The organism is Algimonas porphyrae, from assembly GCF_041429795.1.
Taxonomy (GTDB): Bacteria; Pseudomonadota; Alphaproteobacteria; order Caulobacterales; family Maricaulaceae; genus Litorimonas; species Litorimonas porphyrae.
Genome location: NZ_CP163424.1, coordinates 870,001 through 1,100,686, shown reverse-complemented (window position 1 = coordinate 1,100,686; position 230,686 = coordinate 870,001). Strand labels below are relative to the sequence as shown.

Below are 230,686 nucleotides of genomic sequence, written 5' to 3'. Positions count from 1 at the left end.
GCCGAGCGGTGCGATCAGCAAAATCCACCAGACCAGCTTGATCAACGCGGCGCTGATATCATCGGCGGCCTGGACCATGCGCAAGCGCCGCTCTTCCGCCAGCGTGCCAGCCGCAGCCGCCAGCAAGCTGGTGAAGACGATTAGCGGCAGGATTGCGCCATTGGCTGCCGCCGCGAATGGATTGGCCGGGACGAGACCGATGAGGAAGTCGGTTATCCCCCGGAGTTCGGGCACGGTGAGCGCGTCCGGTGCCGGCATGACGATATCCGGCACGAAGCGCAGACCCAGCGTCATGATCCCCATTCCCAGCAGGATGGCCGGGACCAGCGTCAGCCAGTAAAAGGCCAGCGTCAGCCCGCCGATCCGTCCCAGCTTGCGCAGATCGCCGAGCCGGGCAACGCTGGCGAAGATGATTGCCACGACCAGCGGGATCACCACCATCCGGATCGCATTGATGAAAATCTGCCCGAGCGGAGCGGATTCGCGCGCAATCGCCTGCAACAGCGGATTGTCCGTCGCTGCCGCTCCGAGACCGACACACAGTCCCAGGATCAGTCCGATAGCGATAAGCCTGTTCAGCATGCAAACCCTTCCTCGGTTTCGACGCGGTCATTGCCGCTTTTACGAGCGATTACATGACGGCAAAGCTCACCGGGACATGACGGGGCCGGGAAAGTCAATCCCGAACCGTGCGGCCCCACCTCTTGCGTCGCTTCTTCTGTCACCTGGACGTCACCAGCCATGCAGCTCTGCCCTGAAATTTGTGATTTGACGGGCGGGCCAATCCTCCGCAAGCCCGCAGCAAGGGGACCTGTCATGAACATTGATCGAAATGCGAGCCTGATTTCAGGTCCGCAACGCTGTTCCGGATTGTCCCTGTCTCGACATATTTGCAAGCTGGACCTGACTTCATGAACACACTGTCTGACAAGACTCCGAAGGCCGTTGCCGACTGGGATGCGATGGAGGACCGCAAACCAGTCGGAGCGATTGTCGCCAATGTCGATCTGGTGGTCGTCAAATATGACGGCCAGGTTTCCGTTCTTTACGGGCGCTGCCTGCACCGCGGGGCCTTGCTGGAAGACGGTTATGTCGATGGAGACAATCTGATCTGCGGCGTCCACAAATGGGACTTCCGGATCGATACGGGCGTGAGCGAGTATGACAATTCCGAAGCGCTGCACAAATTTTCCGCCTGGGTCGATGCCGGTCAGGTCTGGGTCGACGAAGCCGAGATTGCTGCGTGGGAGCAGGACAATCCGCAACCTTACCAGCGGGGAACCTATCTGGGTCGATTTGCCGACCCGTCGCATGGCGTGTCCGAAGAAACGCATACGGCGGAGATTCAGGCCCTGGCCCGGGATGGTCTGTCCAAGACCGGACATCACGGTCCGGCAGACGCGATGGGTGTGCCCGCCGACCAGCTACCGCAATGGAGCGACATTCAGTTCGTGACGGCGCAGCTGCACCGCCTGCCGCGCCTGGATGATGAACCCGTATCGACCCGGACAATCATCGGCCCCAAGGCACAAAAGCCACTGATCCTCGATATTCCCTTATTCGTGTCCGATATGAGCTTTGGTGCCCTGTCGGCCACCGCGAAAGTCGCCTTGGCCATGGGAGCGGAGAAAGCAGGCACCGGAATCTGTTCCGGTGAGGGCGGTATGCTGCCTGAAGAGCAGGCCGCGAATTCACGCTATTTCTACGAACTGGCATCCGCGCGCTTTGGTTTCTCGATGGACAAGCTCGACAAGGTTCAGGCGTTCCACTTCAAAGGCGGTCAGGGCGCGAAAACGGGCACGGGCGGCCATTTGCCGGGGGAAAAGGTCAAGGGTCAGATCGCCGAGGTCAGAGGCCTGGAACCGGGAACGGATGCGATTTCCCCGTCCCGCTTTCCGGACTGGACAGACCTGTCGGATTATCGTGATTTCGCCGACACGGTCCGTGCGCGCACGGGCGGCATTCCGATCGGCTATAAACTGTCGGCGCAGCATATCGAAAAAGATATCGATGCGGCCCTGTCTATCGGAGTCGATTATATCATTCTGGACGGGCGCGGCGGTGGCACGGGCGCGGCACCGCTTATCTTCAGGGACAATATTTCTGTCCCGACCATCCCGGCGCTGGCACGGGCACGACGCCATCTTGATGCGGTCGGTGCAGACGGCGTCAGCCTGATCATTACAGGCGGCCTGAGAACGCCCGCCGATTTCGCCAAAGCCATGGCGATGGGCGCGGACGCAATAGCTGTCTCCAATTCAGCCCTGCAGGCGATTGGCTGCCTCGGCATGCGGGCCTGCCACACCAATAATTGCCCGGTCGGCATCGCGACCCAGAAGGAACATCTGGTCGCGCGCCTGATCGCCGAGACATCGGCCGATCAGCTTGCCCGTTTTTTCGACAGTTCGGTCGCGTTGATGAAGGTAATGGCCCGCGCGTGCGGCCATGACAGCCTCTCAGGCTTCTCCTCTGACGACCTCGTCACCTGGAAGCGGGAAATGACCGAGCTGTCCGGCGTCGCCTTCGGCGGAGTCGGGGTAACGTCCGCGCAGGGAAATCACTGATGCTGGAAGTCGCCCGCATCCTGTCGCTGACGATACAGGTCTATCTCGGTCTCGGGCTGATCTTCGGGGTCTGGTTTGCTTTCGGCATGACCCGCGACGAACCGATCGCCACCCTGATCACGCGGTTGATGCTGATCCCAGGTGCCATGTTGCTGTGGCCCTATCTGCTGCTCACGGGGCCGCGCTCATGAAGCGTGCACATCGAAAGGCGCACCGCGCTATATGGATCCTTCTTCCATTGATCTTGCTGGCTATTCTCTGGATCGGTTTTTCCGCACACGGCACGGATGATGGCCTGATTGCCGCGCCGAGTGTGTCAGGAGATGCGGCATGAGCCAGTCCTTTATTCCCGTGCAATGGAATGCCCAGAAAAAGGGGTATGACCTGCTTATCCTCTTTGGCATCATCCTGTTCATGGCGAGCTTCATGCTGGTCGGCATGGTACTCTCAGTCGCAGACCCCGTCATTCTCGCCATGCGCGCGCTCGGTCTGTGTGCCTTTACGCTTCTGCACATCATCCTGATGATCGGCCCGGCGGCGCGCCTGTCGGACCGTTTCAAGCCCTGGCTATATAATCGCCGCCACATGGGCGTGATTACGGCCCTGCTGGCCCTGTGTCATGCCGGACTGGTCATGGCCTGGTATCACGGGTCCGGCGTTATCGATCCGCTGACATCGGTCATGGGCGGGTACGGCGATTACGGCGTCGCGATCGCCTTCCCCTTCGAGGTGCTGGGTCTCATCGCGCTGTTCATCCTGCTGATCATGGCCGCAACCAGCCATGATTTCTGGTTATCCTGGCTTTCGCCACCGGTCTGGAAGACGCTGCATATGAGCGTCTACGGGGCCTATGCGCTGCTTGTGGCTCACGTGGTTCTGGGAACGGCGCAGTTCGACAAGGGGCCCGGCCTGCTTTGGGCTGTGGCGATCGGGTCCGGCCTGATCAGCACGCTGCATCTGATTGCGGCGCTGAAAGGCCGGGGCGGATCCGATCAGGCCAAATCATTGGATGGCTGGATCATGGCGGGCGATCCCCACACCATCCCACTGAACCGCGCCCGGACTGTCACGCCGCCTCAGGGCGAACGGATCGCCATTTTCCGCCACGCAGGCGGGCTGTCGGCCATCATGGCCGTCTGTTCGCATCAGAACGGCCCGCTCGGCGAAGGCTGTATCCGCGACGGTCTGGTCACTTGTCCCTGGCACGGATTTCAGTTCGATCCGGAAACCGGACAGGCCCCACCCCCGTTCGAAGACAGGGTTCAGACCCATCGCCTCAAGCTGGAAAACCACCAGATCTGGGTCCATTCCGAACCGAACCCACCCGGTACGGCGCAATCAGCCTTGCCCCTACCTACACAGACATCATCCGCGAGGCCCTCAGCATGAGCGATGATTTCTATGTCGGTTATGGCCCCCTTCCCGACCGTGACAGACGGTTCCTCCTTCGCGCCATTCCGCTCGGGCTGGCGTCCATCGCGGGAATAGGCGCCTTCACAGCATCGCGCGCGCGGTCCGCTGGCGGCGGACGATGGGAAACGGGGACGCCGGTCACTTTGACCGGGCGGATCAGCTTCTCTCCCTATCCGACACTCTGGGTCGGTGAAGACGCACATGTGCTGGCGGGCATCGGCAAGGTCGGTGCCGACCCCATTGCGCGTGCATTCGACGGTCAAACGGTTCAGGCGACAGGCGTGCGGATCGTGCGCGGCGACTGTTTCATGCTGGGCGTTAAAGCCGGAAATTTGATCGTCTCCGACACGCCGGCTCCGCCCATTCCGACCATTGAGGATCTCGGGATGATCGAGGTACTCGGCGAAGTTCTCGACGCGCAATGCTTCATGGGCATCATGAACCCCGGCTATGGCCGCACCCATCGGGGTTGTGCCGCGCAGTGCATTCGCGGCGGACAACCGGTTTATTTCAGCCTCAACCCCGCGCGCAGAAGCGATCCTCAGACGACTGAAAATTGCGGCGACCTCGGCTTTGTGCTGATGGGCCCGAGCGGAGAAAAGGCCAATGCGCTGGTGAGCGGGAATATTGCGAGACCCGTGATCATTTCCGCCCGACAAACCCGTCAGGGTCGTCTCAAGCGTCTGCAGCTGACAGATCCGATGATCAGACCTGTCTGATGCTGATCAACCTTTTCCTGATCTTCGGGGGCGTCTTTTTCGTCTTCTCCCTCGTCTCGCGGCGTATTCAGCATACCGTCCTGACCTTCCCGATCCTGTTCACGGCGACAGGTTACGCCCTTCACAGAGTGCTGATGGATGTTGGCGGGCTGACCTATTCCGAGGGCGGCTTTCACACGCTCGCAGAAATCACATTGATCCTTGTGCTTGCGGCGGATGCGTCACAGATTTCCCTGACCGAACTAAAGGATACAAGAGGGCTGGCGCTCCGCCTGTTGCTGATCGCCCTGCCGCTGATCATTCTGACGGGTACACTGGTGGGCGCTCTCCTGTTTCCGGGTCAGCCTTGGTATCTGATGGCGCTGGTGGCCGCGATCCTGGCCCCGACAGATGCCTCGCTCGGTTCGTCCGTCGTTTCCAACGAGGCCATTCCAAAGCCGATCCGGCGGGGCCTTTTGATCGAAAGTGGGCTGAATGACGGGATCGCCCTGCCCGCCGTTCTGTTTTTCGCCTGCTTCCTCAATCTGATGCATCAGAGCGGAGAAGAAAACTGGCTGCTCTTTCTGGCGCTGCAGCTCTCGCTCGGCCCAATCGTTGGAATTGCGGTCGGCTGGCTGGGCGGTCTTCTTCTGGCCAAAGCCGCAGAGGCGGACTGGATACTCGATACGTTTCAGGGCGTTGCCGCCATGGCGCTCGCCGTGATCGCCTATGCAGCCGCAGAAACCGTGCACGGCAACGGCTTCATCGCCGCTTTCGTCTGCGGCATCACCTATGGCTGTTTTCGCAAGCAACTGGCCGCTTTCATGCATGAGTTCACTGAAACGGAGAGTCAGTTTCTGACGCAGCTGACCTTCTTCCTGTTCGGCGCGCTGATATTACCCGAAGCCATCGAGCAGGTCAGCGCCGCCATGATCGCCTATGGCCTGCTGAGCCTCATCGTCATCCGCATGCTGCCGGTGCTTTTATCGCTGATCGGGTCGGGGCTGCCAGCCGCGTCGCGCTGCTTCATCGGCTGGTTTGGCCCCCGCGGCCTTGCGTCCATTCTCTTTGCCTTGCTGATCCTGGAAGACCTTGAGGTCCACAATGCCGAGTTCATCCAGGCCATCGTCGCCACGACTGTGGCCCTCAGCATCCTGCTGCACGGCCTGACCGCAGCCCCACTGTCCAAACTGCTGGTCAGGAAAGGACATCTGAAGATGTGACCTCCGGATCTGTCGCGTTGGACGATCAGGGGACTTCGGAAATAGCGCGCTGTATATTGGACAGCTCCATATTGGACAAATGTCCCGGTTTCGACCGACCGCGCCAATGGCTATGGGTCCGCCATGCGAAAACGCCTGATCGCTCTTGGCAGTCTGTTGGCGCTGATCTGGCCCATGGCCAGTCAGGCCGATGTCGGCTGTCTACCCAGCGCGACGTTCGACAGCATCGACTTTTCCGGTGAGGTCTACGGACGACACGCCTTTGATACGGGGGTCGGCTTTCGGCTGTTGCGCCTTGTGCCTGTCACGGGCGGCTGGGCGATCGCAGTATATCGCGGCGATGGTTCGACCGCACCCGTCATTGTGCGGGCCACAGGCATTTTGAACCCGGACAAGCCCGAGCTGACGATTACTGGCTCGGATTTTCGCAATGGCGAGACCTCCGGCCCTGCCGCCATGCCGACAATCCGCAAGTTCCAGTTCGGTAGCCATGTCATCGACCCCGCGATGAACCCGGAGCGAGTTGTACCCCGAAATCACAACGGCGCGCCGCCCAATATCGCGACAGTCGAACCCACGGCGGGAGAGTGGGGCATTGGCGAACTGATCATCGAGGATATCGGACTGGCCGATCTTGGGCCGGACCAGACACCCCGTCTGACCTATCTGAAATTCTCCGGCTGTCTGGGCTGGAACCGCGGATATCGCGGGCCGGACTGGCGCATGGATGCCGAGCCCGGTGTGCCGGACGCGGCGATCACGGCGCTGCGCCAATGCGGTTTCGACGCGCGCACCTACCGCCCGTCAGACCGGACGACAAAGTGGAGTGAAAAAGGGTCAACCGCCTATCTGGAACCCGACTTCCAGGCAGATGGCAGCCGCGACATAGTTGTCCCGGCGATCCGGCGCCGTGATCGAAAAGCCGGACTAGCCCTGTGTCTGCGCGGCGATAACCGTCTCTACATGGTTGGGTTTGACGATCAGGCGGATGTCAGCGCCTTCATGGATGCAGGCGATTACTGGCGCGTGGCCCGGTCGCCACACAAGCCCGGCCCCGATCAGCCCCGCCCATCCGGCGACAGGATCGAATTCGGCACCCATCGCGGACCCGGCCTGGACCTTTTCCTCGACATTGAAAACACCATCGTAACGCGCCGCCGCGGCGGGGAATGAGACCGCCATGATCAAGAAAATCGTTTACGGGCTGCTGATCCTCTGGGCGCTCGCCTATGCAGCATCTTTCATCATTCCCGTCATGACCGAACCCTCCGGCGATAGTTTCATGCGGGGCATGAACCGGATCACAGCCTTTTTCGGCTGGCAAATGATTGCAGGCCTCTTCGGTCTGACAGTCTGGTATTTCGGCCGAACGGAAGCCGCTTCCAGAGTTGAAAGCTGGCTGTTTAGAATACCGCTTCTGCTGGCCGGACTGTTATTCCTGTTCGTCGTCGGACTTATTCTCTGGGCCATGCTGAGCAAGCCGCCGCCGACCACTTACGAGCCGCCTGACATGACCACGAGCGCAGATGCGATGCCAATCCCGGAGGATGAATAAAGCCACTCCCAGGTGAGGTTTATGGCAGTTTCGCCTTGTCCATGCCGTCACTGACTGTTTTCATCAGTTCGGGGTTCTGCATCTGAATCCGCATCATCGCGGCCACCATGCGCTGTTGCACGGCCATGAATTCCTGTTGACGCGAAGCCATTGCCATGGCGATTGCCCGCTCCCGGTTAGACCCGTCGACTTCGTCGGACAGTGTGTCGAATTGCTGGCCGACATTGGCCATGACTTCCGCCGCGCGCTCAGCGCTGGCTTCGTCATCCACGGCTTCGAGCGCGGTGACGATCTCGTTTATTCCTTTAAGATAGGTGTTGGCGATCCGCTCATTCTTGTTCAGGCTTTTCTTGTCCTTGATTTCGACATCCTGCGCCTTTTCGGCCTGGGCCTGTAACGCATCAACGACATCGACAGCCGAGGCGGGATCATCGGCGACCTCCGTTGTTTCTCCCCCTCCGCAAGCACCCAACACAAATGCGCCCGTAACTGTAGCCAATGCCAATTCACGAAGTTTCATAATCCTGCCTTTTTGAATACCTGTCCTTATCACAAAGGCCCTAAACCCGTTCAACGGGGACAAATGTCCTACTCTTCCGACCCCGACAAATGTCCTAGTATGCAGAGCGCAATGAAGCTCTATACTCACCGCCAGAAGGTCGGAGACGAAAATGACAAGACGGCTTGAAATCCCGGATTATGAGAGGCCGGTGTGATGCGCATCTGGCTATCGATCCTGGGAGGGCTGTCGCTGATGGCTTGCAGTTCGACGGCACAGACTGATCTCTACACGGGCTATTACCGCCAGGGATTCGAGCAGAGCGATTTCTACACGCTCGATGGTCGGGGGCCGTACTGGTTCGACGGAACTGAAGAAGTTTTCACGCGACTGCAAGACTTTATCGTCCCGAAAGAAGGGCGCGGCAGCTACATCGTCGTCATGATGACCGTCGAAGGAGAGCTGCAGGAAGACGGTGAATTCGGCCATATCGGTCGCTACTCGACGCAGCTCTATGCAAACCGGATTCTCTCGATCGAAGCGATATCCCAGGCGGCGTATGATGGTCACGTCGACGGATTTCGGACCTAAACGGGCGAGATGCGCTGATCATGTTCTCTTCGGTCATCATATGCGACGATCACCCGATTTTCCGCGATGGAATCAAGGTCAGTCTGCAAGCCGTTTTCGATACACTTGAGATCAGAGAGACCAATCATCTGCAGGAACTGAATGCGGCGCTGTCAGATTCCGTGCCCCAACTTCTGCTTCTGGACGTCTTCTTCGCCGGTCTGGAGCCTGAGCCGGGCATCCGCGAATTGCGTCAGACCTATCCGTGGATGAAGATCCTTCTCATTTCGATGCTGACCAAGGAAGGGGCGATCGAACGGCTACTCAATGCCGGTGCCGACGGGTTCGTCTCCAAGACGGCGCCTCCGGGCAGTCTCGAACTGGCCTTGCGCGACCTTCTGAACGACAAGCGACCGATCTATCTTCCGCAAAGCGACGATGCCGTTCTGCCCAGCGGCAATATGGTCGAAAACCTGCCGACGCGGCAGGCGCAGGTGTTGCACTATATCTGCCTGGGCATGTCGAACAAGGAAATGGCCGTGGAAATGGGCCTGTCGGCATCCACCGTGCGGGCGCATGTGTCAGCGCTATTCGGCAAACTGGGGGTCAATAATCGTACCGAAGCGGCAAGTTACGGCGTCCGGTACGGTGTGCTCGCCTATAGTGGCAGTCACAAGGAATATTGCCGTTTCATCGGGCCGCAGCGGGACGAAAACCCGGATGAAAACGCATCCTCAGCCGATCGAGTCTATTTCGAATGATATTGCGCGCATCGAATGATGATACGCGCCTGCGGGTTCAATCCTGCCGGTTCACATCCGTTTCCCTCAGCCAGACTTCCACGATTGTAGCGGCAACCGACATATAGGTTATCGCTTCACGGGCCTTGCGGGATTGCGCCTGCTCACCCTGCTCCATTGCGTCCACCGCCTCGTCGATGAAAACGGTTAGTCCCGCCCGGTATTCATCCCAGGCCTTGCCGCCTTCCGCGACGCGGCCTTCAACTTCCAGCCTTTCGAACTCGGCTTCGATGCGCTCGATCGCGTCCGTATAGTCGATCCGCATTGTCGTGGCGTCGAAACTGTCGGGCGGACGATCGCGCTTGGCCAGATTCTGGTAGACAACCAGAAAGGGGGCCAGCCCTTCGGAGGAAAGGTTGGGCCGCGCAGCATCGATCCAAACAGTGACCATATCGTCATCGCAGGACTTTTCGGCCATATCAGCCGCGATAGCCCGGTCTGCGCGCTGCCGCCGCGCCGTATCCCAGTCGCGCCTTTCCTGACGGGCCTGTACTTTGATGACCATGGCTTCCCACTGATCCAGAAGGCCGCATGCCTGCCCCTTATCGGCAATGACATGCAGCATGACGACGGTTCGGTCCCAACTCGGCAGTGTTTCCGCCTGCGCCGTCATGGGTATCATGACGGCCATAGCCATTACCCCGGCGGCCAGCATTTTCATCATGTGGGTCATAACGGGCTCCCTCATTTCGACCTCTACAATGCGCAAAGAGTCGGGGTCAGGAAACACGGACATTTGTATAGGTTGTCACACCCACGTTCGGCGAACAAAATCCGAATCCGCGTTTATCTGGATTTGAATTGGGGATGATGATGTCGAACAGGTCTGGAACGAGCGGTCTGACTTCGGGCCTGATGATGGGGACGTGCCTGACGATAGCGACTGGCCTGACACTGGTTCTCGGCGCGCCGACGCTGGCCCAGGACAAGGCGCCCAAGGATACGATCCTGATCCTGGACGCATCCGGATCCATGTGGGGTCAGATCGACGGGATCAACAAGATCGTCATTGCCAAGGACACGGTCGAATCGCTGGTCAGAGGCCTGCCGGCCGAGCAGCGGCTCGGCATGGTGGCTTATGGACACCGCAAGGAAGGCGATTGCAGCGACATTGAAACGCTGGCCGATGTGGGGGCCGATCGCGACACCGTCATCAAACAGATCCGGAATCTATCGCCGAAGGGAAAAACTCCTCTCACCAAATCCGTTCAGCATTCTGCCGAAGCGCTGAACTATACCAAGAATGCCGCCAACATCATCCTTGTGTCTGACGGGCTGGAGACCTGCGAGGCCGATCCCTGCGCGCTGGCCCGGACCCTGGAGGAGAACGGGTTGGACTTTACCGTCCATGTCGTCGGCTTCGATGTCACAGAAGAAGAACGCAAGGGCCTGGTCTGCATCGCGGAAGAAACAGGCGGACAGTTCATGTCCGCGGATAATGCGGAACAGCTGACCGAAGCGCTGACTCAGGTCGCCATGGCCGAAATCGAGGCTGGTGAACCCACAGGTGTCCCGCAAGTCGTTTCGTTGAAAGCCACTATTCTCAAAGGTGGACCGGACATTCAGAAAGATCTGAACTGGACGGTCGTGAGCAACGAGACGGGCGAAACCGTCTTCGAGGCTGAGAATGCCGGCTATGTCGATTTCGAAGTCACGCCCGGTACGTACAGGGCGACTGCGGTGTGGACAGGCTGGCCCCATGACAATGACCGCTATTCCAGCGACAAGACGGGCCAGGCAGAGTTCGTAATCGATACGGCACCGACAGTCGTTACCGTGCCAATCGATCTCGACATTCCGTTTGGCCTTGAAGCCGATCAGAGCGTTGCCGAGGGGCAGCCAGTCACTGTGACATGGTTCGGGCCGGATGATCTGAGCACGACGATCTCGACAAATGCACTGGATGATAGCCCGCGAAGGTCCATCTACTTCAGTCCCGGTCAGAGAGCGCGGGACGCCTATGAGAAAGCGGCAACGGCCGACGGCATTGATATCGACACGAATGGCGACGGAACGTTCGACCAGAGCGATGAAGCACAAACACGGATCGGCGGTCCGACCATTCCCGGTGAATATGAAGTCAGATACACTTTGAACGAACCGCGTGTCATCCTGGCCCGGCTTCCGCTGACGGTGACCGATACGGACTATATGCTGGCCGCGCCCGACACGGTCGCGGCTGCGTCCGAATTCAGCGTCGACTGGACCGGACCCTATAATCGCGATGACTTCCTGACCATCATCGAGAAGGACAGTGAAGATGTTTTCCGACGTGGCTTCACCTCGCGAACCGTCGAAGGAGAGGCCGTGACAATGACGGCTCCGGCAGAACCCGGCGACTACGAAATTCGCTACATCCTGACCAATGGCTACACGCTCTATCCGGGCATGCAGCGCGTCGTGCAGGCGTCGATCCCGATTAAAGTCGAGGATATTGGTGCCAGCATCACTGCGCCGGAGCGTGCCGTCGGCGGCTCGACTATACGGATCGAAATCGACACACCCGGCGATGACTGGGCAGATGATACGGTGTCGGTCATCGAACCCGGCGCGGTCAAAACCAATGCCGATGCGCGCTACGCGCTGTATCGCGTTCAGACTGATACGGGTGCGTTTGATATTCGCGTCCCGGCGATAGCAGGCGATTACGTAATCGCCTATTTTCTCAATCCCGGTAGCCGGGTGCTCACCCGACAGCCGATCACGATCACACAGGCGGAGGCAGATGTCTCGGCCCCCGACACGGTCAAAATGGGAACGGCGTTTTCCGTGGCCTATTCCGGTGACGCCTTCAGTGGCGACCGGATCATCATCTGTCCCGCCGACACGCCGGACAACAAGATGTGGCAATGGGGCGCGAATTACGGCTTTTTCGTTCAGGACGGCGAAACATCCGGCCTCATCAGTGAGACCAAGGCTGCGCGGATTTTCAAAACGCCCGGCGCGTATGAAGTCCGCTATATCAGCGGCACACAGAATGTCGTTCTGGCCCGCGACGCCTTCACGGTTACGGAGTAATTGGGTGGATCCGGTGCGCTGCGCGCGAACGCTCATCCTGACTGCATCATTGGGACTGCTGATGGTACCGGTGATTGCACTGGGGCAGGCCAAGAATTGCTGCAACACTGAAACGGGCGATTTTCTGTCACTACCCAAAGCGGAGTGTGACCGGAAACCCGGGCATATCAGCTACCCCCCATCCGACCCACGCGATGCGATGAAAGCGATGATCTGCTTTCAGAAAAGCTCGCAGCAGGCCAGCGAACAGATGCAGCAATTTGGCGTGACCATTCCCGGCATGCCGACGCCCGGAATTCCGATGGGCGGGGCTGGTGAAACGCCCTCCCCCGCCGACATCGAGGATATGGTCACCAAAATCCTGTCGCCGGATACGGCCAGTGCGGAGACCTATCTCTGCTGCAATACGAATAGCGGAGATTTTTCCGGGCCGCTCAGCGAGGCCGCCTGCCTCGAAAACGGCAGTGCGCATGTGCCCGACACGCCAGACAATCTGGCTGACACGCAGGTTTGCCGGGCGCAATCTGGCGGTGGGGGCGGCGGTGTCTGGAGTATCGAAGACTATGAAGACAACATCGACAATGGCGGCATGGAGAACTGGCGTGACCAGAACAGGCCGGACAATTTCTCGACATTCGCACCGGCTCCTGAACTGACGGCCGGAAAGCCGGTCCAGTTCCAGGTCGCCTTCAGGGACCCCGACGCGCATACGGGTCAATATAGTCTGCGGTTGAAAAATGCCGACATTCTGCCGCAACTCCCGCCGGAGGCGGCGGGACCCGTCGCAGCTATAATGGGCTCCGCCAACCTCATGATGCCCGCCGGCGTGATGAGTTGCAAGGAACCCTGTCCTGCGGAGCAGGTCGATCCAAATGTCGGCAATAGTCAGGCTGCGGCTGTCGACATTTTCGGCGCTCTGGATGCCGACGATATCAAGTCCCATGTCTGCGGGGCTTATAAGGGCTATATCGGCGGACAGGATGGCCTGAACATCACTACGACGGTTTTCCAGGGCGCAGACATTATCGGACAGGCCGAAAAGACCTTCATTCGCAATTCCGCTGACTGGATCGAATTCGCGATACCGATCATGACGGTCCCGGGAAAAACACTGCCGAGCCGTGGCAAGGTCGGCATGTCAGCCCGGTTTCAGAACCGCGCCGGGCTGATGGCTGGCGCGGGGTCCAGTCCGCTCAGCGAGGCCAAGGTCGACAGCCTGCATTTCTGCGAACCAATGGGCATTACGGCCTATCATCCCGAGGTCATTGCCTTGAATACGGACAGCAAGATCCAGGATGACGAGGAAGAGCGACTAGGCGTACAGACCTTCGTCAATCTCGATAATGATGACGGCGACGCCTATTATGATCATGAGGACGATAAGGTCGACGGGGACAATGAGCTTGTCCGGCTGAAGCTGTTTCTACCCAAGGAGTCTTATGGTCAGGTCCGGTTGAATGCCAGCCGTTATGACAAGAAACGATATTTGCTTTGGGCCGATGCCGTCAAGTCCGAGCCGTTCGAAGACGTTAATGACGACTTCGACGTCGCGACCTTACTCAGCGACGTTTCTGAGGACGGCGAATTCATGCAGCGAAATATCTGGGTCGAAGCGCTGAAGCCGAGCGATCAGGCCCGCGATGTCGAATTTGAATTCATCTATGTCAATGAACGCGCCGGGAATGCGGAATTCACGGACAAGATCGCCTTTACGGCCCTGTCGATCGAGGACATCCAGTTCAAGGGTCGGGGAAATTCCGTCAATGACGACGATACGCTCGATCCCGAACCCAATTTCGAGCTGGATGATGGCGAGGGAAATCTGCGGATTTTCCCCGGCCGGCGATGGGCTGGATCCAAACCGGAAGATGAACCGCGTAATATTGTCGATGTCGAAGTCACGCTTAACGTCGCACCGGTGCGGCCTGTGCCATTCTACTTCCGGTCAATCGATGTGGATGATCCTTCGGCCTGGGACGATGAAGTGGACAGGCTGAGCGACAGCAAGGATAATCGCGGCACCGAGCCCAATCGCTGGGGCGGCTTCACTCAGACCGACAAGGCGCATCTGGAACTGGAGTTCGACGCGATCACGAAGAGCTTTGAATTTCAGACGACGATGCAACCCGGCGACAATTTCCGTATTGTCGGAGGCGGCGATATTATGACCCTGATGGCGCTCGAAAACCGGGACGGCGACATTCCGGAATATGATCTGACACATCTGCTATGGATCTATGATCCCGACGTCATGAAGGCGGGCGATGATCCAGAAAAACTGCGTATTCCTGAGCATGACAACTACGTCAGCGATGTTCTGAACGTCTGGCGCAAGCTCTATATCGAGCTCGATACGATGGCCAACGTGACAAACAATGAAAGGCTGGACGCGCAGATCGTCGATATCGTCTCGGCCCGGGACTATGAAACACGCGACGCTGACGGCAATATCACCTCGTCCTATCCGCAACAGACTGTGGTTCTGGACGTCAATCTCTATGACCGTCTGCCCACCGAGTCACAGTCCGGTCGCGCGGGCTACAAGAACAACTTTTCTCCCGGCGTTCTGGCCGTCTATGGTATCAACTACACGGTCACGGGCAGCACGGCCTATAGCCTGGGCGGTGACCGGATCACGGTGGCCCTGCTTCCCGGAAAACCCAGACTTGTTAGCGCCGACAAGGGCAAGAGCGTGTCACTGGCAGACGATGACACCCTCGCAAACGGCGATCCGTTACCCGCAATGGAATTGAGCCTGATGAAGGAGGCTTTCGAACCAGCCTATGTGCTTCCGCTCTGGGACTCGACCGATGTGCCGAACGCCACCAAAACCATTCCCTTCATGTTGCATCTGAAGTCCGATCAGACTTCCTATCTGCGCACAGTCATACGCAAGGGCTTCGATGGCTGGGTCTATCATGACGAGGCCGATTTCTGGCTAGTCTATCTTCTCCACGCCTATCAGGGAAAACTGGACGAAGACGGCGATGGAGAGGTGGGCGTATCGGGTCTGTCCGGTATTGCCGACAGTACCAGTTGCGTGGGCGATAATGGATTTGGGGCCATCATCTTCTATGAATCGGGTCGCGAAACCGGTCGCAATTACACATCGGCGGGTTTCGGTACGGGCTGGCAACTCAAGGACGCTGCCGTCCATGAAGTCGCCCATCTGTTCTCCGCCGTGCATGAGGATGGCGGGGTCATGGGCTATGACAAGACCAAGACAGAGTCGTTCGAGCCGGTTACGCTGGACAAGATTCGCAGTTGCCAACATCCATAGGACCGTCACGCGATGAAATACTGGTTTTCCGCTCTTGCCCTCTGCGCCTTGACCGTTCCAGCGGCGGCGCAGGAGTTCCATTCAGACCCGTCCTGTTGGACCAAGCCCCGCATCTATCACGCAGGCGCGCCGGGTGCCGAGATGGCAAGCCGCATCGAGCGGACACCCAATGTGACCCGCACAGCGCGCGACACGGCGCTTCTGTCCCCGAACGGTGCTTACAAGCTGTGGGTCGAGATTCCGAACAGGCCAAGCGGCAATCTGGCTGACCAGATCCTCTATATCGATAGCGAAGAGGGGCGCGTGACGCGGTTCTATATCGCGCAGTCCCAGAGCCCGCTCTCGCCGCGCTGGGTCAATGAAAAGCTGGTTTTCCTGCGCGTGGCTTGGGGTCGTATATCCTTCACCGACCTGCTGATCGACGCGGAAAGCGGTGAAATAATCTATCAGGAAGCCGCCATGGCCGGCGACATCGCATTCGAGCAGTTCAAGCAAGCCTGCGGCAATAGCTGCCCTTGTGATCCGTCCGTTCTGGAAGCGGTCACGCCGCCTCCGTCCAGTCCGGCTGATGGCGAGGTCATCGGCTATTTGCAGATTGACCGCCTTCTCAACCGTCGCGCTCAGGCTGGGGCTGGGGCTGAAGATGAGGCTGCGGAGACATTGCCCGTCCATGCCGATATCAACGGTACCAAGATGGAACTGGCCCGGCTCGCCGAGGCCGACGCCATTCTGACGGATGATCGCAAGGAATGGCAGAGCGCTCTCGTCTATGCGCGCGAGCCCGGCTGGTATCAGATCGGATTGAGCGGTGACGGGCAGCGGAAGGTCTGGGTCAAGGCATCGGATATTCAGGCCTTCACCAGCCGCCCCGAGCGCTGGATCGGTGGCCTCGCTTACCTTGGCCCGCATTGGGATGGGCGCGTCTGGCAAAACCCGGACGGCAGTGGGGGTTACGTTATGTCCCCCTTGCATCAGCCGGGACTCCAAAATCCGGAATATGCTGCCAACTTCACCCAGATGCGCCAGACCGAAACCGGGCCCTGGCTGCGAGTCACGATCCATGACGGCGATGATTGCACGCGCAGCGACGGCACGATTGTCAGCGAAGGCTGGGTGCCGGCCTGGTCGGTCCAGGGCAAGCCTGTGGGCGGCGACTATCCGGGGGGATGCTAAGCCCGCATAAACAGATCCAGATATGAGCGTCAGACTATGACGTACGTATGTGGAGCGTTTCACATCCGCGCTGCACTGAAAATCACCTCCATCAAAAGCCGCATCCTTCCTATTGACGAATTTTACAATAGAAGCCATCCTGCCCCGACAAAACGGTGAGGGTGTTCATGTTTGATCTTGGCGGAAAAGTCGCGCTCGTAACGGGCGGCAATGGAGGGCTGGGACTGGCCATGGCCAAGGGCCTGAGCAAGGCTGGGGCCCGGATCGCGATCTGGGGCCGTAATCCGGAGAAGAATGCGGCCGCCGTCAAAATCCTGTCGGATATGGGCACAGATGTGCAGGCCTTTTCCTGCGATGTGACCGATACCCAGTCCGTCAACGCAGCATTCGAGGCCACGATGGCGGCGTGTGGACAGATCGATATCTGTTTTGCCAATGCGGGCGGGTCCGGGCCATCGGGCATGTTGCATGAACTGACAGACGACGCCTGGGCCGGCATTGTCGATCTGAACCTGAACAGTGTCGTCAAGACGTTCCGGCCCGTTATCGCGCAACTGCTGGCCCGCAAGGCACCCGGCAAGCTGATCGTGACGTCATCGGTCGCCTCGCTTATGGGGACGGGCGGCCGGGCCGGATATGCGACGACCAAGGCTGCCGTGAACGGCCTTGTCCGGTCGCTTGCGATCGAACTGGGTCGTGCCGACATTCAGGTCAATGCCATCCTTCCCGGCTTTATCGAAACCGACATGTCGAAGGAGACCCATCCTGCCTTTCAGGAAGCGTGCCGCCGCCGCGCCGCGTCAGGCAAGATCGGCACGCTGGACGATATGGAAGGGATTGCCGTCTTTCTCGCCGCGGAGGAAAGCCGCCTGATGACGGGACAGACGCTGGTCATGGATGGCGGTCACCTGATCCACCCCATGTAGAGGCCTGATCAGGCCTACAGGCGTCCGGACCGGTAGGCTTCCGTGACGCCCATGATCGATCCGATGATCATTTCGACCGTGATGTCCTCAACCCATTTGGGGTCATTGTCGGAGGCTTCCATGAAGTGGCCGGCGGCAGCCGGAATACCGAAGGAAATATCGGTGCAGGCCACGGCCAGATCCATCGGCATATCGAAATTGGATGCGACCACTTTGGCGACAAAGCGCACGGCGTCGCGCCGGCCATAATCCGTCGGGTCACGACCTTCCGCCAGTGAGGGTTCCGATTGCAGCCGTTGCAGGATCAGACCCCGCTCCGAAATATATTCCACATATTCATGCGTCACAGCGCGCACCATTTCGGCAAAGTCCGTCGTACTGCCTGCCGCTTCCGCCTGCAGACGGCGCAATCGGCGCAATTCGCGCTGCAGCAATTCGCGCAGCAGTTCGGTTACATTGTCGAAATAGGCATAGAGCAGCGATTTGCTGACATTGGCTTGGCGCGCGATGCGGTCCATCGTCGCCGCGCTGACACCTTCTTCGGCCACGACTTCAGCCGCGTGGTCCAGAATCATGGACCGACGTTTCTGCGGGCTGAGGCGCGTGCGTTTAGCAGGCTTGGTAGAGGTCATGATCAGGCGCTCTTGTTCCGAAAGCCGCGCCGCTCTAGCAGGTCGACGCTAGAATGTCTCTGGATCAATCCAAACCATCGCGTCAATCGATTCCGAAGCCTCTGCACTGACTCGCTCATGCAGGGCGATGATATTGCCATCCGGGTCCAGACCTGTTGCGACACGCCAGCCAAACGGCGTCATCTTCGGCTCGGAGAAGTCGGTCATCTCCGCCATGCGCGTTCGCACCGTATCCAGATCGTCGACCTCATAGGCCACCATATTATAGCCGAGCGTGTCGAGCATGGCGTGGCCTTGGCGTTCAGGTGTGCGCGGCTTGATATATTCCCAGAACTCGATCTCCAGATTGCGCGTCACGAACCAGGAACTGCGAACCGAGGTGCCGTCATAGCCGACAACCTGATCGATCAGCGGTCGGTCAGCATATTCGGCGCGTCGGCGCGGACCATAGCCCAGCAGGGCGGCATAGAAATCGCTGATCCGGTCGGCATCCGGCGTGGCGGACCCGATATGACCGACCCAAGGACCGCCATCGCGGCGCGGCGTATCGGCCACTTCCGTTTCGATCATGGTGCCGTTGGGGTCCCGTCCATAGGCATAGCGCATGCCGTACCCGCCAAGATCGACCGGTTCGTCACTTCGCGTGACCATGCTCAGCCCGGCTTCGCGAAATTTGGTAAAGGCGGAATCCGCTGCCGGAGAAATGAAGCACATATGCGTAAAGCCCGGACCTTTGACGGGGCGGACATAGGGCGTGGACGGTGCGTCAGGATCGAAGTCGACCAATTGCACGAAGACGTTGCGGGCCTCGACCAAGGCGATTTCGATTTCGTCCGCATCGGTTGTAATAAACTCTTCCGGATAGAGATCACCTGGCGCGACAAGGTCGCGACGGACCAGGCGATAAGGCACGGCGCTCTGATAGAATGCCAGCGTTTCGTCGATGTCGGACACGGTCATACCGATAAAGCGCACGCCCTTGATGTTGGCGATCGGCGGCGGGACCTCCATGCTGGCCCGTTCGACCGTCGCCTCGGGATCACTGGCGACGACATCGTCAGATGCCATATCCGGCGAAGCTGTCTTAGCGCACGCAACCATGAGCGTCGCCGCACATCCCATCAGCAAAATCCGTTTCATTCCGCATCCCTCCTCGGACCGAAGACCAGCAGAACATTGCCGGGAATCTGGCCGAATTTATCATAGCCACTATTGGTGATGAGTTGATCGCCGACGGCCACCAGACCCGCTGAATCGATGGACCCGCCTCGAGCCGAAATGCCGTTCACCGTGTCGAAATCGCGCAACGTATTATAGGACCAGAGCGTCTCTCCGGTTTCGATGTCATACGCCTTGGCAATGCCGTTCAGCGTGCTGGCGAAGACGGCCGTATCCGTCACTGTGGGCGGTGCTGAAACAGCCGTGCGGCAATAGTGGGTCGGTTCGTCGCACAGATCCGGTTCCAGAACGCTCCAGACCGTTTCGTTGGTTCGGATGTCCTTGACATGCATGCCCTGCCGGTTCTCGCCAACCGCGAAGCGATTGCCCGGCGTATCAGCAATGCCGACATAAAGCCGGTCATCTTTGACGGCCATGCCCCAGTGAATGCCGCCATTGAAGCCGCCCATACCCTTGCGGCGTTCCCAGAGCAGACGCCCGCCATCATCCGGGTCCAGACCGTAGATCATGCCGGACTTCTGCCCCGCCAACAGAATATCGCGACCGTCACTGTCCGTAACCAGAATTGGGGGCGCACCGAAATCGAAATCGGGGCCATCTTCTTCGGGACAGTTGACCTGCGTTCCATAAGGACCGCAAGCCGCGTTCCATGCATCGCCTTCGATCGTCTGTGTGACCCACGCGATGGCGCCCGTTTCCATCGACACCGCAATAATGGAATCGCTCATTTCGGTGGCTGGCGACGAGTAGTTCTCGCCGGTCCCGAAATAGAGAAGGCCGCGGTCAGCGTCGATGGTGGGCGGGTTCCAGACAGGCGCGCCGGACGGCCCGAATTGTCGCGCGCCGACGGAATTCGTTCCGCGTTCTTGCGCTTCCGGGACTGTGTACATGCGCCACAGCGTGTCACCCGTTTCTACATCAAGCGCCGTCACACCGCCGCGGAAGGTACAACATTCATACTCCGGCGTGTAGGCATCCACGACTTCGAGCGACGACATGGGCACGAATAGCCGTCCCTCATGCAGGACGGGCGAGCCCGTGCTGGTTCCAGCCGGATGATCCTTGACCGATACCGTCCAGATCGCTTCGCCCGTCGCAACGTCAAGCGCGTAAACATTGGCATCGAAATCGGCAAAATAGAGACGTTCGGCGCGCCCATCCGGGCCCGACTGAAGGCTGGGGGATGTCCGCACTTCGGCCTGCGCCGCAAACGCCCAGCGAATGCAGCCAGTCTGGCGGTCCAGCGCATAGACCAGACCGCTCTGCGATCCCGTGAACAGGGTCGTCGTGGTCGCGGCGGGCTGAGACCGGGCCCGGGCCGCGCCTGGAAAGCCGAACGCCCATTTCAACTCGAGTGAGGCAATCTCCTCCCTGTCCAGATCCGAATGAGGCGCATAGCGATGGTTGCGGGCATCCGCGCCCCACCGCTCCCACACTGTCATGCCCGGATCGAAAGAACCTTCGCAAAGATTGGCCTGAACATTGTCGATCGCAGACTCTGCAGTCGGATCACCAAGATATTCTGCAATATCGCGCCGTTCGATCGGACTCAGGTGGGCGGCTTGGGATTGCATGACACCAAAAGCCAACGATCGGACAATCGCCTCACTGCCTTGCATGGCAATGGCCTCGCGAGTGGGCGCTTCGTTAGCGCCCCCGGCGTGGCAATCTGCGCAATGCTCGATATAAAGCTGACGTCCAGGATGATCGACACGGAGCTTTTTCCGCTCCGCCTGGATCATCGCATCAATGCTCGGTCCGGCTTCAGCCATCATGGGCTGCGTTTCGGACGGACCCGGCGTACAGGCTGAAATGGCAGCAGTCAGGATCAACGCGCATAACAACTCACCCGCCAAACGTCTGGTCGGGATATGTTGCTTCGGAAGATTGATCCGTTCAGTACCCACGCATTCCCGTCCCTGCTTGATCCATGTCTTGTTCAGCCCCTGTCTCGTCGAGCCGTCGTCCAGGCTGGCACATCTCACGATTGGCATAGCCGGTGACATTGACCTACGCTTGACATCACCGCCACCATACTGTTGACTAATTTTACAATAAGGGGCGTGCCTGTGAAATCAAGGATGAAGATCAAACAGTTCGGCGGGTGTCTCACGCAGCTGGTCATGATCATTTGTTACGGCTTCATTCTGTCGTCTTGCAATCCCGCCCCCAGTAACGCGCCAGAGCGACTTCGCTATTCCGCCCCGGACAGTATCGAAGACCCTGCCATTCGCTATGCCCAATCGCTCTCGGATCACGACTACAAGGAGGGCTGGTTTCAGGACGAAAATATCCGCCTTCACTTTGTCGAAGCCGGGACTGGTCCCCTCATCCTGCTCTATCACGGGTTTCCGTCCAACTGGTTGAGTTGGCGCGATCAGATCGAGCTTCTGGCGCAGGATTACCGCGTCGTGGCCGTTGATGGGCTGGGCGCAGGCCTGTCCTCGAAACCGCAGGAGCGAGCGCCCTACCGGGTCGAAGCGCTGGCCGGACAGATCGACCGACTGACGGAGGCGCTGGCACCGGGAGAGCGTTTCGTGTTGATCGGTCACGATTGGGGCGCGCCGCTATCCTTTGCCTATGCGCAATGGAAACCCGAGCGGTTGCACGGCGTCATCGGCATGAGTGCGCCGCCGCTTAATCGCCTGCTTGCGGAACTGGCACGGTCGCCCGAACAGCAGGCCATTTCCCACTACATGCAACGGTTTAGTGAAATCACCCGCGAAGAGATCGATAGCACGGGGCTGGCTCAAACGATCGCCGTACAGTCCTACGCCAAGCTGCAGCGCGATCAGCAGTTAAGCGACGAAGAAATGGCGCTCTTTCACGCGGCCGTCGGCAGGACCGACGCGGTCGATGGCGGCATGAACTGGTACCGCGCCAACATTCCGCCTTGGGACGAAATCGACGATGCGGCGCAATGGCCGGGCCCGGACGCAGAGCTGACAGGACCTGCACTGTTCATCTGGGGCGAAGAGGATACGATCTTCCTGCCCAGCATAATCGATGCCCTTCTGGCGGCAGAACCGAACCTTCGGATTGCCCGTCTGCCCGATGTCGGTCACTGGACATCCATGGACCAACCGGAACAAGCCAATGCGGCCATTCTGACATTTCTTGAAGAGCTGGAGACCCTGCCATGACATCCAACCTGACTGCGTCGGCAAGAGGCATCGCCCCGCTTTTATTCGGATTGACGCTGCTGAGCGGCTGCGAAACCGTGCCACCTGCCGTCGCTGTTCCGGAACTGACGGCCACCAGCGAGGCGGCCACTAATGAGGCGGCCTGTCACGTGACGGCTCCAGTCCCGAGCCCGGCGATCGATAAGACCTTTTCAGCCGATATGGATAGGCTGATGACCCATATGATCGACCGCGGCATAGCGCCGGGGGCCGTCATCGCGATCAACCGCAACGGAGAGACAATCTTCACTCAGGCCTACGGCTATGCCGACCTGGAGACCGGGAAACCAATGACGACGGATTCGCTGTTCCGGATCTATTCGATGACCAAACCGGTCACTACGATCGCGGCGCTACAGCTTGTCGATCGCGGACTCATTGCACTCGACGATCCGATCAGCGATCATTTGCCAGACTTTGCGAAGATCAGGGTCGCGACGGACGAAACGGGCACGAATGTGCGCGCACCGAGCCGTGCCCCCACAGTCCGGGACCTGATGCGCCATACAACGGGATTGACGTACCGGACAGGCGCCAAGGCCGATCCGATTGCCGCATATTATGCGGAACTGGGCATTCCTGCCGGTCCCGGCGTATCGGACGTCCCCACAAACGGAATGGACCCCGTCATCGGCAATGATGGCTTTATCAGCCGCATCGTTCAGGCTCCGCTCAAGCATGACCCGGGCCAGGGGTTTACCTATGGCAATTCGACCGATGTGCTGGGCGCGCTAGTCGCCAAGGTCTCGGGACAGCCACTGAGTGAATATATGCAGGACAATATCTTCGATCCCTTGGGAATGGAGGATAGCCACTTTCGAATCACACCGGACCGGATCGGTGATTTTACCAGCGCCTATATCGTGCCGCCTCAGGCCCCGTCCGGCAGCCCGATAGACTACAACCTCCCGATCGATGAGTTGCAGCCGCAGACGCCCTACCGTCTCGATCCCTATGATAGCAGCCTCTATGCCAAGGCCCCCGACTTTGAGTTTGGCGGTGCGGGGCTTGTCTCGGATGCCGATGACTATCTGGCTTTCACGCAAGCCCTGATCGACGCGGAACCCCGCCTTGTGTCAGAAACTCTCTGGCAGGAGGCCACACGCGATCAGCTGAGCGCAGAAGCGCGCGCGAGTGCAGCGTTTCTCGGAAAACGCGGCTTCGGTCTGGGCTTTGCGGTTCGGGATGCAGAGACGTTGGTCGCCCCCGTTTTCCCACAATGCGGTCTGTTCTGGGCGGGCGCGGCTTCGACCTATTTCTGGATTGATGAGGAGACCGACACGACCGGTGTTTTCATGACGCAGGTCTTCGAAAGCGACGTTCGCAGCTACTTCGGTGAGATCCTGGCCCGGATCTACGCAGAAGGCGGCTGAAAAATCTTCCAAAGTTTTTATTGACCATTTTTACAATAGGAGTAGGTTTTACCTGTCAGCTGAACACAGCGACGCCGGAATTTGAACCAGAGGGGAGACGTGTCATGCGTAGATATTCAGCCGACAGACCAGCCAGCACGAGGCCATCGACAAGGCGGGGACTCGCGTCCCTGCTGATCACGACAGCGATGCTCAGCGCGCCCGGTGCAGCATGGGCACAACAGCCGGGTGACGATGCGGATGCGGATATGGACGTCATCATCGTGACTGCACAAAAGCGCGAACAGACCCTGCAGGAAGTCCCGATCGCCGTGACGGCGCTCAGCGCCGCCGATCTGGAATCCGCCCGGATCGAGGACACGAAAGACCTGCAGTTCAACGCGCCGAACGTCTTTCTGTCGGCCAACCGCAATATCACGATCCGCGGTGTCGGGTCACAATCATTCGGCGGGACGTCTGACACGAATATCGGCATTCTGAACAATGGTGTCTTTCTTCAATCCGGCTCGACCTTTGGCGATTATTTCGATCTGGAACGGATCGAGGTTCTGCGCGGGCCGCAAGGGACGCTGCAGGGACGCAATACAACGGGCGGTATCGTCAACTTCATCAGCCAGAAGCCGACCGACGAATATGGCGGCTATGTCACCCTCCAAGCCGAGAGCTTCAACGGCATCCGCGCTACTGCCGCGCTGAACATTCCGATCAGTGAACAGTTCAGCCAGCGTTTCGCCGGCAACTTCATCAAGCGCGATGGCTATACCAAGAATTTCTTCGATGGCGAACGGATCGACGGACGCGATCAATATACGGTGCGCTCCTCGACGCGCTTCGACAATGGGACGACATCCGCCGATCTCGTGCTGACCTATTTCAATGAGGACAGTAACCGCGCCAATGCCGTCAAGTCTCTGTGTCTGCCCGATCCGGCAACCGGTTGTTCGACGGACGGCGTCGATACGCAATTCCCGCTGAACACCTTCCCGCTCGACAATTTCCTGCTTGGCGGAATTACCCGGCCCGGCACTTTCGTTGACAACCCGCCCGATCTTCGCAGTGTCGTCATCGACATCAATCCCGTTCAGGACAATGACGATTTCCTCGCCACTTTCGAGCTCAATCACGATTTCGGCGATTTCCTGCTGACCTCGGTCACGGGTTACCGCGAAGGCAATTCGCGCTCGATCCGGGACTTCGATCAAGGCTACCGTCCGAATGCGTTCAATCCCGGTACGTTCGGGGCGCGTACGGTTGCCGATGACGGCAATGGCAATGGCGTTCTGACCTATCAGCTGTTCGATCAACCGACGGACATTTTCGTGACCACGACCGATTACCGGACTGCACAAACGGCTGCAGGCTTCCGCGAACAGTTCAGTCAGGAAGTCCGCCTGGCCTCAGATCTGGATGGCCGCTTCGATTTCCTTATCGGAGGTTTCTATCTTGATGCTGATGGCGGCGGGTCTGTGAACACCTACCTGCCCGCAGCAGCCGTGGTCGCGCTGACAACCAGTGGTGCGGTGGAAAGCTACGCCGTCTTCGGCGAGGTCTATGTCGATCTGACCGACGAGCTCGAGTTCATTGGGGGTCTGCGCTATTCCGACGATAAGAAGAGCATCAGCACAGCCAACGGCCTGTTCGCCCTGCCTGCGCCGAATGTGGCCGAAGAGAGCTTTGACGGCATTACGGGCCGTGCGGTTCTGAGCTGGTCTCCGGACGTCGCCTGGTCCGAAGACGCCAATTTCTACGCCTCATTCTCGCGCGGCTATAAGTCGGGCGGTTTCAACCCTGGCAATGCCGTCAATCCGACCTTCGAGGACGAAGTCATCGATGCCTATGAACTGGGCGCGAAAATGATCCTGAGCGACGGTGCAGTGCAGCTGAATACGGCCGCGTTCTATTATGACTATCAGGACCTGATCGTTGGCAATATCGTTGGCACGCTGGCAACAAACGTCAACATTCCGAGCTCGGAAGTTTACGGCTTCGAACTGGAAGGCGTCTATGCGCCGGGTAATGGGCTGCGCTTCGAAGGCGCGCTGGGACTGCTGAATGCGCAGATCAAGAGCCCTTTCCAGTCATCCGATGCCGCGCGCGGCGGGGCCTTCTTCGAAATCCGGGGCAACGACCTGCCGAACTCTCCGGATGTCACGCTGAAGCTTGCGGCTGAATATGAGTATGAAGTCGGGGACCAATGGCGTCTGACACCACGAGTGGACTATTACACCCAGAGCAGCTTCTTCTCACGTGAATTCAACACGCCGTCCGATGAAGTCGAAAGCTGGGATCAGCTCGATCTGCAACTGGCGATCGATAATGACAATATGCCGTGGGATGTGACCCTGTTCGTCAAGAACGTTCTGGACGAAGACAGCATCACCTTCCTGGAGACAAACTCCAATTTGGTCGGCAGCTTCAAAAGCGCCTTCCTGCTGGATCCGCGCATCTTCGGCGCGGCGCTGCACGTCGACTTCTAGTCAGGCATAACATTTATCCCAACTTGACGGGCATTGTCTGAAATGGCGATGCCCGTTTTTTTTATAGGCTTAAACTTCTTTAGAGCCTGAGGAACAACAAAGCGGCGAGGGCCAAGCCGAGAATGACCGCCGTCTGCAAAACGATCAGCAAGACCGATCGCCGGTCCGTGCGAAGCAGATCGGCGATCGGGGTCGACAGGCCGATGGCTGTCATCGCCAGGATCAGTCCGCCACTCGCCATATGAGCGAAGGCTGTTTTGAGCGGGGTGGGCAACCAGCCCGCACTGCCCGCGATCATCAGGAGGAAAAAGGCGATCAGGAAAGCGGGCGGCAGAATACGCCGCCGCTGAGACGTTTCGTCGCCGCAAGCTTCATCGACACAGGGACCATCGCCGGACGATGCGGCAACGGACGATTCACCGTCTGACGCTGGCGCGATCACGGCACCCCGAAACGCATAGGCGACCATAATGACACACGGAGCCAGTAGCGACACGCGGATCATCTTGACCAGTGTCGCGGTCTCGCCCGTCAACTCCGACATGGAAAATCCGGCTGCCACGGTCTGTGCGACATTGTGGAGCGAGCCGCCAAGCACGAAACCCGCTTCGATATCGCTTAAACCCAACGCCTGCATCAGGAGCGGATAGAGCAGCACGCCGATTGCCGAGAGCAGGCTTATCGCGATGATGACGACCGACAGGTCGCGCTCGCGCTGGGCCGAGGCCGGCAAGGCGCAGCACAACGCCAGAGCCGCCGAGGACCCGCAGATTGCAACCGCCCCCGCAGACAATATTGCGAAAGCTGGCGAACGGCCCAGCAAACGGCCGAGCCACAGCCCCGTCCCGATCGTGATTGCCATGATCCCGATGATGGTAATCAGCACTGGCCAGCCCAGCAGCATCAGCAGGCCGATATTCACACCCGCCCCAAGACAGGCGACAGCGATCTTCATGAGCGGGTCGGCGGCAAATTGTACACCAGGGTGGCTCGTCTGAAACCGCGCGAATAAGGGGCTGGCACACAGGCCCAGCACCAGTGCAGTGATCACGGCGGGAATATCGGTGACGCTCGCCAGCCACCAGGCCGGAACAGTCAGCAGAACGACAAGGATGAGACCCGGCAGGATCGCCCAACTCAGCTTTCTCGGTTCGTCCCTATTCCCCGTCATGGTCCCCCTTGCCCGCTTTTATCAAAGCGTCACGACTGAGTGGTTAGACGCCGCAGCCTGCGCCGCCAACCCCATCTCGACCGCACGGCGGCCATCATCGAGCGTGACTTCGACCGGCGCTTCGCCCCGGACAACCTGTAGAAAGCGCTGGTGCTGGTAGAAGGTCGAGCCGTGGTGATCCCCCGCTTCAAGCAATTGCGGATCGATCGGGATGTCGGTCGTGACGGGATTTTTCGGACTCCGAGGGGCCACTGTCAGCTGCGGATGCGGGATACTGTCCATTTCGCCAGGCCAGAAACGATGCGGTCCTGGCAGGCGGCATTCGATTTTGCCCTGCTCGCCCACCGCACTGATTTCTTCATTCCAGAGCGAGCCGTCGGCGAACATGCAGAGCTCCAGCATGGCGCGGGACCCATTGTCAAAATCGAATAGGACATAGCCCGTATCCCAGATGTCGGGCGTCTGACCGTCATAACGTTCTTTGAGGTGGTTGACGGCCTGCCCTGCACTGGCGCTGACACGCACCGGCTCCGCGCCCGTGATCAGTCGCATCAGATCGAAGAAGTGACAGCATTTTTCAACCAGCGTGCCGCCCGTATTGCGGTTGAAGCGGTTCCAGTGTCCGATCTTGGGCAGGAAGGGAAAGCGGTGTTCACGGATGGATAGCATCCGCACACCGCCTGTCACGGACGCGCTCTGCGCAATCAGCCGCGCGATCGGCGGCATATAGCGATATTCCATCGCGACCCAGACGGGCCCTGAATAATCCCGGATAAAGGCGTCCAGCCGCGTGACTTGATCCGGATCCGTATAAAGGGGCTTTTCACACAGGATCGGGACGGTCCGGTGACGCGCCACGGTTTCCAACTGTTCGACATGGCGGAAATTCGGGCTGACGATCACCACGGCGTCAAGCGCGTCGTCAGCCAGCATGTCGGCAATGGACGATTTTACGCTGGCTCCACCCGCCCGCGCTGCAGCCAGCGCCGCCAGTTCGGTGACGGGGTCATAAACGCTACAAACCTGCGCGCCGTCCAGCAGGTTGATATTGTTGATGTGCTCCATGCCCATCATGCCACAGCCGATAATGCCGTATTGTTTCATCCGGTCTTGTCCTCACTGCGACTGAAGAAGCGTGCCCGGTCGGGGTCGAACCAGGTTTGTGAATATTCGGCGGTCTGCCCCATCTGGTCCCAGGCGCGCCGCTCGATAAATCCGACAGCTTGCCCGGTCGGGAGCGCGTTCAGTCTCACCCCATCCGGAAAAGGCGCGACTCCGACCTTGTCTTCGACCCGGGCGATGATGAGGCCGAGCGCGTCCCGGTACCAGGCATAAAGCGAATCGCTGATCGCAGCGGCTGACACGGACGCGTCCGGTGGGGCGATCCATATCCTTTCAAAAGCAACCGGCCGGTCATCGAGCGCGCGCTGCCGTTCGATACGAAGCAGCCGTGACGGCAGCCCGAAGCGCGCGGCCTCTACGGGCGCATCAACCGTTTGCAGAGACAGGATCATGGCGGTCGGCAATCCGCCGCCTTCAGGCCGTTCCAGATGGAATTGGGAATAGACACTTTTGACCGCGCTCTGGCGGCGCACATAATTGCCGGAGCCCTGCTTGCGTTCGAGTAGGCCTTTATCCTCCAGCGCGGCGAGCGCCTTGCGCAATGTACCGATAGCCACGCCAAAATTCTGCGCCATTTGCCGTTCGGGCGGCAGGCGCGTGCCGTCAGACAACAGGCCGCTGGCAATCTCCCGGATCAGACGTTCGCTGATCTGTATGTGGCGCGGCAATGGCCTCGACGCATTCATCATCGCCTCCGAATTGATACATTATTGATACACTGTTCCCGACCTGATAAGCAAACGCTGTTTCCTGGTTTTAAGCCAAAGAGAAAGCCGTCCGACATGAGCCTTGTTCCGATTACGTCCGCCGACCTCGACGCGCCGGAAATTGCCTGGTTCTCGGCGCTGTGTTCGGATGATTATCGGCAACTGGGCGTCCCGGATCCTGACCTGCGATCGAGTTGGGCCCATTGCCGGGACATATTGCTGGAGGCGGAAGCGCAGGGCTTTCGCAACATTCTCTGTCCCTCTTCCTATCAGGTCGGACAGGACACACTGTCTTTCGTGGCCGGTGGCGCGCCGCTGACAGAGTCGATCAATATGCTGGCCGCCGTGCGGTGCGGCGAGATGCAGCCCATCATGCTGGCCCGCACGCTGGCGACGCTCGATCACATGCTGGAAGGGCGACTGACCGTAAACATCATCAGCTCGGATTTTCCCGGCGAAAAAGCGGACAGCGCATATCGCTATCAGCGGTCGCGCGAGGTCGTGTCCATCCTGAAGCAGGCCTGGACGCAGGATGCGATCAACTTCCAGGGCGATATTTATAACTTCACCGATGTGCCGACAGCGCCCGCCAAGCCATATCAGCAGAATGGCGGCCCGCTGCTCTATTTTGGTGGCTATTCGCCGTCCGCGCTGGAGCTGTGCGGAGAACATTGCGACGTCTATCTGATGTGGCCCGAAACAAAGGACCAGCTGGGCGAGCGCATGAAGTCCGTTCACGCGGTCGCGGACCGCTATGGCCGAACGCTGGATTACGGACTTCGCGCCCATGTCATTGTCCGCGACACCGAAGCCGAGGCGCGAGACTATGCCGAACATCTGGTCGCGGAACTGGATGATGAATATGGCAAGCTGATCCGTGACCGGGCGCATGATTCCATCAGTCTCGGCGTGGCGCATCAGGCGCGGGCGCGCGAACTGGCCGACAAGTTCGGTTATGTCGAGCCACATCTCTGGACTGGAATCGGCCGCGCTCGATCGGGCTGCGGTGCCGCCATTGTCGGCTCGACCGATCAGGTTATGAGCGAGATCGAAAGCTATATGAAGATGGGCATCCGGGCCTTCATCTTCTCCGGATATCCGCATATTAACGAAGCCCGTCATTTCGGAACTAAAATTCTCTCTCACATGAAGACAAGCTCGCTGCCACACGCCTATGGTCGGGTTCCCGCTATCACACCGCCGACACCGCTCGGCACAGGACCGCGCACATGATGACACGCATCTCGCTCACGGATGATCTCGACCTGTCCCGGATCGTCTACGGCCTCTGGCGCCTGACCGAGGACCCGGACCATTCCTCCGCCCATGCACAGGCCAAGATCGAAGCCTGTCTGGAACAGGGCATCACGACCCTCGATCAGGCCGATATTTACGGAGCCTATGGCTGTGAAGCCGCGCTGGGCGAGGTTCTACGCGACGCAGCGCACTTGCGCGATCAGGTCGAGATCGTGACGAAATGCGGGATTGTCGCGCCGATGGGTCGCTACGAGCATGCCCACGTCAAACATTACGACACATCGGCAGCGCATATCCGGCAATCCGTCGACGCGTCGCTGCGCCTGATGAGAACGGACAGGATCGATCTGCTGCTGATCCACCGCCCGGACCCGTTCATGAACGCCGAGGAGACCGGGGCTGCGCTGGACGCGCTGGTCAGGAGCGGCGACGTGCGCGCCGTCGGCGTGTCCAACTTCCGTCCGCACGATATGGAGCTACTGAGCGCATTCATGTCAGAGCCGCTGGTCACCAATCAGATCGAATTGTCGTTGATGGCGCGAGATCCTTTTACCCATGGCGATCTGGCCTACCTGCAACAGCGCAGCATCGCCCCCATGGCCTGGTCGCCACTGGGCGGCGGGGCTTTGTTCGGGACTGACAATTCAGCCCTGCTCGGTCGCCTGGGTGAGCTGGCTGCGGCCAGCGATACCGATATGGCGGCCATCGCCGTCGCCTGGCTCCTCGCCCACCCCGCCCGGATCATGCCGGTTCTGGGAACCAACCGGCTATCCCGTATCCAGACGATCAGCGATGCCACAAAGGTCGAGATGGACCGCGAACGCTGGTTCGAACTCTACACGCTCGCACGCGGCGAAGAGGTCGCCTAGAGTTAGTCAGACAAGAAGGGGAGCGTCATGATGGATGAGACCAACCGATGAGCGGCGGCTCCCTCGCCTTTGTCCTGTTCAGCTGCGCTGTCTTTATGGCGATGGTCGCCGTTCTGTCCTACCAGGCGTCGCGCAACGAAGTCCAAACTCAAGACGGCTATTTTCTCGCCGGGCGCAATCTCGGCGGTCTGTTCATCGCCGGGTCGCTGCTGCTGACTAACCTGTCGGCAGAACAGCTGATCGGCCTGAACGGCTCCGCCTATGGCCATAATATGTCGAGCATGGCTTGGGAGGTGACAGCGGCCATTTCTACCATCGCCATGGCGATGATCTTCCTGCCCAAATACCTCAAAGGGGCGTTCACCACCCTACCCGAATTTCTCAATGATCGGTTTGATCCGGGCGTGCGCCGCCTCTCCGTCATTCTATTCATGCTGGGTTACGGGCTCGTGACGATTCCGTCCGTGCTCTATTCCGGCTCGATAGCCGTCATGAAGATTTTCGATGTGCCGGGACTGCTGGGCCTTTCGGAGTTCAGCAGTCTGGTAGCGACGGTTCTTGTCATTGGTGGGGTCGGCGCGCTTTACGCCATCTTTGGCGGGCTAAAAGCCGTTGCCGTCTCGGACACGATCAATGGCATCGGCTTGCTCATCATCGGGGTTCTTGTCCTGACGCTCGGCCTCATGGCGCTGGGCAATGGGCAGCTGCTGGACGGGGTCGACCGGATCGTGACGGATCACCCGGAAAAGCTGAACGCGATCGGCAGCGAGCGCGACCCGACCCCCTTCGGTACGCTCTTCACCGGCATGATTATCGCCAATCTGTTCTACTGGTGCACCAACCAATATGTCATTCAGCGCACGCTCGCTGCACGCAGTCTCGCCGAAGGCCAGAAAGGCGTGCTCCTGTCCGGCTTCTTCAAGGTGCTGGTTCCTTTCTTCATGATGATCCCAGGCGTCATCGCCTATCATCTCTATGGGCCCGGCCTGGCATCGATCGACTTGGCCTTTCCGACACTGGTCCAAGACCTGCTGCCGATCTGGATGATGGGGTTCTTCCTCGCCGTTCTGCTCGGCGCGGTGTTCAGCTCGTTCAATTCCTTGCTCAACAGTGCCGCAACCTTGTTTGTGCTCGACATCTATGCGCCGTCGCGGGCCGAGCGACTATCCGACCGGCAGGCCGTGCGCATCGCCATGATCGCCAGCTTCGTGATTGCGATCTTCTCTTTCGCGGTTGCGCCGCTACTCTATCTGGCCCCCGAAGGGCTGTGGCAGATCATTCGCATTTTTACCGGCTTCTATAATATTCCGATCGTTACGATTGTTCTGTTCGGTCTGTTCACACGCCGCGCACCTGCAATCGGAGCGAAGCTGGTGATCCTGTTCCATGTCATTGCCTACGGCCTTGTGAAGTTCGTGTTCGACGATGTCGTCACGCTTCACTTCCTGCATCTCTATGCCGTGCTGTTCGGGATCGAAGCTCTGATCATGATGGCTGCGATCCGGTTCGCACCGAAAGCCGTTGCGCATGGACCCGTCGAGCCGACACCCGCTGCAGCCCTTGCCGTCGATCTGACGCCGTGGCGTCACGCCGTTCCGGTATCGCTTCTTCTCGTGTCTCTGGTCGTGGCCGTCTACTTGTTGTTTTCACCGCTGGGACTGGCGCAATAATCCATAAAAAGGGCGGAACGACCCGGTCGCTCCGCCCTCTAGTGTGATGAGGATGGGTGTCTTAAACCAGACCGGCCTCCAGCTCTTCCAGGCTCTTGCCCTTTGTCTCCGGCACGAATTTGACGACAAACAGCCAGGCCAGAATGCAGAAGCCTGCAAAGATGAAATAGGGCAACGCGCCGTTGAAGCTCTGCTCATTCAGCTGACTGCGATTCACAACCGGGAAAGCGTTGGAGACAAAGGCGTTGAACAGCCACTGTGCCCCGACGGCAATCGCCATGGCGAGCGAGCGAGCGCGGTTCGGGAAAATTTCCGAAATCAGCACCCAGACGACAGGCCCCATGCTGAGCGCGAAGCTGGCGATGAAGACCAGTACACCGATCAGCGATAGCACGCCGAGTTGCCCGGTAAACACGGTCAGACCCAATGTGGAGAGGCCGATAAACATGCCTGTCAGACCGGTCAGTAGCAGCGGTTTGCGACCCCATTTGTCGACCGTGAAGATAGCGATGAAGGTGAAGAGGAAATTCACTGCACCGAGCCAGAGCTGCTGCTTGAGCGCATCTTCCGGACCATAGCCGAGCGCATTGGAGAAAATTTCCGCACCGTAATAGAGGATCGCATTGATGCCCGTGACCTGCTGGAATACGGATAGCATCACGCCGACCATCACCAGTCCACCCAAGCCCGCCAGGACTTTGGGGTCGAGACTTTTTTTCGTGTCATCGGCCAGAGAAAGTTCGATCGCAGCGATTTCCGATTGCGCGGTCGCCTCATTCGCGCCGAGCCGCATCAGAACCAGCATCGCGTCTTCCGTCCTCCCCTTCATCACCAACCAGCGCGGGCTGTTGGGAATGAAAAAGAGTGCAAGGAAGAAGGCCAGCGACGGTAGCAATTCCGACCAGAACATGACGCGCCAGCCTTGCTCCGTATTGTAGACGTTCCGCGCGACCAGTTCCGCGTCGGACAGACCTGCCGTATTGCCGCCGCCGATGAAATAGGTTGCCAGAAAGACGACGAAAAAACCGCTGACGATGCCGAGTTGATTGAGCGAAACCAGTTTGCCGCGCTCTTCAGCCGGTGCGATTTCGGCGATCAACATCGGCGCCGCCATCGACGCCAGACCGATCGCAAAGCCGCCGATCACGCGGTAGATGATCAGCTCGCCATACCCATCTGCAATGCCCGATCCCCAGGCAGAGACCGAGAACATCACGGCGGCTATGATCATCGTCCATTTGCGCGAAATGGCATTGCAGAGGAAGCCTGCGACCAAAGCCCCCGGGATACAGGCATAAATGGCCGAAGCGACGGCAAAGCCCTGTTGTCCCGGTGTGAACTGGAAATATTCCGTGAAATAGAGCTGTGTGCCGCCGATGACACCGGTGTCATAACCAAACAAAAAACCGGCGAGTGCAGCGACGAGTGTAAAAAAGTAAAGGCTCGGGTTGGACGTCCGTGCCTGGACTCCCCCCGTTGCATCTGTGGCGGCCATCATCATTATCCCCTGAAATCCGCGCATTTGCGCTTATCTGGGTTCTATGACCTCCCGCTTTGAAAGCGTCCAGCGCTAAGTCTGGATGCGCGGTCTACAATCGGTTTCTGCGTCAAAGAATCGCGGGCAGATCGAGCCCCTGTTCGCGCGCGCAATCGAGCGCCTCTTCATAACCGGCATCGGCGTGGCGCATGACGCCTGTCGCCGGATCGTTCCAGAGCACGCGCTTGAGCCGGGCTTTGGCCGCATCCGTTCCGTCCGCAACGATTACGATGCCCGAATGTTGCGAGAAACCCATGCCGACTCCGCCGCCATGATGCAGGCTGACCCATGTTGCCCCTGATGCCGTATTCAGCAAAGCGTTGAGCAAAGGCCAGTCCGACACCGCATCGGAACCATCGCGCATCGCCTCCGTCTCGCGGTTCGGACTGGCGACGGAGCCACTGTCCAGATGGTCGCGACCGATCACCACGGGGGCGGATAGCTCACCGTTTCGGACCATCTCGTTGAATGCCATTCCCAGACGGTGCCGGTCGCCAAGCCCGACCCAGCAGATACGGGCCGGCAAGCCCTGAAAGCTGATCCGCTCGCGCGCCATGTCGAGCCAACGATGCAGATGGTGATTGTCCGGCAACAGTTCTTTGACCTTGGCATCGGTCCTGTAGATGTCCTCTGGATCGCCAGACAGTGCCACCCAGCGAAACGGACCGATTCCACGGCAGAAGAGCGGGCGAATATACGCCGGAACAAAGCCGGGAAAATCGAAGGCATTCTCGAGGCCTTCATCCTTGGCGACCTGACGGATATTATTGCCGTAATCGAGGGTGGGCACCCCTGCATTCCAGAAATCCAGCATGGCCTGAACCTGCACTTTCATGGATTCGCAAGCGGCGCGTTCGACCGCTTTGGGATCGCTTTCCCGCATCTGCTTCCATTGCTCCATCGTCCAGCCGAGCGGCAGGTAGCCATTGACCGGATCATGCGCCGAGGTCTGGTCTGTCACAATATCAGGCTTCACGCCGCGCCGGACCAGTTCGGGGAAAATCTCGGCCGCATTGCCGAGCAGGCCGACGGATTTAGCCTCGCCGGCTTTCGTCCAATGATCGATCAGAGCGAGCGCTTCGTCCAGCGTCTCTGCCTTTTCATCGACATATCCCGTACGCAGTCTGAAATCGATACTGTCGGGATTGCATTCCACCGCGAGGCAGCAGGCTCCCGCCATGACGGCCGCAAGAGGCTGCGCGCCGCCCATACCGCCCAGCCCGCCGGTCAGAATCCAGCGCCCCGACAGGTCACCGCCATAATGTTTGCGACCCGCTTCGACGAAGGTTTCGTAGGTCCCCTGAACAATTCCCTGCGTGCCGATATAAATCCACGACCCCGCCGTCATCTGACCGTACATCATCAGACCCTTGCGATCGAGTTCGTTGAAGTGATCCCAGTTCGCCCAGTGCGGAACGATATTGGAATTGGCGATCAGTACGCGCGGCGCATCCGCATGGGTTCTGAACACGCCGACCGGCTTGCCGGATTGCACGAGTAGCGTCTCTGTCTCCTCAAGCGTTATCAGGCTGGCCGCAATCCGGTCGAAATCTTCCCATGTGCGGGCCGCCCGGCCAATGCCGCCATAGACAACCAGCTCGTCCGGATTCTCTGCCACCTCCCGATCCAGATTATTGTGCAGCATCCGGTAAGGGGCTTCGGTCGCCCAGCTCTTGCAGATAAGATCAGGCCCGGTCGGGCTTTTAATGTCTCGCCGATTGGCCAGACGGCGCGAATTGGGTGTTTCAGTCATCGTCATCTCACCTGTGTCAGTCGAATATGCGGTTCAAGGCTCGCCTATGCGGCGCTCATCACGTCGTTGCGGCGCAACCACTGCGCCAGCGCCTCGATGTCGTGGCTTACGACGCGGTCTTCATCCAGCGGGGCGCAATGCTCCCGGATCAGATCGATGTGATGTGCAAGCCTGGCGCTGGTCTGCAAGGGCGCGCGTAACTCGATCCCTTGCGCCGCCGCCATGGCTTCGACAGCAAGAATGCCGGACAGATTGAGGTTCATGTCCATCAGCCGCCGCGCAGCATGACAGGCCATGGAGACATGATCTTCCTGATTGGCGGAGGTCGGCGTGCTATCGACCGAACGTGGGTTGGCCAACGCCTTGTTCTCGCTCATCAATGCTGCGGACGTCACTTCGGCAATCATCAGACCCGATTTCAGGCCCGGGTCCGGGGCGAGAAAAGCCGGCAAGCCGAAGCTGAGCGCCGGATCGACGAGTAAGGCGACGCGGCGCTGCGCGATCGCACCAACCTCGGATATGGCCAAGGCGATATTGTCAGCAGCAAAGGCAACCGGTTCGGCATGGAAATTCCCACCGGAAACAATCGATCCATCGCTCAGAACAAGCGGATTGTCGGTAGCTGCGTTGGCCTCAGTTTCGAGAACACGCCCGGCCTGGTCCAGCTGATTGAGACATGCGCCGATCACCTGCGGCGCGCAGCGAAGGCAATAAGGATCCTGCACGCGTTCGTCGCCTTCGACATGGCTGTCGCGGATTTCCGATCCGTCCAGCAGGGCGCGCAAATGCTGCGCCGCGTCGATCTGCCCGCGATGACCCCGCAAGCTGTGAATATCCGGATGGAACGGCGCGCTCGATCCCATGGCGGCATCGACCGACAGCGCGCATGTCACGAGAGATGCGCGAGCCAATCGCCGGGCATCAAAAAGCCCGGCCAGTGCCAACGCCGTCGAGGCCTGCGTGCCGTTCAGCAGTGCAAGCCCTTCCTTGGCGGCCAGTTCGATCGGTTTCAGCCCCGCTGCTGCAAAAGCCGCACTGGCTGTCATGCGTTCACCTTCTAACACGGCGTCGCCCTCGCCGATCATAGTCAGCGCCATATGGGCCAGCGGAGCCAGGTCGCCCGAAGCGCCGACTGATCCCTTTTCTGGAATCACGGGAAGCAGATCGGCACCGACCATTTCTTCGAGCAGAGCCACGACCGCCGGACGGACACCGGATGCACCGCGCCCCAGAGAAATCAGCTTCAGGATCAGAATCAGCCGCACGATCGGTCCTGGCAGGGCGGAACCGAAGCCGGCCGCATGCGAGCGCACCAGATTGCGTTGCAGAACGGATAGCTTATCATCATCGATCCGGACTGAGGCCAGCTTGCCGAAGCCCGTATTCACGCCGTAAATGGCATTGCCGGATGTAAGGGCCTTTTGCAGCGTCCTGGCACTGTCCGCCACACGGTCATACGCAGCGGCGTCGAGCCTGACGGGCTCCGTCCCGCGGTAGAGGCGCTCAAGCGCGCCGAGATCGATCCGACCCGGTGAGAGCATGATGGTCATGCGACAGACCCTCCGATAACCCGCTGCGACAGACTTGATCCGCCAATCCAGTAGGACAGCTCCGCCGGATGCTCGCAATTCCACACGGCCAGGTCGGCCACCTTGCCCACCTCGATCGTTCCATGACTGTCCTGAAGCCCAAGCGCCTTTGCGGCGTAGCGCGTCGTTCCGGTCAGCGCTTCCTCCGGCGTCAAGCCGAACAGAATGCACCCCATATTCATCGCTGTGAGCAAAGACATGAGCGGCGACGTACCGGGATTGCAGTCCGTTGCCAGAGCCATCGGCACGCCGTGCGCTCTTAGCGCCGCGACGGGCGGCTCCTGCGTTTCCTTCAGCATGTGAAATGCGCCCGGCAGCAGGGTCGCGACCGTTCCGGCCTGCGCAAGAGCAGGCACATCATCCGGATCCAGAAACTCCAGATGATCGACCGACAGGGCGGCATAATCCGCGCCAAGCCGGGCGGCTTTGCTGTCGGACAGCTGCTCCGCATGCAGCTTGACCGGGAGGTCGAGCGCACGGGCTGCGTCGAAAATGCGGCGCATCTGCGCGATACTGAAGGCTATGGTTTCGCAATAGCCATCGACTGCATCCACCAACCCTTCCGCATGAGCCAGACGCAGACCTGGAATAACGACTGTGTCGATATACTCATCAGCATGCCCGGCATATTCGGGCGGGACGGTATGAGCCGCCAACCAGCTGGTACGGATCGTGATCGGACGCAATGTTTCCAGATGCCGCGCCACGCGAAGCATGCGCATTTCGTCGACTATCGTCAGCCCATAGCCTGATTTGATTTCAACCACGGCAACGCCGTCCGCGATCAGCGCATCCAGCCGCGGCAGGCTCTGTGCAACAAGTGTGTCGAAGTCTGCAGCCCTGAGTGAGCGAACGGACGAGACGATACCCCCGCCAGCTTTCGCAATATCGGCATAACTGACGCCGGTCAGGCGCATCTCGAATTCCGTGGCACGATTTCCGGCAAAGACGAGGTGGGTATGACAATCAATCAATCCGGGTGTGACCAGACGACCGCCCAGATCGATCGTCTCCACATGCGATGCAGCTGCCGGGCAATCATCCCGCAATCCGACCCAGGCAATCCGTCCGTCACGGACTATCAGGGCTGCATTGTCGATCAGCCCGTAGGGCGTTTGCGCACCCGCCGACAGCGTCGCGATACGACAGTTTGTAAAGACTTGCGTCATGACACCGCCAGAGATTGCAGAGTTTCTTATTATTATGTATATACATAAAAGAAGGCTGGCAAGGCTGTAATCTGTCCGGAGACAATATGCGTGCGACACAGGCCGATATTCGCAAGCGGCTCATCGACCGGATTCAGTCAGGAGAATGGCCGCTCGGCAGCCGGATTCCGGATGAATCGGATCTGGCCGAAGAATATGGCTGTGCTCGCGCAACCATGAACCGGGCCTTGCAGGCCTTGGCCACCGAAGGCCTCGTCATACGTAAACGCAAAGGCGGAACGCGCGTCTCACTTCGTCCGGTCCGCCATGCCAGAGTCGCAATCCCGGTCATCCGCGATCAGGTCGAAGCTCTGGGAGAGACCTATACGCATAGAATTGTCACTCAGGAGACGCGGTTGCCGCCAGAAACGATAAGAGACACATTGCAGCTACATGCGCAACAGGACGCGCTCTTCATCGAAACGCTGCATTGCGCTGACGACAGACCCTTCGCGTTCGAACGGCGCTGGGTCAATCTGGATGCTGTCCCGGACATAAGGAATGCGCCCTTGGAGACCATCAGCGCCAATGAATGGCTGGTGCAAACCGTTCCCTTTTCCGATGGTCAGGTGACCTTCACAGCTGTCGCGCTCGACACTGCGCTCGCCGTGCTGTTCGACACGGCACCGCGAACGGCGAGCTTTACCATCTACCGCACGACACAGATCGACGATCGGTTCATCACGGCAATGACACTTCATTATCAGCCCGGTTATGAACTACGCACGGCCCTGTAAGGGCGGCTGGAGGCAAGGCTTATGAGCGAGTTTCATTGGACGGGGCGCGACGACAGCGAAGACGGTCCTGCGGCGCGGCGTGTCTATCACTGCCATACAGCAGGCGGACGCCACGCTATCGTCGGATTCGAGTCCGATGAAGGCGTGCGGCGCAATCAGGGCCGCGTCGGCGCGCGGGACGGTCCTAACGCAATCCGTGGGCCGCTCGCGGGTTTGCCGATCCCCGCGGACTTCCCGACCTTTACGGATCACGGCAATATTGCTGTTCTGGGCGAGGAGCTGGAACAGGGGCAACGCCTGCTGGGCGAGGCCATTGTCGCAGCGATGCAGACCCACGACCGTGTGCTGGTCCTGGGTGGAGGGCACGAAACAGCCTTTGGCAGCTTCCTCGGCTTGCGCGGTGCAGAACCCGACGCCCAGATCGGCATTCTGAATTTCGATGCACATTTGGACATCCGGCAGATCGGAGCGAACGGCCCCTCATCGGGCACACCGTTCAATCAGATCCGCGACCGCGAAGGCGATGATTTCGATTATCTCTGTATCGGTGTTGCCGTGGAGTCCAACACGCAAGCCCTGTTTGCGCGCGCGGCAGACTGGGGTGTGCGGATGATCATGGATTATACGCTCACAGAGAGTCTCGCGGACGCGCGGCATGAGATCGATGCCCTGATCGAGCGAAACGACATCATCTATCTGACGATCGATCTGGATGTGCTGCCTCATTACCAGGCTCCTGGCGTGAGCTGCCCAGCCGTTCGCGGTGTTCCGTTCTCGACGATCCAGACGCTTGTCCATTATTGTCTGGAAGGCGTGCAAAAACAGGAGCGCAGGCTTCCTGTCTGCGACATTGTCGAATTGAACCCGCACCATGATCACCAGCAGATGACGGCTAAGACCGCAGCCATTCTCGCCCGGCAGCTTCTGGCTGGTTAGGTCGATCCATGTGCAGTCGCACCCCGTGCGACACCAATCACCAATCGCGACTTGAAATCACGGTCCAGACATGCGTTTCTGACTCGGATGGACAAACAGGCATTCTTCGATGAAATGATGGGATCTGACGGACAGACCCGAGAACCCTACCAGACCTTTCACGAAATGATGTCGTCCGTCGATCTGGAGCGCTTGCTGCGTAAATCCGGCGAAGCGGAACAATTCTTTCGCAAGACGGGCATCACCTTCAATGTCTATGGACAGGCCGATGCCGATGAACGGCTGATCCCCTTCGATCTGGTGCCGCGTATCTTGAGCGCCCGCGAATGGCGCACCTTGAAGCTGGGCATCGAACAGCGGGTCAAAGCGCTGAATGCCTTCCTGCATGACATTTACCACCGCCAGGAAATCCTGCGCGCGGGCCGCATTCCCACTGCGCTGATCGAAAACAATGCGGCGTTCCTACCGCAAATGATGGGTGTGAATCCGCCGGGCGATATCTACACCCATATTGTCGGGACGGATCTGGTCCGGACCGGGCCGGACGAATTTTTCGTCCTGGAGGACAATGCCCGGACCCCGTCCGGTGTCTCCTACATGCTGGAAAACCGCGAGACGATGCTGCGCATGTTTCCGGAATTATTTTCGCGCGTCGGCGTGGAAACGGTCAGCGATTACCCGATGCTGCTTCGGCGCTCCCTTGCCGCATCGGCGCCGCCAGCCTGCGACGGGTCACCTAATGTCGCCGTTCTGACCCCGGGAATCCATAATTCCGCCTATTACGAGCATGCCTTTCTGGCCGAACAGATGGGCGTCGAACTGGTCGAGGGATCAGACCTTCGCATCATCGAAGGTCGCGTCGCCATGCGGACCACATGTGGATTCGAACCGATCGACGTGCTGTATCGCCGTGTCGATGACGAATTTCTCGACCCGCTCAATTTCAATCCGGAATCCATGCTGGGCGTGCCGGGAATTTTCGACATTTACCGGGCTGGCGGCATCACCATTGCGAATGCGCCCGGTACAGGGATTGCCGACGACAAAGCGCTATACGCCTATATGCCGGATATTATCGAATTCTACACCGGGCGACCACCTTTGCTGAAAAACGTGCAAACCTGGCGCTGTTCCGACGCGGACTCGCTGGCCTATGTGCTGGATAATCTGGAAACACTTGTCGTGAAGGAGGTTCATGGCTCCGGCGGGTACGGCATGCTGGTCGGACCGGCTTCAAGCAAAAAGGAGATCGAAGCGTTCCGTGCGAAGCTGAGCGACAATCCGTCCAACTATATCGCGCAGCCGACGCTCGCTCTTTCGACCGTACCAATTCTGACCGAAGCGGGTCTCGCACCGCGTCATGTCGATCTACGCCCCTTCGTTCTGGTCTCGCCCGACGCCGTCGATGTGGTGCCGGGCGGCCTGACCCGTGTCGCCATGACGGAAGGGTCGCTGGTCGTGAACAGCAGTCAGGGCGGCGGCACGAAAGACACATGGGTTCTGTCCGATGAGTAGCCATATGCTCGGTCGCACCGCTTCCGGATTGTTCTGGATGATGCGCTATCTGGAACGGATGGAGAATACGGCACGTCTGATTGATGCCGGCTTCCGCATGTCGCTGACACGGTCTCGTACGCAGCGCAGTGAATGGGAATCCGTTCTGACGACCGCCGGGGCCAAGACCCTGTATATGACCGCCCATGATGACTATAAAACGGCCAGCGTGGTCGAGTTCCTGCTGGCGGACCGGGATAATCCAGGCAGTGTCATCAGTTCGCTCAAGCTCGCCCGTCAGAACGCGCGCATGACGCGAACCGCGCTCACGCGCGATGTCTGGGAAGCGATCAATGGCGCGTGGCTGACACTGAACGAGCTGATCGGAACGCCGAAGGATCGCGACAACCTGCCGGACCTTCTAGCCCAGATAAGACAGCAATCCGCCCTTGTGCGCGGGACTATCAATGGCACCATGCTGCGCAACGACATCTTCCATTTCATGGAGTTGGGCGGACTGATCGAACGCGCGGACAAGACGGCACGTATTCTGGACACAAAATATTATGTGCTCCTGCCGTCCAGCGCATCAGTAGGGTCGTCGCTCGATCACGTGCAATGGGAAATGATCCTGCGCTCGGCTTCGGCGGAGCGCGCCTTTCACTGGCTTCACGGCGGAGAGATTACGCCCGGCGCGATTGTCGATTTTCTGATCCACGACACGCGACTGCCGCGCTCGATCGCCTTTTGCTACGAGACGATCGTCAGCACGCTGGAGGCACTCGACGCCTGTTACGATCAATCGTCGGATGCGCTCGCCACGGCGCGTGGAAATCGCGACCATATTCTCGGCTCGAGCAGCGCCACGATTGTCGGGATGGGCCTGCATGAATTCCTGCTCGACCTGATAGACCGCAATGCCGGGCTGTCCGACGTCATTAGCCAGACCTACCGGTTCAACACCTGATGCAACTGAGCGTAAGACATCAGACCCGCTATGATTATGGCCAACCCGTTCACTACGCCTTGCTTCAGGTGCGTCTGCGTCCGCGCGAAGGGACAGCTCAGCAATCGGTCGGGCGATGGACGCTCACTCTGGACGGCGCCAGCCATCATGCCGCTTTCGTCGATCAGCATGGCAATCACGTCGACCTGATCGAGCTGATACCCGGTACACAGGCTGTTACGATCACCGTCGACGGCGAGATCGAGACGCATGATACGAATGGCATTGCAGGAGCCGAAAAAGCGGGTCCTCCGCTTTGGCTTTATACACGGCAGACGCCGCTAACGCGCATGGACGCAGAGCTGTCGGCCTTCGTGGAAACGATCTCGGGAACGGGTCTCGAACGGCTGCACGCATTGAGTCAGACCATATTACAAAAGGTCCCCTATGAAACGGGCGCGACCGTCATCAATACCAGCGCGGCCGATGCGCTCCGGATCGGGCGCGGCGTTTGTCAGGATCACAGCCATATCTTTATCGCCTGCGCGCGCCATCTCGGTATCCCGGCGCGCTATGTCAGCGGTTATCTGATGATGGATGACCGGGATCATCAGGACGCGAGCCATGCTTGGGCGGAGGCCTATGTCGACGGCCTCGGATGGGTCGGCTTCGATATATCGAACGGGATCAGCCCCGACGAACGCTACGTCAAGATTGCGCAAGGTCAGGACTATGCAGGGTGCGCCCCGACCCGCGGTTTTATGATCGGCGGACAGCAAGAACAGCTTGAGGTGTCGATTCAGGTCCAGCAATAGGAGCTGTTGCCAACCGTCCGGACGAAAAGATTCCCGCATGACCTATTGTGTCGCTCTGAAGCTTGATCACGGACTTATTTTCATGTCCGACACGCGCACTAATGCCGGCATCGACAATATTTCGGTCGTGCGGAAAATGTTCACATGGACGGAGCCCGGCGAGCGCGTGATCACTTTGATGACGGCTGGCAATCTCGCCACAACCCAGGCTGTGGTCAGCCTTCTCAACGAACGCTCTATGCGGCCCGCAGAACGCGACCCGACCATCATGCAGGTACCGACCCTGTTTGAAGCCGCACGCCTTATTGGCGACACCTTAAAAGAGGTCGTTGCAACCTATGGCGGGTCGGGTCCGACGGCCAGCTCGACCTTTGACGCCACGATTATTATGGGCGGTCAGATTACAGGCATGGAGCCTCGTCTCTTCATGATCTACCCGGAAGGTAATTTTGTCGAAGCCGGGCCGGAAACTCCGTTCTTCCAGACGGGCGAGACCAAATATGGTCGCCCGATCCTGCTGCGTGCGCTCGACACCGCGATGAGTGTCCCGGACGCGATCCGCCTGCTCTGCGTCTCGTTCGACTCCACGCTCAAGGCCAACCTGTCCGTCGGCATGCCGCTCGACATCCATATCTACAAGGCTGACAGCCTGACAGAGGGCCAGATGTTCCGGATCGAAAGCCATGATCCGGACTTTACGGCGATTTCGGATCGCTGGGGTGACGCCCTGAAAGACGCGCTGGCACAACTACCCTACTACCCTGTCGGTTCATAGCGACCCGTTGAAACGGCCAGCAGTCGTCACGGTTTGATCCATGGTGACAATTCTCAAGGCCTGAACGCATCTGATCCGCTTCACTGGCGTCACGACGATGGGGGACATCGTCAAGACGTCGGGGGATATATCATGACGGTCGACATTTTACGCTGGCTGCACATTTTGGCCATGGTTTACTGGCTCGGTGGCGAATGGGGGGTTTTCCAGACCTCTTACAAAGTCTGCAATCCGACACTCAGCTATGATGAGCGGATGCGGCACATGGATACCGCCTATCGAATCGATGTCATGGCGCGCACAGGCATCATCGCGCTGCTGCCGCTCGGTCTGCATATGGGTTATCTCTGGGGCATGCATGCCTATGGCGGCGGCTGGCTCGTCGGCATGTGGATCGTGTTCGCGGCCTGGTTCGCGCTGACCTGGACCGCCTTTGCCAAACGCAAGACGCCGATGTCCGACAGGCTTTACAAGATCGAGGACTGGACGCGCTACCTGTTGATCCCGACCCTTATCGTCGTGTCCATTACGTCCTTCATGGGTATGGGGCCGTTCGTGACAGGCGAAGGTCAGAACTGGTACACCGCCAAGGTGCTGGTCTATGCGCTGGCGCTTTGCATTGGCGTCGTGCTCCGCTGGGTAATGTCCGAATGGCACACCCATTTCCGCACGCTGGCAGACGGACCCAATGCTGCGGTGGAAGCCTCGCTTGCCCGGTCGATCGCCATTGGCCGCGGCGTAGCTTATCTTTACTGGATCATGATTGCTGGCACCGCCTTTCTGGGCGCCGTCAAACCCTTCTAGACCTCAGCCAAACGCAAGCGGCGCGATCACATAGGACACGCCCGTAATCGCGAAAATCGCAAGCAGGTTGAGACGGACACCCGCCCTGGCCATGGTCGGGAGGCTGACCTTGTCGGTCGCGAAGACGACCGCATTCGGCCCTGTCGCCATGGGCAGCATGAAAGCGCAACTCGCAGCCAGCGCCACAGGCGCACCCAGCAGAACCGGATCGAGGTCGGTCCGGTCGGCAAGCGAGATCAGCACAGGCGTCAGCGCAGCCGCCGTCGCAATGTTGGACGTCACTTCGGTCACGAAAATGACCAGAGTTGCCACGAGCAGGATCACCAGCAGCGCCGGAAGTGCTGCGAAGATTTCCAGTTCCGAGCCGACCCAGTCACCGAGTCCGGAACCTCGGATCGCTCCCGCCAGCGCCATGCCGCCGCCAAACAGCAGCACGACACCCCACGGAATGGATTCAGCCGTTTTCCAGTCCAGCAGGCTCGACCCCGGCTCACGGCGTGATCCGGACGGCACCAGAAAGCAGAGGACGACGCCGAAAATCGCCGTGACGTGATCCGTCAATCCGGCAAAGGGCATAATCCCGCCAACCTCAAGCCCACGCAGTGGACGTCCGAAAATCCACAGTGACGCAATCAGACCGAAGACCATGATAGTGCGACGCTCGGGAATGGTTACAGGCCCTAACGCCGCTAGCCGGTCAGCAATCACCGCCTGCCCTGCTGACGTGTCATCGATACTCACCTTGAATGCCCAGCGCGTCAGGACGAACCAGGCAATCGGCAAGAGCAGGATCACTGCGGGCACACCCAGCATCATCCAGCTGACGAAGTCGATCTCGCGCCCGGTCGCCCCTTCCAGCGCGTCCTTGATCAGCAGATTGGTCGGCGTCCCAATATAGGTTCCCAACCCGCCGATCGAGCAGGCGTAAGCGATGCCCAGTAGCAGCGCGAAGGTGAAGCCTCGCCCACCCGTCCGCCCGTCCGTCACGGCCAGCGCGACGGACACCGCGATCGGCATCATCATGATCGAGGTCGCCGTATTGGAAATCCACATGGACAGGATCGCAGCCGCCAGCATGAACCCTGCAATGAGACGCCCCGGGCTCGCGCCCATTCGCACAACGACACCCAGCGCAATCCGTTCATGCAGGTTCCAGCGCTCGATCGCTTTCGCAACGATGAAGCCGCCGAGCAGAAGCACGACGATCGGATGGAAATAATCGCCCGATGTCTGCCGGATCGACTGGACCGAAAAGAAGGGCAGCACCACGAGTGGCAAAAGCGACGTGACCGGAATGGGGATCGCTTCGCTGACCCACCAGCAGGCCATCAACAGCAGAAGCGACAGTACAATCCAGGCGCTTCGGGCTTCGCCCGCACTTCCCGTAATTGCGACCAGTTCCACAGGGACAGGGATGAACTGCAGCCCCATCGCCAGAACCAGACCCGCCCACAACCCGATAAGCTGCCGCCGGTCACGACCACCCGGACTATCCAGCCCAGCCTCATGCTCTGCCGATGTCTCGCTCATCACCATCTCCCCAGCCTGGCTGATAGACGCATGCTTTCATTGTGGCGAGACGACAATGCGAAATTGGCAAGATCGCTTTCGCGGACTAGAGCGCCCTTGTGAAAGTCTTGATTGCAGGCGGAGGAATTGGCGGGCTGACAACGGCTCTATGCTGTCTGCACCACGGCCTGGACCCTCACATCATTGAGCGCGCGCCAGCGATCAGCGACGTCGGGGCTGGCATCCAGATCCCGCCCAATGCGATGCGCATTTTCGGCGCGCTTGGTATGACGGACCGGATCATGCGCGACAGCTTCGCGCCGGATGCGATCGAGGCTCGGATGGGCCGCAGCGGACGCCACCTGTTCCGCATCCCACTGCAGGATTATGCGCAGGACCGCTGGGGCGCACCCTATCTTCATATCCACCGCGCGGATTATGTCAGGGCCCTGGCCGATGCCCTGCTGGAACGCGCGCCAAACGCTCTGCGCCTGGGTATATCCGTACAGTCCCACATCCAATCCGCGAACGGCGTGACCTTGCAATGCGACAATGGGGAGCGCGTGTTGGGTGACGCCCTGATCGGCGCTGATGGTATACACTCCGCCGTCCGCACGCAGATGCTCGGCCCGGACACACCGTGCTTTACCGGCAATGTCGCCTGGCGTGCCATCGCGCCAATCCATGCCTTGGGCGAGTTTGCGCCACCACCGACGGCTTGCCTCTGGATGGGACCGAACCGCCATGCCGTCACCTATCGCCTGCGGCGCGGAGAACTGGCCAATCTGGTTGCCGTTGTCGAACGCGATGACTGGCAGGGGGAAAGCTGGTCCACAGAAGGCGACAAGGCCGACGCCATTGCCGATTTCGCGGGATGGGATCCTATGATCATGCGCATTCTGGAAGAGAGCGACACACTCTATCGTTGGGCGCTGTTCGATCGCGACCCTTTTCCCCGCTGGACTGACGGCTCCGTCGCCCTCTTGGGGGATGCCGCCCATCCGATGCTGCCATTCATGGCGCAAGGGGCCGCCATGGCAGTCGAGGATGGGTGGGCGGTCGCAACGGAACTGGCGACGACCCCCGATAATGTTCCAGCCGCGCTGACGCGCTATCAGAACAGGCGCTTCGCGCGGGCAAGCCGGGTTCAGGCCGGATCCCGTGCCAATGCCAGAACTTTCCACAAATCCAGCCGGCCGTCACAGCTGCTGACTTATGGGCCGATGTGGTTGGCCGGGCGCATTCTGCCAAAGGCGATTCACGCCCGGCAGGACTGGCTCTACAGCCACGACGAAACGGCGATCACGCAGGGATAAGAGCCGCCGACAGCGCTTGCCGGACGGCGCGCAATCAGGCATCGGTCCGCAGAATTCGAACTTACGGGATAAGAAAATGGGCAAGCCCGCCATCCGCTACAGCGACCTTTTCACCAAGACGTCCATGGCGGCACCGCAAGAGGAAAACAGCGCCAACGCCCGGCTGCTGGTCCGTGCAGGCTATGTCAGCCGCGTCATGGCCGGGGTCTATGCCTATCTGCCGCTCGGCAAGCGGGTACTCGACAAGATCGAAGCCATTATTCACGACGAAATGCAGGCGATTGGCGGGCACGAACTTCTGCTGCCCGGTCTGCACCCTCAGGAAAACTGGAAAGCTACGGGTCGCTGGGACAAATTCGACGTGCTGTTCAAGACGCATGGCGAAGACGGGCCCGAATATGCGCTCGGCCCCACACATGAGGAAGTCATCGTTCCGGTCGTAAAGAGCTTCGTTCAGTCCTATCGCGACCTGCCCTTCTACACCTATCAGATCCAGACCAAGTTCCGGAATGAGTTACGGCCAAAGTCGGGCCTGCTGCGAGGCCGCGAGTTCCGCATGAAGGACCTCTATTCCTTCCATGCGACGCAGGACGACCTAGACGCCTACTACGAGAAAGCCTTGCAGGCCTATATCAACGTGTTTGAGCGCTGCGGCATTGGCAGCGTGACGGTGCCCACGATCGCATCCGGGGGCACATTTTCGGAATGGTCGCACGAGTTCCAGACGGAGACGGCGGCAGGCGAAGACACGGTCTATTACAGCGCTGCCAAGCAAATGGCCGTCAATGATGAAGTGAAAGACAAGGTCCTGGCGCAAGAAGACTGGGCAAACGAAACGCTGGAAACGCGCAAGACCATCGAAGTCGGCAATATTTTCAAGCTCGGCACCAAGTTTGCCGAAGATTTCGGTGTCAAATTTCAGGATAGTGACGGCAATTCGATCCATCCAGTCATTGGCTGCTACGGCATCGGCACGACCCGTCTGCTGGGTGCGATTGCCGAAGTTTGCCATGACGAGAACGGCCTGATCTGGCCCGAGTCCATTGCGCCGTTCGACGTCCATGTCGCGCAGGTCGGTAAGGGCGACGAGCTAGCCGCCTTTACGGAGACTGTACTGGCGCAGCTGAAAGCGCTGGATCTGGACGTTCTGCTGGATGACGGTCCGGGTTCGTTCGGATCCAAGATGAAGGACGCTGATCTGATCGGCATTCCTGTGCGAATCGTGATCGGGTCTCGCGCCGTCAAGGCGAATGCCGTCGAGGTCAAGCGCCGCACCGACAAGGACGCAGAGATGATCGCCCTCGACGCGCTGGCCGACTATTTCAGAGCCGGTTGATCCCGCCCTCGCGCACCTAGAGCGCGTGGGCGGCATCCATCAGTTGCGGCAAGCCGGATATATCCGGTCCGCCGCCCTGCGCCAGATTCGGCTTGCCACCGCCCCGGCCACCGACGTGATCGAGTAGCGGCTTGAGAATATCACCGGCTTTCCAGTCACCCGTCCTGTCCTGCGCGACCGCTACGGCGACGTGAACCTTGCCGTCCGCCTCCGCGATCAGAATGGCTACACCATTGATCGCGGCGGCCACATCGACGCTGGTCGGACGGAGTTGTTTGGAGCCAGCATCGATCTTCGCGATCACAGCAGGCGTACCGTCCGATAGAGACCCGGCTTTTGCGACCAGATCCTTGACCGAAATGGACGGCGCTTCCGCCTGCGTTTTCTTGCTGCTTTTCAACAGCTCTACGACACGTGTTTCCAGCGCTTCCGGCTTGACGTTCAACCGCCCTGCCGCCTGCTGCGCGTAGGCCATATAAGCGCGCAGATAATCGAACGCCGCCTCACCCGTCAGGGCCTGGATGCGACGAATACCGCGCGCAACACTGCCTTCGGACGTAATCACGAAGGTGCCGATTTCGCCTGTCGCGGCAACATGGGTGCCGCCGCAAAGCTCCATCGATGCATCGCCAAAAGCAATGGTCCGGACTTCGTCATCATACTTATCTTCGAAGAAGGCCAGCGCGCCTTCAGAAATTGCCTCGTCGAAGCCCATGGTCCGAATAGCGCCACCATAATTGGCGCGGATCGCAGCATTGACGCGCTGTTCAATCTCCATCAGCTTGTCGTCAGGAACCTTCTCGCCATATGTGAAATCGAAGCGCAGACGATCGCTGTCCACGAGCGATCCGGCTTGCGTCACCGTATCGCCGAGCACGTCGCGCAAGGCAGCATGCAACAGATGCGTCGCCGAATGATTGGCCTGCGTCAGGCGACGCATATGGGCGTCGACCTGAACGTCGACTGCATCGCCGACGGACAGCGTCCCGCCGGACAGATCGGCCTTGTGAACATAGACATTGGCGGACGGACTCACGACATCCGTGACTGTCGCCGTGACGGCACCACATGTCAGCGTCCCCTGATCCCCGACCTGACCGCCACCTTCGGCATAGAAGCTGGTCCGGTCCAGAATGATCAGGCCCGCATCTCCGTCTGCCAGCTGATCGACGGGCTCGCCGTCCCGGAACAGGCCAACGATTGTTCCCTTCGCATCGAGTCGCGAATAGCCGACAAACTCCGTTGCCGGATAGTCGCTCAGATCGAGCCGGGCCCTACCGCCCGACCCGTCATCCTTGGCATTACGCGACTTTTCCTGATGCTCGGCAAAGGCTGTATCAAAACCGGAGCCGTCAAATGCGCCGCCTCGCGATACGAAATAGTCGCGGATCGTATCGACCGGCAGGCCGTAGGTGGAGAAGAAGCGGAAGGCTTCCGCCCCGTCCATCTTGCCGTTCAGACGTTCGAACTCGTCGCCGAGCTTGCGCACGCCCGCTTCCAGCACGCTTTCAAAATCGGCCTGCTCCTTGGCGAAGATTTCCGCGACTTTAGCGCGATTGTCCTGGACCTGCGGGTTCCAGCTCCCGGCCTTGTCCATCGCGAGCTGGACCATGCCCGCAAAGTCGAAATCCGTCGTGCCCGCCTGATGGATGGCGGCAATAGCGCGGCGGATCAGACGGCGCGGAATATAGCCTGCGCCGGAATTGGACGGCACAATGCCGTCAGCGACAATCCCGACCACGGAGCGGATATGATCGGCGACGATCAGCGTCGAGCGGGAACTGGCATCGAGGCTATCGACACGGTCGACCACGAAGTCGACCAGCGGCTTGAGAAGATCCGTTTCATAGACCGTCTCATAGCCGTTGAGCGCCATCAGCATCCGCTCCAGACCCGCACCCGTATCGACGCTTTTCATGTCCAGCTCGGACATGCCCGTTGGCAGCTTGTTGAACTGCATGAACACACCGGCATTCCAGATTTCGATATAGCGATTGACGTCGTCGAAATGTCCACCCGGGACGTAACGTTCGCCATACGCATCGCCTGTATCGTAAAAGACCTCGGTGCAGGGTCCGCAGGGTCCGAACTCGCCCGCAGGTCCCCAGAAGTTGTCATCGCCTAGCCGCACGATATGGTCATCCGGCATGCCGACCGCTTTCCAATATTGGACGGAGTCTTCGTCGCCCGGAATGCCGAGCTCTGCATTACCCGCATAGACTGTCGCGTAGAGACTATCTTCCGGATAGCCGAATCCCTTGGTCAGCAACTCCCACGCCAGTGCGATGGCAGTCTTCTTCCAGTAGTCGCCGATTGACCAGGAGCCCAGCATTTCGAAATAGGTCAGGTGATGGCGATCGCCGACTTCTTCGATATCGTTGGTGCGAATACAGCGCTGCACATTGCACAGGCGCGGCAAGGGCGGCTGTTCCTGACCTAGAAAATACTTCTTCATCGGCGCCATGCCGGAATTGATGAACAGCAATGACGGATCATTGTCGGGTGCCAGCGAGTGACCGGGAATTTTCAGATGGTCGTTCGCTTCGAAAAAGCGTGTGAAAATCTCCACAACTTCATCGCTCTCGATCGAGCGAAGCTTTGGCATGTTACTCATGGATCAACTGGTCCCAATGCAAGGAAATCTACCCGCTGCAAGCCGGTACGCGGGTGCCAGTTTGCAGAAGGCGCCTCGCTATACTGTCAGCCTGCCAAAATCCAGTCTCCAAGACTGTCGACGGCTACCAGAATAGCACCAGCACGCCCATCGTGACGACGACAAGCCCCCCAGCGAGCCAGCGATCAAGCCGCATTCCGGTGCGGCTGTCCGTGTCACCGCGTCTGCGCGACCATGACAGACGATCCTCCACCGGCTGGGCGTCCGTCTTCAGGCTGACCGCGATGAAGATGATCACACTGATCACGGCCACCGGCAAGGGGACGTGAAGATAGTGAAGCGAAAACAGATCAAGCCCGTCGCCCATGATGGCAATCGCCAGAGCCGAGCCAAATCCGGCGATCAACGCCGCCACTGCCCCTGCCGCCGTCGCCCTCGACCAGAACATGCCACCCAGATAGACCACCACGAACGGGGCGACGGAATAGGAGAGCAAGGTCTGAATATATTCGAACAGGGTTCCGAAACGACCAATATTCGGTGCCCAGAGCGCACTGATGCCGATGATCAAAATTGTTGTAAGCCGTCCCACCAGAATGAGCGTCTTTGGTGCCACGTCTGGCCGCCTCTTCCGGACGAAGTCCATGGTGATCATGGTCGAGGCTGCATGCAGCGTGGAATCCGTATTGGACATGAGTCCCGACACAAATCCAGCAAGCACAAGTCCCAGAATGCCTGAAGGCAGTAATTCCAGCAGCATGGCGGGATAAACACGGTCTGGTTCCGACAGGCCAGGCAAAAAGGATATGGCGGCAATCCCCGGCAGGACGATCAGAAACAGGCAAAGCGTCTTGAGCGCGCCGGCCATCAGCAAGCCGCGGCGGGCATCTGCCTGCGTATTCGCGCTCAGAACCCACTGCACCATGTTCTGATTGACCACCCAGAAATAGATGCAAATAATGGGAACGCCGATCAGCAGCCCTGTCCAAGGTACAGCGCGATCATCCAGACCCCGGATCAGGCTGAGACTCTCCGGCGGGGCCGTTTCGATGAATGCCTCCCATCCCCCCACTGCGGAGAGGGAGAACCAGGCGATCATGACGGCACCGAGCAGCAAGACGAGCGACTGGTACATATCAGTGCGGGCAATCGCCGTCATTCCACCAACCACAGAATAAAGTCCTGCCATCAGCATAACGAGAAAGATGACAGCATTGGCGGACAGGCCGGGGATGAACTGGTTCAGAAGCAAGCCGCCCGCATAAAGCGATCCGGCCATGTCGATGAAGACCAGCAGGAATATCACGAAGATGGTGTAGAGCGTCTTCACACGATCATCGAAACGTTCGCCCAGATACTGCGCGATTGTGTAGACCCGGCTGCCACGGATCACGCGCACCATGACCAGAGCGAACAGGATCATGGCGATAATGCCGACCCATTCATAATTATAGATGGCAATACCGATCGCATAGGCCGCGCCGGTAATTCCGATCAAAGCCGATGCCGAAAAGTTGGTCGCAAAAAGTGAAAAACCAATCTGGTGCCAGCGCAGTTTCCGTCCAGCGAGAAAATAATCCGCCGTGCTATCCGTTTTTGTCTGACCGAATATTCCGATTGTCAGAAACAGGGCGATCAGGCCCAGAAGGATAATGCCGTCAATCAGACTCATCAGAAGGTAGTTCTAGACTTCCTACAGTCGCATGCCAGTCCGTTTATTCCGGTCAGTCATCCATCATGCAGGCGCGTCCTGTCTCCGGGTCCTGCGCGCATTGGTAGACGCGGACATAGTCGATCACGAATTCCGAGGGCAGGATTTCAGGGTCCAAGCCTGTCTCATTGTCTCGTTCGGGCCAGGCCCCGCCAACAGCGAAGTTGAGCATCACGTAGAAATCTTCATTGAAAGGCGCGTTCGGATCATCGCTCTTGTCGACGGCGTCCGTGTACCAGTCATCTGATGATACGCTGTAAAACCGCTCCCCATCGACGAACCAGTCGATCCGTCCCTCGCCCCACTCGACGGCATAGCTATGAAATTGATCGCGTGGCAGTCCGTCCTGTCCCGGCTGTGCCGTGAGCGGACGGCGCTTCGTTACATACTCGTTCTCAGGCGGTTTCTTACCGAAATGCAACGCGCCGGATGAGCGGTTCTCGACAGTCCCAGCGTCGCAGTCAAAACATGCTGCGCCGAGATTGACGGCTTCCATAATATCGATCTCGCCAGAAAGCGGCCAGCCACCATGCACATCGAACTGCGGCATCATCCAGAAAGCCGGCCATGCCCCCTGCCCACCCGGTAGTTTCATGCGCCCTTCGATCCGACCAAAAGTCCAGTAGGCCAGATCGCGAGTCCGGACTTTTCCAGACGCATAATTCCGACTGACTGTTTCACCCGGATAATCCGGATGTTCCATATGGACACTCGGTCCCGAGACGTCGTCGGCAAATGCTCGGAGATGCAAATAGCCGTTTTCCACAATGACATTCTCGTCCCGGTCGAGATAGCACTGACGTTCCTGATTGCCACCACCCCAGCATGATACTTCCGGCGCCCATTTCGACCGGTCCAGTGTGTTGCCGTCAAATTCGTCGTTCCACACCATCTCCCAGCCGCGCTCGGTCAGGGTCGTTGACACATCGGTCGCAACGCTCGGCGCGTCCGGACGTGGTGCGTTGGCACAGGCAGCGAGCAGACACGCCGCGAAAAAAATCACAAGTCTCGGCGAAATTTTCACGGGTTTATCTCCAATTATGGTCAAGCGGCAGTGGCCGGACAATGGGATCGCAGGAACTGCCCATGCGGTTTCATGTGGCTGACGAGGTACTGAATGGACTTTTCGATCTCGCTCATTTCGCGGTTGATCGCCTGCATGTCGAACGTGTCGACGAGGGGACTATAACCCTTTGGCATAGCCCCTTGGCCAACCATCACCGCAACCCAGCTCGTTTCCGTAAACAGTTCATCCTCTTCGCGAAACACCTGACCGTTAAGATCATAAAGCGCCATTTTTTCGCGCAGACTATCCGGAACATCCATTGTCCGGACATAGGTCCAGAAGTCCGTGTCATCGCGACGGGTCACATGATAATGCAGGATCAGGAAATCGCGAATGCGACGATATTCCGCCAACGTCAGGCGATTGAAAATCTTTTCCTGCGCCGGATTGATGACGTCGAGCGACAACATCGACATCAGCTTCTTGATACCCGTATTGATCAAATGGATTGATGTGGATTCCAGAGGTTCCATGAATCCGGCCGACAGACCGATCGCTACGACATTCTTGTTCCAGAATTTCTTGCGGTGACCCGTCGTGAAGCGCAGAAATTTTGGGTCCGCGATGGGCTCTCCGTCCAGATTACCCATCAGGATATCATGGGCGTCGTCATCGGACATATGCGCGGAACAATAAACATGTCCGTTACCCAAGCGGTTTTGCAACGGAACACGCCACTGCCACCCGGCGCCATGCGCTGTCGCCCGTGTATAGGGCAGCGGGTGGTCCGGCTGTTCGCAGCCCACGGCTACGGCGCGGTCGCAGGGCAACCAGTGCGTCCAGTCTTCATACCCTGTCTTCAGAGCTCCTTCGATCAGAAGGCCGCGGAAGCCTGAGCAGTCGACAAAGAAGTCCCCCTTCAATATCTGCCCGCTTTTCAGTTGAACCGAGGTGACATAGCCCGTCTCTGAGTCCATCTGGACGGATTCAACGAGGCCTTCAACGCGCTTCACACCGCGCGCCTCACTGTAACGACGTAGGAATGCAGCATATTCGCCCGCATTCAGATGGTAGGCATAGTTGATCGGCGGCAGATCTTCTCTCGGATTACTGCCGACCGGCTCGAAACGCCGATGCATGGCAGCCATCGTTTCGGCACTATAAGCGTGCAGCGGTCGCTGATCGCCATTAAGGCGGTTCTTGACCCAGAAATGGTGGAAAGAGACGCCGTCAATCTCGTAGCCGTAATTTCCGAACGGGTGAAAATAGCTATCGCCCTGCTGACCCCAGTTAACGAATTGGATCCCCAGCTTGTATGTGCCCTGCACATTGGCCAGCAATTCCGCTTCGTCGATTTCAAGCAGCCGGTTGAAATGAACGAAGGGCGGGATTGTCGCTTCGCCGACGCCCACCGTTCCAATCTGCTCGGATTCGATCAGTGTGACATTGACGTTTTTGCCTTGGGTCAGACGTGAAAGCGCCGCCGCTGTCATCCAGCCGGCGGTTCCTCCACCCACAATAACGATATCATTTATAGACATGCGTCATCTGTGCCAGATTGGCGGCGGCCTTTACAGAGGCAAAGGACGCCGCCGGAATCTATGTCGCAGGGTTTAGAAATTGACCCGGGCAATGACGGAGAAGCGCCTGTCATTGCGAATACCGGATCGACGGACCGTGTCGCCCTGGAAGTTGATGACCTGGGACGTTTCCGTCACTTCGTCGAGCAGGTTCACGCCCTGAACGCCGAGTTTCAGATTATCCGTCACATTATAGAAGAACGACCCGTCCAACTGTCCTGTCGACTCGCCGATAATCGGCGAGAAGGGGAAAATCACGTCGCGGGCCGTCACCGCGAATTCGGATCGCCAGTTATAGGCCAGGCGCGCGGAGAACAGATCGTTTTCGTAAAAGCCGGTCAGATTGATCGTATCCTGAGAAATTCCGGGGAATCCGACCAGGCCGGCGAAAGGCTGCCGCTGAATACCATTGTCGGACTGAGGCACCTGCTCGCCATCGACATAAGTGTAGGTGGCCTGCACACCCAGACCATCCAGCGCTCCGGGAAGAAAGTCGAATGTCTGCTGATAGGCCACTTCGAAGCCATGAAGGCTGCCGCTGTCGGCATTCGCCGGACCTTCGAATTCGACCCGAACATTCTGCCCGGTCGAAAGCGCGAACTCACGCTCCGTGACGCCCTGCGTAATCAGCTGGCTCAGATCCTTGTAGAAGGCCGAGACCGTCAAAGAGCCCACGTCATCGAAATACCATTCGGCTGAGAGGTCGAAGTTCCAGCTTTCGATCGGAACCAGAAGCCTGTTCCCCGTAAAGACCTTGAACAGCGGCGCTGAGTCTAGCGTCCCGGCCTGCTGAAGTGTTGTCGTATTGTCGAAGACCAGACCGCCCGTCGCAAATGCGCCCAGATCAGGCCGCGAAAGCCCTTTCGAAACGGCACCACGGAAGATGATACCGTCACCAATGTCCAGTTTGGCATTGAAACTCGGCAGCCAGTTCTCAAACTCGACATCATCGCTGTCATCGACGACGTCACCTGAGAAGAACGCATTATATTCGGCAACACGTGACGCCGGGAGGTTACAGAAGCCCGGCAATGTCGCGCCCGGCGGCAAAGTCGCCGGATTACAGAAGACTGTCGGATCGGGCGATGTGCCCGGTTGCGGGAACGATATCTCGCCGATTGTCTGGATCGATGTCTCGACATAGCGGAGGCCGAAATTACCGTCGATCACCCAGCCATTGTCGAAATTGTCAAATTCGAAATCGGCCCGCCCGTAAAATGCCAGCGTATCTTCGCTCACATCTGATGTCGGCAGTCCTGTCAGTGGCTGCCACAGGTTCGGGAAAGGTCCGAAGGCCGCGCGATTCCAGAAGCCAAACGTATTTTCCCACGCAATGCCGATACTGTCGGCCTGAGTGAATGTCAGACCGCTCAGATAATCTCCGACAAAATCGTCGCTACCGAAGAAGAGTGCGGATCCGCCCGGAATAGGTTGCGCCACGTTCCCGCGCTGGAAGTCCGTAAAGGGTGTGCGTGATTGGGCCGCGCCCAGTCCGGCCGCATTGTCGGCATAGATGGCGCTTCCGAGCCACGGCGCGGACAGATTACCCCAGTTGCTGAAGTTCGCGTTCCGCGTCACGCGATTCCGTTCCGCCCAGCGGGCACCGAAGCGTACACTTTTGATCGGCCCGACCTTGTCCTTGAAATCATAGTCTGCATCCGCCCGGTAGCTTGTAAGCTTACCCGTGTTGCGAACCTGATTATCGATCAGGAACCAGTAGAAGACATCACTGCCGCTATTCAGGCCGCCTTGAGCGCCCGTCGACGGAATGAACTGAACATCAGGCTGATCGCCTGAATTATCGATAAAGATGTCGGAATAGCTTTGCAGGGCACCGATTATGCCGTCTTCATTACGCGTGGAATTGATCCGCTGAATTTCAAAGTTCAGGGCCAACCGTTCCATCGGATTCCACTTCAGATCGAAAGAAATATCTTCGGTCTTCGCTTCGTCCACACGGTTGAAGCGCAGATTTTCCGTTGGAATGCCTGGCCCGGCCTGAGTCAGTGTCCCGGACTGGAAGATGCCGTTGGCATCGAACTGAAGGTCATTGGCCGCCGTTGGAATGGGAAACAACGCATCATCATTGACCAATGCCAGGACAGAGAATTCATCCTGCATCTGATCGGCATCAGCCCGCAAATATTCGAGCGTCGCCAGCAGATTTCCACCCGGGCTTTCATACTGCCCGATCAGAGACAGGGCCTGCCTGTTGCGCTCAAACGTGTTCGTGCGGATGCCCGCCCCTTTCGGCACCAGGACCGAGCCTGCCGGAGGGAAGTTGGTTTCGTTGAAATTCGTATCACCGCCAACGCCGCCTGATCCGACGGCACGCGCCCGGAGACACGGCCCGTTCAGAGCAGCGTCACGATAGCAGGGGTCCGTGATCTGCGAAACATCCGTCCGAGAGACAAGTTCGGATGCGGCAAATCCAAGCTGCAGACCCACCGTCCCAGCATTGCTTTCTACCGTATTGGAAATGAGGAAGGATCCGCCCGGAGACCATTCTTCCGCCATATCGCCGTAATTGCCTTCGATCGTGGCCGCAAACCGAGGCCCGGGGTTGTCCAAGGGCTTCCGTGTTTTCAGATTGACCGTGCCTGCAATGCCACCGTCCACCATATCGGCAGTCGTATTCTTGAAGACTTCGACGGCCCCGAGCAGTTCAGGGGACACATCGTTAAAGCTGAGTGAGCGACCGCCATTGGCTGAAAAGATGTCGCGACCATTCAATTCCGATCTGACAAAAGGCAGCCCCCGGATAACAACGCTCGACCCTTCGACGGAGAAACGATCCGGATCGTCGGGTGCGGCGAAGCGGCTGATATTGACGCCAGGCACGCGTTGCAGCGCTTCTGCAACCGACCGATCTGGCAAGGCGCCGATATCTTCAGAGGTGATCGCATCGACAAATGTGTCCGCATTCAACTTGATGTCCTGCGCGCGCTGCAGAGAGCTTTTGAAGCCCGTGACGATCACCTCGTCTTCAAACGCGTCCTCATCGTCGGCTGGCGTGTCCTGCGCGAAAGCAACAGGCGCAATACTGGTCAGAGCGACGATGGAAGCTCCGGCCAGAAGCTTGGTGAGCCAACGGTCTTGTAACGATGTCATTCTTTATCCCCAAAGATGTCGTTTTTTATGTTTTTGTTTCCGTCACGACATGGCTGCGCAACGGGAACCCCGATTGGCCCATGGCGGAATTGTCCATCAATGTCAAAGAATAGTCCTCAAAAAGGACAAACCATTTGTCGCGTGTGACACAAAAACCACAGGGGTCACGAAAACCCCTGTGCCAGCAGCGCGAAAGCGCCTTATGATTGAGTGGGTCAGCTGGGCGCGGGCCCCGTCGATTCGCGGATCAGGATGTCATGCGGCAGCACATGGGTCGCCGACACATTCGAATCGCCTCCGGTTCGGCGGCTGACTAGCTTCACCGCTTCATAGGCGATTTGAGAGAAAGGCTGGGCGACGGTTGTCAATGATGGCCAGAGCGTTTCCGAAATCGGCGTGTTGTCGAAACCGGCAACCGATAATTCACCGGGCACGGAAATGCCCAGACGGTTCGCCACCATGATGACAGCAGCAGCCATTTCGTCATTGCAGGCAAAGATAGCCGTTGGGCGATCAGGGCGCGACAGGAGCGTTTCCGCACACGCCATGGCATCCTTGAAACGGAAACTTTCAGCCGCGATGATATTGTCGGGTCGTAGCGAAATCTTGGCAGATTTGAGTGCTTCGCGAAATCCCTGTTTGCGCAATAGAGTCACCACATGCCCGGGGTCGCCCGAAATATGTGCAATATTTTTATGCCCTAACGTTATGAAATGATTGGTCATTTCCATGGCCGCCTGCCGATCATCCATGGCGATCGAACTGGAACCCGAAATCTGCCGCGAGGGCGAAATCAGGACTGTGCGAACGTCTCTTTCGCGTAGCAAACTATGCAGTTCAGACGAATCGCACATGGGCGGAACCAGGATAAGGTTACGCACCTTTGTTCGATCAAGAAACGCTTCGAGTTGGCGCCGCCAATCCGGATCGGCCTCATCGAAAAACTCGACAGCGAGATAACGACGCGCATCCGAGCAGGCTTTCAGGACGGCATGGTTGAGCCGAGCCTGATAGCCACTGCTGGGATCACCGTAGAGCATACCGATGCTCTGCGTATCGCCGAGACGCATTTGCCGCGCGATCGAACTGGGCGCATAGCTCAGCTCTTCCATCGCCTTATTGACCTTCGTGCGCGTTTTCTCGCTGATGTGCTGATAGTCGTTCATCACCCGCGAAACCGTCTTCACGGAAACCCCGGCGCGTTCTGCGACCTCACTGATTGTAGCCATTTATCCTCCAGCGCAGGACTGGCATCCCCCACTTTTCTGTCTCATCCAGACTAGCTACGCGTGAGAAATTGTCCACCGCTCTGTTGACATTGTCTATTGTTGGACAAAAAGAGGACAAGACAAAAGCGCGGTTTCACGCGCGCTCAGTTTCGGGGAGTCTGGACGATGTATAAATATAGTTTGCTATTAGGCGCGGCAGTCTGCTTTGGACTGTCGGCTTGCGCGGAGACTACACCCGTCTCCACGGTGAGTGCCATCGAAATGGCTGGGGCCGATACATCTGTCGAATCGAGAGCCGCCCGTATCCTGGCCGCCATGACGGTCGAAGAGAAGGTCGGTCAAGTCATCCAGGCTGATATTGCATCGATCACACCCGAAGAGGTCGGGCAATATAATCTCGGTTCTGTTTTGAACGGCGGCAACTCCGCGCCCGGCGGCGGCAAGGTCGCTGACCCTCAAGCCTGGGTCGACCTGGCCGATGCATTCTGGACCGCATCGACGGACACGACGGATGGCGGCCTTGGCATCCCGGCGATATGGGGCACGGACGCTGTTCACGGTCATAATAATCTGCAAACGGCGACAATCTTTCCTCATAATTCGGCCTTGGGTGCGGCCAATGATCCAGACCTGATGCGTGAAATCGGTGATGTGACGGCCCGAGAAATCCGCGCCACCGGAATCGACTGGACTTTTGCTCCGACCCTCGCCGTGGCACTCGATGACCGATGGGGCCGTGCCTATGAAAGCTATTCCGAAAACCCCGCGATTGTGGCGTCCTTTGCCGGACCATTGGTCGAAGGCCTTCAGGGGCTACAGGGTGAAGATGATTTCATGATCGGTGAAAATGTCATGGCCACGGCCAAGCATTTCATCGGCGATGGCGGGACGCAGCTTGGAATCGACAAAGGGGACACGGTTGGTGACCTGAAAACCATTTTGGACATTCACGGAGCCGGTTACGGCCCGGCTATTGCTGCGGGCGTACAGTCCGTCATGTCATCTTTTTCCAGCGTAAACGGCGAAAAGATGCACGGATCCCGTCAGTTTTTGAACGACATTCTGCGCGGAGAGATGGGATTTGACGGCTTTGTCGTCGGTGACTGGAACGGCCACGCGGAAGTTCCGGGCTGCACGGCGACGGATTGTCCAGAGGCGCTGATGGCAGGGATCGACATGTATATGGCCCCTGACAGCTGGCGCGGTCTTTATGAATCACTGCTTGATCAGGTCGGCTCCGGCGAGGTCCCCATGGCACGTCTCGACGAGGCCGTAACACGGATCCTGGAAGTCAAAATCCGCTCCGGTCTTTTGGCGGCCGGGTTGCCATCGGAGCGCGCTGCCACCGATGTCTCCCTGCTTGGCAGTGCCGATCATCGCGACGTCGCCAGGCGCGCCGTCCGGCAATCGCTTGTTCTGTTGAAACATGAGAATGATGTGCTTCCCTTGCAGCCCGGAACGAACGTCTTGATTAGCGGCAGCGGTGCAGACTCCATGGAACAGCAGACGGGCGGCTGGACCTTGAACTGGCAAGGCACAGGCAATGCCAATGAAGAATTTCTGACGGGCGAGACGATTGCGTCGGGTCTGACAGATGCGATCGAAGCCATTGGCGGGACGGCGACCCTGTCAGAAGACGGCACCTTCGACACGGCTCCAGATGTCGCAATCGTCGTGTTCGGCGAACAGCCCTATGCGGAATATAAGGGAGATGTCTCCGACCTTGTCTATGAATTTGAAGGCGGGGAAAACCTCGCCCTGCTCCGCTCGTTGCAAACGCAGGGCATTCCCGTCGTTGCCGTCTTTCTGACCGGTCGCCCGCTCTTTATGAACGCCCACATCAATGCCTCCGACGCCTTCGTTGTCGGGTGGTTGCCGGGTTCGGAAGGTGGGGGCGTTGCCGACGTTCTGGTCGCGGACAGCGCAGGCGAGATGCGGCACGACTTCACGGGACGTCTGTCATTCTCCTGGCCTGACAATGGCGTGGGAGAACCGATCAATGCAGCTGATGACCCGGGCGTTCTGTTCCCGTTCGGTTACGGACTGGCTTACGGCGATGATGGCGAACTCAGCGGTTTAACCGAAGACCCCGGTGTAGCGGCAACCGGCCAGTCCTTTAATGGCGCGATCCTGTCACGCGGCGATACGGCTGCTGGTTTTCAAGTCTATGTCGGCGACTCGTCCAATCTCAATACGCCCATCAACGGGTTGGCCGGTGAAAGCCTTGGCGGCGCCGTGACGGTCGCAGGTGTCGATTACCGCGCGCAGGAAGACGCTCGCCGCATTGCCTGGTCAGGCAATGGCGAAGGGGCGTTCCGGCTTGCATCCGGACGGTCTGTCGATCTGTCGGCCTTTGAAGATCAGATTCTTCGTCTGACATGGCGCATCGATCAGCCACCCGAAGGGGAAGTCACACTGGGCATGAGTTGTGGTGAGGGTTGTCAGGGCGCGGTCGACATCAGCGAGGCCCTGAACACAGCGCCGTTGAATGAATGGACGGAGACAGACGTTCCTGTCAGCTGTCTTGTCGATGCCGGGCTCGCGCTAGAAAACGTTCAGAACGCTCTCGCAATCACCACGGCCTCAGCCGCTCAGATCAGTCTTCACGATGTGCGATTTGCACAGGGAGACGGATCGGCAAGCTGCCCCTGATATCAACGACGACAGCAACTTAGAGATCAAGCCCCGTCACATACTGGCGGGGCTTTTTCGTAAGCACCCGTGATTGCCATTGTGCCCGACCGGCCTTCAAATCGGCGCTGATGAAATTCTTGGCATTTGAGTTTCAGACCGTTATGGGCGGTGAATTTTATTCGAAAAAGACACTGAGACACATGACAGAGATAGAAACACGTCCCCAGACCGACCCAACAGAACGCGTTTTCACTAATGCGGATAAGGCCGCAGACCGGCTGATCGAACTGTATGAAGAACAGGTCGACCTGTTGCAGACGCGCTTCGAAACCTATGCGGATGGCCGCATTGAAGAGCTGGGCGAGGTTCACGCGGTTTATCCGGAAATCCGCCTATCCATCCCAGCCGAAGAAGCGATCATGACCAGCAACCTGGCGCTCGGTCGCGTTGCCAGCCGCCACGAATTTACCGCGACCATCACGCAACCGCGACTGTTTCGCCGCTATCTGGTGCAACAGCTGGAAAAGGTGATGACGCAATTTTCTGCCCAGATCCGCATCGGCCTGTCCGACAGTCCGATCCCGCTCAATTTCGCCTTGGAGTCGGCGACGACCGGCTTGACCCTGAAATCGCGGCAAATGCTGCAGACCTATTTCTACACGCCGAATCTGGTCGCAACGAATGACGCCATCGTCGACGGCAAACAGATCCTCAACCGTGCGGACGCAATGCCGTTATCGCTGTTTACAGCTGAGCGGACCGATTATTCCCTGCATCGCATCCGGCACTATACCGCCACACAGCCTGAGGATTTTCAGAACTATATTCTGTTCACCAACTATCAGCGTTATGTCGATGAGTTTGTCGAATGGGGCGTTGAAGAGGTCAAAGCCGGTCGCGCGACAAAGCTGGTCGAACCGGGCGGACGCGTTACGGGACCGGATGGCAAACCATCCTGCGAGCCGATTGCCAAGGTTCCGCAAATGCCAGCCTACCATCTGGTTCGTGATGGCCATCGGGGCGTGACACTAGTCAATATCGGCGTCGGACCGTCCAACGCGAAAACGATCACTGACCACCTGGCCGTCCTGCGCCCCCATGTCTGGCTGATGATCGGCCATTGCGGTGCTCTGCGACGGACCCAGCGACTGGGCGACTATGTCCTGGCCCATGCATATTTGCGCAAGGATCAGGTGCTGGACCATGTCCTGCCGCCCCACATCCCTTTGCCGACACTGGCAGAAGTGCAGTTATCCCTGACCGAAGCCGTTCAGCAGGAAACCGGCGTCGAAGAAGCTGAGCTGAAGCAGATGGTACGCACCGGCACGGTCGTGACCACTGACGACCGGAACTGGGAGCTGAATTTCGAGGAATATGCGCTCGACCTGAACAAGTCCCGCGCCATCGCCATCGATATGGAATCCGCAACCGTTGCCGCCAATGGTTATCGCTACCGCGTACCCTACGGCACTCTGCTTTGCGCCTCTGACCGTCCGCTGCACGGCGAAATCAAACTCCCCGGCATGGCCGATGCATTCTATCAGGAACGCGTCGGGCAGCATCTGCAAATCGGTCTGCGCGCCATCGAAATCCTGCGTCAGGAATCCGATAGGGGGTCGCTCCATTCGCGCAAACTGCGCAGCTTCAATGAACCGCTCTTTCGCTAGATGAAAAAGGCCGCCTGCCTTCCGGCAAGCGGCCTGTCTACCGATGATCGGGCAGCCGACTAGCGCATGCTGCGTCCGCGCGCATTCACGACATCCATTTCGTCAAGCAGGTGGTCGGCATTATCGACCTTGTCCATAACCCAGAGCATGTAGCGGCTGTCGACATGGATCGACCGCGTCGTTCGCGGATCGAAATCCCAGTCCGAATTCACACTTTCGATCGTGCCGTCAAACAGCAGACCCACCAGCTCGCCCTTGGCGTTAAGCGTGGCCGACCCTGAGTTGCCGCCCGTCGAGTCCAGATCGGTCAGGAAATTGACCGGCACGGAGTCGATCGAGTCCAGCTCATAGGCACCGTATTCTTCTGCGTCGATAAGGTCGAGCTGCTTCTGCGGCGAGTTGAAAGGGTCATCGCCCGTATCTTTTTCGGTAATGCCCTGCAGCGTCGTAAAAGGATCGTAGCGCATCCCGTCCTTGGGCGACCCTCCCATGACCGTCCCATAGGTCACGCGCAGGGTTGAATTGGCATCCGGATAGGCCGTGAAGCCCTGATCCTTCTGCCAGGCGATGATGGCTTCCATATATTTCGGCTGCAGCGAAGCGCGACGGCCGGATCGGTCTTTCGACGCGGCTTCCATCGCCCGCTCATAATCATAAAGCGCAACAGCCAGACGCATGAACGGATCATTGCTCGCTTCTAGAGCGTCCGGCGTCGCATCCATCAAACCCAGGCGCGTGTCGAGATCGTCCAGCGACGTGTCGGCGTAATAGCGATCGAGAAGGGCTGACATTTCCGCATCGCTCATCCCGTCGCGAAGGCCAAGCGCGCTATCAAGAGCCGCAACGCGTTCGGCGGCAGGCTGAGCCATATAGCCGTTGAGGAAGACCATCCATTCAGCCTTGTCGACGGCAGGATCATAGCGGCGATCCATGGCTGTCATGCCTTGGGTCATCCGCGTCATGTCACGCTCCTGATAGCCACCTTCGCGCTCGGCGTCCGGCTTCATTCGTTCATGTGACAGACGATAGAGCCGCTGTGCCGTACCGAGGAGCTGCGGGCGGGTCGCATTATTATACCAGTAGCTGGAGCGGGCCGCCGTTGCCGATTCTTCACTCAGCGCGTCCAGCGCCGCAATAGCTTCAGCGTAGCCTGCATCCGGTGCTTCCTTGGCGATCCAGGCATTCAGGGCGGCTTCGCGCTCAGCCCGACGGTCCACCAGCCCGACACGGCGGGCGCCTTCGATCTGTCCACCCAGGTTCTTGTTGAAATTGTTGAGGCTCGCCAGACGCGATTGATATTTGATCCGCGCATCGCTGCCCGGCTCGGACGCGCCTTCGATGGCTGCAATCCAGTTATCCAGCAGACCCTGCCAAGTCGGATAGCTCCAGTCGAACGTGTTCTCGACCTGCGCCAGACGCGCATAGCGCGACGTGCTGCCGGGATAGCCCGCGACCATGACGAAATCACCGTCGTCAAGGCCCGCGCCGGATACTTTCAAATGATGATCGGGCTCGAACGGGATATTGTCTTCGCTATAGTCGGCGGACTTGCCGTCCGGAGACACATAGGCGCGGTAGAAGGCGAAATCGCCCGTATGACGCGGCCACATCCAGTTATCGATATCGCCGCCATATTTGCCGATCGGACCTGCAGGCGCATAGGCCAGACGGACATCCTTGATCTCCAGCTGCTTGATCAGCTTATATTGCAAGCCGCCATAAAAGGACGCGACGCGACAGCGATGGCCTTCATCGGTTTCGCATTCCGCGACAATGGCCTTGCGAGCGGAGTCGATGGCAGCGAACCGTTCTTCGCCTGAGAGGGAGCCGTCGAGACCGCCCGTCACGTCGCTCGTCACATCGTCGAGATCAACCGTAACATAGACGCGCGACCCGGGAGCAGCCGGTAACTCAGCTTCGAAGTTGGCAGCCAGGAAACCTTCTTCGAGATAGTTCTGCTCTTCCGTCGAATTATACTGGATCGAACCGTAAGCGCAGTGGTGGTTGGTCACGACCAGCCCCTGCGGCGATACGAAGGACGCTGTGCACCCTCCCAGCGACACGACAGCGCCCATCGGAAAACCCGTCAAATCGGCCAGATCGCGCGTGTCGAGCTTGAGGCCTTTCTTGCGGAGATCCTTTGCGATCTCCGGTAACTGATCCGGTGTGAACATGCCTTCGACGGCATGGGCTGTCAGCGCGGGCGCCAGACTCACGGCTAGCAGAGTTGAGAGAAGAAGTTTCGTTCGAGTGGACACGCGCAACATGGCTGATCTCCGGGTGAAATGGGTTGGCCATAAGCTTCACCCAAATCAAACTAGCTCTCAAGGGTAAAATTTACCGTTATTCGATAAAAGACGCCTGTGATGTAATATAATCCATCGCCAAGTGACCCTGCGCTATGCGCTGAATGCGTCGGCTGCCGGATTGATGGGCCATGGCAAGTCCAGCCTCCTCGCAGAGTTGCGCGATCCAGCGGTCGAGAGCCTTCGCATCCGGCCACCCAGTCCAGTAATCCAGCGTCCCTTGCCGAAGGCGGACCGGTCGATCATCGAGTGCGCGCTCAAGAACGACCCAGTCCGTGCTGACCTGCTCCGACCAGATTTGCAGCGATCCGGCCTCAGCCAGCTCGATGGGTGCTTCGGGGCGCAGTGTTTCAACGGCGCTCACCGTGATACCGGATAGTCCCGGCGGCAGATCATCTGGCACGGAAAAATCCTCCGTGCGCGAGCCTGTGCGGGGGCCGAGGATCGTCCGCTCCGTAAAGTTCTGCATCACACCGCGCAGCGCATCGGTCCATGCAAAGAGGCCTGGAATGAAGACCAGATCCCGGTCGCCGAAATTATTGGCGGAGGGCGGCAGAATGTCGACCGCGAGTCCCGCGCGTCGCAAACCGCAATAAATGTCGAAGACAAGCCGGAAATAATCAAACTGCCGGTCCTGCGGCTGCACCTCCCACGCCCATTGCGAAGCATAGTCAAAGACGATCGCAACCCGTGCAGGCGGTAGTTCGTCTCCCGGCAATCGGTCGAGTTCTGCGGCGAGGGCTGTGATCTCGCGTCCGCCCTCTGATAATTCGCCGTCCGGACGCAATAGACCAGCATGGTTCTGTTCCTGGGCGAAAGGCGCTTGTCGCCACCGGAAAAAACAGACGACTTCTGCGCCGTGCGCAAAGGCTTCCAAGGCCCAGAGGCGGACCATACCCGGGGCCGGAGCGGGGTTGTGCGGTGCCCAGTTCACGGGTCCCGGCTGCTGTTCCAGCACCCACCACCTCCCCCGCCCCACGGCACGGTACAGATCGTGATGAAAGGCCTGAAAATCCGGATCGCCGCAGCGCATATGCGCGTACTTGAAAGCATCGTCCCGGTCCGAACGGTCTTCGAGAAAGCCGAGCGGGTAACTGTCCCATGTCGCAATATCGAGAGGCTGGCCGACGTCGAAATGATCGAAATCCGTGATCCGACCCATATAATTGTGCAGCAGCTCGGCGTCGGTCAATGGTCGAAGGGCGTCCACTTTCGCCTGATTGAAGGCAACGACCTGATCAGATGCGAAACGCCGGAAATCCATGGCATGAGACGGATTGGGTTCGGTCACCGTCAGGTTAGGCAGCTCGATCTGATCAAACGCCTGATAATCCATCGACCAGAATACATTGCCCCAGCGTTCATTCAGCGCGTCGATCGATCCGTATCTGTCTTCCAGCCAGCTGTGAAACGCATTCCGCGCGACGGGGCTGTAGGAGAGCGTCGTATCGTGACAGCCATATTCATTGTCGAGCTGCCAGGCTCTGATATGCGGGTCGCGGCCATAACGGCTACCAAGAATGGACGTGATGCGGACAGCTTCGTCACGATAGCCCGCATGCGAAAAATCATAATGGCGGCGCGAACCGAATGTTCGCGGACGACCCGCCGCGTCCCAAGCCAGCATGTCGGGATGCCGGTCTAGCATCCACCGTGGCGGCGTAGCCGTTGGTGTCGACATAATGACCTTCAGGCCTGCCTGTCCGAGTGTCTTGATCGCGCGGTCAAGCCAGCCCCATTCGAACTGACCCGGCTCGGTCTCGATCCGGCTCCAGGCGAACTCTCCGATCCGGACCCAGGACAGACCCATTTCGACCATACGCTGGGCGTCGTCCGCCCAGATCGTCTCAGGCCAGTGTTCCGGGTAGTAGCAGACGCCGAGTTCGGGCTTGCGGGTCCTAGCCATCGATCGGTGTCATCGCTTCTGGCGACCGTGAAAAGACGCGGTGTGCGTCCCAGATCGGTCGACGGCCCAAAAGGGTGCTCAGTAGCAGCGCGAAGGCGACGCCGCCGATCAGGCAGATCGCCATCACGTGAATATAGTGAAGGTCAATGCCGGGCGTGCCACCAAACGGGTTGGTCGCCCAGCCATAGAACAGAACGCCTGCAATGACAGAGGCGATCATCGCATTGGCACTGACATTGCGGAACAGCAGACCGACAATGAAGGCCGACAGGATCGGCATGGAGAGAAGGCCGTAAAGCTGCTGCACCGTATTGATGATCGATGCTTCCGGATTGTTGAAAACCGGGATCAGGGCAAAGCTCATCAACACCATGACAACCGAAACCCAGAACGACAGGCGGCGCACATTAGGTTTTTTGTTTACATAGGTCTCGTGAATATCCATCACCCAGAGCGCAGCCGAGGCGTTCAGAATCGAGTTGAACGTCGTCAGAACCGCAGCAGCGATCGCGGCTGCGAAAGCCCCTGACAGAAAGGCCGGCAGAATGTCTCCGACCAGTTGCCCATAGGCTGTATCGCCGACGTCTCCATAGAGTTTGAACGCCACAATACCGGGCAGCACGATAATTGGCGGCACGATCAAAAGGCGGATCGCAGCGGCGGCAAAAATACCTTTTTGAGCCTCGCGAACAGTTGGAGACGCCATGGCGCGCTGTGTGATCGTCTGATTGGTCGACCAGTAGAACATCTGAATGAACAGCATGCCGGTGAACAGCGTCGCAAAGGGGATGTCACTATCCGGCGCACCGATCAGCGTCAGCCTTTCCTTCGGAACCCCTGACAGGTCCCAGCCGATAGCGTTCAGAGCGATCACAGTCACGAGGATGGCAAGACCCAATAGAAGAACGCCTGAAAACGTGTCCGAGACGGCGACGGCGCGCAGCCCGCCAAAAATGGCGTAGGCCGCGCCGACCACTGCAAACAGGGCTGCGATGATATAGAGGCTGATGTCCAGATCGAACAGATTGATCATGAAAAGCGATCCCCCATAGAGAATGGCAGGCAGGAAAATGCCGACATTGCCCAACAGAAAAAGCACCGAGATCAGAGCGCGGATATGCGGATTCTCGTAGCGCCGTTCGAGCAGTTCGGTCGTCGTCGTGCAATTATATTTGTAATAAACCGGGATGAAGATCAGGGCGAGCATGAACAGGCCAACAACGGCAGCCAACTCCCACCAAGCGAGAAGCGCCATCTGCGCGCCATTCATGCCGACCAGCTGGTCAGTCGAGAGATTGGTCAGCGTAATCGACCCGGCGACAAAATACCATTTCAGGCTTCCGCCTGCGAGAAAGTAGTCGCTTTCTGCATTCTCACCCTCACCGCGCCCGATGGAATCCCGACAGAACCACCAAGTTGCCGCAGCAATGAGTCCGGTCAGACCGAGAAAGACCAGTACCTGTATCGAATTGAGTTCCACCTGCTTCCCCTTGTCCCCAGAACGTTCGTTAGCTGACTTTTTTTAGAATAAGAAGCTCTGCCGAAAAGTCTTCGGTGGGCTGATCGAGAGGCAGCCCGTAATGCATCAGCTGATTACCTTTATAGGACCGACCGTCTTGCAGGATGTAGGTTGCCATCGGTTCGAGGCCACGCAGTCGCACCTGCCGTATCGGCAAATTCGGCGCGTTCAGAACCTGGAAGGCAATCAGGTAGACTGTCTGACAATCTCGGCTGGTCTGCTGCCAGATCGTTTCCTGAGCCGTCTTACGCAATCGGTCGAACCGCGACCCAAGCCGGTCGGCCGCGCTTTTCCCAGACTGGCCCATGAACTGCTGCAATTGCGGTCGAGAACGCGCAATATCAGCAAGCCCAAGCGATATACCGTGGGCTGCACAAGGTAGTCCGGCCATATAGCGGGCCGATAGCGAACTGATACGTCCATTCTGATGATTGGGGGACGGGCCGATATAGGCCGCCATTACATCGGGCGGAAACAGATGCGAGGCCCCATTGATGATATCCAGCCGACCGACCGGGTCGCACATATCCGATATCCAGCCCTGCGGCATGTAGGACAGCATGCCCAGATCGAATCGGTTACCACCGGACGCGCAGGTCTCGAAAATCACATCAGGGTGGTCCTGCGTCAGACGGCCAAGCAGGCGGTAAAGCCCCAGCATATAACGATGCGCCCGTGCGCCGGACCCCAAATCGGTCATATTGCGGTTCATGTCCCACTTCACATAATCGATCGGAGCGGAGGCAAGCAGCGCATCGAGCCAAGCGTGAATATGGTCGACCACCTCGACTTTTGAGAGATCGAGCGTCAATTGGTGACGACCGCGTGATGGATCCCTGCCCGGGGCGGAGATCGCCCAATCCGGATGAGCGCGGTACAAACTGCTGTCGGGACTGACCATCTCGGGTTCAAGCCAGATCCCGAATTTCAAACCTCTGTCACGCACGTGTTGCGCCAATGCCGGGATCCCGGACGGAAAGCGCTCTGGGTCTGCAATCCAGTCGCCCAGTGCGCGACGATCATCCGTGCGCCCCTTGAACCAGCCATCATCCAGCACCAGCATCTCGACCCCGAGATCGGCAGCCTCGTCAGCTAGCTGCAGAACAGATTGTTCGCTGACATCGAAATAGGCTGCCTCCCACGTATTGAGATAGGTCGGGCGCGACGTATCCCTGAAGCGTTCCGGCGTAATCTTCGCCCGGATGAAGTCATGCCAGACATGGCTCAGTCCGCCGAGGCCGTCCGGGCTGAACCCGTGCAGCGCTTCCGGCGTGACGAAGTCTTCGCCCGGCTCAAGCGTCCAGTCAAAGTCGAAATCGTTCAAACCTGCCAGCAGGCGGATGCGACCGAACTCGCCGCGCTCCACACTAATCGAATAATTCCCGGAATAGATCAGCGTCATTCCGTAGCAGCGCCCCGTCACCTCGGTCGCATCCGCCTCGATCAGGGCCAGATAAGGCATATGCGCGTTACTGGATGTACCGCGCGTACTCTCGATCGTGAACCGGCCTGTCGGCAGAGAAAGGCGTTCCTCATTGAATTCGCGCGCCCAACTCCCGTGGAAATGCTGCACCGAATATTCACCCGGCGAAAGGTCCAACGCTGTCGACGCGACCTGCCGCAGACTGACGGGCCGCGAGCCGACATTACGGATGACGGAACGCCGGGCGATAACACCGTGATCGTTCCAGATTGTGTAGAACAGATCGACTTCGATCTGCTGTACCGCATCCTGCAAGGTCACGCACAGCGTCTGTGATGCATTGCCGCGCGCAGTCGGAAGGCTGTCTGCTGGCGGCTTGTCCAAGAGGAGAGCATGCGACTTGTACCGCAGACCCAGAACGGAATTGTCACGCGCGCCCAAATGCAGAGCCGGTGCGGAAAAATCGCCTTGTCCGGCGGTTGCATATTCCTGAGGCAGATCATTGAGGCTCAGCGTCTCATGATCCTTCAGCATCACTGTGCAGTGACGCAAGGGTAGAGACAGGGGCGGCGGCGCCTCCGCGAGGGATGGACCGAAACAGAGATGCTCCAGAACACCGCGCGCATTCACGCGCATCGCATAGGCCAGATGCGCATTTCGAAGGGTGAAAGTCGGGCCGTCCGTGATGGTGATCAGCGTCATTGGACGGCACTAGCCCTTTTCCAGCCGCTTCCCAAATAGTCTTACGACCAAATGGTCATGAGGAACCAAATGCCCTAAGGGCGCGGCATGCAGGACCCTCAACCCATTGCCCTAGCTTCGGGACGACCCATTTTTCGCCGCAACTTCACCAAGGCAGACGGGCGCAACCTGCTGCTTTATGGTTATGAGATCCATCGGGGCGACCCTGCGCCACAGGCTGGCGGTGCGGTCGCCAGAGGCGGCGAGTTGCGATTTCATCCGCTTCGGCAGGAATGGAACCTCTACGCGCCCCATCGTCAGAACCGGACGTTCAAGCCTTCACCGGCTGATGATCCACTCTCGCCGACACAGTCTGACGGACCGGAAACCGAAATCCCGTTTGACGACTTCGAGCTCGCCATTTTCGAGAACAAGTTCACCAGCCTCCACCGCGAGGCTCCGGATCCACAAACCATCCCTGGCATGGACAGTGCCGTGGCGCGGGGTCACTGCGATGTCGTTGTCTACACGCCACAACGCACAGGTAATCTGCACGATGTCGGACAGGCCACGCGACGCCTACTTCTCGCCGCTTGGTTGGACCGGTATTCGACCCTGTTTGCACAAGGCAATCACTTCGTATTGCCGTTCGAATCGCGCGGTGATGCGGTCGGTGTAACTTTGCATCATCCGCATGGGCAGATTTACGCCTTTCCTTTTGTACCGCAGGTTCAAAAAGCGGCAGCGCGCGGATTTCAGCAAGGCTATGATCTGGCTGCCCACGTGGCCGAGAACCGGGATGTCTATGCGGTTGCCGAAGCAGGAGGCGTTGATGCAGTGTGTCCACCTTTTGCCCGTTTTCCCTATGAGACATGGCTCGTTCCCCGTCGTCCCGTTCTGGGGCCTTGGGAGTTCAGCGAGGAGGAAGCGGACGGCTTTGCCTATCTTCTGGGCGACATGAGCCGGCGCTACGACGCGCTGTTCGGGGAAACGACGCCCTATATGCTATCACTTCATGCGGCCCCGGTCGGATATGAGACGGGTTGGCAATTCAGCGCGCAGTTCTACCCGCTCATGCGCGCACCGGGACGGATCAAATATCTGGCGTCCGTCGAGCAGGCCACAGGCGCGTTTACCGTCGACGTTATGCCGGAACGCGCCGCTAAAGAGCTATCCGCCATATGATCGAAACGACGTTTCACGAGGCCTTCGGTCATGCGCCAGACGCCACGATTTTTACGCCGGGGCGAGTGAACCTGATCGGAGAGCACACGGACTATAATGGCGGCCAGGTTCTGCCGACGGCGTTGCATCGCGGCGTGACGCTGGCCGTCTCGTCCCGGATGGATAGACGCGTGCGCATCATATCTGAGGGATTTGACGGCCTGGCCGATCGCTTGCTGTCCGACACGGCGCAGGACCACTGGTCCGACTATATTGTCGGCGCGTTACAGCTCGCCAAAGCGCAAGGTTTTGGCCCCGAGGGTGCAAATGTGGCAGTCGCCACCGACCTTCCTGTCGGTGCGGGACTATCCTCTTCGGCAGCCGTCACAGTCGGTACGCTGGACGCGGCGCAGGTACTATCGGGAACAGAGCGGCCCCGCCGCGACATCGCCTTGCTGGCTCGACAGGTCGAGAATGACTTTATCGGCGTCCCGTGCGGAATCATGGACCAGATGGCGGTCGCTATCTCGAAACCTGGTCAGGCGCTTTCACTCGACACGAAAACTCTCGACTATGAGCTGATCGACCTGCCCAAAGATTATCATTTTGCGGTGATCCACTCCGGCATTCACCGCAAGCTGAGCGATGGTCGCTACAAGATTCGCAAGGAGGAATGCGACGCGATCAAGCGCATCATCGGCCATGATGACATCTGCTTGATCAGCAAAGCGGCGCTGCGGGCGCTATCAGAGGTCGATCCGGTCCTTTTTCGTCGCGCGCGACATTGCCGCGTTGAACACATGTCGACGATCTTGGCCGCCGCAAAACTTCATAACGAAGACATTCATGACATGGAGGCCTTCGGTATTCACATGAATGAGAGCCACCGTTCCATGCGGGACGATTTTGAGATCACGGTGCCTGCGATCGACTCACTCGTCGAGGATGCACAGGCGTTCGGCGCTATGGGAGCCCGCATGACGGGCGGCGGATTTGGGGGCTGTATGGTGGCCTGCGTCGCCAAAGACCAGGTCGAGGTCTGGAAAGACAGGTTGCTCCGCGCCCACCCTGCAGCATCATGGGTCTGCTAGGTCGACCATTTCAGCCTTTCAGGTCCGCGCGGCTGGCCTCTAATCGACGTTGGGCGCGATCATCGGCTTCCAGTTTTTCGGACGCGATATCGAGTGTCAGGCGCTCGCGTAACAGCGTGTCGCGTTGCCTCACGACCTGCTCCCGCTCACGGTTCAACTGTCCTGATAGCGACCGGGCGGTATTACGTGCCATGGCAGCCCGCTGAAAACCGCCAGCCTGATCCAGGGCCCCGTCGGTCTGGTCGTCAAGCTGTGTCAACTTGCGGATCAGAACAGCCTCTCGGGCATTGAGTGCATCGATCTGGGTTTGCAGGGCCGCACGCTTCAGTGTGACGAGCGTTCGCAAGGCCATGGCTAGTAGCTCCCGCGGCGAGAGAGCGTTTCGGCCAGATGGATGGCCGAAGCGACAGCGGCGTAATGCTCTGGCTGGATCGCCTCGCCGACAGGGACTGTTGCATGCAGTGCCCGCGCGCAGGGTGGATCGGAGTGAATTAGAATGCCGTGTTCTTTGGCCTTTTCGCGGATGGCAAAGGCCATGCTGTCGACGCCCTTGGCGACACAAACCGGCGCGCCACCCGCAGCGCGATCCCATTTCAGCGCAACCGAATAGTGGGTCGGGTTGACGATGACCACATTCGCCATGGCGACATCCGCCAGCATCGTTGAATTGGCGATTTCGCGCGCTCTGGCCCGCCGCTGGCTCTTCATCAACGGGTCGCCTTCATTCTTCTTGTTCTCATCCTTGACCTCTTCGAAGGTCATGCGGAGCTTCAGCAAATGGGACCATTTGGCAAAGGGCAGATCGACAGCCGCGATCAGACAGGTCGCCGCTGCCATCCAGCCTAGCAGCAACAGGCTTTCCCCTGCCAGTTTGGAGAAAAGATAACCTTCAGGCCGCCCGATCTCGTGACTGACTTCGCCAACCAAGCGGATCAGATACGCGCCTGCAGCGACACAGATGACCACCAGCTTGACCGCGCGCTTGGCGAATTCCGCCATGCCGTCCCGACCATATTTCTGTTTGGCGTTCGAGATCATTCCAATCTTCGACAGTTTGGGCTGCAGCTTTTCCGGCGCAAAGACAATGCTACGCTGGGCGATCATGGAGACAAAGACGGCGACCACGAGAATGAGCATGATCGGCACGAATGTCAGCGCAATCGCTCCCAGAAGATCAGTCGCACCGCCTGCCGTCAAAACCAGTTCCCCGGCACGTTCAGGGTAGGTCAGCAGCCCTGAAAACCGCGACATCAGATTGAGCCCGAGCGATCCGCCCAATGTCATGATGGCAATGGCGATGCCGAGATAAAGCGCTAGCGAGGCCAGCTCTGCCGACTTGGCGACATCGCCTTTCTTGCGCGCATCATCGATCTTGGCCTGGGTCGGCTCAAAACTCTTTTCCTGACTGCTGTCATTTTCTTCGGACACGCTAGCTGGCCTCCACCATCAAGGCACCGACTGCTTCCACCCAGGCCATCATCATGGCGGAGGCGCAGATCACGAGCAGGAACAGGCCGGCCAAGGTCATGCCCGGCAGACCGACAAAGGATACGAGCAGCTGCGGCATGGCCCGATTGAGAAAGCCGAGAATAAGATTGTAGGCGAAATTCAATATGACGAACGGCAGAGCCAGCGACAGGCAGAGCCTGAGCAGACCGACCGTTATCTGGGTCAGCCAGTTGGCGGAAACCTGCATATCCAGAACCGTACCGACAGGCATGTCGGTAAAACTCCCCGCCAGAACTCCGATCAGTTCGATATGCAGATTCATGGATACGAGCAGAGTGACACCCGCCAGCATCAGCATCGTGCTAATCGTTGTATTGGGCTCCGTCGCAATGCCTTCGCCCAGCACCTGAGACAGAGAGAGGGACTGCGAAACGATCATGCCGAGGATCTGCAGCGCGTGAACCGCAAGACGCAAAGCAAACCCCAGCACGAACCCTGTCAGTGCTTCAGTGATGATCAGCTCAAACGCACTGCTATCGCGTAATGCCAGCAGACTGTCTTGCAGGACGGGGAAAAGAAGGAAGGTACACAGCGCCGCAATCCCGATGCGCAGGCGTGCCGGCACGGCGCGTTCGCCAAAGACCGGCACCAGCATAAAGAATAGCGACAGACGTGCGAACAGACCGAAGATAGGCCATATCAATGTGACGAGTGGGCCAAAGGCTTCGGCCAGTGCCGACAGAAGTTGTCCAGCGCCAGCCACGGCTAGTTACGCCGATCCGAGAATAAGCGGTTTTTCATTGGCGGCGATTTCGGCGTAGCTCAGCACGGGATTTTTGACGCCCTTCGTCTTCAGCACGGATCGTACGAAACGACGCCAGTGCCCGGGGGCGGCGATGACGGCGTAACTGCCCGTTCGTGCGGCCTGATCAAGCTGCGCGCGGACATCATGGGCGAACTGATTGAATTCATCCGGCGACAAGGCAATGTCGGAGCGGCCTGCGTCGTCGCGAGTTTCGCGCTCACCCAGCTTGGCGGACCAACCATCGCCGATCCGGACGATCGGCAGCTGACCCGTCTCATTCCGATATTGACCAACGAAATGCCGCGCCAGACGCTGACGGGCGACATCGGTGATGGCTTCGGCATTCAGGTTGGCCGATTTCCCATCCGCCACCGTTTCCAGAAGCAAAGGCAGGTTGCGAACAGAAATGCGCTCTTCCAGCAGCAAACGCATGACGGAGTGAAGCAACTCCACCGGAGCCTTGTCGGGGAAGAATTCCTCCATCAGTTTCTTATTGCCTTCGGCGCGGTCAGATTCGGACACGGCCTTGAACGCGTCCAGCGTTTCGCGCAGGGCGCGTCGGGTCAGCAAGGCCGGCAGATTGTCCTGAATCACTTCCAGCAAATGGGTCGCGAGGACTTCGACCGGTGCCACCGTCGTCACACCAAGGAGCGTCAGCTCGTTCTCATGAGCCGGTTCGACCCATCTGGCCGGGGCTTTGAAGACCGGTTCCTGCGTCGTTTCTCCGGGGATGTGCGTATGCTCGCCGGCTTCGACCAACGCCAAGCGGCGGTCCGCCATCAGAGTCTGCGTCGCCATGTCGGCACCGTGCAGTCGGATCCTGTAACTGTGCCGCGGCAGTGACGGATCATCGGACAGGCGGATCGGCGGCAGGATAAAGCCGTACTGGGTCGCGATATATTTTCGGATTTTCTGAACGCGCTTATCGACGCCGAAGTCCGACCCCATGACGGTACCGACCAGATCGCGCGACAATTCGACGGAGAGTTCGTCCAGATCGAGCATGTCGCCGATCGTCGGTTCCGGCGTCGCTTCGGGTATGGCCGCCGCCTCCGCACTGTCCTGCTCCGCTTTCTGCTTCTTCTGCCAGCTAATGACAGCCATCGTGCCCAGCCCTGCCGCGCCGATCATGAAAGGCACGACCGGCAAGCCCGGAAAGGCGGCGAAGACCACCATGATCCCGGCTACAGCCGCGAGGGCTGAAGGGTGACGCCCGAACTGATCGAGCAAGGCGAGATCGACCGCGCCGTCGCCGCGCCCGCGAGACAGAAGCAGACCTGCGGCAACGGAAATGATGACGGCCGGAATCTGGCTGACCAGGCCGTCGCCGACGGTCAGAATTGCGTAATTGGAGACCGCCTGTCCGAATGACAATCCGTGCATGCCGACACCGATCGCAATACCCGCAAACAGGTTGAGGAGCGTGATCAGAATACCGGCGATGGCATCGCCCTTCATGAATTTCGACACACCGTCGAGCGAACCCAGAAAAGCGGTTTCTTCCTGTTCGCGCTCACGCCGGGCGCTGGCTTCCTGATGGCTGATTGCGCCCGCCGCCAGATCGGAATCGATCGCCATCTGCTTGCCCGGCATGGCGTCCAGTGCAAAGCGAGCGCCGACTTCCGCCATCCGGCCTGCACCTTTGGTGATGACCATGAAGTTGACGATCACGAGAACGGAAAAGACAATCAGGCCGATCGCGATATTGCCGCCCATGACGAACATGGCGAAGCCTTCGATGATCGACCCAGCTGCATCCGTTCCCGTATGGCCTTGCCCGATGATCAGTTTGGTCGAAGACACGTTCAACGACAGACGCAAGAGCAGCGAGGCGAGGAGGACGGAGGCAAAGGCGGAAAAATCGAGCGGCTTTTCGATGAACAGCGTCATCGTGAAAATCAGAATGGCGAAGGCGAACGAAATCGCCACGCCCATATCCAGCACCCAGGCAGGCATGGGCAGGATCATCATGACGATGACCGCCATGAGACCGACCGCAAGACCGACCGTTGCGCCGCGTGATTTCACTGGGCTCAATCCTCCCTAGCCGCCTGCAACGATGGGAATGACCTGATTGTCGAACAGAGCCAGACAGATATTGGTCATGAAGCCCAAGGTCAGAAACATCACGACGAGCATCGCCGCGAGCTTCGGCACGAATGTCAACGTCATTTCCTGGATCGATGTCAGCGCCTGCACCAGACCCACAAGTAGACCCACGACCAGCGCCGAGATCAGCAATGGCATAGCCATCAGCGCCGTCGCCCAGAGGGCTTCACGGAGCAGGTTCAAAACCCCCGTTTCGTCCATGATCAGAAGCCTCCGGCCACTAGATGGGCATCCGCAGGAGTTCCTGATAAGCTTCGACGACACGGTTGCGGACTGTAACGGCCGTTTCTAGGGCCATTTCCGCATTGGCCAGCGCTTCGACCACAGACTGCGCGTCCGTCGTCCCGGCGGCATATTGCTGCGTCGTCGTTTCGACGGTCTTCATAACGTCGGAGAAGCTCTCGACGCCTTTGGCCACCATGCCGCCATCCTGGTTCTGCGCACCTGTCTGGGCTTCGGGGGCAGTGACCCGCTTGGCCATCCCATAATGACGGGCGGCACCTGACAGGGCGGCGGAATTCGATGTAATATCCACGACCTACTCCTTAGCGACTCAGCAGACCCAGAAGGCCGCGATACATTTCACCGGCCTGCCGGAAGGTTGTCAGATTGGCTTCGAAAGAGCGGCTGGCTTCGCGCGCATCCGCCATCTCGATAATCATATCGACATTGGATTTTTCGACAAAGCCTTGATCATTGGCGAGTGGATGATTGGGGTCATGCATCATCTCGCCCTGACTTCGATCCAGGGTCGGACTGCCGGCCTGTACGGTGGTCGTTCCTGTGGTCATGTCGAGCTGCTGTGTGAAGCTCATCATCTTGCGCTTGTAGCCATGCGTGTCCGCATTGGAGAGGTTTTCAGACGCAACAGACAGGCGCTGTGACTGCGCGCGCATGCCGGACGAGGCGGCGTTCATTGTCTGGGAGAGGGGGTCGATCATGAGCGAGAAATCCTTTCTTCGCGAACCATCCAGTTAAGGCGTCAGATCACAGGTTCTTTCCGACTGCGGTTTTCATGAGGCCGAGTGTGCTGCGATAGATGGAAACGGCCATCTGGTGATCCTGCTGCGCCTTGGCGCCGCGCATCAGCTCGTCTTCGAGGCTGACCGTATTGCCATTGGGCGAGCCGGCGGACAGGCGTTCGATGATCGGCATTGGATCGAAACCGGACCCTGCAGGTTGCTGTGTCTGCGCCTTCATGACTTCGGCAAAATCGGCAACATCGCGCGCGCGGTAGCCCGGCGTGTCGGCATTGGCGATATTTTCAGAGATAAGGGCATGTCGCGTGGCCGCGTGACGGGCCATGGACGATGATAATGCCAGCATCGAGACGGGATGCTGTCCCGCATTTGGAATCGGGGGCGCCATATTCTGCAATCCTTGCAAGCGACGTTAATTGTGTGTTGAGATTTAGGACAGATGGTTAAACCAATGGTTAATAGACCTGTAACGGTTTTCAGCCGCCCTTCCTTTCGACCTTGAAGGTCCATGACATGACACGGCTGCAGGAGCAGACATTGTCCGAACTCAGCGCCGCGTTTGACGCGCCGCTGCCGCGTGTCGTCACACGAACCGGCACTGTCCTGTCCTGCGCCGGGCAGACCGTGCAGGTCGCCGGGCTGTGTGGACAGGCTGGGATTGGCGCCCGCATGGTCATTGACGGAACACGGCGCGGCGATGTGATCGCCGATGATGGCCAGAGCGTCACGGTTGCCCTCTACGGATCAAGCCAGGGACTTACGTCGGGCCTGCGCGCAGAACTGGTTCCGGAATCCGCCCTTCGCCCCGGGCCGGACTGGCTTGGCAAGGTCTTGGATTATGACGGCCGCGATGCTTTCGGGACGCATCCGCGCCCCGGACAGGACGCCGTCGATCTTTTTGCGTCTCCGCCGCCTGCCGGTCACCGACGGACACTGGGCGGGCGTCTGACAACGGGTTACGCCGCCATCGATACATTTCTGCCCCTCTGCCGGGGTCAGCGTATGGGCCTGTTTGCGGGGTCCGGCGTCGGCAAGACCTCTCTGCTGGGCGGTCTGGCGCAGGGCAGCAATGCGGACGTGACCGTCATCGCCCTGATTGGAGAGCGTGGCCGCGAAGTTCGGAGCTTCGTCGAAGAGGTCGTCGGCCCGGACGCGATGCGAAACACCGTTGTATTTGCCGCCACGTCCGACCAGCCGCCTGCCGCGAAATTGCGTGCCGCACGACTGGCCATGGCCACGGCGGAACGGTTCCGCGACCAAGGACAGCATGTCCTGTTCCTGTTCGACAGCCTGACCCGGTTTGCGCAAGCCCACCGCGAAGTCGCGCTATCAGTCGGGGAAACACCCGCCTTGCGGGCTTTTCCGCCATCAACCTTCCCTGCGCTTGCCAGCTTGTGCGAGCGGGCAGGGCCTGGGGCGGACGGCACAGGAGGCGATATTACGGCCGTCTTCTCGGTCCTGGTGCAGGGATCCGACATGGAAGAACCCGTCGCCGACACGGTAAGGGGTATTCTGGACGGTCACATCATTCTTGACCGGGCCATCGCGGAAAGTGGCCGCTATCCCGCCATTGACATCGGGCGCAGCATTTCCCGCGCCCTTCCGAATGCGGCCAGCGAAACGGAAAATGCGCTACTGTCATCAGCCCGGAGTCTGCTTCGCAGCTATGAAGATGGGCGCCTCATGGTGCAGTCCGGTCTCTATGCAGCGGGCTCGGATCCAGTGCTCGATAAGGCGGTCGCCTGCCACCCACAGTTCGACACCTTCCTGCGCCAGCGCAATATCGCTACGATCGATGAGAGTTTTGCGGGTCTGCAGAATGCGATCGGCGTGACCGGCTAGTGTCGTCTCGACGCTAGACGGCGTTGGACAGGATCAGGCTGGACAGGCTTTGCGACCCGAAACCAGCCCCTGCACTCAGCAGTGTCAATGCGCTTGCGCCCGGCGTCAGCGCGTCGGGTCCGTTCTGCAACTGGGTCTGCAAGATGAACTTGCGGACTGTGGTCTGTACCCCTTCATCCGTCGCCAGAATGGCACGCGGGTCCGATCCGATCTGCTGTTCGGCGCGGTTTTGAAGATAGTCGGCCTGTTTGTCGACATCGAGGTTCGCAAACCCGTCCGGCAGGATGAATGCGGCCTGGAAGACTTCCATCAGCGGCGCACTGCCGATGACCTTGAACCAGAAGGATCGATCAGACGCGGCATCGCGAGCCAGATCACCGATTTCTTGCTCGAAATTCAGAGCCAGTCGCAAGGTCGGCTCCTGTTCGCCGACGGCCACTTCGAACGCTTCGTCTTGATAGGCCTGGATCAGATTATCGACTTCCGTATCGCTCAGCCGGATCAAACCGTCGGGATCGGCCTCGAAGGTTCGAGACAATTCGATGAAGTCTGTATTGTTCAGACGTCGCGCAAAGCCTTGCGGATCATCCGGGCCATCCGAAATAATGCGTCGAATAAAAGCGCCCTTGTCGATTTCGTCCTGCAAGCCGAAGCTCTGCAAAACGGGTCGCAGGAGCTGCCGATCGCCCATCAATTCGTCGAGCGTGAAAGGCTGAGTCAGTTTTTCGCGCATGCCATCGACATTGCGCTGGATATCGGTTGAAGACTCGAAGGTCGCTTGCTGCCGCTCCCGCGTCTCCTGCAGGAAGGCCCAACCCGGCAGCGAGCCGCCAATCAGACTGGGCGGGATCGGCATGGCTTAACTCGCAGCCGCCAAAGGCATGGCTGATGTTCCTGGTTCGACGGCGTCCAAGCCTAGCAATTCCGCCTCGATCGGCAGAAGCGGCTTCAGGCGGCAAAGGGACGAATAGATCCGTCCATCGACCCAGGCCTTGTAGGATTTGAACAACATCTCATCGAGTTTCGTCCCGTCGAAAACCGCGCTGAGCGTGCGGTACTGCGCTTCAATGGCATCGCTGACATCGTCGCTCGACGCATCACCGGACAGCAAAGTCTGGATGGCGCTATAGAGGCGCGTGACAGGTGTGCGGACTTCACTTGGATGAATGACGTCGGACAGACGCAGCACATTAATGCCCTCGCCTTCGACGCAGATCTGACCGCGCTTCGGCCCATTCGACAGAAGGGCGCCATTGACCAGAAACTTTTCGTTCGGTTTCAGACTGATAAGCAGACCGGCCATAATATTCCCCTATGCCGCAGACTGCGCGTCAGCGACCTGACCCGGCCTGCCGAGCAGGCCTTGCAGAATTGCCGTGTTGATTTCGAGCAGAATATCGACCGTACCACTGCCGGTATAAAGCGTATGCGTATGATACCGGACGAACCGTGCGAGTGTCAGGAGCTGGCTGGCCAGCTGCGGAGCGGTCTCATTATCGGGATGCGCCAGGTCGACTGTCAGCAGGTCCCAGAGACGTAGATTTTCGGACAAGACTTCGGCGGCATCGCCGGTCAGTTTGAATTCGGGGCCCGCATAGGGCGTGAGCTTGGCGATAGCGGTCTGGAACACTCTGACTTCGATGTCGCGACCTGAACCGGTCGCCTGTCCCATATTGCCGTAAGCGCTTTGTGCGTTGAAGGCGTGGGAGGTCATGAGTGCCATAGCGAAATCCTGTGCTATCGGAGCGTCGGGTCCGACCACGCATCAGGCGCGGCTGGTTTGAGTGTTTCCCGGCCCAGAGAGCCGGGAAACGAAGTCGTTAGCGTCTAGCCAGTTCCTATCGGAACAGGCTGAGCAGGGCCTGTGGCGCCTGGTTGGCAATCGACAGAGCCTGAACACCCAGCTGCTGCTGAACCTGCAGGGCCTGCAGACGGGCAGAGGCTTCTTCCAGATTGGCGTCCGTCAGCGTCGAGATACCAGCTTTCAGGCTGTCACCCAGCGAGGAGACAAACCCGATCTGGTTATCGATACGCTTCTGCTTGGAACCGAACTGGGCGGCAGCGTCGATGGCGTTTCCGAGAATGTTCTCGATATCGTTGAGCGCCATAGCGGCGTTCCCGGTAGAACCGACATTGATGCTGTTCAGTCCGGCCAGAGCGCCACCGGCGACGTTGACACTGGTCTGTGAGGTGATCGTCGTCGTGACGACCCCGGCATTGCCGTTGACGAGTTCCACGACATTATCGCCCGTACCGCTGATCTGAGCCGTCACGTTGGCGACGCCTGCACCGTTGATCGCGGAGACCAGCTTGTTGGCCAGCGAGTCGTGATCGTCGGAAGCACCGGCCGTCACGGCAACGGTTTCACCACCAACGGCGACCGTGTAGATGTTGCCTTCGGTCACGGCGACACCTGTCGCAAACGTGTAGGCGTCGGCCGTTGTGTTGGCAGCGACGCTGGCGCCGGCCGCAGTGATACCGCCGACAAGCGCGCTCGTCGTGCCAGCGTTAGTTGTCAGGTTCTGCTTATCAACCGAAATCTGACCTGCATTGACATTACCGGCCGCGTCGCGGTTCAGCGAAGACAGGATGTTGATGGAACCGCTGCTGTTCAGCAGGTTCTGACCGTTGAACTGAGCCCCTGCAACGATAGACTCGATCTGGGCGATGGACTCATTGATGTCGATCTGGATCTTGTCCTTGTCGACATTGTTTTCCTGAGCCGCGATAATGTTGTCGCGAATGTCCTGAAGGTTGGTCACGACTTCTTCTGCAGCGGTGCGGGCAACGCCCACCGTTGCGGAACCGAGGTTCAGCGAGTTGCTGATCTGCTCGAAGCCGGCGACGTCGGATTCCATGACTGTGGAAATTGACCAGATCGCGGCATTGTCTGCTGCGGAGTTGATCGACTTACCGGTCGAGATTTCGTTCTGAACCATCCCGAGGTTCTTGTTGATGCCCTTGAGGGTATCGAGCGCCACCATGGCGCCAAGGTTTGTGTTAATGCTGGACATTGGATCTCACCTAATGAGCGGGCAGTTTCCCGCGTTAATATTACTTCGACGCATTCCTTGCGAAATGGCGGTCGAAGGTGACCAAGTCGTCCTGACGATATGGCCGGTAGAACCGACCGCGCTCTCCTGAGCTATGACTCTGTTTAGGATAGAGATTATAACAAGAAGTGAACCTAGAGTGTTTTGTTGTAGGGCGAGGCGAAGTTTTTCAGTGCTACGGGCAATCCGTTCGCTGTATAGGCCCCAACCTGATGCTCTGCGGCGTGCAATCCATCCAGGCGTGCGCGCGCATCACGCGCCCCGTTGAGGGCAGATGCCAGCAAACCCCGCGCACGTTCCGCACGGCTGCGGATTCCTGCCATGGCACGTTCGATCGCCACGCTGTCTGTTCCAGGCAGTTTCAGATTGAGCCGGACTTCATCCAGGCCCTTCATCGCTTCGGCAGTTTCGATCTGAACATTATGCAGCTCGGTAAAACGACCTTCCTGCAGGATTTCAATCTCTGCCAGAAGGGCCCGGTCAATGCGCGAGAGCATGTCGAGAAGGGGCTGCTGTGCCATCATCCTTCACCTGCTTCGTAGCGTTCAAGCTGCTTATATATAATGTCGGCCATACCGATGCCGCCGCTCTGGGCCATTTCTTCAGCCAGATGTTCGACGAAGAAACTGCCGAATGCCGACGCCATTTTTCCTTCGCCAGAGGTCAGCGCATCCGCCAGTCCCGAATGAGTCAGCATTTGCGCGATAAAGGCGGCTTCGAAATCCATCGCCACCTGCTCGACCGCATTCTTTTCAGCAACCGCTTGCGGCACACTGATTGAGGAGGTCGCGGGGCTGTTGCTCAGCAGACTGGACGAAATCGGATCGATCATATCGTCAGAATGACGCATCGCCGTAAACTATAGGTAAACCATATTCGTTTTACTTTAGGCCCATGGACGCCCTTCCCAATGCGCTTGCGCCGACGTCAACACCCCTCCGGTCGGTCCAGGCTGACAGTGGTGCGGAGCAAAACGGCACAAATGACACACTCCCCGACAACAGCTTTGCTGAGGCTTTGAACGAACAGGGCGCGACCAAGGACAATAGCGCTGATACGCCTGCGAAAACTCTGCCCGCAGGTCGTTTTACGGGCGACACATTGGTCGACAGCGATCTGCCACACGCTGACGTCAAACCCGATATCATTCCCATTGCCGACATCAACGGAACGGAACGCATTGAAGCGGATCCCACCGCGCCTGCGGTTGCGACCCAGCCGCCCCTGAGTTCTGATCCGGCAGCAGCCAATCAGCCCGCTACAGCAACGCGCAATGAGCCAAATCCAGATAACACGCTGATGGCTGCCGATCTTTGGGTCGCACCGGGATCGCCGACCGATCCCGCCACACAGCCGGGACGAGGCGCTGCCATCGCAGCGAGAGCTCCCTTAACGGGTCCTGTAACGGGCGCAGCACCTCCTGACGCTGCACCGCAGACGCAAGCAGGTATAGTCACGCCCCCTGCGCCACATACGGTCGACGCTATCCTCCCTTCCGCAGCCGATCCGACGATTGACGCAGATCGCCACGCGCAACAGGTCGCAACGACGCCATCAGGCACCCGCGCCCAGGCACCTGCATCCGGATCAGCGCTCGTGGCGGGTCAGATCGACGCCTCTGCACCGCAACAGGCCGCGCAAGCTGCAACGCTGACCCCTATAACGATTGGTGTCGCACCAGCCGATAGCGCAGAGTCCACGACGCGAACAATACAGATCGCCAAGCCGGAAACGACACCCATCGCAGATGTAACTGGCGACATTGAGGCACGCGTGGCAACAAAGGAAACCGTCATCGTCTCGGAACCCGGTCGCCCTGCGATCGAGACCTTGAAGGCGAGCGATTTGCCAACCATCAATACCTTATCCAGCGTGACTGGCGACACGGTCTCGACGCCGAAAACTCTGCCTTTGACGCCGCAAGCGCCCGTCCCGACACCGATCAGCGGACTGGCCGAACGCATGGCGGCCAACTATATTCAAACGACACCGAGCATGGCCCCCGTCACATTGGACAAGCTCCCGCAGACTGTCGTGGCACTGACGCTCAACGCACGAAGCGCGACATTGCAGATCGACCCGCCCGAACTCGGCCGGATCCAGCTCGAGTATCAATTTGATACGCAGGGCCGGACCGTCGTGACGCTAATTCCGGAATCAGAGGCTGCACGCGCGGCTCTGATCGACCGGATGGCGGCTATCAGCGCGGCGCTGTCGCAGAATGCCTCGGGTGAAGTCGACGTCAGAATGGGGGATTCGAGCGATTTCGCCTTTGTCCAGGACGATGGGACGTTCGCCGATGGATCGTCTGATCAAAGCGGCCGCGACACATCGGAAGCCGGTCAGAGCCACACGCAGTCCAGTCAACAAAGCACACAGACACAGTCTTTCACACGCGGGTCGTCCGGACAGACCGACCGGCTTCACATCCTTGTCTAGGACGGACTTATGGATATTTCATCACTGACTCACTTCGCCCAGACCAAGGAGTCTGCCGTGCGACTGGCCAATGAAGGCACGGCGACTGCGGAGGATCCCGCCGGGACTGGCGAGAGTGGTAGCAATACGGATTCCGTCGCGCAGGACTTCGATACGTTTCTGGAGCTGCTGACCGCACAGATCCGCAATCAGGACCCGCTTGCACCGCTCGACTCGACTCAGTTCGTCGAACAGCTTGCCACCTTCTCCAATCTGGAATTGCAGGCAAAGAATACGCAAATTCTGGAGAGCATTGCCTCGATGCTGGCTCAGCAGCTGGCACTGGGATCGGACGGCGCGACAGCCCCGTCCGATAGCTGAAACCTAACGATCCTGCCGCGACAGGTCGAGGATCAGCACATCCTTGATCCCATCCTTTGCAATCTCATGGGCCGCCCGGATCAGCGTTTCGCGCAGGACTTCATAGGTGTCCGGAGACGTCAGATCCCCGTCCAGATAGCCCGTATCGGACAAGGCCAGTAATTCGCGGATGAACGCATCCCGAAAACGCGGTTCCATTCGGAACAGATGGTCGCGCTCCTTGGCCGACACTTCCAGACCTATATTCAGCAGAACCAGTGCATGGACCGTATCGTCCTTGAGGACCGGGACCACGAACTGGCGTTTGAATTTGAGGAATTCCGTCTCGCCTGCATAGCTTGCTTCACCGCCATGACCGCCCTTCTCGGCTTTGCCGTGGCTGTCTTTTTTGGGCTTGGCATGCGCATCAGCCTTCACCTCATGTGTGTCGCCGCTGGCCGGGGCTGAAGGACGCACAATGTCCGCCACCATGACGCCGCCAAATGCGCTGACGCCTAGAATGGCTGGAAAGAGAATGGCTTTCATGGCCGCCTCCTAGAACGGGATCACGGTATCGAGGACCCGGGTTCCGATTTTGTCATTCGTCGTTCGCGAGACGGACCCGCTGCCGTCATACCCCACTTGAGCATTCGCGATCTTGTCCAGCGTGATGACGTTACGACGGCTAATATCCTCGCGACGCACGATTCCTGACACGAACAGTGTCCGGGCCTCGCCTTCGACCTGAACATTCTGTCGGCCGATGATCACCAGATCGCCATTCGGCGTGATTTCGGCCACCTGAGCTGCGAGCGTCAGTGACAATGTCTCTCCCCGGCGCAACTGTCCATTACCATCGACTGTAGAATTACGGGTCAGATCGACAGCCGGGTCGAGCGTTGAATTATTGGGCAGGATCTCTTCGATCAAGCTGCCGATGCCAAACAGGTTCGGCATGGAGAACCCTTCCGCCGAACTCCGGTCCGTTGCGACGGAAGCCCGCATTTCCGCACGATCGTCAATATTGATCTGGACCGTCAGAATATCACCCGGCCCACGGGCGCGGCGATCCCCGAACAGGGATTCCGGACTGTGACTCCATAGTGATGCCGTCTGGACGGGCTGCGAGTGAACCGCAGGTGTCGGCGCAGCGTAGGCGATGGGAGCGGCCTGGACGGTCGTCACCGCCTGAGGCGCGCGACTATGCGCACAGGCTGTCAGCAACATGCTGCCAAGAAGCGTAACGGCCAGAGACCGCCGTCCTGAAACGCGTGAGTGAAATAAGCTTGCTGTCGTAAGCGTTCGGCTCATGGTGTGACCTCGACTAATCCGGGACCGACGATCCGGCCCGTAATGCGTTTGCGCGATGAGCTGTTCATGACGGCGATCCGGGCACCATCACCGCCTTCATCCAAAGCGCGCCCTGTCGTTTCCATCGTCAGCGGACCCTGCCGGAAAATAAGCGTGACGGTTTCATTGCGTTTGACCAGCAAGGGTTCACGTACATGCCGCGGGGTCAGCACGGCGCCAGCGCGAACAGACCGGGTCAGTTCCCACCCGACATAGTCGTCCTGTGCGTAGGGACCGGTGACGTCTGCGGGGCGCAATACGGCACCGCGCTGCAAGGCGCGGGTCGTCGTGACCTGATCGCCTGCACTGGTCGCGCTTGCGGCGAGTGGCGACAGGCAGAGAGCCAGAAGAAGCGCTGTGATGGCGATGAGACGGGTCATGGCTATCGGATCCGCGTCGTCGCGGCGAGCATTTCGTCAGCTGCCGTGATGATCTTTGAGTTCAGCTCATAGCCTCGCTGGGCTTCGATCAGTTCGGAAATTTCCTCGACGACATCCACGCCGCTATCTTCAAGATAACCTTGGCGCATGACGCCAATCCCTTCCGTTCCGGCGGCCCCATTGATCGGGGCACCGGACGCTTCGGTTTCGCGGTAGAGATTGCCGCCCAGCGCTTCGAGGCCCTTGGTGTTGGCAAACACATTCAGGGTCAGCGTACCGATCGTCTGGCCGGCCGTCGCATTATCGAAATAGGCAACGACCTCTCCGTCCTGCGAAATCGTCAGCCGGTTCGTGTCATTCGGTATTGTGATCTGATCAGCCAGCGCATGGCCGTCGGAATTGACCATCAGGCCTTCCGCATCGCGGTAGAATTTCCCGTCACGCGTGAAGGCGGACTCGCCGTTTGGCTGAATGATTTCGAAGAATCCGCGCCCTTCGATGGCGAGATCGAGATCGCCGCCCGTCTGACTGAGGGCTCCCTGAACGATTTCCATCGAAACCGTGGTCGGGCGAACCCCCATTCCGATCTGAATGCCGGCGGGCACCGTACTGCCAGTTTGCGAACTGAGCGTTCCGGGTGTCTGATATTGCTGATAGATTAGATCGGCGAATTCGGCGACGCGCGGCTGATAGGCCGTCGTACTCATATTCGCGATATTGTTCGAAATGACGTCGACCCGCATCTGCTGGGCGGCCATGCCGGTTGCGGCGATTTTCAAGGCGTTCATCCTGAAGCCTCCTTTTCCTAAAGTTATCCGTCTTAGGGGTTATCCATGATGGGTTAGCTCATCTGTCTGACTGTCTGAGCGACGCTACGGATGCGGTCATCTTCCAGGTCCATGAGGGATTGACCGGCATCATAATGTCGCTGCACCTCGATCATCCGGGCCATTTCCAGCACCGGATTGACGTTACTCTGTTCTAGGAAGCCAGAAACGATCTTTGCCTCTTCCAGCGGTCGCGTGTTGGGCGCATTCCAGAGGTTGCCGCCTTCACGTACCAGCGTATCCGGCGCTGCGGTCACGACGCCGATACGGCCATATTCGATGCCGTCAGACGAAATCGTACCGTCCAGCCCGACCTGAATGTTCGCGGCTTCCAGCGGTATGGCGATTTCACCACCTCCCGCACCCATAACGGCATTGCCTTGCGGGTCGACCAGAACTCTATCCGCATTGAGCATGAAATGACCCGCACGGGTCAGGCGAGGGCCTGCATTCGTCTGAACCTGAAAGAACCCATCACCGGAAATCGCCATGTCGAGCGCGCCGCCAGTGGATTTCAGTCCGCCATCGGAGAAATCGGTCGCATGTGCGCCCAGTCGGCCCATGGACAGACTGTCGCCACCCAAACCTGCTGCACTGCCATTTTCAAGTCGGCTGATAAATTCGGTGAAGACACCGTGCTCGGCCTTGAAGCCGGTCGTGCCCATATTCGCGACATTGTTGGCCACGGTCGAAAATTCACGCATAAGCCCGGATTGCCGGGTCAGCATGGTGTAAATGGCATTATCCACGGGCCAATACCTCCTGAAATGTCGTCAGATCCTCTGACAACTCGCCAAGATAGGTTTCGAGATCCGGACCGCTCAACCCGTCGGGTGCGGACCTCTGATTGAAGGGCGATGTGAACTCGGCCGTTTTCGTCTGGCTATCGGCGCGCGCCATGGCCGTAATCCGGTCCGCTGCCGCCTTGGACAGTTGCGCATCAATGGTCAGTCCCTGCGAGCGCAGACGGTCGATCAGATCCAAGCTCAGCACCGCGTCCATCGCGGAGCCGGTTTGCAGGGTTGTGATCAACCGTGCGGAAAGGTCCCGCTTGAGGCTGTCATCGTCACCGAGCTGCTGCGGATGTTGCAGGACGGCGGCCAGTTGCGCGATCTCGCCGTCTTCGACGGACTGGGCCAGAAGCCGTTCGCGTGCGTGGGTCCGCAACACTGGATCGGGACTATCGGACAGGCGTGTCAGTTCTTCCCGGTTTTCCGAGATCGCATCCATCTTCCGGAGCATGTCGATGGCATGAAACTGTTCGGGTCCGTCGCGATCGGCCACCCAGGACAGACGGGCACGCGCGCCGACAGGGTCGCGTGCAACGCGCAATATGCCTTCGAGCAGAACATTTTCAGGCTGGCTGTCATGACGCGCCTGATTGTGCAGCCGCGCATCACTGAGTGTATCGGCGACACGCCGGGCGAGACGATGATTGTCCGCCATGCCGGCCCGGATCGCAATCTGCATACCGACTGTGCGCCGCAGCGGGGCGTCCATTTCGGCCAGAGCGTTGGACAGGGCCGCTTCCGTATCGGCATTCAGCACCCGGCCCGGAGTGGCAAGAACCTGCCACGGCAGGAATGTCGGGCCGCAAAGCCCCGCATTTTCCAGGTCCACCTCCAGCTCTCCGCCCGCATAGGACGGATCCGTCAGATCGGCGAGTGAACGTGCCAGCGGCGCCAGTGCGGCGTCGTCCTTGGCGATTTCGGTATATAGACCCGCGGCAAAATCACCTTGCCCGCCATCGAAAAGCGGTGCCAGCGCCATGCAATCCGCGGACAGGTCCTTGGATGTCGTGGCAGGGCCGTCCGCCGATTTAAGTGGGGCGGTTTCTGGCCGCTCCTTCATCTCGACCAAGCCACTGCGGCCTGCGACTTCGAGCAGGTTTTTCAGATTTTCGACCTTCGTGTCGAACGCTTGCTGATCCTTGTCCCCCGCAAACGCAGAAGGCCCGAGCGCGAGAGCGCTCAGGCTAACTGAGAGAATGAGGATCGTTCTCCTCACGCGGCCTGTTTCAGCGCTTTGATAGCGTCCTCCACTTCGGTGAAACTCGGCCGACTGCCGTGCGGCGCGCTCCGGCGCGCTACTTCGATACAAAGATTGGCGTCATTCTTATGCAGCCGTGAAACCAGAACTTCGCGCATCAGCCCGTAGAAGAAAGCTTCCTGTTCGCGGATCTGCGCCACACGTGTGGCTAGCGGACCGACCAAGGCATAGGCCAGGAAGACTCCAAGAAACGTTCCGACCAGTGCGCCGCCGATCATCTGACCCAGCACTTCCGGGGGCTTGTCGATCGACGCCATCGTCTTGATCACACCCAGAACGGCGGCGACGATCCCCAGTGCGGGCAGAGCATCGGCCATGCTCTGCAGCGCGTGGCTTCCGTGCATCCGCTCTTCCTTCATGGTCTCCAGTTGCTTGTCGAGCAGCTCTTCGACCTGATAGACGTTGTCGAAATTCATCAGCATCGAGCGCAATGTGTCGCAGATCAGCTCAACGAAATCGCTGGATGCGAGAATGCGCGGATATTTCTGAAACAGGCTCGAATTCTCAGGATCTTCAATATGCGCTTCCAGATCGACCGGGCTCTCTTCAGTCAGACGGATCAGCTCATGCATTAGGCACAGAAGATCGGCATAATCCTGCCGCTTCCATTTTGGCCCTTTGAAGACGGCAACGATGTCACCCAGCGTCGATTTCACGCCGTGCATGTCATTACCGCAGACAAATGCCCCGATCGCAGCGCCTCCAATCATCATCATTTCGAAGGGCAAGGCATGCAGAATGATTTCGAGCTTGCCGCCCGCCATCATATAGCCGCCAAAGACGCAGATCAGTGTTAAAACGATGCCGATAATGGAGTTCATATGTCGTCGTTACAGGATGGGAGTTAACTCAACGCTAAGTGTGGATTGTACGAATTTGGGTCATGCCGCGCTTCGTTTCGTCGGCGCTGCGTCGGGCATGGGTGGCAGTCGAAAAGCGGGGTCGAGGCCGCGGTTCAGGCGAACGGCCTTGCGGCCCTTATCGGCCCCGAGCGCCGCATCGACGAGGGGTATGCGGCCTTCATTCATGGCGATGTTAAGTTCAAGCTGATCGAACCGGAGACCAGGAAGGCTCACGATCTGACCGATTTCGAGGCGCGAACAGTCGGCAACACTCATCCGGATCCGGTCAGCGACGGCCTTGATCTCGACCTCGCAAGGTCCCAGCCGGGGTGACAGGACCGGGTTTTCATCCGTCTCAGCCGCGTCCTCATCACATTCATCATAGAGACCAAGGAGTTCCGGCGTGGCCATGATGGTGATCATTGATGGCGGGCTGCCGACCTCTGCGCATGCGATATCGATGCGAACGATTTCGAGGTCGCGGCAGAGAACGCCGAGTGTTTCAGCCGTCTCATTCGTCCAGATAACCCTATCGGGAAGGCGGGACTGAAAGGCCGTCCCTCTAGTCAGGCGCAGACCCAGATCGCTCAGATTCTGTTCCATGAACGGTTTGAGGGGTTTGAGTGTCGCAGCGTCGGCGTTTTCAGGCAGGCTTAGAAGACGACAGGCCGACAGGCTGCTGAAATGATCCGAAGTGGCAATAGCAATCCGGTTGCTCGACGTCTCACCCTTGGCCGAGACGATGCAGGGAGGCAGGTCGGACGGGATTTCACTGATCCAGCTGACTTGTACAGTGTGAAGCTTGAGTGTGTCAGTCGACATCCAGCGCGCCAGGATCGGCAGGATTTCTGCGATCAGCGGATCGGCGACGCTGTCCGCATCGGGCCGCGCTGGGGCGACCTTTGCGGCATGCGCGATTTTTCTGGCAATGACGGTCAAGACGACTCTTTCGCTCTTTGCCTTGATGGCGTTCTCGTGCCTTCCGGGCACGACCGTTCCACCAGACCTGTCAGCAAAAGGTTATTCAAAGGTTGACCAATTGTGCAATCGGCCATGCCGCGTTCACAAAGGATCAACCATGTCTGCAACCGTTTTGCCAACCTTCTTCGGCTAAGGATGGCACACAACCCTTTTGCCTACAGCGAAACCGACCATGAGCGCAGCCGAGCCGACAATCATTATCAAGCGCCCGAAAAAGGTGGTCGGTGGTGGTCACCATGGCGGCGCGTGGAAAGTCGCCTACGCCGATTTCGTGACAGCGATGATGGCGTTCTTCCTGCTGATGTGGCTTCTGAACGCCACGACGGAAGATCAGCGCCGGGGTCTGGCGGACTATTTCAATCCCTCGATCCCGATCGCAGCTGTATCCGGCGGCGGGGCCGATGCGCTCAATGGCAGCGATGTCGATGACAAGGTCAGCCTGACCGTACTCTCTAAAACACAAACCAATTCAGATCGTGAAGCAGGCCGCCCGGGCGATGTGACGTCAGACAGTGTAATGCTGGACGAAACACCGACAGACATGGAAGTCGCCGAAGCGCTGGAAGCCGTACTGGACGGTGAAGCCGCCGAGCTATCGGAACATATCAGCATCCGGATGAGTCCTGAAGGCCTGGTCATTGAACTGACCGACCGCGAGAGCCAGCCGCTCTTTGCCTCGGGCAGCGCCCAACCTTCGCCTGTCCTGGACCGCCTGTGTGCCGCGGTCGCAACCGCGCTTTACGCGGTCGAGAACAAAGTCAAGATTGTCGGTCATACGGATAGCCGCCGCTATGTCAGCGATCGCAACTACAGCAACTGGGAATTGTCGAGCGACCGTGCGAATGTCGCCCGCCGACTGATCCAGGGTTCGGGACTGGGTGAGTACAGGATCGAGGAAGTCTCTGGCCGGGCCGCCACCATGCCGCTCGTCGACGATCCGCTGGACCCGCGCAATCGCCGGATTTCCATCACGCTTCTGCGTCGCTAATCGCCCGTCAATCCAAGGCCCCTTGCTGACCTTTCAGGCCACTTCTGGGCAGCTTCCAGATGGACCGCACACGGTTACACGCTTTGTTAAGCCTGTTTGTTTAGCCCTGTCATCGGTTCCAGAGAACCCCGAGTCCGGCGAATGATCGGAATCGGCTTCAAGGATTGAAACGATGACGATGACCTCCTCGCTCAATGCGGGCGTAATGGGCCTGAACGTGAATTCCACGCGCTTGGCCGCTATTTCCAACAATATCTCCAACTCCGCGACCTACGGATACAAACGGACCGACGTCGATTTCTCGTCGCTGGTCATCAGCGAACGCGCCAGCGTCTACTCCGCTGGCGGGGTCCGAGCGACCACAACGCGAGAAATCTCCGACGCAGGCTCGCTGATCTCCACAGGACGATCAACCGATCTCGCTGTCAATGGCAGCGGTATGATCCCGGTGACTAATCTGGCTGGACTAACCCAACCTCCCACGGAACGGGACTTCATGATGGTCCCGACAGGTGGATTCGCCCCAGATGCGGACGGTAATCTGCGAACGGAGAGCGGGCTTTATCTACTCGGCTGGGCAATCGGCGCCGATGGCAATCCGATCAACACCGGACGCAGCAGCCAGACAGGCCTTGTCCCTGTCAATGTCTCCTCGGGTTTGTTCAATGCCGAATCCACAAGCCGGATTCAATTGGGTGTCAATTTGCCAGGCGACCCTTCAGTCCTGCCAGTTGGAGACTCATTGAGTTTGCCAATCGAATATTATGACCAGATTGGTCTGGCCAGTGCGCTGAATACGACATTTACGCGAAATTCCAATAATGAGTGGTCCGTGTCCATTCAGGATCAGTCGACAGGAACAGCCGTGCAGACGGCGGCTTTCGACATCACCTTCAATGCCGATGGAACATTAGGTTCAGTCACTTCAGGAGCAGGCGCAACCTATGATGCCGCGACCGGGAATGTCAGCTTCACATTACCGAGCGGTCCGATCGATATGTTTGTTGGGCAGCTCAACACGGCTGCCGGCATGACGCAGATCGGAACGTCGTTCCAAGCGCAGAACGTCAGCGCCAACGGATCCCCTGCCGGTGAGCTCCAGGACATTGAAATCTCCCCGACTGGCATGCTGGAAGCGATCTACAACACCGGCGCACGACGCAATCTTTTCCAAATTCCTGTCGCGTCCGTTAATAATCTGGATGGCTTAACCCCACAAGGCAACCAAGCCTACAGCGTTTCGCGAGAAAGCGGCGATGTCTATCTCTGGGATGCGGGTGACGGCCCGGCTGGCGATTTGGTCGGCTACGCCCTGATGGAAAGCAACACGGACATCGCGACCGAGCTAACCAATCTGATCGAAACCCAGCGCGCTTATTCCTCCAACGCCAAAATCGTCCAGACCGTGGACGAAATGTTGCAGGAAACGACCAACCTGAAACGGTAGGTCGGGACCGAAGGACGCCATAGACCATGTCGCTCTCCGCAACACTCGCCACGGCGCGAACCGGAATGGCGGCGACGGGCGTGCGCGCCCAGACGGCGTCTTCCAACATCGCCAACGTCTCGACGCCGGGCTATGTCCGGCGCGATACGTCTGTGTCGCAAAACGGCGCCACAGGCGGGGTCACGACAGACGTCGCGCGTACACAGGACCGGGTTCTGGTCCAATCCCGCCGCGATGCCCAATCGCAAAGCGCCCATTCCGGTGTCATTCAGGACGCGATGCAACGGGCGCTCAGCGCCTTCGGCGAACCGGGCAGTTCGACTGGCGTGTTCGGCACCTTCACGCAATTCGAAAACGATCTGCAGACATTACGAAGCACACCGGAATCAGGCGCCGCACAGGCCATCGCCGTCGATTCGTTGAAGGATCTGACCCATGCTCTCACCACTGCATCGCAGGACCTGCAGACCGAACGGACCCGTGCAGACGCGAACCTGTCCACCGATATTGATCAGGCCAACGAACTGGCCGCCGATCTGTTCAAACTCAATAACGATATCCGCACAGCCAGCGGCGCAGGACGCAACACGGCCCCCTTGCTGGATCAACGCGACCAGATCCTCGACAAGCTTTCTGCCTATCTGCCGCTTAATGTGACTTATGAGAACACCGGTGCCGTGGCTGTCAGAACCGATTCAGGCCTGACCCTGGTCGGTGTCACATTGAACGAAATCGAATTCTCGCCCGCCAATCGCGTCGGGCCCCTCGACTCGCCCGAACCTGTGGGCAGGCTGTCCATCCCGACTTTGAACGGGCAGCCGATCGGACCCAATTCCGGTGGTCACGGTATCACGGAAGGCCGCATCGCCGCCCATCTGACACTACGTGACACGGATATTCCACGCCAATCCGCTGCGCTGGATGACTTTGCCTATGATCTGGCCTCGGCCTTTCAAGCGGTAGGCGAACCGCTGCTGCTGGACGCCGGCGCCGCCGTGGACATCAATAATAAGGTCGGCCTGTCAGAGCGATTGAGCGTCAACCCTCTGGTCGATCCGTCGCGAGGCGGTGACGCAACGCGTCTGCGTGACGGCCTGGCTACCGCCACACAAGGGGCACCATCCGAAGACGGGCTGCTGACCCAGCTTGTCGATACGATTGCGCCCTTCTCCGATCGGCTCGGCAACGTCATCAGCGACGTATCGTCCGAAGTCTACCGCGCCGAACGCATTCATACCGGCAATCTGGCCCGCGAAACCACCCTCTTCGATGCCGATGCCGAGCTCAGCGCGGTCGATCTCGACAATGAGCTGCAAAGCCTGCTCGCGATCGAACAGGCCTATAGTGCGAACGCCCGGGTCATTCAGACCGTCAGCGACATCTTCGACATATTGGCGAGGCTCTAGATCATGCGCTTTGCTCTGACCCCCGATAGTCTGTTCACAGTGCGGCAATCGCGGCAGAATGCCGAGCTTCGCGCCCGCCTTGAAACCGTATCCCAGGAAGTCATTACGGGACGTCGGGCCGATACGCTGGAAGCGACCAATGGCCGTCTGGGCGATGCCTTTCTTCTCGACAAGGCATCCGCCGACATCACGCGCCAGCGTAGCATGGCCGATCTGGCGGGCGCACGTCTGAACGGAGCCGCGGGTTCCGTCTCCGTCATTCGGGAAACGCTGCTGGGGTTCAACGGAACGGCGCGAAACTCGCTCGCTCAGGGCCATGAAAATGACCTCGACCTGCTGACACTCAATGCTTCAGACGCGCTCGCACAGATCACAGGTGCGCTCAGTCGCCGCCAAGGGACGCGTCACCTCTTTTCCGGCACGCAAAGCGTGGGCGTGCCCCTGTCGTCACCAGCCGATATCGAAGCCGGGGTCAATGCCATCATCAGCGGCAGTGCGGATGCTGCCACGGCCAGCGCCGACATCGAAGCCTATTTCAACGCACCCGGCGGCGGGTTCGAAACGGATATCTATCAGGGCAGCGCCGAAGACGGCCCGCGCCTGCATATTACGGACACGAAAAGCTTCGACCCGCTGCCGAAAGGCGACGATCCGCTGTTCCGCGACATTCTGCGCGGCTTGAGCCTGGTCGCCGGATCCGGCAATGCCACGACACGGGACGACCAGATAGCCATGATCGAAGAAGGTCTGGCTCTCCTCGATACGGCGGTTGAAGGCGTCTTGGCGATGGAAAGCCGTCTCGGCAGCGCCCAGCAATCGCTCGAACGCACGGATTCCGTTCTCCAGACGGAAGCGTCGCTGATTGCGGCCGCGCAGGACAAGTTGCTCGGCCGGGACGTCTTCGACGCCGCGGCTGAACTTCAGTCGCTCGAAGGACAACTTGAAGCCAGCTATACTGTTACGGGGCGTCTCGGCTCCCTCTCCCTTGCTAACTTTCTGAGGTGATGATGCTCCGTCTCCCTAGCCCCCGCCTGCGCCGCACATTGACCGCTACGCTGGTCTGTGCAGTGACGCCTTTGATGACTATGCTGGCCCCGGTGACACCCGCGCTCGCCGCTGAAGTCCGGATCAAGGACATTGCCGACGTGCAGGGCGTTCGCGGCAACGATCTGGTCGGCTATGGGCTTGTCATCGGACTGAACGGCACAGGCGATACGATTCGCAACTCGCCCTACACGGAAGAAGCGCTGACCAATATCCTAGAACGGTTGGGCGTGAACGTGCAGGATAGCGACTTTCGACCTGACAATATCGCCGCTGTTCTTGTCACGGCAACATTGCCGCCCTTCGCCCGTGAAGGCTCCCGTATCGACATCAATGTCGCATCGATTGGCGACGCGTCCAGCCTGGCGGGCGGAACATTGGTCATGACACCGCTCAACGCCCCCAATGGCGAGATCTATGCGATAGCGCAGGGCAATTTGCTGGTCAGCGGCTTTGACGCAGAAGGCGAAGGCGCAAGACTGACACAGGGCGTTCCAACCAGCGCATCCGTCCCGAACGGGGCGCGCGTCGAACGCGAAATTCCCTTTGATTTCCGCACCCAGCAGAGTGTGCGTCTGGCGCTACGGACGGCTGACTTCACCACGGCGGGTCGTGTCGAGGACAGCATCAATCGCGCTGTCGGTCGCCCGATCGCGACTTTGCTGGACTCAGGCACGGTTGAAGTCGATCTGAGTGGCCTTCCCGGCAACCCTGCCCACGCGATGGGAAAGATTGAAAACCTGACACTGAAATCCGCCGAGATTTCGCGCGTCGTCATCGACCAGCGGTCAGGCACGATCGTTCTAGGCGAAGCGGTGAAAGTATCATCCGTCGCCGTGGCGCAAGGCAATCTGACGATCAAGATCGCCGAAACGCCCGTCGCCTCCCAGCCCAATCCGTTCGGTTTTGGCGACACAGTCGTGTTGCCACGAACGAATGTTCAGGTTCAGGATGGCGAAGCCGGCAATGTCGCGCTGGTCGGCGAAGCCGTGACCTTGCCGGATCTGGTGGCAGGTCTGAATGCGCTGGGTGTCTCCCCACGCGAGATGATCGATATCCTCAAGGCCATTAAGAGCGCCGGCGCGCTTCACGCGGAACTGGTTCTGCAATAGTCGTCAAAGTGTGTCGCCGCAGAGTCCGTCTGAGGCGTCTTTGCGGTTACGCTGTCTCGGATCGATTATTCTGCGTCTGAGAGACTGTTCAGCGTAATATCGCCCCGACGCGACAAACCGAGAATTTCCCGCACAAGCGCGCCAATTGCACGGTCCTTGGTAGACCCGTCCATCTCGCCCAGCGCGTCAATGTCGGCGCGATACTGATCGGCCATGCGCTGTGCGATATTGCCTAGCAGGAACTCACTGACTTCCGGTGTGTCGACCTTCACCGCAGCCAGACCCTTGACCATGATCGACCGATCCAGATCGCGGAACAGCACCTGCACAGATTTGGTCGGCAGTCGCGCAGGTATGTCTTCGATCTGCAGCAAGGCAGCCCGAATGGCCTGCGCCCGGACCGCATCTTCCTGATCCAGCCGGGTCAGAGCGGCATCGCGCAAATCGCGCGGCAGCGTTCCCAGCGTTTCGCCAATCATGATGACCTTGGGATCGCTGGTCGGGTCCGTATCCTTTGTCAGAAGCCTGTCCTGGATCATCGCTTCGGCAACGGACAAGGCTGCGGGCGATGGGTCGTCAGGGCGCGACAAATGGCCGATGGCTTCGACGGCAGCGGCTGATTCCATCAGGCCTAGCACTTCCGGTATCCGGTCACTGGCAAGCTTGTGCAGGATCAGCGCCGAGACGGCTCCATGCTGCTGGCTGACGAATTCGGCAATGACCTGGCTGTCGAGCCCGTTGAAATCCGACCAGACATCGGAGGGCTGCTCGACTTCGACGATGGGTCCTCTGATCTGTTCGACAAGTGTCTCGCCCAGCGCCTTGGTCAACAGGTCCAGCGCTTCCTTCTTGCCGCCCCGCATGCCGGCGCTCCAGATATTGAGCTGTGTGATGAAATCGGCAAACGCGGCGAGCATCTCCTCCTGCGACACGAAAGGCATGTCGGTCAGGGCGTCGCGGATCCGGCGCATCGCGTCGACGCCGAGCTGGTCCGCAAGGGATTGGGCGTGTTCAGGGCCAAGAGAGACCAGAACAACTGCGGCGCGCTGTTCGCGCGTCAATCGCTTGAGAGCCGTCACAACGCATATCCTTGCAAGAGAGCTTCGGTGATTTTCAGCCAGCCGTCGGCCAGCACGAAGAAGCCGAGTTTGAATGGCAATGAAACCACAGCCGGAGGCACCATCATCATACCCATGGCCATCAGGACGGAGGCGACAGCCAGGTCGATCGCCAGGAAGGGCAGGAAGATCGCGAAACCGATCTGAAACGCGACCTTGATCTCGGACAGCATGAAAGCACTCGTCAGAAGGCCCAGAGACGGTTCTTCACCCGGGGCCCATTCCCGGCCCGGCAGCGCGTCGGCCAGACGCTGGATCGTCTCCGCATCGACGCGGCCACTCATAAAGGCGCGGAATGGTTCGATAGCCAGATCGAAGGCCATTTCCTCATCCAGAATACCGTCCATATAGGGACGAACGCCCGCCTCCCAGCTTTCGGCAAAGACCGGCTCCATAATGAAAAAGGTCAGGATCAGCGCCAACCCCATGATCATTGAGTTGGGCGGTGTCTGCTGAAGGCCCAACGCCTGACGCAGAAAGGACAGGACGATCACGATCAACGGCAGGCATGTGACCATCATCGCAAGCCCTGGAGCCAGGCTGAGAACGGTCACCAGAAGGAAAAGCTGAACGATCGAAACATCGAGCGCGACAGGCGCATTGACCGCGTCTCTGACGCCATTGCTGAGCGCATCGGAAACGGCATCGCCATCTGGCGCGACCTGAGCCAGCACATCCGGCGCAAACCAGAGTGCAAGCCCGCCCAGGATGAGCGCGGTTATAAGCCGCGTCAGTCTCACGCCAGCGCGTCTTCCGCGACATCGACGACCTGCGTGATCCGCACGCCGATACCACCGCCATTTTCCATCTCGACCAGTTCGCCGCGCGCGATGACACGACCGTCCACACAGAGATCAACCGGATCTTCGATGCCCCGGTCCAGACCCAGAAGGCTGCCTTCGTCAAGGCCGAGCAATTCAGTCACGGTCGGCCGGGCCGATCCCACAACGACATCGACCGTGACCGGCAAGGCATAGATAGAGCGTTTGAATTTCGCCCCTCCGGCTTCGTCGCGTCGTTCCAGAACCGGCGGCTCGACCGGGTTCGGACCCGTCTGTTCCGTGGTGCTTTCAGGTGCCGGGATCGCGGTGGGGTCGTCGAATTCCGGTGTAATCGTATCGCCTGGCTGGTCCGGTGTCGTCATGGCTCAGTCTCTTGAATTCTGCACATTCAGACGGGCAAGGCACGCGTCTATCAATGGTTGAGGGTTGATATGGGTGGTCCCGCCTTCGCGGCGCAGCTCGACATGGTGCAAGGTAAGCGCGTCATCACAGGCGATCGAAAGCCGTGCATCGTCAGCAAGCGGGCCCAGATCCAGATCCGGATGTTTGACCAGAATAAAGGTTGTGCCCCGGCTGCCGTCCGACAGCGTCGCGATTTCATCCGCCAGAAGCGACCGGAGCGTCGCATCGGCCAGATGCGGCAGGACCGTCGTCAAAACCGTCGTCACGAGCGCGACCTGTTCGGCTTCGATGCGAGCCAACTGCTTGACCAAAGCATCTTCCACAAGCTGCGACAAACGCAGTGCCGTGTCCTGTGACAGCTTGCGGGCTTCGGCGATGGCGTCAGCCTGCTTGGCTTCGCAGCTCGCGCAAGGCTGACAATGGGCATCGCAGCCGGGCTGTGCCTGGTCGACCAGCGGGCGGCGCAAAGCCGACAGGGACGTCGGTGAGGCAGGTTCGAAAGGCGGGACGTTCAGTTTGACAACCGTGTTCATGCCGCAACCTCTGATACGGGCGGATCGCGCCTTGTGTCCGAAGCATCAGTGTCGAGCCAGCTGGCGAGGAGCGCGGCCGCGTCATCCATATTCTCTTCTACCGCGTCGTTCAGTGCGGCCCGGGGATCGGGCGCCGGCAAGCCGAGTGCCCCGCCCTGTCCGTTCCCTTGTCCGCCTTCCAGACCCAGCGCCTGCGCTGACGCGTCGGCCATGTCGTCCGCCGGATCCAGACCATTGAGAGTCATGGGCGACAGGCCGGCACCGGACGGTGCTGGTAAAGCGCCTACGCCCCCGCGCGAGACGCGCAGCATGGGACGAATGACAAAGAAGGCCAGACCGAACGCCAGCAGGCTGAGGATCGTCAGCTGCGCCAGACGGCCGCCATGCTGATCGACAAAGCGCGAGGCTGCGCCTGGAGGGGTGATCATCTCGCCCGGTTCCGGACGATCAAAGGCGAGCGTATCAACACGCAACACATCGCCGCGTTCTGTATTCAGACCGGCCGCCGCACTGGCCAGAGACTGCAAGGCGTCCAGTTCATCTTGCGTGCGCGGTACGAAGCTGATCGTACCATCATCCGCGACCTCACGCCGGTGGTCGAGCAGGACGGCGACACTCATTCGTGTTACTTTGCCCGGCAGGCTCTCCGTCGTAGTCAGGGTCTCGGAAATCTCATAGCTCATCGTTTCCGTTGTTTCGGACTGTTCGCTGGTCTGATTGCCGCCCCCAGCTGCGCCTTCGGGCAGATTGGACGCGACCGTCACATTACCGGTCGTACCGTCGCTCTGGTTGCTCCGGTCGCTCGTCGTGGTCGAGCGCAGGACCCGACCGTTGGGATCGAAACGGCGCTCCGTCCGGCTGGTCCGGTCCGTTTCCAGATCAAGCGACACATTGACCCGGACATTGCCCGGACCGACCCGCGCTTCGAGCAGGCTCAGCAATTCGGATTTGATTGTCGCAGCCCGTCCCAGTTCGCCCGCCGCATCGGAAGTCGCCGCATCGTCGAGGCCCGGCCCGGCCAGCAAACCCGCCTGTGTGTCGATCACGGCCACGTCTTCGGGTTTCAAGCCCGGAACAGCCAGCGCGACAAGATATTGGACGGCCTGTGCGCGACGTGCATCAATAGAAGGTTGCGATGTCAGCGTGACGGACGCCGTCGTCGGCTGACGTCGGGCCGTCAGACCGCGCCCTGCGCCCTGCCCGACATGCACGCGAGCCGCCCGTACATTCGGCATGGCCAGAATGGTCCGGGCCAGTTCACCTTCCTTTGCGCGCCAGTAGGCCGTGTCGAACATGTCCGACGACATGGCGAAACTGTTCAGCCCATCGAACAATTCGTATCCGACAACGTCCTGACGCGGCAGACTTTCGCGCGCGAGTTCGAGACGTAAGGAGTCGCGACGGCTGGAATCGGCATAGATCGCACCGCCATCGACGCGGTAGTTCACACCCATATTATCGAGGCGCGCAATCACTTCTCCGGCTGTGGCCGGTTCGAGATCAGCATACAGGAGAGAGAGGTTGGGTTGGGAGACCTGACGCGCGATCAACGTCATGACAAGCAGCGTCGCCAGGACGGCACCTGCTGAAATGATCTTCTGCTGCATAGACAGCGACCGGAAAACGGCAATCGGGTTCATCCTGAGCTCGCCTAACGTGCATCCTGCACACCACTTGCTCACCCGCTCTACGGTCCAATTCGTTAATCTAGTGTTTACCGTAAACACGCATGTCAGTTTCCAGTCCGTGACAATCGAATCGGAGAAAGAGCAGACACCGCCGCCCATGGCCCTGATGAAGAAAAAGAGTGCTGCCCCCAAAGCGGGAACGCCGCCGGATTCCGGCGGGGCGGCAGCGCCTGCGGCGAAAAAAGGTGGCAAGCTCGGATTGATTCTGACACCACTGGCCGTTTTTGGCGGTGCGTTTGGGGCCAGCTGGCTCGGTGGCGCGCCTGCACCGGCTCCGGCGACGGAACATGTCGAAGCGGCCAAAGGCGCCGCTGGCGATATTCACGCTGAAGACTCATCCATGATTGCAGCCTGGCTGCCCGGAAAGCATGCCACGACGCTGGCGCTAGAGCCCTTGATGATTACGGCGGGTTCGCAAGGGCAGACATTACGCATCGGGCTAGCCATCGAAGTCTGGGATTCCGAAGCACCGATCGATGTTGCCAAACTACGCGATGCGTTCACTACCTATTTGCGCGCGCTGGAACCGGACATGCTGTCCGATCCCAGTTTTCACATGCGGCTGAAGCGGGCCTTGCTGCACCGTGCCCGCGTCGTCACGGATCAGGATGTCATTGCCGACGTGCTGATCACGGATTTTCTACTGACGAGTTAGGACGGAACTGATGGGAATAGAATTCATCAAGGACATGCTCCTGATTGCCCTGTGTGGAGCGTCCGCCTTTTATTGCGGCATGCTTTCCTATCGGCTCAAGCGGCTCAACGATCTGAAAAGCGGTGTCGGGGCATCGATCGTCACCCTGACGGACGCCATCGAACGCACGCACGACGCTGCCAAGACGGCCAGGGCCGAACTGTTCGATTCCATCGAGGAGATCAAAGGCCTTCTCGCCGACGCGGAAGTCAAGTCCGACCGTCTGGAAACCGCCATGAAAAATGCCGACAGCAAGATCGTCGAAGCCGAACAGGCCAATGATGCGCTGCAGACCGTGATCGAAAAAGATGTGCCGGCAGCGCGTCGCAAGGCGCTGAATACGACTGAAGGACTGCTGAAGATCGTGTCTGATCTCAATCGTCTGAACGGAACGCTGCCGCAGCAGAAGGACGCCGCATGAGATCATCAATCCTCATTGTCCTGGCCGTCGGATTTGCCGGATTTGGCGCGCTCGAAGTCGCAGCGCTCAACCCTGATGACGGCAAGACGATCACCGGGCCCGCACAGGACCACTCCTCAGAAGCAATGCCTGATGAAACCCCGGTGACGGCTGAACCAGTAGCAAAAGCGTCGATCGGCACGGATCAGAGCTGTCTGACCCCGGCGCTCGTCGCTGCATTTCAGCCGCGCCATCTGGAACTGCTGGACCGGGCAGCCAAGCTCGATCGGCGCGAGGCCGAACTGGAAGACCTGGAAGCCAATCTGAAAGCCCGCCTTAGTGGCATGGCGCAGACCCGGGACGAACTCCAAGCCATGACGGAGCGGCTGGACGTCGTCGCTGGTGAAGATATTACCCATCTGGTACAGATGTATTCGACCATGAAAGCCAAGAAAGCGGCGGCGATCTTCGACAAGATGGATCCGGCCTTCGCTGCGGGCTTCCTGCGCGAAATCGACAGTGCTCGCGCGGGCATGATCATGGCGGAAATGGGTGAAGACCAATCCTACCGCGTCAGCCTTCTGATCGCCAACCGTCATGCCGAGTGGCGCAATAAGCGCTGAGCAGAGCGCTTAGTCATTGGCGCGGGTTTCGCCTGCCCCCCAGACTGCCGGGTTGATCGGGGCAAACAGACCGTCCTGCGTCAGTCTGACTGGCTCACCATCAAACCAGAACGGACCGTCCAGATCGGCATAGTCAGCACCCTGTGCCAGCAGATGGGCTGGTGCAATGGCCAGAGCAGGGGCCAGCATGCACCCCACAAAAATGGACAGCCCCTTCTCGCGCGCCTCGTCGCGGATAGAGAGCGCCGACGTCAGCCCGCCACACTTGTCCAGCTTGATATTGACGGCCTGATAGAGACCAAGAAGCGAGTCCAGATCCGCGAGTGTCTGCAAGCTTTCATCGGCGCAAAGCGGAATATGATGCGACGCGTCGACGAGGCTTTGGCGCATCTCCGCGCGGCTTTCCGATCCGGCAGGCAGTGGTTGTTCCAGCAGCTCATAGCCGCAGGCCGCCGCGACAGGTGCAAGGCGGGCCAGTTGCTCCGCTGTCCAAGCCGCATTGGCATCAATGACCTTGCGGGCTTTCGGAGCGCTGAGCGCAACGGCCCGCAAACGCGTTTCCTCTTCATCAGGCGATCCGCCCAGCTTGACCTTCAGCAGAGGTCTCCAGCCATCAAGCCTGGCTTGGGCGGCCATCGCTTCAGGTGTGTCGAGAACGATCGTATAGGCCGATGCGATCGGGACGGGATCGAGACCAAGCCTCGCAGCCACCGTGCTTCCGCTTTGTGCCGCTTCCAATTCCCATAGCGCACCGTCCAGCGCGGCGCGCGCACCGCCTGCCGGAAGCAGCTGCAAAAGCGCCTGACGATCAATCCCGCTCTCGATCTGTGTCCGCACGGCTTCGATCTCGTCGCGCAAACGCTCGGGACTGGCCCCCAGATAGGCGATCCCCGTGGCCGCCCCCCGCCCGGAATGCGGCCCTGAGGTCAGGCGAACGGACAGGTAAGGCTGATGCGTCCGCGCTCCGGTCGCAATCACGAAGGGGCGAACGAGTTTCGGTGTGGCGACAGACAGGGTCAGGCGAAGCACGGACAATGGGCGACCTACCGATTCATCCGCCCGTCAATAAGTGCATCGACCACCGCAGGCTCAGCCAGAGTGCTGGTATCGCCCAGCGCATCATAGTCATTGGCCGCGATCTTGCGCAGTATCCGCCGCATGATCTTTCCCGACCGGGTCTTGGGCAGGCCGTCCGAGAACTGAATCAGATCCGGTGAGGCGATCGGGCCGATTTCGGCCCTGACATGTCTGACGAGATCGCGCTTCAATTCATCAGTCTCGACCGTTCCTGCTGTGGTCGTCACATAGGCATAGATGCCCTGCCCTTTAATGTCGTGCGGATAGCCGACTACGGCACTCTCGGCGACATCCGGGTGACTGCCCAAGGCGGCTTCGACCTCCGCTGTGCCCATGCGGTGACCCGAGACATTGATCACATCATCGACGCGGCCCGTAATCCAGATCGTTCCATCCGCATCGCGGCGCGCACCGTCGCCGGTGAAGTAATTGCCGGGGTAGGTGGAAAAATAGGTCTGCTCGAACCGCTCATGGTCGCCATAGACTGTTCGCATCTGTCCTGGCCAGCTTGCCGTAATGACCAGATTACCTTCGGTTGCGCCCTCCAGAACCTTGCCATCCGCATCGAGCAATTCTGGCTCGATCCCAAACATGGGGAAGGTCCCGGCACCGGGTTTCATGTCAACCGTGCCGGGCAAGGGCACAATCATGGCACCACCCGTTTCGGTCTGCCACCACGTGTCGATTATGGGGCAGCGACCGTCACCGACCACATTGAAATACCATTCCCACGCTTCCGGGTTGATCGGCTCGCCGACCGTGCCGAGTACGCGCAGGCTGGTGCGGTCCGTCACTTTGACCGGATCATCGCCTTCACGCATCAGCGCGCGGATCGCCGTCGGCGCCGTGTAGAAGAGCGAGACCTTATGCGTGTCACAGACCTGCCAGGCACGGGAGGCATCCGGATAGGTTGGCACGCCTTCGAACATGAGGGTCGTCGCGCCGTTCGCCAGCGGACCGTAGACAATGTAGGTATGACCCGTGACCCAGCCGACATCGGCCGTACACCAGTAGACATCGTCCTCTTTCAGATCGAACACATAGTCATGGGTCATCGAAGCCCAGACCAGATAGCCCCCACATGTATGCAGAACGCCTTTGGGCTGCCCTGTCGATCCCGACGTATAGAGGATGAATAGCGGGTCTTCCGCGCTCATCGGTTCAGCCGGGCAATCGACTGACGCCTCTGCCGCGGCCTCATGATACCAGATGTCGCGTCCGTCCTGCCAGGCGACATCGCCGCCTGTGCGCTGGACGACCAGTTGCGTCTTGACGGTCACACCGTTTCGCGCCGCAATCTCGCACGCCGCATCGGCATTTTTCTTCAGCGGGACGATCCGTCCGCCTCGCACGCCTTCGTCTGCTGTGATCACCAGATGGCTGTCGCAATCCACAATCCGTCCTGCCAGCGCATCAGGCGAAAACCCGCCAAAGACGACGGAATGAACCGCCCCGATCCGCGCGCAAGCAAGCATGGCAATGGCCGCTTCGGGAATCATCGGCATGTAAAGCGTGATCCGGTCCCCTTTCCCTGCCCCTTGTGCTTTCAGCACATTGGCGAAGCGGCAGACATGACGGTGCAATTCCCGATAGGTGAAGGTCTGGCTCTCGCCCGGCTCGTCCCCTTCGAAGATGATGGCAACCTTGTCCCCACGCGTCTCGAGATGGCGGTCAAGACAGCTCTCTGTGACATTGAGAATACCGTCCCTGAACCATTCGATCTTGACTGGCGATTTGAAAGACCAGCTGCCAACATGGGTCGGTTCCGTCATCCACTGAATGCGTTTGGCCTGTTCGGCAAAGAAGCCGTCGCGGTCATTGATCGAGCGCTCATACAGGCTCTTATACCCGTCCGGTGTCAGATTGGACGCATCGGCGAAGGCCTTCGGGACCGGATAGATCAGGGGCGAATTTTCCATGTGCAGGCCTTCTTCAACTGCTGGCGTGATGCAGCATATTCGAGCTCCTTGCTTAAAGCCATATTTCGCCAGCAACGTAAATCGCTTGATCGGAATGAGAGCGTTTGTGCACCACATTTTCCAAGGACCGCGCTTTCGACCCTGACACCTGCTGTCCGGTCAGCGGCGTATTAAGCGCGTGACCGCAGGTCTTCCTTCCTGTAGCCTTCAAAGAAAACAGAATGGTCAGGGGACACGATGAAACAGATGCAGGGGCTCGATACGGTCTTCGTCTCCATGGAGCGCGCGACCGCGCCGGTCCATATCGGATCCATTCTGATCTATGATCCCAGCACCGCCGAGGGCGGATTTGTCCGGTTCAAGGACATTCTGGCGTTTATCGAAAACCGTCTGCACATGGCCGACACAATGCGTCAGAAGATGGTCAAGGTCCCCTTCGGCATCGACTACCCTTATTGGGTTCAGGACAGCAATTTCGACATTGAATATCACGTCCGGCACATCGCTCTGCCCAGCCCAGGCGATTGGCGGCAACTCTGCATTCAGGCGGCCCGCGTCTTCGCCCGCCCCCTCGATCTGAGCCGACCGCCCTGGGAAATCACGGTTGTCGAAGGGCTGGACAATATCGACGGTGTCGCCAAGGGCTCCTACGCCATGCTGACAAAGGTTCATCATGCCGCCATCGACGGTGTGTCGGGCGTCGACATGATGCATGCGTTGCACACCATGACCGCCGACAGGCACGAGCCTGTTCCCCGCGACACATGGCGGCCCGAACCTGATCCAAGCCAGGTCGGCATGTTTGCACGCGGTTACGCCCGCAGCCTGATGGCGCCGCTGCGCCAGGCCGTCGCCATGCGCAACGCCGTACCGGGCATGGTCCGCGCGACGAAGGGCCTGATCAGCAAGGAATTCGACTTCAAGGCGCTGATCCAGGCTCCGCGCACGCGCTTCAATGGCACCGTGTCTCCTCACCGCATGTTCGATGCGCGGTCGTTCAAACTCTCAGACGTCAAACGTATCCGGGCGCTGGCGCAGGGCGCGACATTAAACGATGTCATGCTGTCCGTCGTCGGCGGAGCGATGCGCCGCTATCTCGACCATTACGGTGAGCTCCCCGATACGTCGGTGACCACTATGGCGCCGATATCCGTCCGGGACGAATCCGAGAAAAACACGATGGGCAATCAGGTGTCCGCTATGTTCGTCCCGCTCGGCTCCCATATTCCGTCTGTGCAGGAGCGGATGCGGTATGTGACCGAGGAAACGGTCAAGGCCAAAGGCTTCACGACAGCCCTTGGCGCACGTCAATCTGCAGAAATGGCTAAGCTCACACCTGCGCCCGCCATGAATATCGGCGCGATGCTCTATTCGCGCCTCAAGCTGGCCGATCACATCAAGCCGGTTATCAACACGATTGTCACGAATGTCCCGGGACCGCCCGTTCCGATCTACTCGACCGGAGCCAAGCTGACGGGCCTTTACGGCATGCTCTGCCTGGTGGACGGCGTGAAGCTGGGTCATGTCGTTCACAGCTATGTCGATGATGTCACGGTCAGCTTTACCGCCTGTCGGAGTGCAGTGCCGGATCCCGATTTCTATTCGCAGTGCCTGCAGGACAGTTATGACGCCCATCTGGCCGCAACAGTAGCGCTGGAAAATGTCGCAAATGAAACGACGCCAAAGCCAGCTGCAGCAAAGACGAGCAAGGCTAAACCCGCCAAGCGCAAAGCAAAGCCCAAGGCAAAAGCCGCAAATAGCAATTCGAGTTAAGACATCAGTAACCATAATGGGCGCTACTGCGCGATAAGGACAGGGTGACACCGTCAAGAACGGGCACCAAATGTCGGGGAGACATCAGTGAGCACATCTATGGCGGCCAAAGCCCCTTCCCTATTCTGGACCCTGACCGAAGGCCGGAGCCTGCTGGAGCTGAATTCCTTTTATGCGCTTCGTCCGCTGATGAAGCGCCTTCCCAAGGGTGACGGTCATCCGGTCATTGCTTTTCCGGGCTTCGTTGCCAGCGACCGATCGACCAGACCGATGCGCAATTTGCTGCGTGACCTGGGCTATTCCACCTATGGCTGGGGTCTTGGGCGCAATCTACGGTTCAACCCGCAGCGTGAAGATGAAATGGCATCGCTTCTGCACAGCGTGCATCAGCGTTATGGCCGCAAAGTGTCCCTGATCGGCTGGAGTCTGGGCGGAGTCTTTGCGCGTGAAATCGCCAAGGCCAATCCGGAGGCCGTGCGCAACGTCATCACCTTGGGCAGTCCGATTTCCGGCGATATGGACCACACCAATGCGACCCGGCTCTATGAATATCTCAACGGCGCGCCGTCCGTAGAAATGAAGGCTCGCATGTCACAGCTTTCAGAGGCACCGCCCGTTCCAACGACATCAATCTATTCGAAAACGGACGGCATCGTATCCTGGAAAGGGTCGCTACAGAAACCCGGCGGTCAGACGGAAAATATCCGTGTTCCCGCCAGCCATTGCGGTCTCGGGGTCAATCCGCTGGTCATGTATCTATTGGCCGACCGCCTGCAGCACACACCGAGCAGCTGGACACCATTCGAAGCTGACGGCGCCAAGCGATTCCTGTTTCGGTCCTAAGGCCGCACCGCCGCGATTTTTCCGTGACGCCGTCATGGCCCATGTTAGACATGGGCCTTAAACGGGGAGTTCGCGATCAGCTTTCTTGAGAGATTACGTCGACGGAAAGTCTTTCGGGTCGCTGGCACCTATGCCGTGGCTGGGTGGATTCTTGCACAAGTCGCAGTCACACTCGAAACGTCGCTCAACCTGCCTGGCTGGTTCGACACGGCCATCGTTTCGACATTACTGCTGGGCTTCCCTGTCGCTCTGATTCTGGCCTGGGCATTTGAAATCACACCTGATGGGGTCAAGCTCGCCCTGCGCGAGGAGGACAATCAGGACGGACGCCCCCTCTCCCTGCTCGACATTCTGCTGATCGTCGGCCTTTCTCTAGTGGCAATTGCCGTCGGTTATCAGCTCCTCTCCAAGTCGCGGACGGCGCCAGAATCCAGCCTCGAACAGGCGGCGGCCCAGCTGATCCCTGATGCGGACACTTCCATTGCGGTTCTTCCCTTCGCCGACCTGTCGGACACGGGCGATCAGGAATATTTTTCGGATGGTCTGTCGGAAGAATTGCTGAACGTTCTGGCGCAGGTCGAGGGCTTGAAAGTGGCCAGCCGGACTTCGTCCTTTTCGTTCAAGGACCGCAGTCAGAACATTATGGAAATCGCGACATTGCTGGGTGTCGCACACGTGCTGGAAGGGTCCGTACGCAAATCCGGCGACCGTCTACGCATCACGGCGCAGCTGATCCGCGCTTCTGATGGCTTTCACATGTGGTCGGAAACCTATGACCGGACGCTGGATGATGTGTTCGCCATTCAGGACGATATTTCGAACCGGATCCTCGATGAACTCCGCACCCGGATCATGGGCGATGTTCCAGAGGTCCAGGTCGCCCGAGCGAATGTAACCGCCTTCGATCTTGTCCTGCGCGCGCGTGAAGTCGGATCGACATATTCCGTCCCGGGTCATGTGGCCGCAGCCGAACTTTACCGTCAGGCCATCGATATCGATCCGGATTATGCGACTGCCTATGCAGGCCTCGCGGCGGTTGAATTGCTCAATTCCAATGCCCGTGGTGCGCAAGGTCGACGCCCAATCGCTGAGGTCGCACCGATCGTCAAACCGCTTCTTGACAAGGCGCTTGAGCTCGACCCTGATAGTCCGGGAGTCTGGATGCGGATTGCGCTCTATCGCCAATTTACCCGTGATCTGGACGGAGCAGAAGCGGCTTATAAGCGCGCAAAAAAGCTCCAGCCGAATACGAATATGACCAATTATGCTGTGCTTCTCAGACAGCAAAACCGCCTGAATGACGCCCTCGGGATTCTTGAGCGTGAGCTTGAAACCAATCCGAGAAGCCCAGCCGTACGCTTTGGGCTCGTTTCCGGATATGTCTCTGCGAGGCGCTTTGATGAGGCGCAGAAAATCGTAGACGCCATGTATAGGGAATTCCCGGACCTCAAGGGCAATTTCTCACCTGATTTCGCTCAGGCTGAAGTGCTTCTGGCGCAAGGACAATGGGCCGAGGCGATCAAAGTGTTGGAAAAGGCGTTCGAGGATAGTCCGGATGTCTTGCCGATCAAGTTTCAGCTGGGTTTCAGCTATATCGCGCTTAAGGACTATCCGAGCGCATATGCGATAGGTGAACCGCTTCTTTCGACCTATCTGACGGGTGTGACCGGGAACCCCGAAGCCGCCTTGAACAATGTTCTTCCCATGCTGGGGCCTGGAACGCCTGCTTTTCTTTATGGCGCGTCGATGTTCATGGCTTACCTCAACGGCGACTACGCTATCATCGCAGATAAGATCATACTGGAATGGCCGACTTTGGACGGGCTTAGAGCCTGTGATGACAGCGAATTTATCTTCAATTTCGCCGCAGCAAGCTATCGTGAGCTCGGCAGACAGAATGACCTCGACGATTTGATGGCGTGCTGGAGCGAACTGATCGAAGTTCGCCGTCGCAATGGATATGACAGTAGCGAAGAATGGGTCGAGCGCGCAGGCTATTTCGCATTCCGCGGCGATAAGGAGTCCGCTTTCGACGCATTACAAAAGGCATCGAATCCAGCCCTGACCGTGACCGAGATCGAGGTCTTCCTCCGTGCCATGAGTCTCGATCAGGACCCGCGGGGACGGGCAATACTGAACCGTCACTATGCCGACATCAACCGCGAGCGCGCTAAGCTGGGCCTCGATGCAGTCGAGCCGCCTCAGTAACGCGGCGGCGGCGTCCAAGGCGCATACGCGAAGGCTGACAGCTCGGATGGCAGCACTGGATCATAAGGCGCGGCGAAGTCGAAGGGGGCGTTGGTCTCGCTCCAGACATTCACATGCTTCCCGCCGACAAACCGGATCAGGCAGACACAGCCCCAGCGCGTCCCGAACGGGCCGTGCGGAATGGCGGGCGGTCGCCAGAAATAGGCCCCAGGTGCCATCGTCCCATGCGGACCGGTCAGCGATCCTGAAATCACATAGGATTCTTCCACAATCGGATGATGTTCCTGCGGGCCTTCGCTGCCGGGAGGTTCGGAGTGCGGCAGGATCATGGACAAAAAGGTCCTTTCGCCTGTCACAGGATCCTTCCGTAGATCTTTTCTCGATATGCCCAGATGCGCCAGTTTGGGGTCATTCAGCGTCATGTCCCACGGCATGTGCAGCGCGTCGATATGGATCGGATCGGATGCGGGCGACTGATCGCCGCGATAGAGGTCCGGCTCCCGATTGAGAAAGGTCAGCACGACGGCACCCGCCGGGGCCGACATATCATTGCCGCCATGACGGGCCGGAATGAAGCCGTAGTGGTCGTGCGAATAGTTCTCGCCATCGACGATCAGCTGACCATCCAGCACATAGAATTCTTCATCCGCAACGATCCGGTGATCGCCCGCGCGACGCCAGCCCGCCGGATAACGGATCAAGGCGCTGCAGGCACCTGTTTCTTCGTCACGGCTGAGAAATTTATACTCCGCATCGGGTCGCGCCGCGCCAGAGCCGATACGTCGCCATGGTAGCAGCTGCGCCTGAATGAATTCGATATGGGGTCGCATCGCTGTGCCCTCCAAATGGAAAGCACATTGTGTCACAGTCGGAGGCGGTTGGCGTGACGTCGGTCACGTACGTTCGGTGCCGCCCCGAAGAGCGGCCCCGAAACCGGCTTGAGCGCGGCGCTTAGTCGGACGACACCGGAGCCATGCCGGCATCGACGGATCCATGCGCCCTGCGGGTACCTGGAATACGGATATCCTCGACCAGATCCTGCACGTCCTGCGGCGGCGGCGCTGTAACGAGCGACACAATGATACCCACAGCCAGCGACACCCACATGAAGACGAAGCCGATACCTTCCGGCGAAACACCGAACAGCCACAGATCCGGGTTCTCGTTGATGAACTTGAAATAGTAGATGTAGCTGAACGTCGTGATCAGCCCCACCAGCATGGCGCTGATCGCGCCTTCCTTGTTCATGCGTTTCCAGAAGATCCCGAGGAAGATCACCGGGAACAGAGACGCAGCCGCTAATCCAAACGCAAAGGCGACAACCTGCGCGACAAAGGGCAGGCTGGACGCGAACGCCCCCAGCGTCGCCGATGCCACCACGGCGACAGCGGCAGCGCTGCGTGCGGCGAACATCTCCTGTTTTTCCGTCATGTTCGGCGTGAAGGTTCGCTTCATCAGATCATGACTGACAGCGGAACTGATCACCATCAGGAGGCCCGCGGCGGTCGACAGCGCTGCCGCCAGCCCCCCGGCCACGACCAGACCGATCACCCAACCTGGCAGGTTGGCGATCTGTGGGTTGGCCAGCACGAAAATGTCGCGATTCGGTACGACCTCATTGGCGACGCCGTCGGGCGCATCGGGGCCACGATATTGCATGATACCGTCACCGTTCAGATCGTCATAGGCGAGCAGGCCCGTGGTTTCCCACGTCTTGTACCATTCCGGCACCGGCTTGCCGCCATCGGCGAGGATCTCGGCTGAACGCCGCTCATAGTTCTCGTCATCGGCAATATAGGTTGCCTCATTCACCGTATCGATGAAGTTCATCCGGGCGAACGCGCCGACCGCTGGTGCGACTGTGTAGAGCAAGGCGATAAACAGCAGCGCCCAACCAGCCGACTTGCGTGCAGCTCGCGCGGAGCTGACCGTGAAGAAGCGAATGATGACATGCGGCAGTCCGGCCGTGCCGAACATCAGCGCCGCCGTGATGCAGAACACGTCGATCTTGGCTTTGGTCGTTCCGGTATATTCCTTGAAACCCAGATCCGTGACCAGCGTGTTCAGCTTTTCCAGCATGGGAACGTCTGTCCCCGCCGCATTGCCGATAAAGCCGAGTTGCGGAACGAAGTTCCCTGTAATGGCCAGGCTGATGAAGATGGCCGGGACCGTATAGGCGAAGATCAGCACGACATATTGCGCGACCTGCGTATAGGTGATGCCCTTCATCCCGCCCAGTACCGCGTAGAAAAACACGATGGCGGAGCCGATGAAGATCCCGACATTGAAGTTCACGCCCAGGAAGCTTGAGAACGCCACGCCGACGCCTTTCATCTGTCCGGCAATATAGGTGAAGGACACGATCAGCGCACAGACGACCGCGATGACGCGGGCGACCTTGGAATAATAGCGGTCACCAACGAAATCCGGCACGGTGAACTTGCCGAATTCGCGCATGAAGGGCGCCAGCAAGAGCGCCAGCAGCACATAACCCCCAGTCCACCCCATCAGGTAGACGGACCCACCATAACCCAGAAACGCGATCAGGCCTGCCATGGACAGGAAGGAGGCGGCAGACATCCAGTCTGCGCCCGTAGCCATACCATTGAGCGCCGGGTGAATATCGTGGCCGGCCACGTAGAAGTCTTCCGTCGAGCCGGCCTTCGCCCAGATGGCAATGCCGATGTAGAGACCGAAGGTCGCGATGACAAAGAAATAGGTCCAGAATGTCTGATCCATCGCTCTAACCTCCCAATCCGAAGCGACGTTCCAGTCGCGTCATCTGGATGCAGTAAACCACGATCAGCAGCAGGAAGACATAGATCGATCCGTTCTGCGCGAACCAGAAGCCCAGCGGCGCACCGCCGATCGAAAAAGCGTCCAGGGCCTCTCGGAACAGAATGCCAGCCCCGTAGGATACGGCGAACCAGACGAACAGAAGCCCGATGGTCAATCGCTTGGTCGCTTTCCAGTAGGCCGCCTGATTGGCCTTATTCGTCGCTGCGCCCGATTCCGTGTCCGGCATGATCGTCTCCCCTTGCTGCGTCGGCGGCCCTGTTGATCGGGCGTTGGCCAAGCATGTCCGACAGATAGGCCGGATGCAACAGGATGGCGAGCTTCAGGCGGCGTTTCTGACGGGAAAACTTACCGCTCAGACGATGGGGTCCGTCGTCAGTTTGCCGACATCCGTCCCAATCACTCTCGCGCGAGTGACATCATCGCGGTAGTGGCGCGCTGCGATGAGGTAGAAAACGACTGAAGCTGCGTTCAGAACAAGCAGGTAGAGGAGCGCGCGCGCGATCGAACGCGTGCCAAGCTCCTCAGCAAAAGCATCGGACAGAACACCGACCAGAACAGGACCGATCCCGATTCCGATCAATGTCAGACAGAGCAACATTACGGCAGAGGCCATGGCCCGCATGCGCGGCGGGGCCAGTTCCTGCATGGCAGCGTAGGAGATGGATGCGTAGATCAGCCCGAAAAAGCTGGGAATCGCATAGAGTGCGTATGCCGCCATCTTGGTCTCGACCAGCAGGAAAGCGGCCGCGAAGGGCAAGGCCAGCAGAGTTGTCAGGGCGATGATCCAGGGTCGCCACCGCAGGTCCTTGGCCGATAGCCGGTCACAGACCTTGCCGATAACGATGGCACCAATCCCACCGACACCGCCCAGCAACAGCCCCAGTGCAATTCCAAGTTCGCCCAGTGCCACGCCGTGAACCCGGATAAAGTAGAGCGGCACGCCTGTCAGAAAAGCATTGGCCGACACGCATATAAACACGCCGCCTAATAACATGAATACCATGGCTTTCTGCGACAGGAAAAATACAATGGTTTCGGACAAGGGCGGAGCCTTGCCCGTATCGGCGATCGCGTCGGCGGCCCCGCGCTTGGGTTCGGCCACCGTCGTCATCAGCAATAATGCCAGCAGCAGGCCGGGCACACCGGCGACGAAAAAACCAACCCGCCAGCCGTAGCGCTCGGCGATGATCCCGCCCAGCATGAAGCCGACCAGAATGCCGATGCTGATGCCGGTCGTGTAGATGCCGAGTGCGAATGCGCGTTCATTGGCCGGAAACCGGTCAGAAATCATGGAGGTTGCGGGGGGCGTTCCGCCGGCTTCGCCGATCCCGACACCCATCCGCGCCAGCGCCAGATGCCAAAAGTTCTGCGCGAACCCGCTCAGCGCTGTCATGCCTGACCAGATTGTCAAAGCGATCGTGATGATATTGCGGCGATTACCCCGATCAGCCCAAGCCGCAAATGGTATGCCGAGCGTCGCGTAGAAGGCTGCGAACAGAAACCCTGTCAGCATGCCAAGCTGCGTATCGGACAGACCGAATTCCAGCTTGATCGGTTCCTGCAGGATCACCATCACCTGACGGTCGACATGGTTGAAGGCATAGACCAGCGTCAGCACGGCCAGCAGATACCAGCGATTTTCGGATTTCTTCATGATCCGTTTCCGGTTCTGGCAGCCAGCGTGCGGATGGCTGTCGCGACTTCATCGACGGCTTCGGATTGTGGCATGTGACCAACCTGGTCGAGAATGCGCACACTCGCATGTGGCATATGTTCGGCAAAAATATCAGCATGCTCTGGCGGCAGAACCGTGTCTTTGGCTCCCCATAAAATAAGGGTGGGAGCCTCAACCTTGGCCATATCGCCCGCCGGGTCCGGCAAGGTGAAACGCTCGGCCCGGGCGACAAATGCATCGCCATTGCCAGGCATCGCCATCAGGTCTGCAAACCGCGTCACCATCGCGTCTGTAACGCGCGTCGTGTCGCCATGCATGGTCTGCAGCGCTGTTCGCACACCGGCTTTCGGCGCATTTTCAAGATAGAAACGCAACATCATGGGCGCTTCGAGCGGAGTCTCGCCCACACCATTATGCGGCACGCCGCCCGGCGCGAGAAGAGCAAGTCCGGAGACGCGGTCCGGATCAAGAGCCGCATAACGCCACGCCGCCAGACCTCCCAGCGAGTTCCCAACGATTATCGCCTCACTCGTCTTCGTGGCATCGAGAAAATCGCCGACAAACGCCGTGAGAGCTTCATTCGAATAATCGTCACCCGCCGGTAGACCGGACAGGCCATGCCCCGGCAGATCGGGGCGTAGTATATGAAAGTCTGTATCCAGTTCGGCCGCCAGGGCGTCCCATGTGTGCAGCGAGTCCGTGAAACCATGAAGCATCAGAAGGGTCGGCCCAGTCGCCGGCCCGCTTTCGCGGTAGCGGACCGATTGTCCGCCGATCTCGATCATGCGGTCCGAATCCGTAAAATAGGCACTGTTCGCGGGATCACTGCTGACCTGATCAGCGCCGTTGCAGGCGATCAGACAGAGGGACACGCATATGGTCACGGTCAGACGGATCATGCGAAAGGCTCCAGAAATGCGCGAATGGCCGTGATCGCAACGGGTTCGGTCAACATCGGCGCATGCCCCCGTCGGGGAACGCTCACCAACCGTGCCGCGCTACGGTTTTGCACCATATGTTCAGCCGTTTCTGCGGACAGAATATCCGACGTCTCACCGCGAATTATAAGCGTCGGCAAGTCTTCAAGGCCATGATAAAGCGGCCAGAGGTCGGGCGGGACCGTCGACACCTTATCCTCGCCAAGCCCCTGACTGATGACCGGATCATAGCGGAAGCGCACGCGCCCATCATGGTCCTCCTCGCAGACATTAGCGGCAAAATCTCGCCAGTCGGTCTGCGAAAAGTCTGGAAAAATGTCCGGTCCCTGAGCCTGAATGGCTGCGATGGCTCCGTCCCAGTCTTCAAATTCCATGGCCTGCCCGACATAGCCTGCCAGACGCGCAAGACCTTTCGGATCGATCTCAGGCCCGATGTCGTTGATTATGGCCGCCTGGAAAAGCCCGGGCTCCATGTTGGCCAGCATCATCGTCATCAAGCCGCCCATCGATGTGCCGACAGCGATGACCTGATCAAGCGCCAAATCCGACAGCAAGGCCAGCATATCTTTGCAATAGACATCCGGGCGATAGCGGGTCGGATCCGGATCATAGGCGGAATGTCCCCGCCCCCGCTGATCCACACTGATCGCCGGCCAGTCCGGCAACTGCTGCAATAACGCATGAAAATCGGCCGAGTTGCGGGTCAGGCCATGCATACAGAGCAAGGGCGTTCGCCCCGCCGTGCCGTTGTAAATGCGGGCATAAAGCGTCAGACCGTCTTCGCTCTGATAATGATGGTCGGTCCAGCGCCTAGTCATATTCGGTCCCGGAGAACTGTGCCCGTAATTCGCGTTTCAGCACTTTTCCGTTAGGGTTGCGCGGCACTTCGTCAACCAGCTTCACGTCCGCAATGCGCTGCTGCTTGCCCAAGCGGGCATTCGCCCACTCCCGCAGGGCCTTGACATCAAGCCCGTTACCTTTGGACGCAATGATCGCCAGCGGCGTCTCACCCCATTTGCGGCTAGGAACGCCGATGACAGCCACATCGGATACACCCTCATGCGAGGCCAGAACGGCTTCGATGTCTTGCGGATAGATGTTCTGACCGCCCGAGAGGATCATGTCCTTCTTGCGGTCGACCACATAAAGATAGCCATCCGCGTCCAGCCTCCCAATATCGCCGGTTCGTAGCCAGTGCTGACCGTTGGCATCGACATAGGTTGCGTCACGCGTCGCATCGTCCCGGTTAAGATAGCCGGGCATCAGAAATCGACTCGTCATCAGGATTTCACCGCTTTGTCCCGATGGGCACAGCTGGTCTGTCTCATCGAGAATCATCAAGTCTGACCCCGGGAGCGGCAGTCCGCAGGACGCCATCCGCCCAGTGGCATCCTCCGGGTCAAGCGTCGTGATGACGCCTTCCGTCAGTCCGTAAAGCTCCGTAATGCCACAGTCGAAGCGGGAGAAAATGCGCTCACGGAGATCCGGGCGCAGTGGCGAGCCGGCACTGACCATTCCGCCGATTGCAGAGGTATCGACTTGAGGGCCCGGATCCGCATCAATCAGACGCTCGAACAGGATCGGCACCATCGAGAAATGGGTGACGCCATGTTTTGCGATTGCGGTCCAGCACATGTCCGCATCGAAGCGGTCCGCGACCAAAAGACTGCCGCCAAAAACAACCGATGACAGCATGCCGACCCAAGTGATGTTGCTGTACAGACCGATCGTTACCATTACACGGGACTGGCTGTTGTATCGCAGCGCACTGGCCAGATCATAGGCCCAGTCGATTCGACCCTGATGTGTGTGAACGATGCCTTTGGGTTGTCCGGTTGTGCCGGACGAATATATGATATTGAGGATGTCGTCAGGCTGGACCCGGTCTGTCGGTTCTTCGGTCGAGCCTGTTTTCACCCAGTCCGCGTAACGCGTCCAGCCTGCGGCCTCCCCGGCGCAAATGCGCAAGCCGGGTGCCTCGCGCCCCATGGTCGTCAGCAACCGATCGATACGTGCTGCGTGTGCCGCACTCACGAAAATCGCATCCGCCTGACAATCTGCGATCATGGCCCGGATGGCCGCATCGCTGACGGAGAGGTTGAGCGGAGCCGACGCTACTCCCGCCTTCATCAGCCCGAACAGGAGCTCGGTCATGGCGCGGCCATTATCCATGAAAATAACGGCCCGTTTCCCACGCGACACGCCGTCCGCATGCAGGGCGTTAGCGACCTGGTTCATCCGCCCATTAAAGTCCCGCCAACTCAGGCTCTGCCCGTCGACGAGCAGCGCAGGTTTGTTACCCCGCCATTTCGCGTGAAGCCGGAAATAATCCGGAAAAAGAGGGCGCATCGGTTTAATCGTCATGCGTAGAAAAGCCCAATATCTGACGCTGGACATTTGACGCTGAACGGCCCGCGCCGCATAAGCAGGCAACCGCGTGATGCGGAGAGGACAGCACGACCGTGGCCGAAAAACCTTCCCGCAAGACACGCATTCTGGATGCCGCCGAGCAGCTGTTTGCAGAGCATGGCTATGACGGCGTGACCCTGCGCCAGATTGCGACGCTGGCTCATGTCGATGTCGCGCTGACCAGCTATCATTTCGGCAGTAAGGATAATCTTTTCCGATCCGTATTCGAGCGCCGCGCCGTAGTTCTGAACGATGTTCGCGCGCAGGCGCTGGATGCGTGCATGGCGGCTGCGGCGCCGCATCCGCCCCAGCTGGAAGCCGTGATTGAGGCCTACCTTCGCCCGCTGGGCGATATTCAGGGCGCGGCGGATGAGGGCTGGCGACACTATCTCTCTCTCGTGGCCTGGGTGAACAGTTCGACCGAATGGGGCAACGAACTGATGACCGAATATTTCAACCCGTTCGTGCAGCGTTTTATCGAAGTGCTGCGGACGGTTTTGCCGGACGCGGATGAGCAGGCCCTGTTCTGGGGCTATCAATTCATGTCCGGGGCATTGACACTGACCTTTGCCGATACGCGACGCATGGACCGCCTCTCGGGCGGCGCGGCGTCTTCGACCAAGACCGCGACGGGGTATGATCACATGATCCCCTTCGTCGCGGCCGGCTTTCGCCAGATCTGCGGTCATACGCACTGACGCGACCGAGCGTCCTTGCCTAATAGTTGAACCCGATGGTCGCCGTGACGGTCAGCGGTGGGCGGTAGAAGGCCGAATAGGCCCCATCAACGCCGAGCTGCGATGGCGTCACGAAGTTATAGGCAGCCACGCGTGCGCGCTCATCTGTGAGGTTACGGCCAAAAATTCCAACTTCCCAGCGACCGCTTGGGGCGACCCAGTTCGCACCCAGATCGATCGTAGTATAGGCTTCGGGATCAAGCGCAGGCCCGCCACTGGGGAAGACTGCGCTGGTCCCCGCACCGAAGCCGGGATTGGCGACATTGAACAGGAAATATTCGTCGCGGAAATTGGCTGAGCCCGTGAGGGTCAGATCCCCACCGCCAACATCGGACGTATGAACGAACCCGAAACGCGACGTCCATTCCGGCGTATTCTGCGTCACGAACCCATTGGCGATATTCACACCGCCGGAGATGATTTCCTCAATGTCGGCATTGATGTAACCGACCGCACTAGACAGAGTCAGATTATCCGTGACGCGGAAGGCTCCTTCGAATTCAACGCCGAGATATTCGGATGCACCCGCATTGAACACGGATGAGACAAAAGTGTCATTGACGCCGTCATTATCGGTATCGACACCTTCCTGAACCGTGATCTGCTGATCGGTGTAATCCGCCATGAACCCGGCCAAGCTGTAGGTCAGGCGGTTATCCAGCAGCGAGCCTTTGACACCGAGCTCGTAGCTGTCGACAAATTCCGGACTGAAACCTTCACGCGTCACGCCTGTCGGGTCCAGATCGGCCCGTGCACGAGGGTCGAAGCCACCCGCCTTGAACCCTTGCGAGAAGGATGCGTAGACATTGGTCTCAGGCGTCAGCTCATAGGACAAGGCGATCCGCGGCGTGAACTCCTCATCCTCGCGCTCCAGACCGGTATAACCCGTCTGGGTCGCCAGGAAGAAGGAGGTTGCATTGGCAGGGTCGAACGAACCCGAGCCCAGACCTAACCAGACTTCGCGTGTTACATCCGCAACCGTCTTGTCGCGCGTGAAGCGGGCCCCGAGCGAGATATCGAACCGGTCTGTCAGCGCATAGGTAAAGTCGGCATAAGCGGCGAGATTTTCCTTCTGCTGATCCCCTGCCTGGTAGATTGTCAGGCCAAGGCCACCGAGAACAACGTCGAATGCGCCAGACGCTTCGCCGTCCAGATAGTAGAGACCGGCAATACCGGACAGACGGTCCGTATCGAACAGAAGCTGCAATTCCTGACTGAACTGGCTATCATTGTAAAAGGCCGGAACGTCGAAATCCGGTTGCGGAAGGGCGTCGAAATCAATCGGAGTCGTCGTGTCGCCTTCACGGTAGGCCGTGATCGATTTCACCGTCATAGACTCACTGACGTCCCAGGCCGCAGTAAAGGACAGCCCTTTCGTCTTAACCTCATTCGCGTCGCCGACCCCGGCGCGCGTATCATAGACATTGTCGGTGACCGGAAAGGCCCCATTTGCGCTTGGCAACAGACGGTGGCCATGTTTGGCATTGCTGTCATCATCGGTCATGTCGGCAGAGAGGCGGAAATCCAGAGCGTCGGTCGGCATCCAGCGAGCGCTGAGACGTCCAGCCAGAATATCCTTATTATAGTGATCGGAACCGGTATTCAGATTGTCGCCGAAACCATCGCGATTATAGCGCGCGACCGAACCGCCGACCGCAAAGGTCTCGCCCAGCGGAAACGATCCCGATAGGATCTGATCGAACTGATTATAGCTGCCGACATTGATGCGGGCATTCAGAGTTGGCGCGTCGAGATCGAGACCCTTCGTCACATATTTGATTGCGCCGCCAATCGTATTGCGGCCATAGAGCGTGCCTTGCGGACCACGCAGAACTTCGATCCGGTCAACGTCGAAAATATCGAGCACAGCCCCTTGCGGACGGGCGACATAGACATCGTCAACATAGATGCCGACGCCCGGCTCGAAGCCCCAGAGCGGATCTTGCTGACCGACACCGCGGATGAAGGCGATCAGTGTGGAGTTGGACCCGCGCGCCACTTCGACTGTCGCGTTGGGTGTGAATTTCGCGATATCGGTAATATCGATCGCGCCTGTTTCGGCCAGCATATCACCCGACACAGCCGTGACGGATATCGGCACATCCTGAATATTCTGCGCGCGCCTTTGTGCCGTGACGATAATTTCGTCATCGACCTGCGCGAACGCGACCGGGGCGGTCCCAACCGCCATAAGTGCCGCCAGAGACACCTGAACCATCATCGACTTTGACATAGTTTCCCCAATTCCATTATTTTCAACACTTGTTGAATTTCAACAGCTGTTGAAACGAGATCGGGTCGGAGTCAAGTCAGATTACAATCCCCATGGCAATCAGTCCCAACCTGTTGCCAAATGGCCACGCCAACGCTCTCGCCCTCCACGATCAAGAGATGCGATGAAATGATAGGGGGCGGGTGACAATTCTTAGCGGCGTTGGCGCCTTCGTTGACGGGTGAGCATGTCTTCCAGTTCGGCCCGGTCGATATTGCCGTCGCCGTTAAAGTCGGCACGGTCCAGCAGCGAGCCTTGCGGTCCGTCAAATTCGTTCAGGGAGATGCGACCGTCCCGGTTTCGGTCCATCCGCCGGATTGGATCCACGCCACGACGCCCGCGCTGCGGCGCGGAATTCGCCTGATCGCGCAGGGCCTCGACTTCCGAGGCGGTGATGGTCCCGCTTCCATCCGCGTCCATCCGTTCGAAGGCAGCGATGCGGTCCGCTTCGATTTCCGCAAAGGCGATGATCCCATCCCTGTCCGTATCGAGACGGTCGAACAGGCGGTCGGCCATCCTGGCCTGATCGCGATCAGATTGCGGCCCCGCCGGTGGAGGCGGTGCATTGGACGCACAAGCGGCAAGGCCCAAGCCTAGCAAGGCCGTCAGAAGAAAGGAAAAAGGATGGGGCATGGAAATCCGTCTGTCAGAGAGCCTGTCTCTTTAACGGCTTCCAGCCCGAAGTCCTGTGAAATTCAGTCCAGATCGAGCGCGTAGCGGACTGCATCGTGAACGAAGCTCTGTTCGACCACACCGGAGACAACAAATGATCGGGGGCCTTTGGCGTAAATGGCAACATCTTCGCCAGCATGGGTCTCGCCCCGCATCGGGATCGTGGCCTGTTGCCGATAGGCCGGATCGAGCACCTCATCTTCCGTCAACGTGGCGCGCGCGCCATCCGCTGCGCCGGGACCGTTGGCGTAGCCCAGCGTCGTATAGGGCTTCCCATCGCTCCCCCGTGCCAGCCCGTCGCCTTCGCTGTCATAATGAGGGTTCTGTTTCACCAGTCCGAGGATCGGGTTGCCCCGCATCGGATAGCCCGCAATCGTGAAGACATGAGAGTGATCGGCCGTGACCATTATCGTCGTATCCGCATCAGACGTCATCGCGTCTGCGACAGCCACGGCTTCGGCAAAGGCGACCGTGTCCGACAGGGCGTTGAAGGCATTGCCGCCATGATGGGCATGATCGATACGGCCGCCCTCGACCATCAGCACAAAGCCGTCTCCGTCAGCCGACAAAAGCTCGATAGCCTTGGCGGTCAGCTCGGCGATGGTCGGTTGGCGATCTGGTCCGGTCTTGGCGGATGCGAAATCCATATGGCTGGCGTCAAAAAGACCCAGTACACGACCTGTATTGGTCGGCACGGCATCCAGCGCGGCCTTGTCGAAAACGACGGCTCCGCCTGGATTCTTCATCTGCCAGGCATCAATAAGATTGATACCGTCCGTACGGCGTCCCATCACATCAATGAGATCGGGTTCCGGATCGACATCGCGCAGAAATGCCCTGCGGCCACCGCCCAAAGCGACATCGATCATATTAGTGTCGACGAACTGGGTCGCAATATCGCGGCAACCGCCGGACTTTGCACCGTCTGACAGCTCGCCATCATATTCCCAGTTGCGCTCCGATGAATGCGCGTAAGCCGCCGCCGGCGTTGCATGGGTCAAGCGCGCGCTGGAGATCAGACCCAGCTTCAGGCCCGCCTCCGATGCGGCGTCCCAGAAGGTTTCTAGCGAAGCGGCTTCCGTCGCCGAACAATCACCGCGCACCAGTTCAGGACCGACACCCAGCACCCCGGCGCGCGTTTTCACGCCTGTATACATGGCTGTCGCGGTTCCGGCGGAGTCCGGCACTTGCTGATCCGTATTATAGGTCTTGGACAGGGCCGTGTGTGGAAACCGTTCCCATGAGAGTTGATGTTCTTCACCCGGTTTGCCTTCCAGCTGCCCCGCATAGATGCGCGCGGCTGTCACGGTCGAGATGCCCATCCCGTCACCGATGAACAGGATCACATTCTTGGCGGGTGCCCGGTTGGGTTCATAGGCGATCCGTTCCGCCAGAACCGGATTTTCGGCGTCAAAACCAGCATCGGCTTTCGACAGGGTTGTGGTCGAGGCACATCCCGTCATCACCAGTGCCGTACTCAGTAAGAGTGTCATCCGTGCAAAATCGTTCATAGGTCCCATCCTTGATATGAGGCGTTCGGTCAGGCTTCGATGACGCCGGGGCGTCCATTTTCGACAACCCAGGTGCCGCGCGTCGTAGCGCCTGCATTCGGATCATAGACACTGTCCATGGCGCGTAATGTCGCCGTCCAGCGATCCTTGGTCACATCCATGAAAGTGTGGCCCCGCTGCCGATCATCGAAAAATTTGATGTGCGGATTATCCGGCAGCATGCGGGAGAAGCGCCCATAGGCGTAGCTATGCGCCGTAATCGACGTCGTCACGAATTCCGATCCGACGACCGGGCTGTCTTCCTGATTGAAGCGCGGCTTCAGATCGCCGACCCACCAGCTATGCATATCTCCGCCCAGCGCGACGAAGTTCTTGGGCTTGCGATATTCCACCGTGTCGAGAATGCGTTCGCGCGTCGGCGCATAACCATCCCAACCATCGGACCAGGCCCCCGGATTGCCGTCGCGGTCTGTCTGATTGAGACGCCCGAACAAGGTCGGCTGGGCCAGAACTTCCCAGGTCGCACCGGAGCGACCGATACCGCGTAGAATGTCGCGTTCCTGCTCCATGCCGAACATGGAGCGTGTTTCGTCCAGCAACTCATCGCACTGAGCCAGCCGGGCACCGCCATCTTCGGGTGTCTGGCAGGCCTGATCATCGCGATATTGCCGCCCATCGGACAGATAGATGGATAGCAGGTCGCCATACTGGAACTGATCGTGGAAATGCATGTAGGGTCCGCGCGGACGGGAGCGCAGACGAACCGGCATATGCTCGTAATAGGCTTGGAACGCGGCCGCGCGGCGTTTGCGGACCTCTTCGACCGGCATATAATTCTCGTCGTTGAAGCCCGCATAATCGTTCACGACCTCATGATCGTCCCAGATCATCAGCCAGGGCACGCGGCGATGCGCTTCCTGCAGAAATGGGTCGAGCTTATACTGGGCATGAATGCGCCGATAGTCGCCCAGATCCATGGCTTCGACCTCTGCCTGCCGCCGGACCTGCGGGCCCCAACTGACCTCGTAGATATAGTCGCCCATATGCAGGATAAAGTCCGGATCCATCTCCAGCAGATCGGTATAGGCATTGAAGAAACCCTGTTCGAAATGCTGACAGGTCACGACGCCGAATTTGGCACGCTCTGTGGGGGCGAGGAATGTCGGAGCCGTCTTGCTGATGCCGGTTGGGCTGGCCTGACCGTCGGCACGGAAGCGGTAGTAATAATCACGAGCGGGTTGCAGTCCCGACACCTCGACATGAACGCTGTGCGCCCATTCGGAAACAGCCCGTTTGCGACCCCGACGCACGATCTTGGAAAATCCGGCATCCTCTGCGACTTCCCAGTCGACATCGATCGATCCCGGCAACGGATCATCCAGCGCCAGCGGGTCCGGTACGATCCGCGTCCAGATGACAAAACCGTCTGAGAGCGGATCACCGCTCGCCACACCGAGCGCGAAGAGATTATCCTCGCCCAGCGCTCCTCGTCCGCTGGACAGCAAGGCCGGGCTCGGCAAAGGCGTCGTCGCCGTCGTCGTTTGGCAGGCCGCCAAGCCCGCCGTTCCAGCCAGTGACGTTAGAAGTGTGCGGCGATCGAATGTCATGCAGTGTCCCTAGCAGGATTTTATGACGCCCTAACGAAAAAGCCCGCCTTCGAAAAGGCGGGCCTGAAAGTTTCAGTGCGTGATGATCGCCGACTAGAAGTCGTAACGTGCACCAAAGCGGATTTCATAGGCTGACGCCTGATTGATCGAGAGCGCTTGGTTCACATGCAGCGTTCCAGGGAATACCGGACGCTCCAGAATGCCCCAGTCGCTGTTGATCAGGTTCGTCAGATTATCGATGACCATGAAGACTTCGGTCCGATCATCGGCACGGAACCCAGGCAGTTCTTGGCTGATGCGCAGATCGACTTTAGTCCAGGTCGGCGATGTGAACTCGTTCCGGGTCGTACCGGGCAGCAGAATGCTGTCGCCATTGCCGTTGCCGAGGAACGGCGTGAAGCCGTAAATGCTGTTGGCAACGCCATCCAGCGTTCTGGAGTAAGGCTGACCAGACTGTGCCTGGAAGAAGGCAAAGACACCTGTGTCATAGTCTTTCAGCAGCCAGTCACGCTGATGCGATACGGCCCCTGTGAAACGGTGCTTTGTATTATAATTGGACCGCGACAGGATCTGCTCCTGCGGATCTGTGAAGGCACGGTTGTTATAGTTCGAGAATGCGACCGAGCTTGTCATCGGCTGAACATCTTCAGCGTCCGAGTAGGCATAACCGACACGCGCGCTCCACCCGTTCTCCCAACGCTTCGACGCGCCGATCGAGGCCACGAAGGCCCGGTTCGATTCGTCAGCATTCGTCAGGACGAAGCTGTCGAGGAGTGGGCTGTCATAGTCAGGAACGGAGATCGAGTAAGGTACACCCTGACGATCGGTTCCTGTCCGTGTCACCAGACCGGCTTGAACCAGATCACCACGCTGGATGATCGCCGTGTTCTCGCTGTCCGACCAGAGCAGATCGGCCTGGAAGAGCCACTGTCCACCGAAGATGTCTTCACCTGTGTTGAAGTCCGGCGTCCAAGTCGCACCCAGCGAGTATTTCCAATCAGACGGAATGACGAAGTCGGGGTCGAGATAGTTGATCTCGAAGTTCCGGCCAACGCCCGTTCCGACACTGTTTGCAAGGTCCTGAGGCACAGCCCAGCCCGGCGCGTTCGGCACACCATCTTCAGCCAAGACATAAGTCAGGGAGAAGAGGTCGATCGCACCGCGCACACGCGCGCCAACCTGGTCGACATTGTTGGACGAGTAGTTGTTGGACAACCAGACATTCGGGTTACCACCGGAGTAGCGACCTGCGCCACCACGCAGCTGCAGCGTATCCGTTGCATCATAGGTGAAGCCCAGACGGGGCTGCCACAGATCGACACCGTCAAAGTTCTGCGCATTGGAGAATCCATAATCAGCAACGAAAGCTGGATTTTCTGTCGGCACATCATTCGATGAGTACCAGTCGTAACGCATACCCGCGATAACCGTCAGCCGGTCTGTCGCGGCCCATTCGTCCTGGACGTAGAGCGTGTTGAGCGCATAGCCCCATTCAGCCGCAGCATCGTCAGGATTCTGAGACGGTGCGTTGTTATATTCGATCTGCGACGCGATTCCGTTGCGGAAATCTGCGACAGAGTCGAACCGGATCGCTGTTTCGGAATGCGGCAAGAACAGGTTGAAAATGTTCAGCTCAGTATATTCTGCACCGAACAGAATATTGTGATCACCCATGGCATAATTACCGCGGAATGAGAGCGCCAGCTGATCATAGTTCAGATCGTTGGACTGGCGTGAATCATCGCTGCCGAGATAGACATCGACATTCGGTGTTTCGATAACGAATTCACCGAAATCTGTGCCACCGACGGAAACCTGACGGTTGTCGAGGTCGAGATAGCTCGCACGGATTTCCGTCGAGAAGTTATCGGTCCAGTCAGAGAAGAGCGCGCCGGAATAGGAGAGCAGCTCTGCGCCACGCTCATAGAGGTGGTTTGAGAATTCCAGCTCATCCGTGTCACCATCGGAGCGTGTGATGTTGTTGCCGTCATTATAATTGAATGTACCCGTCAGACGGTGCTGATCCGTGACGTTCCAATCCAGCTTGAGGAGGAACTTTTCGTCGAAGTTCGGATTGCTGGTCGGGATCGTACCTGGATCATATTGATAGACGTTCTGAGCGATGCTCGCGATTTCGTCGATCTCTGCCTGCGAGATGAACTGTCGCGTGATCGAGGTCTGCGGATAGGTGTTGGCACCTTCCAGCTTGTCGTAAGCGGCAAAGAAGAACAGCTTGTCCTTGATGATCGGACCGCCAAGCGTCAGACCATAGCGGATTTCGTCGTAATCGCCGAAATCGAAGTCCTGTCCACCGGCCACAGTGTTCGGGCGCATGCTGTCATCTGTATAGTCAACGAAAGCAGAACCGCTGAATGTGTTCGTACCGGATTTCGTGACAGAGTTGATGTTACAAGCCGTGAAGCCACCATATTTGACGTCGAATGGCGCGATCTCGACCGAGACCTGCTCCAGCGCGTCGAATGGGAAGGGCTGACGCTCCGTCGGGTAACCGTTAGAGTTCAGACCAAAGCTGTCATTTAGCGCCACGCCGTCCAGCGTGATGGAGTTGAAGCGTGAGCTTTGACCGACACACTGAACCGAGTTGATGTCGCCGCGACCTTCGTCGACGAAGACGCGCGGGTCGATCCGGATCACGTCGGCAATATTGCGGTTGATGGACGGTGCATTTTCGAGCGTATCGATACCGAAGCTGGCGTTCGGACCGATGGCAAGATCGGCAACGACCTGACGCTGGGCCACGACGATGATTTCGTCCATGACGTCAGAGCCGAGCTGGAACGCGAGCTGCGTGTCGTCGCTGAGGTTCAGGCGAACATTTTCGACGCGTTCACCTTGCAGGTTCGGGGCGTTGACTTCAACGTTATAGCTACCGGTGACCGAAAGGTTGCGGATGGAGAAGTTACCGGAACCATCCGTGCGAACAGTCCGGGCAAAGCCCGTGTCATTATTGACGAGCGAGATGGTCGCGTTCGGGACGGCCGTACCAGTATCAGTCTGGACGACGCCGCGAATGGCGGAGGTTGTGACCTGAGCGACAGCGAGGGTCGGCAGCAGGGCGGTTGCGGCAAGCGTGCTTGTCCCGAGCAGGACAGCAGCGCCGAATGAAAGGCGTTTTGACATTGGAGACACTCCGGGAAGTCAGTCTATGTGAGGTGTTGTTCAAAGCGACCGACGGGACACTCCCATCGGCGTTGCGCGGCCCCTAGCAACGGTTTCCGACAGTTATGTGACAGTTCTGCAATGTCTCCTGATGATTCACAGGGCTGTGTCATTTTCGCCACAGGCTTGCTTCTCTTTTGTGCGCGACCCGCTATTGTGGGTGCATGACACAGGCTCGCAAGACAGACTCCGCCATGGCGGCAACGGTAGATGCCCATGGCCGTGACGGCGCACCCAGGATCACTGTGCTCGACTTCACCGATCATGCCCATGACAGTGCAGCTTTCGGACAGCGCCTCCTGAAAGGTATGCGCGAAACGGGGTTTATCGTCATTCGCAACCACACCATCCCCAAAGCCGACGTCGACGCGGTGCAGGCGGCGAGCACTGAGTTCTTTGCCCTACCGGAAGCTGCAAAGTCAGCCTATGCCATGCCGGAGCACCAATTTCAGCGCGGCTATTCGCCATTCGGCACCGAATCGGCAAAAGATCGCGATGCGCCGGATTTGAAAGAGTTCTGGCATGTCGGTCGCGATTCGATTCCGGGGCTGCCCGGATCGCCCTCCGTGTCGGAAATCGAATCTTTTGATAGCGCGACGCGCCGTCTGTTCGCGGAAATGGACCGTTTTGGCTGCACATTGATGCGCGCGATCGGGCAGACCCTCGACATGCCCGCCGATCAGATCACGGCAGCGCTCGACAATGGAAACTCGATCCTGCGCCTGCTGCACTATCCGCCCATGCCGGAGCGCGGCGGAGAAGGACCGTCCGTTCGCGCCGCCGAGCACGAAGACATCAATCTCCTGACCTTGCTGCTGGGCGCGGAAGAAGCCGGACTGCAGGTCAAGCACCGCAGTGGACAATGGTTATCGATCAACGCTCCCGAGGGCGCCGTGGTCGTCAATGCGGGTGACATGCTCGACCGATTGACCGGCGGCGTGATCCCGTCGACCACACACCGTGTCGTCAATCCGACTCGCGAGCGCGCGCCGCATTCCCGCTACTCCATGCCCTATTTTCTGCATCCGGCCAGCGACTTCAGTCTCGAAGCCTTGCCGAAATGTCTGGAAATGGGCGGGACTGCGAAAGCACCGATCACGGCACGGGGCTATCTGAACGAGAGGCTGCGCGAAATCGGTCTTGCTAAAGACTAACCGCCCAAGCCTACCTTGAAGGCTACAGCCCGACCAGAATCCCGGCCAAGGCCGCACTCATCAGATTGGCCAAGCTGGCCGCGAAGACGGCTTTCAGTCCCATCCGGGCAATCTCCGCCTTGCGTTCGGGAATAATCGTTCCCAGCCCGCCCAGCAGAATGCCGATCGATGCGAAGTTGGCAAACCCGCACAGGGCAAAGGTCAGAATTGTAACTGACTTGGGTGACAGCTCGTCCTGTACATCGATCAATGACAGATAGGCGATAAACTCGTTGAGCACGACTTTTTCACCGAAGATTGCGCCGCCAATGCGCGCCTCTTCCCACGGAATCCCGATCGACCACATGACGGGCGAGAAAATCCACCCGAGAATATACTGGATCGACAGGCCGTCGAGACCGAACAATCCGCCGAGCCAGCCCAGCAAGCCATTGACCAGCGCGATCAGGGAAATGAAGGCGATCAGCATCGCCGCGACGGCAATGGCGATCTGAACGCCCGTCTGCGCGCCATTGGCCGCAGCCAGAAAGACGTTGCTATATTCCTTGCGTTCTTCCGCCATCTCGATTTTGGCGACCGGTTCGGCCGCCGCGACATCTTTCGGAACCGGCATGATGATCTTGGCCATCATCAGACCGGCGGGCGCACTCATGAAGGCGGCAGCGATCAGGAAATCCGCGCGAATGCCCATCTCAACATAGCCCGCCATCACGGAGCCCGCGATCGAGGCGAGGCCCGATACCATGATGGTGAACAGCTCGAACTTGGAAATATTCTTCAGATAGGGCTTGAGCGACAGCGGTGCTTCGGCCTGCCCGACGAAAATATTGGCGACCGTATTAAGGCTCTCGATCGGGCGTGTTCCCGTCACCCACTGCATGAAGCGCCCGCCCCATTGCACGATGATCGGCATGATCTTCAGATAATAGAGCACTTCCATCAGCGCGGCGAAGAAGATGATGACCGGCAGCACGCGGACAAAGAAGATGAAACCCAGATTGGACGGATCGCCAAGCGGCCCGAACATGAAGCTGATACCGTCATTGGAGTAGTCGAGCAGGGTCTGGAAGCCGGAGGCCAGCGCACCCAGCGCTGTCTTGCCGACGGGGACAAAGAGAACCAGCACGGCAATCGCGACCTGCAGGGCGAAGCTCGCCAGGACGATACGCGGCGAGATGGCGCGGCGATCCGAAGAGAAGGCAATCGCGATCGCAAACAGCAGCATGATGCCAACAAGGCCGAAGGCAGGATGGTTCATCGAATTGTGTCCCCTTGCGCCCACAGTGCCTCGGCACTGCTGCAGATGGCAGCCGCCTAGCCTGTCTGTTCCAGAAGTTCCAGAACCTGTCTCACAGTCCCTTCCGGGTCGCGCATGATGTCCTCGGCGTCGAGAATCAGGTCGGCATGCACGGCGGATGGCTCGACATGCTGGTCATGCGCCGGGAAGACCTGTTCCGCCAGCTGCTGCCGGACGAATGTGATGGTGCGCCCACGCTCTTCCACATCCCTGTGTTCACGGCGGGCCCGGCGCAGCGTCTCCGGCGCGCGGACAAAAACAGACACATCGCCCAAGGCCGCGATCTTTGGCTGGCTAAGAATCAACGTCCCATCGACAATCAGAACATCACCTTCGGGAACCAGCGGTTCGGACCCAGCCCGCAGCGAGACATTGAAGTCGTAGACCGGAATGTCGGTCACTTCACCTTGGCACAGAGACTCAAGAGCGGCTTTCATTTCGTCCCAGTCGATCGCGTAAGGCTGGTCAAAGTCGAAATCATGACGATCCGCGGCACTGCCCGACGGGCGGTCATGATAGAAGGCATCCTGCGACATTAGAGTCGCGCTCTGGAGTTGGCGCATGATCATGCGCGCCAGATATGTTTTGCCGGACGCACTGCCGCCGCAAATGAACAAGGTCTTCATGAATCTGACCGCGTTGCCCGTCATGCCGAAAGATAATGGCCGCGCCATAAGCCGAAACCGACCTCGAAAGCCAGACCGTTGCGGCATCTCTTATACATGTTCGCGCAGTCCGATCGTTCACGCAGCCCTCACCCTGCATCACGTTCATGCAAAACAGCCCGAATGGCGTTTCATTGGGGCGGTCAATCCGCCATGACGGGCCATGACCGCACCTCACCTCATTCTCTACGGCATGTCCGCTTCGCTCTATACGGGCAAGGTGCGTGCCTATCTGCTGCATCACGGGTTGCCGTTCGAAGAACGCGGCGCAGGACACCCGGAATTCCTGAACCATATCGTGCCGCAGATCGGTCGCTGGATAATCCCGGTCCTGGTCCTGCCGGACGGCACTGTGTTGCAGGACGGAACGTCCATCATCGACCATTTCGAGACCACAGGTCAGGGACGCTTCAGCATTGTGCCCGATGATCCGGTCTTGCGGAGCGTCGCTCACCTCTTCGAGCTGTTTGGCGGAGAAGGGCTGTTACGTCCGGCTATGCATTATCGCTGGAATTTCGATGCCGGTAATCTCGACTTTCTCAAGGTCAGCTTCTCGGAAGCCTTCTCACCGGGTCTGAACCCGGATCAGCAGGCCGCCATGTTCGATCAGGCATCAGGACGGATGCGACAGGCCGCCGCGGCCTTCGGCGTGTCCGCTGAAAGCGAGGCTGTCATCGAAGCCCGCTATACGGAATTCCTATCACTGTTTGACGCCCATCTAAGCCAGCACGCCTTCTTGCTGGGGGGACGCCCGACACTCGGCGATTATGGCTTGATGAACGGCCTCTATGCCCACCTGGCTCGTGATCCGCATCCCGCCCTGATCATGAAGCGCGATGCGCCCCGCATATTCGCATGGACCGAGCGGATGATGCGACCGCCGCGCGATACGCATTTCATCACGGGAGGGTCCGAAGGCCTGGTCGATACCATTCCGTCGTCGCTCAGATCGCTCATGCGTTTTGTCGCCGACGATTTCCTCCCGGAACTGTCGGCGCATATTGCCTTCGCCAATCAGTGGCTGGAGGATCAGTTCGAGGGTCAGGTGAAGAGTCAGCTGCCAGACTCGCGACAGGACGGAATCAAGCGCTCGATCGGCATGGCGCAGTTTGACTGGCATGGCCTGTCGCTCAAGACCGCGGTCATGCCGTACCGGTTCTGGATGCAACAGCGTCTGACGGATCATCTCGAACAGTGCGAGCCGACGACACAATCTGCCATTCGTGAGCTATTCGCCCAGACCGGACTGAACGACATGCTGGACCTGCGGGTCCGTCGTCGTGTCGAACGACGCGACAATCGCGAATATTGGGAAGATGAAATCGCCCCGTAACGGCCTTTCGCGCGGAACGGTCTGACTTCCCTATGCGTCAGAAACTTCCGCTGAGTGACAGGCGCAGGATCGGACCGAATTCGAAGGTCGCATTGTCGATCTGAGACGGCACGCCGACATCCCGTCGGCCATCGAAGCGTGTGCGCTCGAAAAACTCCTTCTGCCCGAACAGATTGCCTAGATTGGCATTCAGCGTCATCCCGAACACGTCCTTATGCTCGACGAAGATCGCGGCGTAGGGCTTGTCGACGCCGTTCCGGTCGATCGAGAACAGTCTGTATTGCCGGGCGCTGATAAACCGTTCCATGAAGGCCCCATAGGCCCAATCCGTGCTGGGAATATCGTGGCGGTAGCTGACTTCGTAATAGATTTCCTTGTCGCCATTGAGCCGCCGCGAAAAGTCCTGCACCGGGTCGTCCACGATGGAATCCCGCCAGTCGAAGATCAGGTTCAGCTCCGTCCCCGGAAGACCCAAACGTTCCCCTTTCAATGTCGAGGCAATATCGAAACCGTAGCGATAGGCCGTTCCGATATTCCCGACGGCATCGCCATTGGCCCCGACAGGAATACGGTCGACCGTATCGGAAATCTGCGCGCCATAGACTTCGATCCGGAACGTATTGCCCTGACCGAAATCCTTGTCAAAATCGAGACTGGCCAGCCAGCTTTGCGCCGGGACCAGATCGGGATTGCCCGAGCGCCCCAAATTGTCGACCAGATCGACCGACGACACGAAATCGAAGAAGTTGAGCTGACCGACTTCGCGCTCGATGCGCGAGCGGATGCGAAATGTGTCATCGACCTTATAGGTCGCCGACAGAAACCCTTTCGGACGGTAGAAACTGCGCGGATCGACGGCGGCACCGCCCGCCCTGTCCTGCATCAACTTGGAATATTCGAGCCCGATCGAGGCCTGCAAATCCCATTTGTCATTCAGCGGACGACTATGGGTCGTCGTGACCTCGTAGCGATCTTCGCTGACAACGAAACCGGATAATGGATCACCGATAAATCCGGCACCGGGATTTTGTCTGAAAAGCTGCTGCTCGATATCCAGCTCATTATAAGCCGCCTCCGCTGCGACTTGCCAGTCCCGTCCTTCGGTCGGGCTCCATGAATATTCGGCGCGACCGATCAGTTCCAGCTCCTTTCCGAATTGATCGAAACGGCTGGCTCCGGCAAACCCCGACTGCGGATCGAACAGGGCGAAACTGTTCGACATGGGCGAATGCTCGCGGTCATAGACCCCGGTCAGTTTCATCTGTCCCGACAGGAGCGGAAATTCGTAATCGCCGTCGATTTCCAGATTCCACTCATCTTCGCTGCTGGTGGATTCGGTCAGGGAGTCGTCGCCTTGCGCCCCCAGCGGCGTCCGGATCGCATTGGCGGTCCGGGCAAAATTGAACAGGAAATATTCCGTGTTCAGATTGACCTTATGTTCTGGCGCCGGCGTCCAGCCGAGGTTCAGGGCAACGCCTGGCCGGTCCCCGAAATTTGAAATCTTCTCGTCGCGCTGCTCGATCGGACCGCCACCAATCTGGCTGCGCTGCTCGTCGCGGATTGCTCCGCTGCGAAAGCCATATTCCCGTAATTGCAGCGTATAGGTCAGTCCCCCCGCCAGATCGGCTTCACCGGATATGTTCAGCTCCGCATTCAGCAGGCTGGGCTCCAGACGTTTGCGGAATTGCGGGTTCCATTCCCATGTGCCTTTGAGACCATCCGGACGCGACACGATAATGTCGACGACCTGACCGCTCAGCCCCGGAATGGAAAGTGTCGCGCCTTCCAGCACACGGATCTCGACGACACTGCTGGCAAGCAGCTGATCCAGTTCATTGAACGGGTCGGTCTTACCGGTCAGCCGTTCGCCATTAATCAGGACATTCGCGCCGCCCTGGCCCAAACCACGCCGACCCGTATCGCCAGAGCGGATTTGAAAGCCCGGGATCCGCCTGACCATGTCCAGTGCCGTCCGCGGGACATAGGCCTCGAAATAGCTCGCCTGATAGACATTGCGGTCGGAGGCTGCAGATGGTTCGAGTGGGGGCGTTACATCCGCAGCCTCCGGATTCTCAGCGCCGGACAGCTCGGCCTCGGCATCTGCACGAAGGGAATCGTCCACTTGCTGATAGGCGTGAGCGGGCAGAACCGACGCTGAGAAAAGGGTGAGCGAGACCAGGGCCGTCAAACGCGGCGAAGAAGACTTGAACATGGAATATCCTACTTCGTGTCGTCGCTATGCGTGCCGAACGTCATTGTGACGCCGTCATCATCGCCAGTCTCTGACAGTTTGATCTTGGTCGCATCGGATTTGATCGACAGGAGGAGAGAGCCATCGACATCCAGACCTGAGGCGGCGATGATGCCTTCATAACGCCTTTTCTGGGCCGCACTGACCGCCTGGTTATTGATCTCCATACCGTCGCTGCACAGCGACAGATTGACGGCCACTCGATCATTGCGGATCAACCCATCCGCCACCAGAGGCGTCAGAAGGTTCTGACGCAGTGCAGAGACATTGACGGTCCGACCATTGATCTGAATCGCGTCATGATCACCGTCGACCGAGACCTGGGTCGTATGCGTGCTTGTTTTGCGCGACTTGTGGGCTGCTTTCCACTCCGCCTTGCGTGCGGCGTCGCGAGCCGCTCTCTCGACATTGCGCTGAGCCCGTTCGGCGTCACGCTGAGCCCGTTCGGCCTGACGTTCGGCCATACGAACCTGACGGTCTGCATTGCGTTCGACGCGCTCCTGCTGCTGCAGAGCCATCTCCACCTGACGCTCGACCTGTTGGGCAATACGGTCTGCATAGGCCTCGGAATAGTCTTCGATGTCACCGATCCGTTCCAGACCCTTCAGGGCTCCGAGTTCTTCAAGGCGATCACCGACATCGATACCGCGCGCTTCAAGCGATTCTGCCCAGACCTCCATTTCTTCGCCCCAGGCTTCCATCTGGTTTTCCCAGTCGCCTTCGAAACGGGCCTCGACCTCAGCGCCCCAGGCTTCCATCTTGTCTTCCCAGTCCCCCTCGAACCGGGCTTCGACTTCGGTACCCCACGCCTCCATCTTCTCGCCCCAGGCTTCCATCGCGTCTTCGAACGCAGCTTCGCTCTCATAATCACCGATCATGGGGGTCGGCACGGATGGGACAGGCGGCATGGCAGGCGCTGCGGGGGCCGGCGGAAGTGCGGGCACGGGCGGCATGACGGGCATGGGCGGAATCGGCGCATCCATGTTCGATGCCTGCGCGAAGAAACGCGACTTAGGGGCCTCAGCTTCGGCTGAACCGCGCACGACCGTGTCAGGAAGTTGCGGGTCGCTCGGAGCTGCGGATTGCGGGTTTGCCATCGACACGCTGGTGCAAGCTGCGGTCCCGAGCATCAGAGCCGAGAGCGCCGCTGCCGACAGGCGATTCGTGACACTGCGCAGGACCGGACGAGGCGCAGGGCGGCCCATCAGACGGTTCAGGCGCGCCAGCAACGGGCCGCCATCCGCCGCCATCGCCAGATCAGGTGCCGCACTGGACAGACGCAGCGCAGCCAGACCCCGCACCAGATCGGCGGGTTGTCCCGTGATCTGGACGGCAATGTCATCGCAGGCCTCTTCGCGGTCCGCATCGACGGCGCGTGATATCAGCAGGACAGCCGGATTGAAGTAAAGGGCTGTGCGGATGGCGGTCTGCACCAGACCGAACAGGAAGTCATGCCGACGGATATGGGCCAGTTCGTGCAACAGGATCGCTTCGACCTGGGCCGGAGGCAGCGCTGTCAGAAAGCCCGCAGGAACCAGAACGATCGGGCGCAGAGCCCCAAGTGTAAGCGGACCCGACACATGATCGGATACGAACAGGCGGATACGCTGATGCGTATGGCTACGGTGGATCAGGGCCTGAAAGCGGTGTGTCCAGTCGGCGCCGGGCGTTCGAAGACCATTCGTGGCAAGCCAGCGTGTCTGCGACCAGGCACGGTAGGCCTGCAGGCTGAGAAAGGCAAAGCCGATCGCCCAAACCATACCTAGAACGGGCACCAGCGCGACCGTCGTATCCGTCTGCAGGGACTGGACGGGAAAGACGCTGATGGCAACGCCCGTGTCGCTAATCGGACCGCCTGCATCCACTGCCCCCGTTGGCAGGGGATCCAGTCTGAGCGGAATGCCGCGTCGGGATATCAGCAGGACGGCAAATGTCGACAGGAAGGCGGCACATGTCCCTACAAGACCGGCCATGCCGGTCAGGTAGCGCAGTTTCGCACGCCGATCGGTCAATAGAAGCCGGGCCAGCCATACGCCCAAGCCGATCAGAGCCCCCTGCCAAAGACTGTGCAGGATCGCCCAACCCAGCGCGTCCCAGAATGCGGTTATATCCAGTCTCATTACTCGTCCCCTTTCGACGTCTCGTCTCTATCCCTTGGCTGGCACAGGCCGCAGGATTGTCATTCTGACTCTGGATCCAGCGAATCCAGAAACTCTCTGATTTTTTCAATATCGTCCGAGCTGGCCCCGTCCCGTCCCAGCGCATGCATCACCAGATCGGGCACTGAGCCTTCGAACGCAGTGGATACAAACCGGTCGAACAGGCGCGCCTTGGTATCGGCTTCGCCAACGGCGGCGGAATAGTCGTAGGATTTGCCCTCGCCGCGCTCTCGCGTCACCAGGCCTTTTTCAAACATGCGCTGAATCTGCTTCAGCGTTGTCGTATACCCGACCGACCGGGTCTGGCTGAGCGCTTCGTGAATGTCCTTCACACTGCGCGGTTGGGCTTCCCACAGAACTTGCAGGATGGCGGTTTCACCCGGAGACGGTTTGATCGCTTTATTCATGGGAGCTGCAGTACAGGACTGACGCTAAGCTGTAAACGACAAAACGACAGATGTCGTCTTTATGTCGAAATTGTCATGCTTCGACCAGAAAACCCGGTGTCCGCCGATCCTCTTCAGCCGCGTGAATGCGTTGACAGGACCGCAGCGGCACCTTAGCGGCTGCGTTTTCCAAGGACATCGGACATCCGGTCACGCTGTCCGCCGGTAATTTCCATGACATCATTTACAGACCTCGACCTGGCCGAGCCGATTGCGCGCGCGCTGGCAACGATCGGCTACACCACACCCTCCCCCATTCAGGCCCAGGCTATCCCGCATCTGCTGGAAGGGCAGGACCTGTTGGGCATCGCCCAGACAGGGACCGGCAAGACGGCAGCCTTCGCCCTGCCGACCCTCCACCATATCTTCACCCACGATATGGACCCGCCGAAACGCGGGGCGCGCGTGCTTGTGCTCGCCCCCACGCGCGAACTTGTCGGACAGATCGAAAAGAGCTTTCGCAGCTATGGCCGCTTCATGATGGATCTCGAGATCGCCAAAGTCACAGGCGGTGTCTCCATTGCAAGGCAGATCAAACGCCTTGTGCATGGCAATGACATTCTGGTTGCGACTCCTGGCCGCCTGATCGATCTGCTCGACCGGGGCGATGTGCGCCTATCCGGCGTCGAAGTCCTCATTCTCGATGAAGCGGATCAGATGATGGATATGGGCTTCATCCATGCGCTGCGGAAGATCATCCCGCTCTTGCCGAAAAAGCGCCAGACGCTTTTCTTCTCGGCGACGCTTCCTCCGAAAATCCGCAAACTTGCCGACAGCTTTCTCAGCGATCCGGTCAAGGTCACGGTTTCTCCGCCCAACACGACGGCTGAACGGGTCGAACAATCACTGATCTATGCGGAAGGGCCGGAAAAACCAATGTTGCTGGCCGATAGCCTGCTACGCGACGAAGTCACTCGCTCGCTGGTTTTCACGCGCACGAAGCACGGCGCAGACCGGGTCGTGAAACGATTGGCGCAAATCGGCATTCCTGCTCTCGCCATTCATGGCAATCGCAGCCAGGGCCAACGCACGCGCGCGCTGGATGCCTTCAAGTCCGGCGAAGTCGATGTTCTGGTCGCAACAGATGTCGCGGCCCGCGGGATCGATATTCCGGAAATCAGCCACGTTTTCAATTACGAGATCCCGAATGTGCCGGAGCAATATGTCCATCGTATCGGGCGGACGGCCCGCGCACAGGCCTCGGGCCGTGCCATCGCCTTCGTCGCCAAGGATGAGCGCGCCTATCTGAAGGATATTCAGAAACTGCTGGGCGAAACTATTCCTGTCGAGACGATGCCCGACGACATGGCCGACCGGATCAAGGTGATTGAAGCGCGCCCTGCCATCGCACGCGTCAATCTGAGCCCCGATCAGCCCGCGCGCAAAGGCCGGGGAAAGTCACGCAAGAAAACCGGCAAGCCGTCAGGTAAATCCACACGCAGGGATCAGGGCCAGAAATCGGCTCAAGACCGCAGCACCTTTAAGAACGCATCCGACACACCGTCTGGAGAACGCAAGCCAGCCCACAGCAAGCCAAAGCGTGGGTCACGGTCGGATTCGCCTCGGACAGATGGTCAGGGTTACAGGACCCGGCAGACTGAGACGGAAACCGGCAAGCGCGAACCCTCGACCAAAACAGATCGACCACAGATCGATCCGGCACGTCGCCGCGCTGCGCCGTCCCGCAAGACAGGCGTACCCCCACAGTCGGGATCATCGGCACCCAATGCCAAATCGGCGCAATCGTTCAAACGCAAACCCAGACGTAAGCCCGCACCGTTCCGCAATCGGGGTGGCGGACAGGCTCCGCCCAAACGACGCGGACACTGAAACATACGCTTTGTCGACATCATTATTTCGTGATCGGCCACACATCCGTCGAAAATATTAAATCCTCACAATCTTGCCTTGCGTAGCTACCCATTATCTGTGGAGCTTGTTACGCGACTACAGTCGTAGACTGTCCTGTCCCGCCGCTGCGGGGCCAGACTTGGTTCTGCTGGGGAGAATGATGATGAACAAACGGGTCTGGATCGCGGCTTGCCTTGCATCGGTGATGCTTGCGGCATGTTCGGAAAGTGCCGAACCGGAAGTCCGTATGGAACTCTCGGCGGTACCGGCATCGCCCGGTCAGATCACCCGCGTGATCGGTGCCACCGGCAAGATCGTTCCGCGTACGGAAGTAATGGTCGGATCGGAAGTATCGGGCCGATTGCTCGAAGTGCCGGTCGACTATAATTCGACCGTGACCGAGGGGCAGTTGCTGGCGGTCATCGACCCGACCAATTTCCGCAACCGCGTCGAACAGCTGGAAGGCCGTATCCGGTCTGCTACGGCTGACATTGAAGTGCAAAAAGCACGCATCCGGTCCGCCGAAGTCACGTTAGCGCAAGCCAAACAGAATGAAGCCCGACGGCGCGGACTGTTTGCGCAACAGGCTGTGTCCGAAGCGCAGATGGAACAGGCCGAGCGCGATGTCGGTGTGGCCGAAGCCAATCTGGATCTGTCCAAAGCCCAGCTCGTCAGTCAGCGCGCATCGCTAGCGCAGGTCCGCGCGGAAATGGATACGGCACGGGAAAATCTGGCCAGAACCAAGATTACCAGCCCGATCAACGGCGTCATCATCGACCGCAAGGTTGATCCGGGACAGACCGTGCAGGCGAGTTTCAACGCACCCGAACTGTTCACAATCGCCGCCGACCTCTCCGAAATCATGGTCGAAGCCCGGATCGTCGAATCCGACGTGGCGGGGCTGAACCCGGGCGACAAGGCAAAGTTCACCGTCGATGCCTATCCCGACCGAACCATCGAAGGTGTCGTCGAGCAGTTGCGCCTGCAATCGGTCGAGGCGAATAATATTGTCTCCTATGTTGCAGTCGTGAAAGCCGAAAATCCCGACGGAATCCTGATGCCCGGCATGACGGCCAATCTTGAAGTCACGACGGATGTGCGGTCAGGCGTTTCGCGCCTGCCTGTCACGGCGGAGCGGTTCCGCCCGTCGCCGCAGCAAATCGCCATGTTCCAGAGTGACAATGCGCAGACCGAAGACCAGACATTGCTCGACCCGACCTATGAGCGGCTGCGCACGATCGGCATTTCCGAGGACCGCATTCAGGAGTTTGCCAGCCGCGTCGAGCCTTCGACGCAAACGGTACGCGACATCATCAATGATCCGACCCGCAGCTTCATGCACACACCGATGCGGATTCAACTGGGCGAAATTGTTACCAATCAGGTCCGGCAGTTTCTCGGCCCTGAAGAGCAATCCCGCTACACGGCGCAAGTCACGCTGGAACGCACCATCCGGCCTGTCGATGTCTGGGTGGCGACCGATGACGGCAAGATGGAACCGCGCACGATCAAACTCGGCCTGTCGGACGGAGCGTTCGTCGAGGTCGTCTCCGGTCTCGAACCCGGCGAGCGCGTCGTGACAGGTGTCCGGGCAGGCGGTGATGGTCAGCGCGGCGGTCCCGGTGGGCGTCCAGGCGGACGCCCCGGCGCGGCGCGATAGGCAGGCCGGTCGATGAGCGGTCCTGCCACACCCATGATTCAGACCGTCGATCTGCGGAAATCCTACACATTGGGTGGGTCGACCATCCACGCGCTGGACGGCGTCACGCTTGATGTGGCGACTGGTGAATTTCTCGCCGTCATCGGATCGAGCGGCTCCGGCAAATCGACTCTGATGAATATGCTGGGCGGCCTGGACAAACCCGATAGCGGCGATGTCATTATTGACGGCCAGAATGTCGGCTCGCTCAAACCGCGGGATCTGGCGTCCTATCGCGGTGAAACGCTCGGCTTCGTTTTTCAGCAGTTTCAGCTCATGCCGCGCCGCAGCGCTCTGCACAACGTCATGATGCCATTGCAATATCGCCGACCCAGACTGACCGATGGTGAAACCCGTGCGGCGAAGGCACTCGAATCCGTCGGGCTTGGTGACCGGGGACATCACAAGCCCAAGGAACTGTCTGGCGGACAACAGCAACGTGTCGCGATCGCCCGCGCGCTTGTCGGCTCGCCAGCCCTGCTGCTGGCCGATGAGCCAACCGGTGCGCTCGACAGCAAGACGTCGGCAGAGATCATGGACCTGCTGGTCAAACTCAACCGTGAAGACGGGCTGACCATCGTGCTGATCACCCACGATCTTGAAGTGGCCGACTATGCTTCGCGCATCATCACGATGAGCGACGGACAGATCGTGTCCGATGTACCCAACCGGGCGGAGGCCGCTTAGATGTTATCCATTCCCGGTTTCCGCTTGCTTCGAAACGCGTTTGGCAGCCTGCTCGAACATCCGATGCGCACGCTTCTGACCATGCTCGGCATCATCATCGGCGTCGCAGCCGTTTATGTCATGCTGGCGATCGGGGAAGGGGCGGAGAAGAAAATTCTCGAAAGTCTGGACGGACCGCAGGCGCGTACGATCACCGTCTTTCCGGACTGGACCCGGGGTCGCTCATCGCAGCGGCGGCCCTATCGTCGCCTGAACGAGGCCGATCTGCGCGAAATACGGGCCCTGCCAGGCGTCGAAGCGGCGACTGGCAATCTGTCCCGCGAATATCCAGTCATTACGGATGCCACGGACTGGTCATCGGACATTCGCGGCGCGGATGAGGATCATCTCTTTGCCAACGACCTGAAACTGGAAGACGGACGCGGCATCACGGAAAGCGATCTGGAGCGCAAGGAAACGGTCGCCGTTCTGGGTCAGACCGTGATCAAGAATGTCTTTGGCGGTCAATATCCGATTGGCGCCAAGATCAAGATTGGAACCGTGCCCTTCACTGTCGTCGGTACGGTCGAAAAGGCCCCTGAATCAGGCTGGAACAATGGCCAGGACCGCGACAATTTTGTGCTCGTGCCGCGTTCGACCCTGCGTGACCGGCTTGTCGGCGGAGACTATCTGGTTCGCAACCATGTCAATCAGTTCCGTGTCGTCGGCGAAAACCAGCAAGTGCTGGACCGGATCGAGAACGATCTCGATGCGATCCTGCGCCGATCACGCGGCCTGTCGACAGCAGATGCACCCGATTTCCGTATCCTCAATTTCTCGGCCAACCGGCAGCAATTTGCCGATACGCAGCGCACCCTCTCCGTCCTGCTGTTCACCATGGGGGCCGTGTCACTTGTCGTCGGCGGTGTCGGGGTCATGAATATCATGCTGGTCAGCGTGTCCGAACGGACGCGGGAAATCGGACTTCGCATGAGTGTGGGCGCGCGGCAGATGGACGTTCTGGCCCAGTTCCTGACCGAAGCGCTGCTTATCTGCATCTTGTCGGGACTGATCGGACTGGCGATCGGTTACGGTATCTCGCAGCAGGAATTGGGTGGCGAGGATCTGGAAATGGTCTTCTCGCTCGACAATGCACTGCTAGCCTTTGGCTCTGCCGCTCTGGTCGGAATGATTTTCGGCTTCCTGCCGGCCTTCCGGGCGTCGCGCCTCAATCCGGTCGAAGCCCTACGCAGTGAGTAAAGCCATGAAACGCCATGCATTCATATCGCTGCCACTCTCTCTATCAGCGCTCCTGCTGTCAGCTTGCGCGACCCTTGTCGATGTCGACGAAGGCCCGTTGATCGCCGCGAGGACAGCCGAAATTCCTGCCGACTGGCAGGTCAATTCTGACCCGGTCAGGTCCGACAGTTTCGCCGGGCTTTACACGGACCCGGTTCTGTCAGCCTATCTGGACACGGCCATGGCGCGCAATTTCGATCTGGAACAGGCGCGTCTGCGGGTCACGCGAGCCGACGCGCAGTTGGCGCAGTTCAGGGCGCGCCGCGCGCCGCAACTCAATAGTTCTGCGGGCTTTGGCCTGTCGGGTCTGGTGAGCGATCTCGACACGACGACGGATAATGCCAATCTCGGTCTGTCCGCCTCATTCGACCCTGACCTGTTCGGCAGTCTTCGCGCCGATATTGACGGAGCCGAAGCCCGCGCGGAAATCAGCCGCGCCGAGCTGGCGCGGCTTCGCCGCACCATCATGGCCAATGTCGTCTCCGCCTATGTCGGCGCGATTGAAGCACAATTGCAGCTGAACGTGGCCGAGCAGAATTTGGAGTTTCTGGCCGAGACGGAGCGTGTCACGCGCGCCCGGTTCGAAGGCGGCGATGTGGCCGGGTCCGACCTCGCTCTGTCCGAACTGGAAGTGCAGAGCGCACGCGCGTCTGTGGCTGAACAACGCTTTGCCGCAGACGATGCCCGCCGCGCCCTCTCCATTCTGATCGGCGGTTTCGGCGACGACACATTGTCCGGCCAGCCCGTTCTACCGACGCAACTGCCGACTATATCCGATGCTGGCGTCGGATTGAACGGATCCCCTGCAGCGCTGATTGCGAAGCGGTTTGACGTGCAGGCTGCGGGACTGGCAGTGATTGACGCCGCCGCCTCGCTGGAAGGCGCACGCGCCGACGACCTGCCGGGAGCGTCACTCAGCGCCGCCCTGTCTGGACGAGGCGATCTGTCCGATCTGTTCGATATCGATACTTATATCGCCTCTGTCGGGGCGGCTCTGTCCTATAATCTGCTGGATGGCGGCCTGAATGAGGCCCGCCAGATCGATGCGCAGGCGGGCCTTGATACGGCCCTGTCTCTCTATGCCGAAACGCTGCGAGCGGCGCTGCGCGACATTCGTGCCCGCATTTCACTGGTCGATGCGCTGGAAGCCTCACTCGTCAATCTGCGCGGAGCGGAGGCATCCGCCGAGCGGGCGCTAGAGCTGGAAGGCGTCCGCTTTGACTTGGGCGAGTCGATCCTGCTGGACGTTCTGACGGTGCAGCGCCGGGTCGATGCCATTCGCAGTTCCCGCCTGCGCACGGAACGCCGCTATCTGGAAGCGGTCGCGCAGGCCCACCTCGCAGCTGGTCCGCTCTGAGCGCCTAGCTGGCCATGGCCGCAGATCCGGGACGGTCCGTACTGCGCCGTTCCTGCTGCGGGGTTGCGAGCTCAACGGCTGGCATCGGCAGGGCGACACAGAAGGTCGATCCTTGTCCGGGCGCTGAGGTCACACTGATCTGGCCATCGAACAGATCCGTCAGTTCCCGGCAGATTGCCAGGCCGAGCCCCGACCCCCGGACCGTATTGGTCTGCCCGTCCTGCGCCTGTTCGAACCGTTCGAAGATGCGGTTCTGGCGTTCAGGCGTAATGCCGATCCCGCTATCCTGAATGAAGAAATTCAGCCACCACATGTCGCCCTCGGCCGGTCGCCCGCGGAGGGACACGGCGACATGGCCAGTGTCGGTAAATTTCACAGCATTACTGATCAGATTGCCGATGATCTGCCGCAAGCGCGCATGATCGCCCATAAAGAGCGGCGGCAGGCCCGGCTCGATCCGTAAATGCACGGTCAGACCCTTGGCACGGGCATTAGCCTGATGCAGCGCGATGACCGAATCCAGCATGCGCGCAGGATTGAACGGTGTCGGTTTGAGGGTGATGCGCGACGCTTCCAGTCGTGACAGGTCGAGCACGTCGTCGATCACCATGATCATTCCTGTCCCGCAATCGTCGATGATGCTCGCATAACGGCGTTGTTCATCGGTCAGATCGCTCCGCATCAGCAACTGGTTCATTCCTAGGACACCGTTCAGAGGGGTCCTGAGCTCATGACTCATATCGGCCAGAAACTGCGTCTTCGCCGCTTCGGCTGCCCGCGCTTCGGACAGATTGCGTTCGAGAGAGCGAAAAAGATTGTTCAGTGTCAGGCTCAGCACGCCCATGACGGAACCTGCCATGACGATGGCAATGCCCGTTTGCATGCTGCGCTGCATATTGCGCAAGGCAACATAGTCCGGATCGGCCAATACGTAAATATCTGCCTCTGCCGCGTTCAGATGCAGCGCGACCGTCAGTAGACACGCGCTGAGACAATAGATGAGCAATGACCGGCGACTGCCGAGAATGGCGATTATCACGACACCCGCAACCAGAACCGGAAGCAGGGCGGAATTGATGCCGACATTGGCCGGAATGGCCGATCCGGCCACACCGATCAGAATGGCTGCGCCCCAGAGCACCGAGATGAAGTCAAAATTCGCTTGGTAGCGGAGGCTGACAGCGGCGCCGGAAAAGACGGCGATCGCAACCAGCAGCAGATGATGGTCGAGTATCCAGCCATCATAGGAGAAGTACATCTGTACGCCGTTGACGGCCTGCAGGATCAGAAAAGCCAGACCGGTGACATAGACCGTCCGGGCCTTGAACAGGTCCGACGCACCGCCAAGGCGGTCAAGTCGCAGAAACGCCTCCCAGCGGCTTATCAGATCTCGCATGTACGGCCCTCCAACCGACATTCCGGGAATTCCATAGCGGGCAATAGCTACGGACTGGTTACGGAGCCGCACCGCATCAATCTGTCGCAGCCCTCGCCAATCCGCTCCGACTGATCTAAGCGGAGGATAAAGTCAGGGAGAGATAGGTCAGCCGTGAGCGCGCCGGACGATAATGAGAGCGAACCACACGCAGAGACGAGCGTGTTTTTCTCCTATTCCCGGCAGGATCAGGCACAGGCCTTGCCGATCATTCAGGCTATCGAAGCGGCCGGCTATTCCGTCTGGTGGGACGGAATGCTGGAAGGTGGAACGTCGTTCCTGGAAACCACGGAAGCCGCGCTGGAACGCGCCAAGGCCGTCGTCGTGCTGTGGTCGCGACATTCCGTCACCTCTCACTGGGTTCGCGATGAAGCGACCAGCGGGCGGGAGCGCGAACGCATGATCCCGCTGACTCTGGACGGCACCATGCCGCCGCTCGGATTCCGGCAAGTCCAGGTGATCGATATGCGCGGTTGGCACAAAGCTCCGGAGGCGTTTGACGATCTGTCGCGCGGTCTGGCGAAGCTGCATGACCGGGATTATTCACCGCCGGATCGACGCGGACCCGCGCCAACGGGCGCGAACGTGGAAGCGGGGGGACTGTCACGGCGCACGGCGATGCTCGCAGGTCTCGGGCTGGGAACGGTCGGCGTGCTCGGGGTCGGCGGGTTTTATGCCTTGCGGTCGTCCGGTCCCAACATACGGGACAAGGGCCTCGCCATTCTGCCGTTTGAAAACAATGTAGGTGATCCGGCCTATGACTATCTGGCGCAGGGCCTGTCATCTTCGATCCGCGACGCTCTGGCGATGAACAATGTTCTGCGCATTGTCGCGCGCTCATCCTCTCACGCCGTCGCGAAAGAGGCGATTGGTGCGCAGGCGATTGCCGAACGGCTGAACGTGTCCCACATTCTGGAAGGACGGCTGGAACGCGGCCCCGAAGGCCTGCAACTCACGACCAGCCTCGTCGACGCGAAGAGCGCCTTTCAGCGCTGGGTCGGCAGCCTGGACTATGCTGAAGACCAGGTGATCGCGCTGCGCGACCAAATCGTCACACGGGTTGTCTCGACACTGGCGAGCGAGGCGGAGAGCGGACCCCGAACGGGTCGCGGCGATGCCACCAATCCCGAAGCCTTTCTGGAATTTCTCAAAGGCAATGAGCGGCTGATTAGCGCCGCCACGCTGGCTTCCATTCAGGATGCGCGTCGAAACTTCGAACGCGCCATCGCCCTGGACCCCGACTTTGCGCGCGCCCATGGCTGGGTGTCGGAAATCTACATGACGCTGGGCGCCTATGCGACGGAGACGGACATGGCGAAAGCCCTGCTGGATCAGGCCGAAGCCTCCGCCCGCAAGGCCGTGGACCTAGCCCCTGACGATGCCCTGCTTCATGCCATTCTCGGGACTGTGCTGCAGACCGGGCGTGTCGATATCGGTGGCGCAGCCGAGCCGTTTGCCCGCGCCGCAGAACTGGGCCTGAACGAGGCGTCCGGCCTGTCGCGCTATGCCATTTTCCTGATGAGCAGCGGACAGACGAAGGCTGCGATCGATCAGGCGATCACAGCGCGCGCACTTGACCCGCTGAACGCTGCCGCTTCGGAAACACTGGGCCTCGCCTTTTTCGCTGATCGCCAATATGAGGCGGCGGTTCGGGCCTATCGCACCGCCCTGAGCTTTCAGCCAGATCGCTATTCGACCCGCGCACGGCTGGCCTCCGCCCTGATTTTTAACGGTCAGGTCGATGACGGCGCAGCGGAATGCGCTCGCGAGAAAAATCTGATGGAGCGCTACCCCTGCGACGCCTATGTTGCCACGCGCTTATCCGACACGGCAGCGGCGGCGGTCGCGCTCGACAATCTGATCGCCACTTTCGGCGATGCGGGTGCCTATCAGCAAGCCCAGATACAGGCCGATATGGGCGCGCTCCAGCAGGCTATGGAGACATTGCTGAAAGCGGAAAGCCTGAAAGATACAGGTCTATCGCTGGCGGGTTTCGACCCTGCACTGGACCCGCTCCGCGGACGCGAAGATTTCAAGGCGCTGCTTGTGCGTTTGGGGATGACCGATTAGGCAGGACATCAATCAGGGGAGAGAACAATGAAAATATTGTCCATTTTTGCCGTTGCGATGCTGGGGCTGGCCGCTTGTACGACAACCGTCGATGAGACCAAGTCCGACGATATGATGACGAACGCTATGGTTGCGCCGACGTCCGAGGAGCGCTGCGACATTCGCGACGATGACGGAACCTGTCTGTGCATCATCGCCAATGCCAATGGTCAGTGCGAACAAGGCGGCGGGACAGTGATCATTCAGGGCGGCGGCACCAACCCCGGTGGATCAGTCGACGCACCCGATCAGTAGCTAGAACGACGAATTGTCCGGGCAGGATAGCGCCGCCGCCTGTCGTGGCGGCGTCCAGCCGCGACAAAATTCCGGATAGTCGCCCGACGGCTGCGCGGCGACTCCCTGCCCGGTCCGGGACGACCCCGATGCCGTGTCGGACAATTGGGTCGGGCAAACATGGTTCTGGATCCAGTCCCGATATCGCGCCACTGTCATATAGGTCGACGGTTTACCATCGGCCTTGCACACGCCGGACCCGACACTGACAATGCCGACCAGTTCACCGTCTCCGACGACAGGGCCGCCACTATCGCCCTGACAGGTCTTACGGCGTGGCCCCATCACGCAGAACGCATTCTCGTCACGCATCGCGGCCGTGTTCCGGCGCGTGCCGTCGCTCATTTGATCGACGCAATCATCCCAGTCGATCGGCGACAGGGACAACATGCGCAGGCTGGCTGAAGGCGGCGCACCGGCTGGTTTCTTCATTTTCCCCCAGCCAAATGCGGTGACACGGTCTGGCAGTTCTGCCACGCGCGTGCTTTGCGACAGATCGATCAGGCTGACCTTCGCGGCGCTTGCAGTACGGCCATCGGCGCCGATGCTCGAAACGTCGCCCGCATCCGACAGGATGAAGTGCAGGTCTTGACGCCCCGTATCGGCGTTCCAGACCCGAATACGACCGGTCCGGCTCCAGGTCAGAAAGACTGAACCCAGCAAGTCCGTACCGGCCAGCTTGCCGCCATGATAGACACGCGCCATCGGTTGACCCGTCGTCGCGTCCCAGACTTGCGCCGTGCCATATTCCGTAATCACGTTGATTCGTCCGTCGGCATCAAGACGCCCACCACGGATCAGCAGGCTATGATTGAGCGTGTGGGCCGGGTCATCATCCGTCAGGCGCCAGACCTGGCTCAGGCCTTCAATATTCCACAGGACGAAACGCTTCCCGTCTTTCGTGAATTGCGGCGTGGCATCAGTGAAACCGTCATCGGTTTCGAACAGTTTCGGCGCGCGGGATCGTTTCAGGTCCCAGATTTCTCCATATCCCCGACCCAGCTCGCCGTCGCGCTTCAGGCCGAACGCGACCAGATAGCGTCCATTCGGACTGAGGGACAGACGCGGGTGGGTCAGGCCTGTCTGGCCCACCGCCTGCACGCGCCCCCTATCATGATCCGTAACGGACAGCGCTCCATCATTGTTGATCAGGGTGTGCGTGTCCTGCACGAAAACGGCTTCGCCGCGCACGACCGTGCCAGCCATCTCCCGAAAAACATATTTGGGCTTCCCTTCAAACAGGAGCGGAAACTCCTTGCTGGATTCGGACATCGCTGGAAACGACACGATCTGTCTGTTCCGGCGCATATCCCAGACGGCATAGGATGAATTCTGTCGTTCCACACCGAGGCGATGGTTGGGCAGGATCGATACGGCCTTGGGGGCAGCACTCAGCTGGAGGCTACGGGATGGACGACGACCATTTTTCACGGTCGCCAGGCCGCTCGATCCGACCAAGACAAGTTCCCCTGTCTCCACATTGTAATCCGCAGCAACAATCGGTTCCGCATGAACGGCCTCGTCAGCCGGACGGTCGGGATCCGTGATCAGACTGTAGCGCTTGCCTGCCCATTGCAGAACGAAGCCGCGACCTGTGCGTATCTGTCGCTCGGGGCCCGTGACAGGATCGACGGCGCGCCGCGTGCCGCGCTTGAGGTCAAGAAACGCGAGTCGTCCATCTGCAAACTGCAATAGGGCGGCACCCCTATCGAACAGGATGACATCCTCGAGCATGCCCGGCATGTCGATACCGGCCGTCATAAGGTCCACATTCGGCTCCATCGGTTCGAGCGACAGACTCACTCCGCTCGTGTCCAGTTGCAGAAGCGCAACATCGTTGCGGGTCCGGCTGGCATCATAGCAGGGATGGATGCGGTACGATTTGACAGGGATGACAGACGACGTGTCGGTCGCAATATTACCGACATCCAGGCGTACGCCGTAAACGTCCGGGCTCGGAGATTTCAGACAATGGGCCGCCGTCAGAACCCAGTCGGGCGCGATCAGCGTTCCGCCGCATATATGCCGCTTTTCCCAGGGCTGAAGCGCCGTATTGGCCGCTCTGTAGGACGGTTGCTCCGTGGCCCAGTCGGAATAGACGATCTGGGTCTGGAACGGAGCCGCATGACGCGGAACGGCAATGGAACCATAGGACCGCGCTGGAAGTTTGAACGGACATTTTTCGAGCGAGTCCGTCTCAGGATTATCACACAGTCCGGCGGCGGTATCTTCTGCCGCCTGACGGATTTTATCCTGCACGATATTCTCATCCTCCATCCCCATACGCGCATGGTATGCCAAGGGAGTACCGTTTTGCGCCTCCGCATCGGCAACCGGTTCGCGCGACTCCAGATCAGCCGCGATAATCGCGCCCAGATCGACGGTGGGCTCTGGTAGCTCCGTTGCCGGTGTTTGTGCCAGACTGAGCCCGGGCAGAAGCAGTGAGAGGCCTGTCAGCGCGCCGATAATCTGTCTTGTCCTGAACGCCATTCGCGTCTCCCCGTCTTCACTTGGCTAGCAGCTTGCCCGCGCATGACAAAGCCAATTAGCCTGCGTTTGACCCGCGCAGCCCGTCTGTTAAGCGCGTCTTTGACAGGCGCAAAAGGGGAGCCGCATGGAAATTGCGAACCGCGACATGTTTCCGAGCGACGCGACGCGAGCGCGCTTCGACAGGATCGAACCGTTACTTGACAATCCGGTACTGGATTCGGCTTTCATCCATCACGACGCCCTCGCCCTGAGTGGCAAGTCAGTCTACCACAGGGTCGGCCGGTTCGCGATCCTGCTGATTGCGATCAGTGCCGTCTATACCATTGCGGACGCATTGGTGCTGGATGCCGGCGACTGGACCCGGATATTGACTCTCGGCGCGGCGGTGCTGGCGATCGTCGGCATCGGGCTGCAGGCCTTCATCATCGTCACACGGCAGAAGGAGAAGTGGCTGCTCAACCGGTTCGCCAGTGAGAGGATTCGCAGTCTGAAATTCCAGAGTTTCCATCTGGGCGACAATGCCGCCGACAGGGACAGTCTGGCCGAGCAGGTCGCAAGCTTTTCCAGCGCCCAGTTGTCGCGACTGGAAAACGACCTCAATACCGGCATGGCCGTGATGGAACGGTTCAACCCCGATACAGCGCTGAAAACGCCACCCCATGCCCGTCTGGACAACGCCGACCCGGCCATCGCGTCGCAATCACTGGAGGCCTATGAGGAATTGCGCATTCGCTATCAGAGTAATTTCGCCATCGGCGAAGTGGCCCATCTGCGCGGTCGCTTGCGCGCAGTCACGTCCTTGCAGGACGTCATGTATTTTTCCGCCGCCGCCTTCGCCTTTCTGTCACTCGCCGTGAAGTTGGTCGATACCGCCCATATCATCCCGACCGACTGGGTCGATTTCCTGGCCGTCACGCTGTTCGTCTCCGGGGCAACCAAGGCTATCACCGATAATGCGCTGCTGGAAGAACAGTCACAGGGCCGGTACGAAACCTATCTGCGCAACCTCGATCATGCCTCTGCTTCCGCATCAGGCAGCGGGGCCGATCTGGACACGCTGGTCGACGCAATCGAGCGTGTTGCGCTCAATGAACTCGATCTTTTCTGTCAGGATGCTTTGCGCGTCAGTTACCGTTTCTGAAGCCGGTCGCCTTTACCCGTCAGAACGGGCCATCAAGGCTTTTCTTGTCCGATAAATGGCCGTAGCATCCACCTATGTTGTCAGTTCTCGATATCTTCCGGGTTGGTGTCGGACCGTCATCGTCGCACACGGTCGGGCCGATGCGGGTGGCTGCGCGTTACCGGCAGCGCCTGATCAAGAAAGAGCTGACCGAAGACGCTGCGCCGGAGCGGATTGAAATGGTGTTTCGCGGCAGCCTGGCCTTTACTGGCGAGGGTCACGGCACATTTCGCGCCGCCAAGCTGGGCCTGCTGGGCTTCAAACCCGAAACCATCCAGATGGACGAAGCAGAGGTGGCCCTGTCCGCACTGACTGACAGTGGCAGCCTGCCCGACGGCACCGAAGTCATTGTTACGATCGATTATGAAACCCCGACCCGTCTGCATCCGAACGAATTGGAGATGATCGCCAGCCGGGACGGCGAGATCATTGACAGCCGCACCTATTATTCGACCGGGGGCGGGTTCATTGCCAGTCATGCGCAATTATCCAAACCCTCGCCGGACGATCTGGTGCATGTCGGCGATGCCAGCCCCTTTCCGTTCGGCTCGGCAGAAGAGTTGCTGCAAATCTGCGCCCGTGAGAACCAGTCGATCTGCAATATCATCCTGGCCAATGAGGACGCCAAGCGACCACGCCAGAAAACGATTGCCCGCCTCGACCGGATCGCCGCCGTCATGATGGAAAGCGTAGACCGCGGCCTCAACGCTCAAGGCCTCCTGCCCGGATCGCTCAAGGTCCGTCGGCGCGCCGCTGGGCTCTGGACCAAATTGAACTCCGCGCCGCCGAATGAACGCGAGGCGCTGTTCGACTGGCTCAATGTCTATGCCATGGCTGTGAATGAGGAGAATGCCGCCGGGGGTCAGGTCGTGACCGCCCCGACCAACGGCGCCGCCGGAATCATCCCGTCCATCATCCGCCATTACTGCCATGACGAAGATGGGACGATGCAGACAGAACAGACGCGGCGCTTCCTTCTGACGGCGGGCGGAATCGGACTGCTCTACAAACAGCGCGCCTCGATCTCGGGGGCTGAGATGGGCTGTCAGGGCGAAGTGGGCGTCGCCTGTTCCATGGCGGCAGGCGGGCTTTGTGCGGTCTGGGGCGGTACGCCCGAACAAGTCGCCAGTGCCGCCGAAATCGGAATGGAACACAATCTCGGCCTGACGTGCGACCCGGTCGCCGGTCTCGTCCAGATCCCCTGTATCGAGCGCAACGCCATCGGGGCTGTCAAGGCGGCCAACGCTGCGCGCCTGGCCCTGCACGCGCCGGGACAGATGATCGTCAGTCTCGATCAGGTGATCGAAACCATGCGCCAGACCGGCCTCGATATGAGCAGCAAATATAAGGAAACCAGCCAAGGCGGGCTGGCCGTCAATGTGATTGAGTGCTGATCGTGATCACCGCCCTTTAGGGCAGCTCTGTCCGTTCTGACGCTGCCGCCATTGCCATGCTGTCACAGGCCTGCATGACCACGCGAGCAGCTAAAACCGCTTCGCCCGGATGATCTCGACCGGAGTCAGATAAACGATGCCGGCATAGTCGACGAATAGCGTATCTGCGATGTCTTCGGCGACCTTGCGGGCTTCGTCGCTATTACCGAACACGACGTCGAGTTGCACGATCGTGAAATCGTGAATCACGGCCGCGCGGTCGCCTCGGCGATTACTGTGCTCACCCTTGCCGCTGCCGTCGAACACGGTGTGACCCTTGGCCCCGCCTGCATAAAGCATCTCGATGATGCGCTCCTGCAGAAGCCGCTCGGCAATGACGGTCAGTTTGGTTGCGTTTGAGAACATGTGTGAGCCTCCTATGTGCCGAAGACCATCTCGCCTAGCGCCAGAAAGAGCGGGATGCAGACGGCGATCGCAATCGGCGTACCGATACTGGTGGATGACCCGATGAAGGATGCCGGATTGGCGGACGGAATGCCTGCCCGCAATGTCGGCGGGCCCGAAATGTCGGAGTTGGATGCTGCGATGATCGCCAGAATGACGACACCGCCGGGGCTAAACCCGACCGTGATGTGAGCGATATAGCCAAGTCCGAAGCCGATCAGCCCGTGCGCGATAGGGGCGAGCAGAGCGTAAACGGCGAACCAGTGCGCCACACCGCGCAGTTCCGCCAGCCGCGAATAGGCTTCCATGCCCATGATCATCAGCAGGATCGACAGAAAGCCCCGGAACAGCGGATTGTAGAATTCCTCGTAGACGCGTCCGGGTTCGGCAAACAGTCCGATCGCGATGCCGAGCAGAAGCGCCGACAGGGCCGCGCCGCGCAGGCTGTCTTTGATGATTTTCCAGACCCCGACCTTCGGGCGTTCGCCGACATCGCCGCCTTCGGCGACGCGGCGCTTCTGCGCATGCAGACTGGCCAGAACAATGGCGAGCACGAGCGCAGGGATATCCATGAACGGGTAGAGGGCGGGCGCCCACGCTTCATAGATCAATGCTTCCTGTTCCATCACGACGAGTGCAGCCGCCAGGGTCGAGGCGCTGACCGCACCGAACAGGCCCGATGTAGCGATCGCATCGTCGAACCGGATACCGGGCAGCCGGGCCAGCGTCGCCCAGCCGAGCAGGACACAGATGATCCCGGTCAACGCCGCCATCAGCGCCGGCAATGCCAATGCCGTCAGATCGGCATCGCGAATTTCCATGCCGCCATGCAGACCGATCCGCATCAGCAGCATGAAGATGATGAATTGATAGATCGCGTCCGGCACGGTGAGCTTGCTGCCCAGCGCGGCCAGTAGCGCCCCACCGATCAGGAAGGCGAGCGTCGGCGAGCGTAGCTGCGTGAAGAAACTGCTCGCGAAATCGAGAAGAAGGTCCACGTCTACCGATCCATTTCCGTCAGGGGCATTGCGAACACATCCACCGCTATAGCCATTTGAGCAGACGGAACAGGGCAAGCTGGAGCAGGCCGATGGCGACCACAATCGCTGTCACATACCAGAAACCCATCTCGGCTTCGACCCATGGCATGCCGCCGACATTGATGCCCATCATCCCGCTTATCAGACCCAGAGGGAGAAAGATCGCAGCGACCACGGACAGGATCATCATATTCTGGTTCATTTGCTCGGCCCGTATGTCTGTCAGCTGATCCTTGACGATGGCGCAGCGCTCACGCACCGCGTCGAGCTCCTCGGCAACACGCGTCGCCTGATCGGCTGCGTCGCGCAGACGCAATTGATCGTCCTGCCCGATCCAAGGCAGTTGCTGCTGCGACAAGGTGATGAGCGCATCCTTTTGCGGCGCGAGATAGCGGCGCAGCAAAATGGCTTCGCGGCGCAGTTCCGCGACCTTGGGACGCGCCTGATCGTGACGATTTCGTCCACTGCTGTCGATCAGGTCTTCCAGTTCATCGACCTGTTCGTTCAGGTCGGTAATGGTCGGCGTCATGCGCTCGATGACGGCGAGTGCGAATGTCGCGATAAAACCGCCGGGTGTGCGCGATACGGTTTGCGTTTCCAAACGTTCGACCATGTCGCCGATCGCCTTCATTGGTTTGCCGTTACAGGTAATCACGCGACCTGCCTGGATGAAGAAGCGAAGCGGGATCATGTCTTCGGGCTGGGCCCCGGGGTTGAGGTTCACGCCGCGCAGATTGATCAGCACGTCCCGACCCCGGACAATAGTGCGCGGACGCGTATCCGCTGCCAGCAAGGTGCGCGTCGCAATCACGTCGACCCCTTCATCGGCATCGAACAGCGCCTGCGTAGCGGGATCGTTGCGATCGAAATGATACCAGTAATACCCTTCCGCCAGCGGTTCGTCGAAATCGTCAATGGCGGCAGGACTGGCCTGCCCGTTTCCGTCGATTTTCCACGCATGCACGATTCCGCTCATGTCGCGACCCTAGCGGGAAACTGGTCGCAGGCCTAGATAGGATCGGTCGTGATCAATTCCGCCCGCATCAGCCCACGCAAACTGTTGCCGACGAACAGCGCGTCCGCTTTGCGCAAGTCTTCCGGCGACAGCTCCGCTTCGGTCGCCTGACCCGTATCCAGCAATTCGGCGCGCAACACACCCGGCAACAGACCCGGCCCTCTCGGCGTCAGCAGCCGTCCGTCAAGCTCGATGAAGAGGCTGGTAAATGAGCCCTCCATGACGTGTCCGTTCGGGTCCAAGAACAGAACTTCATCCGCGCCGCAAAGGGCTGCCACGCGCCTGCGCTCCCCGTCATAGAAGTCGCGGCGCGATGTCTTGATGTCAATGCGCTGAACCCGCTCGCTCAGCCGATGCTGCGACAGAGCCAGGCTGAGCGGTTCCGCCAAAGGCTCGAAATCCTGCTGAGTAAGCGTGATACGTCCGCTCTCGAAGCGGTCGATCCGTACGCGCTGCAAATCCGTCGCGCGTCCGAGATCAGGCAATGGCTGCCCGAAACGCGCCGCATGGCGGGCTGCCCTAATAGGCCCATAGGGTCCATTAAGCATCGTCTCGAACTGAGTGTAAGGCGCAGGGGTCCAGATATTGGCCTTCAGCAAACATTCGCGATATTCGTCCGGACCATCGGAATCAAGCACGACACCGCTGCCCACATCGTAGCGAAACTGCCCGGATTGCAGCGTCCCCGTTCGGATGGCCACCGAAAAGCTCGCATCATTGTTCGGCGCGATATAGCCAACGGCCCCGCAATAGGGTCCGCGCAGTGCGCCTTCCAGTTCGTGGATGATCTCCATCGCCCTGATTTTCGGCGCGCCGGTCACAGATCCACATGGAAAGAGCGCCTTGAAGATCGTCTGCCAGCCGACGCCATCCTTGAGCTCGCCGGTTACTTGCGACGTCATCTGCACCAGCGTCGGATACTCTTCGATCGCAAACAGTTCCGGCACCTTGACCGATCCGGCTTCGCACAACCGGGACAGATCATTGCGCAGAAGGTCCACGATCATCAGGTTTTCGGCGCGCGATTTTACATCCGCGGTCATATCGTCATTCGCCGTCTTGGGCCGCGTGCCCTTCATCGGACGCATTCGCATTGATCGATCTCTGCGTTCGAAAAACAGTTCCGGTGACAGGCTGACAATATCAGGGCCGCCCAGCGATATGACCGCGCCGTAGCGTCCGGGCTGGCGGCTGCGATAAGCGGCATAGAGAGCGACGGCGTCAGCCTCGGTCGCGCCGCTCATGGGGAAGGTCAGATTGACCTGGTAGGCGTCACCGGCCCGGAGGTAGCGCTGAACGCGTGCAAACCGCGCCTCATAGTCCGCCTCGCTCCAGTCAGGCACGAGCGTCACGTCGGGCGGTGAAGCCCGGTAGAGATGATCAGTCGGTGGATGCGCGGAGGGGGGCGTAAAAACGCCCAGCCGCGCCACTAGGCGACCGACGTCGCACAGGTTCGCCAATCGTGGCTCTAGGGCTGCCGCAAATTCGTAATCGAACTGCCCAGCGATCCAGTGACCGTCCGCCTGCGCCGCTTCGATCGCGGCGAAAAAGGCCTCGACCGACTCGCCCATGCGGTAGGTCAGAACGCGGACGGGATCAGTGAAATAGAGCTGACGCTGTGTCGCCTGATCATCCAGCAGGACGTGCATGGCCTAGAAGGAAAAGTCTGGTATTAACGTGCTCCAGACAGCGTTGCGGGTCTGCAGAATATCGGGCGCTTCGGCATCGAAACAGCGGCGGAAGCTGATTTTCATACCCGGTGCGATCTGTCCCAGCAGCCACTGATCCGCTTGGATGACATGCAGACCCCGCGCATAGCCGCCCGTGCAATGACCGTCGGCCAAAGCCAGGATCGGACGACCATCGGGCGGGCATTGCAGCGTCCCCGGCAATAAGGGGCTGCTGGTCATGGCGAATGACTTGTCCGTAGCGATACGGTCACCGCGCAAGCGCGATCCCATCCGGTCCGTCGCGGGCGTGGCAATGAACGGCGTCGTGAACAGATAGCGGCGGCTTTCCGCCGACAGCAGATCGAACTCGGGTCCGGAACTGGCCCGCAGAACCGCATGACCGGACAGATGCGGCGCATAGCCCGTCGGCAGCGTGCGCGCGCCCTGCGAGACAGCATTGAGACTGTACAGCGTGTCGCCAGCCTTGAGCGCACGCCCCTCGATCCCGCCGAGCGAGGCAGGCAAATAGGTCGACACCGATTCGAGAAATTCGGTCGCCTGCAAGCCGCCCGCAACGGCGATGTAGGACCGGCACCCGGCTCGCGCATAGGATAGCGTCAGAATATCGCCCGCTTCGACCTCGACGGCCCGGTTCGTATCGACATTCATACCCTGAACCTGGGCCCACATTTGCGCGCCCGAAATCGCAATGAGTGTCTTGCGTTCGAACCGCAGATGCAGCCCGCCCAGCGCACATTCGAGCGCGGGCGTGGCCCACTCATTCCCGACCAGATGATTGGCGATGGCAAATGACAGACGGTCCGCCGCACCGGAGCGCGGAATACCGAGATGGCGATAACCCGGACGCCCAGAATCCTGAACGGTGGTTTGGGTCCCACCATTGAGAACTGTGATCAGAGGCGCGCTCACTGGGCGACGAACCGGATGCGATCTCCGGCCTCCACGTAAAAGGGTCGGTCGCGGTCCGCGTCGAACATGGCCACATCCGTGCGTCCGATGATCTGCCACCCGCCAGGGCTTTCAAGACCGTATATACCGGTCTGCCAGTTGGCGATCCCGACACTGCCGGCGGGCACGACCGCGCGCGGCGTCGCATGACGGGGATGCTGCAGCAGCGGATCGACATCAGAGAGAAAGGCAAAGCCCGGAATGAAGCCCATCATGCAGACGCGGTAGTCCCGGCCCGTATGTAGAGCGAGGACGGCTTCCGGACTTTTGCCGATCCTGTCGGCCATCGCGTAGAGGTCCGGGCCGTCCGCGCCGCCATAACTGACCGGTATCTCGACCAGACGACCGTCGACAGCCGTTTCTGAGCGGGCTTCGCGCACGATTGCGTCCTTGATCCGGCGTCGGGCCGAAGCCGCGTTCATCTGCGCGCCATCGAAGCTGGCCACGAGACTGTCATAGCCCGGCATGACTTCGATGAAGGCCTTCTTCTTGCGCAATCGCGCGGCCAGCGCATGCACACGGTCGCTGATGTCGGCGTCGAAACCGTCAGCGCCCCACTCGACCAGAACGGCATGATCGCCATAGGCGCGAATATCCGGGTGCAAATCGTTCATGTCATTGCCTCGATAAAAGGCCGGATCGTCACGCCGACCTCTTCGATGGCGGCGCGCGCCTGCCGCGCGGTTTCGACCGCGCCCGCACTATCGCCGTGCACGCAGAGCGAGCCTGCCTTGATGTCGAGGCGACCCCCCGAGGCGGTTTTGACCTCACCCGTCGTAGCCAAGCTGCGGGCCTGCGACAGACGGTCATGCTGATCCGCAATCACGGCCCCCCGCTCCTTGCGGGAAATAAGATGGCCATCATCGGAATAGCGGCGGTCGATGAAGCCTTCGGCGACGAAGCCAAGGCCGTGCGCCTGCGCAGCCTTGCCCATTTGCGAATTGGGACCGCCGAGCAATATCAGAGCCGGATCGATGGCGGCGACGGTGCGCGCGATCAGCGCGGCCTTGCGCGCATCACCCACGGCGTCATTATAAAGCTGCCCATGCGGTTTAACATAGGCCACCTGCACACCCTCCTCGGCGGCGATTTCGACAAGCCGGACGATCTGCGCGGTAAGACTTCGCACCAGTTCATCCTCCCCGATATCTTCGTCCAGCACCAGTGAGCGGCGACCGAAATGTTCGCGGTCCGGATAGGCCGGATGCGCGCCGATGACGACGCCGTTTGCCTTGGCCCCGCGGACTGTTTTGCGCATGGAGGCGGCGTCGCCCGCATGACCGCCGCAGGCGATATTGGCTGAGCTGATATGCGACAGGATCGCCGCCTCCGCAGCCGCCCATTCCGGATTATCCGCCTCGCCAATGTCGGCATTCAGATCGATCGTCTTCATCCGTCAGCCTCTAGCAGGTTTGCGCGCCGAAGAAAGCCGTGAGGCTAAGCGGATCGGGGACGAGTTTGCGTTAGCAGACTTCGCCGCAGGCCACGCCGCTCGCCCAGGCCCATTGAAAATTATGTCCGCCAAGGTGACCGGTCACGTCGACGACTTCGCCGATGAAATACAGGCCCGGAACGCGTTTGGCTTCCATCGTCTTCGAGGACAGTTCATCCGTCGAGACGCCGCCGCGCGTCACTTCCGCCTTGCGGTAACCCTCACTGCCAGCCGGTTTGATCCGCCAAGCACCGACTTGCAGTGCCAGGTTCATCAGCGCCGTGTCGGGCATGTCCGCCAGACGCGCCTGCCGCACCGTCATCGCAATCGAATTGGCCAGCCGTTTCGGCAGACGCTCGGCAAGCCAGGCTGCAGGCGACAGGCGGGGCCGGTCCGCCCGGTCCCGTTTCAGGCTCTCGAGCAGATCCTCACCCGGTGCCAGGTCGATTGTGATCGCTTCGCCCGGTTCCCAGTAGGAACTGATCTGCAGGATCGCCGGTCCTGACAGGCCGCGATGGGTGAACAGCAGCGGTTCGGTAAAGGCATAACGCTCGCTGCTCACAGCGGCGTCGACCGCCACGCCGGACAGGGCCTTCATCGGCGCGCTAGTTTCGTCGGTGAAGGTCAGCGGGACGAGCGCCGGCACCGTGTCGACCATGTCGAGACCGAATTGCGCCGCGACCTGATAGCCGAACCGTGTTGCGCCCATCTTCGGAATGCTGGGACCGCCCGTCGCGATCACCAAGCTCTCGCAGCTCAGCGTCTGCATCGCTGTCGTCACGGCAAAACCGCTCTCCATCCGGTCCACACCCAGCACCTCCGTGCCCAGACGCAGTTCGACCCCGGCCTTGCGGCATTCTTCCACCAGCATGTCGATGATCTGCGTCGACTTCCCCTGACAGAAGAGTTGTCCTTCTGCTTTCTCCTCCCACTTGATTCCATAGCGTTCGACGAGCGCAAGGAAGTTATAGGGCGTGTAGCGAGACAACGCGCTTTTGCAGAAATGCGGGTTCTCGCTGATGAAATTGTCAGACGTGGAATGGAGATGAGTGAAATTGCAGCGTCCGCCACCGGAAATGCGGATTTTCTCGCCCGGGCGGTCGGCATGATCGATCAGTAAAACATGACGGCCACGACGCCCGGCTACGGCGGCAGCCATCAACCCTGCTGCGCCGGCACCGATCATGATGACATCGAAATCGTGCTGCGGTCCGGAAATTGCAGACTTATTGGAGTTTGTCTCATGAGGAGTCACAACGGGCGCATAAGTGAGCCTGTTTCTCGCCGCAATATCTGTTAAGACGCGTTAACTCTTATACTCAGGACGGATCGAAGGGAGGTCCGCGTGTGGAAAGCCTCGAAATCGATCCGGCCACTGTCGCTGCTGGCCCTGATCGGCATGTCCGTATCGGGCCTGTCGGCCTGCGCAAGCCTCGGAGAAGAGGTTGATCACTTCCAGTTTGCTGCGACCTCGCCATTGCGCGATGCCAACCTGTTGCAGCAGCCTATCCCGCAACAGCTTCAATATCTGTCCCATCCTTACGGTCAGGTCGCTCAATCGAGTTGCCAGAGCTGGGCCTCGGAAATCCGACAGTTGGAGCAGGCGATCGTTGACAATGACGGTCGACGTCCAGGCTATCGCCGCGACGCCAACACCTTTGTCGGGCGGACAGGCAATTTACGCGACGCCGGCGTGCGCGCGCTTTCGCGATCCGTCCTGCCCTTCCGGGGCGTAGTGCGACAAGTGTCTGGCGCGGCCAAGCTGGAACAGAATGCGGATCGGGCCTCGGACCGGGCGCGGTACAGGATCGGCTATCTGGTCGGGCTGGCCCGCGCCAATCGCTGTCCCGGATTTGACGAAGGGCCCGCGCAGTATGTGAGCCAGCCGACCGGCCCGTCCACCTTGCGCTCAGTTCAGGCGAACAGTCTGAGCCCGGCCGTCGTGCGCCGCAGCTATCCGTCCCTGCCTGCACGGACGGGAATGCCATTGCGCACGGGGACGCCCTACATAAGGCCCGGCCCGGTTATCGTCAGGCAAAGCCCATACCCCCAAAGCTACGGACAGACTATTCAGCAGGGCGGCGCCCAGCCTCCTGTTCAGACCCAAACTCACTATCGGACCCAAACTCACTATCGGACAATGCCCCAGACGACCGATCCCGTTCGAGCCGCAAGAGGGCCGCAACGCTCATCGCGTCGGTAATCCGGGCCGCATCGATCGCATTGAGCAACGCGTCGAGCGGTGTGAACTGCACAGTAATGTCTTCGCTCGGCTCGGGCGCGGCCTCTCCCATGCTCAGTCCTGTCGCAAGATAGACCTGCCCCCACTCATCCGTAATTGAATTGGATGAGTGGAGCTGTAGTAGCGGGGTCATCATCTTGGCGCTCAAACCCGTTTCTTCTTTCAGTTCGCGGCGCGCAGCCACGATCAGATCTTCTCCCTCCGGCACACCGCCCTCCGGAATTTCCCAGCTATAGGCATTCAGCGCGAAGCGGGTCTGCCCGACCATCCAGACACCCGGAACACCGTCCCGCACCTCATAGGGAACGATACCCACAGCGCGGTTCTTGAAACGGACCACACCATATTCACAATCTGCACCAGCCGGGTCCACGGCGGCATGCACATCGACCCGCATCCACGGGCTGTCATGGGCGACGCGGGTTTCGCGAATGCGCCAAGGATTGGGCGGGTCAGGCGGGAATGTCATGGAATGGCTCCGGCGGGCTGGCAGTGAGGAAGGGATTCGAACCCTCGATACGGGGATACCGTATACACGCGTTCCAGGCGTGCGCCTTCAACCACTCGGCCACCTCACTAGACGCAGCCCGCCGGGCAGGCGCGCCTATAGACGCAGATGATGGCTTCCGCAATTGCCGGATTGCGCCTAATGCAGCGCCGCTATGACCGCCTTCCACACGATTGACGGCCCGAATGAGGCGGTTTTCATTTTCGCAGACCATGCCTCCAATCATGTTCCGGACTGGGTCGGCGATCTGGGTGTCGGCCCGGCGGACATGCGCCGGCACATTGCCTGGGACATCGGCACGGAAACCGTGGCGCGAACCCTGTGTGACACGCTGAGCTGCAGCGGCCTGATTTGCGGTTTTTCGCGCTTGGTCGTCGACGCCAATCGCGATCCCGATGCGCCTGGCCTAATCCCGGTGATTACTGACGGAACCGATATTCCCGCCAATCACGGCCTGTCCCACGCCCAGATCACCGCACGAACGAACCGTCTTTACAGACCCTATCATGACGCGATCGGCGCAGCGCTGGACACACGCCCCAAGGCGCTGGCCCTGTCCATTCACAGCTTCACCCCGCAATTGCGGGGTCACGCTCCGCGTCCGACCGACATCGGCCTACTGGTCAAGGACGATACGGACACGCCGGAGCGTTTTATCGAACAGATGGCCCGGATCGAGCCGCGCTGGCAGGTCGATATCAACCAGCCCTATTCCGCCTATGATCTGAATTTCACCGTCGATCACAATGTCGTGCCGAGAGGCCTGCGCCATCTTGCGATCGAGCTGCGGCAGGACCACATCGGCATGGACCAGGACGCTACCCACATGGCTCACATCCTCGCTCGCGCGATTGAACCGCTTCTTTAGGAGACTCCGATGCTCGCCACGACTTCCGAACACTTCATCAATGGCCGCAACATGTTTGCCGACTATCCCGAAGGATTCCAGCAGGCCCTGTTCGGCATGGGCTGCTTCTGGGGTGCAGAGCGCATCTTCTGGCAGTTGGACGGTGTCCATGTCACCAGCGTCGGCTATGCGGGCGGAACGACGGATCATCCCGATTACAAATCCGTCTGTTCAGGCCGGACGGGCCATGCCGAGGTCTTCCACCTCGTCTTCGACCCCAAAATCATAAGCTATGAAGAACTGCTGAAAGTCTTCTTCGAAAATCACGATCCGACCCAAGGCAACCGTCAGGGCAATGATGTCGGCAGCCAGTATCGCAGCGTCATCTACACCTATGATGAGATGCAGGCCGAAGCCGCCGAGGCCGCTGCCAAGCGGTATGAAGCCGCCTATGGCCGGACAGTCACGACGGAGATCGCACCCGCGCCAACCTATCACCCGGCAGAAGACTATCATCAGCAATATCTCGCCAAGAACCCGCAAGGCTACTGCAATCACGGCCCGACAGGGGTGGTGTGTGCGATTCCCTCTCGAAACTAGCCCCACAGGTTTGCGTCCCGCTTAGCGGGTCTAAGATTGGTGAAACCAATCGTCGCAAACCTCCGCGATAGCGGTCCGTCCCCAAAGGACGGAAAGGGGAACTTTCGGTGTGAGCGGAACTTGGAGGACTTCATGGCAAGGTGGCTTCGTCCCGCAGGTTCAGAGCGGGCTTTCGCTGCCGCTCAGCGCGCCATTGGCACGCAGACGCGCTGTGACTCCGTGCTCGGCTACGCCTGCGCGCGCCGCCCCATCGCGTGTGGGTGAACTCTGGTGCTAGATTAGGGCCCTGTCCTCAGTGCGCTTCGTTCCAATTCTTCGCGGCCTGCGCCTCAACGTCGATCGGCACGGATAGCGCGATGGCAGGCTCATGAGCCTGCTCCATCGTGGCCTTGACCGTCTCGATCAGCGTCTCTTCACGGCCTTCCGGCACCTCGAAAACCAGTTCATCGTGGACTTGCAGGAGCATGCGCGCGCCGTCCACATTCCGAATGGCTGCGGGCATGCGGGTCATGGCGCGGCGCATAATATCGGCAGCCGTACCTTGGATCGGGGCATTGATCGCCTGGCGTTCAGCAAAGGCCCGGCGTTGCGGATTGCGGTCGCGAATGCCGCCAATATGGCATTTCCGCCCGAAGAGCGTACTGACATAACCGCGTTCCTTCGCTTCCGCCTTGGTTGCGTCCATATAGGCGCGAATGCCGGGGAATTTCTCGAAATAGGTTTTGATGAAGTCAGCCGCGGTTCCGCGGTCCACGCCCGTATTCTTGGCCAAACCGAAAGCGGAGATACCGTAAATGATCCCGAAATTGATCGCCTTGGCCTGACGCCGCACATCCGGTGTCATCTCGGCCAGCGGCACGTCGAACATCTCGCTGGCTGTCAGCGCATGAATATCGATCCCATCGGCAAACGCCTGCTTCATGGTGGGCAGATCCGCCATGTGCGCTAGCAGCCTTAGCTCAATCTGCGAATAGTCGGCGGCGACCAGCAGGTGGCCCGGCTCTGCAATGAAGGCATCCCGGATCTTTCGCCCTTCTTCGGTACGGATCGGGATATTCTGCAGGTTCGGATCGGACGAGCTGAGCCGCCCTGTCGTTGTCGCGGCAAGACTGAAGCTGGTATGGACTCGGTCTGTCTCCGGATTGATCTGCGCCTGCAGCGCATCGGTATAGGTGCTCTTGAGTTTGGAAAATTGCCGCCAGTTCAGAATGACGCGCGGCAGGGTTTCGCCCTTATCCGACAAGTCTTCGAGAATATCGACACCCGTCTGCCAAGCCCCGGTCTTCGTCTTCTTGCCACCGTCCAGCCCCATCTTGTCGAACAGGATTTCGCCGATCTGCTTCGGACTGCCGAGATTGAACGGACCTTCGGCGATATCGTGCGCTTCCGCTTCCAGCCCGGCCATCTTCTGCGAAAAATAGGACGATAGGCGCGCCAGTTCCGCCCGGTCCACCTTCACGCCTTCATTTTCCATCCGCGCGACAACATGCGGCATGTCGCGGTCAATATCTTCATAGACGCGCGTGACCTGCGCGGTGCTCAGCTTCGGCTTGAGATATTTCCACAGGCGCAACGTGACGTCGGCATCCTCGGCGGCGTAGCGCGTGGCGTCTTCCAGCCCGATCTGGTCGAACGTCTTCTGGTTCTTTCCCGTCCCGGCGATCTCCTTGAATGGCACCGGGCTGTGGCCGAAATGAGTTTCGCTCAGCGTGTCCATGCCGTGGCCGTTAATGCCGTTATGCAGCGCATAACTGATCAGCATTGTATCGTCATAGGGCGCGACATCGATGCCTTGGCGCTGAAACACGCCGAGATCATATTTGAAATTCTGCCCGACTTTTAAGACCGCTTCATTTTCCAGCATCGGTTTGAGCGCCGCCAGCGCCGCATCCCGGTCGATCTGATCGGGGGCGCCTTCGCCGAACATGTCTTCACCGCCTGTATGGCCCAATGGCACATAGCAGGCTTCATTATCCTCTACCGCCAGACACACGCCGACCAGATTGGCGGCCCGGCTATCAAGACTATCCGTCTCCAGATCGACAGCCACGACGCCGGCCTCCTGCGCGCGGGAAATCCAGTGCGCGAGGCGGTCCTCGCTCCGCACGCATTCGTAGCGTGTGTGATCGAAAGTCACGTTGGGATAGCGGTCCCGCGTGGCGGGCGAGACGAATTCCGGCGCCGTATCGTCGGCCCGGAGCCCGTCGGATTCGCCCTCGCCCAGCGCTTGCCTCACGCGGGCCGTGAGGGTGCGAAATCCCATCTCCTCCAGAAAGTCGAACAGCACATCCACATCCGGGTCGGTGACGCCCATTTCGTCGAGCTCGACTTCGACCGCGACATCATCCTTGAGCGTGACCAGCTGTTTGGAAATGCGCGCCAGTTCCGCATTGGCGAGCAGTTTTTCACGTCGCCCCTTCTGCTTGATCTCTTCAGCCCTCTCCAATAGCGTTTCCAGATCACCATATTCGTCAAGCAGCAAGGCCGCCGTCTTGACGCCGATGCCCGGTACGCCGGGGATATTATCGACGGAATCACCCGCCAAGGCCTGAATGTCGATCACCTTGTCAGGCGTGACGCCGAATTTCTCTTCAACTTCCTTCGGCCCGATCAGCTTGTTCTTCATCGGGTCGAGCATGGCGATCCTGTCGGTCACCAGTTGCATCAGGTCCTTGTCGGAACTGAGGATGGTGACGCGTGCGCCCTGGGCTTCGGCCTGCCGCGCATAGGTCGCGATCAGGTCGTCAGCCTCGAATCCTTCCAGTTCGATTGAAGGCGCGCCGAAAGCCCGCGTCGCATCACGCGTCAGCGGGAATTGCGGCACCAGATCCTCGGGCGGTTCACCGCGATTAGCCTTGTACTGGTCATAAATATCGTTGCGAAAGGTGTAGCTGCCCTTGTCGAAGATCACCGCGAAATGGGTCGGACGATTTTCGTCCTTCTGATCCTTGAGCATCTTGAACAGCATGTTGCAGAAGCCCGCGACCGCCCCAATCGGCAGGCCGTCACTTTTGCGCGTCAGAGGCGGCAGAGCATGAAAGGCGCGGAAAATATAGGCGGACCCATCGACCAGAACGACATGGGACTTGGCAGTGACGGGTACGGGCTGGCTCATGCGCAGGCTTGTGCCGCCCCCTCTGCAGACTGTCTATACCGCCCGCATCATTTCCGCCTATAAGTCACCCACCATGTATCAGTCGATCGATGATGAACTGCCCGATGTCGCCCAGCCGGATGAGGTCTCCCGCGCCTGGCGACAGCCTGTCCTGGTGGCCGTCCTGCTGGGAATCTGCCTGATGGGCGGTCTGTTCATGCTCAGTCTGCAAGGCGGGCAGAGCGCCGTCAGCGTTGACGCCGAACCCGTATCGCGTACCGCCTATCTGAAGGCGCTGCGCGAGAGCCGACCGGCCCTGCGGCGCGCGCGACTAACCGATTTCCTGAACCAGCATCCGCAGGATGGCCGCACTGGCGCGGTCCGCGCGCAGCTATCTGTACTGGACGCCGTCGCCGATGCGGACTGGCAGGCCACATTGACCCAGGCCTATGATCCGCGCCTGCCACGCCGCCAGCGACGCGACGCCGTGATGGCCTATCAGCAAGCGTGGGGGCGCTATCTCGGGGCGAGAGATAATGAGATCGAGGCGGTGCTGACTGACATCGACGCCCAGCCCGAGCCGGAAGACAGACCGGATCGCGACTTGCCATCCGATCCGGATCGTTTTGCCGGCATTCCCGCCGACCGTCTGGCTGGCGGACCGGCCTATGACACGCGTCGGTTCGAAGAGATTTATGGGCGGGAAGCGGTGGTCTTCCGTCCATCGGAAGACTTGCGCTATCCGGAAGAGGCGGACGGTACTGTCGTAGCGCCGCGCGTTCGTCGCAATGTCAGGCCGCGCTATCCGCGTTCCGCCGAACGGCGGGGGATTGACGGTATGGTCACATTGTCGCTGAATATCGATGCCCGGGGCCGGGTCGCCATGGTCGAATTGATCGATGTGCAGGCTGAACGCTATGCCGAGGACTTTGTCCGCGCTGCCGAACGGGCCGCCTTGCGCACGCGCTTCCATCCCCGGATGGTCGACGGCGAACCCGTGCCCGCCGCAGGTATCCGCAAACGCTACCGCTTCGAGGCGGATTGAGGATTTCTACTTGATGAGCCGGTGACGGTTCAGGCTGTGCCGACGGGTGTGCGCGAGGCTTCATCCGGTTGACGCAGTGCCTGATAGGCCCCGCTGGCTTGCAATCTGTTATCGGCCTGATCAGGTTCTTCCGATTCTAGCGTGCCCACAATATCCTTGGTGCCATCCAGCGTTTCGATCACGGGACGAACATCGCTCAGCACGTCAGAGGTCACCTCTTTTTTCGGGGCCGCGTCGGGCGCAATCGGGTTGAACAGGGCCGGTTGCGTGATTGGGTCTGGAATCTTGCGCGATTCCGGTGATGCATCCACGGCCTGTTCGACCGGGACCTTGGTATCGTCCGTGCGCACATTACGCGACTCTGTCGTAAAGACAGGCGTCGGTGTCGCCGAGGGCAATGCATATGAAGCCATGATAATAGCTCCTTTCCAAACCTGAGTTCCTTTTCACCCAGCCGCAGCAGCATCGCAGAGAAATCTTTCTGTGCGATAAAGAAACAGAGTCAATTCTATCTTAACCCTAATCTGAATGCGTACACCGAATTCGGCGATCCCGGCTCAGCTTTCCGATTCGGGTTCCAGCGCATCCAGCAGATCGTAGAGCGTTGCGATCTGCCCGCCGGGCAGTCCGGCTTCGATCTCCGCATAGGCAGCTTCGCTCAAGGGTGCCACGGCCCGGAAGGTCGCTTGGCCCCTGCGCGACAGACGCACCCGGCGACGGCGAGCATCCTGCGTGTCGGTGACGCGGCGGACCAGTTCGGCCTCTTCCATCCCTGTCACGATCCGGGTCAGACTCGGCATCAGCAGCAGCGTCCTTTCCGCCAGCGTAGAAATATCAAGATCGTCTTCACCTTCCAGCGCGCGGATGATCCGCCACTGCTGTTCGGTCAGACCATGATCTCGCAGGATCGGACGAAACCGAGCCATGACGGCCTCGCGCGCTCGCAGCAGCGCCATGGGCAGATTGCGTTCGAATGGACGCAGGTCGCTCATGCCTGCAGCCCTAGCCCCGATCAGGCTCGTCGATCACACCGTTAGAGAGCGTCCCGATGCCATCACAATGAACTTCGACGACATCGCCTGGCACGAGATATTTCGGCGGATCGAACCGGGCACCGGCCCCGTTCGGCGTACCGGTCGCAATCACGTCGCCGGGTTGCAGCCGGGCAAAACTGGAGAGGTAGGATACGATGAACGGGATCGGGAACATCATGTTCGCGGTCGTGTCGTCCTGCCGTAACTCCCCATTGACGCGAGTGCTGATCTGCAGATCATTGACATCGCGCCCTTTGAGGAATTCCTCGGTCGTGATCATCCACGGCCCGATGGCACCAGAACGTTCGAAATTCTTGCCTTGCGTGACGTTGAACTTGGCGTGACGGACCCAGTCGCGCAGCGTGCCTTCATTCATCAGGGAGAAGCCGGCGACATGATCGGCCCAGTTGGCAGCATCGATACGTCGGCCCGCCTTGCCGATGATGATGACAATTTCGCCCTCATAATCCAGCTTGTCCGACTCCGGCGGGCGTTCGAGCGGCACATTATGGCCGACAAAGCTCTCGCGTGAACGCATGAAGACGGACGGAAATTTGGGCGGCTCCGACCCGTCCTTATACTCCGCATTACGATTGGCGTAGTTGACGCCGATGCAGAAGTATTTCTGTGCATTGGTCACGGGTGCCAGGAGGGTCACGTCGCTAAACGCGATGTGAGGCCCGTCAGCGTCGCGCACCGCAGGGAGCTGATCGCGTTCCAGAACGGATCGCAGATCGCCAAACGCATCCGTCAGATCTGCAATGAAATGTTCATTGACCACGCGTCCGAAACGGTCTCGACCCTGATGTGAAAAACTGACGAGTTTCATGCGTATGTCCTTGTGCGAAATGGCTGGGCTTGAAATTACTTAACATGTTAAATAAATGGATCGCAAGCCATGCCGCATCTCATCATCGAACATAAGACCGATCTGGACGCAGAAGCGCTGTGCCGGGATCTGCACCACGCCGCCATGGGTCTGGACGCGCTGCCGACCGGCGGCATCCGCACCCGGTCCTATCCCTGCGACACCGCCCTTGTCGGCGACGGCGCGCCGGAAAACGGTTTCGTCTATGTCACAGTCAGACTCGGTGCGGGCCGCAGCGACGACCTACGACGAGAGATTGGCGACACGCTGTTCAAGGTTCTGACCGACTGGGCGGCTCCGGCTTTCGCCGACAATCGCCCCCTGTCGCTCGGCCTCGAGGTGCAGGAAATCACGCCCGGCACGACCTGGAAGCAGAACAATATTCACCGCATCCTGAAGGACAAGACATGACCGATCTTTCGGCGCTCGAAACCAAGACGCGCAACTGGCTCAAACCCTATACGAATGCGCCGCTCGGACACTTCATCAATGGGCAGCGGGTCGACGGAGACCAGAACCGGATCGTCGATGTAACGACGCCCGTCGATAATAGCGCGCTGGGCCAGATGCAGGCCGGGACCGAGGCCGATATCGACAAAGCTGCCAATGCCGCCTGGGACGCGTTTCAAAACTGGCGCGCCATGCCCGGGTCGCAACGTCGTGCCATTCTGCACGCCGTCGCAGACGGGATCGAAGCGCGCGCAGACGAAATCGCCCATGTCGAAAGCTTCGATACGGGTCAGCCGATCCGTTTCATGAAGAAGGCCGCCATTCGCGGGGCTGCCAATTTCCGCTTTTTTGCTGACAAGGCTCCGTCCGCCATGGATGGTCAGGCCTTGCCGACCGATACGCACCTGAACGTCACCACGCGCATGCCGCTGGGGCCCATCGGTGTGATCACACCGTGGAACACACCCTTCATGCTTAGCACATGGAAGATCGCTCCGGCCTTGGCCGCAGGCTGCACGGTGGTTCAGAAACCAGCCGAGTTTTCACCCTTCTCCGCCATGATCCTGGCCGAAATCGCGCATGAAGCCGGGCTGCCTGCTGGCGTGTTGAACGTGGTCAACGGCCTCGGCGAAGGGGCGGGCAAGGCGCTGACGGAACACCGCCACATCAAGGCCGTCGCCTTTGTTGGCGAAAGCCATACAGGTACATTGATCCAGCGACAGACGGCGGCAACGCTCAAGCGTATCCACTTGGAGCTGGGCGGGAAAAACCCCTGTATCGTGTTTGACGATGCGGATATGGACCGGGCGCTCGACGCCGCGGTCTTCATGCAATTCTCGCTCAATGGCGAACGCTGCACCAGTTCGACGCGCCTGCTCGTGCAGGACACAATCTATGACGATTTCACCGCGCGCGTGAAGGACCGGATCGCCAATCTGACCGTCGGCCATCCGCTCGATCCGGAAACGGAGATCGGCCCGCTCATTCACCCGACCCACCATGAGAAGGTGCTGAGCTATTTCGATATCGCCAAGGAAGACGGTGCAAAGACGGTCATTGGCGGCAAACGCCATGGCGACACAGGCTGCTATGTCGAGCCGACTCTGTTCACGGGCGCATCGAACGATATGCGGATCGCCCAGGAAGAGATTTTCGGCCCCGTGCTGACAGCCATTCCTTTCAAGGACGAAGCCGACGCGCTTCGCATCGGCAATGATGTCGATTACGGCCTGACCGCCTATGTCTGGACCCATTCCATGGAACGCGGCCTGCGCATGTCCAAAGGGCTGGAAGCCGGCATGGTCTGGGTCAATAGCGAGAACAACCGTCACCTGCCCGCACCGTTCGGCGGCATGAAAGCCTCGGGTATCGGCCGCGACGGCGGCGACTATTCCTTCGACTTCTACATGGAGACGAAAAACATGTGCTATGCTTACGGTACGCACACCGTACCGCAACTCGGAAAGGGATGACGCATGATCCGCACCACTCTCGTCGCCGCGACGTTCGCTCTATTCGCCGCCACCGGCATGGCGTCAGCCCAGACCACGCCTATCGGGGCGCCACCGCCGACATCTGAAGCCGACGCTCATCCGTTCGAATTCCTGTTCGGCGAATGGGTGGGAACGGCAGGCGGTCGAACGGCGGCGGGTCCTTATGAAGTGACACAGACTGAACGGGTCGGACCGATGCTGAATGGCGACATCGTTGTCGTCAATGGTACGGGCTATGATGATGAAGGCGTTGCGAAGTTTCAGGCGCTGGGCATCATTTCGAAGACACCTGACGGCGCAGGCTGGCATATGAAAAGCTGGTCGGGTGGGCGCCAAGGCACATTCCCGATCGAACTGGATGGCACGACCTACAAATGGTCTCTGCCAGCCGGGCCGGGCGCGGTCATGTCATATGTTGCAACGGTCAAGGGCGATCAGTGGGAGTCCATCGGCACCTATAATCGCGACGGCATGGATCCGGTCGAAACCTTCCGCATGACGCTGAAACGCACGGGCGATACAGGCTGGCCTGCCGCCTCACCCGTTCCCACCCGTTAGAAAGTTATTATGCCCATTGCGACCACCAATCCTGCCACCGGCAAGATCGAGAAAACGTTCGAACCGCATACGGATGCCGAGGTCGACCTCGCGATCGCACGCGCCGTTGTCGCGTTCGAGGCCCTGAAAGACAGCAGCTTCGCGGAGCGCGCAGACTGGATGCACAAGGCGGCTGATATTCTGGAGTCGGATGCGGACGAGTTTGGCCGCATCATGACGCTGGAAATGGGCAAGCCGCTCAGCCAGGCGATCGCCGAGTCCAAAAAATGCGCCTGGGTCTGCCGCTATTATGCCGACCATGCCGAAGCGATCATGGCCGACGAGCCCGTCGACACAGACCGGACGCGCAGCTTTCGCCGCATCCTGCCGATCGGTCCCGTCCTGGCCGTCATGCCGTGGAACTATCCGTTCTGGCAGGTCATGCGCTTTGCCGCACCGGCTCTGATGGCCGGGAATACGGGCCTGCTGAAACACGCGTCGAACGTGCCGCAATGCGCGCTGGCGATGGAAATGCTGTTCACCCGTGCAGGCTTCCCCGAAGGCGCGTTCCAGGCATTGCTCGTCGGCGGCGCCAAGGTCGAACGCATTCTGCGCGATGGTCGTGTCCGCGCCGCAACTCTGACCGGATCGGAACCGGCTGGCGCGTCCGTCGCCAGTATCTGCGGACAGGAGATCAAACCTACCGTACTGGAACTGGGCGGATCGGATGCCTTCATCGTCATGCCGAGCGCGGATTTGGACAAGGCGGTCGAAGTCGGGATCAAGGCCCGGACACAGAATAATGGACAGAGCTGCATCGCAGCCAAACGCTTCATCATCCACGCCGACATCTATGATGATTTCCGTGACCGGATGAAAGACGGCTTCGAGGCGTTGCGCATCGGCGACCCGATGTATGACGACACGGATATTGGCCCGCTCGTCAATCCCGAAGCCGTCGAGGAACTGTGCGGACAGGTCGACAATGCACTCTCCCAAGGCGCGCTGCGCGTCTGCGGGGGTCAGGCAATCGACCAAGAGGGCTCTTGGTTCCGCCCCGGTATCATTGAGGGCGTCACCGAGGACATGGACGCCTATAGCGAGGAAATGTTCGGCCCGGTCGCCATGCTGTTCAAGGTCTCGGATCTTGACGAAGCCATCGCCTTAGCCAACGACTCCCCCTTCGGTCTGGGATCATCGGTCTTCACGCAGGACGAGGCCGAAATGGAGCGCGTCTTCACCGAAATCGAATCGGGTGCGACCTTCGTCAATGCCATGACCGCGTCCGATCCCCGCCTGCCCTTCGGCGGCATCAAGGTAAGTGGCTATGGCCGCGAATTGGCGCGCGAAGGCTTACTGGCCTTCTGCAACATCAAGACCTGCGTGGTTGATTAGACCCGGCGCTAGTTCAGCTTCTTCTTCGCCCGTTTCGGATCAAGTGCGGGCGGAATAGGCATGGCAGGAATGCCGTCTTCGAGCAACGCCTTCGCCTGTTGGGCCGTGGCCTGACCATAGATGCTGCGTTCCGGTTTCTCGCCGTAGAACATGGCGCGCGCTTCATCCGTGAAGTTTTCGCCGACATCATCGCACGTTTCCGCGATTTCGTTGCGGATCGCGTCGGCGATCTGTGCGCTCCTGTCGGCACTCCGAACGGCCGGAGACATGATGGCCTTGTCGACCTGTTCGGAACCGCATTGCGGACAGACGAGCAGGCCGGACGCATGCTGATCATCATAGTCGCTGGAGGACCCGAACCAGCCTTCGAAGCTGTGGTCGCGGTCGCAGATCAGCGCGTAGCGGATCATCGTTGTCGCCAGGCGGGAATGCGCGCCCGCGCATCGAGGACAGCTTTGCGGTCGATTTCGACGTCCAGAAGCCCCGGTCGGTCATGATCAAGCACACCGACGACCTCGCCCCAAGGCGCGACCGCCATGGTCCGCCCCCAAGTACGACGCCCATCCTCATGCGTTCCGCCCTGCGCCGGAGCCAGAACCCACGCGCCGCTCTCGATTGCGCGCGCTCTCAGCAATGTTTCCCAATGCGCCTTCCCGGTCGAGCGGGTGAAGGCTGACGGCGCGGTGATTATATCGACGCCGTTGCGCGCATAATCTGAATAGAGCGCGGGAAAGCGCAGATCGTAGCAGATGGACATGCCGACCGTCAGATCATCGACGGGCGCGATGACGGACGCCTCCCCTGCGGCGTAGCTATCACTCTCCCGGTAGCTTTCACCGCCGGGTAGAGCCGCCTCGAACAGATGCATCTTATCATATTGCGCGATCACTGCGCCGTCCGGACCGAGTAGAAAGGATCGGTTCGCGATCTGTCCATCATCCCGCAATACGGCGGCTGATCCCAGCAGAAAGTAGAGGTCGCGATCTCTGGCCAGCGCACGATATGGCGCAAGCATATCGCTTTGCGGGATGAGACCAACGCGAAGCTTCTTTGCGTCCTTTTCCAAGAACGGCGTCATTTCCGGCGTCAGAACGAAGCGTGCATCCGTGTTGCGGAGCAACGCGGCGACGGCGTCGAAATTTGCATCCGGAACCGTGCCGGAAGTCAGTTGCAGGAGCGCGACTTTCACACGCTAGGCAGCCAGCATGGCATCCAGCTTGCCAGCCCGTTCCAGCGCGGCCAGATCATCCGACCCGCCGACATGTTCCCCGTTGATGAAGATTTGCGGGAACGTGTTCCGGCCATTGGCACGCTGATTCATTTCCGCGCGCTTCGCCTTGTCGTTCGCGGCGGGGTAATCGATGATCTCGACACCCTTGCCTTCCAGCAACGCCTTGGCCCGGATGCAGTAAGGGCAGAACATCTTGGTATACATTTCGACTTTAGCGGCCATGGCGGGAACCTTTTCATTTGATCTCGTTGCGCATTTAGGGAGCCGGAAGCGGCTTTACAACGCGCGCCAGACAGACCGTGTCAATCCGGGTGGCGCCTGCGCGTTTCAAAGTCCGTGTGCAGGCTTCCAGCGTCGCGCCCGTCGTCATCACATCATCGATCAGAACGAGACGCCGCCCGGCCACCCTGCCCGGATCGGAGACCGTAAAGGCGCCTTGAACATTCCGGCGACGTCCTGCCGCTGACAATCCGCCCTGGCTCGGTGTCCGGCGGTCGCGCAGTAGCGCATGCGCGTCCATCGGCACGCCGCAACGCCTTGATAACGACCGTGCCAGCAGAGCCGACTGGTTGAAGCGCCGCTTGATCAGACGGGTGCGGTGCAGCGGGACGGGAATGAGCAGATCGGCATGGGCCAGGGCCGTTCGTCCGGCCCGGTGCATCTGCGCGGCAAAACTGTGCAGTCGGTCCGTATGGCCGCCATGTTTGAAAGCCAGAATCATGCGGCGCGAGGCCTCGTCATACTGCAGCGCCGACCGCGCCGTGGCGTAGGCGGGTCGGCGCGCCAGACAGGCGGCGCAAGCCAGATCGAACGCGCTGATACCGGCGACCTGATGATCGAATGGATAGCCGCAGGACGCACAGCACGGTTCATCCAGAAACGTCAGGGCGGCGAACAGTTCCGTATCGTCGGTCGGCGGCAGAACCGTATCGACGACCAGCCGCCCCATGCTCAGCAGTCGTGATTGCCAGACCTCCATTTGCCGACTATCGCGCCCGCATGAGCGCAACACAAGATCAAACGCACGGCAAAGCGCCGCCGACCGTGCTGTTCGACGAACAGGCGCAAGCCCTGCGGGTCGACCGGGCCAAGCGGCGGCAGCAACGCGCAACACCATTCCTGCTTGAGCGCGCCATCGATGATTTGTCCGAACGGCTGCAGGATGTGAACCGGACTTTTTCGAGGGCCTGCCTGATCGGTCCGTTCGACTGGCGCGATCAAATCCTGGACAGACTGCCAGTGGCGAAACGCTTCGCCCAGTTCGATTACCGCGAAACACCCGGCGGCGATGCGTATGACCTGGTGATCAGCCTGTTCCACATCCAGTCACTGAATACGGTGGGCGGATGGATGCAGGCGGCGCGCGCCATGCTGATTCCCGACGGTCTGTTCCTGGCCTGCCTGATCGGCGGGATCAGTCTGACGGAATTGCGACAGACGCTCTACGCCATCGATACGGACCGGATCGGTTCGCCGACACCCCGCATCCATCCCATGATCGAAGTTCGCGCGGCGGCACAATTGCTGGGCCATGCCGGACTGGCCATTCCCGTCACGGACTCCGATCGCTTCGCCGTGCATTACCGCCAGATCGAGACGCTGGCTGGCGACCTGCGTGATCTGGGGTTAAGCAATGCTCTGACGGATCGCAGCGCGGAACCTGCGCCGCGTCTCATCACTGACATCGAAGCGCGGCTTCGCCCCGCGCCAGACAGGCCGATGCCGATCAGTTGGGAAATCGTCTGGATGACGGGGTGGGCACCGCATGACAGCCAGCAAAAACCACTCAAGCCGGGATCTGCCAAAATCGGTCTCAACGAGGCGTTGAAATCGATCCGCGACCGCTAGCGGCTAGACATGAGTCGTGATCAGGCCGTTTTCCGTCAGAATGTGATCCAGCTGCATATCGGTCTTTTCCGTCGGCAAGACTTTGACCATCTGCCCCGCATAAGCCACGCCGACGGTTCGCAAGCTTGGCTTTTCCGTTTTCAGCCCCGCCAGTGTCGCGTCGTAATAACCACCACCATAACCGAGCCTGTCGCCCTGCCGGGTAAAGGCCAGAAGCGGCACCAGAACGACGTCCGGGACGAGCGGATCGGCCCCGTCGCTGAGTTCGCCCACCGGGTGTTGCGTCCCGAACGGCCCGGCTTCCATAGCTGCATCTGGGGTCCAGCGGCGAAAGCTGAGCCGGAGCCGGTCGCGCGGCGTGACCGGCAAGACGATAGTGTGGGACTCCGACAGGCGTTGCAGAAGCGGGCGAATATCGACTTCGCTATTGATCGGCCAATAGCCGGCAATGATGGCGGAGGGCTCCATGCCTGGCCAGTAGCGGACAAAGTCATTCGCATTCGCCGAAAGCCCAGCGCGTAGCGCCCGTGCCCGGTCTCTAGCCTGATCTTTACGTGTCGCGATGCTCATTGTGGAAACACTCTCATTGAAACGCCGAAACGAAGATGGCTCTGGTCACGATGCGTAATCATGCGGACGGCTGACTTTTCAAGGTCCGGGCGACCGCATCGACCACGATTTCGATCTGAACCTCGATGTCTTCGACAGGCAAGAGCAGAGTGCGCGTGCCCATCGCCATCGACACGATGCCGTGGATCGACGCCCAGAGTGCGCGCGCCGTATGAAGACGCCTATCTCCGTCAAAACGGATCGGAAAATCTTCCAGCGCCTGTTCGATGATGGCCAGCAGGGCGCGTTCCTTCTGCCGATACCAGCTCGGCGCGCTATCCATACGGTCTTGATTGAATGCGAGCGTCGCGGACCAGAGCGTGTGATGATCGCCGACCCATTCCAGATAGGCATGAGCTAGCGTATAGAGCTGCCGTCTGGGCGTTTGCATCGCCTTGCGGGCGCGGTCCAGCGCGCCCTGCTGATGCGCAAATAGATCATCATAGGTCTGGCCATTGGCCAGCCGGACAAGGTCGTCCAGATGACCGAACATATTGTAGAGTGTGCCGACCGAAACTCCGGCTGATGCCGCAATGGGGCGCGCCTTGACCGATGACAGACCGTCCGCAGCCATCAAGTCACGGGTCAGCGCGATAACCCGCTCTCGCGTGCCGTCCGGTGCCTTGCGACCTCGCACTCCTGTCTGTCTCTTTTCTTCCATCATCATACCTTAGCCCATCTTTCCTGAATGAACAACGTTCATTATTGCATATTGAACACGGTTCAAACTTCTGCCTAGTGATATTGAACACGGTTCAAACATGGAGACACCAATGTATAGAACACTCAGATCCATCTTTCAGGGCAAGGCGCTTCAGGCAGAGCAATCACTGGAAACTCGCAATGCGGCGCTGATCATCCGCCAGAAGATCGCCGAAGCGGAAGCCGGGCATGCCAGTGCGAAACGAGGGCTGGCAGCCCTCGTCGTGAAAATCCGGTCCGAAGAGAATACCCTGATCCTGCTGGGCGATCAGATTGCGGAGCTGACCGAACGCACGCGTCAGGCCTTGGCAAAGGAGAATGAAGCGCTCGCGCGCGAAGCGGCCGTCATGGTCGCCCAGCTGGAAGATGAGCGCAGCTTGCGCGAAAACACGCTGGATAGTTCGCGCCGCAAGGCGGAGCGCATCCGTCTGGCTGTCGAGCGCAACCATCGGCAGCTGATTTCCCTGCGGCAAGGGCTGATCACGGCGCAGAGCATCGAGCGCGAACGCGCGGCCATCGCCGGCAGCCATCTGCACCGCGCGGCACCGGGGCAGCAATCCGTTTCAGGATCCATCCGGGAAGGCGAAGCCGTGCTGTCACGCCTGCTGAAATCCGAAGACCCGGTCGCGCTGGATGACGTCCTGACCGACATCGAGGACGATCTGTCCGGTCAGTCCGTCCTCAACCGTCTGGCCGATGCCGGATGCGGCCCGTCATTGAAGACACGTCCCGAGGACGTGCTGCAACGCTTGCGCGTCGCAGCCGCACCCGTCGAAAGCTGACCGCGCAAGCTATTCATCTCAGATCCCCTCACCTCACCTCACCTCACCGTTACACATAGACCCACAGGAGCCCAACCATGCTCGAACATTCGAAAACCTGGATCCACTTCAACTATCTCTGCGTCATCACGGCCTTCGGCATGCTCGGCGCGAGTCTGGTCCTCATGCCCGTCAACATCGCGACCAAGGGCTATCTGGCCATGGGGATCGTGTTCCTCGCCGGATCGCTGATCACACTGGTCAAGACGCTCACGGATATCCGCATGCAGGATATGACCTTCGAGAAAATCGCCCGCGCGAAGCAGGATCAACTCCTGTCCGAATATGCGGAAAAAGCAGGCGGCTAGACCTCGCTGCTCCCGGCCCGCTCGCAAAAATGTGGGCCGGGAACAGGATTGGGAGAGAGCATCATGACCGACCGGTCGCCCCAAAGGCATCGTCAGAGGCACCCTCAGCTCGCGACGATCGGGGATGGCCGCTATAGTGCGGTGATTTGCCTGCTAATGGGCGGGCTTGGCTTGCTGAGCGTTCTCGCCTTCCTGTTTCCCAGCTATCTGACGACGCCCGACCTGCGCGCGATCTATGATCCCAATCTGCTCCGAACGCTGCTGGGTCTTGGCCTGTTCATCGGGGCCGCCTTCGGCTGCTTTGCCCTCTATCGTCAGGCCGGTCGCCGGATTGCCTGGAGCGGCATGGGTCTGATTGCGCTGGCCCTGCTGCTGGGCGGTCCAAGTGTGAAGACCGGGCCAATACTGGACGGTGCGCCCTATCTGGGTCTGGACTGGTTTATCATCGGCCTTCTGACGAGCGGCGGTCTGTTTATCGCGCTGGAGCGGCTGGCCCCTTTCCGGGCGGAGCAATCCGTGTTTCGCGCAGGCTGGCTGCATGACATCAAGCATTTCGCGCTCAATCACTGTCTGATCGGGTTCTACCTGCTGATCGCCAATCTGATCGTTCATGACTATCTTGGCTGGATGATCGTTCCGATGGTCGGGGCTTTCATTGCCGACCTGCCCTTCATTGTGCAATTTTTCGGTCTGCTGCTGGCCGTCGATATGCTCGTCTACGGCGTTCATCGGCTCTATCACACGACCGACTTTTTCTGGAAAATTCACAGCGTCCATCATAGCACCGATGTGATGGACTGGCTGGCCGGATCGCGCTTCAACTTCCTGGAACCCATCATCACCCGCACCGCTGGATTGCTGGTCATCACTACGCTCGGTTTCGAACCCGGTCCGATCAGCGCCTATATCGTCTTCGCTTCGTTTCACGCGACATGGCTGCATGCCAATCTGGGTTGGGACTTGCGCTGGATGGAGCGGATCGGCCTGTGCACACCCAAATTCCATCACTGGCATCACGCCAAGGCCGAGGCCGCGATCAATATGAATTACGGCACCTATGTCGTCTGGTTCGACAGGCTGTTCGGCTCCTACTACAATCCGGACACGTTTCCAGATGGGTACGGCGTGCTGCATGACCCGCCGCCCAAAAGTCTGTGGGCGCAGCAACTCCATCCCTTTGTCGATAATGCCAAATCAGTGCTGCAGGAAATCAAATCCGACCCATAGACACGCACCGTCAAACCCATGCCGCGGCATCAGAGCCCGGATGAGTGGCGTCGGTCTGTTGCGCCGCTCGCCAAGGCCGTTAAAGCGCGCATATGGCAAGCCCTCCGTCAGCGCCCCTATCGGGCTACCGCATCGTCGAACTGGCTGGTATCGGCCCCTGCCCCTATGCGGGCATGTTGCTGGCCGATATGGGCGCGGAGGTCATACTCGTGAACCGGCCCGGCTTTGCCGTTCCGACCGTACATGACCGGGGCAAGACATCGATCGCGATCGATCTGCGTCAGCCGGACGGGGTGGCAGTCCTGCTCGATCTTGTCGAACGCAGCGACGCGCTGATCGAAGGCTTGCGTCCCGGCGTTGTCGAGCGGCTTGGCATCGGCCCGGATGCCTGCCACGCGCGCAATGCGAAGCTGGTCTATGGCCGCATGACCGGCTGGGGCCAGACTGGACCCTGGGCGAAGACGGCAGGGCACGACCTCAATTATATCGCCATTACCGGGGCTCTCGCCGCCATGGGGCGCGAAGGCGAACCGCCGCCGCCGCCCTTGAACATTATCGGCGATTATGGTGGCGGCACCCTGTTTCTGGTGATGGGCGTGCTCGCCGCATTGCTGCAGGCTGAGCGCACGGGGCGCGGCGATGTCATTGACGCGGCCATGATCGACGGGACGAACAGTCTGATGGGCCTGTTCCACACGCTGGCCGGGCTCGGACAATGGACGCCGGAGCGTGACACCAACCTGCTGGATGGCGGCATGCCTTTTTATCGCTGCTACGCGACATCGGACGGTAAGTTCATGGCCGTCGGCTGTATCGAGCCGCAATTCTTCGCCGAATTTCTGCGCTTGCTGGAGATCGATCCAGGCGATTTCGGCGACCAGATGGACAAGCGCGAACATGCAAAACAGCATGCAAGGCTCGAAGCCCTATTCAAGACGCACACGCGCGATCACTGGGCCGCACGCTTTGATGGGTCGGACGCCTGCGTCACGCCCGTGCTGGACTATACGGAAGCCCCCGATCACCCGCAGAACCGCGCGCGCGGCGGACTTGAACGGCACGGCCACTATGTGCACCCGCGCCCAGCCCCGGTCTTTGGCGGACATTATGATGTGCCGGACCCGGTCTTGCCTGTCATCAATGGCGGCCGCGATGCGGTCACCCGCCTGCTCGGTTACAATGCAGACCGCGTCTCCACCCTCATTCAGACCAAGATCCTGTCGGAGTAGACATGTCAGATCAAAGCGCTTCGGACCTCGTCTCCTATGAAATGGACGGCCATGTCGCCATCATCACGCTGAACCGTCCCGAGGTGATGAACGCGATGAACAAGGCCGTCCGCAAAGCCCTTCGCGCAGCCCAGACCAGGGCAGAACATGATGATCAGGTCCGTGTCGTCGTTCTGACCGGATCGGGCCGCGCCTTTTCGTCCGGGACCGACTTGAAGGAAAGCGCCAGTTTTGCATCCGAACATGGCCAATTCGACAATTCGATCCGGGACTATAAACCGCTGGTCGACGGCATCGCCAAGTCAGACAAGATCTATATCGCCGCCATTAATGGCTTCGCCGGCGGCGTCGCGCTTGGACTCGCACTGGGGTCCGATCTGGCCGTGATGGCGGATGATGCCACCATCTTCTCGCCTTTTATCGGCATCGGCTTGGTCCCGGATGGTGGTGCCAGCTGGTTCTATCTGCATCATCTCGGTTATAAGCGGGCCTTCGCGGCCATGGCCGAAGGCACGCGGCTGGACGCCCGAACCTGTCTGGAGGCCGGCATGGTCAACAAGGTCGTGCCAGCCGGCGACCTGCGCATGGACGCGATCGCATGGGCGCAGTCTCTGGCCGAAAAAGCGCCCCTCGCGCTGCGATCTCTGAAAAGAATCATGCGCGAAGCCACGCATTCCACACAGGAACAGACGGCCAGGCTCGAATCTGAGCATCAGATGATCATGGCCAATACGGACGATTCCCGCGAAGGCATCATGGCCTTCGTTCAGAAACGCAAACCCGATTTCAAAGGACGGTAAATCGTGAAACAACTTCTCTTCTCAGCCGCCACGCTTGTCTCGGCACTCACATTGACGGCGGTCATGGTCCCGAGCCTCGCTCACGCCAAGGCCGCGCAACCGGGTAATTGTGCCGTCTGGTTGGAAGAAGCGGCCAAGACCGTCAAATCCGACAGCCGCTTTACCGATCCGCTTCGGATGGAGGCGAGCGAGGCCTTCACAGCATTCGCGAAAGCCCAGCGCCAGATCGTCCAGGACGGCATGGCCAAAACCTATGCTGACTCCAAGGCCTTTGGCTGGGACAAGGCCAAGGTCGACCAGATGATGGCGCAGAATGAAACGGCTCTGCGGCAGGGCTTCACCACTTCGACCATGGAACCGGACAGGCTCTATATGGACCACGTCATGGCGATCAATAATTGCGCGGAAGTGAATAAAACGGACGCACAGATGGGACAGGACCGCGAGGCCTTTATTGCGACCCTGACAGCCGTCTTCGAGCTTGTGCGCGCAGGCTGACCTGCCCCACGATCACCCCTGACAGACGCGTTTGCAACCAATTGCGTCGCCCTTCCTTCTGATGCGAAAGCCCGCCCCTAAAATGACCATGAAAACGACCATCGCCGATCTCCTATCCAGCCGCTACTCCGCGCGGGGATTCAAACCCGACCCCGTACCCCAGGCTTTGCTGAACGACATTTTCGCCGAAAGCCTGAAGGCCGCATCGAACTGCAACACGCAGCCCTGGCAGGTCTATGTTGTCTCGGGCGAGATGAAGGATAAAGTCTCCAACGCGATGCTGGCCGAAGTGATGAGCGGCAAGGGGCCGTCGCCGGAATTTGCCTGGAACGTCAGATATCAGGGCGTCCACAAGGACCGCCAATGGGGCTCCGCCATGGCGCTTTACGGTGCAATGGGGATTGAACGCGAAGACAAGCCCGCGCGCATGCAGGCCATGGGCCGCAATTGGCAATTCTTCGGTGCGCCGCACGGAGCTTTCTTCGCGATGGAAAAATATCTCGACATTATGGGTGCCGTCGATGTCGGCATTTACGCCCAGACGCTCAGCCTTCTGCTGGAAGAAAACGGCATCCAGTCCTGCATGCAGGGTGCGCTGGGACAATTCCCGGCCCCTGTGAAAAACCTGCTCGGTATCCCCGACGAACAGGGCATCTTGTTCGGCATGAGCTTCGGTTACGCCGATGACCACGATGCGAATGATTGCCGCACGGACCGGGTAGCGCTGGAGGATGGCGTCAAGTTTTTCAGCTAGTCTATTAGGGGACGCAGCGCTTCCGCTTAACCGGCAAGGTGTCCGCGCGCAGCGCTGACGGAAGCGCTGAGCCAATAAAAAAGACCGCCCATTGGGCGGTCTTTCATTCGTAAAGCACGCGTCGAAAAATCTACTCTTCTTCGTTTTTCGCGTCTTCCGCAGGCGTGTCTTCAGCAGGCGCGTTCTTGGCTTCTTCGGCAGCGGCCTTGGCGGCTTCGTCGGCGGCCTTTTTAGCTTCTTCAGCAGCCGCCTTGGCTTCCTTCTCGGCTTCGGCGCGGGCTTCAGCCTTTTCCTTTTTCTCTTCCAGGCGCTCTAGCGCTTTCTCGCCGGGCTTGCCTTTTTCAGGGTTGTTGCCAGCTTTCCATTCCCACAGGCCGGCAGCACCGAGGAAGCGCGCGACGCGGTCAGTTGGGCGTGCACCCTTACCAAGCCATTCCTTGATCTTGTCGACTTCCAGCTGGACGCGATTTTCGTCGTCCTTGGCCAGCATCGGATTGTAGCGTCCGACGATTTCGATGAAGCGACCATCGCGCGGAGAACGCGAGTCGGCGACGACGATACGATAAAAGGGACGTTTTTTCGCGCCGTGACGGGCGAGACGAAGTTTCAGAGCCATGATGTTTCCTTAAAGTGAGTTCTGAGTTTGGTTATTTCTTGAATTTCGGACTGCCACCCAAACCGGGAAGGCCGCCACCACCGAGACCGGGGAGGCCACCTCCGCCCAGTCCAGGGAGTTTGCCGAGACCCGGCAGGCTGGAGCCCATCTGTTTCTTGAGTTCTTCGAGCTGAGCCGGGTCCATGTCGGCAGGGTTGGGCATGCCGCCCATTCCGCCGCCAAGGCCCTTCATCGCACCCTTAGGCATGCCGGGCATGCCCGCCATCTGCGCGGCCATTCCAGCCATCCCGCCCTTGCCCATCTTTTTCATCATGTCGGACATCTGACGGTGCATCTTCAGCAGCTTGTTGACTTCGGAGACCTGTACGCCTGAACCGGCGGCGATCCGCTTCTTGCGCGACGCCTTGATGAGTTTGGGGTTTTTGCGTTCCCACGGGGTCATGGACAGGATGACGGCGCGTTGACGCGAGAGCAAATTGTCATCGACGCCGCCCATGGCGTCCATCTGCTTCTTCATCTTGCCCATGCCGGGCAGCAATTTCATGATTCCGCCCATACCGCCGAGCTTGGACATCTGGCCAAGCTGATTGGCCAGATCGTCGAGATCGAACTCGCCCTTGGCCATCTTTTCGGCCGCGCGCGCCGCGTCCTTTTCGTCGATCAGCGCGCTCGCCTTCTCGACCAGCGCGACCACGTCGCCCTGTCCCAGAATGCGCCCCGCCAGCCGTTCGGCATCGAACTGTTCCAGCCCGTCCAGTTTCTCGCCCGTACCGAGGAACTTGATCGGCAGGCCCGTGACAGCCTTCATTGAAAGCGCCGCACCGCCGCGGCCATCACCATCAATCCGCGTCAGGACCAGACCGGTCAGCGGCAGGGCTTCGTTGAAGCGCGCCGCCGTTTCCACCGCATCCTGCCCGGTCAGCGCATCGGCGACAAGCAGCGTCTCGGTCGGCTGCGCGATGCGCGCGACCTCGATGACTTCCGCCATCAGTTCTTCATTGATCGTGGTCCGGCCCGCCGTGTCGAGGAACAGCACGTCATAGCCGCCTTTAGCCGCTTCCTTGAGGGCGCGCTGCGTGATCTCGACGGCCGATTGGCCCTTGACGATCGGCAGGAAGCCCGTGCCGGATTTGTCCGCCAGCATGCCGAGCTGATCCATCGCCGCCGGACGGTTCGTATCGAGCGAGGCGAGCATGACCTTCTTCTTGGCGCGCTCGCGCAGATAGAGCGCCAGCTTGCCCGTCGTCGTCGTCTTGCCGGAACCTTGCAGACCCGCCATCAGAATGACGACGGGTGGTTTGGCATTGAGATTGAGTTCCGAGGCGGCACGGACCGCCGCCATGTCGGCATCGTCTTCTGACAATGTGCCACCCAGCGTCTGGATCAGCGCATCATTGACGATCTTGACGACCTGCTGACCGGGTTTGACCGCCTTGATGACGCGCTCGCCGACAGCTTCTTCCCGCACCTTGGCGACGAACTGCTTGACGACCGGCAGGGCGACATCGGCTTCGAGCAGCGCCTTGCGGATTTCGCGCATGGCTGCGTCCACGTCGCGCTCTGTCAGCGCGCCGCGACCCGTCAGCGTGTCGAAAACACCGCCTAATCGATCTCCAAGAGCTTCAAACAAGTCTCTGACGTCTCCAATTCGAAACACTGTGATCAGACAATGCGAAAAGGCCGGCAGCGAACGAAAACTCGTCGGCTCCGGGACCCCGTCTGCATCATGCACAGCGCGGAGCGCAAGATTAGTCCTGCGCGAAAGTGGGCGGCTACTAGGGCTGCGGACAAGTCTTGTCAACCAGATCGCTGCGAGACAGGCTGAGACCAACCCTAACGGAAGCGTCATTTGCGCCTGGGGGTGTTGGTGTTGCACTATTTCATGATGATCCGTTTTCTGTTGCCGATCCTGATCTGGTTGAGCGCAGCCCTGCCGGCGCTGGCGCAAGCCGTCGAGGCGCGCTCCGACCACTTCGTTCTGATCTCCGAAGCGCCGGTCGATGCCGCCGCCCTGCTGTCCGATCTGGAGCAGTTCCGCCTCGCTGTCATGGCCGATCTGGGGTTGCAGCCCGATGCGGATGAGCCGCCGCTGCGCCTGAACATCATCCGCGACCTCGACGTTTTCGCGGCCATTTCTCCGGGCGGCATTACGGCGGCCATCTACCGCCAGAGCGCGGCGGGCAACGACATCGTCATCGGCTATAGCGAAGACCCCGAAGCGCTGCTCGGCAATGCGCTCGACCCGGGCGGACTGCGCCTCGTCCTCAGACATGAGTTCGTCCATCATATTCTGGAGATGCATTATCCTCGCAAACTGCCGATCTGGCTCGGCGAGGGGCTGGCGGAATATTATGCGACATTCGAGCAGACACAGGACGGTCAGAGCCGCTTTGGTCGCGCCTTGCCCGAACAAGATCTTCTGTCCGATACGCGCACCTGGCTGCCGATGCGAACGGTCATCGAAAGCATGGCCCGCTATCCCGACTTCCGCACCATTCCGGCACCATCGGAATTCTGGGCGCAACGGCTTTATTACGGGCAGAGCTGGGCCCTGGCCCACTTCATCATGGACAGGCCGGACGGCCTTGCCCGCATTCACCGCTTCGTCGATCGCTGGCATCCGGCGACCGATAGCGAAGACAGTTTCGAGCAAGAATTCGGCTTGCGCTATGACCGGCTCGAAGCGGAAGTCCGACAGGAATTTTCGGGCCGGGCCAATGACCTGCAGGGCCGCCCCATTCCCGGTCTGTTGCAACGACTGACATCGCGGACACCAACAGCGGATGACATCGCGCTCAACCATCTGCGCCTGATCCTGTCGCATGGCCGGGACAGCCGCCAGAATGCCCACCTGATCGAGCGGTTGCGCGCTCAAGTGGGTCGACCCGACCGGGAGCCCAGCCTCGATCAACAATTCGCCGAGGCGCTGTGGCACTGGAAAGCCGGAGACTGGACGGCGGCTGACATGATCATCGCGGACATACTTGCGCGCGATCCGGCGCATCCTGCCGCGCTGAAACTGAACGTCAAATCCGCCTATCGCGCCATGGCCGAACGACAAACCGATCAGGCCCGCTGGATCGCAGCGGAAGACGCCGCCATTCAGGCCCTCGCCTCGCAGCCCCATGATGCGGAACTGCATCTGTTTCGCGTTGCGGCCACAGCGCCGATCAATAACCGTCTACCGGAAGCCGCCCGGGCGTCGCTCGACTGGCTGATCAAAGAACAGACCCATTTGCGCATGCCGAGCCTGTCCATGATGATGGTTCCCGCCCTGATCTATGAAAAAAGATTCGACCATGCCGAACATGTGCTCGATTTCGCCGAGCGCTGGACCATCCGGCCCACGGATCAGCGTGTCATCGACAATCTGCGTGCCAATGTCGACGCGCAGCGCGCGGCACAGGTGAGCGCAGCCCCGTAAGTCCGCCACGCACCCAACCCGCCATAAAAAAGGCCCGCCGAAGCGAGCCTTTCATAATCGGATGATCGGGGCAACCTAGCTGGCAACCGTGTGCGGCTGCGTGTGGTGGGCTTTGGCTGTTTCGACTAGCGCCTTGAAGGCTTCGGGTTCGTTACCCGCCATATCGGCCAGAACTTTGCGGTCCAGATCGATCCCGGCATTCTTCAGGCCTTCCATGAAGCGACCATAGGTCAGACCTTCGGCGCGGGCAGCTGCGTTGATGCGCTGGATCCACAGGGCGCGGAACTGACGCTTCTTCAGCTTACGGCCGATATAGGCGTACTGACCGGCTTTCTCGACGGCCTGGTTGGCAATGCGGAATGTGTTCTTGCGACGACCGCGATAGCCTTTGGCCTGAGCGAGAACTTTCTTATGGCGAGCGGACTTGGTGACGCCGCGTTTGACTCGTGACATTCTACCGCTCCTACTTCTTCTTCCGGCCGTAAGGCAGGAATTTCTTCTTGATGACTTTGGCGTCGCACTCTTCGACCACCGTGGTCCCGCGCAGACGGCGGATCTGGTCATTGGAGCGCTTGATCATGCCGTGGCGCTTACCGGCCTGACCCGCGAGGACCTTACCGGATTTCGTAATCTTGAAGCGTTTCTTCGCTCCAGACTTCGTCTTCATCTTGGGCATTGTTTTCTCCTGATATTTTGAGATTTCAGCGGCCAGGCAAATGCCACTTCGGCCCGGATGCGCTGTTGACCCTTTCGGGACAGGCGCGCCCTATACACGGTTTTGTGCGGCTTTCAACCACAGGGATCAGGTCAAGGGCGCGTGGGATCTGACAGGTGATAGGCCTGACAGTGAAGCGGTGGGCGGCGAAGTCGGTCCCTAATCCGGCCCCGACCGCCCCTTACGGATGCGAGCCCCCAAGCCCATAATCCGGTCAGATGCCCCACATCTGCAAAACGTTTACATGCAAATCTCTCGCCAGAATGCGAGTCAAAACAGCTCCCGGGCGTCGGGCATGGGGTGAATCACATGGCCTTCTGCGCGACTGATCCCGGTATAGTTCGCGATCGACGGGAATCTGACACCTTCAAAATCACCTGTCGACCGGCAACCACTGGCGATCATATTGAAACGCTGGGGGGCAGTCGCACATGGGCGGGGGACAGGTTCAACCCGGCCAGATAATTAGTTGACTAGAAAACTATTTTCTGGTGAACTAAATTATGACGATCTCACGCCAGGACTGGATGCAAACTTGGGTCAGTCTGATTCATGCTGCCACCCACCTCCGGGCGGGCCTGGAAAAGCGGTTCCGGGAAGAATTGAGCTTCGGCCTGTCGGAACAGGACCTGCTCAAGCAACTTTACGTCAATCACGGCGAGCTTACGCTGACGGAGCTGAGCCGACGCATCTATTTTTCCAAGGCAGGCCTCACAAAGATGCTGGACCGACTTGAAGCGTCGGGTTTCGTGAAGCGGGAACCCGTGCCACAGGATCGCCGTGCGGTTCGCGCACGATTGACGGCGAAAGGTGAGGCCGCATTTGCCAAGTCGCGATCGATATTGGGCGACTATGTGCAATCCGCATTGCGCGACAGGTTGAACGATACGGAATTGCTGGCCCTCAAGGACAGTCTTGAAACCCTCCTGACGGCGCATGGCGTTTGGGACGGCCAGCAGCGCCATTTGCGAGGCGGCAGTGACGATTGACCGCAGACAACTCATCGTTTGCGCCGGATTGATCGCCGTCCTCATCTTGAGCGCCGTCCTGCGGCTATCCGACAATCAGCCAGGCCTGTCCCTGCCCGGGTCCACTCTTGCGACGCCGCTCTATATCGGCGGAACGCTGGCCGCCGCTATTTTACTTATTCGCCAAGGAGTCGACTTTCAGCGCATGGGGTTCGGCCCCAGGCTACGATGGCGTCATCTCTTCCTTGGACTGCTGGGTATAGTCGTTCTGCAAATAGGCGCCGAACTGCTGGACCCTATCTGGAGCCACATTTTCGGCGCACCGCGCGGTCTGCAGCGTTTTGCCAAAATCGAAGGATCCATGCCAACCTATATCGGCTTGCTGGCTTTCAGCTGGACGTTCGCAGCCTTCGGAGAGGAGATCGCGTTTCGAATCGTCCTGTTAGCTGGTCTGACATCGGCATTAGGCGGACGGAAGACCGCCCGTGTAATCGCCGTCATTTTCCAAGCGATCCTGTTCGGGCTGGTTCACCTCTATCAAGGGCCAACGGGTGTCTGCGCTGCGACTGTCAACGGCTTGATATATGGTGTTCTCACAATCGCCGGACGGGGCGCAATCTGGCCAGCTGCCATTGCGCATGGCGGAGCCAATACGATCGGCCTGACCATGCTCTATCTGGGTATGTGACTCTGTCTTCGTGTCTGACAAGGCTGAACGCCTCGAAATAGAACCGGCAAACGATACGCATACGGGCCGCTTAACCCGACATGTATTGTCACCCGACCGACATCTCGCACGGGTCTGGGAGCTGCCGGGTCCTCGCCCTAGCGCGGGGCCATCACCATGACCATCAGGCGGCCTTCGGTTTTGGGGGCGAATTCCACCTTTGCGACCTCTTCGAAATCGTCACGCACACGGGCGAGCAGATCGGTGCCGCGGTCCATATGCGCCATTTCGCGACCCCGAAAGCGGACCGTGACCTTCACCTTGTCGCCGCGCTCGAAGAACTCGTTCATCTTCTTCGTCTTGACCATGTAGTCATGCGTATCGATGTTCGGACGCATCTTGATTTCCTTGAGCGCGCTGGTGCGCTGGCTCTTGCGATTGGCGGCCTTCTTCTTCTGCGCCTCGAAACGCATCTTACCGTAATCGAGCACTTTGCAGACCGGTGTGTCGCCCGGTGCAACCTCGACGAGGTCCAGCCCGGACTGTTGTGCGGCGGCCAAGGCTTCGGCAATCGGCACGACGCCGCGTTTTTCGCCGTCTTCCGTGATCAGAAGGACTTTTTCGGCGGTAATTTCTCGATTTGTACGCGGGCCCTTCGGCTTTTTGGCCGGTTGGGCGGCATGGGGACGTCTGGCGATGGGTATCTACTCCAATATGGCGATCATGTGATCTGTTACGGGTGCGGGCATTATCCCGCGCAAGGCTGGGATATGGCGCTCCACCTGACCTTTTTCAAGCGCATTTGCCCGACAATCGTTCCGAAAAAGCCCATAAACCGGGTTTATCGTAGGCGCAGCACTGCTTCATACACATTCAGGGTCGCCTCTTGCAGCGCCTGCTTGGAAAAGCGTTCCGCAATCCGCCGCCGTGCGGCCGCCGGATCATAGCGGTCAGGGATCGTGCCGAGCGCCCCGGCCAGGCCGTCGGCATCGCCGGGCGTGACCAGCGTGCCCGTTACCCCGTCATCCACCACATCCAGCGCACCGCCATGTGCCGCCGCGACGACCCAGCGGCCCATCGCCTGCGCTTCTGCGGCTGTGCGGCCAAAGGCTTCCGGGTCGGTCGAGGGCGTGACGATGATATCGGCGGCCAGTAGCGCCGCTGGAATATCCACTTCATGCCCCGGCAGGCGCAGACGCGACTCGACACCGAGCTTGCGTGCCTGTTCGCGCAATTCCGTGACATAGCCGTCGCGACCCTGCGGATCACCGGCGCAGACGAGAACCGTATCGTCCGGCAGTTTCGCCAACGCGTCGATAGCAACCGTCTGCCCTTTCCAGCGCGTCAGCCGCGCCGGCAGCAGGACCACCCGGTCATCGGCTTTGACGGCCCATTTCTTCCAGACGGCCTCGACCCGCACGGGCGGCACGGCGTCCGGGTCAAACAGAGCCATGTCGACCCCGCGCGGAATGACCCGGATCCGGTCTGCAGACGTCTGGTGCGTGGCCTGAATATGGTCCGCCGTGAAGCGGGAATTGGCGATCACCAGATCCCCGCGTGCCATCACTGAATTATAGCGCCGCTTGCCGGGAAAGCCTTCATTGTAGATGCCGTGATAGGTCGTCACGAAGGGTACGTTCTCGGCGATTGCGGCGCGCCAGGCGGCCCAAGCCGGAGCCCGCGAGCGCGCATGCACCACATCGATCCCGTTCATCACAATCAGCTTGCGTAGCGCGGCCACACGCCAGGGAAAGCTGAGCAGACGTTTGGACCCGATGTTAAGCGTGAAATGCGTCGCGCCTGCACCGGTCAGCTTATGCACCAGACGCCCGCCGCCACTGGCCACGAATGCGCCGTGACCGGCCGCGATCAGGGCTTCGGCCACGTCCAGCGTGGTACGTTCCACGCCACCCGCATCTAGCTCTGGCACGACTTGCAGGACGTTGTATGGAGGTGACGACGACATTGTGAGAGCCCGTTAGCATGAGCCAGCCACACATCAACCCAAACTCGGATCAGGGCGCCGCTCAGACCCCGGTCCAGCCTGACTATCTCGATCATGACGGCGCCAGGCTCGCTTTTCACAGGACCGATGGCCACGGCCCGATGGTGATCTGGTGCGGCGGTCTGAAGTCCGACATGGACGGCACCAAGGCCGTCTTTCTGGAAGAGCGCTGCGCAGCCGCTGGACAGGCCTTCATCCGGTTCGACTATTTCGGCCACGGTAAAAGCGACGGCGAGTTTACGGACGGCACGGTTTCGCGCTGGGCGTCGGACGTGACCGCCATGATCGACCGTTACGGAACGGGCGGAACCGTGCTGATCGGATCGTCAATGGGCGGATGGGCCGCGCTTCTGGCCGCGATCGATCGTCCGGATTCGGTCAAAGGCCTGGTGCTGATCAACCCCGCTCCTGATTTTACCGAAAAAATGGTCTGGGCCGGGTGGGACGAGCACAAGCGTCAGATGCTGATCGAGGACGGGATCGTTTATGAGCCGTCCGATTATGACGAACCCTATGCGTATAGCCGCGCGCTGATCGAAGATGGCCGGGCGCGACAGATCCTCGACGCGCCGATCGCCGTATCCGGGCCAGTGGAAATTTTGCAGGGCGCTGACGACTTGGTCGTCCCCCCGGCCCATTCCGCCCTGATCCCGGACAGGCTCGAAAGCGATCAGGTCGGCTACACGCTCGTCAAGGGCGGCGATCATTCCCTGTCGCGACCGGATGATCTGGACCGCCTCTGGAGCGCACTGAAAACGGTTATCGCGAAACTGTGACAGGTACGTGAGCGGCGGACTCGCTAGGCAGCGCGAAACCTTCTTCCGGAGAGACCCTCTATGTATCGTCCCCACATACTCGCTTCTGCCGCCCTGTTGATAGCCTGTTCCGGCGCGTCCGATACGGACACCACCTCGCCAGCGGTCGTGACGGTTGCCGACGCGCCCGTCGCAGGGCAATCGATGGCGACGGACGATGCGGTCGCGGTCGAGACCCGTACCAAGGCGGTGCTGGTTTATGCCGATTGGTGCGGCAGCTGCAAAGTGCTCGACCCCAAGATCAAAGCCGTGCAGGCGATGGGACCGATTCCCGGCGTGGACTTCGTCACGCTCGATTATACAGACCGCGATGCCGACAGCTTCTACGCTCAGGCTCGCGACGCCGGGGTCGAAACGGCGGTCCGCACCGAACTGGACGGCACGATCAAGACAGGCTGGCTCCTGCTGATCGATGTCGATGATGCCCGCGTCCTGTCCAAGGTCACGCGCGAAGACGATACCGCCCAGATCGCGACAAAGATCAAAGACGCCTTGGCCGCATCCTGAGGGCTGACTATGGTCGGGACTGCATGACTGTCCCGATCGATCATCCCCTGACCTTCAACTTCGATAGCGGGCTGAACTACCGCTCGGCAAAACGCGCCATGACCCGGCGCTTTGCCGAGGCTGGCCTGCCCTTTGCTGACGAAGACGCACTCGACCTGCTGCTGGGTCTGGTCGGGCTGACGCAGACCGATTACATTTTGCGCGGGGCTGATCCGCTTGGCGACGCCGAGCTTGCCGCCCTGCAAGCCGCGACCGAGCGCCGCCTGAAGGGCGAGCCGGTCGACCGGATACTCGGCTGGCGGGATTTCTACGGACGCCGCTTTGCCATAGACAATGTCTTATCGCCGCGTGGCGATACGGAAGTCCTGCTGCTGGCCGCGCTGGGGGCAATCAGGGACATTTCTGCCCCGCGCCTGCTGGATCTTGGGACCGGGTCGGGCGCGCTGGCGATTTCGATCCTGTGCGAACGCCCGGACGCGACCCTGATGGCGACAGATCGCGAGCCAGCCGCCCTGCTGACCGCAGCGCGCAACGCGGCCTCGCACGGCGTAAGCGATCGTCTGACGTTGATCCAATCCGACTGGTTCGCGGAGATACCACCGTCCCGCTTCGACGCCGTCCTCAGCAACCCGCCTTATATTTCGACTGCCGCCATGGCCGGGCTCGCGCGCGAAGTGGCCGCGCATGACCCCGAAACCGCTCTGCATGGCGGGCCGGACGGCCTCGCCCCCTACCGCATCATCATCCCAAGCGCGGCAGACGCCCTGGTGCCGGGTGGCTGGCTTGGCGTGGAAATCGGTTTCGATCAGGGCCAAGCCGTTGCGGCCCTGTTCTCAGAAGCCGGATTTGAGCGGGTCTGCGTCTGTCCCGACCCTGCCGGGCAGGACCGCATCGTTCATGGCTGGCGCGGCGATATGGCCCGTCATTCATCACAGTCTTCGACACGCGCTGAAAAAGGGCTTTGACATATAGACGCTGGATGCTAGTCGATTCCTGTCGGCAGGGCACGTAATCCGCTGGACACGATGTCCCGGACCCCCCGTTGAAATCCGACACTATCACCCCCGGAAAGTCTCGGTGCGGCCTGTCCGCCATGTCTTTTCCAGCGTGTATTAGGACAATCCGATGAAGCGTCAACGCGGTCGAAATCGTAACAACAACAATAACCGCAACAATAATAACCGGTCGATGGACTCCAACGGCCCGGACGTAAAAGTTCGTGGCAACGCCTCGACCATCTATGAAAAATATACGCAGCTGGCCCGCGACGCCAAGACGGGCGGCAACCGCGTCAAAGCTGAAAGCCTGCGCCAGCACGCCGAACATTATCTGCGCCTGATGAATGAGCAGGAAGCGCAGCGCGAAGCTGAGCGTGAAGCGCGCGAAGCCCGCGACGCCGAACGTCAGCAAAAGCGCAATGACCGTCATAGCAATAATGATGAGGATGGCGATGATCGCCCCCGTCGTCGCCGTCGCAGCCGCGATGATGATCAAGGCGATGAGACGTCGAACGAGACGTCCGATGCGCCCCAATCCGGCGCAGACGACGAAAAACCCAAGCGTCGGTCCCGCAAACCGTCTGACGACGATACGGCGGCGACAGATAACGAAGACAAGCCCAAACGCCGTCGCCGCGCCCCCGCTCGCGCCAAAAATGACGACAGTGAAACCGTCGAAGCCGCAGAATAGCCTTCGCGCCACCCGTTTAGATAAAGCCGCCTGACGGGCGGCTTTTTATGCGTACCTCACCATTTGAGATCGGCTAGCGCATCTCCCCCGGCCTCATCACGGTTGGCTCAGCTTGACCGTAAAGGTCGGGAGATGGGCAGGCCGGTCGAGCTGGCCTGAGCGGAAGAATTGGGAGGGGTTGGACCATTCAATCCCCGTCAATGGCCGAAGCGTTAGCCCCCCCCCCTTCAACGCCTTACCGCCAATTCCCACAATCCAATCCACCCCCTTTGCGCCCCCGTCATACTCGCGCCATCCGCAGTTGACACGAGGGGAGCCTGATCTCGGTGCTGCGGGCGGTGGAGTGCGGCTTTGGGATGGGACGAACGATCCATCAGGCCGCGCCGGGGTCGGGGAAGGTCCGACACGGCGTCGTCTGCAACATTCCGGGGCGGAACGCGGGCAGCCGCAGGCTGGCTGTCAGGGTTCCCAAGCCGCGCGCCGCAGCGAGACTGGCAGGGCGACCTGTCGGCAGAGCGCGCGCCTTTGAGCGGGTCGCCCGTCGTTACGGGCCGTCCGTGAGACCGTTCCAGCCGACACACCGACCCTGAACAGACCCGCTTGCGAGCGTGCCAGCACGCTCCACCCGCGCGGGCTTGGCCTTGCGACGAAACGGTACTTCTCTTCTGCTCCGGTCACGGGGCAGAGCCCGCGCCTCGTGTCACCTTTGACATGCAGGGATCACGTCAAGCGTGATGCTGATGACCCGCTCTCAGCCGCAGGATAGCGCCTGCCAACACGCTAGTCGTCATCTCTGGGCAGCAGTATGAGCGTGCGGGCGATTAGCCCGCAACGCACCTTGAATTTGTTTAACATGTTAAGTAATTTCATCCCATGCCATTGACCCCCGAACAGATTGCCGAACAGGCCGCCGCCCATGACAAGGCGGAAATCGACGCGAAACCTGTCCGCGCCTTTTCGCAAGACCGGGCGATGGATCTGGATGATGCCTATGCGGTGCAGGATGCGTGGGTTGCGCGCAAAGTTGCGCGCGGACGGCATGTAATCGGCCGCAAGGTCGGGCTGACCAGCCGCGCCATGCAGCAGGCCATGCAGATTGGCGAGCCGGATTTCGGCACGCTATTGGACGACATGTTGTTTCAGAGCGGCGACACTCTCCCGGCTGCGGACTTTATCGATCCGCGTCTGGAAGTGGAATGGACGTTCGTTCTGAAGCGCGATCTGTCCGGCGACGATCTGAGCGTGGATGACGTCATGGACGCGACGGATTACATCCTGCCGAGCCTGGAGCTGATCGCTGCGCGGTCGCATCGGATCGATCCGGAGACGGGCTATATGCGGCTGGTGACGGACACGATCAGCGACAATGCCGCCAATGCTGGTATTATCGTCGGGACCGAGCCGATCGCACCGGACGCGATCGATCTGCGTTGGGCAGGCTCCATTCTGTACCGGAAAGGGATCGTCGAGGAGACGGGCCTGGGCGCCGGTGTCATGGATCATCCGGCAGAGGGGCTGGTGTGGCTGGCCAAACGCTTCGCACCCCATGGGATCAAGCTGGAAGCCGGGCAATATCTGATGAGCGGATCCTTTACGCGACCTGTCATGGCGCGTGCTGGCGATCACTTTCTCGCCGACTTCGGGCGCTATGGCTCCGTCGAGCTGGGTTTTTCGTAAAGGACGCATACATGCGCTGGAAAGTAAGCCCAGCGTGCGACAGGGATAGAAAATGAGCTTATATGGCGTTCAGAAAATCCTCTACCGGATCAACCGGGATCGGGAGCTGCAGGACCAGTTCAAGGCCGATGCCGACGCGGCGATGGCGGGCTTTCCGCTGACCGATGAAGAGCGGGGCTGGCTCAGAGATGGCGAGATTGGCGAACTTTATATTCACGGGGTCAACGGCCAGATCCTGATGCATTTCGCGGCCTTTCTCGGACTTGAATGGAATGAGTACATCGATGCCATGAAGGACGGTCTGGCCCAGCATGGTCAGGTCAAGGGCGGGCTCTACAAGGTCGTCGACGGCGGAAGCGGAGGTGCAGTCTGATGGCACTTGTATTTGCAGGTATCTGTTCCCATGCCCCGGGCATAACGGGGCGCGCGGACCGCGCTGATCCGGAATTGAAGGACGGCCTCTACGCCGCCATGGACCGGCTGCGTCTGGCGATGGAAGCGAGCAAACCGGACGCGCTGATCGTCATCGCGGCGGAGCATTTCGCCAATTTCTTCATGGACAACATGCCCGCCTACGCCATCGGCATGGGCGAAGAATATGAAGGCCCGATCGAAGATCCGGACTGGCTCAATATACCGCACACCAAAATCCCGGGCGCGCCCGACATCGGCAAGCGCATCGTCAGCGAAGTCATGCAAACGGTCGACACGGCCTATGCCGAGGAATGGAAGATGGATCACGGCATCATGGTGCCGCTGCATTTTCTGACGCCGCGCTACGACATGAAGGTCATTCCGGCCAACATCAATTGCCAGGGGCCGCCCCTGACGCCGCTGCACCGGGCCTGGGCCTTTGGCGAGGCGATCCGGCGGGCGGCTGATGCCGTGCCTGAACGAATCGCCGTGGTCGGGACGGGCGGGATCAGCCATTGGCCCGCCACGCCGAATAGCGGCAAAATCAACGAGGCCTGGGACCGGGACTATCTCGACCGCTGGACGCGCAATGACCGCGAGGCGCTGTCCGCCTATACGGACGAAGAAACGCTACGCGATGCCGGACAGGGCGGCTTCGAGATCCGCACCTTCAATGCAGTTGCTGCTGCAGCGGGCGGACAAGGCGACATCTGGTACATGCAGCCGATCCCGATCTTCGCTGTGTCCTGCACGGTCGGCGTGATGGATATCGTCTAGGGTACGATCCCGGCGGCCGGCCTGTTCTAGCCGGGCGTGATCGGCATGAGACCGAGACGCGCCCGGTCCGCGATCAACCGGATGCGAACACCGTTTTCGTGCCAGTCATGATGGACGGTTCCGCCCAGCTGCGCGGCACAGGCCCGGATCAGTTTCGATCCGTAGCCCGGTGCATCCGGAGCGGACTGACCCGAGCGCTCATGCTGTTCATCCCACAGCATTTCATACCGGTCATCCTCGCTGATGCGCCAGCTGATCTTGACCCGGGAGACGCCGTCATCCGTATCGACGGCTTTCCAGGCGCCATATTTCAGTGCGTTGGTCGTCAGTTCATGAAGGATCAGGGCGAGTGGCGACACGGCATTTTCACGGATCTGCCGATCTTCGCCTTCGATGTCGAACCGATGCGTGTCCAGCAGTTGCGCCCGAACCACCTGTTCGATGATCGTCGAATTGGGCAGTGAGCGGGCATCGTCGAGCTCACGCGTGGCGGAATAGGCGTGCGACATGGCCTGTATCCGTGCCACCGCCTGCTCGGCATAGACCGCGACATCGTCGCCCCGACCTCGCGCGCTCTGCCGCAACATGCTCTGTGTCACGGTAAACATGTTCTTCATCCGGTGATCGAGCTCATGCGCGATAATTTCGATCCGCTCTGCACTGTCGACAGCCTCCTCGGCTTGCGTTTCAGCCTGTCGGGTGCGGAGCCACAGATAAAGCGCGAAGGCACCCGTAATCGCAGATAGTCCCAGCAGAATAGCCAGCAACATCGACACGACACTGGCCCGCCGGCTGTATTCCCGGGTGCGCTCGATCGCCCTGTCAACCATCAGCCCGACATCGGATTGACGTTTGGCGATAATGCGCCGGATATCCGCCATGGCTTCGCGGCCGCGATCCGTCTGCACCATGCGCAAAGCCGCTTCGGGGCTCCCCGCATCGAACAGGCGTACCGTTTCCTGCATCTCGGTCAGTTTCAATTCGACCAGCTGGCGCAGTTCTCCGTCCGGGTCTTCCTGCAGGGCCGGATGCGACCATCCCTGCCCGGCATTGTTTTCCAGAAGTTCAAACGCACGCTGGTATGGCTGCAGATAGTTGCGGTCGCCCGTCAGGAGATAGCCTCGCTGCCCCGTTTCGGCATCGAGCACGGCATCCTGAAGAGCCCCGAGCGATTGGCGATAGGCCGTGGCATCGCTCAGCGCAGCCCGTGCCTCACGTTCTGCGCTCGCGGTCTGTACCGATGTATAGAGTGCAACGGCGGCGACAATGGCTGTCAGGCTGGCGACGATAATCGCAAGCATACCCGTCAATTTCGTCGAACCCATCCGCGGTTCCTCGTTGCAGCGGGTCGATACGGATCACGCCAGTTTAACGAATGTTATATCCCAGAACCGACCATGGCGACAGCTTTTCTCATCCTGCATATCCAGCCAATGAAAAAGCCGCCCGGCGTGGGGCGGCCTGATCAATGCGTCGAGGATGTGAAGGCAGGACCTAGTCCTCTGACGGCTTCAGTCGCCGCCACAAGCGCTTATAGGACAACCATAACAGCACGGCCAATATCAGGAGGTAGACCATCGACATCAGACCGGCCGACTTCCGCGCGGCCAGTTTGGGATCCGCTGACCAGGCCAGAAATTCCGTCAGGTCCGCCGCCATCTGCTCGATCGTGGCTTCGGGCGGGTTCTGCCCTTCCGTGTCGCTCTGATATTCGAACAGGCCGACCTGCGGCTGCAATTGCGGAGCCATGGCGATCTTGGAGCCTTCCTTGACCGGGTTGTAATACTGACCCGGTGACAGGGATAGACCTTCAGGCTGTGGATGATCATAGGCGAGCATCAGATTATAGAGATAGTTAGCCCCGTCATTCCGTGCTTTGACGATCAGCGACAGATCCGGTGGCAGCGCTCCGTTATTGACCGAGCGGGCTTCGATCGCATTGGTATAGACGCTCGGGAACATGTCGGCTGGAACAGCCGCACGTGTCACTTCGGACCCGTCTTCCGGATCCAGATCCGTCACCTCATATTGTGCGGCAATATTCTTGACGAGCGGATTGTCATTAGGGTTCGGATATTTGTAATCATAGAAGGGCCCACCCTCATCACCGAGATGACGGAAAGCGAGATGATCGAGATTGTGACAGGACCGGCAGACCTGCTCATAGATCTGAAAACCGCGTTGCATGGCTTCCTGATCGTAAGTGCCGTTAAAGCCGCTCCAGTGCCAGTGCTTGTGCACCATCTTGTAGCCGTCTGCAGGGCCGCTCCCTCCGGCAGCCAGCGCGATACCGGTCGCCGTGGCGACAGCGACGCCGCCCACAATGATCAGATTTCTGACAGTCTTGAATGCCATGGTCGTCTTTCCCCCGATTATCGGTCGGTCTTGGGGTCGGTCAGGGCTCTGCGCGCCTATTCGGCAGGCGCGAGGGCCGTCTCGGGTTGCGGTTTGGATGTTTCGCTCAGAATCGACTGCGTAATCGATGCCGGGCGCTCCTTGGGGTCCTCGATCAGGCCGAGGATCGGCAGAATGATGAGGAAGTAGGCGAAGTAGTAGAGCGTACTGATCTGCCCCAGCCGGTAGAAGGTCAGCCCGCCATCACCGATCTTAATCGCATAATCGTCCGGGACGCCTGCCCCGCACCAGCCCAGAACGAAGCAGAAGAACAGGAACAAGAAGAAGAAGGGGCGTGCCAGCGGACGGAACCGCATGGACCGCACGCGCGACGTGTCGAGCCATGGCAGGACGAACAGCACTAGAATGGCGCCGAGCATCAGCAGGATACCGGCCAACTTGTCCGGCACGGCCCGTAGGATCGCGTAGAAAGGTAGGAAGTACCATTCCGGCACGATGTGTGCAGGCGTATTGAGCGGATCCGCCGGGATATAGTTATCCGCATGGCCAAGCGCATCCGGCAGGTAGAACAAGAAGAATCCGAAGATCATCAGGAACACCACGATGGCGAACATGTCCTTGACCGTGAAATAGGGGTGGAAAGGCAGCGTATCCGTCTTGACCTTCTCCGACACCCCGATCGGATTGTTCGACCCGGTCACATGCAGGGCCCAGACATGCAGACCGACCAGTGCGGCGATGATGAAGGGCAGCAGGTAGTGCAGGCTGTAAAAGCGGTTCAGGGTCGCGTTTTCGACGGCGTAACCGCCGAGCAGCCATTGCTGGAGGCCTTCACCGACAATCGGCACAGCGCCGAAAAAGCCGGTTATCACTGTCGCGCCCCAGAAGGACATCTGACCCCATGGCAGCGTATAGCCCAGGAATGCAGTCGCCATCATGACAAGATAGATCAGGCAGCCAATGATCCAGAGAATTTCGCGCGGGGCCTTGTAGGATCCGTAATACAGGCCGCGGAACATATGCATGTAGACGGCAAGGAAGAACATGGAAGCACCGACCGCATGTGTGCTTTGCATCAACCAGCCATAAGGAACGTCGCGGCGGATCCGCTGAACCGAATCGAAGGCGTGATCGACATGGGCGACGTAGTGCATCCCCAGGATCACGCCAGTGACGATCTGGATCACCAGACACAGGGTCAGGATACCGCCAAAGGTCCACCAGTAATTCAGGTTGCGCGGCGTCGGCATCGCCATGAAATCCGCACCCATGCGCACGACCGGCAGGCGCTGGTCCATCCAGCGCGCTATGGAGCCCTTGGGTTCGTAGGTGGAATGTCCGCTCATTATCTCGTCTCTTCTTCTCTTCTGGCGTCGATCGTCAGTGTACGGTGCTAACCGACCTTGATGACGGTGTCGGAGAGGTACTCATAAGGGGGAATATCGAGGTTCCGGGGCGCAGGTCCTTTGCGGATCCGGCCCGACGTGTCGTAGTGACTGCCATGACAAGGGCAGTACCAGCCATCATAGTCACCCGCTTCGCCAACGGGAACGCACCCAAAATGGGTGCAGACCCCGACTTGAACCAGATATTGCGGCTTCAGCGCACCGTCCGGGCCTGGGATCAGACGGGATGCGTCTGTCGCAGGATCGGGCAGAGCGCCCATATCGACGCTTTCCGCTTCAGCGATCTCGGCCGCCGTCCGGTGACGCACGAAGACGGGCGCCCCACGCCACAATACGCGCAGCTGTTCGCCCTCGGCGATTTTGGAAATATCGATTTCGATCGAAGCCAAGGCCAGCGTGTCGGCTGCTTTGCCCATCTGGGCCAGCAAGGGCCAGACGATGGATGCGGCCCCTACGGCACCGGCGGCACCGGCGGCGAGGAAGATGAAATCACGCTTGCCTTCGTCTTTGACGATATCGTCAGGGTGGATCAAGCCAGTCTCGGCCATCGGTTCTACCTTCTATACAGTCCCATATCGGCGTGTGAGCGGGCCTTTCAGCCCCACGCGCGGGCTCTCTAGCCTCATATAAGACGAATGGCCACCCGCGAATGGCGTCATTCCGCCGCAATTTTCGTCCGCATTACAGTCTCTTGCAAACGGTTTGCAACTAAAGACCGATCTGCGCTCCGCTGCCCGGCGCTGGAACAGACCTGCTAGGAGGGGCCCCATGCGAATCGTGCTCCATCAACCCGAAATCGCCGCCAATCTCGGCAATGTCATGCGCAGCTGTGCCTGCTTCGACACGCCTCTCACTGTGATCGAACCGCTCGGCTTTCCGCTTGCAACTCGGGATGTGCGCCGCGCGGCGATGGATTATGGCCGCAGCGTCGATCTGACCCGCCATGCCGACTGGCCTACATATCGGGCCGCATCCATGGGGCGGCGTATTCTCTTCACGACGAAAGGCGCGGTACAACTCGATCAGTTTGCTTTCCGGCCAGACGATGATCTGATTTTCGGCAGCGAGAGCCGCGGCGTACCGGACAGCGTTCATGACGATTGTCAGGGGCGCGTCGTGATTCCCATTGCCGCGCGGTCGCTGAACCTGTCCAATGCCGTCGCGATCGCCCTGTTCGAAGCCTTGCGTCAGACAGGCCGTTTGCCCTAGGCGGCGCGCCCATGGGTATGCTGAGCACAACATTCACCTTCACCCTGCCGGGTGCCCAGCCTGACACACAGTCTGACACACAGTCTGACACCCAGTCTGGCACGCCCGACAAATGGCATCTCGTGGTACGTGAACGCATGCGCGCAGAAGCGCAGGATTTCACCTTCACGCGCAACGGAACGGCGGTTCACGAGGAGCGACGGCCCTATGGTCCCGAACCGCTCGCCACGGTGCGGTCCTTCGACCTGCCCGATCATGATCTGCAGATCGAATTCGGTGCCATAAGCCTGCTGGCTTATGGGCTGATCGTGTACCGCGACGGCGCGGTGCTATGGCGCAGTCATGACCAACCTTTTCGACAAGCCGGCAGGATCGACCGTGGCATGGCGAAACTGGATACGAAAACGGCTGAATGGGACGCCGCATCGTCAGGCGAAAAAACGGCCAAACAGCGTGCTTTTGCCGCACGGCAGAAAGCCCTGCGCCCCTCAATTTATGTCGATATCGCCTTTGGCATATTGTTCTTTTTCGTCGCCCGCGAATTTGGACTCGTCACGGCGGCCCTGACAGGAGCGGCAGCGACTTTTGCGCTGTTTGCGATCAATCCCTTCGTCAAATGGGACCTGCTTGGCGGCTTTGCCGCCTTCGGTGCGGGCATGGCCCTGATCAGTGCGGGGCTGGCTTGGGGATTTCAGGACGATCTCGCCATCAAGCTCCGCGGAACGTTCATGGCCATGATCGGCGCTTCGATCGCACTGTTCGATGCTTTCGTTCTCAACGGCGGCTATCTCGGCAAGCGTATGGCCCTGTATATGGAAGGGCTTGGGCGGCTAAATCCCCGCCGAGCCTCTCTGGCCTTGGCAGGGGCGACCTTGCTGATCATGGCGATCGACACACCGCTCGCCTTCATCCTCACCACCGATCAGTGGATCTGGTACAATGCCTTTCTCGATTCGGTGATCGCCATCCCCATCATTATCGGCGCCATGCTATTCGCCCGTCAAAAGGACCAATCCCGATGAACGAGAAACAGCGGCGTGCCAGCACGTGGTTCCGCGAGTTACGCGACCAGATCTGCGCCGAATTCGAGGCGATCGAACGCGATGCCCCAGCTGAGCTCTATCCCGACGAGCCCGGAACGTTCGAGTATACGGACTGGCAGCGCAAGGTGGCGAATGGCGGGGGCGGAACGGGCGGCATGCTGCGTGGCCGGTTTTTTGAGAAGTGCGGCGTCCATATCAGTATCGTGCAGGGTGAGTTCACGCCGGAAATGGCCGCCAATATCCCCGGTGCGGACGAAGATCCGCGCTTCTGGGCAGCAGGCATCTCCCTGATTGCGCATCTGGTCAATCCGCGTGTCCCCGCCGTGCATATGAATACGCGCTACATCGTGACGACGCGCGATTGGTTCGGCGGCGGGGCGGATCTGACCCCGACGCTGAGCGCTCAGCGCACGCAGGACAATCCCGATGCGGTCGCTTTTCACGCGGGTATGAAAATGCCCTGCAACGCACATCCGGTCGCGGATTATGACCGCTTCAAAACCTGGTGCGACGAGTATTTCCACTTGCATCACCGGGACGAGCCGCGCGGCATTGGCGGCATCTTCTATGACCGGCATAATTCAGGCGACTGGGAGGCGGATTTTGCCTTCACTCAGGATGTCGGACGCGCTTTCCTAAACACCTATTCGGACATTGCCCGCGAACGGATGAATGAGTCCTGGACCGAGGCAGAGCGTGAAGAACAGCTGATTCTGCGGGGCCGCTATGTCGAGTTCAACCTGCTCTGGGACCGCGGCACGACCTTCGGTCTGAAAACAGGCGGCAATGTCGCCACGATCCTGAGCAGCATGCCCCCCGTCGTGAGATGGCCCTGAGCGGGCGTGCGCTGGATATCATCATCGGCGGCGCAGGTGACAGAGTGTTTCGTTGTGCCCGGCGCTATGCCGATACGCTGGCCCGGACCTGTCCCGACCGCGACATCATCTATCTGCCGCAAGGCAAGCGTCGTCGCCTCAAGGCGCTCCTCTCGACAGAGCGCACGATCAACCTCATCGGTCATAGCTGGGGTGCGGCGGATGTCAGCTGGGCTGTCGATAGCGCCCGGCATCCGCTCGGCATTATCATCGGAATAGATCCGGTTGGAAAACCCGGCCCGTGGCGAGCCTGCAAACCTGTGTCGGCCCGCGCGCTGATCACTGTCATGGGCACGGGATCGGAGAACCGACTTTCGGACGGCAATCTGACAGCGAAGCTGGGGCGCAGGCTCGGTCACGACTGTCCGCCGGTTTTCGCCCGGCAGGATGCGGTTCGGATCGACGCACCATACGCGCATTACGACATGACCCGCATGATGCAGTATGCAGGCCCCGACGGTCTTAGCGCGCAGGACTGGCTGCTCGATACATCACTGATTTCGGAGCAATCGCTGAGACCGACTGACACCTGATCGTACCGGTCAACAGGGTTGCGCTTGACCTTTTTCCAGAGCCTGCGACACTCCGGCCATGAAACGTTTCTGGCCTGTGCTGTCCCCTGCGCTTTTCCCTATCCTGCTGATCGCCTGTGCGGAGGCGGGCGGGGACACCGAGGACAACATTCCAGCGGCACAGGTCCCGCCTGTCATATCCGTGCCTGCGGACGCCTTTCCCGGCGATATCGATCCGGCGCTGGCAGCGCGCTTTTCAAGGCTCGCGCTGGATTGTGTGCAGCAGGAATTTCCCAACAAGATCTCGCGTACGACCGACACAGCCGACGCGATCGGCCGACCGCGCGATCTGTTCCCGGCCTTTTACGGCTGTTTCGACTGGCATAGCGCAGTGCATGGCCACTGGTTGCTCGTCCGGCTGTTACGAGTCGGCGATCTTGACGCAGCGAGCCGCGCTGAAGCGATTGCCAAGCTCAACGCCAATCTGACGCCCGAGACGATGGCGGGAGAACTGGCCAATTTCCGGCGTCCGGCGCGGGGCTCCTGGGAGCGGCCCTATGGTTGGGCGTGGCTGTTGCAACTGACGGCGGAGCTGCGCGAAATGGTGGAAGATGGTGACGATGCTGATGCGCGTCGCTGGCTCGATGCGCTGCAACCGCTGGAAGCGGACATTGTCGCAGCGACGAAAGACTGGCTGCCCAAACTGGCCTATCCGATCCGGCTTGGCACTCACAATCAGAGCGCCTTCGCCTTTACTCTGATGATGGACTGGGCGGATGTCGCAGGCGACGCCGACATCGCCGCGCAACTCCGGGACGCGGCGTTGCGCTTTCACAGGGAGGATGTGGACTGCCCGCTCGCCTATGAACCGTCGGGCGAGGATTTCCTCTCGCCCTGCCTGATGGTCGCCGACCTGATGCGGCGCGTCATGGACCCTGCCGATTACGCCAGCTGGCTGAGCGCCTATCTGCCCGATATTCCGATCGACGGATCCGCCGACTGGCTCGCGCCGGCCATTGTGCTGGACGCATCGGACGGAAAGCTTGTTCATCTGGATGGGGTCAACAGTTCCCGCGCCTGGAACCTCTACAATATGGCCCGCGCCCTGCCGGATAACGATCCGCGCCGCGCCAGCCTCGTCGCCGCCGCCAAAATCCATCAGGATGAAGGGGTGGCGGCTGTTTCCGACGAACATTATTCCGGCAGCCACTGGCTCGCAAGTTTTGCGACCTATCTGATGACGGATCGAGGGCATGAAAGCGGTCCGGCTAAAGCCGGAAAAATCGATTGATAATCAATTTTAGCGAAGTGCCGCGGGTGCTACGAGCGGCTAGCCGTGCGGAAATCTGTGAGACGACCCAATGACTGACGACCTCGACAAGCAAACGCGGATCGAGCGGCACAAGACGATCCGCATGGGATTGATGGTTGTGGCGCTGCTGATCGTGGCGGCTGTGCTGTTCGGCGTCTATCGCTTCGTCACCGCGCCTGTGCGGGTTGCGCAGGATACGACACAGACGATTACGCGAACGGTCGAGGAAACGGCCACGGCGGTTTTGACCCGGCGGCACATTGAAGTGCGCGAAGGCCGAAAATTCTCGCGATTGGCAGACGCCGCGCATGCGGCCCTTACTGCCCTTCCTGAAACCAGACCTGCCGGGCTGGGGGAGCGGGCGTTCCGGCTCGCCCATCTGCGCGGCTCTCAGAACAAGGTCTGTCGCTTCACGATGGATTTCGGTGCCGGCCCCGTTCCGGTCTGGACAGCCGCCGACAATGCCGACTTCGAAGCGAACCGCCGGATGGGTGGCGAGGCGGAGCGGCAGCTCCGGATCGTGTGGGAAACGGAGCCGGACATATTGGGCGTATCCGTTCAATATGCGGCGCAATATGATCGCAATGATGATGCACCGCGCTGGGAGCTGCTCTGGCGCAGACGTGACAGCCTGTCCAAGCCGATGACCGATGCGCTGATGAGTGAACGCACGATGAACGCGCTGGCGGCCATTCCAGAACAATGCGGGACTCCCGCGCCCTGATCCGGTAACGAACCGCGCAACATTGAATCAGACAGGAGTTTTTCGATGGCCATGAATATGATGGACATGATCATGCAGGCCGCAGGCGGCAATACGGCGCAGGCCGCAGGCAACCAGTTCGGTCTGTCGCCACAGCAAAGCCAGCAGGCCATCGGCGCGCTCCTGCCCGCCATCAGTTCGGCGATGAAGCGTAATACCGCTGACCCGCAAGGTCTCGCCGGTCTTCTGGGTGCGCTGGAACGGGGCCAACATGACCGTTATCTTGAAGATCCACAGATGTTGCAACAGAATGCCCAGACGGACGGCAATGCCATTCTCGGTCACCTGTTCGGGTCCAAGGATGTCAGCCGGGCGGTCGCAGGCCGCGCGTCCGAGCAGACAGGCATCGACACAGGCATTCTCAAGCAGATGCTGCCCATGGTCGCCATGATGGCGATGGGCGGTCTCTCCAAGCAGACACAGGGCAATTCCGGTATTAAAGGCCTGCTGGCCCAGGCAGCGATGCAACAGCTCATGGGTGGCGGCGCGCAAGGCGCTCCGGCCAAAGGCATTGGCGGCATTCTCGGCGGCCTGCTGGGTGGCGGAGGCCGTCAGGTTCGTCAGCAGCGCCAAGTGCACCAGCAAGGTCTCGGCATGCTCGGTCAGATGCTGGACGCGGACGGCGACGGCAGTTCCATGGACGACATTCTCGGCATGGTGATGAACTCACGCCGCTAGCGTTGCTCGGCCTTCTCGACGAAAAAATAACGAAAAGGGAGCACGCATAAGCGCAGCTGAGCATGATGTCTTTTCGTGAGCGTCGCGAAGCGACCCGGGCGAAGGGAGATTAAAATAATCCCTGCTTGTCAAAACGCTTACATGATGAGCGGGTACTTCGTCCCCCGTCACAAACAAGAAAGCCCGCCAGATGGCGGGCTTTCTTTATGGATGATTCAGAGCCTTAACTCACGGAGGCTTCCGCTTTGACATTGGCTTCCTGGACCTCTTTTTCCCAGCCCTTGGTAAACATGCCGACCAAGAATACCATTGCACCGACACCGATCGCGAAGGTCGCGATCATCTTGAACAGGTCGGGCATCTGCTCGACGTTCTCGGGGTCGAACCCGCCCGCCATCAGGCCCGCGATGATGTTGCCCATGGAGTACGTCAGCACGAACAGACCCATCATCTGGCCGAGGAACCGCGGCGGGGACAGCTTGCTAACTGCTGACAGAGCGATCGGCGACAGGGTCAGTTCGCCCACCGTGTGCAGGAAATAGGTCAGGATCAGCCAGAAGATCGCGACTTTGCCTTGCGACGCGGCATCCGCAGCGAAGATCATTACCACGAAGCCGAGACCCATGATGATCAGGCCCGCGCCCATCTTCAGGCCGTAACCCGGCGTTATCATGCGTTTGCCCAGCCAGACCCAGAAGGCAGCGAAAAAGGGTGTCAGCGTAATGATGAAGAATGGGTTAGCGTTCTGCAGCCATGTCGTCGGCAGCTCGAATCCGCCAATGGTGCGGTCCGTGAAGTCCTGCCCGAACAGGTTAAGCGAGGAGCCTGCCTGCTCGAAGCCGGACCAGAACATGGTCGACGCGATGCAGATCAACAGGAACGCCCACATGCCACGCTTTTCAACGGGACTCAGCTTTCCGAGGAAATAGACCCAGGCGAAGTAGATCACGAAAATGGCCGTAAACACGACTGCGACCGCCTTGGAGGCGGCGATCGGATCAAAGGTGAACAGTCCGGCTAGCATGGAGACGGTGACGACCGCGATCAGAGCGACCACGCCCCATATGACCGCCCAGCTGCGCTTGCGTCCCGCCTCCGACATGGGCGCCATCGGCGCAGCACCCGCGCCGTGCAGGTCACCGCGCTTGAACCAGAAGACGGTCAGCCCCAGCGCCATGCCGATAGCGGATGCGCCGAATGCCCAGTGGACGCCCTGGTTCTCGTAGAGCCAGCCGCACACTGTGTAGCCGATCAGCGAGCCGATGTTGATGAACATGTAGTAGAGTGCATAGCCGCTGTCCCGGCGCGGATCATCGGCGCGGTAGAGTTGCCCCACCACGGCGGAAATGTTGGGTTTCAGCAAACCTGTGCCGAGCACGACGAGCACCAGTCCGAGGAAGAAAGACCATTCGCTAGGAATGGCCAGCACGATGTGGCCGCACATGATAACGATGCCACCATACCATATGGCCTTCTGCGATCCGATCAGACGGTCAGCAATCCATCCCCCGGGGAGGCCCATAAAATAGACAGACGCCGTATAGAGACCGTAGATGGCAACAGCCGTGGCCGTGCCGATGGCGAGACCGCCTTCTGCGATGGCCGCCGTCATGAACAGAACCAGCAGGCCTCGCATGCCGTAATAGCTCATCCGTTCCCACATTTCGGTCACGGATACGGGTAACAGCCCCCTTGGATGTCCGAAGATGGTTTTTTCGATTGGGCTGGCGCCGGCCAGAGCGCCGGGAATTTCCCCGGCGGCATCAGAAAGATCGGACATTGTTTCCCCTGTTTTGTTTCGAGCATCCCTAACGCTCAGCACGCAACGCCCCTGCCACACGCTTGGCGTGAAGGCAATTCGGGCTGTGATCACTTATCCCGCATTGATCTGCGGCATACCAAAAATGGCGCGGGCGCCATTAGCATCGCGTACGATCTGCTGTTTCAGATCCTCGAAACTGTCGAATTTCTGCTCGTCGCGGATGAAGCTGCGAAAGCGAACCATCAGTCGCTGTCCGTAAATGTCCCGATCGAAATCGAAGATGTGGACTTCCAGTCGCGCCTCTTCGCCGTCGACGGTCGGGCGTGTGCCCGTATTGGCGACCGCTGGCCGCCACTCGCTCTCACCGGCAATATGGCATTCGACGGCATAGACGCCGAATTTCGGCCGGACCAGATCGCCAAAGTCCAGATTGGCCGTCGGAAAGCCGATCGTGCGCCCGCGCTTTTGTCCTTCGGAGACGATGCCATCGACCATCCAGGGCCGCGACAGCATATGCTGGGCATGAAAGACGTCGCCCTGTTGCAGCGCTTTGCGGATCTCCGTCGATCCATATTTGCCGTAACGGTCATGCAGGCCAACCGGGGCGATGGTCGTGACACCGATATTGCGCTCTGCGCCGAGGCGTTTCAGGCTTTGCACATCACCGCATCGGTTCCGGCCAAAGCCGTAATCCTCGCCGACCACGACATGGCGCACGCCCAGACCCTGATGCAGCACGGTGTCGACGAAGTCTTCGTCGTCCATGTCGCGCAAGCGGTCATCGAATGGGAGCTCGAACAGCAGATCGATCCCGAGTTCTGCCAGAATGCCTTCGCGCAGGCCCGCGCTCATCAGACGGAAGGGCGGCGCATCCGGCTTGAAGAATCGGTAGGGATGCGGGCGGAACAGGCCGATCGCGGCGGGCGCGTCATGGTCGGCGGCGATCTTGCGAAGCTGCGCGATAACGGCCTGATGGCCCCGATGCAGCCCGTCGAAATTGCCGAGCGCGATGACCGCGCCGCGGACGCCCTTAGGCAGATCCGTGTACCGGTTGAACGATCGCACTTAAGCGGCTGGCCGTTTTTGCACGAAGACCCCAGCATCGCCGCGACAGATTTTCTGGCCGTCCGCTTCGCAATGACACTTCATCTTCACCTTGCCGGTGCGCTCGTTGATTTCCACCACTTCGGCCACGGCAATAATTTCGTCGCCGATCAGGGCCGGTTTGCGAAAGCGCAGATTGAGCTCCACGAACACGCCGCCGGGTCCGGGCAGCTGATTGCCTAGAATGGCCGAGATGAAGCTGGCCGACAGGGCGCCATGGGCGATCCGACCGTCAAACCCATTGGCGCGCGCGGCGGCGTCATCCATGTGGATCGGATTATGGTCGCCCGTAATTTCGGCAAATGTATCGATCATCTCGGCTGTAATCGTCGCGGCCGTGCTCGCACTCATGCCGACTTCAAGATCGTCCAGATAGTATTTTACAGTGTCTGACATGGGCCGTGCCTATACAAAGGCTGCCACGTCTTGTGCAAGCATATTACCACGCCAGTTCCGGCAGCTGGTATCGCGCCGACAGGCCGTGCGCTTCGCACAGGCTGCGGAACTCCGCCGCCGTGCTGCCGTAAAGGCCGTCCTGAATGAACAGGCAGTCAATCCCTTCACGCTGCGCGCCCAGTACATCGGTGAACAGATTGTCCCCGATCATCAGGATGCGATCGGGCGCATAGCCGAGCGTTTCCTCCAGCCAGGCCCGGCCCAGCTGATAGATGGGCGGATGCGGCTTGCCACCATAGACCACCGTGCCCCCCATGGCTTCATAGGCTTGAGCGATGGCGCCAGCGCACATCACTTCACGCCCATCAACTTTGACCTTCACATCCGGATTGGTGCAGACCATTTCCAGATCGCGCGCGAGGAGATCAGTCAGCAGGTCCTCATAATCTTCAATATCATCATCGTAGTCGTATGGCCGTGTGCAGACGACGAAATCAGCCCCGTCCATGTCGGCGAAATTCATCGGGATCTGATCGAACAGGCCGAACCCTTCCGCGTCCTCTTCATCGACTGCACCGATCAGAAAGGCCGGCCCGGGCGATCGCCGGGCCAGTTCGTTGACGATCGCATCGCCCGATGTGACGATGGCATCAAAAAAGCCGTCCGGCATTTCGATATGGGCGAAGCTTTCCGGCACCAGCGCGCTGGGCCGCGATGTGTTGGACATCAGAACGACCGGGCCGATCTCGTCGCGGTAACGCTCCAGCGCACCGCAGGCTGCGAAGTTCGGACGACGGCCATTATGAACTACGCCCCAGATGTCGCAGAAGATCGCATCATATTCGACCGCAATATCGGCAAGTCCGGACAGGCGCTGAAAGGAGTGTGTCATGGACCGCGCTTTACCCCAAACCATCCGATTGTCACCCGTCCACACGCAACCGTCTTGCCGCATACTTTCCCTGACCTGGGGCGGGTCGACCTTGCGGCAGAATCGGCGATCGGTCTGTCCAGACCCGTCTGATGCATCCGCTCTGACCGGCCCAGCCGGCCTGCCCATCTCCTTCTGTCACGTCTGGCAGGGAGGGTTGGGTGATGGACACGCCATCAAGTCAGCGAGAGCAGATGGGTAGGAGCTAGCGTTCTGAACGCTAGCAACGGAGATCAGCCCCCCGGACTGATCTTTCACTTTGAAAGCCCTATTCCGAGATTTCACGCAGAACGGTTCGGAGTGTGTCCATCGCGGTGCGGAGTTCCGTTTCGCCAATGATCAGGGGTGGCGCCATGCGCAGGACGTTATCGCCTGCCGTACCGACCATCAGCTTATGGTCGAGGGCTTTTGACTTGGCCTTGAGATGGGCACCAGGCACGCGCATTTTCAGTCCGACCAGCAGGCCCTTGCCGCGTACATCCTCGATCTGATCCGGGAATTCATCTTTCAGCCCCGCCAGCGCCTGCCGGAACTTGTTTGCTGTATCGCGCACATGTTCCAGAAATTCGGGCTGGCTGATCCGGTCCCAGACGGCGATGCCTGCCGCCATGGCCAGCGGGTTGCCACCATAGGTGGTGCCGTGCGTGCCGGGCACCATATGCTTGGCCGCATCTTCTGATGCGATCACAGCGCCGAGTGGGAACCCCCCGCCGACACCTTTGGCGACAGCCATGATGTCAGGTTCACCCCCATCTACCCATTGGTGCGCGAAGAGCTGTCCAGTTCGGCCTGCGCCACATTGCACTTCATCATAGATCAGCAGCAGATCATTTTCGTCGCACAGCTCGCGCAGGCCCCGAAGACATTCCGGCGGCAGGGCACGCACCCCGCCTTCGCCTTGGACAGGCTCGACCAGAATGGCGGCCGTCGTCTCGCCGACCGCAGACTGGAGCGCGTCGTGATCACCGAACGGCAGATTGATGAAGCCTGGCAGTCGCGGGCCGAAGCCTTCGAGATATTTGGGATTGCCGGCGGCATTGATCGCGGCAAATGACCGGCCATGAAAGGCGCCGCCAAAGCCGATGATGTCGACGCGTTCCGGACGGCCTTCGCCATACTGCCAGCGCCGTGCCGTCTTCATCGCCAGTTCGAGCGATTCCGTTCCGCTATTCTGGAAGAAGACTTTCTCGGCCCAGGGGAGCGCGTCGCAATAGCGCTTGGACAGGTCGATCTGCCCTGGAACCTTGAACATGTTGGACAGGTGCCAGACCTTGCCCATCTGTTCCGTGACCGCCGCCGCCACATCCTGCGGCGCATGGCCAAGCGCATTGACAGCGATGCCAGCAATGAAATCGAGATAGCGCTCACCCTCATCCGTATAAAGCCAGGCGCCCTCACCCCGCTCGAAGGTAATGTCGGGAGGATTGTAACAATCGAAGAGATGGTTGCCTTGGGCCATGGTTCGCTCCACCCCCTGTGATCCGGGGACCTTAGCTTTTGATCCGCCAGCCTGCGCGAAGCACCAACCAGACGGCCATGAACAGACCGATATTCAACACGGCAATAAAGACAACCCCGAACAGAAGATTTGCATCGGTCTGTCCGGTAAAACCGTAACGAAACCCGTCAATGAGGTAGAAAAGCGGATTGCCCTGGATCAGCGTCTGGAAGATCGGCGGCAAGACATCAATGCGGTAGAAGGTCCCCGACAGGAACGACAGCGGCAGGATGATAAACTGATTGACGACGGCGAGTTGGTCGAACTTCTCCGCCCAGATGCCGGACAGGACGCCGATCATCGCCATCATCAGCGCCGCCGAAAGACCAAAATAGAGCACAGCCCAGAAATGCATCGGAATCAGCGGCGTGAAGATCGACAGGGCCAGCCCCGTCACGATCGCGACCAGCACACCGCGTGTGGCAGCCCCGCCGATCCAGCCCAGCGCCAGCTCCGTATGCGACAGTGGCGGCATCAACACGTCTGTGATCGAGCCCATCATCTTGCCGGTCATGATGGAGGAGCTGCTATTGGCGGCGGCATTATTGAGAATGCCGAGCATGACCAGCCCCGGCGCCAGGAACGCCATGAAGGCTTCCGGGTCCGGGCGCAGCGCGGAAAAAGCCAGCACGAAAACCGTCATATAGAGCAGGTTGGATATGATCGGCGCGAGCAGGGTCTGCGGCGCGACCCGCATGAACCGCTTCACTTCCTTCTTGTAGAGCGTCGCCAGACCCATCCAGTTGATCGGGCCGAGTTGCCGGGCCATGGGTGCGGAATTCTCTGTATGATGTGTATCGGACATGGATCGCCCCATAGATCGGACCGGTGCAAAAGTGCAATAAGACAGCCGGGCCGCAAGTCCGAGCATGTCGCAAGTGATTTTCACCGCGACCCGGTCCGACCCGAAAAGTCCGCAAACGCGGCGATGAGTGGCGCACCCTGTGGATGAACGCAACACAATATCTTGATTCTTGTGGACAGGACCACACCTACATTTTGTGGTTCCGGCTGAGCTTGCTACCAGACCTGTGACACTGACATCTACATATAGTGTGTGGACCCGGATCAATGCCTGGCCCGCACACACACCGAAGGAGATCGTCCATGGCCTGGACCGAAGACCGCGTTGCAACCCTGAGCAAACTCTGGGCTGAGGGCCTGTCAGCCTCGCAGATCGCCAAGCAGCTGGGCGGGGTCACACGCAATGCCGTCATCGGCAAAGTGCACCGTCTGGGCCTGTCCGGACGGGCCAAGCCGAGCCGTCCCAAGCCGGCCAAGACCCAGACGACAGCCCGCGCCACGCCTAAACCCAAGCCCGCCAAGGCGCAGCCCGCGACCCGCCGCAGTGCGGCTAAACCCAAAGCACAGCCGTCGAGCTTGCCCGTATCGACCGAGCCCCCCCTGGAAGCCAAACCGCTCAAGGACGGAAGCTATGCAACGATCCTGACCCTGACGGATCACATGTGCAAATTCCCGATCGGCGATCCGTCCGCGGATGAGTTTCGCTTCTGCGGTCGCAAGACCGACCCGGACGAGCCCTATTGCACGCCGCACTCCATGGTCGCCTATCAGCCATCGCGCCGCCGAAACAGTTCCGGTAAGATGATCAGCATCGGCCCCGCCCCAACATCGCGCAAACGCCTCCGGTAAGCGGGACATCACGATTTCAGGATAATTCGAGGCGCGCCTTGCCGGGCGCGCCTTTTCAATTAGAGCATAGCCATTGTGCGCCGCCTCTTCGCCCGTTCCCTGTCTGCCCGCCTGCTTGGCCTGACGATCGGTTTCGTCATGCTCGCAGAACTGCTGCTGTTCGTGCCGTCCATCGCGTCGTTCCGGCAGGAAGGGCTGGAGATGCGGGCCCGCTCGGCCGGTCTGGTTGCCGAGGCCCTGATGAGCCAGGACGCTGAGGCCAGTTCCCGAGAAGCATCGCAAATGCTGGCCGAGCAATTCATGCTCCAGACGGACGCCGTCTTTCTGGCCGCCTTTCAGGACGGTCGCACGATCCTGATCGTCGGCGATGCGCCCGATGCAAAAGTCATCGCGACTGAAGATCTGCGCAAATCCCGGCGTCTGCCCAATTTCATCGGCACGTCGATGGACTTCTTCGCCCGCGGCAACGGCTATCTGCGTGTGATCGCACCCTCGCCCGTGGCTGGACAGGACCGTCTGGAACTGCTCGTGCCCTGTGCCGCGATCGGGGCTGACCTGCGCGCCTATGCGGGCCGCATTCTGATCCTGAGCCTGCTGATTGCGGCCTTTGTCGGGGCGCTGATCTATTTCTCCATGCTGCGCCTGATCGTGCGACCGATTCAGCGTCTGGCGCACGATATGACCGCCTTTCGCGAAGCGCCGGAGCGCAAGCAACGATCCGGGCCGCCAACTATGCGCGCCGACGAAATCGGGCAGCTGCAGCGCGAATTTCACGAGGTCAAGCAATCGCTGCGCTCCGCCTTCCGGCAGCGCGAGCGTTTGGCTTCACTCGGCCTGTCGGTCACCAAGATCAATCACGATCTGCGCAATGTGCTGTCGACCGCGCTGCTGATGGCGGACCGGCTGTCGATGAACCCGGACCCCAAGCTGGCAGAGATGGGCGAGCGCCTGACGCGGACCGTCGAGCGCGGGGTCGGCCTGACCGAGGAAGTGTTGACCTACAGTTCCGCCCGCGAGCCGCAGCCCGATCTGGAACGGCTGCCGTTGAGCCGGATCGTCGCCGATGTGCAGATGGATATGCGCACCGCCTTTCCACGTATCTGGGTATCGAACCGGATCGCTCGTGATGTCTGGGTCAGGGCAGACCCGGAACAGCTCTATCGTATCCTGTCCAATCTGACCCGCAACGCTGCGCAGGCCATGGCTGACCGCGCCAAGCCCCGTGTCGAGATTTCGGCGGATATTGTCGGCGAAACCGCCATCATCACCATCGAGGACAATGGCCCCGGCCTTCCGGAATCCGTCGAAGACAGGCTGTTTCTGCCATTCACACGCGGTCAGAGCGAAGGCAGCACCGGCCTCGGCCTGTCCATTTCCAAGGAACTCGCCGAAGGGATGGGCGGCTCGCTCGAACTGCTCGACACAGGCCCCGACGGCACCCGCTTCATTCTCGGCCTCCCCCTCGCAGAGCCGGCCTGACCCCGCTCTCTTTCGTCATCCCGACCAAGGCGCTTGCGCCGCAGAGCCAGGACCTAGCGGGATGGAGCGCGGTCTGCTGTCTAGCTGTTGCGTCAGGTCCCGGATCTGCGCGGCTGATACCGCTTGTCCGGGATGACTGGTTAGATGCAGGCAGCCGCCTCCATCTAACCAGAGGCCATCTCTCGCATGGCGCGGGAATGCGGGATTGAATGTGCTCTGTCACTTGGCACAACCCCCATTTACTCGACCCTGATCAGGGTGCGTCTGCATTATCGACGCGGATCACGATGCCTTCGCGCCGGGGGTCGGCTCCGCCATCGAGTGTGCCGTCCGGGAGGCGGTGGATGATGTGCAGGCCGCTGATTTCGCCGCGCGAGCGGACGATATCATGGCCCATCGATTCCAGCCCTTCGATAATGTCTGACTGCATTCCGAATTCCTGCGCCGGACCGGCACGCTGGACCTCATCCGTATCTTCTTCGGGCAGGTCGCGCGCTTCCATCCTTACGGTTCCGTTGCGAGCGATGACATTGGGCAGGTTGATCGCATCCTGCGCGCTGAGGTTCCAGTCGATCATACCGACGATCGATTTGGCTGTATAAGCGAGGATCGCATTGCCGCCGGGCGACCCCGTGGCAAAGGCGAAATCGCCGTTCGGACCGAAGACGATATGCGGTGCCATGGAAGAGCGGGGACGCTTGCCCGGTTGGACCCGGTTCGCGATCGGATTGCCCGCATCATCCGTGGGACGGAAGGAAAAATCCGTCAGCTCATTGTTGAGCATGAAGCCCCGCACCATACGCTGTGAGCCGAACGGCGCTTCGACCGTCGTGGTCATGGAGACAATCAACCCGTCGGCATCGACGATGGTAAAATGCGACGTCCCCGGGACTTCCGCAGTCGCGTCCGTCCCCGCCACCCCCAGATTGCCGGCCGGATAGTTGGCCAGCGCCGCCATGGGTTTGATCAGCCCGGACCGGCCCGCCAGATAGCCCTTATCCAGCATTGTATCGATTGGGACGGTGACAAAGGCGGGATCGCCGACATAGCGGTCGCGATCGGCATAGGCGAGTTGGCTGGCTTCGATGAAATAGTGCCAGCCCTCCACGCCGGGGCCAACGCGCGCCATATCGAACGGTTCGAGCATGCCGAGAATGGCCTGCACGCCGACCCCGCCGGATGAGGGCGGCGGCGCGGAACAGAGACGATGATTGCGATAGGTGGAACAAAGCGCCGGCTTTTTGATCGGCTGATAATTCGCCATATCATCAAGGGTAAGCGTCCCCGGCAGCGGGGCTTCGCGCGTCTTGTCGATAATCGCCTGCGCGATCGGACCTGTCAGCAGAGCGCGCGGATCAGCGGCAATGGCGCGCAGCGTGTCGGCATAGGCCGGGTTATCGCGTTTAAAACCCGCTGGGATGGGCCGTTCCGGATCGCCGTCGACAAAGAAATAGGCCCGCGCATTATCATCGCGCGGCAGTACGAAACGCCCCATACGCGCGACCAGATCGGCCATGCGCGGACTAACGACGAAACCGTCTTCGGCCAGCGCGATCGCCGGGTTGAACGTTTCGGACCAGTCGAGCTTTCCATAATCCGCATGCGCCATGCCGAGCATTGCCACCGCCCCGGGAACACCCGTTGAGCGACCGGACGCAATCCCGTCAAAATAACGCAGCGGCTGTCCGCTTTCGTCCAGAAACAGGGCGGAGGTCGCCGCCGCCGGGGCGGTTTCGCGCCCGTCATAAGTCCAGGTCTTATCCGTTTTTGGATCGTGCAGCACCATGAAGGCCCCGCCGCCAAGGCCCGAGCTTTGCGGTTCTACCAGCCCCAGCACGGCCTGAACAGCCACGGCAGCGTCCACGGCGGACCCGCCCGCGCGCAGAATATCCGCGCCCGCTTCGACCGCATAGGGATTGGCCGCCGTCACCATGCCCTGCGACACGGCGGTCTGCGCCTGCACCGTGTCCGGCGAGGTATCGGCAGCCGTCCCGCACCCCGCGACAATCAGGGCGGAGGTCAGTAGAAGCAGGCGTAAGGTCATGTCGAACGCTTTGGCGCGTGAGGACGGATCGCGCAAGGTTCGTTCGGGTTAGAGTTCAAGGATGCTGGACCTCGACACTGCGGTCTTCTTCCGGCTTGGTCACCAACAGGTTCAAGTTTTCAAATACAATATCTTCAGCCCAAAGCCGACTTCAACAAAAGTAAGAGTGTCTGGATCGCACACATCTGTTGCGTCAGCGGAAATTCCGATAAAGGCTGAAAGCTCTGGGGCTCGGCCCGGCTGTCAGCGCGGCCATCCTTATGCGCATCGGGCTGCGCCTTCCCTACACGCAACATGCCCTTACGGGCGAAGACACCAGCTCAGTATGGATTTTTGTGCATGCAACCGGTTCTCGGCCTCATCCCAGATCGCCGATTGCGGGCCCTCCATCACGGCGTCAGTGATCTCCTGCCCGCGATAGGCCGGCAGGCAATGCAGGACGACGGCCTCAGGCTTGGCCTTGGCGACACGCGCCGCATCCAGATTGAAGGATGACAAGGCGGCGACGCGTGCGTCATAATCCGTATCGCCCATAGAGACGAAGCAGTCCGTGATCAGCGCATCAGCCCCGTCCGCAGCTGCGTCCGGATGATCCGTGAGATGAATGTCGGCTCCGGCAGCGCGGGCCCGTTCGATATGCTGACCCTTCAGGCGGTAACCGTCCGGGCTGGCGACGATCAGGGAAAAGCCGAGCTGCGCGGCGCAGTTCACGAAGCTCATGGCGACATTGTTCCCGTCGCCGATCCAGGCGAGCTTTGCGCCCTTCAGTGTCAGCCCCCTTTCTTCCAGCGTCATCAGATCGGCGATGATCTGGCAGGGGTGATTATAATCCGACAGTCCATTGATGATCGGCACGCTCGCATGACGGGCAAATTCGGTCAGCGTGTCATGCGAATTGACGCGTAGCATGACGGCGTCGACATAGCGTGACAGAACGCGTGCCGTATCTTTGACGGGTTCGCCGCGCCCCAATTGCATTTGATCAGAGGTGGCGACGATGGCGCTGCCGCCCAGCTGACGCATCGCCTGCTCGAACGAAAAACGCGTCCGTGTCGACGACTTTTCGAAAACCATGGCTAGCGTATGGCCCGACAGCGACGCATCATCGTCTGCCGCGCCTTTAGGGCGCCCGGCACGGGCCGCCTTGCGACGATGCGCGTCGTCGAGAATGGTGCGGAGTTGCACCGGCGAGAGATCAGCGAGCGATAGAAAGTGGTTCATCGCCCCTGCATGGCGGTTTGGACGGCGCGGATCAATCCACCTGTGATGGGTCGACCGAAAAGAGGTCGGTTGAAGGCGTCGTGACCAGTATGCGCCGAGATATCAACGCCGTGAGACTATCCGTTCTCTGGCGCCTGTCCTGGACGTGCGTCAGATGACCCGGTCTTCCATGACTCTCACTGAAAGGCGGGGCAGTCCCATTGTAGCGGGCAGCGATGGCAGTGACCCGCATGCGGACGACAGATCAGTTGCCCCAGACGTTTGAACAGCATGTGGTGGACATCGATCCACGCGGGGTCCCATTCGGGCGGCAGCAACGGCATGATCTCCCGATAAGCTTTCGGAAAGCTGGTCCCGGCCTCCAGAAAGCCGAGCCGTTGGAGAATACGACGGTGATGCGTATCGATCACCAGCGATCGCTTGCGTAGCGTACTCGTATTCAGAACGGCGGCCGCGATTTTCGGACCGACGCCTTTCAAGCCCTCCAGATAGGCATGGGCTTCGGCAACGCTCATCGCGGTGAGATGGCCCAGATCCGGTCGACCGGACGGGCCTGTGATCCGCGTGAGGATGTCGACCATATAGAGGGCTTTCCTGTCAGCGTATGTGACGTCGCTGATCAAGGCGTGAATGGCGTCAGGTCCTGCATTGCGAACAGCCGACCAGCAGCCACCATACCGGCTCCACAAGGCGAGATGAGCGGCGCGAGACACGTCGCTGCGCGTCTGACCGCCCAAAAGGCTCATGACCAGCTGACTGACGGGATCAAGGATCAGATAACGAGGCGGAAACCCTGGAAAATGGCCGCGCAGGCTGGCATCGATCCGGCGAAGCCGATCCGTCCCGCCTTCCATATCCAACCTGTATTGCATGCCCGCAGTAAAGCAGTTGGTGAGAACAATACAAGAACATTCATCAGCCGCGATTGTCCAACCTCGCGCCATCCAAACTGATCAGGACTACCCGCCAGGTCCCTCTCCTAAACGAAAAATCCCGCCTCAAGGGCGGGATTTTATCGTTGGTTGCGGGGGTAGGATTTGAACCTACGACCTTCAGGTTATGAGCCTGACGAGCTACCGGGCTGCTCCACCCCGCGCCAAGAGAAGAGGCATATATGGAAGGGGCGTCAGGGTTGCAAGGGCATTGGTGCTATTGCTCAGTCTTTTCTGTGATTTGGTCCCATTGAATAGCCCCGCCGTAAACCCTGTTTGTCGGTAGAATGAGCGCTTGAAGGTGAGCGACCTCTTGATCAGACAGCGGTATATAGACTTGACTGTCTTTATGAGCCTCTATCAAGAGACCTTCGAGCGTGCTCTGATCGGCAAAGACATGTTGCCGACGACCACGCCACCCCGACGACATCTTCGGTAGAACGAGACTTCGGTTGCGCACCAGCAAGCAAGCCGGACGCCCATATTCAAAGTACTCATGAAGTGTCTCAAACTTTATAAAATCAGGATTGAGGCCTCCATGTTTATCCCAAGGATCGTATTTCCAATTAATCATCACTTGTCCGTCCGGTCGCACAGGTTGATGAACCATCATCATTCTAAATCCGACAGCGAGTAATAAAAATCCGCTCAAAATGAGAATTCGGAAGACAAGAGTCGACAAACGATTATTCGGGAACGTGATGATGACGACCTGCGCATAGGCTGCAGAAAGGCAGGTCACCCAGAAGAGCATAGACCATATTGTATGCCCTGCGAGCCATCCTGTCTCAACATACCCCATGACCGCATATTGCTCGGCGCAAGCAGACGACATGGCGGTAAAGAGAAAAAGAATGCGTGACCAGACGAGACCCAAGCACGCCAGCAAGATCAATAAAATCCAATCTTCAACGCTCAGCAATGCGGATCCCGCAGTCCTTTTGTTGTACCGACCGCGCTTCATGGTGAGATCGCACAAGTCTGCATTCCACCTGAGCGATCATGCAACGCCTGACTTTGTGTGTTTCTTTGACAATGGGCGAACTTCGCCGTCAGACGTTTTCCGCCATGGGCCTGACCATTGAGCCATTTCAGATCATATATGAGTCGCTACGCAACCACCTGCTTCGATGGCCAATAGACGCTCTTCGCGCAGGCCTTGATGTCCACATTAATTGCTAGGTAGGCTCCCCTAATCTTGAGTTTACATCCATAACTATAAATACCCAACAAGTCCGGATGGAGCTTCAGCGTAAGGATTGTACACGGATCCACACAAGTCTGGCCGGGAATACCGCTATCACAACCATGCTGCGTTACGATGAGAGGTGGAGATCCTGAGCGGCCCAGATGATCAAGACTTGTCATGTTCTTAATCAGAAAGCCAATAGTCCTGAGACGATAGCATCGCTGCAAACAGAGAAAGGGGCAAGGCCAGAGCCGCCATTACCCGCCAGTTTCATCTTTCGCATCATAAAGACAATCTTAGCTGAACAACCAAAACTTGTAAAATAACGAAAAATGAACTCACCAGAAACAAAAAACGCCCCCGGCGCTATGCCGGGGACGTTATCTGTTCTGTGTAATCGGAGGATGAAACCGCTGAGTCGTGGCCTGGATAAACCGGGCGGTGACCTACTCTCCCGTGCCTTAAGACAAAGTACCATCGGCGCTGAGAGGCTTAACGACCGAGTTCGGAATGGGATCGGGTGGGGACCTCTCGCAATAACCACCCGGTTAATGCAGGCCACGAAAAGCGGTGAAATCTGAATAGTAAAGATATCGTCTGACCGTGCGTCAGGCGTAGCTGGCAAGCCACGCGCATGAGCGCCAACGAGATCGAGTAAATCAAGCCAATCGAGTTATTAGTACCGGTAAGCTCCATGTGTTGCCACACTTCCACACCCGGCCTATCAACGTCCTAGTCTTGAACGACTCTCAAGGGAGCTCTAGTATTGAGGTTGGTTTCCCGCTTAGATGCTTTCAGCGGTTATCCGTTCCATTCATAGCTACACTGCAATGCCGCTGGCGCGACAACAGTTCCACCAGAGGAATGTCCACCCCGGTCCTCTCGTACTAAGGGCAGATCCTCTCAAAACTCCTACTCCCACGGTAGATAGGGACCGAACTGTCTCACGACGTTCTAAACCCAGCTCACGTACCGCTTTAAATGGCGAACAGCCATACCCTTGGGACCTTCTCCAGCCCCAGGATGCGATGAGCCGACATCGAGGTGCCAAACAACGCCGTCGATATGGACTCTTGGGCGTCATCAGCCTGTTATCCCCAGAGTACCTTTTATCCGTTGAGCGATGGCCCTTCCACGCGGGACCACCGGATCACTATGACCGACTTTCGTCTCTGCTCGAGTTGTCACTCTCGCAGTCAGGCTGGCTTATGCCATTGCACTCAACGACCGATTTCCGACCGGTCTGAGCCAACCATCGCGCGCCTCCGTTACTCTTTAGGAGGCGACCGCCCCAGTCAAACTACCCACCAGACAATGTTCCGGACCCGGATAACGGGCCGCGGTTAGACATCCATAAGAACAAGGGCGGTATTTCAAGGACGACTCCACGTGAGCTGGCGCCCACGCTTCGAAGTCTCCCGCCTATCCTACACAAATTCTTACAAATGCCACTGTCAAGCTGTAGTAAAGGTTCATGGGGTCTTTCCGTCTAGCCGCGGGTACCTCGCATCTTCACGAGGAATTCAATTTCACTGAGTCTCTGCTGGAGACAGTGGGGAAGTCGTTACGCCATTCGTGCAGGTCGGAACTTACCCGACAAGGAATTTCGCTACCTTAGGACCGTTATAGTTACGGCCGCCGTTTACTGGGGCTTCAATTCGGAGCTTGCACTCCTCCTTTTAACCTTCCAGCACCGGGCAGGCGTCAGACCCTATACGTCGTTTTACAACTTCGCAGAGCCCTATGTTTTTAATAAACAGTCGCCACCCCCTGGTCTGTGCCCCTTACCGATGGTTGCCCATTGGCAAGGCCTCCTTCTCCCGAAGTTACGGAGGTAATTTGCCGAGTTCCTTCAGCAGAGTTCTCTCAAGCGCCTTGGTATTCTCTACCTGATCACCTGTGTCGGTTTGGGGTACGGTCATATATGGGGGCTATTTCCAGGAACTGCTTCACTGCCCATCCAATCCAATAAGGATGAACAATACACGCAATCCGTCACCACCCAATGGCCGAGGAATATTAACCTCGTTCCCATCGACTACGCCTTTCGGCCTTGCCTTAGGGGCCGGCTAACCCTGCGCTGATTAGCATTGCGCAGGAAACCTTGATCTTTCGGCGAAGGGGTCTCTCACCCCTTTTATCGTTACTCATGTCAGCATTCTCACTTCCGATACCTCCAGCCGACCTCGCAGTCGACCTTCGCAGGCTTACGGAACGCTCCGCTACCGCGCAATAAATTGCGCCCGTGTCTTCGGTAAATCACTTGAGCCCCGGTACATTTTCGACGCAGGAGCGCTTGACCAGTGAGCTGTTACGCTATCTTTAAAGGATGGCTGCTTCTAAGCCAACCTCCTGGTTGTCTAAGCACTCTCACATTCTTTACCACTTAGTGATTATTTAGGGACCTTAGACGACGGTCAGGGCTGTTTCCCTTTCCACTACGGACCTTAGCACCCGCAGTGTGTCTGCCTGATAGTACTCCTGGGTATTCGGAGTTTGGTTAGGTTTGGTAAGACGGTGAGTCCCCCTAGCCCATCCAGTGCTCTACCCCCCAGGGTATTCATCAGACGCTCTACCTAAATAGATTTCGCGGAGAACCAGCTATCTCCAGGTTTGATTGGCCTTTCACCCCTAGCCACATGTCATCCCGTCATTTTTCAACATAAGTGGGTTCGGTCCTCCAGTGCGTGTTACCGCACCTTCAACCTGCACATGGCTAGATCACCTGGTTTCGGGTCTGATCCTACGAACTCATTCGCGCTATTAACACTCGCTTTCGCTACGCCTACACCTAACGGCTTAAGCTTGCTCGTAAGACCAAGTCGCTGACCCATTATACAAAAGGTACGCCGTCGCGGGGCAAGCCCGCTTCGACAGCTTGTAGATTTCCAGTTTCAGGGACTGTTTCACACCCCTCGTCGGGGGACTTTTCACCTTTCCCTCACGGTACTTGTTCACTATCGGTCGCACAGGAGTACTTAGGCTTGGAGGGTGGTCCCCCCATATTCAGACAGGATTTCACGTGTCCCGCCCTACTCTAGGACTATGGCAATCAACACACCTACGGGACTGTCACCCACTTTGGTCGTGTTTCCCAACACATTCGGTTTAGATTACTATAGCCACTGGCCTGATCCGCGTTCGCTCGCCACTACTAACGGAGTCTCGGTTGATGTCCTTTCCTCCGGGTACTGAGATGTTTCA

The 230,686-nt window shown here is 59.5% G+C and carries 204 protein-coding genes, 2 tRNA genes and 2 rRNA genes (2 of these 208 running past the window's edge); 93 read left to right on the top strand and 115 right to left on the bottom strand.

Annotation, left to right across the window (positions count from 1 at the left end; genetic code table 11):
• Nucleotides 1-582 carry the start of a dicarboxylate/amino acid:cation symporter gene (locus AB6B39_RS05380; RefSeq protein WP_284372823.1) on the bottom strand. Its footprint begins 618 nt before the window's first position, so 582 of the gene's 1,200 nt are visible here — the first part of the coding sequence; the start codon lies at nt 580-582; the stop codon falls past the left edge of the window.
• A gap of 329 nt (nt 583-911) precedes the next feature.
• Here AB6B39_RS05380 and AB6B39_RS05375 point away from each other — a divergent pair, with 329 nt between their 5' ends.
• The 8 genes from AB6B39_RS05375 (at nt 912) to AB6B39_RS05340 (ending at nt 7,453) form a co-directional block, all read left to right on the top strand.
• Nucleotides 912-2,564 carry a glutamate synthase-related protein gene (locus AB6B39_RS05375; protein WP_284372825.1) on the top strand — a complete coding sequence of 551 codons (1,653 nt, stop codon included), beginning with the start codon at nt 912-914 and terminating at the stop codon, nt 2,562-2,564.
• On the top strand, nt 2,564-2,755 hold the full coding sequence (locus tag AB6B39_RS05370; protein WP_284372827.1) for a hypothetical protein: 192 nt from the start codon (nt 2,564-2,566) through the stop codon (nt 2,753-2,755). Before AB6B39_RS05375 ends, AB6B39_RS05370 begins: the two co-directional genes overlap by 1 nt.
• Nucleotides 2,752-2,898: a hypothetical protein gene (locus AB6B39_RS05365; protein ID WP_284372830.1), complete on the top strand. Its 147-nt coding sequence runs from the start codon at nt 2,752-2,754 to the stop codon at nt 2,896-2,898. The genes AB6B39_RS05370 and AB6B39_RS05365 overlap by 4 nt, the downstream gene beginning before the upstream one ends.
• Nucleotides 2,895-3,953, top strand: a complete 1,059-nt coding sequence (locus AB6B39_RS05360; RefSeq protein WP_284372832.1) for a Rieske 2Fe-2S domain-containing protein — start codon at nt 2,895-2,897, stop codon at nt 3,951-3,953. Before AB6B39_RS05365 ends, AB6B39_RS05360 begins: the two co-directional genes overlap by 4 nt.
• Complete coding sequence (locus AB6B39_RS05355) at nt 3,950-4,696, top strand: hypothetical protein (RefSeq protein ID WP_284372834.1); 747 nt, start codon at nt 3,950-3,952, stop codon at nt 4,694-4,696. Before AB6B39_RS05360 ends, AB6B39_RS05355 begins: the two co-directional genes overlap by 4 nt.
• On the top strand, nt 4,696-5,898 hold the full coding sequence (locus tag AB6B39_RS05350) for a cation:proton antiporter (protein ID WP_284372836.1): 1,203 nt from the start codon (nt 4,696-4,698) through the stop codon (nt 5,896-5,898). The genes AB6B39_RS05355 and AB6B39_RS05350 overlap by 1 nt, the downstream gene beginning before the upstream one ends.
• A gap of 123 nt (nt 5,899-6,021) precedes the next feature.
• Nucleotides 6,022-7,071, top strand: a complete 1,050-nt coding sequence (locus AB6B39_RS05345) for a hypothetical protein (protein ID WP_284372838.1) — start codon at nt 6,022-6,024, stop codon at nt 7,069-7,071.
• 7 nt (nt 7,072-7,078) lie between these two features.
• Complete coding sequence (locus AB6B39_RS05340; RefSeq protein ID WP_284372840.1) at nt 7,079-7,453, top strand: hypothetical protein; 375 nt, start codon at nt 7,079-7,081, stop codon at nt 7,451-7,453.
• A gap of 19 nt (nt 7,454-7,472) precedes the next feature.
• Here AB6B39_RS05340 and AB6B39_RS05335 read toward each other — a convergent pair whose 3' ends face one another.
• Nucleotides 7,473-7,973: a hypothetical protein gene (locus AB6B39_RS05335; protein ID WP_284372841.1), complete on the bottom strand. Its 501-nt coding sequence runs from the start codon at nt 7,971-7,973 to the stop codon at nt 7,473-7,475.
• Between the two features lie 192 nt (nt 7,974-8,165).
• Here AB6B39_RS05335 and AB6B39_RS05330 point away from each other — a divergent pair, with 192 nt between their 5' ends.
• Both AB6B39_RS05330 and AB6B39_RS05325 read left to right on the top strand, forming a co-directional pair.
• On the top strand, nt 8,166-8,543 hold the full coding sequence (locus tag AB6B39_RS05330) for a hypothetical protein (RefSeq protein ID WP_284372844.1): 378 nt from the start codon (nt 8,166-8,168) through the stop codon (nt 8,541-8,543).
• A 20-nt stretch (nt 8,544-8,563) separates the two neighbouring features.
• Nucleotides 8,564-9,283 (top strand): response regulator transcription factor, encoded by a 720-nt coding sequence (locus AB6B39_RS05325; RefSeq protein WP_284372846.1) that lies wholly within the window; start codon nt 8,564-8,566, stop codon nt 9,281-9,283.
• A 37-nt stretch (nt 9,284-9,320) separates the two neighbouring features.
• Here the strand turns inward: AB6B39_RS05325 and AB6B39_RS05320 are convergent, their stop codons facing one another.
• On the bottom strand, nt 9,321-9,995 hold the full coding sequence (locus AB6B39_RS05320) for a hypothetical protein (RefSeq protein WP_371398707.1): 675 nt from the start codon (nt 9,993-9,995) through the stop codon (nt 9,321-9,323).
• Nucleotides 9,996-10,129: 134 nt separating this feature from the next.
• Between AB6B39_RS05320 and AB6B39_RS05315 the strand changes: the two genes are divergently transcribed.
• The 4 genes from AB6B39_RS05315 to AB6B39_RS05300 all read left to right on the top strand — a co-directional run bounded on the left by AB6B39_RS05315 (nt 10,130) and on the right by AB6B39_RS05300 (nt 17,719).
• Complete coding sequence (locus AB6B39_RS05315; RefSeq protein ID WP_371398706.1) at nt 10,130-12,340, top strand: vWA domain-containing protein; 2,211 nt, start codon at nt 10,130-10,132, stop codon at nt 12,338-12,340.
• Nucleotides 12,341-12,344: 4 nt separating this feature from the next.
• The gene (locus tag AB6B39_RS05310) at nt 12,345-15,620 is read left to right on the top strand and encodes a hypothetical protein (protein ID WP_371398705.1); all 3,276 of its coding nucleotides are present in this window, start codon (nt 12,345-12,347) and stop codon (nt 15,618-15,620) included.
• Between the two features lie 12 nt (nt 15,621-15,632).
• The gene (locus AB6B39_RS05305) at nt 15,633-16,793 is read left to right on the top strand and encodes a hypothetical protein (protein WP_284372854.1); all 1,161 of its coding nucleotides are present in this window, start codon (nt 15,633-15,635) and stop codon (nt 16,791-16,793) included.
• Between the two features lie 167 nt (nt 16,794-16,960).
• Nucleotides 16,961-17,719 carry an SDR family NAD(P)-dependent oxidoreductase gene (locus AB6B39_RS05300; protein ID WP_284372857.1) on the top strand — a complete coding sequence of 253 codons (759 nt, stop codon included), beginning with the start codon at nt 16,961-16,963 and terminating at the stop codon, nt 17,717-17,719.
• A gap of 14 nt (nt 17,720-17,733) precedes the next feature.
• Here AB6B39_RS05300 and AB6B39_RS05295 read toward each other — a convergent pair whose 3' ends face one another.
• From AB6B39_RS05295 to AB6B39_RS05285, 3 genes are all read right to left on the bottom strand, one after another.
• Nucleotides 17,734-18,351, bottom strand: a complete 618-nt coding sequence (locus tag AB6B39_RS05295; protein WP_284372859.1) for a TetR/AcrR family transcriptional regulator — start codon at nt 18,349-18,351, stop codon at nt 17,734-17,736.
• Nucleotides 18,352-18,399: 48 nt separating this feature from the next.
• On the bottom strand, nt 18,400-19,419 hold the full coding sequence (locus AB6B39_RS05290; protein WP_371398704.1) for a VOC family protein: 1,020 nt from the start codon (nt 19,417-19,419) through the stop codon (nt 18,400-18,402).
• A gap of 68 nt (nt 19,420-19,487) precedes the next feature.
• Nucleotides 19,488-21,524: a PQQ-binding-like beta-propeller repeat protein gene (locus AB6B39_RS05285; protein WP_284372863.1), complete on the bottom strand. Its 2,037-nt coding sequence runs from the start codon at nt 21,522-21,524 to the stop codon at nt 19,488-19,490.
• A gap of 75 nt (nt 21,525-21,599) precedes the next feature.
• On the opposite strand from AB6B39_RS05285, the gene AB6B39_RS05280 reads away from it, so the two are divergent.
• From AB6B39_RS05280 to AB6B39_RS05270, 3 genes are all read left to right on the top strand, one after another.
• Nucleotides 21,600-22,673: an alpha/beta fold hydrolase gene (locus AB6B39_RS05280; RefSeq protein ID WP_371398703.1), complete on the top strand. Its 1,074-nt coding sequence runs from the start codon at nt 21,600-21,602 to the stop codon at nt 22,671-22,673.
• The gene (locus tag AB6B39_RS05275; protein WP_284372867.1) at nt 22,670-24,085 is read left to right on the top strand and encodes a serine hydrolase domain-containing protein; all 1,416 of its coding nucleotides are present in this window, start codon (nt 22,670-22,672) and stop codon (nt 24,083-24,085) included. Before AB6B39_RS05280 ends, AB6B39_RS05275 begins: the two co-directional genes overlap by 4 nt.
• A gap of 104 nt (nt 24,086-24,189) precedes the next feature.
• Entirely contained in the window at nt 24,190-26,562 is a 2,373-nt protein-coding gene (locus AB6B39_RS05270; RefSeq protein ID WP_284372869.1) for a TonB-dependent receptor, read from the top strand.
• Nucleotides 26,563-26,641: 79 nt separating this feature from the next.
• Here AB6B39_RS05270 and AB6B39_RS05265 read toward each other — a convergent pair whose 3' ends face one another.
• Genes AB6B39_RS05265 through AB6B39_RS05255 form a run of 3 tightly spaced genes read right to left on the bottom strand, consistent with a single transcriptional unit; the run spans nt 26,642 to nt 29,544 of the window.
• The gene (locus AB6B39_RS05265) at nt 26,642-27,733 is read right to left on the bottom strand and encodes a YeiH family protein (RefSeq protein WP_371398702.1); all 1,092 of its coding nucleotides are present in this window, start codon (nt 27,731-27,733) and stop codon (nt 26,642-26,644) included.
• Between the two features lie 21 nt (nt 27,734-27,754).
• The gene (locus AB6B39_RS05260; RefSeq protein ID WP_284372873.1) at nt 27,755-28,837 is read right to left on the bottom strand and encodes a Gfo/Idh/MocA family protein; all 1,083 of its coding nucleotides are present in this window, start codon (nt 28,835-28,837) and stop codon (nt 27,755-27,757) included.
• Nucleotides 28,834-29,544, bottom strand: a complete 711-nt coding sequence (locus AB6B39_RS05255) for a GntR family transcriptional regulator (RefSeq protein ID WP_371398701.1) — start codon at nt 29,542-29,544, stop codon at nt 28,834-28,836. Before AB6B39_RS05255 ends, AB6B39_RS05260 begins: the two co-directional genes overlap by 4 nt.
• A gap of 93 nt (nt 29,545-29,637) precedes the next feature.
• Between AB6B39_RS05255 and AB6B39_RS05250 the strand changes: the two genes are divergently transcribed.
• Genes AB6B39_RS05250 through AB6B39_RS05240 form a run of 3 tightly spaced genes read left to right on the top strand, consistent with a single transcriptional unit; the run spans nt 29,638 to nt 33,358 of the window.
• Nucleotides 29,638-30,795 (top strand): LLM class flavin-dependent oxidoreductase, encoded by a 1,158-nt coding sequence (locus AB6B39_RS05250; protein ID WP_284372878.1) that lies wholly within the window; start codon nt 29,638-29,640, stop codon nt 30,793-30,795.
• Entirely contained in the window at nt 30,795-31,688 is an 894-nt protein-coding gene (locus AB6B39_RS05245; RefSeq protein ID WP_348520194.1) for an aldo/keto reductase, read from the top strand. Before AB6B39_RS05250 ends, AB6B39_RS05245 begins: the two co-directional genes overlap by 1 nt.
• A gap of 47 nt (nt 31,689-31,735) precedes the next feature.
• Complete coding sequence (locus AB6B39_RS05240) at nt 31,736-33,358, top strand: solute:sodium symporter family transporter (RefSeq protein WP_284372883.1); 1,623 nt, start codon at nt 31,736-31,738, stop codon at nt 33,356-33,358.
• A 61-nt stretch (nt 33,359-33,419) separates the two neighbouring features.
• On the opposite strand, the gene AB6B39_RS05235 is transcribed toward AB6B39_RS05240, so the two are convergent.
• The 4 genes from AB6B39_RS05235 to hutI form a co-directional block, all read right to left on the bottom strand.
• Nucleotides 33,420-34,859 carry a sugar porter family MFS transporter gene (locus AB6B39_RS05235; protein WP_284372885.1) on the bottom strand — a complete coding sequence of 480 codons (1,440 nt, stop codon included), beginning with the start codon at nt 34,857-34,859 and terminating at the stop codon, nt 33,420-33,422.
• 106 nt (nt 34,860-34,965) lie between these two features.
• Nucleotides 34,966-36,648, bottom strand: coding sequence for a urocanate hydratase (gene hutU, locus AB6B39_RS05230; protein WP_284372887.1), 1,683 nt, complete (start codon nt 36,646-36,648; stop codon nt 34,966-34,968).
• Nucleotides 36,649-36,692: 44 nt separating this feature from the next.
• Entirely contained in the window at nt 36,693-38,198 is a 1,506-nt protein-coding gene (gene hutH, locus AB6B39_RS05225) for a histidine ammonia-lyase (RefSeq protein ID WP_284372889.1), read from the bottom strand.
• Nucleotides 38,195-39,406 carry an imidazolonepropionase gene (hutI, locus tag AB6B39_RS05220; protein WP_284372891.1) on the bottom strand — a complete coding sequence of 404 codons (1,212 nt, stop codon included), beginning with the start codon at nt 39,404-39,406 and terminating at the stop codon, nt 38,195-38,197. Before hutI ends, hutH begins: the two co-directional genes overlap by 4 nt.
• Before the next feature lie 86 nt (nt 39,407-39,492).
• Between hutI and AB6B39_RS05215 the strand changes: the two genes are divergently transcribed.
• From AB6B39_RS05215 to AB6B39_RS05185, 7 genes are all read left to right on the top strand, one after another.
• On the top strand, nt 39,493-40,182 hold the full coding sequence (locus tag AB6B39_RS05215; protein WP_284372893.1) for a GntR family transcriptional regulator: 690 nt from the start codon (nt 39,493-39,495) through the stop codon (nt 40,180-40,182).
• Nucleotides 40,183-40,203: 21 nt separating this feature from the next.
• The gene (gene hutG, locus AB6B39_RS05210; protein ID WP_284372896.1) at nt 40,204-41,118 is read left to right on the top strand and encodes a formimidoylglutamase; all 915 of its coding nucleotides are present in this window, start codon (nt 40,204-40,206) and stop codon (nt 41,116-41,118) included.
• 87 nt (nt 41,119-41,205) lie between these two features.
• Nucleotides 41,206-42,633, top strand: coding sequence for a circularly permuted type 2 ATP-grasp protein (locus AB6B39_RS05205; RefSeq protein ID WP_284372898.1), 1,428 nt, complete (start codon nt 41,206-41,208; stop codon nt 42,631-42,633).
• A complete protein-coding gene (locus AB6B39_RS05200) occupies nt 42,626-43,579 on the top strand; it encodes an alpha-E domain-containing protein (protein WP_284372900.1) in 954 nt (317 codons plus the stop codon). Before AB6B39_RS05205 ends, AB6B39_RS05200 begins: the two co-directional genes overlap by 8 nt.
• Nucleotides 43,579-44,373 (top strand): transglutaminase family protein, encoded by a 795-nt coding sequence (locus AB6B39_RS05195; protein WP_284372902.1) that lies wholly within the window; start codon nt 43,579-43,581, stop codon nt 44,371-44,373. Before AB6B39_RS05200 ends, AB6B39_RS05195 begins: the two co-directional genes overlap by 1 nt.
• Before the next feature lie 37 nt (nt 44,374-44,410).
• Complete coding sequence (locus AB6B39_RS05190) at nt 44,411-45,148, top strand: peptidase (RefSeq protein ID WP_348520190.1); 738 nt, start codon at nt 44,411-44,413, stop codon at nt 45,146-45,148.
• 132 nt (nt 45,149-45,280) lie between these two features.
• The gene (locus AB6B39_RS05185; RefSeq protein WP_284372906.1) at nt 45,281-45,952 is read left to right on the top strand and encodes a hypothetical protein; all 672 of its coding nucleotides are present in this window, start codon (nt 45,281-45,283) and stop codon (nt 45,950-45,952) included.
• A 3-nt stretch (nt 45,953-45,955) separates the two neighbouring features.
• Here the strand turns inward: AB6B39_RS05185 and AB6B39_RS05180 are convergent, their stop codons facing one another.
• The gene (locus AB6B39_RS05180) at nt 45,956-47,482 is read right to left on the bottom strand and encodes an SLC13 family permease (protein WP_284372908.1); all 1,527 of its coding nucleotides are present in this window, start codon (nt 47,480-47,482) and stop codon (nt 45,956-45,958) included.
• A gap of 98 nt (nt 47,483-47,580) precedes the next feature.
• Between AB6B39_RS05180 and AB6B39_RS05175 the strand changes: the two genes are divergently transcribed.
• Nucleotides 47,581-48,777, top strand: a complete 1,197-nt coding sequence (locus AB6B39_RS05175; RefSeq protein WP_284372910.1) for an FAD-dependent monooxygenase — start codon at nt 47,581-47,583, stop codon at nt 48,775-48,777.
• 76 nt (nt 48,778-48,853) lie between these two features.
• Complete coding sequence (locus AB6B39_RS05170) at nt 48,854-50,113, top strand: proline--tRNA ligase (RefSeq protein ID WP_284372912.1); 1,260 nt, start codon at nt 48,854-48,856, stop codon at nt 50,111-50,113.
• A 16-nt stretch (nt 50,114-50,129) separates the two neighbouring features.
• Here AB6B39_RS05170 and alaS read toward each other — a convergent pair whose 3' ends face one another.
• The 6 genes from alaS to AB6B39_RS05140 all read right to left on the bottom strand — a co-directional run bounded on the left by alaS (nt 50,130) and on the right by AB6B39_RS05140 (nt 61,364).
• On the bottom strand, nt 50,130-52,727 hold the full coding sequence (gene alaS / locus AB6B39_RS05165) for an alanine--tRNA ligase (RefSeq protein WP_371398700.1): 2,598 nt from the start codon (nt 52,725-52,727) through the stop codon (nt 50,130-50,132).
• A 124-nt stretch (nt 52,728-52,851) separates the two neighbouring features.
• Nucleotides 52,852-54,399: a sodium:solute symporter family transporter gene (locus AB6B39_RS05160; protein ID WP_284372917.1), complete on the bottom strand. Its 1,548-nt coding sequence runs from the start codon at nt 54,397-54,399 to the stop codon at nt 52,852-52,854.
• Between the two features lie 52 nt (nt 54,400-54,451).
• Complete coding sequence (locus tag AB6B39_RS05155) at nt 54,452-55,462, bottom strand: glycoside hydrolase family 16 protein (RefSeq protein ID WP_284372919.1); 1,011 nt, start codon at nt 55,460-55,462, stop codon at nt 54,452-54,454.
• A gap of 20 nt (nt 55,463-55,482) precedes the next feature.
• The gene (locus AB6B39_RS05150; RefSeq protein WP_284372920.1) at nt 55,483-56,985 is read right to left on the bottom strand and encodes a tryptophan halogenase family protein; all 1,503 of its coding nucleotides are present in this window, start codon (nt 56,983-56,985) and stop codon (nt 55,483-55,485) included.
• Nucleotides 56,986-57,057: 72 nt separating this feature from the next.
• Nucleotides 57,058-60,135 carry a TonB-dependent receptor gene (locus tag AB6B39_RS05145; RefSeq protein ID WP_284372922.1) on the bottom strand — a complete coding sequence of 1,026 codons (3,078 nt, stop codon included), beginning with the start codon at nt 60,133-60,135 and terminating at the stop codon, nt 57,058-57,060.
• Between the two features lie 215 nt (nt 60,136-60,350).
• Nucleotides 60,351-61,364 (bottom strand): LacI family DNA-binding transcriptional regulator, encoded by a 1,014-nt coding sequence (locus AB6B39_RS05140; RefSeq protein ID WP_284372924.1) that lies wholly within the window; start codon nt 61,362-61,364, stop codon nt 60,351-60,353.
• A gap of 165 nt (nt 61,365-61,529) precedes the next feature.
• On the opposite strand from AB6B39_RS05140, the gene AB6B39_RS05135 reads away from it, so the two are divergent.
• Nucleotides 61,530-64,016 carry a glycoside hydrolase family 3 protein gene (locus AB6B39_RS05135; RefSeq protein WP_284372926.1) on the top strand — a complete coding sequence of 829 codons (2,487 nt, stop codon included), beginning with the start codon at nt 61,530-61,532 and terminating at the stop codon, nt 64,014-64,016.
• A gap of 182 nt (nt 64,017-64,198) precedes the next feature.
• Nucleotides 64,199-65,665 carry an AMP nucleosidase gene (locus tag AB6B39_RS05130; RefSeq protein WP_284372929.1) on the top strand — a complete coding sequence of 489 codons (1,467 nt, stop codon included), beginning with the start codon at nt 64,199-64,201 and terminating at the stop codon, nt 65,663-65,665.
• A 59-nt stretch (nt 65,666-65,724) separates the two neighbouring features.
• On the opposite strand, the gene AB6B39_RS05125 is transcribed toward AB6B39_RS05130, so the two are convergent.
• The 4 genes from AB6B39_RS05125 to AB6B39_RS05110 all read right to left on the bottom strand — a co-directional run bounded on the left by AB6B39_RS05125 (nt 65,725) and on the right by AB6B39_RS05110 (nt 73,521).
• The gene (locus tag AB6B39_RS05125; RefSeq protein WP_284372931.1) at nt 65,725-67,932 is read right to left on the bottom strand and encodes a S46 family peptidase; all 2,208 of its coding nucleotides are present in this window, start codon (nt 67,930-67,932) and stop codon (nt 65,725-65,727) included.
• Between the two features lie 76 nt (nt 67,933-68,008).
• A complete protein-coding gene (locus AB6B39_RS05120; RefSeq protein ID WP_284372934.1) occupies nt 68,009-69,877 on the bottom strand; it encodes a beta-galactosidase in 1,869 nt (622 codons plus the stop codon).
• A complete protein-coding gene (locus AB6B39_RS05115; RefSeq protein WP_284372936.1) occupies nt 69,870-71,357 on the bottom strand; it encodes an SLC5 family protein in 1,488 nt (495 codons plus the stop codon). The genes AB6B39_RS05120 and AB6B39_RS05115 overlap by 8 nt, the downstream gene beginning before the upstream one ends.
• Before the next feature lie 28 nt (nt 71,358-71,385).
• A complete protein-coding gene (locus tag AB6B39_RS05110) occupies nt 71,386-73,521 on the bottom strand; it encodes an alpha-galactosidase (protein ID WP_284372938.1) in 2,136 nt (711 codons plus the stop codon).
• Between the two features lie 87 nt (nt 73,522-73,608).
• Between AB6B39_RS05110 and AB6B39_RS05105 the strand changes: the two genes are divergently transcribed.
• Complete coding sequence (locus AB6B39_RS05105) at nt 73,609-74,685, top strand: hypothetical protein (protein WP_284372941.1); 1,077 nt, start codon at nt 73,609-73,611, stop codon at nt 74,683-74,685.
• A complete protein-coding gene (gene galK / locus AB6B39_RS05100) occupies nt 74,682-75,755 on the top strand; it encodes a galactokinase (protein WP_284372943.1) in 1,074 nt (357 codons plus the stop codon). Before AB6B39_RS05105 ends, galK begins: the two co-directional genes overlap by 4 nt.
• 10 nt (nt 75,756-75,765) lie before the next feature.
• On the opposite strand, the gene AB6B39_RS05095 is transcribed toward galK, so the two are convergent.
• The 8 genes from AB6B39_RS05095 to AB6B39_RS05060 are packed head-to-tail and all read right to left on the bottom strand — an operon-like array spanning nt 75,766 to nt 81,486.
• The gene (locus AB6B39_RS05095) at nt 75,766-76,107 is read right to left on the bottom strand and encodes a hypothetical protein (RefSeq protein ID WP_284372945.1); all 342 of its coding nucleotides are present in this window, start codon (nt 76,105-76,107) and stop codon (nt 75,766-75,768) included.
• Between the two features lie 2 nt (nt 76,108-76,109).
• Nucleotides 76,110-77,183, bottom strand: a complete 1,074-nt coding sequence (gene flhB, locus AB6B39_RS05090; protein WP_284372947.1) for a flagellar type III secretion system protein FlhB — start codon at nt 77,181-77,183, stop codon at nt 76,110-76,112.
• Between the two features lies 1 nt (nt 77,184).
• Nucleotides 77,185-77,967: a flagellar biosynthetic protein FliR gene (locus AB6B39_RS05085; RefSeq protein ID WP_284372949.1), complete on the bottom strand. Its 783-nt coding sequence runs from the start codon at nt 77,965-77,967 to the stop codon at nt 77,185-77,187.
• 6 nt (nt 77,968-77,973) lie between these two features.
• Nucleotides 77,974-80,037, bottom strand: a complete 2,064-nt coding sequence (locus AB6B39_RS05080; protein ID WP_284372951.1) for a flagellar biosynthesis protein FlhA — start codon at nt 80,035-80,037, stop codon at nt 77,974-77,976.
• A 15-nt stretch (nt 80,038-80,052) separates the two neighbouring features.
• The gene (locus tag AB6B39_RS05075; protein WP_371398758.1) at nt 80,053-80,322 is read right to left on the bottom strand and encodes a flagellar biosynthetic protein FliQ; all 270 of its coding nucleotides are present in this window, start codon (nt 80,320-80,322) and stop codon (nt 80,053-80,055) included.
• A gap of 16 nt (nt 80,323-80,338) precedes the next feature.
• Complete coding sequence (locus tag AB6B39_RS05070; RefSeq protein WP_284372956.1) at nt 80,339-80,653, bottom strand: flagellar hook-basal body complex protein FliE; 315 nt, start codon at nt 80,651-80,653, stop codon at nt 80,339-80,341.
• A gap of 10 nt (nt 80,654-80,663) precedes the next feature.
• Nucleotides 80,664-81,059: a flagellar basal body rod C-terminal domain-containing protein gene (locus AB6B39_RS05065; protein ID WP_284372959.1), complete on the bottom strand. Its 396-nt coding sequence runs from the start codon at nt 81,057-81,059 to the stop codon at nt 80,664-80,666.
• Between the two features lie 46 nt (nt 81,060-81,105).
• Nucleotides 81,106-81,486: a flagellar basal body protein gene (locus AB6B39_RS05060; RefSeq protein ID WP_284372961.1), complete on the bottom strand. Its 381-nt coding sequence runs from the start codon at nt 81,484-81,486 to the stop codon at nt 81,106-81,108.
• Nucleotides 81,487-81,611: 125 nt separating this feature from the next.
• Between AB6B39_RS05060 and AB6B39_RS05055 the strand changes: the two genes are divergently transcribed.
• Nucleotides 81,612-82,940 carry a FliI/YscN family ATPase gene (locus AB6B39_RS05055; RefSeq protein ID WP_284372963.1) on the top strand — a complete coding sequence of 443 codons (1,329 nt, stop codon included), beginning with the start codon at nt 81,612-81,614 and terminating at the stop codon, nt 82,938-82,940.
• 13 nt (nt 82,941-82,953) lie between these two features.
• Here AB6B39_RS05055 and AB6B39_RS05050 read toward each other — a convergent pair whose 3' ends face one another.
• From AB6B39_RS05050 to AB6B39_RS05025, 6 genes are all read right to left on the bottom strand, one after another.
• On the bottom strand, nt 82,954-83,796 hold the full coding sequence (locus AB6B39_RS05050) for a DUF1217 domain-containing protein (protein WP_284372965.1): 843 nt from the start codon (nt 83,794-83,796) through the stop codon (nt 82,954-82,956).
• Between the two features lie 3 nt (nt 83,797-83,799).
• The gene (locus tag AB6B39_RS05045; RefSeq protein ID WP_284372967.1) at nt 83,800-84,243 is read right to left on the bottom strand and encodes a flagellar biosynthesis repressor FlbT; all 444 of its coding nucleotides are present in this window, start codon (nt 84,241-84,243) and stop codon (nt 83,800-83,802) included.
• A 9-nt stretch (nt 84,244-84,252) separates the two neighbouring features.
• Complete coding sequence (locus AB6B39_RS05040; protein WP_284372969.1) at nt 84,253-84,663, bottom strand: flagellar biosynthesis regulator FlaF; 411 nt, start codon at nt 84,661-84,663, stop codon at nt 84,253-84,255.
• Between the two features lie 115 nt (nt 84,664-84,778).
• The gene (locus AB6B39_RS05035) at nt 84,779-85,954 is read right to left on the bottom strand and encodes a flagellin (RefSeq protein WP_284372971.1); all 1,176 of its coding nucleotides are present in this window, start codon (nt 85,952-85,954) and stop codon (nt 84,779-84,781) included.
• A gap of 173 nt (nt 85,955-86,127) precedes the next feature.
• Nucleotides 86,128-86,517: a hypothetical protein gene (locus AB6B39_RS05030; protein ID WP_284372974.1), complete on the bottom strand. Its 390-nt coding sequence runs from the start codon at nt 86,515-86,517 to the stop codon at nt 86,128-86,130.
• Entirely contained in the window at nt 86,514-86,843 is a 330-nt protein-coding gene (locus tag AB6B39_RS05025; protein ID WP_284372976.1) for a rod-binding protein, read from the bottom strand. Before AB6B39_RS05025 ends, AB6B39_RS05030 begins: the two co-directional genes overlap by 4 nt.
• A gap of 44 nt (nt 86,844-86,887) precedes the next feature.
• On the opposite strand from AB6B39_RS05025, the gene AB6B39_RS05020 reads away from it, so the two are divergent.
• Nucleotides 86,888-88,432, top strand: a complete 1,545-nt coding sequence (locus AB6B39_RS05020; RefSeq protein WP_284372978.1) for a flagellar hook-length control protein FliK — start codon at nt 86,888-86,890, stop codon at nt 88,430-88,432.
• 9 nt (nt 88,433-88,441) lie between these two features.
• Nucleotides 88,442-88,792 carry a flagellar hook assembly protein FlgD gene (locus AB6B39_RS05015; RefSeq protein ID WP_284372980.1) on the top strand — a complete coding sequence of 117 codons (351 nt, stop codon included), beginning with the start codon at nt 88,442-88,444 and terminating at the stop codon, nt 88,790-88,792.
• 3 nt (nt 88,793-88,795) lie between these two features.
• On the opposite strand, the gene AB6B39_RS05010 is transcribed toward AB6B39_RS05015, so the two are convergent.
• The 8 genes from AB6B39_RS05010 to AB6B39_RS04975 are packed head-to-tail and all read right to left on the bottom strand — an operon-like array spanning nt 88,796 to nt 95,158.
• Nucleotides 88,796-89,317, bottom strand: coding sequence for a flagellar basal body-associated FliL family protein (locus AB6B39_RS05010; protein ID WP_284372982.1), 522 nt, complete (start codon nt 89,315-89,317; stop codon nt 88,796-88,798).
• A 9-nt stretch (nt 89,318-89,326) separates the two neighbouring features.
• Nucleotides 89,327-90,082, bottom strand: a complete 756-nt coding sequence (locus AB6B39_RS05005) for a flagellar basal body L-ring protein FlgH (RefSeq protein ID WP_284372983.1) — start codon at nt 90,080-90,082, stop codon at nt 89,327-89,329.
• The gene (gene flgA / locus AB6B39_RS05000; RefSeq protein WP_284372984.1) at nt 90,079-90,501 is read right to left on the bottom strand and encodes a flagellar basal body P-ring formation chaperone FlgA; all 423 of its coding nucleotides are present in this window, start codon (nt 90,499-90,501) and stop codon (nt 90,079-90,081) included. The genes AB6B39_RS05005 and flgA overlap by 4 nt, the downstream gene beginning before the upstream one ends.
• 2 nt (nt 90,502-90,503) lie before the next feature.
• Entirely contained in the window at nt 90,504-91,289 is a 786-nt protein-coding gene (flgG, locus tag AB6B39_RS04995; RefSeq protein WP_284372986.1) for a flagellar basal-body rod protein FlgG, read from the bottom strand.
• A gap of 53 nt (nt 91,290-91,342) precedes the next feature.
• The gene (locus AB6B39_RS04990; protein WP_284372988.1) at nt 91,343-92,077 is read right to left on the bottom strand and encodes a flagellar hook-basal body complex protein; all 735 of its coding nucleotides are present in this window, start codon (nt 92,075-92,077) and stop codon (nt 91,343-91,345) included.
• Nucleotides 92,070-93,335 (bottom strand): hypothetical protein, encoded by a 1,266-nt coding sequence (locus AB6B39_RS04985; RefSeq protein ID WP_284372991.1) that lies wholly within the window; start codon nt 93,333-93,335, stop codon nt 92,070-92,072. Before AB6B39_RS04985 ends, AB6B39_RS04990 begins: the two co-directional genes overlap by 8 nt.
• The gene (motA, locus tag AB6B39_RS04980; RefSeq protein WP_284372993.1) at nt 93,332-94,198 is read right to left on the bottom strand and encodes a flagellar motor stator protein MotA; all 867 of its coding nucleotides are present in this window, start codon (nt 94,196-94,198) and stop codon (nt 93,332-93,334) included. The genes AB6B39_RS04985 and motA overlap by 4 nt, the downstream gene beginning before the upstream one ends.
• Nucleotides 94,199-94,258: 60 nt before the next feature.
• Nucleotides 94,259-95,158: a FliM/FliN family flagellar motor C-terminal domain-containing protein gene (locus AB6B39_RS04975; RefSeq protein ID WP_284372995.1), complete on the bottom strand. Its 900-nt coding sequence runs from the start codon at nt 95,156-95,158 to the stop codon at nt 94,259-94,261.
• A gap of 214 nt (nt 95,159-95,372) precedes the next feature.
• Here AB6B39_RS04975 and AB6B39_RS04970 point away from each other — a divergent pair, with 214 nt between their 5' ends.
• The 5 genes from AB6B39_RS04970 to AB6B39_RS04950 all read left to right on the top strand — a co-directional run bounded on the left by AB6B39_RS04970 (nt 95,373) and on the right by AB6B39_RS04950 (nt 101,197).
• Nucleotides 95,373-96,188 (top strand): flagellar motor protein MotB, encoded by an 816-nt coding sequence (locus tag AB6B39_RS04970; protein ID WP_284372997.1) that lies wholly within the window; start codon nt 95,373-95,375, stop codon nt 96,186-96,188.
• Nucleotides 96,189-96,360: 172 nt separating this feature from the next.
• The gene (locus AB6B39_RS04965; RefSeq protein WP_284373000.1) at nt 96,361-97,635 is read left to right on the top strand and encodes a flagellar hook protein FlgE; all 1,275 of its coding nucleotides are present in this window, start codon (nt 96,361-96,363) and stop codon (nt 97,633-97,635) included.
• A gap of 26 nt (nt 97,636-97,661) precedes the next feature.
• A complete protein-coding gene (gene flgK, locus AB6B39_RS04960; RefSeq protein WP_284373002.1) occupies nt 97,662-99,041 on the top strand; it encodes a flagellar hook-associated protein FlgK in 1,380 nt (459 codons plus the stop codon).
• A 3-nt stretch (nt 99,042-99,044) separates the two neighbouring features.
• Complete coding sequence (locus tag AB6B39_RS04955) at nt 99,045-100,046, top strand: flagellin (RefSeq protein WP_284373004.1); 1,002 nt, start codon at nt 99,045-99,047, stop codon at nt 100,044-100,046.
• A gap of 74 nt (nt 100,047-100,120) precedes the next feature.
• The gene (locus tag AB6B39_RS04950; protein ID WP_284373006.1) at nt 100,121-101,197 is read left to right on the top strand and encodes a flagellar basal body P-ring protein FlgI; all 1,077 of its coding nucleotides are present in this window, start codon (nt 100,121-100,123) and stop codon (nt 101,195-101,197) included.
• A gap of 65 nt (nt 101,198-101,262) precedes the next feature.
• On the opposite strand, the gene AB6B39_RS04945 is transcribed toward AB6B39_RS04950, so the two are convergent.
• Genes AB6B39_RS04945 through fliF form a run of 5 tightly spaced genes read right to left on the bottom strand, consistent with a single transcriptional unit; the run spans nt 101,263 to nt 105,672 of the window.
• Nucleotides 101,263-102,276: a FliG C-terminal domain-containing protein gene (locus AB6B39_RS04945; protein ID WP_284373008.1), complete on the bottom strand. Its 1,014-nt coding sequence runs from the start codon at nt 102,274-102,276 to the stop codon at nt 101,263-101,265.
• The gene (gene fliP / locus AB6B39_RS04940; protein WP_284373010.1) at nt 102,273-103,055 is read right to left on the bottom strand and encodes a flagellar type III secretion system pore protein FliP; all 783 of its coding nucleotides are present in this window, start codon (nt 103,053-103,055) and stop codon (nt 102,273-102,275) included. Before fliP ends, AB6B39_RS04945 begins: the two co-directional genes overlap by 4 nt.
• The gene (locus AB6B39_RS04935) at nt 103,052-103,459 is read right to left on the bottom strand and encodes a FliM/FliN family flagellar motor switch protein (protein ID WP_284373012.1); all 408 of its coding nucleotides are present in this window, start codon (nt 103,457-103,459) and stop codon (nt 103,052-103,054) included. Before AB6B39_RS04935 ends, fliP begins: the two co-directional genes overlap by 4 nt.
• A gap of 3 nt (nt 103,460-103,462) precedes the next feature.
• A complete protein-coding gene (locus tag AB6B39_RS04930) occupies nt 103,463-104,032 on the bottom strand; it encodes a hypothetical protein (protein ID WP_284373014.1) in 570 nt (189 codons plus the stop codon).
• Nucleotides 104,029-105,672 (bottom strand): flagellar basal-body MS-ring/collar protein FliF, encoded by a 1,644-nt coding sequence (gene fliF / locus AB6B39_RS04925; protein WP_284373016.1) that lies wholly within the window; start codon nt 105,670-105,672, stop codon nt 104,029-104,031. The genes AB6B39_RS04930 and fliF overlap by 4 nt, the downstream gene beginning before the upstream one ends.
• Before the next feature lie 106 nt (nt 105,673-105,778).
• Between fliF and fliL the strand changes: the two genes are divergently transcribed.
• Genes fliL through AB6B39_RS04910 form a run of 3 tightly spaced genes read left to right on the top strand, consistent with a single transcriptional unit; the run spans nt 105,779 to nt 107,437 of the window.
• Nucleotides 105,779-106,375, top strand: coding sequence for a flagellar basal body-associated protein FliL (gene fliL / locus AB6B39_RS04920; RefSeq protein WP_284373018.1), 597 nt, complete (start codon nt 105,779-105,781; stop codon nt 106,373-106,375).
• A 10-nt stretch (nt 106,376-106,385) separates the two neighbouring features.
• Nucleotides 106,386-106,835 (top strand): hypothetical protein, encoded by a 450-nt coding sequence (locus AB6B39_RS04915; RefSeq protein WP_284373020.1) that lies wholly within the window; start codon nt 106,386-106,388, stop codon nt 106,833-106,835.
• The gene (locus AB6B39_RS04910; protein ID WP_284373022.1) at nt 106,832-107,437 is read left to right on the top strand and encodes a MotE family protein; all 606 of its coding nucleotides are present in this window, start codon (nt 106,832-106,834) and stop codon (nt 107,435-107,437) included. Before AB6B39_RS04915 ends, AB6B39_RS04910 begins: the two co-directional genes overlap by 4 nt.
• A gap of 9 nt (nt 107,438-107,446) precedes the next feature.
• Here the strand turns inward: AB6B39_RS04910 and AB6B39_RS04905 are convergent, their stop codons facing one another.
• Nucleotides 107,447-108,466, bottom strand: a complete 1,020-nt coding sequence (locus AB6B39_RS04905; protein WP_284373609.1) for a dipeptide epimerase — start codon at nt 108,464-108,466, stop codon at nt 107,447-107,449.
• 14 nt (nt 108,467-108,480) lie between these two features.
• Nucleotides 108,481-110,433 (bottom strand): acetate--CoA ligase, encoded by a 1,953-nt coding sequence (gene acs, locus AB6B39_RS04900; protein WP_284373025.1) that lies wholly within the window; start codon nt 110,431-110,433, stop codon nt 108,481-108,483.
• 237 nt (nt 110,434-110,670) lie between these two features.
• Here acs and AB6B39_RS04895 point away from each other — a divergent pair, with 237 nt between their 5' ends.
• The 3 genes from AB6B39_RS04895 (at nt 110,671) to AB6B39_RS04885 (ending at nt 115,257) form a co-directional block, all read left to right on the top strand.
• Nucleotides 110,671-112,206: a WS/DGAT/MGAT family O-acyltransferase gene (locus AB6B39_RS04895; RefSeq protein WP_284373027.1), complete on the top strand. Its 1,536-nt coding sequence runs from the start codon at nt 110,671-110,673 to the stop codon at nt 112,204-112,206.
• 87 nt (nt 112,207-112,293) lie between these two features.
• Entirely contained in the window at nt 112,294-113,049 is a 756-nt protein-coding gene (locus tag AB6B39_RS04890; protein ID WP_284373029.1) for a lipase family alpha/beta hydrolase, read from the top strand.
• Between the two features lie 135 nt (nt 113,050-113,184).
• Nucleotides 113,185-115,257 (top strand): tetratricopeptide repeat protein, encoded by a 2,073-nt coding sequence (locus tag AB6B39_RS04885; RefSeq protein WP_284373031.1) that lies wholly within the window; start codon nt 113,185-113,187, stop codon nt 115,255-115,257.
• Here AB6B39_RS04885 and AB6B39_RS04880 read toward each other — a convergent pair.
• From AB6B39_RS04880 to AB6B39_RS04850, 7 genes are all read right to left on the bottom strand, one after another.
• Entirely contained in the window at nt 115,251-116,087 is an 837-nt protein-coding gene (locus AB6B39_RS04880) for a cupin domain-containing protein (RefSeq protein WP_284373033.1), read from the bottom strand. The two genes, AB6B39_RS04885 and AB6B39_RS04880, sit on opposite strands and share 7 nt — an antisense overlap.
• Before the next feature lie 121 nt (nt 116,088-116,208).
• Nucleotides 116,209-117,996: a sodium:solute symporter family protein gene (locus AB6B39_RS04875; protein WP_284373035.1), complete on the bottom strand. Its 1,788-nt coding sequence runs from the start codon at nt 117,994-117,996 to the stop codon at nt 116,209-116,211.
• A 4-nt stretch (nt 117,997-118,000) separates the two neighbouring features.
• Complete coding sequence (locus AB6B39_RS04870; protein WP_284373037.1) at nt 118,001-118,282, bottom strand: DUF4212 domain-containing protein; 282 nt, start codon at nt 118,280-118,282, stop codon at nt 118,001-118,003.
• A gap of 126 nt (nt 118,283-118,408) precedes the next feature.
• Nucleotides 118,409-119,710 carry a spinster family MFS transporter gene (locus AB6B39_RS04865; protein ID WP_284373039.1) on the bottom strand — a complete coding sequence of 434 codons (1,302 nt, stop codon included), beginning with the start codon at nt 119,708-119,710 and terminating at the stop codon, nt 118,409-118,411.
• Nucleotides 119,707-120,630 carry an alpha/beta fold hydrolase gene (locus AB6B39_RS04860; protein ID WP_284373041.1) on the bottom strand — a complete coding sequence of 308 codons (924 nt, stop codon included), beginning with the start codon at nt 120,628-120,630 and terminating at the stop codon, nt 119,707-119,709. The genes AB6B39_RS04865 and AB6B39_RS04860 overlap by 4 nt, the downstream gene beginning before the upstream one ends.
• Nucleotides 120,627-121,487, bottom strand: coding sequence for an alpha/beta fold hydrolase (locus AB6B39_RS04855; protein WP_284373044.1), 861 nt, complete (start codon nt 121,485-121,487; stop codon nt 120,627-120,629). Before AB6B39_RS04855 ends, AB6B39_RS04860 begins: the two co-directional genes overlap by 4 nt.
• Nucleotides 121,480-123,033 (bottom strand): class I adenylate-forming enzyme family protein, encoded by a 1,554-nt coding sequence (locus tag AB6B39_RS04850; protein WP_284373046.1) that lies wholly within the window; start codon nt 123,031-123,033, stop codon nt 121,480-121,482. The genes AB6B39_RS04855 and AB6B39_RS04850 overlap by 8 nt, the downstream gene beginning before the upstream one ends.
• Nucleotides 123,034-123,131: 98 nt before the next feature.
• Between AB6B39_RS04850 and AB6B39_RS04845 the strand changes: the two genes are divergently transcribed.
• Nucleotides 123,132-123,776 (top strand): TetR/AcrR family transcriptional regulator, encoded by a 645-nt coding sequence (locus AB6B39_RS04845; RefSeq protein WP_284373048.1) that lies wholly within the window; start codon nt 123,132-123,134, stop codon nt 123,774-123,776.
• Between the two features lie 19 nt (nt 123,777-123,795).
• On the opposite strand, the gene AB6B39_RS04840 is transcribed toward AB6B39_RS04845, so the two are convergent.
• The 5 genes from AB6B39_RS04840 to AB6B39_RS04820 all read right to left on the bottom strand — a co-directional run bounded on the left by AB6B39_RS04840 (nt 123,796) and on the right by AB6B39_RS04820 (nt 133,018).
• Nucleotides 123,796-126,048 carry a TonB-dependent receptor gene (locus AB6B39_RS04840; RefSeq protein ID WP_284373051.1) on the bottom strand — a complete coding sequence of 751 codons (2,253 nt, stop codon included), beginning with the start codon at nt 126,046-126,048 and terminating at the stop codon, nt 123,796-123,798.
• A 192-nt stretch (nt 126,049-126,240) separates the two neighbouring features.
• On the bottom strand, nt 126,241-126,720 hold the full coding sequence (locus tag AB6B39_RS04835) for an EF-hand domain-containing protein (protein WP_284373053.1): 480 nt from the start codon (nt 126,718-126,720) through the stop codon (nt 126,241-126,243).
• A 62-nt stretch (nt 126,721-126,782) separates the two neighbouring features.
• On the bottom strand, nt 126,783-128,270 hold the full coding sequence (locus tag AB6B39_RS04830) for an alkaline phosphatase (protein WP_284373055.1): 1,488 nt from the start codon (nt 128,268-128,270) through the stop codon (nt 126,783-126,785).
• Nucleotides 128,271-128,299: 29 nt separating this feature from the next.
• Complete coding sequence (locus AB6B39_RS04825; RefSeq protein WP_284373058.1) at nt 128,300-129,877, bottom strand: alkaline phosphatase D family protein; 1,578 nt, start codon at nt 129,875-129,877, stop codon at nt 128,300-128,302.
• Between the two features lie 93 nt (nt 129,878-129,970).
• On the bottom strand, nt 129,971-133,018 hold the full coding sequence (locus AB6B39_RS04820) for a TonB-dependent receptor (protein WP_284373060.1): 3,048 nt from the start codon (nt 133,016-133,018) through the stop codon (nt 129,971-129,973).
• Between the two features lie 233 nt (nt 133,019-133,251).
• Here AB6B39_RS04820 and AB6B39_RS04815 point away from each other — a divergent pair, with 233 nt between their 5' ends.
• Nucleotides 133,252-134,211 carry an isopenicillin N synthase family dioxygenase gene (locus tag AB6B39_RS04815; protein ID WP_371398699.1) on the top strand — a complete coding sequence of 320 codons (960 nt, stop codon included), beginning with the start codon at nt 133,252-133,254 and terminating at the stop codon, nt 134,209-134,211.
• Between the two features lie 22 nt (nt 134,212-134,233).
• Here the strand turns inward: AB6B39_RS04815 and AB6B39_RS04810 are convergent, their stop codons facing one another.
• A complete protein-coding gene (locus AB6B39_RS04810; RefSeq protein ID WP_284373064.1) occupies nt 134,234-135,469 on the bottom strand; it encodes a NupC/NupG family nucleoside CNT transporter in 1,236 nt (411 codons plus the stop codon).
• Between the two features lie 56 nt (nt 135,470-135,525).
• Nucleotides 135,526-136,134 (bottom strand): uridine kinase, encoded by a 609-nt coding sequence (locus AB6B39_RS04805; protein ID WP_284373067.1) that lies wholly within the window; start codon nt 136,132-136,134, stop codon nt 135,526-135,528.
• A gap of 202 nt (nt 136,135-136,336) precedes the next feature.
• Here AB6B39_RS04805 and AB6B39_RS04800 point away from each other — a divergent pair, with 202 nt between their 5' ends.
• Complete coding sequence (locus AB6B39_RS04800; protein WP_284373069.1) at nt 136,337-137,506, top strand: glutathione S-transferase family protein; 1,170 nt, start codon at nt 136,337-136,339, stop codon at nt 137,504-137,506.
• Between the two features lie 37 nt (nt 137,507-137,543).
• Here AB6B39_RS04800 and AB6B39_RS04795 read toward each other — a convergent pair whose 3' ends face one another.
• From AB6B39_RS04795 to AB6B39_RS04785, 3 genes are read right to left on the bottom strand one after another with little or no spacing between them, the layout of a single operon-like run.
• Nucleotides 137,544-139,718, bottom strand: coding sequence for a TonB-dependent receptor plug domain-containing protein (locus tag AB6B39_RS04795; protein ID WP_284373071.1), 2,175 nt, complete (start codon nt 139,716-139,718; stop codon nt 137,544-137,546).
• 8 nt (nt 139,719-139,726) lie between these two features.
• Nucleotides 139,727-141,877 (bottom strand): M56 family metallopeptidase, encoded by a 2,151-nt coding sequence (locus AB6B39_RS04790; protein WP_284373073.1) that lies wholly within the window; start codon nt 141,875-141,877, stop codon nt 139,727-139,729.
• A 59-nt stretch (nt 141,878-141,936) separates the two neighbouring features.
• Nucleotides 141,937-142,323 (bottom strand): BlaI/MecI/CopY family transcriptional regulator, encoded by a 387-nt coding sequence (locus AB6B39_RS04785; RefSeq protein ID WP_284373077.1) that lies wholly within the window; start codon nt 142,321-142,323, stop codon nt 141,937-141,939.
• 213 nt (nt 142,324-142,536) lie between these two features.
• Between AB6B39_RS04785 and AB6B39_RS04780 the strand changes: the two genes are divergently transcribed.
• The 5 genes from AB6B39_RS04780 to AB6B39_RS04760 all read left to right on the top strand — a co-directional run bounded on the left by AB6B39_RS04780 (nt 142,537) and on the right by AB6B39_RS04760 (nt 149,234).
• Nucleotides 142,537-144,192 carry a DEAD/DEAH box helicase gene (locus AB6B39_RS04780; protein WP_284373079.1) on the top strand — a complete coding sequence of 552 codons (1,656 nt, stop codon included), beginning with the start codon at nt 142,537-142,539 and terminating at the stop codon, nt 144,190-144,192.
• 178 nt (nt 144,193-144,370) lie between these two features.
• A complete protein-coding gene (locus AB6B39_RS04775; protein ID WP_284373081.1) occupies nt 144,371-145,873 on the top strand; it encodes an efflux RND transporter periplasmic adaptor subunit in 1,503 nt (500 codons plus the stop codon).
• A gap of 12 nt (nt 145,874-145,885) precedes the next feature.
• Entirely contained in the window at nt 145,886-146,599 is a 714-nt protein-coding gene (locus tag AB6B39_RS04770) for an ABC transporter ATP-binding protein (protein WP_371398698.1), read from the top strand.
• Nucleotides 146,600-147,838, top strand: a complete 1,239-nt coding sequence (locus AB6B39_RS04765; protein ID WP_284373086.1) for an ABC transporter permease — start codon at nt 146,600-146,602, stop codon at nt 147,836-147,838.
• Between the two features lie 4 nt (nt 147,839-147,842).
• The gene (locus AB6B39_RS04760; protein ID WP_284373089.1) at nt 147,843-149,234 is read left to right on the top strand and encodes a TolC family protein; all 1,392 of its coding nucleotides are present in this window, start codon (nt 147,843-147,845) and stop codon (nt 149,232-149,234) included.
• Nucleotides 149,235-149,238: 4 nt separating this feature from the next.
• On the opposite strand, the gene AB6B39_RS04755 is transcribed toward AB6B39_RS04760, so the two are convergent.
• Nucleotides 149,239-150,630 (bottom strand): sensor histidine kinase, encoded by a 1,392-nt coding sequence (locus AB6B39_RS04755; RefSeq protein ID WP_284373091.1) that lies wholly within the window; start codon nt 150,628-150,630, stop codon nt 149,239-149,241.
• A 153-nt stretch (nt 150,631-150,783) separates the two neighbouring features.
• Between AB6B39_RS04755 and AB6B39_RS04750 the strand changes: the two genes are divergently transcribed.
• Together AB6B39_RS04750 and AB6B39_RS04745 are read left to right on the top strand one after the other, a co-directional pair.
• Complete coding sequence (locus AB6B39_RS04750) at nt 150,784-152,739, top strand: TIR domain-containing protein (RefSeq protein WP_284373093.1); 1,956 nt, start codon at nt 150,784-150,786, stop codon at nt 152,737-152,739.
• A 27-nt stretch (nt 152,740-152,766) separates the two neighbouring features.
• The gene (locus AB6B39_RS04745) at nt 152,767-153,033 is read left to right on the top strand and encodes a hypothetical protein (protein ID WP_284373095.1); all 267 of its coding nucleotides are present in this window, start codon (nt 152,767-152,769) and stop codon (nt 153,031-153,033) included.
• Here the strand turns inward: AB6B39_RS04745 and AB6B39_RS04740 are convergent, their stop codons facing one another.
• Complete coding sequence (locus AB6B39_RS04740) at nt 153,034-155,562, bottom strand: trypsin-like serine protease (protein WP_284373097.1); 2,529 nt, start codon at nt 155,560-155,562, stop codon at nt 153,034-153,036.
• A gap of 124 nt (nt 155,563-155,686) precedes the next feature.
• Here AB6B39_RS04740 and AB6B39_RS04735 point away from each other — a divergent pair, with 124 nt between their 5' ends.
• Together AB6B39_RS04735 and AB6B39_RS04730 are read left to right on the top strand one after the other, a co-directional pair.
• Nucleotides 155,687-156,703: a hypothetical protein gene (locus tag AB6B39_RS04735; RefSeq protein ID WP_284373099.1), complete on the top strand. Its 1,017-nt coding sequence runs from the start codon at nt 155,687-155,689 to the stop codon at nt 156,701-156,703.
• Between the two features lie 74 nt (nt 156,704-156,777).
• Nucleotides 156,778-158,136 carry an L-serine ammonia-lyase gene (locus AB6B39_RS04730; RefSeq protein WP_284373102.1) on the top strand — a complete coding sequence of 453 codons (1,359 nt, stop codon included), beginning with the start codon at nt 156,778-156,780 and terminating at the stop codon, nt 158,134-158,136.
• A 90-nt stretch (nt 158,137-158,226) separates the two neighbouring features.
• Here AB6B39_RS04730 and AB6B39_RS04725 read toward each other — a convergent pair whose 3' ends face one another.
• The 10 genes from AB6B39_RS04725 to AB6B39_RS04680 all read right to left on the bottom strand — a co-directional run bounded on the left by AB6B39_RS04725 (nt 158,227) and on the right by AB6B39_RS04680 (nt 167,526).
• Nucleotides 158,227-158,541, bottom strand: a complete 315-nt coding sequence (locus tag AB6B39_RS04725) for a P-II family nitrogen regulator (protein WP_284373104.1) — start codon at nt 158,539-158,541, stop codon at nt 158,227-158,229.
• 11 nt (nt 158,542-158,552) lie between these two features.
• The gene (locus AB6B39_RS04720; RefSeq protein WP_284373107.1) at nt 158,553-159,578 is read right to left on the bottom strand and encodes a sodium-dependent bicarbonate transport family permease; all 1,026 of its coding nucleotides are present in this window, start codon (nt 159,576-159,578) and stop codon (nt 158,553-158,555) included.
• 46 nt (nt 159,579-159,624) lie between these two features.
• Nucleotides 159,625-160,596 (bottom strand): zinc transporter ZntB, encoded by a 972-nt coding sequence (locus AB6B39_RS04715; RefSeq protein ID WP_284373109.1) that lies wholly within the window; start codon nt 160,594-160,596, stop codon nt 159,625-159,627.
• A gap of 32 nt (nt 160,597-160,628) precedes the next feature.
• Entirely contained in the window at nt 160,629-162,284 is a 1,656-nt protein-coding gene (gene pabB, locus AB6B39_RS04710) for an aminodeoxychorismate synthase component I (protein ID WP_284373112.1), read from the bottom strand.
• Nucleotides 162,285-162,287: 3 nt separating this feature from the next.
• Nucleotides 162,288-163,235: a biotin-dependent carboxyltransferase family protein gene (locus tag AB6B39_RS04705; protein ID WP_284373115.1), complete on the bottom strand. Its 948-nt coding sequence runs from the start codon at nt 163,233-163,235 to the stop codon at nt 162,288-162,290.
• Nucleotides 163,232-163,888, bottom strand: coding sequence for a 5-oxoprolinase subunit PxpB (gene pxpB, locus AB6B39_RS04700; protein WP_284373117.1), 657 nt, complete (start codon nt 163,886-163,888; stop codon nt 163,232-163,234). The genes AB6B39_RS04705 and pxpB overlap by 4 nt, the downstream gene beginning before the upstream one ends.
• Nucleotides 163,885-164,667, bottom strand: a complete 783-nt coding sequence (locus AB6B39_RS04695; RefSeq protein WP_284373119.1) for a 5-oxoprolinase subunit PxpA — start codon at nt 164,665-164,667, stop codon at nt 163,885-163,887. Before AB6B39_RS04695 ends, pxpB begins: the two co-directional genes overlap by 4 nt.
• A gap of 70 nt (nt 164,668-164,737) precedes the next feature.
• Nucleotides 164,738-165,892: an NAD(P)/FAD-dependent oxidoreductase gene (locus tag AB6B39_RS04690; RefSeq protein WP_371398697.1), complete on the bottom strand. Its 1,155-nt coding sequence runs from the start codon at nt 165,890-165,892 to the stop codon at nt 164,738-164,740.
• 880 nt (nt 165,893-166,772) lie between these two features.
• A complete protein-coding gene (locus AB6B39_RS04685; protein WP_284373122.1) occupies nt 166,773-167,417 on the bottom strand; it encodes an NUDIX domain-containing protein in 645 nt (214 codons plus the stop codon).
• Between the two features lie 18 nt (nt 167,418-167,435).
• A tRNA-Ser gene (locus AB6B39_RS04680) sits at nt 167,436-167,526 on the bottom strand.
• A gap of 84 nt (nt 167,527-167,610) precedes the next feature.
• On the opposite strand from AB6B39_RS04680, the gene AB6B39_RS04675 reads away from it, so the two are divergent.
• Both AB6B39_RS04675 and msrA read left to right on the top strand, forming a co-directional pair.
• Nucleotides 167,611-168,324 (top strand): N-formylglutamate amidohydrolase, encoded by a 714-nt coding sequence (locus AB6B39_RS04675; RefSeq protein WP_284373124.1) that lies wholly within the window; start codon nt 167,611-167,613, stop codon nt 168,322-168,324.
• Nucleotides 168,325-168,333: 9 nt separating this feature from the next.
• The gene (gene msrA, locus AB6B39_RS04670) at nt 168,334-168,903 is read left to right on the top strand and encodes a peptide-methionine (S)-S-oxide reductase MsrA (RefSeq protein ID WP_284373126.1); all 570 of its coding nucleotides are present in this window, start codon (nt 168,334-168,336) and stop codon (nt 168,901-168,903) included.
• 292 nt (nt 168,904-169,195) lie between these two features.
• Here the strand turns inward: msrA and polA are convergent, their stop codons facing one another.
• Nucleotides 169,196-172,018: a DNA polymerase I gene (gene polA / locus AB6B39_RS04665; protein WP_284373128.1), complete on the bottom strand. Its 2,823-nt coding sequence runs from the start codon at nt 172,016-172,018 to the stop codon at nt 169,196-169,198.
• On the opposite strand from polA, the gene AB6B39_RS04660 reads away from it, so the two are divergent.
• Entirely contained in the window at nt 172,017-173,042 is a 1,026-nt protein-coding gene (locus tag AB6B39_RS04660; RefSeq protein WP_284373129.1) for an energy transducer TonB, read from the top strand. The genes polA and AB6B39_RS04660 overlap by 2 nt on opposite strands.
• Nucleotides 173,043-173,071: 29 nt before the next feature.
• Here the strand turns inward: AB6B39_RS04660 and AB6B39_RS04655 are convergent, their stop codons facing one another.
• From AB6B39_RS04655 to AB6B39_RS04645, 3 genes are all read right to left on the bottom strand, one after another.
• On the bottom strand, nt 173,072-173,455 hold the full coding sequence (locus AB6B39_RS04655; RefSeq protein ID WP_284373130.1) for a hypothetical protein: 384 nt from the start codon (nt 173,453-173,455) through the stop codon (nt 173,072-173,074).
• Nucleotides 173,456-173,599: 144 nt separating this feature from the next.
• The gene (hpaR, locus tag AB6B39_RS04650) at nt 173,600-174,034 is read right to left on the bottom strand and encodes a homoprotocatechuate degradation operon regulator HpaR (RefSeq protein ID WP_284373132.1); all 435 of its coding nucleotides are present in this window, start codon (nt 174,032-174,034) and stop codon (nt 173,600-173,602) included.
• Nucleotides 174,035-174,044: 10 nt separating this feature from the next.
• Nucleotides 174,045-174,905: a fumarylacetoacetate hydrolase family protein gene (locus AB6B39_RS04645; protein WP_284373134.1), complete on the bottom strand. Its 861-nt coding sequence runs from the start codon at nt 174,903-174,905 to the stop codon at nt 174,045-174,047.
• A 69-nt stretch (nt 174,906-174,974) separates the two neighbouring features.
• On the opposite strand from AB6B39_RS04645, the gene AB6B39_RS04640 reads away from it, so the two are divergent.
• The 4 genes from AB6B39_RS04640 to AB6B39_RS04625 are packed head-to-tail and all read left to right on the top strand — an operon-like array spanning nt 174,975 to nt 178,819.
• Nucleotides 174,975-175,355 carry a hypothetical protein gene (locus AB6B39_RS04640; protein ID WP_284373136.1) on the top strand — a complete coding sequence of 127 codons (381 nt, stop codon included), beginning with the start codon at nt 174,975-174,977 and terminating at the stop codon, nt 175,353-175,355.
• A complete protein-coding gene (gene hpaE / locus AB6B39_RS04635) occupies nt 175,352-176,866 on the top strand; it encodes a 5-carboxymethyl-2-hydroxymuconate semialdehyde dehydrogenase (protein WP_284373138.1) in 1,515 nt (504 codons plus the stop codon). The genes AB6B39_RS04640 and hpaE overlap by 4 nt, the downstream gene beginning before the upstream one ends.
• Before the next feature lie 3 nt (nt 176,867-176,869).
• On the top strand, nt 176,870-177,445 hold the full coding sequence (locus AB6B39_RS04630) for a hypothetical protein (RefSeq protein WP_284373140.1): 576 nt from the start codon (nt 176,870-176,872) through the stop codon (nt 177,443-177,445).
• Between the two features lie 9 nt (nt 177,446-177,454).
• Entirely contained in the window at nt 177,455-178,819 is a 1,365-nt protein-coding gene (locus AB6B39_RS04625; RefSeq protein ID WP_284373142.1) for an NAD-dependent succinate-semialdehyde dehydrogenase, read from the top strand.
• Nucleotides 178,820-178,827: 8 nt separating this feature from the next.
• On the opposite strand, the gene AB6B39_RS04620 is transcribed toward AB6B39_RS04625, so the two are convergent.
• From AB6B39_RS04620 to AB6B39_RS04605, 4 genes are read right to left on the bottom strand one after another with little or no spacing between them, the layout of a single operon-like run.
• On the bottom strand, nt 178,828-179,229 hold the full coding sequence (locus AB6B39_RS04620; protein ID WP_284373144.1) for a DUF1178 family protein: 402 nt from the start codon (nt 179,227-179,229) through the stop codon (nt 178,828-178,830).
• On the bottom strand, nt 179,226-180,008 hold the full coding sequence (locus tag AB6B39_RS04615) for a carbon-nitrogen hydrolase family protein (RefSeq protein WP_284373146.1): 783 nt from the start codon (nt 180,006-180,008) through the stop codon (nt 179,226-179,228). The genes AB6B39_RS04620 and AB6B39_RS04615 overlap by 4 nt, the downstream gene beginning before the upstream one ends.
• 3 nt (nt 180,009-180,011) lie before the next feature.
• Entirely contained in the window at nt 180,012-180,272 is a 261-nt protein-coding gene (gene grxC / locus AB6B39_RS04610) for a glutaredoxin 3 (RefSeq protein ID WP_284373149.1), read from the bottom strand.
• A 34-nt stretch (nt 180,273-180,306) separates the two neighbouring features.
• On the bottom strand, nt 180,307-181,029 hold the full coding sequence (locus AB6B39_RS04605; RefSeq protein ID WP_284373151.1) for a ComF family protein: 723 nt from the start codon (nt 181,027-181,029) through the stop codon (nt 180,307-180,309).
• Nucleotides 181,030-181,049: 20 nt separating this feature from the next.
• Between AB6B39_RS04605 and AB6B39_RS04600 the strand changes: the two genes are divergently transcribed.
• Nucleotides 181,050-181,898 carry a hypothetical protein gene (locus AB6B39_RS04600; RefSeq protein WP_284373153.1) on the top strand — a complete coding sequence of 283 codons (849 nt, stop codon included), beginning with the start codon at nt 181,050-181,052 and terminating at the stop codon, nt 181,896-181,898.
• Between the two features lie 3 nt (nt 181,899-181,901).
• Here AB6B39_RS04600 and AB6B39_RS04595 read toward each other — a convergent pair whose 3' ends face one another.
• Both AB6B39_RS04595 and AB6B39_RS04590 read right to left on the bottom strand, forming a co-directional pair.
• The gene (locus AB6B39_RS04595; protein WP_284373155.1) at nt 181,902-182,468 is read right to left on the bottom strand and encodes a 5-formyltetrahydrofolate cyclo-ligase; all 567 of its coding nucleotides are present in this window, start codon (nt 182,466-182,468) and stop codon (nt 181,902-181,904) included.
• Between the two features lie 58 nt (nt 182,469-182,526).
• The gene (locus AB6B39_RS04590; protein WP_284373158.1) at nt 182,527-183,174 is read right to left on the bottom strand and encodes a TetR/AcrR family transcriptional regulator; all 648 of its coding nucleotides are present in this window, start codon (nt 183,172-183,174) and stop codon (nt 182,527-182,529) included.
• 106 nt (nt 183,175-183,280) lie between these two features.
• Between AB6B39_RS04590 and AB6B39_RS04585 the strand changes: the two genes are divergently transcribed.
• The 7 genes from AB6B39_RS04585 to AB6B39_RS04555 all read left to right on the top strand — a co-directional run bounded on the left by AB6B39_RS04585 (nt 183,281) and on the right by AB6B39_RS04555 (nt 188,846).
• Entirely contained in the window at nt 183,281-183,991 is a 711-nt protein-coding gene (locus AB6B39_RS04585) for a PspA/IM30 family protein (RefSeq protein ID WP_284373161.1), read from the top strand.
• A gap of 77 nt (nt 183,992-184,068) precedes the next feature.
• Nucleotides 184,069-184,338: a YiaA/YiaB family inner membrane protein gene (locus AB6B39_RS04580; protein ID WP_284373163.1), complete on the top strand. Its 270-nt coding sequence runs from the start codon at nt 184,069-184,071 to the stop codon at nt 184,336-184,338.
• A gap of 63 nt (nt 184,339-184,401) precedes the next feature.
• A complete protein-coding gene (locus tag AB6B39_RS04575; RefSeq protein ID WP_284373165.1) occupies nt 184,402-185,565 on the top strand; it encodes a sterol desaturase family protein in 1,164 nt (387 codons plus the stop codon).
• Between the two features lie 92 nt (nt 185,566-185,657).
• Nucleotides 185,658-186,794, top strand: coding sequence for a CaiB/BaiF CoA transferase family protein (locus AB6B39_RS04570; RefSeq protein WP_284373167.1), 1,137 nt, complete (start codon nt 185,658-185,660; stop codon nt 186,792-186,794).
• A gap of 2 nt (nt 186,795-186,796) precedes the next feature.
• Nucleotides 186,797-187,594, top strand: coding sequence for an enoyl-CoA hydratase/isomerase family protein (locus AB6B39_RS04565; protein WP_284373169.1), 798 nt, complete (start codon nt 186,797-186,799; stop codon nt 187,592-187,594).
• Between the two features lie 3 nt (nt 187,595-187,597).
• The gene (locus tag AB6B39_RS04560) at nt 187,598-188,092 is read left to right on the top strand and encodes a hypothetical protein (RefSeq protein ID WP_284373171.1); all 495 of its coding nucleotides are present in this window, start codon (nt 187,598-187,600) and stop codon (nt 188,090-188,092) included.
• Nucleotides 188,093-188,180: 88 nt separating this feature from the next.
• Complete coding sequence (locus AB6B39_RS04555; RefSeq protein WP_284373174.1) at nt 188,181-188,846, top strand: nitroreductase; 666 nt, start codon at nt 188,181-188,183, stop codon at nt 188,844-188,846.
• Nucleotides 188,847-188,976: 130 nt separating this feature from the next.
• On the opposite strand, the gene rpsP is transcribed toward AB6B39_RS04555, so the two are convergent.
• Together rpsP and ffh are read right to left on the bottom strand one after the other, a co-directional pair.
• On the bottom strand, nt 188,977-189,462 hold the full coding sequence (gene rpsP, locus AB6B39_RS04550) for a 30S ribosomal protein S16 (protein WP_284373176.1): 486 nt from the start codon (nt 189,460-189,462) through the stop codon (nt 188,977-188,979).
• Nucleotides 189,463-189,493: 31 nt separating this feature from the next.
• Nucleotides 189,494-191,092 carry a signal recognition particle protein gene (gene ffh / locus AB6B39_RS04545; RefSeq protein WP_284373178.1) on the bottom strand — a complete coding sequence of 533 codons (1,599 nt, stop codon included), beginning with the start codon at nt 191,090-191,092 and terminating at the stop codon, nt 189,494-189,496.
• Between the two features lie 252 nt (nt 191,093-191,344).
• On the opposite strand from ffh, the gene AB6B39_RS04540 reads away from it, so the two are divergent.
• The gene (locus AB6B39_RS04540; protein WP_284373180.1) at nt 191,345-192,886 is read left to right on the top strand and encodes a DUF1570 domain-containing protein; all 1,542 of its coding nucleotides are present in this window, start codon (nt 191,345-191,347) and stop codon (nt 192,884-192,886) included.
• Nucleotides 192,887-192,961: 75 nt separating this feature from the next.
• Here the strand turns inward: AB6B39_RS04540 and rplT are convergent, their stop codons facing one another.
• Nucleotides 192,962-193,339 (bottom strand): 50S ribosomal protein L20, encoded by a 378-nt coding sequence (rplT, locus tag AB6B39_RS04535; protein ID WP_284373182.1) that lies wholly within the window; start codon nt 193,337-193,339, stop codon nt 192,962-192,964.
• A 10-nt stretch (nt 193,340-193,349) separates the two neighbouring features.
• Nucleotides 193,350-193,562 carry a 50S ribosomal protein L35 gene (rpmI, locus tag AB6B39_RS04530; RefSeq protein ID WP_284373184.1) on the bottom strand — a complete coding sequence of 71 codons (213 nt, stop codon included), beginning with the start codon at nt 193,560-193,562 and terminating at the stop codon, nt 193,350-193,352.
• A 542-nt stretch (nt 193,563-194,104) separates the two neighbouring features.
• On the opposite strand from rpmI, the gene AB6B39_RS04525 reads away from it, so the two are divergent.
• Both AB6B39_RS04525 and AB6B39_RS04520 read left to right on the top strand, forming a co-directional pair.
• Nucleotides 194,105-194,590 (top strand): MarR family winged helix-turn-helix transcriptional regulator, encoded by a 486-nt coding sequence (locus AB6B39_RS04525; RefSeq protein WP_284373186.1) that lies wholly within the window; start codon nt 194,105-194,107, stop codon nt 194,588-194,590.
• The gene (locus AB6B39_RS04520; RefSeq protein WP_371398696.1) at nt 194,538-195,257 is read left to right on the top strand and encodes a CPBP family intramembrane glutamic endopeptidase; all 720 of its coding nucleotides are present in this window, start codon (nt 194,538-194,540) and stop codon (nt 195,255-195,257) included. The genes AB6B39_RS04525 and AB6B39_RS04520 overlap by 53 nt, the downstream gene beginning before the upstream one ends.
• A 137-nt stretch (nt 195,258-195,394) precedes the next feature.
• Here AB6B39_RS04520 and infC read toward each other — a convergent pair whose 3' ends face one another.
• Both infC and AB6B39_RS04510 read right to left on the bottom strand, forming a co-directional pair.
• Nucleotides 195,395-195,934, bottom strand: a complete 540-nt coding sequence (gene infC, locus AB6B39_RS04515) for a translation initiation factor IF-3 (RefSeq protein ID WP_284373612.1) — start codon at nt 195,932-195,934, stop codon at nt 195,395-195,397.
• 143 nt (nt 195,935-196,077) lie between these two features.
• Nucleotides 196,078-197,142 (bottom strand): glycosyltransferase family 4 protein, encoded by a 1,065-nt coding sequence (locus AB6B39_RS04510; protein WP_284373188.1) that lies wholly within the window; start codon nt 197,140-197,142, stop codon nt 196,078-196,080.
• A 77-nt stretch (nt 197,143-197,219) separates the two neighbouring features.
• Between AB6B39_RS04510 and AB6B39_RS04505 the strand changes: the two genes are divergently transcribed.
• From AB6B39_RS04505 to AB6B39_RS04475, 7 genes are all read left to right on the top strand, one after another.
• Nucleotides 197,220-198,017: an alpha/beta fold hydrolase gene (locus AB6B39_RS04505; RefSeq protein WP_284373189.1), complete on the top strand. Its 798-nt coding sequence runs from the start codon at nt 197,220-197,222 to the stop codon at nt 198,015-198,017.
• A 60-nt stretch (nt 198,018-198,077) separates the two neighbouring features.
• The gene (locus tag AB6B39_RS04500; protein ID WP_284373190.1) at nt 198,078-198,563 is read left to right on the top strand and encodes a thioredoxin; all 486 of its coding nucleotides are present in this window, start codon (nt 198,078-198,080) and stop codon (nt 198,561-198,563) included.
• A 23-nt stretch (nt 198,564-198,586) separates the two neighbouring features.
• Nucleotides 198,587-199,528: a peptide chain release factor N(5)-glutamine methyltransferase gene (prmC, locus tag AB6B39_RS04495; RefSeq protein ID WP_284373191.1), complete on the top strand. Its 942-nt coding sequence runs from the start codon at nt 198,587-198,589 to the stop codon at nt 199,526-199,528.
• Between the two features lie 160 nt (nt 199,529-199,688).
• Nucleotides 199,689-200,252 (top strand): DUF4167 domain-containing protein, encoded by a 564-nt coding sequence (locus AB6B39_RS04490; protein WP_284373193.1) that lies wholly within the window; start codon nt 199,689-199,691, stop codon nt 200,250-200,252.
• Nucleotides 200,253-201,125: 873 nt separating this feature from the next.
• Nucleotides 201,126-201,929: a 2-oxo-hept-4-ene-1,7-dioate hydratase gene (hpaH, locus tag AB6B39_RS04485; RefSeq protein WP_284373195.1), complete on the top strand. Its 804-nt coding sequence runs from the start codon at nt 201,126-201,128 to the stop codon at nt 201,927-201,929.
• 52 nt (nt 201,930-201,981) lie between these two features.
• On the top strand, nt 201,982-202,302 hold the full coding sequence (locus AB6B39_RS04480; RefSeq protein ID WP_284373196.1) for a hypothetical protein: 321 nt from the start codon (nt 201,982-201,984) through the stop codon (nt 202,300-202,302).
• Entirely contained in the window at nt 202,302-203,120 is an 819-nt protein-coding gene (locus AB6B39_RS04475; protein ID WP_284373197.1) for a hypothetical protein, read from the top strand. Before AB6B39_RS04480 ends, AB6B39_RS04475 begins: the two co-directional genes overlap by 1 nt.
• 26 nt (nt 203,121-203,146) lie before the next feature.
• Here AB6B39_RS04475 and AB6B39_RS04470 read toward each other — a convergent pair whose 3' ends face one another.
• The 4 genes from AB6B39_RS04470 to petA all read right to left on the bottom strand — a co-directional run bounded on the left by AB6B39_RS04470 (nt 203,147) and on the right by petA (nt 207,429).
• The gene (locus AB6B39_RS04470) at nt 203,147-204,445 is read right to left on the bottom strand and encodes a sensor histidine kinase (RefSeq protein WP_284373198.1); all 1,299 of its coding nucleotides are present in this window, start codon (nt 204,443-204,445) and stop codon (nt 203,147-203,149) included.
• A 169-nt stretch (nt 204,446-204,614) separates the two neighbouring features.
• Nucleotides 204,615-205,475 carry a cytochrome c1 gene (locus AB6B39_RS04465; RefSeq protein WP_284373199.1) on the bottom strand — a complete coding sequence of 287 codons (861 nt, stop codon included), beginning with the start codon at nt 205,473-205,475 and terminating at the stop codon, nt 204,615-204,617.
• A 56-nt stretch (nt 205,476-205,531) separates the two neighbouring features.
• The gene (locus AB6B39_RS04460) at nt 205,532-206,821 is read right to left on the bottom strand and encodes a cytochrome b (RefSeq protein WP_284373200.1); all 1,290 of its coding nucleotides are present in this window, start codon (nt 206,819-206,821) and stop codon (nt 205,532-205,534) included.
• A 47-nt stretch (nt 206,822-206,868) separates the two neighbouring features.
• Complete coding sequence (petA, locus tag AB6B39_RS04455) at nt 206,869-207,429, bottom strand: ubiquinol-cytochrome c reductase iron-sulfur subunit (protein WP_284373201.1); 561 nt, start codon at nt 207,427-207,429, stop codon at nt 206,869-206,871.
• A 220-nt stretch (nt 207,430-207,649) separates the two neighbouring features.
• On the opposite strand from petA, the gene AB6B39_RS04450 reads away from it, so the two are divergent.
• From AB6B39_RS04450 to AB6B39_RS04420, 7 genes are all read left to right on the top strand, one after another.
• Nucleotides 207,650-208,090, top strand: a complete 441-nt coding sequence (locus AB6B39_RS04450) for a tRNA (cytidine(34)-2'-O)-methyltransferase (RefSeq protein ID WP_284373202.1) — start codon at nt 207,650-207,652, stop codon at nt 208,088-208,090.
• An 11-nt stretch (nt 208,091-208,101) separates the two neighbouring features.
• Nucleotides 208,102-209,112, top strand: a complete 1,011-nt coding sequence (locus AB6B39_RS04445) for a hypothetical protein (RefSeq protein ID WP_284373204.1) — start codon at nt 208,102-208,104, stop codon at nt 209,110-209,112.
• The gene (gene hemF, locus AB6B39_RS04440; protein WP_284373206.1) at nt 209,109-209,969 is read left to right on the top strand and encodes an oxygen-dependent coproporphyrinogen oxidase; all 861 of its coding nucleotides are present in this window, start codon (nt 209,109-209,111) and stop codon (nt 209,967-209,969) included. The genes AB6B39_RS04445 and hemF overlap by 4 nt, the downstream gene beginning before the upstream one ends.
• Entirely contained in the window at nt 209,960-210,541 is a 582-nt protein-coding gene (locus tag AB6B39_RS04435; RefSeq protein ID WP_284373208.1) for a hypothetical protein, read from the top strand. The genes hemF and AB6B39_RS04435 overlap by 10 nt, the downstream gene beginning before the upstream one ends.
• A gap of 58 nt (nt 210,542-210,599) precedes the next feature.
• Nucleotides 210,600-211,811, top strand: coding sequence for a DUF2891 domain-containing protein (locus AB6B39_RS04430; protein WP_284373210.1), 1,212 nt, complete (start codon nt 210,600-210,602; stop codon nt 211,809-211,811).
• Between the two features lie 70 nt (nt 211,812-211,881).
• Nucleotides 211,882-212,556, top strand: coding sequence for a hypothetical protein (locus tag AB6B39_RS04425; protein ID WP_284373212.1), 675 nt, complete (start codon nt 211,882-211,884; stop codon nt 212,554-212,556).
• Nucleotides 212,557-212,601: 45 nt separating this feature from the next.
• Nucleotides 212,602-213,273: a DUF937 domain-containing protein gene (locus AB6B39_RS04420; protein ID WP_284373214.1), complete on the top strand. Its 672-nt coding sequence runs from the start codon at nt 212,602-212,604 to the stop codon at nt 213,271-213,273.
• Between the two features lie 223 nt (nt 213,274-213,496).
• On the opposite strand, the gene AB6B39_RS04415 is transcribed toward AB6B39_RS04420, so the two are convergent.
• The 6 genes from AB6B39_RS04415 to AB6B39_RS04390 all read right to left on the bottom strand — a co-directional run bounded on the left by AB6B39_RS04415 (nt 213,497) and on the right by AB6B39_RS04390 (nt 219,769).
• Nucleotides 213,497-215,053 carry a peptide MFS transporter gene (locus AB6B39_RS04415; RefSeq protein WP_284373216.1) on the bottom strand — a complete coding sequence of 519 codons (1,557 nt, stop codon included), beginning with the start codon at nt 215,051-215,053 and terminating at the stop codon, nt 213,497-213,499.
• Between the two features lie 93 nt (nt 215,054-215,146).
• Nucleotides 215,147-216,100, bottom strand: coding sequence for a bifunctional riboflavin kinase/FAD synthetase (locus AB6B39_RS04410; protein ID WP_284373223.1), 954 nt, complete (start codon nt 216,098-216,100; stop codon nt 215,147-215,149).
• Nucleotides 216,101-216,535, bottom strand: a complete 435-nt coding sequence (locus tag AB6B39_RS04405) for a MaoC family dehydratase (protein WP_284373226.1) — start codon at nt 216,533-216,535, stop codon at nt 216,101-216,103.
• A gap of 43 nt (nt 216,536-216,578) precedes the next feature.
• Nucleotides 216,579-217,427, bottom strand: a complete 849-nt coding sequence (locus tag AB6B39_RS04400; protein WP_284373228.1) for a TIGR01459 family HAD-type hydrolase — start codon at nt 217,425-217,427, stop codon at nt 216,579-216,581.
• Nucleotides 217,428-217,734: 307 nt separating this feature from the next.
• Nucleotides 217,735-218,925 (bottom strand): aspartate aminotransferase family protein, encoded by a 1,191-nt coding sequence (locus tag AB6B39_RS04395; RefSeq protein WP_284373230.1) that lies wholly within the window; start codon nt 218,923-218,925, stop codon nt 217,735-217,737.
• A gap of 31 nt (nt 218,926-218,956) precedes the next feature.
• Complete coding sequence (locus AB6B39_RS04390) at nt 218,957-219,769, bottom strand: ABC transporter permease (protein ID WP_284373232.1); 813 nt, start codon at nt 219,767-219,769, stop codon at nt 218,957-218,959.
• 302 nt (nt 219,770-220,071) lie between these two features.
• On the opposite strand from AB6B39_RS04390, the gene AB6B39_RS04385 reads away from it, so the two are divergent.
• Both AB6B39_RS04385 and AB6B39_RS04380 read left to right on the top strand, forming a co-directional pair.
• The gene (locus tag AB6B39_RS04385; RefSeq protein ID WP_284373234.1) at nt 220,072-220,617 is read left to right on the top strand and encodes a GcrA family cell cycle regulator; all 546 of its coding nucleotides are present in this window, start codon (nt 220,072-220,074) and stop codon (nt 220,615-220,617) included.
• Between the two features lie 75 nt (nt 220,618-220,692).
• A complete protein-coding gene (locus AB6B39_RS04380; RefSeq protein WP_284373236.1) occupies nt 220,693-222,096 on the top strand; it encodes a sensor histidine kinase in 1,404 nt (467 codons plus the stop codon).
• 253 nt (nt 222,097-222,349) lie between these two features.
• On the opposite strand, the gene AB6B39_RS04375 is transcribed toward AB6B39_RS04380, so the two are convergent.
• The 7 genes from AB6B39_RS04375 to AB6B39_RS04345 form a co-directional block, all read right to left on the bottom strand.
• A complete protein-coding gene (locus AB6B39_RS04375; protein ID WP_284373238.1) occupies nt 222,350-224,140 on the bottom strand; it encodes a gamma-glutamyltransferase family protein in 1,791 nt (596 codons plus the stop codon).
• Nucleotides 224,141-224,440: 300 nt separating this feature from the next.
• Nucleotides 224,441-225,361: an ornithine carbamoyltransferase gene (gene argF, locus AB6B39_RS04370; protein ID WP_284373240.1), complete on the bottom strand. Its 921-nt coding sequence runs from the start codon at nt 225,359-225,361 to the stop codon at nt 224,441-224,443.
• Between the two features lie 176 nt (nt 225,362-225,537).
• Nucleotides 225,538-226,233 carry an endonuclease III domain-containing protein gene (locus AB6B39_RS04365; RefSeq protein WP_284373242.1) on the bottom strand — a complete coding sequence of 232 codons (696 nt, stop codon included), beginning with the start codon at nt 226,231-226,233 and terminating at the stop codon, nt 225,538-225,540.
• Between the two features lie 147 nt (nt 226,234-226,380).
• Nucleotides 226,381-226,457 (bottom strand) — tRNA-Met (locus AB6B39_RS04360).
• A 53-nt stretch (nt 226,458-226,510) separates the two neighbouring features.
• Nucleotides 226,511-227,272, bottom strand: a complete 762-nt coding sequence (locus tag AB6B39_RS04355) for a hypothetical protein (protein WP_284373244.1) — start codon at nt 227,270-227,272, stop codon at nt 226,511-226,513.
• A 643-nt stretch (nt 227,273-227,915) separates the two neighbouring features.
• Nucleotides 227,916-228,030: ribosomal RNA gene (rrf, locus tag AB6B39_RS04350) — 5S ribosomal RNA — on the bottom strand.
• Nucleotides 228,031-228,137: 107 nt separating this feature from the next.
• Nucleotides 228,138-230,686 (bottom strand): 23S ribosomal RNA (locus AB6B39_RS04345) (it continues 248 nt past the right edge of the window).

What these genes read in the sequence shown, in the direction of transcription:
- AB6B39_RS05285 (WP_284372863.1), bottom strand. Translation starts at nt 21,524, where the DNA reads ATGCCAATCGTGAGATGTGCCAGCCTGGACGACGGCTCGACGAGACAG.
- AB6B39_RS05355 (WP_284372834.1), top strand. Translation starts at nt 3,950, where the DNA reads ATGAGCGATGATTTCTATGTCGGTTATGGCCCCCTTCCCGACCGTGAC.
- AB6B39_RS04825 (WP_284373058.1), bottom strand. Translation starts at nt 129,877, where the DNA reads ATGACATTCGATCGCCGCACACTTCTAACGTCACTGGCTGGAACGGCG.
- AB6B39_RS04605 (WP_284373151.1), bottom strand. Translation starts at nt 181,029, where the DNA reads ATGGAGGTCTGGCAATCACGACTGCTGAGCATGGGGCGGCTGGTCGTC.
- AB6B39_RS04630 (WP_284373140.1), top strand. Translation starts at nt 176,870, where the DNA reads ATGATCCGCACCACTCTCGTCGCCGCGACGTTCGCTCTATTCGCCGCC.
- AB6B39_RS04505 (WP_284373189.1), top strand. Translation starts at nt 197,220, where the DNA reads ATGAGCCAGCCACACATCAACCCAAACTCGGATCAGGGCGCCGCTCAG.
- hutG (WP_284372896.1), top strand. Translation starts at nt 40,204, where the DNA reads ATGAGCGAGTTTCATTGGACGGGGCGCGACGACAGCGAAGACGGTCCT.
- AB6B39_RS04725 (WP_284373104.1), bottom strand. Translation starts at nt 158,541, where the DNA reads ATGTTCTCAAACGCAACCAAACTGACCGTCATTGCCGAGCGGCTTCTG.
- AB6B39_RS05145 (WP_284372922.1), bottom strand. Translation starts at nt 60,135, where the DNA reads ATGACATCGTTACAAGACCGTTGGCTCACCAAGCTTCTGGCCGGAGCT.
- AB6B39_RS05200 (WP_284372900.1), top strand. Translation starts at nt 42,626, where the DNA reads ATGAGTAGCCATATGCTCGGTCGCACCGCTTCCGGATTGTTCTGGATG.
- AB6B39_RS04915 (WP_284373020.1), top strand. Translation starts at nt 106,386, where the DNA reads ATGGGAATAGAATTCATCAAGGACATGCTCCTGATTGCCCTGTGTGGA.
- AB6B39_RS04835 (WP_284373053.1), bottom strand. Translation starts at nt 126,720, where the DNA reads ATGCCCCATCCTTTTTCCTTTCTTCTGACGGCCTTGCTAGGCTTGGGC.
- AB6B39_RS04585 (WP_284373161.1), top strand. Translation starts at nt 183,281, where the DNA reads ATGTATAGAACACTCAGATCCATCTTTCAGGGCAAGGCGCTTCAGGCA.
- AB6B39_RS05255 (WP_371398701.1), bottom strand. Translation starts at nt 29,544, where the DNA reads ATGATGAATGCGTCGAGGCCATTGCCGCGCCACATACAGATCAGCGAA.
- galK (WP_284372943.1), top strand. Translation starts at nt 74,682, where the DNA reads ATGATCGAAACGACGTTTCACGAGGCCTTCGGTCATGCGCCAGACGCC.
- AB6B39_RS04620 (WP_284373144.1), bottom strand. Translation starts at nt 179,229, where the DNA reads ATGATCCGCTACGCGCTGATCTGCGACCGCGACCACAGCTTCGAAGGC.
- AB6B39_RS05370 (WP_284372827.1), top strand. Translation starts at nt 2,564, where the DNA reads ATGCTGGAAGTCGCCCGCATCCTGTCGCTGACGATACAGGTCTATCTC.
- AB6B39_RS04780 (WP_284373079.1), top strand. Translation starts at nt 142,537, where the DNA reads ATGACATCATTTACAGACCTCGACCTGGCCGAGCCGATTGCGCGCGCG.
- AB6B39_RS04875 (WP_284373035.1), bottom strand. Translation starts at nt 117,996, where the DNA reads ATGGATCAGACATTCTGGACCTATTTCTTTGTCATCGCGACCTTCGGT.
- AB6B39_RS04525 (WP_284373186.1), top strand. Translation starts at nt 194,105, where the DNA reads ATGACGATCTCACGCCAGGACTGGATGCAAACTTGGGTCAGTCTGATT.
- AB6B39_RS04540 (WP_284373180.1), top strand. Translation starts at nt 191,345, where the DNA reads ATGATGATCCGTTTTCTGTTGCCGATCCTGATCTGGTTGAGCGCAGCC.
- AB6B39_RS05320 (WP_371398707.1), bottom strand. Translation starts at nt 9,995, where the DNA reads ATGACCCACATGATGAAAATGCTGGCCGCCGGGGTAATGGCTATGGCC.
- AB6B39_RS04775 (WP_284373081.1), top strand. Translation starts at nt 144,371, where the DNA reads ATGATGATGAACAAACGGGTCTGGATCGCGGCTTGCCTTGCATCGGTG.
- AB6B39_RS04400 (WP_284373228.1), bottom strand. Translation starts at nt 217,427, where the DNA reads ATGACACACTCCTTTCAGCGCCTGTCCGGACTTGCCGATATTGCGGTC.
- AB6B39_RS04465 (WP_284373199.1), bottom strand. Translation starts at nt 205,475, where the DNA reads ATGGCATTCAAGACTGTCAGAAATCTGATCATTGTGGGCGGCGTCGCT.
- flgK (WP_284373002.1), top strand. Translation starts at nt 97,662, where the DNA reads ATGTCGCTCTCCGCAACACTCGCCACGGCGCGAACCGGAATGGCGGCG.
- AB6B39_RS05315 (WP_371398706.1), top strand. Translation starts at nt 10,130, where the DNA reads ATGATGATGTCGAACAGGTCTGGAACGAGCGGTCTGACTTCGGGCCTG.
- alaS (WP_371398700.1), bottom strand. Translation starts at nt 52,727, where the DNA reads ATGAGTAACATGCCAAAGCTTCGCTCGATCGAGAGCGATGAAGTTGTG.
- AB6B39_RS05060 (WP_284372961.1), bottom strand. Translation starts at nt 81,486, where the DNA reads ATGGCGCCCCCGATTCCAAATGCGGGACAGCATCCCGTCTCGATGCTG.
- AB6B39_RS05295 (WP_284372859.1), bottom strand. Translation starts at nt 18,351, where the DNA reads ATGACCTCTACCAAGCCTGCTAAACGCACGCGCCTCAGCCCGCAGAAA.
- AB6B39_RS05300 (WP_284372857.1), top strand. Translation starts at nt 16,961, where the DNA reads ATGTTTGATCTTGGCGGAAAAGTCGCGCTCGTAACGGGCGGCAATGGA.
- AB6B39_RS04580 (WP_284373163.1), top strand. Translation starts at nt 184,069, where the DNA reads ATGCTCGAACATTCGAAAACCTGGATCCACTTCAACTATCTCTGCGTC.
- AB6B39_RS05055 (WP_284372963.1), top strand. Translation starts at nt 81,612, where the DNA reads ATGACACGGCTGCAGGAGCAGACATTGTCCGAACTCAGCGCCGCGTTT.
- AB6B39_RS04880 (WP_284373033.1), bottom strand. Translation starts at nt 116,087, where the DNA reads ATGCGACCCCATATCGAATTCATTCAGGCGCAGCTGCTACCATGGCGA.
- AB6B39_RS04480 (WP_284373196.1), top strand. Translation starts at nt 201,982, where the DNA reads ATGAGCTTATATGGCGTTCAGAAAATCCTCTACCGGATCAACCGGGAT.
- AB6B39_RS04595 (WP_284373155.1), bottom strand. Translation starts at nt 182,468, where the DNA reads ATGAGCATCGCGACACGTAAAGATCAGGCTAGAGACCGGGCACGGGCG.
- AB6B39_RS05170 (WP_284372912.1), top strand. Translation starts at nt 48,854, where the DNA reads ATGGGCAAGCCCGCCATCCGCTACAGCGACCTTTTCACCAAGACGTCC.
- AB6B39_RS05110 (WP_284372938.1), bottom strand. Translation starts at nt 73,521, where the DNA reads ATGACGCTGATCACCATCACGGACGGCCCGACTTTCACCCTTCGAAAT.
- AB6B39_RS04565 (WP_284373169.1), top strand. Translation starts at nt 186,797, where the DNA reads ATGTCAGATCAAAGCGCTTCGGACCTCGTCTCCTATGAAATGGACGGC.
- AB6B39_RS04930 (WP_284373014.1), bottom strand. Translation starts at nt 104,032, where the DNA reads ATGAACACGGTTGTCAAACTGAACGTCCCGCCTTTCGAACCTGCCTCA.
- AB6B39_RS04895 (WP_284373027.1), top strand. Translation starts at nt 110,671, where the DNA reads ATGAAACAGATGCAGGGGCTCGATACGGTCTTCGTCTCCATGGAGCGC.
- AB6B39_RS04425 (WP_284373212.1), top strand. Translation starts at nt 211,882, where the DNA reads ATGACTGACGACCTCGACAAGCAAACGCGGATCGAGCGGCACAAGACG.
- AB6B39_RS05335 (WP_284372841.1), bottom strand. Translation starts at nt 7,973, where the DNA reads ATGAAACTTCGTGAATTGGCATTGGCTACAGTTACGGGCGCATTTGTG.
- AB6B39_RS05020 (WP_284372978.1), top strand. Translation starts at nt 86,888, where the DNA reads ATGGACGCCCTTCCCAATGCGCTTGCGCCGACGTCAACACCCCTCCGG.
- AB6B39_RS05190 (WP_348520190.1), top strand. Translation starts at nt 44,411, where the DNA reads ATGACCTATTGTGTCGCTCTGAAGCTTGATCACGGACTTATTTTCATG.
- AB6B39_RS04815 (WP_371398699.1), top strand. Translation starts at nt 133,252, where the DNA reads ATGGCGGCAACGGTAGATGCCCATGGCCGTGACGGCGCACCCAGGATC.
- AB6B39_RS05290 (WP_371398704.1), bottom strand. Translation starts at nt 19,419, where the DNA reads ATGGCATCTGACGATGTCGTCGCCAGTGATCCCGAGGCGACGGTCGAA.
- AB6B39_RS04555 (WP_284373174.1), top strand. Translation starts at nt 188,181, where the DNA reads ATGAAAACGACCATCGCCGATCTCCTATCCAGCCGCTACTCCGCGCGG.
- AB6B39_RS05015 (WP_284372980.1), top strand. Translation starts at nt 88,442, where the DNA reads ATGGATATTTCATCACTGACTCACTTCGCCCAGACCAAGGAGTCTGCC.
- AB6B39_RS04950 (WP_284373006.1), top strand. Translation starts at nt 100,121, where the DNA reads ATGACTATGCTGGCCCCGGTGACACCCGCGCTCGCCGCTGAAGTCCGG.
- AB6B39_RS04430 (WP_284373210.1), top strand. Translation starts at nt 210,600, where the DNA reads ATGAAACGTTTCTGGCCTGTGCTGTCCCCTGCGCTTTTCCCTATCCTG.
- AB6B39_RS04760 (WP_284373089.1), top strand. Translation starts at nt 147,843, where the DNA reads ATGAAACGCCATGCATTCATATCGCTGCCACTCTCTCTATCAGCGCTC.
- AB6B39_RS04395 (WP_284373230.1), bottom strand. Translation starts at nt 218,925, where the DNA reads ATGGCCCAAGGCAACCATCTCTTCGATTGTTACAATCCTCCCGACATT.
- AB6B39_RS04625 (WP_284373142.1), top strand. Translation starts at nt 177,455, where the DNA reads ATGCCCATTGCGACCACCAATCCTGCCACCGGCAAGATCGAGAAAACG.
- AB6B39_RS04800 (WP_284373069.1), top strand. Translation starts at nt 136,337, where the DNA reads ATGACCGCACCTCACCTCATTCTCTACGGCATGTCCGCTTCGCTCTAT.
- AB6B39_RS05350 (WP_284372836.1), top strand. Translation starts at nt 4,696, where the DNA reads ATGCTGATCAACCTTTTCCTGATCTTCGGGGGCGTCTTTTTCGTCTTC.
- AB6B39_RS05260 (WP_284372873.1), bottom strand. Translation starts at nt 28,837, where the DNA reads ATGAAACAATACGGCATTATCGGCTGTGGCATGATGGGCATGGAGCAC.
- AB6B39_RS05035 (WP_284372971.1), bottom strand. Translation starts at nt 85,954, where the DNA reads ATGTCCAGCATTAACACAAACCTTGGCGCCATGGTGGCGCTCGATACC.
- rplT (WP_284373182.1), bottom strand. Translation starts at nt 193,339, where the DNA reads ATGTCACGAGTCAAACGCGGCGTCACCAAGTCCGCTCGCCATAAGAAA.
- AB6B39_RS05045 (WP_284372967.1), bottom strand. Translation starts at nt 84,243, where the DNA reads ATGGCCGGTCTGCTTATCAGTCTGAAACCGAACGAAAAGTTTCTGGTC.
- AB6B39_RS04755 (WP_284373091.1), bottom strand. Translation starts at nt 150,630, where the DNA reads ATGCGAGATCTGATAAGCCGCTGGGAGGCGTTTCTGCGACTTGACCGC.
- AB6B39_RS04690 (WP_371398697.1), bottom strand. Translation starts at nt 165,892, where the DNA reads ATGATCGGTGCCGGCGCAGCAGGGTTGATGGCTGCCGCCGTAGCCGGG.
- hutH (WP_284372889.1), bottom strand. Translation starts at nt 38,198, where the DNA reads ATGACCATCATGCTCTCACCGGGTCGGATCGATCTCGGCGCGCTTGAG.
- AB6B39_RS05245 (WP_348520194.1), top strand. Translation starts at nt 30,795, where the DNA reads ATGACACGCATCTCGCTCACGGATGATCTCGACCTGTCCCGGATCGTC.
- AB6B39_RS05215 (WP_284372893.1), top strand. Translation starts at nt 39,493, where the DNA reads ATGCGTGCGACACAGGCCGATATTCGCAAGCGGCTCATCGACCGGATT.
- AB6B39_RS04855 (WP_284373044.1), bottom strand. Translation starts at nt 121,487, where the DNA reads ATGACTAGGCGCTGGACCGACCATCATTATCAGAGCGAAGACGGTCTG.
- AB6B39_RS04795 (WP_284373071.1), bottom strand. Translation starts at nt 139,718, where the DNA reads ATGTTCAAGTCTTCTTCGCCGCGTTTGACGGCCCTGGTCTCGCTCACC.
- polA (WP_284373128.1), bottom strand. Translation starts at nt 172,018, where the DNA reads ATGAGCCAGCCCGTACCCGTCACTGCCAAGTCCCATGTCGTTCTGGTC.
- AB6B39_RS05235 (WP_284372885.1), bottom strand. Translation starts at nt 34,859, where the DNA reads ATGATGATGGCCGCCACAGATGCAACGGGGGGAGTCCAGGCACGGACG.
- msrA (WP_284373126.1), top strand. Translation starts at nt 168,334, where the DNA reads ATGCTCGCCACGACTTCCGAACACTTCATCAATGGCCGCAACATGTTT.
- AB6B39_RS05050 (WP_284372965.1), bottom strand. Translation starts at nt 83,796, where the DNA reads ATGCCGATCCCGCCCAGTCTGATTGGCGGCTCGCTGCCGGGTTGGGCC.
- AB6B39_RS05125 (WP_284372931.1), bottom strand. Translation starts at nt 67,932, where the DNA reads ATGTTGCGCGTGTCCACTCGAACGAAACTTCTTCTCTCAACTCTGCTA.
- AB6B39_RS05095 (WP_284372945.1), bottom strand. Translation starts at nt 76,107, where the DNA reads ATGGCCTTGCGAACGCTCGTCACACTGAAGCGTGCGGCCCTGCAAACC.
- prmC (WP_284373191.1), top strand. Translation starts at nt 198,587, where the DNA reads ATGACTGTCCCGATCGATCATCCCCTGACCTTCAACTTCGATAGCGGG.
- AB6B39_RS05180 (WP_284372908.1), bottom strand. Translation starts at nt 47,482, where the DNA reads ATGAGCGAGACATCGGCAGAGCATGAGGCTGGGCTGGATAGTCCGGGT.
- AB6B39_RS04450 (WP_284373202.1), top strand. Translation starts at nt 207,650, where the DNA reads ATGCGAATCGTGCTCCATCAACCCGAAATCGCCGCCAATCTCGGCAAT.
- AB6B39_RS05120 (WP_284372934.1), bottom strand. Translation starts at nt 69,877, where the DNA reads ATGGCTAGGACCCGCAAGCCCGAACTCGGCGTCTGCTACTACCCGGAA.
- AB6B39_RS05185 (WP_284372906.1), top strand. Translation starts at nt 45,281, where the DNA reads ATGACGGTCGACATTTTACGCTGGCTGCACATTTTGGCCATGGTTTAC.
- petA (WP_284373201.1), bottom strand. Translation starts at nt 207,429, where the DNA reads ATGGCCGAGACTGGCTTGATCCACCCTGACGATATCGTCAAAGACGAA.
- rpsP (WP_284373176.1), bottom strand. Translation starts at nt 189,462, where the DNA reads ATGGCTCTGAAACTTCGTCTCGCCCGTCACGGCGCGAAAAAACGTCCC.
- hutU (WP_284372887.1), bottom strand. Translation starts at nt 36,648, where the DNA reads ATGACTGAAACACCCAATTCGCGCCGTCTGGCCAATCGGCGAGACATT.
- AB6B39_RS05250 (WP_284372878.1), top strand. Translation starts at nt 29,638, where the DNA reads ATGAGCCTTGTTCCGATTACGTCCGCCGACCTCGACGCGCCGGAAATT.
- AB6B39_RS04475 (WP_284373197.1), top strand. Translation starts at nt 202,302, where the DNA reads ATGGCACTTGTATTTGCAGGTATCTGTTCCCATGCCCCGGGCATAACG.
- AB6B39_RS04865 (WP_284373039.1), bottom strand. Translation starts at nt 119,710, where the DNA reads ATGAAGAAATCCGAAAATCGCTGGTATCTGCTGGCCGTGCTGACGCTG.
- AB6B39_RS04810 (WP_284373064.1), bottom strand. Translation starts at nt 135,469, where the DNA reads ATGAACCATCCTGCCTTCGGCCTTGTTGGCATCATGCTGCTGTTTGCG.
- AB6B39_RS05340 (WP_284372840.1), top strand. Translation starts at nt 7,079, where the DNA reads ATGATCAAGAAAATCGTTTACGGGCTGCTGATCCTCTGGGCGCTCGCC.
- AB6B39_RS04660 (WP_284373129.1), top strand. Translation starts at nt 172,017, where the DNA reads ATGCGCAGGCTTGTGCCGCCCCCTCTGCAGACTGTCTATACCGCCCGC.
- AB6B39_RS04600 (WP_284373153.1), top strand. Translation starts at nt 181,050, where the DNA reads ATGAGCGCAACACAAGATCAAACGCACGGCAAAGCGCCGCCGACCGTG.
- hutI (WP_284372891.1), bottom strand. Translation starts at nt 39,406, where the DNA reads ATGACGCAAGTCTTTACAAACTGTCGTATCGCGACGCTGTCGGCGGGT.
- rpmI (WP_284373184.1), bottom strand. Translation starts at nt 193,562, where the DNA reads ATGCCCAAGATGAAGACGAAGTCTGGAGCGAAGAAACGCTTCAAGATT.
- AB6B39_RS04740 (WP_284373097.1), bottom strand. Translation starts at nt 155,562, where the DNA reads ATGGCGTTCAGGACAAGACAGATTATCGGCGCGCTGACAGGCCTCTCA.
- hpaE (WP_284373138.1), top strand. Translation starts at nt 175,352, where the DNA reads ATGACCGATCTTTCGGCGCTCGAAACCAAGACGCGCAACTGGCTCAAA.
- AB6B39_RS04500 (WP_284373190.1), top strand. Translation starts at nt 198,078, where the DNA reads ATGTATCGTCCCCACATACTCGCTTCTGCCGCCCTGTTGATAGCCTGT.
- AB6B39_RS05040 (WP_284372969.1), bottom strand. Translation starts at nt 84,663, where the DNA reads ATGGCACTCATGACCTCCCACGCCTTCAACGCACAAAGCGCTTACGGC.
- AB6B39_RS04520 (WP_371398696.1), top strand. Translation starts at nt 194,538, where the DNA reads ATGGCGTTTGGGACGGCCAGCAGCGCCATTTGCGAGGCGGCAGTGACG.
- AB6B39_RS04645 (WP_284373134.1), bottom strand. Translation starts at nt 174,905, where the DNA reads ATGAAACTCGTCAGTTTTTCACATCAGGGTCGAGACCGTTTCGGACGC.
- AB6B39_RS04390 (WP_284373232.1), bottom strand. Translation starts at nt 219,769, where the DNA reads ATGTCCGATACACATCATACAGAGAATTCCGCACCCATGGCCCGGCAA.
- AB6B39_RS05240 (WP_284372883.1), top strand. Translation starts at nt 31,736, where the DNA reads ATGAGCGGCGGCTCCCTCGCCTTTGTCCTGTTCAGCTGCGCTGTCTTT.
- AB6B39_RS04685 (WP_284373122.1), bottom strand. Translation starts at nt 167,417, where the DNA reads ATGACATTCCCGCCTGACCCGCCCAATCCTTGGCGCATTCGCGAAACC.
- AB6B39_RS04715 (WP_284373109.1), bottom strand. Translation starts at nt 160,596, where the DNA reads ATGAGCGGAATCGTGCATGCGTGGAAAATCGACGGAAACGGGCAGGCC.
- AB6B39_RS04820 (WP_284373060.1), bottom strand. Translation starts at nt 133,018, where the DNA reads ATGTCAAAACGCCTTTCATTCGGCGCTGCTGTCCTGCTCGGGACAAGC.
- AB6B39_RS04695 (WP_284373119.1), bottom strand. Translation starts at nt 164,667, where the DNA reads ATGAAGACGATCGATCTGAATGCCGACATTGGCGAGGCGGATAATCCG.
- AB6B39_RS04970 (WP_284372997.1), top strand. Translation starts at nt 95,373, where the DNA reads ATGAGCGCAGCCGAGCCGACAATCATTATCAAGCGCCCGAAAAAGGTG.
- AB6B39_RS05140 (WP_284372924.1), bottom strand. Translation starts at nt 61,364, where the DNA reads ATGGCTACAATCAGTGAGGTCGCAGAACGCGCCGGGGTTTCCGTGAAG.
- AB6B39_RS05305 (WP_284372854.1), top strand. Translation starts at nt 15,633, where the DNA reads ATGAAATACTGGTTTTCCGCTCTTGCCCTCTGCGCCTTGACCGTTCCA.
- hemF (WP_284373206.1), top strand. Translation starts at nt 209,109, where the DNA reads ATGAACGAGAAACAGCGGCGTGCCAGCACGTGGTTCCGCGAGTTACGC.
- AB6B39_RS05360 (WP_284372832.1), top strand. Translation starts at nt 2,895, where the DNA reads ATGAGCCAGTCCTTTATTCCCGTGCAATGGAATGCCCAGAAAAAGGGG.
- AB6B39_RS04420 (WP_284373214.1), top strand. Translation starts at nt 212,602, where the DNA reads ATGGCCATGAATATGATGGACATGATCATGCAGGCCGCAGGCGGCAAT.
- hpaH (WP_284373195.1), top strand. Translation starts at nt 201,126, where the DNA reads ATGCCATTGACCCCCGAACAGATTGCCGAACAGGCCGCCGCCCATGAC.
- AB6B39_RS04375 (WP_284373238.1), bottom strand. Translation starts at nt 224,140, where the DNA reads ATGACCTTACGCCTGCTTCTACTGACCTCCGCCCTGATTGTCGCGGGG.
- AB6B39_RS05365 (WP_284372830.1), top strand. Translation starts at nt 2,752, where the DNA reads ATGAAGCGTGCACATCGAAAGGCGCACCGCGCTATATGGATCCTTCTT.
- AB6B39_RS04675 (WP_284373124.1), top strand. Translation starts at nt 167,611, where the DNA reads ATGACCGCCTTCCACACGATTGACGGCCCGAATGAGGCGGTTTTCATT.
- AB6B39_RS04805 (WP_284373067.1), bottom strand. Translation starts at nt 136,134, where the DNA reads ATGAAGACCTTGTTCATTTGCGGCGGCAGTGCGTCCGGCAAAACATAT.
- AB6B39_RS05275 (WP_284372867.1), top strand. Translation starts at nt 22,670, where the DNA reads ATGACATCCAACCTGACTGCGTCGGCAAGAGGCATCGCCCCGCTTTTA.
- AB6B39_RS05105 (WP_284372941.1), top strand. Translation starts at nt 73,609, where the DNA reads ATGCAGGACCCTCAACCCATTGCCCTAGCTTCGGGACGACCCATTTTT.
- AB6B39_RS05150 (WP_284372920.1), bottom strand. Translation starts at nt 56,985, where the DNA reads ATGTCTATAAATGATATCGTTATTGTGGGTGGAGGAACCGCCGGCTGG.
- AB6B39_RS04460 (WP_284373200.1), bottom strand. Translation starts at nt 206,821, where the DNA reads ATGAGCGGACATTCCACCTACGAACCCAAGGGCTCCATAGCGCGCTGG.
- AB6B39_RS04850 (WP_284373046.1), bottom strand. Translation starts at nt 123,033, where the DNA reads ATGACGATTAAACCGATGCGCCCTCTTTTTCCGGATTATTTCCGGCTT.
- AB6B39_RS04785 (WP_284373077.1), bottom strand. Translation starts at nt 142,323, where the DNA reads ATGAATAAAGCGATCAAACCGTCTCCGGGTGAAACCGCCATCCTGCAA.
- AB6B39_RS04575 (WP_284373165.1), top strand. Translation starts at nt 184,402, where the DNA reads ATGACCGACCGGTCGCCCCAAAGGCATCGTCAGAGGCACCCTCAGCTC.
- AB6B39_RS05030 (WP_284372974.1), bottom strand. Translation starts at nt 86,517, where the DNA reads ATGATGGCACAGCAGCCCCTTCTCGACATGCTCTCGCGCATTGACCGG.
- AB6B39_RS05135 (WP_284372926.1), top strand. Translation starts at nt 61,530, where the DNA reads ATGTATAAATATAGTTTGCTATTAGGCGCGGCAGTCTGCTTTGGACTG.
- hpaR (WP_284373132.1), bottom strand. Translation starts at nt 174,034, where the DNA reads ATGAGCGACCTGCGTCCATTCGAACGCAATCTGCCCATGGCGCTGCTG.
- AB6B39_RS04955 (WP_284373004.1), top strand. Translation starts at nt 99,045, where the DNA reads ATGCGCTTTGCTCTGACCCCCGATAGTCTGTTCACAGTGCGGCAATCG.
- AB6B39_RS04415 (WP_284373216.1), bottom strand. Translation starts at nt 215,053, where the DNA reads ATGTCCGATCTTTCTGATGCCGCCGGGGAAATTCCCGGCGCTCTGGCC.
- fliF (WP_284373016.1), bottom strand. Translation starts at nt 105,672, where the DNA reads ATGAACCCGATTGCCGTTTTCCGGTCGCTGTCTATGCAGCAGAAGATC.
- AB6B39_RS05345 (WP_284372838.1), top strand. Translation starts at nt 6,022, where the DNA reads ATGCGAAAACGCCTGATCGCTCTTGGCAGTCTGTTGGCGCTGATCTGG.
- AB6B39_RS05265 (WP_371398702.1), bottom strand. Translation starts at nt 27,733, where the DNA reads ATGACGGGGAATAGGGACGAACCGAGAAAGCTGAGTTGGGCGATCCTG.
- AB6B39_RS05325 (WP_284372846.1), top strand. Translation starts at nt 8,564, where the DNA reads ATGTTCTCTTCGGTCATCATATGCGACGATCACCCGATTTTCCGCGAT.
- AB6B39_RS05005 (WP_284372983.1), bottom strand. Translation starts at nt 90,082, where the DNA reads ATGAGCCGAACGCTTACGACAGCAAGCTTATTTCACTCACGCGTTTCA.
- AB6B39_RS04570 (WP_284373167.1), top strand. Translation starts at nt 185,658, where the DNA reads ATGGCAAGCCCTCCGTCAGCGCCCCTATCGGGCTACCGCATCGTCGAA.
- flgG (WP_284372986.1), bottom strand. Translation starts at nt 91,289, where the DNA reads ATGAACGCCTTGAAAATCGCCGCAACCGGCATGGCCGCCCAGCAGATG.
- acs (WP_284373025.1), bottom strand. Translation starts at nt 110,433, where the DNA reads ATGGAAAATTCGCCCCTGATCTATCCGGTCCCGAAGGCCTTCGCCGAT.
- AB6B39_RS04735 (WP_284373099.1), top strand. Translation starts at nt 155,687, where the DNA reads ATGGAAATTGCGAACCGCGACATGTTTCCGAGCGACGCGACGCGAGCG.
- motA (WP_284372993.1), bottom strand. Translation starts at nt 94,198, where the DNA reads ATGAACTCCATTATCGGCATCGTTTTAACACTGATCTGCGTCTTTGGC.
- AB6B39_RS04405 (WP_284373226.1), bottom strand. Translation starts at nt 216,535, where the DNA reads ATGTCAGACACTGTAAAATACTATCTGGACGATCTTGAAGTCGGCATG.
- AB6B39_RS05065 (WP_284372959.1), bottom strand. Translation starts at nt 81,059, where the DNA reads ATGATCGACCCCCTCTCCCAGACAATGAACGCCGCCTCGTCCGGCATG.
- AB6B39_RS05375 (WP_284372825.1), top strand. Translation starts at nt 912, where the DNA reads ATGAACACACTGTCTGACAAGACTCCGAAGGCCGTTGCCGACTGGGAT.
- AB6B39_RS04745 (WP_284373095.1), top strand. Translation starts at nt 152,767, where the DNA reads ATGAAAATATTGTCCATTTTTGCCGTTGCGATGCTGGGGCTGGCCGCT.
- AB6B39_RS04470 (WP_284373198.1), bottom strand. Translation starts at nt 204,445, where the DNA reads ATGGGTTCGACGAAATTGACGGGTATGCTTGCGATTATCGTCGCCAGC.
- AB6B39_RS05195 (WP_284372902.1), top strand. Translation starts at nt 43,579, where the DNA reads ATGCAACTGAGCGTAAGACATCAGACCCGCTATGATTATGGCCAACCC.
- pxpB (WP_284373117.1), bottom strand. Translation starts at nt 163,888, where the DNA reads ATGAACGATTTGCACCCGGATATTCGCGCCTATGGCGATCATGCCGTT.
- grxC (WP_284373149.1), bottom strand. Translation starts at nt 180,272, where the DNA reads ATGGCCGCTAAAGTCGAAATGTATACCAAGATGTTCTGCCCTTACTGC.
- AB6B39_RS04910 (WP_284373022.1), top strand. Translation starts at nt 106,832, where the DNA reads ATGAGATCATCAATCCTCATTGTCCTGGCCGTCGGATTTGCCGGATTT.
- AB6B39_RS04860 (WP_284373041.1), bottom strand. Translation starts at nt 120,630, where the DNA reads ATGATCCGTCTGACCGTGACCATATGCGTGTCCCTCTGTCTGATCGCC.
- AB6B39_RS05160 (WP_284372917.1), bottom strand. Translation starts at nt 54,399, where the DNA reads ATGAGTCTGATTGACGGCATTATCCTTCTGGGCCTGATCGCCCTGTTT.
- AB6B39_RS04730 (WP_284373102.1), top strand. Translation starts at nt 156,778, where the DNA reads ATGTTGTCAGTTCTCGATATCTTCCGGGTTGGTGTCGGACCGTCATCG.
- AB6B39_RS04830 (WP_284373055.1), bottom strand. Translation starts at nt 128,270, where the DNA reads ATGAACGATTTTGCACGGATGACACTCTTACTGAGTACGGCACTGGTG.
- AB6B39_RS05130 (WP_284372929.1), top strand. Translation starts at nt 64,199, where the DNA reads ATGACAGAGATAGAAACACGTCCCCAGACCGACCCAACAGAACGCGTT.
- AB6B39_RS04840 (WP_284373051.1), bottom strand. Translation starts at nt 126,048, where the DNA reads ATGTCAAAGTCGATGATGGTTCAGGTGTCTCTGGCGGCACTTATGGCG.
- AB6B39_RS04590 (WP_284373158.1), bottom strand. Translation starts at nt 183,174, where the DNA reads ATGATGATGGAAGAAAAGAGACAGACAGGAGTGCGAGGTCGCAAGGCA.
- AB6B39_RS04640 (WP_284373136.1), top strand. Translation starts at nt 174,975, where the DNA reads ATGCCGCATCTCATCATCGAACATAAGACCGATCTGGACGCAGAAGCG.
- AB6B39_RS04365 (WP_284373242.1), bottom strand. Translation starts at nt 226,233, where the DNA reads ATGCAATACAGGTTGGATATGGAAGGCGGGACGGATCGGCTTCGCCGG.
- AB6B39_RS05010 (WP_284372982.1), bottom strand. Translation starts at nt 89,317, where the DNA reads ATGAAAGCCATTCTCTTTCCAGCCATTCTAGGCGTCAGCGCATTTGGC.
- argF (WP_284373240.1), bottom strand. Translation starts at nt 225,361, where the DNA reads ATGAACCACTTTCTATCGCTCGCTGATCTCTCGCCGGTGCAACTCCGC.
- AB6B39_RS04445 (WP_284373204.1), top strand. Translation starts at nt 208,102, where the DNA reads ATGGGTATGCTGAGCACAACATTCACCTTCACCCTGCCGGGTGCCCAG.
- AB6B39_RS04870 (WP_284373037.1), bottom strand. Translation starts at nt 118,282, where the DNA reads ATGCCGGACACGGAATCGGGCGCAGCGACGAATAAGGCCAATCAGGCG.
- AB6B39_RS04490 (WP_284373193.1), top strand. Translation starts at nt 199,689, where the DNA reads ATGAAGCGTCAACGCGGTCGAAATCGTAACAACAACAATAACCGCAAC.
- AB6B39_RS05205 (WP_284372898.1), top strand. Translation starts at nt 41,206, where the DNA reads ATGGACAAACAGGCATTCTTCGATGAAATGATGGGATCTGACGGACAG.
- AB6B39_RS04435 (WP_284373208.1), top strand. Translation starts at nt 209,960, where the DNA reads ATGGCCCTGAGCGGGCGTGCGCTGGATATCATCATCGGCGGCGCAGGT.
- AB6B39_RS04965 (WP_284373000.1), top strand. Translation starts at nt 96,361, where the DNA reads ATGACGATGACCTCCTCGCTCAATGCGGGCGTAATGGGCCTGAACGTG.
- AB6B39_RS05270 (WP_284372869.1), top strand. Translation starts at nt 24,190, where the DNA reads ATGCGTAGATATTCAGCCGACAGACCAGCCAGCACGAGGCCATCGACA.
- AB6B39_RS05025 (WP_284372976.1), bottom strand. Translation starts at nt 86,843, where the DNA reads ATGCGTCATTCTGACGATATGATCGATCCGATTTCGTCCAGTCTGCTG.
- AB6B39_RS04790 (WP_284373073.1), bottom strand. Translation starts at nt 141,877, where the DNA reads ATGAGACTGGATATAACCGCATTCTGGGACGCGCTGGGTTGGGCGATC.
- flgA (WP_284372984.1), bottom strand. Translation starts at nt 90,501, where the DNA reads ATGACCCGTCTCATCGCCATCACAGCGCTTCTTCTGGCTCTCTGCCTG.
- AB6B39_RS04770 (WP_371398698.1), top strand. Translation starts at nt 145,886, where the DNA reads ATGAGCGGTCCTGCCACACCCATGATTCAGACCGTCGATCTGCGGAAA.
- AB6B39_RS04765 (WP_284373086.1), top strand. Translation starts at nt 146,600, where the DNA reads ATGTTATCCATTCCCGGTTTCCGCTTGCTTCGAAACGCGTTTGGCAGC.
- AB6B39_RS04655 (WP_284373130.1), bottom strand. Translation starts at nt 173,455, where the DNA reads ATGGCTTCATATGCATTGCCCTCGGCGACACCGACGCCTGTCTTTACG.
- AB6B39_RS04385 (WP_284373234.1), top strand. Translation starts at nt 220,072, where the DNA reads ATGGCCTGGACCGAAGACCGCGTTGCAACCCTGAGCAAACTCTGGGCT.
- AB6B39_RS04935 (WP_284373012.1), bottom strand. Translation starts at nt 103,459, where the DNA reads ATGACGACACCGGACCAGCCAGGCGATACGATTACACCGGAATTCGAC.
- pabB (WP_284373112.1), bottom strand. Translation starts at nt 162,284, where the DNA reads ATGCACGTCCTGCTGGATGATCAGGCGACACAGCGTCAGCTCTATTTC.